Source organism: Aeromonas sp. 102P, assembly GCF_051920345.1.
In the GTDB taxonomy this organism is placed as follows: domain Bacteria; phylum Pseudomonadota; class Gammaproteobacteria; order Enterobacterales; family Aeromonadaceae; genus Aeromonas; species Aeromonas veronii.
The window spans coordinates 2,702,200-2,932,885 of the sequence record NZ_JBQBCZ010000001.1 but is presented as its reverse complement, the minus strand read 5'-3'; the positions used below and the strand labels follow the sequence as shown (position 1 = coordinate 2,932,885).

General features: G+C 58.3%; 201 protein-coding genes, 1 tRNA gene and 4 pseudogenes (2 of these 206 running past the window's edge). 110 read left to right on the top strand and 96 right to left on the bottom strand.

Features of this window, described 5'->3' with window-relative positions:
* A protein-coding gene (gene selD, locus ACTG1K_RS13720) for a selenide, water dikinase SelD (RefSeq protein WP_101530592.1) crosses the window boundary here: on the bottom strand, positions 1-844 show its 5' portion. The gene continues 194 nt to the left of window position 1, outside the view; only the first 844 of its 1,038 coding nucleotides appear in the window; it begins with the start codon at positions 842-844; the stop codon falls past the left edge of the window.
* Positions 845-1,249: 405 nt separating this feature from the next.
* On the opposite strand from selD, the gene ACTG1K_RS13715 reads away from it, so the two are divergent.
* On the top strand, positions 1,250-1,678 hold the full coding sequence (locus ACTG1K_RS13715) for a GNAT family N-acetyltransferase (protein WP_101530591.1): 429 nt from the start codon (positions 1,250-1,252) through the stop codon (positions 1,676-1,678).
* Between the two features lie 34 nt (positions 1,679-1,712).
* Here the strand turns inward: ACTG1K_RS13715 and ACTG1K_RS13710 are convergent, their stop codons facing one another.
* From ACTG1K_RS13710 to ACTG1K_RS13700, 3 genes are all read right to left on the bottom strand, one after another.
* A complete protein-coding gene (locus tag ACTG1K_RS13710; RefSeq protein WP_101530590.1) occupies positions 1,713-2,897 on the bottom strand; it encodes an acyltransferase family protein in 1,185 nt (394 codons plus the stop codon).
* Positions 2,898-3,242: 345 nt separating this feature from the next.
* Positions 3,243-4,436, bottom strand: a complete 1,194-nt coding sequence (locus tag ACTG1K_RS13705) for a class I SAM-dependent methyltransferase (protein WP_101530589.1) — start codon at positions 4,434-4,436, stop codon at positions 3,243-3,245.
* Between the two features lie 113 nt (positions 4,437-4,549).
* Positions 4,550-5,980 carry a methyl-accepting chemotaxis protein gene (locus ACTG1K_RS13700; protein ID WP_101530588.1) on the bottom strand — a complete coding sequence of 477 codons (1,431 nt, stop codon included), beginning with the start codon at positions 5,978-5,980 and terminating at the stop codon, positions 4,550-4,552.
* Between the two features lie 82 nt (positions 5,981-6,062).
* Between ACTG1K_RS13700 and ACTG1K_RS13695 the strand changes: the two genes are divergently transcribed.
* Together ACTG1K_RS13695 and ACTG1K_RS13690 are read left to right on the top strand one after the other, a co-directional pair.
* Entirely contained in the window at positions 6,063-6,335 is a 273-nt protein-coding gene (locus ACTG1K_RS13695) for an acylphosphatase (protein WP_005345583.1), read from the top strand.
* A 118-nt stretch (positions 6,336-6,453) separates the two neighbouring features.
* A pseudogene (locus tag ACTG1K_RS13690) lies at positions 6,454-7,328 on the top strand (IS3 family transposase); the annotation flags it as partial.
* A 66-nt stretch (positions 7,329-7,394) separates the two neighbouring features.
* Here ACTG1K_RS13690 and rne read toward each other — a convergent pair.
* Positions 7,395-10,481, bottom strand: a complete 3,087-nt coding sequence (rne, locus tag ACTG1K_RS13685) for a ribonuclease E (protein WP_440005730.1) — start codon at positions 10,479-10,481, stop codon at positions 7,395-7,397.
* Between the two features lie 413 nt (positions 10,482-10,894).
* Here rne and rluC point away from each other — a divergent pair, with 413 nt between their 5' ends.
* Positions 10,895-11,839, top strand: coding sequence for a 23S rRNA pseudouridine(955/2504/2580) synthase RluC (gene rluC / locus ACTG1K_RS13680; RefSeq protein WP_202034840.1), 945 nt, complete (start codon positions 10,895-10,897; stop codon positions 11,837-11,839).
* The gene (locus ACTG1K_RS13675) at positions 11,839-12,501 is read left to right on the top strand and encodes an HAD-IA family hydrolase (protein WP_440005727.1); all 663 of its coding nucleotides are present in this window, start codon (positions 11,839-11,841) and stop codon (positions 12,499-12,501) included. The genes rluC and ACTG1K_RS13675 overlap by 1 nt, the downstream gene beginning before the upstream one ends.
* Before the next feature lie 100 nt (positions 12,502-12,601).
* Here the strand turns inward: ACTG1K_RS13675 and ACTG1K_RS13670 are convergent, their stop codons facing one another.
* Positions 12,602-13,183: a Maf family protein gene (locus ACTG1K_RS13670; RefSeq protein WP_440005725.1), complete on the bottom strand. Its 582-nt coding sequence runs from the start codon at positions 13,181-13,183 to the stop codon at positions 12,602-12,604.
* A 119-nt stretch (positions 13,184-13,302) separates the two neighbouring features.
* Here ACTG1K_RS13670 and yceD point away from each other — a divergent pair, with 119 nt between their 5' ends.
* The 15 genes from yceD to ACTG1K_RS13595 all read left to right on the top strand — a co-directional run bounded on the left by yceD (position 13,303) and on the right by ACTG1K_RS13595 (position 25,484).
* The gene (yceD, locus tag ACTG1K_RS13665; protein ID WP_005345553.1) at positions 13,303-13,824 is read left to right on the top strand and encodes a 23S rRNA accumulation protein YceD; all 522 of its coding nucleotides are present in this window, start codon (positions 13,303-13,305) and stop codon (positions 13,822-13,824) included.
* Between the two features lie 19 nt (positions 13,825-13,843).
* Positions 13,844-14,011, top strand: a complete 168-nt coding sequence (rpmF, locus tag ACTG1K_RS13660) for a 50S ribosomal protein L32 (protein ID WP_005300935.1) — start codon at positions 13,844-13,846, stop codon at positions 14,009-14,011.
* A gap of 9 nt (positions 14,012-14,020) precedes the next feature.
* A complete protein-coding gene (gene plsX, locus ACTG1K_RS13655) occupies positions 14,021-15,040 on the top strand; it encodes a phosphate acyltransferase PlsX (RefSeq protein WP_425856717.1) in 1,020 nt (339 codons plus the stop codon).
* Between the two features lie 7 nt (positions 15,041-15,047).
* Positions 15,048-16,007 (top strand): beta-ketoacyl-ACP synthase III, encoded by a 960-nt coding sequence (locus ACTG1K_RS13650; protein WP_042655782.1) that lies wholly within the window; start codon positions 15,048-15,050, stop codon positions 16,005-16,007.
* Positions 16,008-16,078: 71 nt separating this feature from the next.
* Positions 16,079-17,014 carry an ACP S-malonyltransferase gene (fabD, locus tag ACTG1K_RS13645; RefSeq protein WP_111901117.1) on the top strand — a complete coding sequence of 312 codons (936 nt, stop codon included), beginning with the start codon at positions 16,079-16,081 and terminating at the stop codon, positions 17,012-17,014.
* 13 nt (positions 17,015-17,027) lie between these two features.
* Positions 17,028-17,762 carry a 3-oxoacyl-ACP reductase FabG gene (gene fabG, locus ACTG1K_RS13640; protein WP_005351850.1) on the top strand — a complete coding sequence of 245 codons (735 nt, stop codon included), beginning with the start codon at positions 17,028-17,030 and terminating at the stop codon, positions 17,760-17,762.
* Positions 17,763-17,920: 158 nt separating this feature from the next.
* A complete protein-coding gene (acpP, locus tag ACTG1K_RS13635) occupies positions 17,921-18,157 on the top strand; it encodes an acyl carrier protein (RefSeq protein ID WP_005300909.1) in 237 nt (78 codons plus the stop codon).
* 82 nt (positions 18,158-18,239) lie between these two features.
* A complete protein-coding gene (gene fabF, locus ACTG1K_RS13630) occupies positions 18,240-19,481 on the top strand; it encodes a beta-ketoacyl-ACP synthase II (protein WP_005360452.1) in 1,242 nt (413 codons plus the stop codon).
* A 68-nt stretch (positions 19,482-19,549) separates the two neighbouring features.
* Positions 19,550-20,356 carry an aminodeoxychorismate lyase gene (pabC, locus tag ACTG1K_RS13625; protein WP_101531570.1) on the top strand — a complete coding sequence of 269 codons (807 nt, stop codon included), beginning with the start codon at positions 19,550-19,552 and terminating at the stop codon, positions 20,354-20,356.
* Positions 20,346-21,347: an endolytic transglycosylase MltG gene (gene mltG / locus ACTG1K_RS13620; RefSeq protein WP_240533771.1), complete on the top strand. Its 1,002-nt coding sequence runs from the start codon at positions 20,346-20,348 to the stop codon at positions 21,345-21,347. Before pabC ends, mltG begins: the two co-directional genes overlap by 11 nt.
* On the top strand, positions 21,347-21,988 hold the full coding sequence (tmk, locus tag ACTG1K_RS13615) for a dTMP kinase (protein WP_101531571.1): 642 nt from the start codon (positions 21,347-21,349) through the stop codon (positions 21,986-21,988). The genes mltG and tmk overlap by 1 nt, the downstream gene beginning before the upstream one ends.
* Complete coding sequence (gene holB, locus ACTG1K_RS13610) at positions 21,973-22,920, top strand: DNA polymerase III subunit delta' (RefSeq protein WP_069526838.1); 948 nt, start codon at positions 21,973-21,975, stop codon at positions 22,918-22,920. Before tmk ends, holB begins: the two co-directional genes overlap by 16 nt.
* A 25-nt stretch (positions 22,921-22,945) precedes the next feature.
* The gene (locus tag ACTG1K_RS13605) at positions 22,946-23,725 is read left to right on the top strand and encodes a TatD family hydrolase (RefSeq protein WP_040065514.1); all 780 of its coding nucleotides are present in this window, start codon (positions 22,946-22,948) and stop codon (positions 23,723-23,725) included.
* Positions 23,726-24,097: 372 nt separating this feature from the next.
* A complete protein-coding gene (locus ACTG1K_RS13600) occupies positions 24,098-25,039 on the top strand; it encodes a site-specific integrase (RefSeq protein WP_425856708.1) in 942 nt (313 codons plus the stop codon).
* Positions 25,040-25,211: 172 nt separating this feature from the next.
* Entirely contained in the window at positions 25,212-25,484 is a 273-nt protein-coding gene (locus ACTG1K_RS13595; protein WP_234829652.1) for a RepB family protein, read from the top strand.
* A gap of 226 nt (positions 25,485-25,710) precedes the next feature.
* Here the strand turns inward: ACTG1K_RS13595 and rsmF are convergent, their stop codons facing one another.
* From rsmF to ACTG1K_RS13575, 4 genes are all read right to left on the bottom strand, one after another.
* The gene (rsmF, locus tag ACTG1K_RS13590; RefSeq protein ID WP_440005721.1) at positions 25,711-27,141 is read right to left on the bottom strand and encodes a 16S rRNA (cytosine(1407)-C(5))-methyltransferase RsmF; all 1,431 of its coding nucleotides are present in this window, start codon (positions 27,139-27,141) and stop codon (positions 25,711-25,713) included.
* 144 nt (positions 27,142-27,285) lie between these two features.
* Positions 27,286-29,838, bottom strand: coding sequence for an MlaD family protein (locus ACTG1K_RS13585; RefSeq protein ID WP_440005719.1), 2,553 nt, complete (start codon positions 29,836-29,838; stop codon positions 27,286-27,288).
* Between the two features lie 55 nt (positions 29,839-29,893).
* The gene (locus ACTG1K_RS13580; RefSeq protein WP_150995855.1) at positions 29,894-30,496 is read right to left on the bottom strand and encodes a paraquat-inducible protein A; all 603 of its coding nucleotides are present in this window, start codon (positions 30,494-30,496) and stop codon (positions 29,894-29,896) included.
* A complete protein-coding gene (locus tag ACTG1K_RS13575) occupies positions 30,480-31,106 on the bottom strand; it encodes a paraquat-inducible protein A (protein ID WP_005333129.1) in 627 nt (208 codons plus the stop codon). Before ACTG1K_RS13575 ends, ACTG1K_RS13580 begins: the two co-directional genes overlap by 17 nt.
* Positions 31,107-31,253: 147 nt before the next feature.
* Between ACTG1K_RS13575 and prpB the strand changes: the two genes are divergently transcribed.
* Genes prpB through ACTG1K_RS13560 form a run of 3 tightly spaced genes read left to right on the top strand, consistent with a single transcriptional unit; the run spans position 31,254 to position 34,735 of the window.
* A complete protein-coding gene (prpB, locus tag ACTG1K_RS13570) occupies positions 31,254-32,141 on the top strand; it encodes a methylisocitrate lyase (RefSeq protein ID WP_421313640.1) in 888 nt (295 codons plus the stop codon).
* Positions 32,142-32,151: 10 nt separating this feature from the next.
* Positions 32,152-33,279, top strand: coding sequence for a bifunctional 2-methylcitrate synthase/citrate synthase (gene prpC / locus ACTG1K_RS13565; RefSeq protein WP_440005717.1), 1,128 nt, complete (start codon positions 32,152-32,154; stop codon positions 33,277-33,279).
* Positions 33,280-33,289: 10 nt separating this feature from the next.
* Entirely contained in the window at positions 33,290-34,735 is a 1,446-nt protein-coding gene (locus ACTG1K_RS13560; protein ID WP_440005715.1) for a bifunctional 2-methylcitrate dehydratase/aconitate hydratase, read from the top strand.
* 99 nt (positions 34,736-34,834) lie between these two features.
* Here the strand turns inward: ACTG1K_RS13560 and ACTG1K_RS13555 are convergent, their stop codons facing one another.
* Positions 34,835-35,563 carry an FFLEELY motif protein gene (locus ACTG1K_RS13555; RefSeq protein WP_107682957.1) on the bottom strand — a complete coding sequence of 243 codons (729 nt, stop codon included), beginning with the start codon at positions 35,561-35,563 and terminating at the stop codon, positions 34,835-34,837.
* 259 nt (positions 35,564-35,822) lie between these two features.
* Here ACTG1K_RS13555 and ACTG1K_RS13550 point away from each other — a divergent pair, with 259 nt between their 5' ends.
* Both ACTG1K_RS13550 and ACTG1K_RS13545 read left to right on the top strand, forming a co-directional pair.
* A complete protein-coding gene (locus tag ACTG1K_RS13550; RefSeq protein WP_019446402.1) occupies positions 35,823-36,155 on the top strand; it encodes a polyhydroxyalkanoic acid system family protein in 333 nt (110 codons plus the stop codon).
* 254 nt (positions 36,156-36,409) lie between these two features.
* Entirely contained in the window at positions 36,410-37,840 is a 1,431-nt protein-coding gene (locus ACTG1K_RS13545) for a wax ester/triacylglycerol synthase family O-acyltransferase (RefSeq protein ID WP_247822803.1), read from the top strand.
* An 85-nt stretch (positions 37,841-37,925) separates the two neighbouring features.
* Here the strand turns inward: ACTG1K_RS13545 and ACTG1K_RS13540 are convergent, their stop codons facing one another.
* From ACTG1K_RS13540 to ACTG1K_RS13525, 4 genes are all read right to left on the bottom strand, one after another.
* Positions 37,926-38,714, bottom strand: a complete 789-nt coding sequence (locus ACTG1K_RS13540; protein WP_115522466.1) for a hypothetical protein — start codon at positions 38,712-38,714, stop codon at positions 37,926-37,928.
* A gap of 25 nt (positions 38,715-38,739) precedes the next feature.
* On the bottom strand, positions 38,740-39,381 hold the full coding sequence (locus ACTG1K_RS13535; RefSeq protein ID WP_440005712.1) for a TetR/AcrR family transcriptional regulator: 642 nt from the start codon (positions 39,379-39,381) through the stop codon (positions 38,740-38,742).
* A 1-nt stretch (position 39,382) separates the two neighbouring features.
* Positions 39,383-40,570, bottom strand: a complete 1,188-nt coding sequence (locus tag ACTG1K_RS13530) for a patatin-like phospholipase family protein (protein ID WP_040065538.1) — start codon at positions 40,568-40,570, stop codon at positions 39,383-39,385.
* 94 nt (positions 40,571-40,664) lie between these two features.
* Positions 40,665-41,237: a phasin family protein gene (locus ACTG1K_RS13525; RefSeq protein WP_005333118.1), complete on the bottom strand. Its 573-nt coding sequence runs from the start codon at positions 41,235-41,237 to the stop codon at positions 40,665-40,667.
* A 248-nt stretch (positions 41,238-41,485) separates the two neighbouring features.
* On the opposite strand from ACTG1K_RS13525, the gene ACTG1K_RS13520 reads away from it, so the two are divergent.
* Positions 41,486-43,459: an SDR family oxidoreductase gene (locus tag ACTG1K_RS13520; protein WP_440005710.1), complete on the top strand. Its 1,974-nt coding sequence runs from the start codon at positions 41,486-41,488 to the stop codon at positions 43,457-43,459.
* Between the two features lie 90 nt (positions 43,460-43,549).
* On the opposite strand, the gene ACTG1K_RS13515 is transcribed toward ACTG1K_RS13520, so the two are convergent.
* On the bottom strand, positions 43,550-44,425 hold the full coding sequence (locus ACTG1K_RS13515) for an esterase/lipase family protein (RefSeq protein ID WP_425856681.1): 876 nt from the start codon (positions 44,423-44,425) through the stop codon (positions 43,550-43,552).
* A gap of 170 nt (positions 44,426-44,595) precedes the next feature.
* On the opposite strand from ACTG1K_RS13515, the gene ACTG1K_RS13510 reads away from it, so the two are divergent.
* The 6 genes and pseudogenes from ACTG1K_RS13510 to fabA all read left to right on the top strand — a co-directional run bounded on the left by ACTG1K_RS13510 (position 44,596) and on the right by fabA (position 51,149).
* A complete protein-coding gene (locus ACTG1K_RS13510) occupies positions 44,596-44,898 on the top strand; it encodes a YebG family protein (protein ID WP_042055032.1) in 303 nt (100 codons plus the stop codon).
* 377 nt (positions 44,899-45,275) lie between these two features.
* A pseudogene (locus ACTG1K_RS13505) lies at positions 45,276-46,551 on the top strand (tyrosine-type recombinase/integrase).
* 262 nt (positions 46,552-46,813) lie between these two features.
* Positions 46,814-47,263, top strand: a complete 450-nt coding sequence (locus ACTG1K_RS13500; RefSeq protein ID WP_440005708.1) for a hypothetical protein — start codon at positions 46,814-46,816, stop codon at positions 47,261-47,263.
* Between the two features lie 725 nt (positions 47,264-47,988).
* The gene (locus ACTG1K_RS13495; protein ID WP_425856677.1) at positions 47,989-48,384 is read left to right on the top strand and encodes a DUF2158 domain-containing protein; all 396 of its coding nucleotides are present in this window, start codon (positions 47,989-47,991) and stop codon (positions 48,382-48,384) included.
* A gap of 151 nt (positions 48,385-48,535) precedes the next feature.
* A pseudogene (locus tag ACTG1K_RS13490) lies at positions 48,536-50,511 on the top strand (Lon protease family protein).
* A gap of 77 nt (positions 50,512-50,588) precedes the next feature.
* Positions 50,589-51,149, top strand: a complete 561-nt coding sequence (gene fabA, locus ACTG1K_RS13485) for a 3-hydroxyacyl-[acyl-carrier-protein] dehydratase FabA (protein WP_005336586.1) — start codon at positions 50,589-50,591, stop codon at positions 51,147-51,149.
* A gap of 84 nt (positions 51,150-51,233) precedes the next feature.
* On the opposite strand, the gene rmf is transcribed toward fabA, so the two are convergent.
* From rmf to ACTG1K_RS13455, 6 genes are all read right to left on the bottom strand, one after another.
* Positions 51,234-51,413, bottom strand: coding sequence for a ribosome modulation factor (gene rmf / locus ACTG1K_RS13480; RefSeq protein ID WP_005315693.1), 180 nt, complete (start codon positions 51,411-51,413; stop codon positions 51,234-51,236).
* A 158-nt stretch (positions 51,414-51,571) separates the two neighbouring features.
* Entirely contained in the window at positions 51,572-53,485 is a 1,914-nt protein-coding gene (gene uup, locus ACTG1K_RS13475; RefSeq protein WP_440005706.1) for an ATP-binding cassette ATPase Uup, read from the bottom strand.
* 73 nt (positions 53,486-53,558) lie between these two features.
* On the bottom strand, positions 53,559-53,789 hold the full coding sequence (locus tag ACTG1K_RS13470; RefSeq protein WP_064336064.1) for a glutaredoxin family protein: 231 nt from the start codon (positions 53,787-53,789) through the stop codon (positions 53,559-53,561).
* Positions 53,789-55,984: a bifunctional 23S rRNA (guanine(2069)-N(7))-methyltransferase RlmK/23S rRNA (guanine(2445)-N(2))-methyltransferase RlmL gene (gene rlmKL / locus ACTG1K_RS13465; protein WP_440005704.1), complete on the bottom strand. Its 2,196-nt coding sequence runs from the start codon at positions 55,982-55,984 to the stop codon at positions 53,789-53,791. The genes ACTG1K_RS13470 and rlmKL overlap by 1 nt, the downstream gene beginning before the upstream one ends.
* 139 nt (positions 55,985-56,123) lie before the next feature.
* Positions 56,124-56,249: a type B 50S ribosomal protein L36 gene (ykgO, locus tag ACTG1K_RS13460; RefSeq protein WP_005336596.1), complete on the bottom strand. Its 126-nt coding sequence runs from the start codon at positions 56,247-56,249 to the stop codon at positions 56,124-56,126.
* Positions 56,250-56,513 (bottom strand): type B 50S ribosomal protein L31, encoded by a 264-nt coding sequence (locus ACTG1K_RS13455; protein WP_440005702.1) that lies wholly within the window; start codon positions 56,511-56,513, stop codon positions 56,250-56,252.
* Between the two features lie 72 nt (positions 56,514-56,585).
* Between ACTG1K_RS13455 and ACTG1K_RS13450 the strand changes: the two genes are divergently transcribed.
* On the top strand, positions 56,586-56,906 hold the full coding sequence (locus tag ACTG1K_RS13450; RefSeq protein ID WP_440005700.1) for a hypothetical protein: 321 nt from the start codon (positions 56,586-56,588) through the stop codon (positions 56,904-56,906).
* On the opposite strand, the gene ACTG1K_RS13445 is transcribed toward ACTG1K_RS13450, so the two are convergent.
* The 9 genes from ACTG1K_RS13445 to ACTG1K_RS13405 all read right to left on the bottom strand — a co-directional run bounded on the left by ACTG1K_RS13445 (position 56,894) and on the right by ACTG1K_RS13405 (position 70,564).
* Complete coding sequence (locus ACTG1K_RS13445) at positions 56,894-57,430, bottom strand: cell division protein ZapC (RefSeq protein WP_005351916.1); 537 nt, start codon at positions 57,428-57,430, stop codon at positions 56,894-56,896. The genes ACTG1K_RS13450 and ACTG1K_RS13445 overlap by 13 nt on opposite strands.
* Before the next feature lie 90 nt (positions 57,431-57,520).
* A complete protein-coding gene (gene pyrD / locus ACTG1K_RS13440; protein WP_201974259.1) occupies positions 57,521-58,531 on the bottom strand; it encodes a quinone-dependent dihydroorotate dehydrogenase in 1,011 nt (336 codons plus the stop codon).
* A 77-nt stretch (positions 58,532-58,608) separates the two neighbouring features.
* Positions 58,609-63,447: an NAD-glutamate dehydrogenase gene (locus ACTG1K_RS13435; RefSeq protein WP_440005698.1), complete on the bottom strand. Its 4,839-nt coding sequence runs from the start codon at positions 63,445-63,447 to the stop codon at positions 58,609-58,611.
* A 278-nt stretch (positions 63,448-63,725) separates the two neighbouring features.
* On the bottom strand, positions 63,726-63,947 hold the full coding sequence (locus ACTG1K_RS13430; protein ID WP_033136823.1) for a DUF2835 domain-containing protein: 222 nt from the start codon (positions 63,945-63,947) through the stop codon (positions 63,726-63,728).
* Positions 63,948-64,017: 70 nt separating this feature from the next.
* Positions 64,018-66,642: an aminopeptidase N gene (gene pepN, locus ACTG1K_RS13425; RefSeq protein WP_440005696.1), complete on the bottom strand. Its 2,625-nt coding sequence runs from the start codon at positions 66,640-66,642 to the stop codon at positions 64,018-64,020.
* Positions 66,643-66,785: 143 nt separating this feature from the next.
* Entirely contained in the window at positions 66,786-68,801 is a 2,016-nt protein-coding gene (gene prc / locus ACTG1K_RS13420; RefSeq protein ID WP_005351922.1) for a carboxy terminal-processing peptidase, read from the bottom strand.
* An 8-nt stretch (positions 68,802-68,809) separates the two neighbouring features.
* Positions 68,810-69,448, bottom strand: coding sequence for an RNA chaperone ProQ (proQ, locus tag ACTG1K_RS13415; RefSeq protein ID WP_005351923.1), 639 nt, complete (start codon positions 69,446-69,448; stop codon positions 68,810-68,812).
* A gap of 102 nt (positions 69,449-69,550) precedes the next feature.
* Positions 69,551-70,009: a GAF domain-containing protein gene (locus ACTG1K_RS13410; protein ID WP_279496215.1), complete on the bottom strand. Its 459-nt coding sequence runs from the start codon at positions 70,007-70,009 to the stop codon at positions 69,551-69,553.
* Between the two features lie 93 nt (positions 70,010-70,102).
* On the bottom strand, positions 70,103-70,564 hold the full coding sequence (locus ACTG1K_RS13405; RefSeq protein WP_139477031.1) for a hypothetical protein: 462 nt from the start codon (positions 70,562-70,564) through the stop codon (positions 70,103-70,105).
* Positions 70,565-70,845: 281 nt separating this feature from the next.
* Between ACTG1K_RS13405 and ccoN the strand changes: the two genes are divergently transcribed.
* The 11 genes from ccoN to ttcA all read left to right on the top strand — a co-directional run bounded on the left by ccoN (position 70,846) and on the right by ttcA (position 81,089).
* Positions 70,846-72,270 (top strand): cytochrome-c oxidase, cbb3-type subunit I, encoded by a 1,425-nt coding sequence (gene ccoN, locus ACTG1K_RS13400; RefSeq protein ID WP_005336616.1) that lies wholly within the window; start codon positions 70,846-70,848, stop codon positions 72,268-72,270.
* Between the two features lie 16 nt (positions 72,271-72,286).
* Positions 72,287-72,901, top strand: a complete 615-nt coding sequence (ccoO, locus tag ACTG1K_RS13395) for a cytochrome-c oxidase, cbb3-type subunit II (protein WP_005336618.1) — start codon at positions 72,287-72,289, stop codon at positions 72,899-72,901.
* Between the two features lie 10 nt (positions 72,902-72,911).
* Positions 72,912-73,091 carry a CcoQ/FixQ family Cbb3-type cytochrome c oxidase assembly chaperone gene (locus ACTG1K_RS13390; RefSeq protein ID WP_005336620.1) on the top strand — a complete coding sequence of 60 codons (180 nt, stop codon included), beginning with the start codon at positions 72,912-72,914 and terminating at the stop codon, positions 73,089-73,091.
* Entirely contained in the window at positions 73,091-74,074 is a 984-nt protein-coding gene (gene ccoP / locus ACTG1K_RS13385) for a cytochrome-c oxidase, cbb3-type subunit III (RefSeq protein WP_019446377.1), read from the top strand. Before ACTG1K_RS13390 ends, ccoP begins: the two co-directional genes overlap by 1 nt.
* Before the next feature lie 140 nt (positions 74,075-74,214).
* The gene (locus ACTG1K_RS13380) at positions 74,215-74,715 is read left to right on the top strand and encodes a FixH family protein (RefSeq protein ID WP_005345427.1); all 501 of its coding nucleotides are present in this window, start codon (positions 74,215-74,217) and stop codon (positions 74,713-74,715) included.
* A gap of 86 nt (positions 74,716-74,801) precedes the next feature.
* Positions 74,802-77,186: a heavy metal translocating P-type ATPase gene (locus tag ACTG1K_RS13375; protein WP_440005694.1), complete on the top strand. Its 2,385-nt coding sequence runs from the start codon at positions 74,802-74,804 to the stop codon at positions 77,184-77,186.
* A gap of 138 nt (positions 77,187-77,324) precedes the next feature.
* Positions 77,325-77,513, top strand: a complete 189-nt coding sequence (ccoS, locus tag ACTG1K_RS13370; RefSeq protein WP_440005692.1) for a cbb3-type cytochrome oxidase assembly protein CcoS — start codon at positions 77,325-77,327, stop codon at positions 77,511-77,513.
* Positions 77,497-78,183 carry a sulfite exporter TauE/SafE family protein gene (locus ACTG1K_RS13365; RefSeq protein ID WP_058057692.1) on the top strand — a complete coding sequence of 229 codons (687 nt, stop codon included), beginning with the start codon at positions 77,497-77,499 and terminating at the stop codon, positions 78,181-78,183. Before ccoS ends, ACTG1K_RS13365 begins: the two co-directional genes overlap by 17 nt.
* A 68-nt stretch (positions 78,184-78,251) precedes the next feature.
* Positions 78,252-79,007 carry an FNR family transcription factor gene (locus ACTG1K_RS13360; protein ID WP_005351934.1) on the top strand — a complete coding sequence of 252 codons (756 nt, stop codon included), beginning with the start codon at positions 78,252-78,254 and terminating at the stop codon, positions 79,005-79,007.
* Between the two features lie 151 nt (positions 79,008-79,158).
* The gene (gene uspE, locus ACTG1K_RS13355) at positions 79,159-80,106 is read left to right on the top strand and encodes a universal stress protein UspE (RefSeq protein WP_005345417.1); all 948 of its coding nucleotides are present in this window, start codon (positions 79,159-79,161) and stop codon (positions 80,104-80,106) included.
* A 74-nt stretch (positions 80,107-80,180) separates the two neighbouring features.
* The gene (gene ttcA, locus ACTG1K_RS13350) at positions 80,181-81,089 is read left to right on the top strand and encodes a tRNA 2-thiocytidine(32) synthetase TtcA (RefSeq protein ID WP_440005690.1); all 909 of its coding nucleotides are present in this window, start codon (positions 80,181-80,183) and stop codon (positions 81,087-81,089) included.
* Positions 81,090-81,191: 102 nt separating this feature from the next.
* Here ttcA and ACTG1K_RS13345 read toward each other — a convergent pair whose 3' ends face one another.
* Entirely contained in the window at positions 81,192-81,878 is a 687-nt protein-coding gene (locus ACTG1K_RS13345) for a DUF2987 domain-containing protein (protein WP_179903886.1), read from the bottom strand.
* A gap of 16 nt (positions 81,879-81,894) precedes the next feature.
* A complete protein-coding gene (locus ACTG1K_RS13340; RefSeq protein WP_005351939.1) occupies positions 81,895-82,632 on the bottom strand; it encodes a hypothetical protein in 738 nt (245 codons plus the stop codon).
* A gap of 201 nt (positions 82,633-82,833) precedes the next feature.
* On the opposite strand from ACTG1K_RS13340, the gene potA reads away from it, so the two are divergent.
* The 12 genes from potA (at position 82,834) to ACTG1K_RS13280 (ending at position 94,822) form a co-directional block, all read left to right on the top strand.
* Positions 82,834-83,937 carry a spermidine/putrescine ABC transporter ATP-binding protein PotA gene (gene potA, locus ACTG1K_RS13335; protein WP_440005688.1) on the top strand — a complete coding sequence of 368 codons (1,104 nt, stop codon included), beginning with the start codon at positions 82,834-82,836 and terminating at the stop codon, positions 83,935-83,937.
* Positions 83,924-84,811 (top strand): spermidine/putrescine ABC transporter permease PotB, encoded by an 888-nt coding sequence (potB, locus tag ACTG1K_RS13330; RefSeq protein ID WP_193860264.1) that lies wholly within the window; start codon positions 83,924-83,926, stop codon positions 84,809-84,811. The genes potA and potB overlap by 14 nt, the downstream gene beginning before the upstream one ends.
* On the top strand, positions 84,808-85,578 hold the full coding sequence (potC, locus tag ACTG1K_RS13325) for a spermidine/putrescine ABC transporter permease PotC (protein WP_005336644.1): 771 nt from the start codon (positions 84,808-84,810) through the stop codon (positions 85,576-85,578). The genes potB and potC overlap by 4 nt, the downstream gene beginning before the upstream one ends.
* Positions 85,579-85,659: 81 nt before the next feature.
* Positions 85,660-86,727 (top strand): extracellular solute-binding protein, encoded by a 1,068-nt coding sequence (locus tag ACTG1K_RS13320; protein ID WP_236302606.1) that lies wholly within the window; start codon positions 85,660-85,662, stop codon positions 86,725-86,727.
* Positions 86,728-87,233: 506 nt separating this feature from the next.
* Positions 87,234-87,764 (top strand): hypothetical protein, encoded by a 531-nt coding sequence (locus ACTG1K_RS13315; RefSeq protein WP_005351942.1) that lies wholly within the window; start codon positions 87,234-87,236, stop codon positions 87,762-87,764.
* Positions 87,765-88,064: 300 nt separating this feature from the next.
* A complete protein-coding gene (locus tag ACTG1K_RS13310; protein WP_236297172.1) occupies positions 88,065-88,682 on the top strand; it encodes a glutathione S-transferase family protein in 618 nt (205 codons plus the stop codon).
* A gap of 233 nt (positions 88,683-88,915) precedes the next feature.
* Positions 88,916-89,335, top strand: coding sequence for a D-ribose pyranase (rbsD, locus tag ACTG1K_RS13305; protein ID WP_069527587.1), 420 nt, complete (start codon positions 88,916-88,918; stop codon positions 89,333-89,335).
* Between the two features lie 36 nt (positions 89,336-89,371).
* Positions 89,372-90,901, top strand: a complete 1,530-nt coding sequence (rbsA, locus tag ACTG1K_RS13300) for a ribose ABC transporter ATP-binding protein RbsA (RefSeq protein ID WP_440005685.1) — start codon at positions 89,372-89,374, stop codon at positions 90,899-90,901.
* Positions 90,898-91,866 (top strand): ribose ABC transporter permease, encoded by a 969-nt coding sequence (gene rbsC, locus ACTG1K_RS13295; RefSeq protein WP_005336670.1) that lies wholly within the window; start codon positions 90,898-90,900, stop codon positions 91,864-91,866. The genes rbsA and rbsC overlap by 4 nt, the downstream gene beginning before the upstream one ends.
* A 35-nt stretch (positions 91,867-91,901) precedes the next feature.
* On the top strand, positions 91,902-92,777 hold the full coding sequence (gene rbsB, locus ACTG1K_RS13290; RefSeq protein WP_005360585.1) for a ribose ABC transporter substrate-binding protein RbsB: 876 nt from the start codon (positions 91,902-91,904) through the stop codon (positions 92,775-92,777).
* 108 nt (positions 92,778-92,885) lie between these two features.
* Entirely contained in the window at positions 92,886-93,818 is a 933-nt protein-coding gene (rbsK, locus tag ACTG1K_RS13285; RefSeq protein WP_440005683.1) for a ribokinase, read from the top strand.
* Positions 93,818-94,822 carry a substrate-binding domain-containing protein gene (locus tag ACTG1K_RS13280; protein WP_021230082.1) on the top strand — a complete coding sequence of 335 codons (1,005 nt, stop codon included), beginning with the start codon at positions 93,818-93,820 and terminating at the stop codon, positions 94,820-94,822. The genes rbsK and ACTG1K_RS13280 overlap by 1 nt, the downstream gene beginning before the upstream one ends.
* An 86-nt stretch (positions 94,823-94,908) precedes the next feature.
* Here ACTG1K_RS13280 and ACTG1K_RS13275 read toward each other — a convergent pair.
* From ACTG1K_RS13275 to ACTG1K_RS13210, 14 genes and pseudogenes are all read right to left on the bottom strand, one after another.
* A pseudogene (locus tag ACTG1K_RS13275) lies at positions 94,909-96,558 on the bottom strand (diguanylate cyclase domain-containing protein).
* Entirely contained in the window at positions 96,558-97,034 is a 477-nt protein-coding gene (locus tag ACTG1K_RS13270; RefSeq protein WP_425857199.1) for a hypothetical protein, read from the bottom strand. Before ACTG1K_RS13270 ends, ACTG1K_RS13275 begins: the two are co-directional and overlap by 1 nt.
* Positions 97,035-97,125: 91 nt before the next feature.
* A complete protein-coding gene (cobB, locus tag ACTG1K_RS13265; RefSeq protein WP_042083156.1) occupies positions 97,126-97,899 on the bottom strand; it encodes a Sir2 family NAD+-dependent deacetylase in 774 nt (257 codons plus the stop codon).
* A 60-nt stretch (positions 97,900-97,959) separates the two neighbouring features.
* Positions 97,960-98,601 carry a GNAT family N-acetyltransferase gene (locus ACTG1K_RS13260; RefSeq protein WP_042083158.1) on the bottom strand — a complete coding sequence of 214 codons (642 nt, stop codon included), beginning with the start codon at positions 98,599-98,601 and terminating at the stop codon, positions 97,960-97,962.
* Between the two features lie 3 nt (positions 98,602-98,604).
* Positions 98,605-99,849 carry a response regulator gene (locus ACTG1K_RS13255; RefSeq protein ID WP_236355952.1) on the bottom strand — a complete coding sequence of 415 codons (1,245 nt, stop codon included), beginning with the start codon at positions 99,847-99,849 and terminating at the stop codon, positions 98,605-98,607.
* Positions 99,836-103,825: a response regulator gene (locus ACTG1K_RS13250; protein ID WP_440005680.1), complete on the bottom strand. Its 3,990-nt coding sequence runs from the start codon at positions 103,823-103,825 to the stop codon at positions 99,836-99,838. Before ACTG1K_RS13250 ends, ACTG1K_RS13255 begins: the two co-directional genes overlap by 14 nt.
* Before the next feature lie 15 nt (positions 103,826-103,840).
* Positions 103,841-104,137, bottom strand: coding sequence for an integration host factor subunit alpha (gene ihfA, locus ACTG1K_RS13245; RefSeq protein WP_005300715.1), 297 nt, complete (start codon positions 104,135-104,137; stop codon positions 103,841-103,843).
* Between the two features lie 3 nt (positions 104,138-104,140).
* A complete protein-coding gene (gene pheT, locus ACTG1K_RS13240; RefSeq protein ID WP_440005678.1) occupies positions 104,141-106,528 on the bottom strand; it encodes a phenylalanine--tRNA ligase subunit beta in 2,388 nt (795 codons plus the stop codon).
* A 12-nt stretch (positions 106,529-106,540) separates the two neighbouring features.
* Entirely contained in the window at positions 106,541-107,524 is a 984-nt protein-coding gene (pheS, locus tag ACTG1K_RS13235) for a phenylalanine--tRNA ligase subunit alpha (protein WP_005351972.1), read from the bottom strand.
* Positions 107,525-107,902: 378 nt separating this feature from the next.
* Positions 107,903-108,259: a 50S ribosomal protein L20 gene (rplT, locus tag ACTG1K_RS13230; RefSeq protein ID WP_005336687.1), complete on the bottom strand. Its 357-nt coding sequence runs from the start codon at positions 108,257-108,259 to the stop codon at positions 107,903-107,905.
* A 15-nt stretch (positions 108,260-108,274) separates the two neighbouring features.
* Complete coding sequence (rpmI, locus tag ACTG1K_RS13225; protein WP_005336688.1) at positions 108,275-108,472, bottom strand: 50S ribosomal protein L35; 198 nt, start codon at positions 108,470-108,472, stop codon at positions 108,275-108,277.
* 86 nt (positions 108,473-108,558) lie between these two features.
* A complete protein-coding gene (gene infC / locus ACTG1K_RS13220; protein ID WP_196783562.1) occupies positions 108,559-109,089 on the bottom strand; it encodes a translation initiation factor IF-3 in 531 nt (176 codons plus the stop codon).
* A 21-nt stretch (positions 109,090-109,110) separates the two neighbouring features.
* Positions 109,111-111,039: a threonine--tRNA ligase gene (thrS, locus tag ACTG1K_RS13215; RefSeq protein ID WP_064336042.1), complete on the bottom strand. Its 1,929-nt coding sequence runs from the start codon at positions 111,037-111,039 to the stop codon at positions 109,111-109,113.
* A 233-nt stretch (positions 111,040-111,272) separates the two neighbouring features.
* The gene (locus ACTG1K_RS13210) at positions 111,273-111,860 is read right to left on the bottom strand and encodes a tetratricopeptide repeat protein (protein ID WP_181281609.1); all 588 of its coding nucleotides are present in this window, start codon (positions 111,858-111,860) and stop codon (positions 111,273-111,275) included.
* Positions 111,861-112,033: 173 nt separating this feature from the next.
* Between ACTG1K_RS13210 and ACTG1K_RS13205 the strand changes: the two genes are divergently transcribed.
* Positions 112,034-113,089: a PA0069 family radical SAM protein gene (locus ACTG1K_RS13205; protein ID WP_440005676.1), complete on the top strand. Its 1,056-nt coding sequence runs from the start codon at positions 112,034-112,036 to the stop codon at positions 113,087-113,089.
* A gap of 158 nt (positions 113,090-113,247) precedes the next feature.
* Here the strand turns inward: ACTG1K_RS13205 and ACTG1K_RS13200 are convergent, their stop codons facing one another.
* Complete coding sequence (locus ACTG1K_RS13200; protein ID WP_213387141.1) at positions 113,248-113,403, bottom strand: hypothetical protein; 156 nt, start codon at positions 113,401-113,403, stop codon at positions 113,248-113,250.
* A 262-nt stretch (positions 113,404-113,665) separates the two neighbouring features.
* Between ACTG1K_RS13200 and ACTG1K_RS13195 the strand changes: the two genes are divergently transcribed.
* Positions 113,666-115,063, top strand: coding sequence for an alpha-amylase family protein (locus tag ACTG1K_RS13195; RefSeq protein ID WP_440005674.1), 1,398 nt, complete (start codon positions 113,666-113,668; stop codon positions 115,061-115,063).
* Positions 115,064-115,181: 118 nt separating this feature from the next.
* On the opposite strand, the gene gyrA is transcribed toward ACTG1K_RS13195, so the two are convergent.
* Positions 115,182-117,929, bottom strand: coding sequence for a DNA topoisomerase (ATP-hydrolyzing) subunit A (gyrA, locus tag ACTG1K_RS13190; protein ID WP_236345962.1), 2,748 nt, complete (start codon positions 117,927-117,929; stop codon positions 115,182-115,184).
* A 198-nt stretch (positions 117,930-118,127) separates the two neighbouring features.
* Here gyrA and ubiG point away from each other — a divergent pair, with 198 nt between their 5' ends.
* The 5 genes from ubiG to yfaE all read left to right on the top strand — a co-directional run bounded on the left by ubiG (position 118,128) and on the right by yfaE (position 123,964).
* Positions 118,128-118,844 carry a bifunctional 2-polyprenyl-6-hydroxyphenol methylase/3-demethylubiquinol 3-O-methyltransferase UbiG gene (ubiG, locus tag ACTG1K_RS13185; RefSeq protein ID WP_440005671.1) on the top strand — a complete coding sequence of 239 codons (717 nt, stop codon included), beginning with the start codon at positions 118,128-118,130 and terminating at the stop codon, positions 118,842-118,844.
* Positions 118,844-119,539, top strand: coding sequence for an HAD family hydrolase (locus ACTG1K_RS13180; protein WP_440005669.1), 696 nt, complete (start codon positions 118,844-118,846; stop codon positions 119,537-119,539). The genes ubiG and ACTG1K_RS13180 overlap by 1 nt, the downstream gene beginning before the upstream one ends.
* 623 nt (positions 119,540-120,162) lie before the next feature.
* Complete coding sequence (gene nrdA / locus ACTG1K_RS13175) at positions 120,163-122,430, top strand: class 1a ribonucleoside-diphosphate reductase subunit alpha (protein WP_019838757.1); 2,268 nt, start codon at positions 120,163-120,165, stop codon at positions 122,428-122,430.
* Positions 122,431-122,510: 80 nt separating this feature from the next.
* Positions 122,511-123,644: a class Ia ribonucleoside-diphosphate reductase subunit beta gene (gene nrdB, locus ACTG1K_RS13170; RefSeq protein ID WP_236268099.1), complete on the top strand. Its 1,134-nt coding sequence runs from the start codon at positions 122,511-122,513 to the stop codon at positions 123,642-123,644.
* Positions 123,641-123,964 carry a class I ribonucleotide reductase maintenance protein YfaE gene (yfaE, locus tag ACTG1K_RS13165; RefSeq protein ID WP_236268100.1) on the top strand — a complete coding sequence of 108 codons (324 nt, stop codon included), beginning with the start codon at positions 123,641-123,643 and terminating at the stop codon, positions 123,962-123,964. Before nrdB ends, yfaE begins: the two co-directional genes overlap by 4 nt.
* 118 nt (positions 123,965-124,082) lie before the next feature.
* Here yfaE and mltA read toward each other — a convergent pair whose 3' ends face one another.
* On the bottom strand, positions 124,083-125,234 hold the full coding sequence (gene mltA, locus ACTG1K_RS13160) for a murein transglycosylase A (protein WP_019445143.1): 1,152 nt from the start codon (positions 125,232-125,234) through the stop codon (positions 124,083-124,085).
* A gap of 150 nt (positions 125,235-125,384) precedes the next feature.
* On the opposite strand from mltA, the gene ACTG1K_RS13155 reads away from it, so the two are divergent.
* Positions 125,385-125,636: a DUF1289 domain-containing protein gene (locus ACTG1K_RS13155; RefSeq protein ID WP_164536867.1), complete on the top strand. Its 252-nt coding sequence runs from the start codon at positions 125,385-125,387 to the stop codon at positions 125,634-125,636.
* A gap of 108 nt (positions 125,637-125,744) precedes the next feature.
* Here the strand turns inward: ACTG1K_RS13155 and fruA are convergent, their stop codons facing one another.
* Genes fruA through fruB form a run of 3 tightly spaced genes read right to left on the bottom strand, consistent with a single transcriptional unit; the run spans position 125,745 to position 129,570 of the window.
* Positions 125,745-127,469 (bottom strand): PTS fructose transporter subunit IIBC, encoded by a 1,725-nt coding sequence (gene fruA / locus ACTG1K_RS13150; RefSeq protein WP_421211105.1) that lies wholly within the window; start codon positions 127,467-127,469, stop codon positions 125,745-125,747.
* Positions 127,466-128,455, bottom strand: a complete 990-nt coding sequence (gene pfkB, locus ACTG1K_RS13145; protein WP_421211107.1) for a 1-phosphofructokinase — start codon at positions 128,453-128,455, stop codon at positions 127,466-127,468. Before pfkB ends, fruA begins: the two co-directional genes overlap by 4 nt.
* Complete coding sequence (gene fruB, locus ACTG1K_RS13140) at positions 128,455-129,570, bottom strand: fused PTS fructose transporter subunit IIA/HPr protein (RefSeq protein WP_440005666.1); 1,116 nt, start codon at positions 129,568-129,570, stop codon at positions 128,455-128,457. The genes pfkB and fruB overlap by 1 nt, the downstream gene beginning before the upstream one ends.
* Before the next feature lie 296 nt (positions 129,571-129,866).
* Here fruB and cra point away from each other — a divergent pair, with 296 nt between their 5' ends.
* From cra to ACTG1K_RS13125, 3 genes are all read left to right on the top strand, one after another.
* Complete coding sequence (gene cra / locus ACTG1K_RS13135; RefSeq protein ID WP_259588629.1) at positions 129,867-130,853, top strand: catabolite repressor/activator; 987 nt, start codon at positions 129,867-129,869, stop codon at positions 130,851-130,853.
* Positions 130,854-131,412: 559 nt separating this feature from the next.
* Positions 131,413-132,606 carry an aromatic amino acid transport family protein gene (locus ACTG1K_RS13130; protein ID WP_259588627.1) on the top strand — a complete coding sequence of 398 codons (1,194 nt, stop codon included), beginning with the start codon at positions 131,413-131,415 and terminating at the stop codon, positions 132,604-132,606.
* 94 nt (positions 132,607-132,700) lie between these two features.
* Positions 132,701-133,000, top strand: a complete 300-nt coding sequence (locus ACTG1K_RS13125; protein WP_376887580.1) for a hypothetical protein — start codon at positions 132,701-132,703, stop codon at positions 132,998-133,000.
* A gap of 93 nt (positions 133,001-133,093) precedes the next feature.
* On the opposite strand, the gene ACTG1K_RS13120 is transcribed toward ACTG1K_RS13125, so the two are convergent.
* The 8 genes from ACTG1K_RS13120 to yhfZ form a co-directional block, all read right to left on the bottom strand.
* The gene (locus tag ACTG1K_RS13120) at positions 133,094-135,280 is read right to left on the bottom strand and encodes a carbohydrate-binding protein (protein ID WP_259588624.1); all 2,187 of its coding nucleotides are present in this window, start codon (positions 135,278-135,280) and stop codon (positions 133,094-133,096) included.
* A 90-nt stretch (positions 135,281-135,370) separates the two neighbouring features.
* The gene (locus tag ACTG1K_RS13115) at positions 135,371-136,588 is read right to left on the bottom strand and encodes a phosphopentomutase (RefSeq protein WP_425855937.1); all 1,218 of its coding nucleotides are present in this window, start codon (positions 136,586-136,588) and stop codon (positions 135,371-135,373) included.
* A 10-nt stretch (positions 136,589-136,598) separates the two neighbouring features.
* On the bottom strand, positions 136,599-137,762 hold the full coding sequence (locus ACTG1K_RS13110) for an alanine racemase (protein ID WP_259588620.1): 1,164 nt from the start codon (positions 137,760-137,762) through the stop codon (positions 136,599-136,601).
* A gap of 72 nt (positions 137,763-137,834) precedes the next feature.
* A complete protein-coding gene (locus tag ACTG1K_RS13105; RefSeq protein ID WP_029303223.1) occupies positions 137,835-139,136 on the bottom strand; it encodes a YhfT family protein in 1,302 nt (433 codons plus the stop codon).
* A 9-nt stretch (positions 139,137-139,145) separates the two neighbouring features.
* Positions 139,146-139,505, bottom strand: coding sequence for a DUF2620 domain-containing protein (locus ACTG1K_RS13100; RefSeq protein ID WP_029303224.1), 360 nt, complete (start codon positions 139,503-139,505; stop codon positions 139,146-139,148).
* A 14-nt stretch (positions 139,506-139,519) separates the two neighbouring features.
* The gene (locus tag ACTG1K_RS13095) at positions 139,520-140,398 is read right to left on the bottom strand and encodes a hypothetical protein (RefSeq protein ID WP_425855938.1); all 879 of its coding nucleotides are present in this window, start codon (positions 140,396-140,398) and stop codon (positions 139,520-139,522) included.
* Positions 140,398-140,730, bottom strand: a complete 333-nt coding sequence (locus tag ACTG1K_RS13090) for a hypothetical protein (RefSeq protein ID WP_259588614.1) — start codon at positions 140,728-140,730, stop codon at positions 140,398-140,400. The genes ACTG1K_RS13095 and ACTG1K_RS13090 overlap by 1 nt, the downstream gene beginning before the upstream one ends.
* 58 nt (positions 140,731-140,788) lie before the next feature.
* A complete protein-coding gene (gene yhfZ, locus ACTG1K_RS13085; RefSeq protein WP_425855940.1) occupies positions 140,789-141,688 on the bottom strand; it encodes a GntR family transcriptional regulator YhfZ in 900 nt (299 codons plus the stop codon).
* A gap of 377 nt (positions 141,689-142,065) precedes the next feature.
* Between yhfZ and sbcB the strand changes: the two genes are divergently transcribed.
* A complete protein-coding gene (gene sbcB / locus ACTG1K_RS13080; protein ID WP_425855942.1) occupies positions 142,066-143,493 on the top strand; it encodes an exodeoxyribonuclease I in 1,428 nt (475 codons plus the stop codon).
* A gap of 155 nt (positions 143,494-143,648) precedes the next feature.
* A complete protein-coding gene (locus tag ACTG1K_RS13075; protein ID WP_005360277.1) occupies positions 143,649-144,149 on the top strand; it encodes a hypothetical protein in 501 nt (166 codons plus the stop codon).
* A gap of 78 nt (positions 144,150-144,227) precedes the next feature.
* On the opposite strand, the gene ACTG1K_RS13070 is transcribed toward ACTG1K_RS13075, so the two are convergent.
* Positions 144,228-145,940 (bottom strand): glycoside hydrolase family 36 protein, encoded by a 1,713-nt coding sequence (locus ACTG1K_RS13070; protein WP_440005660.1) that lies wholly within the window; start codon positions 145,938-145,940, stop codon positions 144,228-144,230.
* A 165-nt stretch (positions 145,941-146,105) separates the two neighbouring features.
* Here ACTG1K_RS13070 and ACTG1K_RS13065 point away from each other — a divergent pair, with 165 nt between their 5' ends.
* The 3 genes from ACTG1K_RS13065 (at position 146,106) to cdd (ending at position 148,227) form a co-directional block, all read left to right on the top strand.
* Positions 146,106-146,462 (top strand): CidA/LrgA family protein, encoded by a 357-nt coding sequence (locus tag ACTG1K_RS13065; protein ID WP_005333279.1) that lies wholly within the window; start codon positions 146,106-146,108, stop codon positions 146,460-146,462.
* Positions 146,459-147,145, top strand: a complete 687-nt coding sequence (locus tag ACTG1K_RS13060; RefSeq protein ID WP_005333281.1) for an LrgB family protein — start codon at positions 146,459-146,461, stop codon at positions 147,143-147,145. The genes ACTG1K_RS13065 and ACTG1K_RS13060 overlap by 4 nt, the downstream gene beginning before the upstream one ends.
* Before the next feature lie 197 nt (positions 147,146-147,342).
* A complete protein-coding gene (gene cdd / locus ACTG1K_RS13055) occupies positions 147,343-148,227 on the top strand; it encodes a cytidine deaminase (protein WP_115522309.1) in 885 nt (294 codons plus the stop codon).
* 131 nt (positions 148,228-148,358) lie between these two features.
* Here the strand turns inward: cdd and ACTG1K_RS13050 are convergent, their stop codons facing one another.
* The gene (locus tag ACTG1K_RS13050) at positions 148,359-149,744 is read right to left on the bottom strand and encodes a tryptophanase (RefSeq protein WP_440005658.1); all 1,386 of its coding nucleotides are present in this window, start codon (positions 149,742-149,744) and stop codon (positions 148,359-148,361) included.
* Positions 149,745-150,204: 460 nt separating this feature from the next.
* On the opposite strand from ACTG1K_RS13050, the gene ACTG1K_RS13045 reads away from it, so the two are divergent.
* From ACTG1K_RS13045 to asd, 4 genes are all read left to right on the top strand, one after another.
* On the top strand, positions 150,205-150,369 hold the full coding sequence (locus tag ACTG1K_RS13045) for a DUF2256 domain-containing protein (protein ID WP_440005656.1): 165 nt from the start codon (positions 150,205-150,207) through the stop codon (positions 150,367-150,369).
* Positions 150,369-151,889 (top strand): cryptochrome/photolyase family protein, encoded by a 1,521-nt coding sequence (locus ACTG1K_RS13040; RefSeq protein ID WP_440005654.1) that lies wholly within the window; start codon positions 150,369-150,371, stop codon positions 151,887-151,889. Before ACTG1K_RS13045 ends, ACTG1K_RS13040 begins: the two co-directional genes overlap by 1 nt.
* A gap of 157 nt (positions 151,890-152,046) precedes the next feature.
* Entirely contained in the window at positions 152,047-153,354 is a 1,308-nt protein-coding gene (locus tag ACTG1K_RS13035; RefSeq protein WP_265347272.1) for a D-amino acid dehydrogenase, read from the top strand.
* A gap of 351 nt (positions 153,355-153,705) precedes the next feature.
* On the top strand, positions 153,706-154,818 hold the full coding sequence (asd, locus tag ACTG1K_RS13030; protein WP_005345266.1) for an aspartate-semialdehyde dehydrogenase: 1,113 nt from the start codon (positions 153,706-153,708) through the stop codon (positions 154,816-154,818).
* Positions 154,819-154,918: 100 nt separating this feature from the next.
* On the opposite strand, the gene fdhD is transcribed toward asd, so the two are convergent.
* From fdhD to ACTG1K_RS13005, 5 genes are all read right to left on the bottom strand, one after another.
* Complete coding sequence (fdhD, locus tag ACTG1K_RS13025; protein WP_440005651.1) at positions 154,919-155,752, bottom strand: formate dehydrogenase accessory sulfurtransferase FdhD; 834 nt, start codon at positions 155,750-155,752, stop codon at positions 154,919-154,921.
* Positions 155,749-157,881, bottom strand: a complete 2,133-nt coding sequence (locus ACTG1K_RS13020; protein WP_440005648.1) for a sigma 54-interacting transcriptional regulator — start codon at positions 157,879-157,881, stop codon at positions 155,749-155,751. The genes fdhD and ACTG1K_RS13020 overlap by 4 nt, the downstream gene beginning before the upstream one ends.
* Before the next feature lie 427 nt (positions 157,882-158,308).
* A complete protein-coding gene (locus ACTG1K_RS13015) occupies positions 158,309-158,551 on the bottom strand; it encodes a hypothetical protein (RefSeq protein ID WP_234881962.1) in 243 nt (80 codons plus the stop codon).
* Between the two features lie 254 nt (positions 158,552-158,805).
* Complete coding sequence (fdhF, locus tag ACTG1K_RS13010) at positions 158,806-160,950, bottom strand: formate dehydrogenase subunit alpha (RefSeq protein ID WP_440005646.1); 2,145 nt, start codon at positions 160,948-160,950, stop codon at positions 158,806-158,808.
* Between the two features lie 46 nt (positions 160,951-160,996).
* The gene (locus ACTG1K_RS13005) at positions 160,997-161,596 is read right to left on the bottom strand and encodes a 4Fe-4S dicluster domain-containing protein (RefSeq protein WP_047435276.1); all 600 of its coding nucleotides are present in this window, start codon (positions 161,594-161,596) and stop codon (positions 160,997-160,999) included.
* 587 nt (positions 161,597-162,183) lie between these two features.
* On the opposite strand from ACTG1K_RS13005, the gene ACTG1K_RS13000 reads away from it, so the two are divergent.
* From ACTG1K_RS13000 to hypA, 20 genes are all read left to right on the top strand, one after another.
* On the top strand, positions 162,184-163,086 hold the full coding sequence (locus tag ACTG1K_RS13000) for an FRG domain-containing protein (RefSeq protein WP_337072185.1): 903 nt from the start codon (positions 162,184-162,186) through the stop codon (positions 163,084-163,086).
* Positions 163,087-163,156: 70 nt separating this feature from the next.
* Positions 163,157-163,951 carry a restriction endonuclease gene (locus tag ACTG1K_RS12995; protein ID WP_440005644.1) on the top strand — a complete coding sequence of 265 codons (795 nt, stop codon included), beginning with the start codon at positions 163,157-163,159 and terminating at the stop codon, positions 163,949-163,951.
* A 43-nt stretch (positions 163,952-163,994) separates the two neighbouring features.
* Positions 163,995-164,942, top strand: coding sequence for an IS30-like element ISAs2 family transposase (locus ACTG1K_RS12990; RefSeq protein WP_019706001.1), 948 nt, complete (start codon positions 163,995-163,997; stop codon positions 164,940-164,942).
* Positions 164,943-165,668: 726 nt separating this feature from the next.
* Positions 165,669-167,537, top strand: coding sequence for a low affinity potassium transporter Kup (gene kup, locus ACTG1K_RS12985; RefSeq protein WP_440005642.1), 1,869 nt, complete (start codon positions 165,669-165,671; stop codon positions 167,535-167,537).
* 606 nt (positions 167,538-168,143) lie between these two features.
* The gene (locus ACTG1K_RS12980) at positions 168,144-168,809 is read left to right on the top strand and encodes a 4Fe-4S dicluster domain-containing protein (RefSeq protein WP_201942052.1); all 666 of its coding nucleotides are present in this window, start codon (positions 168,144-168,146) and stop codon (positions 168,807-168,809) included.
* The gene (gene hyfB, locus ACTG1K_RS12975; protein WP_440005639.1) at positions 168,809-170,689 is read left to right on the top strand and encodes a hydrogenase 4 subunit B; all 1,881 of its coding nucleotides are present in this window, start codon (positions 168,809-168,811) and stop codon (positions 170,687-170,689) included. Before ACTG1K_RS12980 ends, hyfB begins: the two co-directional genes overlap by 1 nt.
* Position 170,690: 1 nt before the next feature.
* Positions 170,691-171,644, top strand: a complete 954-nt coding sequence (locus ACTG1K_RS12970) for a respiratory chain complex I subunit 1 family protein (RefSeq protein ID WP_104014703.1) — start codon at positions 170,691-170,693, stop codon at positions 171,642-171,644.
* An 80-nt stretch (positions 171,645-171,724) separates the two neighbouring features.
* Positions 171,725-173,443 carry a hydrogenase large subunit gene (locus tag ACTG1K_RS12965; protein WP_040065714.1) on the top strand — a complete coding sequence of 573 codons (1,719 nt, stop codon included), beginning with the start codon at positions 171,725-171,727 and terminating at the stop codon, positions 173,441-173,443.
* Positions 173,444-173,452: 9 nt separating this feature from the next.
* Positions 173,453-174,010: a formate hydrogenlyase complex iron-sulfur subunit gene (locus tag ACTG1K_RS12960; RefSeq protein WP_005345227.1), complete on the top strand. Its 558-nt coding sequence runs from the start codon at positions 173,453-173,455 to the stop codon at positions 174,008-174,010.
* The gene (locus ACTG1K_RS12955) at positions 174,010-174,825 is read left to right on the top strand and encodes an NADH-quinone oxidoreductase subunit B family protein (protein WP_440005637.1); all 816 of its coding nucleotides are present in this window, start codon (positions 174,010-174,012) and stop codon (positions 174,823-174,825) included. The genes ACTG1K_RS12960 and ACTG1K_RS12955 overlap by 1 nt, the downstream gene beginning before the upstream one ends.
* Positions 174,818-175,231, top strand: a complete 414-nt coding sequence (locus ACTG1K_RS12950) for a formate hydrogenlyase maturation HycH family protein (protein WP_040065718.1) — start codon at positions 174,818-174,820, stop codon at positions 175,229-175,231. Before ACTG1K_RS12955 ends, ACTG1K_RS12950 begins: the two co-directional genes overlap by 8 nt.
* Positions 175,231-175,722, top strand: coding sequence for a hydrogenase maturation peptidase HycI (gene hycI, locus ACTG1K_RS12945; RefSeq protein ID WP_440005635.1), 492 nt, complete (start codon positions 175,231-175,233; stop codon positions 175,720-175,722). The genes ACTG1K_RS12950 and hycI overlap by 1 nt, the downstream gene beginning before the upstream one ends.
* A gap of 213 nt (positions 175,723-175,935) precedes the next feature.
* Positions 175,936-176,027, top strand: a tRNA-Sec gene (locus ACTG1K_RS12940).
* Positions 176,028-176,342: 315 nt separating this feature from the next.
* Positions 176,343-177,821: an L-seryl-tRNA(Sec) selenium transferase gene (gene selA, locus ACTG1K_RS12935; RefSeq protein WP_440005633.1), complete on the top strand. Its 1,479-nt coding sequence runs from the start codon at positions 176,343-176,345 to the stop codon at positions 177,819-177,821.
* A gap of 4 nt (positions 177,822-177,825) precedes the next feature.
* Positions 177,826-179,739 (top strand): selenocysteine-specific translation elongation factor, encoded by a 1,914-nt coding sequence (gene selB, locus ACTG1K_RS12930; protein ID WP_440005631.1) that lies wholly within the window; start codon positions 177,826-177,828, stop codon positions 179,737-179,739.
* Positions 179,736-182,174, top strand: a complete 2,439-nt coding sequence (hypF, locus tag ACTG1K_RS12925) for a carbamoyltransferase HypF (protein ID WP_440005629.1) — start codon at positions 179,736-179,738, stop codon at positions 182,172-182,174. Before selB ends, hypF begins: the two co-directional genes overlap by 4 nt.
* Positions 182,175-182,179: 5 nt before the next feature.
* Complete coding sequence (locus ACTG1K_RS12920) at positions 182,180-182,431, top strand: HypC/HybG/HupF family hydrogenase formation chaperone (protein WP_040065728.1); 252 nt, start codon at positions 182,180-182,182, stop codon at positions 182,429-182,431.
* Entirely contained in the window at positions 182,425-183,537 is a 1,113-nt protein-coding gene (gene hypD, locus ACTG1K_RS12915) for a hydrogenase formation protein HypD (protein WP_101531161.1), read from the top strand. The genes ACTG1K_RS12920 and hypD overlap by 7 nt, the downstream gene beginning before the upstream one ends.
* Complete coding sequence (hypE, locus tag ACTG1K_RS12910) at positions 183,534-184,538, top strand: hydrogenase expression/formation protein HypE (protein WP_429052116.1); 1,005 nt, start codon at positions 183,534-183,536, stop codon at positions 184,536-184,538. The genes hypD and hypE overlap by 4 nt, the downstream gene beginning before the upstream one ends.
* Before the next feature lie 69 nt (positions 184,539-184,607).
* Complete coding sequence (gene hypA / locus ACTG1K_RS12905) at positions 184,608-184,949, top strand: hydrogenase maturation nickel metallochaperone HypA (protein ID WP_010633719.1); 342 nt, start codon at positions 184,608-184,610, stop codon at positions 184,947-184,949.
* Here the strand turns inward: hypA and ACTG1K_RS12900 are convergent.
* Positions 184,927-185,172 carry a hypothetical protein gene (locus ACTG1K_RS12900; protein ID WP_440006849.1) on the bottom strand — a complete coding sequence of 82 codons (246 nt, stop codon included), beginning with the start codon at positions 185,170-185,172 and terminating at the stop codon, positions 184,927-184,929. The genes hypA and ACTG1K_RS12900 overlap by 23 nt on opposite strands.
* A 15-nt stretch (positions 185,173-185,187) precedes the next feature.
* On the opposite strand from ACTG1K_RS12900, the gene hypB reads away from it, so the two are divergent.
* Complete coding sequence (hypB, locus tag ACTG1K_RS12895; protein ID WP_440006825.1) at positions 185,188-186,036, top strand: hydrogenase nickel incorporation protein HypB; 849 nt, start codon at positions 185,188-185,190, stop codon at positions 186,034-186,036.
* A 380-nt stretch (positions 186,037-186,416) separates the two neighbouring features.
* On the opposite strand, the gene ACTG1K_RS12890 is transcribed toward hypB, so the two are convergent.
* The 11 genes from ACTG1K_RS12890 to hybO form a co-directional block, all read right to left on the bottom strand.
* On the bottom strand, positions 186,417-187,058 hold the full coding sequence (locus tag ACTG1K_RS12890) for an ATP-binding cassette domain-containing protein (protein ID WP_429150890.1): 642 nt from the start codon (positions 187,056-187,058) through the stop codon (positions 186,417-186,419).
* A complete protein-coding gene (locus ACTG1K_RS12885; RefSeq protein WP_429150892.1) occupies positions 187,058-187,846 on the bottom strand; it encodes an ATP-binding cassette domain-containing protein in 789 nt (262 codons plus the stop codon). Before ACTG1K_RS12885 ends, ACTG1K_RS12890 begins: the two co-directional genes overlap by 1 nt.
* The gene (locus ACTG1K_RS12880; protein WP_429150894.1) at positions 187,840-188,655 is read right to left on the bottom strand and encodes an ABC transporter permease; all 816 of its coding nucleotides are present in this window, start codon (positions 188,653-188,655) and stop codon (positions 187,840-187,842) included. The genes ACTG1K_RS12885 and ACTG1K_RS12880 overlap by 7 nt, the downstream gene beginning before the upstream one ends.
* Positions 188,645-189,655 carry an ABC transporter permease gene (locus ACTG1K_RS12875; RefSeq protein WP_429150896.1) on the bottom strand — a complete coding sequence of 337 codons (1,011 nt, stop codon included), beginning with the start codon at positions 189,653-189,655 and terminating at the stop codon, positions 188,645-188,647. Before ACTG1K_RS12875 ends, ACTG1K_RS12880 begins: the two co-directional genes overlap by 11 nt.
* Positions 189,640-191,250: an ABC transporter substrate-binding protein gene (locus ACTG1K_RS12870; protein WP_440005625.1), complete on the bottom strand. Its 1,611-nt coding sequence runs from the start codon at positions 191,248-191,250 to the stop codon at positions 189,640-189,642. Before ACTG1K_RS12870 ends, ACTG1K_RS12875 begins: the two co-directional genes overlap by 16 nt.
* A gap of 131 nt (positions 191,251-191,381) precedes the next feature.
* Complete coding sequence (gene hybE, locus ACTG1K_RS12865; protein WP_440005623.1) at positions 191,382-191,921, bottom strand: hydrogenase-2 assembly chaperone; 540 nt, start codon at positions 191,919-191,921, stop codon at positions 191,382-191,384.
* Positions 191,903-192,433: a HyaD/HybD family hydrogenase maturation endopeptidase gene (locus ACTG1K_RS12860; protein ID WP_440005621.1), complete on the bottom strand. Its 531-nt coding sequence runs from the start codon at positions 192,431-192,433 to the stop codon at positions 191,903-191,905. Before ACTG1K_RS12860 ends, hybE begins: the two co-directional genes overlap by 19 nt.
* Positions 192,433-194,136 carry a hydrogenase 2 large subunit gene (hybC, locus tag ACTG1K_RS12855; protein WP_440005619.1) on the bottom strand — a complete coding sequence of 568 codons (1,704 nt, stop codon included), beginning with the start codon at positions 194,134-194,136 and terminating at the stop codon, positions 192,433-192,435. Before hybC ends, ACTG1K_RS12860 begins: the two co-directional genes overlap by 1 nt.
* Complete coding sequence (gene hybB / locus ACTG1K_RS12850; RefSeq protein WP_440005617.1) at positions 194,133-195,320, bottom strand: Ni/Fe-hydrogenase cytochrome b subunit; 1,188 nt, start codon at positions 195,318-195,320, stop codon at positions 194,133-194,135. The genes hybC and hybB overlap by 4 nt, the downstream gene beginning before the upstream one ends.
* The gene (gene hybA, locus ACTG1K_RS12845) at positions 195,313-196,356 is read right to left on the bottom strand and encodes a hydrogenase 2 operon protein HybA (RefSeq protein WP_440005615.1); all 1,044 of its coding nucleotides are present in this window, start codon (positions 196,354-196,356) and stop codon (positions 195,313-195,315) included. Before hybA ends, hybB begins: the two co-directional genes overlap by 8 nt.
* 2 nt (positions 196,357-196,358) lie before the next feature.
* Entirely contained in the window at positions 196,359-197,492 is a 1,134-nt protein-coding gene (gene hybO / locus ACTG1K_RS12840) for a hydrogenase 2 small subunit (RefSeq protein WP_047435203.1), read from the bottom strand.
* 1,261 nt (positions 197,493-198,753) lie between these two features.
* On the opposite strand from hybO, the gene ACTG1K_RS12835 reads away from it, so the two are divergent.
* Positions 198,754-199,800: a GGDEF domain-containing protein gene (locus tag ACTG1K_RS12835; RefSeq protein ID WP_440005613.1), complete on the top strand. Its 1,047-nt coding sequence runs from the start codon at positions 198,754-198,756 to the stop codon at positions 199,798-199,800.
* Positions 199,801-199,844: 44 nt separating this feature from the next.
* Here the strand turns inward: ACTG1K_RS12835 and ACTG1K_RS12830 are convergent, their stop codons facing one another.
* Genes ACTG1K_RS12830 through ACTG1K_RS12815 form a run of 4 tightly spaced genes read right to left on the bottom strand, consistent with a single transcriptional unit; the run spans position 199,845 to position 204,975 of the window.
* Entirely contained in the window at positions 199,845-200,981 is a 1,137-nt protein-coding gene (locus tag ACTG1K_RS12830) for a glycosyltransferase family 4 protein (RefSeq protein WP_440005611.1), read from the bottom strand.
* Positions 200,982-200,993: 12 nt separating this feature from the next.
* The gene (locus tag ACTG1K_RS12825; protein WP_440005609.1) at positions 200,994-202,265 is read right to left on the bottom strand and encodes a glycosyltransferase; all 1,272 of its coding nucleotides are present in this window, start codon (positions 202,263-202,265) and stop codon (positions 200,994-200,996) included.
* Entirely contained in the window at positions 202,262-203,668 is a 1,407-nt protein-coding gene (locus ACTG1K_RS12820) for an O-antigen ligase family protein (protein WP_440005607.1), read from the bottom strand. The genes ACTG1K_RS12825 and ACTG1K_RS12820 overlap by 4 nt, the downstream gene beginning before the upstream one ends.
* Positions 203,656-204,975 (bottom strand): lipopolysaccharide biosynthesis protein, encoded by a 1,320-nt coding sequence (locus ACTG1K_RS12815; protein WP_040069216.1) that lies wholly within the window; start codon positions 204,973-204,975, stop codon positions 203,656-203,658. The genes ACTG1K_RS12820 and ACTG1K_RS12815 overlap by 13 nt, the downstream gene beginning before the upstream one ends.
* 299 nt (positions 204,976-205,274) lie before the next feature.
* Between ACTG1K_RS12815 and ACTG1K_RS12810 the strand changes: the two genes are divergently transcribed.
* The 4 genes from ACTG1K_RS12810 to ACTG1K_RS12795 are packed head-to-tail and all read left to right on the top strand — an operon-like array spanning position 205,275 to position 210,251.
* Positions 205,275-206,030: an acyltransferase gene (locus ACTG1K_RS12810; protein ID WP_021230246.1), complete on the top strand. Its 756-nt coding sequence runs from the start codon at positions 205,275-205,277 to the stop codon at positions 206,028-206,030.
* Positions 206,027-207,226: a glycosyltransferase gene (locus ACTG1K_RS12805; RefSeq protein ID WP_440005605.1), complete on the top strand. Its 1,200-nt coding sequence runs from the start codon at positions 206,027-206,029 to the stop codon at positions 207,224-207,226. The genes ACTG1K_RS12810 and ACTG1K_RS12805 overlap by 4 nt, the downstream gene beginning before the upstream one ends.
* Entirely contained in the window at positions 207,223-209,763 is a 2,541-nt protein-coding gene (locus ACTG1K_RS12800; protein WP_440005603.1) for a hypothetical protein, read from the top strand. The genes ACTG1K_RS12805 and ACTG1K_RS12800 overlap by 4 nt, the downstream gene beginning before the upstream one ends.
* Before the next feature lie 11 nt (positions 209,764-209,774).
* A complete protein-coding gene (locus tag ACTG1K_RS12795; RefSeq protein ID WP_440005601.1) occupies positions 209,775-210,251 on the top strand; it encodes a hypothetical protein in 477 nt (158 codons plus the stop codon).
* On the opposite strand, the gene ACTG1K_RS12790 is transcribed toward ACTG1K_RS12795, so the two are convergent.
* Both ACTG1K_RS12790 and ACTG1K_RS12785 read right to left on the bottom strand, forming a co-directional pair.
* Positions 210,229-210,675, bottom strand: a complete 447-nt coding sequence (locus ACTG1K_RS12790; protein WP_139740440.1) for a hypothetical protein — start codon at positions 210,673-210,675, stop codon at positions 210,229-210,231. The genes ACTG1K_RS12795 and ACTG1K_RS12790 overlap by 23 nt on opposite strands.
* Positions 210,662-211,429 (bottom strand): hypothetical protein, encoded by a 768-nt coding sequence (locus ACTG1K_RS12785; protein ID WP_440005599.1) that lies wholly within the window; start codon positions 211,427-211,429, stop codon positions 210,662-210,664. Before ACTG1K_RS12785 ends, ACTG1K_RS12790 begins: the two co-directional genes overlap by 14 nt.
* Before the next feature lie 157 nt (positions 211,430-211,586).
* Here ACTG1K_RS12785 and ACTG1K_RS12780 point away from each other — a divergent pair, with 157 nt between their 5' ends.
* Entirely contained in the window at positions 211,587-212,432 is an 846-nt protein-coding gene (locus ACTG1K_RS12780) for a DUF1194 domain-containing protein (protein WP_440005597.1), read from the top strand.
* Between the two features lie 378 nt (positions 212,433-212,810).
* On the opposite strand, the gene ACTG1K_RS12775 is transcribed toward ACTG1K_RS12780, so the two are convergent.
* Both ACTG1K_RS12775 and ACTG1K_RS12770 read right to left on the bottom strand, forming a co-directional pair.
* Positions 212,811-213,470: a hypothetical protein gene (locus ACTG1K_RS12775; RefSeq protein WP_201987842.1), complete on the bottom strand. Its 660-nt coding sequence runs from the start codon at positions 213,468-213,470 to the stop codon at positions 212,811-212,813.
* A 392-nt stretch (positions 213,471-213,862) separates the two neighbouring features.
* Positions 213,863-215,278, bottom strand: a complete 1,416-nt coding sequence (locus tag ACTG1K_RS12770; protein WP_440005594.1) for a GumC family protein — start codon at positions 215,276-215,278, stop codon at positions 213,863-213,865.
* A gap of 157 nt (positions 215,279-215,435) precedes the next feature.
* Here ACTG1K_RS12770 and ACTG1K_RS12765 point away from each other — a divergent pair, with 157 nt between their 5' ends.
* From ACTG1K_RS12765 to ACTG1K_RS12755, 3 genes are read left to right on the top strand one after another with little or no spacing between them, the layout of a single operon-like run.
* Positions 215,436-216,560, top strand: a complete 1,125-nt coding sequence (locus ACTG1K_RS12765; protein ID WP_440005592.1) for a glycosyltransferase — start codon at positions 215,436-215,438, stop codon at positions 216,558-216,560.
* A gap of 31 nt (positions 216,561-216,591) precedes the next feature.
* Entirely contained in the window at positions 216,592-217,785 is a 1,194-nt protein-coding gene (locus ACTG1K_RS12760; protein WP_440005590.1) for a glycosyltransferase family 2 protein, read from the top strand.
* Positions 217,782-218,417, top strand: a complete 636-nt coding sequence (locus ACTG1K_RS12755) for a sugar transferase (protein WP_302247683.1) — start codon at positions 217,782-217,784, stop codon at positions 218,415-218,417. Before ACTG1K_RS12760 ends, ACTG1K_RS12755 begins: the two co-directional genes overlap by 4 nt.
* Before the next feature lie 291 nt (positions 218,418-218,708).
* Here ACTG1K_RS12755 and ACTG1K_RS12750 read toward each other — a convergent pair whose 3' ends face one another.
* The 7 genes from ACTG1K_RS12750 to ACTG1K_RS12720 all read right to left on the bottom strand — a co-directional run bounded on the left by ACTG1K_RS12750 (position 218,709) and on the right by ACTG1K_RS12720 (position 226,293).
* On the bottom strand, positions 218,709-219,710 hold the full coding sequence (locus ACTG1K_RS12750) for a glycosyltransferase family 4 protein (protein ID WP_139494263.1): 1,002 nt from the start codon (positions 219,708-219,710) through the stop codon (positions 218,709-218,711).
* Between the two features lie 80 nt (positions 219,711-219,790).
* Complete coding sequence (locus ACTG1K_RS12745; protein ID WP_429190031.1) at positions 219,791-221,281, bottom strand: SpoIIE family protein phosphatase; 1,491 nt, start codon at positions 221,279-221,281, stop codon at positions 219,791-219,793.
* A gap of 23 nt (positions 221,282-221,304) precedes the next feature.
* Entirely contained in the window at positions 221,305-221,973 is a 669-nt protein-coding gene (locus tag ACTG1K_RS12740) for a tyrosine-protein kinase family protein (protein ID WP_005360129.1), read from the bottom strand.
* Between the two features lies 1 nt (position 221,974).
* Positions 221,975-224,080, bottom strand: coding sequence for an SLBB domain-containing protein (locus tag ACTG1K_RS12735; protein WP_440005586.1), 2,106 nt, complete (start codon positions 224,078-224,080; stop codon positions 221,975-221,977).
* Positions 224,081-224,098: 18 nt separating this feature from the next.
* On the bottom strand, positions 224,099-224,515 hold the full coding sequence (locus ACTG1K_RS12730) for a hypothetical protein (RefSeq protein WP_421311034.1): 417 nt from the start codon (positions 224,513-224,515) through the stop codon (positions 224,099-224,101).
* The gene (locus ACTG1K_RS12725) at positions 224,512-224,862 is read right to left on the bottom strand and encodes an STAS domain-containing protein (protein ID WP_440005584.1); all 351 of its coding nucleotides are present in this window, start codon (positions 224,860-224,862) and stop codon (positions 224,512-224,514) included. Before ACTG1K_RS12725 ends, ACTG1K_RS12730 begins: the two co-directional genes overlap by 4 nt.
* A 258-nt stretch (positions 224,863-225,120) precedes the next feature.
* Positions 225,121-226,293, bottom strand: a complete 1,173-nt coding sequence (locus ACTG1K_RS12720) for an RNA-guided endonuclease TnpB family protein (protein ID WP_440005582.1) — start codon at positions 226,291-226,293, stop codon at positions 225,121-225,123.
* Positions 226,294-226,344: 51 nt separating this feature from the next.
* Between ACTG1K_RS12720 and tnpA the strand changes: the two genes are divergently transcribed.
* From tnpA to ACTG1K_RS12705, 3 genes are all read left to right on the top strand, one after another.
* Positions 226,345-226,770: an IS200/IS605 family transposase gene (gene tnpA, locus ACTG1K_RS12715; RefSeq protein WP_440005151.1), complete on the top strand. Its 426-nt coding sequence runs from the start codon at positions 226,345-226,347 to the stop codon at positions 226,768-226,770.
* Between the two features lie 169 nt (positions 226,771-226,939).
* The gene (locus tag ACTG1K_RS12710; protein WP_005351410.1) at positions 226,940-227,431 is read left to right on the top strand and encodes a molybdopterin-dependent oxidoreductase; all 492 of its coding nucleotides are present in this window, start codon (positions 226,940-226,942) and stop codon (positions 227,429-227,431) included.
* A gap of 8 nt (positions 227,432-227,439) precedes the next feature.
* Positions 227,440-229,266: an ATP-binding protein gene (locus ACTG1K_RS12705; RefSeq protein ID WP_421353304.1), complete on the top strand. Its 1,827-nt coding sequence runs from the start codon at positions 227,440-227,442 to the stop codon at positions 229,264-229,266.
* A gap of 213 nt (positions 229,267-229,479) precedes the next feature.
* Here ACTG1K_RS12705 and ACTG1K_RS12700 read toward each other — a convergent pair whose 3' ends face one another.
* Positions 229,480-230,364 carry a LysR family transcriptional regulator gene (locus ACTG1K_RS12700; protein ID WP_021230264.1) on the bottom strand — a complete coding sequence of 295 codons (885 nt, stop codon included), beginning with the start codon at positions 230,362-230,364 and terminating at the stop codon, positions 229,480-229,482.
* Positions 230,365-230,573: 209 nt separating this feature from the next.
* On the opposite strand from ACTG1K_RS12700, the gene ACTG1K_RS12695 reads away from it, so the two are divergent.
* On the top strand, positions 230,574-230,686 hold the 5' end (the start) of the coding sequence (locus ACTG1K_RS12695) for an alpha/beta hydrolase (RefSeq protein WP_440005580.1). It continues 1,024 nt past the right edge of the window; 113 of the gene's 1,137 nt are visible here — the first part of the coding sequence; the start codon lies at positions 230,574-230,576; its stop codon lies beyond the right edge, outside the window.

The window sequence follows — 230,686 nt, the reverse complement described above, 5'->3', positions numbered from 1 at the left end:
TGTGGCCGTAGGAGTCGTGGTTGCGCAGGGTTCCGCCCGGAACGCAGCCCTCGGCGAGGTAGTAATCCACCTCATCCAGCAGCGGCAGCGCCTTGAAGTCGAGACGGGCGCTGACATTGGATCCTTCGCACATCTCCAGCAGGTGACCGGCCAGACCAAAACCGGTGACGTCGGTCATGGCGTGAACCCCCGGCAGCTCGGCAAAGCGTTGACCGATCTTGTTGAGGGTGCACATGGCGTTGGGGGCCAGTTGCTCGTGTTCCGGCTTGAGCTTGCCCTTCTTCTGGGCGGTGGTGAGGATACCGATACCAAGAGGCTTGGTCAGATAGAGGGTGTCACCCACCTTGGCGGTGTCGTTCTGCTTGATGGCATTCAGAGGCACGATACCGGTCACCGCGAGGCCGAAGATGGGCTCGGGGGCATCGATGCTGTGGCCACCGGCCAGCGAAATCCCCGCTTCATGGCACACCTGACGGCCGCCGTCGATCACCTGCTGGGCCACTTCGGCGGGCAGGGTATTGATGGGCCAGCCGAGGATGGCGATGGCAACGATAGGCTTGCCGCCCATGGCGTAGATATCGCTGATGGCGTTGGTGGCGGCGATGCGGCCAAAGGTGAAGGGGTCATCGACGATAGGCATGAAGAAGTCGGTGGTGGAGACAATGCCCTGACCGTTGCCGATATCGACCACGGCCGCGTCATCCTTGCTGCTGTTGCCAACGATCAGGGTCGGGTCGTTGAAGCCCGGGATCTGGCTCTTGAGGATGGTGTCGAGTACCTTGGGAGAGATTTTGCAGCCGCAGCCAGCGCCGTGGCTGTATTGGGTCAGACGAATGGAAGACATACTTACCCCTTTTATTTGCAAACAGAGCAGAGGCTCTGTGGAGCCGTCTTGGTCAATGGGCGGCCTTGTAGAGAGAATGACAAGAAGCCGCAAATATGGGTGGCCTCGGTGCCAACAGGGGCAGCGATGACTGGCAGTTATGAAGGACCGCCAGGCCGGACGGGGAAGAAAAGGGCGACAAGGTGCGCCAGCGCAGCCCCGCCAAGGGCCACAGGACGGGGCATTATGCCACATTTGCCCCTTGGGGTTCGAACAGGAATTCACATAAACAGCAGGGAATTGCCCTCACTTGCCTGTCATCGGTCTGGATCCGGCGCGCACTGAATGATTGCAGTACAGATGCGGCAAAGAGAACGTCAAAGAGACCAACAGCACGCAACTGCCGATCTACAACAGGAGAGCTTAGTGACCACCACATTTTTGGTTAACCACCCCATCACCACGGCACAGTTTGCGGCGTTGTTGGCGCAGACCTCGCTGGGGGCGAGACGGCCGCTGGACCATCCGGCCACCCTGCAGGGCATGCTGGATAATGCCAATTTGCTGATCACCGCCTGGCAGGACGAGACCCTGGTCGGTGTGGCCCGCTCAGTGACCGATTTTCATTTTTGTTGCTACCTCTCGGATCTGGCGGTGGCCGAGTCGGTGCAGGGGCAGGGGATTGGCAAAGCCCTTATTCGCGAGACGTTTTTGCAATTGCAGCCCGGCTGCAAGCTGATCCTGCTGGCCGCACCGCAGGCGGTGGCGTACTACCCCAAGCTCGGATTTAGCCAGCACCCGAGCGCTTGGGTGATGAGCAGTCTGGATGAACTGGTACTGGATGAGTTGGCATAAAACCGTCAACTCATCCAGACAGGGCGAGATTAACTTATCCGGCCCGCTCCAGCGTCGGTTGCCGTGACTTGCCCCAGCGGCGCAGGCGCCGTTGTAGTGGTCGCTCCAGCAGGTTGTAACTTAAAGAAGAGAGCCCGATCAGCACCGCCAGCATCAGCAAGGTTGCCACTACCCCCAACAGCGGATTGGTTTGGGCATACCACCACGCGGTGAGCCCCGGCGCCAGATAGTGGATGAGCTCACAGCCGGTGAGCAGTACCAGCGCATGGAGCAGGTAGATGGAGTAGGAGAGATCCCCCAGCCAGTTGGTGAAGCGGCTATCCAAAAGGCGCAGCAGCGGACTCCGGCGCTCCCCCTGGGCGGCGGCAATCCAGATCAGCAGCACGTAGGAGCTGATCAGCAGCAGTGTCAGCTGCGGCGTCATGGTGAACTGCATCAGCGCGAAGGGCAGCACAAAGGCGATCAAGAGCGGCAGATCCCGCTTCATCATGGGCATGCCTTTTGCAGCCTTGGCCCTTGGCAGCAGCCAGAGGCCGAGCACAAATTCACTTACCCCGCGTCCCACCGCCAGCGCCCCACTGGTGACATCCAGCGTGCCGCGACTGTTTACGATAAAGGCCAGCACCGTCAGTGCTAGCAGGGGGACGAGATGGCTCCAGCGACTGCGGGTCACCGCCAGCGGAATAAGCAGCGGGAACACTAGGTAGCTAATCCACTCTACGCTCAGCGACCAGGCGGCGAAGTTCCAGGTCAACCCGTGATCGGTCACCACCTGCAGCAGCAGGAAGGCGCTCGGCAGCGCTTCGGCTGGCGTGAAGGGGGAGCCGAAAGGCGGCATCCCTTCCCACTCCCACATCTTGAACAAGGGGCCGGCATAGAAGCCCACCCCGTGCCGCGCCTTGTAAAGCTCCCAGCTAACCAGCAACAGCAGGGTCACCAGATAGAGGGGGTAGACACGAGTCAGCCGCAGCCAGAGAAAACGGCCATAGCTCACGGTGCGGGGCGTGTGGGTGAAGGCCTCCCCATAGACATGGGCCAGCACTACGCCGCTCAAAATAAAGAACAAGTCGACCCAGAGGTAGCCATTCTCGATGAGTTGGGTGTGGCCTGCGATTGACTCCATCCATTGGGGAAAGAGCAGCAAGCGGGCATGGAACAGCACCACCATCAGGGCAGCGATGCCCCGCAGCGGCGTTAACAGCGGCAATGATTGATTCATAATGGGATCCCTTGTGATGTTCAGCTTGGCCTGACATCGATTTATGTTGTTGTACCGCCTATCACTCCTGACGGGTCGGTTGCCCCGGCTTGTCTGCCGCAGGCGGGATCACACTACGGAAAAGAGAGTCATACGGGTGTGATTTGAATCATAAATGTGCAGTTATTGTGCAAAGTAATTTAAACAGAGAAGAAGTGGGGCGCTGGCAGCAAAAGAGGAGGGGAGGAAACACCAATAAAGCAGAGAGGGGGAATCGGGGCGAGCGTCAGGCTCAGGCACCATACGATGCAAAGCAATCAGGCCCGCAAGGGGCCTGATTGATCACAAGGGGAGGGTGGTTGCCGATCAGCGGGCGCGTACCACCAGACCCTTGAGGTAGAAGCCTTCCGGATAGGCGGTACCGATGGGGTGATCGGAGGCCTGGGAGAGCAGCTCCAGGATCTGGGCATCGCGACCGGCATCGAGCGCCGCATCGGCGACGATCTTCTGGAACAGGCTCTGCTCCATCAGGCCGGAGCAGGAGTAGGTCAAGAGCACGCCACCCGGCGCCAGCAGCTGGAACGCCAGCATATTGATGTCCTTGTAGCCACGGCAGGCGCCAAGCAGCTGGGCCTTGCTCTCGGCGAACTTGGGCGGATCCAGCACGATGACATCGAACTTCTCGCCCTTCTCACGATATTCCCGCAGCAGCTTGAACACGTCGTGACGGACAAACTGGGTGTTGCTGGTATCCAGCCCGTTCAGCTCGGCATTCTGGCGGGCAATATCCAGCGCATTCTGGGAGAGATCGACGTTGACCACTTCCTTGGCGCCGCCCTTGAGGGCATAAACGCCAAAACCGCCGGTGTAGCAGAAGCAGTTGAGCACCCGCTTGCCTTCGGTGTACTTGGCGGCAGCCTGACGGTTGTCACGCTGATCCAGATAGAAACCGGTTTTGTGGCCGTTACGAATATCCACCAGGATCTTGACGCCACCGTTCTCTTCGATGACCACCGGCTCGCTCGGGGTCTCGCCATAGATGACGCCGGTGCGCTCTTTCAGTCCTTCCTTCTTGCGCACTGCCACATCTGAGCGCTCATAGATGCTGCACTCTGGGTAGAGGGTACGCAGTGCTTGCGTGATCAGCTCACGCTGGAACTCGGCACCGGCAGAGAGGATCTGGCACACCAGAAAATCGGCATAACGGTCGATGGTCAGACCCGGCATGCCGTCGGATTCGGCGGCGCAGAGGCGATAGCCGGTGAGACCCTGACGCTTGATCAGCGGATCGCGAGACTCTTGCGCATATTTGAGGCGACGGATAAAGAAGTCGAGATCGACGGTTTCATCCTTGTCGAAGGTCCAGACCCGGGCACGGATTTGGGAGCTGCCTGACCAGGCGCCACGGGCGAGCCACTTGCCATCGTTGGCATAGATCTCGACGGTATCGCCGTCAATGGGGTTGCCCTGAACCCGCTCAATCCCCTTGGAGAAGATCCAGGGGTGGCGACGCAGCAGGGATTTTTCGCGGCCTTTGACGAGATAGATGGAAGCGCTCATGGATGTTTGCCGATGGTAGAAAGAAAAGGGGCCACATTCTATGTGGCCCGCAGGTAAAACTCAAACAACCCTGTGTAATGGATGGGGTTGCCCTGATCTGACACCTAATACGGTCAGAGCTTAATCCCCTTGAGTGCCTGGGTCAGTTCGCTGGCGGTGGCTTTAAGTCCCTGCGTACCGGCTACCGAGGCGCTGGCAGACTCTTCCACCTGGGCCGCTTCATGGCGTACCTGATCCAGATTGTGGGTGATCTCGGCGGCGACCGAGCTCTGCTCTTCGCTGGAGGTGGCGATCTGGGTACTCATCTCCAGTACCGCATCGCTGTGGTTGCTCAGCTTCTCGATATCGAGCCCCACCTCGCTGATGAGCTGCTGGCTGCTGGCGGCACGCCCCACGGTTTTCTCCATGATCTCGTTCAGCGCGCCAGTACCGGTCTGCAGCTCTTCGATCATCTGCTGGATCTCCACCGTCGCCTGCTGGGTACGGCTGGCGAGGGTACGCACCTCATCCGCTACCACCGCAAAGCCGCGACCCTGCTCACCGGCCCGGGCCGCTTCGATAGCGGCGTTGAGGGCCAGCAGGTTGGTCTGCTGGGAGATGGCGTTGATGACGTTGACCACCTCGTTGATCCGGTTGGCGTTGTGGGTGAGCCGCTCGACCGCGCCGGAGGCGTTGCCAATCTCGTCTGCCAGGGTGCGGATCGCTTCGATGGTGCGGGCTACCCGGTTGGCGCCATTGGCCGCCTCTTCGCTCGACTGGCGGGTTTGTTGCAGGGTGTCGTTGGCATTACGCGCCACTTCGCGGATCGCTGCCGACATCTGCTCCATGGCAGTGGCCAGTGAATCCATGTGCTGGCGCTGGGAACGCGCCATGGTCTCGCCTTCGCGGGCATGGTCACGAAACTCGTCGGCGGCCATGGTCAGCGCTTCGGCAGACTCCTCCACCAGTTTGACGATCTGGTGCTGGCGGTCGGTAAAGCGGTCGATGCTGCCCGCCAGGGTGGAGAACTCGTCCCGCACCGGGAAGAAGTTGAGGCGGAAGGTGAGATCCCCGTCCGCCACGGTTTGCAGCGCCTTGTTGGTGGAGTAGAGCGCACCGGAGACAAAGGTCATCATGTAGTGGATCACCAGCGCCATCAGGGCGGCCAGCGCGCCGATGAGGAGCAGGGTCGAGCCCTGACCCTCCCACATGGAGAGGTTGCCGGTATCGAGATCACCGGTGACGTAGCCCGCCTGACCCGCTGGCGCGGTAAAGAGGTAGTGATCTCCTTGCTGCTGCAACCCGCTGCTGCCTTGCCGGGTCAGACGCAGATCGGCAGGCAACACCAGAGTGGGCTGCTGGCTGACCAGCTGCGCCGTGGTCTCGACCCGTTGCTGCAACTGCGCTACCCGCAGGGAGATCTCCTGCTGATGGCTGGCCGCCAGCATATACCAGCTGAGAAAGGCGATGATGAAGAGAGGTAACCAGAACGCGATATGGAATTTTTCACTGATGGTGAGGTGAATGAGATAGCGGTCAACCCACCGGAATTTAACTTCTTTCATAATGGAGCTGCATCCTGCAGAGATAGAGTGTCGGGCACATTATCGTCTCGGGAATTTTTTTCTTAAGCGGAAGGTGTGAGAAATGGGAGAGCAATCGTTTGTCATTCGGGTGTGGGGGCAGGTGCAGGGGGTGGGATTTCGCTATTTCACCCGTGAGCGGGCGCTGCAACTGGGTTTGCGGGGCCATGCCTACAACCTGGAGGATGGCTCGGTGGAGATCCTCATCAGCGGCCCCGCGCAGGGGGTGCAGATGATGCTGGGTTGGCTGGAGCATGGCCCGCGCACCGCCAGGGTGACCCGGATGGAGTATGAAGAGGCGCTGCCGCCCACCGGCCAGGGCTTTCATACCAACTGAGGTTCTAGGGGGAAGACTACTATATTATTTTCCTTAATTCACAGCATCACGTTTAGTGAGGTATCCTGATTTTCACAGACAGTCCCGATTGTTACGATGAGACAATCGGGGGTATTTAATGAAATCGAGAGAACACTATTCACCAAAGTTTCGGGCAGAGGCGGTTCGACTGCTGTTGGAGCAAGGCCTTGGCCAAGCTGAAGCCGCCAGAAGGTTGGGTATTGCCAAAGGCACACTGAGCAACTGGGTGGTCGCAGCCAAAGGAGGAAAGGATACATCGGCCATTCCCGGAGCGCGTTCTGTCGCCGAGCTGGAGGCTGAAGTGGCCCGGCTACGCAAAGCTCTCGCACAAGCCAACATGGAGCGCGACATCATAAAAAAGGCCGCCGCGTACTTTGCTCAGGAGTCACTGCCAAGTACGCGTGAGAAGATGAACGACTCAGCTCGCCATTCGGGCTGCTCACAGCAAGACGCGCCAGACCTATGGCGCAGCGCGTTTACAAGCTGAGTTGGCCGCCGAAGGATTTTACGCCGGACGGGACCGGATTGGGCGATTGCGCCGTGAAATGGGGTTGTCTTGCAAACAAAAGTGCAAATTCAAGGCGACAACCCATTCTGCTCATTCCCTGCCTGTGGCGGAGAAGCTCCTTGGTCAGGTCTTTGCGCCGACGAAGCCCAACGAAGTCTGGACCGGTGATATCACCTATATCGCCACTGACGAAGGCTGGCTTTATCTGGCTGGTCTCAAGGATGTGTTTACCTGTGAGATAGTGGGTTATGCGATGGGAGAGCGAATGACCACCGGGTTGGTCAGTCAGGCGCTGTTTCGGGCTGTGCAGCAGAAGAGGCCGCCCGTAGGGCTTATCCATCACAGACTGGGGCAGTCAGTACTGTGTCAAGGCTTACCGGGCTCTCCAGGTACAATTTGGCATGCAGACCTCCATGTCACGCAAGGGGAACTGCTTCGACAATGCCCCGATAGAAAGCTTCTGGGACAACTGGCATAAAAAAGCCACACCGGTTGGTGTGGCTTTTGTTTAGGGGATCAACCCGGGTTGCTTAGGGGCGACCGGCCGGGCAGGTGGCCACGTTGACGGCGGCTGTGCTGCCACCATGACGACCTGATGTGCTCACTTCGTTGCGTACCAGCGGCGGGTAGTTAACCGGCTCACGAGCAGGCAGGGCAGGGGCTTCGGCAGGAGTTGCCATCGGGGCGGATGCTTTGCGGGCACGAGCCAGCAGGCCAGCACCGTGAGCTACCTGTTTGGTCACGACCGGAGTCTCTTCCACCGCAACCGCAGCGACAGGTGCCGGGGCTTCGACAACCGCAGTTGGCATCTCGACGGCAACCGCTACAGCTTCCACAGCAGGAGTGCTGACAGCAGGGGCCTCTTCAACCACCGGAGCAGTTTCAACGACTTGAGCAGCCGCCACGTCGATAGCCTGAGCGGTGACAACGGCAACTTCCGGCTCTGCTGCAACCACGACTTCTGCAACAACCGGGCTAGCGATCACATCGGCTTGAGTTGCTTCGACCTGGGCAGCAGCCTGCTCGGCAGCTTCTTCAGCAACGGCTTCGACAACCACATGCTCGGTCAGTGCAGCAGAGGCTTGCAGGGCAGCAGCGACGGCTTCAGCGCTCGGGATGGTAACAACAGGCACTACCGGCTCTTCAACCTGCGCTTTGGAAATATCTGCCTGGGCTGCGGTGGTCAGAGTGGTGGTCTCTTGCTGTTCTTCATCACGTTGGCTGCGGGCATCTTCGTTGATGCGCTTGCGGCGCTGACCTTCGATACGCTGGCTGCGCGGAGTGCGGCGTGAACGGCGCAGGCCTTCACTCTGCTCTTCCTGCTCGTTACCCACGGTGGCATCGATCACTTCAGCTTGCGCTGGTACTTCGTCAGCAGGCAGGGCAGGGGTGTCAGCAGCGGCGACATCGACGCGGATCTGCTTGCGCAGTTGACGACGTTCGCGGCGCTCGGCCACTTTCTGCTCTTTCTCCTGACGTGGCTGGGCAGCAGCTGCATCGGCGGTATCTACCGCTTCAACAACGACTTCGGCGCGCGGCTCACGGGGAGCACGAGGTTCACGGGCTGGACGTGGCGCACGTTCCTGGCGCGGCTCGCGAGGTTCGCGCTCCTGACGGGGTTCACGTTCCATGCGCTGTTCGCTGCGCACTTCGCCACGAGCTTCACGCTCCTGACGAGGCTCGCGCTCTTTGCGGGGACGGCGATTGCGGTTTTCACCGGCTTCGCGGTTGCCACCTTCACGCTTCTCGCCAGCTTCCGCATTGTTGCGGTTGCCACGATTGTCGTCACGACGAGGACGCTGACCACGGCCACGACCTTCTTCGCGCTGGTGACGTTGACCTTCATCCTTGCGTGCTTCACGAGCAGCAGGTTTCTCGGCGGGCGCTTTCACGTCGGCAGGTGCTGCATCGCTGCTGAACAGGCCGGTAATGCCTTTGATCAGCTTGCTGAAGAAACCTGCTTCGGCAGGTGCAGCGGCAACGGCCGGGGCTGTCTGCTGCTGTGCTGCAACTGGCGCGGGTTGAGTCGGCTGGGCAAAGCCTTGCAGCAGCGGTTGTTCACGCTCGATCACCTGAGCTTGCTTCGGCTGGTAGACCGGCTTGGCAATCTCGGTTTTCAGCTCATAGCTGGCCGCTTCCGGGATCTCGTTCTGACGAATGCGGGTCACTTCGTAGTGCGGGGTTTCCAGATGCTGGTTCGGAATGATGTAAACACGCACATCATTTCGCTGTTCCAGACTGGCGATGGCGGCACGCTTCTCGTTAAGCAGATAGGCTGCAACATCCACCGGCACTTGGCCGTGAACCTGCTCGGTGTTGTCCTTCATGGCCTCTTCTTCGATGAGACGCAGGATGGACAAGGCGAGGGATTCGTTGTCACGGATCACGCCTTGACCCTGGCAACGGGGGCAGATGTGGCTGCTGGACTCGTTGAGGGAAGGACGCAGACGCTGGCGAGACATCTCCAGCAGACCGAAACGGGAGATACGGCCCAGCTGGATGCGGGCGCGATCCTGATGAACCGCTTCACGCAGACGGTTTTCTACTTCGCGCTGATGGCGAACCGGCGTCATGTCGATGAAGTCGATTACGATCAGGCCACCCAGATCGCGCAGACGCAATTGGCGGGCAATTTCGTCGGCCGCTTCCAGGTTGGTTTGCAGCGCCGTCTCTTCGATATCGCCGCCCTTGGTGGCGCGGGAGGAGTTGATATCGATGGAGGTCAGTGCTTCGGTCGGATCGATAACGATGCTGCCACCGGAAGGGAGGCGCACTTCACGCTGGAAGGCTGATTCGATCTGGCTTTCAATCTGGAAGTGGTTGAACAGGGCAACTTCACCCTTGTACAGCTTCACACGGTTGAGGAAATCGGGACGTACCAGCTCGATATGGGCCTTGGCGCGTTCGAAAATCACCGGATTGTCGATCAGGATCTCGCCCACATCGCGACGCAGATAGTCACGGATGGCACGCACGATGACATTGCTTTCCTGATGGATCAGCACCGGCGCGGCGCGCTCCTGGGAGGCTTTGTGGATGGAGTCCCAGTGGTTGAGCAGAACGTTCAGATCCCATTCCAGCTCTTCTGGCGACTTGCCCACACCGGCGGTACGTACGATCAGGCCCATGCCTTCCGGCACGGTCAATCCGCTCAGGGCTTCTTTCAGTTCAGTCCGCTCATCACCCTCGATACGGCGGGAGATACCACCGGCACGGGGGTTGTTGGGCATCAGTACCAGGTAGCTACCTGCCAGGCTGATAAAGGTGGTGAGGGCTGCACCCTTGGTGCCACGCTCTTCCTTGTCGATCTGGACGATAACTTCCTGACCTTCGCGGACCACTTCTTTGATGTTGGGACGACCCTGATAGGAGTAACCGGAGGGGAAGTAATTGCGGGCGATCTCCTTCAACGGCAGGAAACCGTGGCGCTCGGCGCCGTAGTCGACAAAAGCAGCTTCAAGGCTGGGTTCTACGCGGGTGATCTTACCCTTGTAAATGTTCGCTTTCTTCTGCTCGTGTCCCGGACTTTCAATATCCAAATCGTAGAGCTGTTGTCCGTCAACCAGCGCTACGCGCAACTCCTCTTCTTGAGTTGCGTTGATAAGCATTCTTTTCATTGAGTTCTCATTATTGTGTCATTTTGATTTCCTCCATCTGGGTCCTGCCAGCGCCGGCCTCGGGTCTTCAGCATACTGGGGCAACCTCCCGGTTGGGGTATGCATGAGGCGCAAACTAAGGGCGTTCTGGTCATCACTTCTCGAGAAGGAATGAATAAGGATGCCGAAATGGAGACAAATAAACGGTGATGTTTGTGTTCTCCATGCGTTGTACCTCGCACCCGGGAACCGTCATGTTCTTGTATACACGGTGTTTCGGGATTGGGTGGCATACTTTTTGGCCACTTAGTACAAGGCTTGAACACAATGACAAAACCTTGTTTATTATCCCATTTAAACCTCTTTTATAGCAAGGCGCCATTTTTCAACAAACCATGCAGCCAAGGGGCGCTGGCAGTGTTAAAATCCGCGCCATGACACAGATACAACAACAAGTGCAGCTGCTCACCATCGAAGCTGAGCATGACGGGCAGCGCATCGACAATTTTCTCAAGACTCAGCTAAAGGGCGTCCCCAAGAGCCTGATCTATCGCATCCTTCGCAAAGGTGAAGTGCGAGTAAACAAAAAGCGCATCAAACCGGAGTACAAACTCTGCGCAGGTGACGAGGTGCGGGTGCCCCCCGTGCGCGTTGCCGAGAAGAATGAGCTGCCTTCAGCCAACCTCGGTGTTATCCAGCGTCTGGAGAGCCAGATCCTGTTTGAAGACGATGCCATGATCGTGCTGAACAAGCCCTCCGGCATGGCAGTACACGGTGGCAGCGGCTTGAGTTTTGGCGTTATTGAGGGGCTGCGCGCCCTGCGTCCGGAAGCCCGCTTCCTCGAACTGGTTCATCGACTGGATCGCGACACCTCTGGGGTATTGCTGGTTGCCAAAAAACGCAGCGCCCTGCGCAGCCTGCATGAACAGTTGCGCGTCAAGACCATGCGCAAGCAGTATCTGGCGCTGGTACGCGGCAAATGGCAGGCTCACGTCAAAGTGGTCAATGCACCGCTGCGCAAGAACGATCTGCAGTCTGGCGAGCGGGTGGTGCGGGTCAGCGCCGATGGCAAGCCCTCGGAGACCCGCTTTCGCATCGTGCGTCAATTCGCCGAAGCGACCCTGGTCGAGTGCAGCCCCATCACAGGCCGAACTCACCAGATCCGCGTGCACACCCTGCATGCCGGTCACCCGATCGCCTGTGACGATAAGTACGGTGAAGCGGCGTTTGACGAGAAAATGCGCAGCCAAGGGTTGAAACGGCTCTTTTTGCATGCCTGGAAGCTCAGCTTCACCCATCCGGCCGATGGTCGCGAGATGCAGGTAGAAGCGCCGCTGGCACCTGAACTCGACAACTTCCTCAACGGCCTGTCACGCTGATGCAGGATATCCGGCTCGCCATTTTCGATTGGGACGGCACCCTGATGGATTCGGTGGGCCGGATTGTTGCCTGTGTTCAGGGGGCCGCCAGAGATTGTGAGCTGGCGGTTCCTGCACCAGCCCAGATCCGGCAGATCATCGGATTGAGCCTCGATGTCGCCATGTCCCGCCTATTCCCTTTAAGTAGTGGCAGTGGTAGTGCCTTTGATGAGCGCCAGATTGCCGCACTCATCGATCGCTATCGTCATCACTATCTGCACAATGCCACCCCCAGCCCGTTGTTTTCCGGGGCAGGGGAGTTGCTGCATGATTGGCGGTCACGAGGGCTGCAACTGGCCGTCGCGACCGGCAAATCACGCCGTGGGCTGGATGGGGTATTGGATGAGACCGGACTGCGCCCGTTGTTTGTAACCAGTCGCGGGGCTGATGAGGCTCGCTCCAAGCCTGATCCGCTGATGCTTGAGCAGATCCTGGCCGAGCTGGGGCTGTCACCCCGGCAGGCCGTCATGATCGGCGACTCTGTTCACGATATGGCGATGGCCGAGGCAATTGCCATGCCGCGCATCGGCGTTACTTGGGGTGTAGATAGTCGGGATGCCCTCAGTCGTCACGGACCTGTGGCGGTGGTGGACTCCATGACGGCTCTTCGCGCGCTGTTGTAGACGCCTCTTTTTAACAGACATCAATCTGATTGATAACAGAAGCCCGGTGTATCGACCGGACTTTTTATATTCTCGTTCTAGCTTATCTATTCGTCCGCAATCAGGGCAGGGCAATACCGTGGCGCACCAGCAGCTCGATCAGGCCGATCAGTGGCAGACCGATCAAGGCGTTAGGATCGCGCCCCTCCAGCCCCTTGAACAGCACGATCCCCATTCCTTCACATTTGAAGCTGCCCGCACAATCTAGGGGCAATTCTGCCTCTACATAGCGGCGAATGGCGGCTTCATCGAGGTTGCGAAAATGGACGGTGAAAGGCTCCACCAATTGATGAGCCTCACCGGTTGCGGCATTCACCACGCACAGGCCGGTGTAGAAGGTGATGCTGCGACCTTGAGCCGCCATCAGCTGGGCGATGGCATTGTCGATGGTGCCCGGTTTGCCGAGGATGTGATTATCGCAGACACACACCTGATCAGATCCGATGATCAAGCCGCGATCACGTTGCCCGGCGATGGCATCTGCCTTGGCACGAGCCAGTCTGGCCACCAGCGCCTCGGCGGATTCGCCAGCCAGCGGGCGTTCATCCACATCGGGCGCGGCACATTCAAAGGGGAGGCCGAGCTTCTCCAGCAGGGCTTTGCGATAGCGAGAAGTTGAGGCGAGGATCAGATTCTGTGGCATAATCGAGTTACCGATGAAAGCAGGTACCGGCATTCTAGGGACTTGTGACGTTAAAATCATCGGCGGTAAGGACTTTTTCCTTTGACTATCAGTTGTTGGACCTATATTATTCGCGCCCTATGCAAAAGGTGAAGTTGCCCGTTAAGGTTGATCCAGTCCGTAGTGCCTTGAAGCTGCTCGATTACATCGGGATAGTGGAAAAGTCGCAGATGCCCAGGCTGGAGGAATCAACCGCTGGCTTGCAGAGTGATATCGAGGTATCACTGCACTTTGGCAAAGATGTCCAGAAGTTGACCGTTATGAAAGGCACTGCCCATGCCAAGGTTGATCTGGTTTGCCAACGTTGCGGAGAGACATTCGAACACCTCTGTGAAGCTGAATTTATCTACACTCCGCTGTTCGAAAGAACAAACGAGGAAGAACTGCCGGAAGCTTATGAGCCCATTGAGTTGGACGAAAACGGCGAGATAGATCTTCATCAAATCCTGGAGGATGAACTCATCCTCTCGTTGCCTCAAGTCGCAATGCATTCTCTGGATGCATGCCCGAGAGGAAACATGGAGATGACCTGGGGTGAAATCGAACCTGCTGATGAGCGGCCGAATCCCTTTGCAGTTCTTGAAGAGCTTAAACGTAAGTGAATTTAGGAGTTAGCCTACAATGGCCGTACAACAGAACCGTAAAACCCGTGCCAAGCGTGGCATGCGTCGTTCCCACGATGCGCTGACCACCGCTGCCCTGACTGTTGATCAGACCAGTGGCGAAATTCATCGTCGTCACCACGTGACTGCCGATGGTTTCTACCGCGGTAAAAAGGTAATCGCTTAAGGATTGCCTTTGTCTACGCAAACTGTCGCGCTAGACATCATGGGGGGAGATATTGGCCCCTCGGAAACAGTGCCTGCCGCCGTGCAGGCACTGTCTCTTTTACCCCAGCTAAAACTGATCCTGGTCGGCGACCAGCACCAGACTTCCTCTCTGCTGCAGCAACATGGCTTGCTGAATCATCCCCGAGTCCGTTTCGTACATGCATCCCAAGTGGTTGGCATGGGCGATAAACCGATCGTGGCGCTGCGTACTCTAAAAGACTCCTCCATGCGGGTGGTACTCAATCTGGTGAAAACCGGTGAGGCCGATGCCTGCGTCAGTGCCGGCAATACCGGTGCGCTGATGGCGATGGCCAAGTGCGTGCTCAAATCCTTGCCAGGGGTAGACAGACCCGCCCTTATCAAGGCGTTGCCGACATTGAGTGGCAAGCGCACCGTGATGCTGGATCTTGGCGCCAACGTCAGTTGCGATGCCGATACCCTGTTGCAGTTTGCCGTGATGGGCTCTGTCGTGGCCGAAAAGGTAGAAGGCATTGCATCCCCCCGTGTTGCTTTGCTCAACATCGGCGAGGAGGAGATCAAGGGCAACGATCTGGTGCGCCACAGCGCCGAATTGTTGCGTCAGTGCCACGCGCTCAATTATGTCGGGTTTGTAGAAGGGGATCGCATCTTCAGCGGCGACAGCGACGTGATCGTCTGCGACGGTTTTGTCGGCAATGTCGCCCTCAAGACGGCAGAAGGGGTGGTGCGGATGATGGCCCAGCTGGCCGGATATCCCCGCAAGAAACGCACTTTTCTTGGCCGGATCGCCGGATTTATGTTCAAACGGCGTTTTTCTTACCTGAACCCCGACCAGTATAACGGGGCAAGTCTGTTAGGATTGCGCGGCATTGTGGTAAAAAGTCATGGGCGGGCCGAACGGCGCGCTCTGTGTAATGCGATCCTGCTGGCCGCACAAGAGGCCAAACATCAACTTCCACTGCAAATAGCAGATCGCCTTGAAGCTGTCTTCTCTGACAGGGATCTATAAGAACTCTATGCATAGCAAAATTCTGGGTACTGGCAGCTACCTGCCGAGTTCAGTGCGTACCAACGCCGATCTCGAGCAGATGGTTGAGACCAGTGATGAGTGGATCGTGGAACGCACCGGTATCCGTGAGCGCCGTATTGCCGGTGCTGACGAGACCGTTGCCACCCTCTCTTACCAGGCCGCCCTGCGCGCCCTGGAGGCTGCCGGTTTGACCGCTGCCGATCTCGATATGATAGTGCTGGCCACCACCAGTGCTGAAAATGCCTTCCCGGCTGCCGCCTGCGAGCTGCAGGGGCTGCTCGGTGTTCCGGGCATTCCTGCCTTTGACGTGGCTGCAGCCTGCGCCGGTTTCACCTACGCACTCTCCATTGCCGATCAGTTCGTCAAATCCGGCGCTGCCCGCCATGTGCTGGTCGTCGGGGCCGATGTGCTCTCCCGCATGTGCGATCCGCAAGATCGCGGCACCATCATCCTGTTTGGTGACGGGGCAGGGGCTGTGATTGTCGGTGCCAGCGAGACGCCGGGTATCCTCTCTACCCATCTTCATGCCGATGGCCGTTATGGCGAGCTGCTCAAGCTGCCTCATCCCCGTCGCGGCATGCCGGGTGCCGAGCTCGAAGCCTACATGTATATGAAGGGCAACGATGTCTTCAAGGTCGCGGTCACCCGTTTGAGCGAGATCGTAACCGAGACGTTGGCCGCTGCTGGCATCGAACCGAGCGAGCTGGACTGGCTGGTGCCGCATCAAGCCAACTTCCGCATCATCAGTGCCACCGCCAAGAAGCTGGGTATGAGCCTCGATAAAGTGGTACTGACCCTCGACAAGCACGGCAACACTTCTGCTGCGTCCGTCCCTGTCGCCTTCGATGAAGGGGTGCGGGATGGCCGGATCAAACCGGGTCAGCTGGTACTGCTGGAAGCCTTTGGCGGCGGTTTTGCCTGGGGCTCGGCGCTGGTTCGCCTCTGATCTTCGGCGGGATGGTGCGCCCATCATCCCGTCACCGATTTCATTTTTGTCTTATCTAAAAGGAATCAATGATGACCCAATTTGCCATTGCCTTCCCGGGACAAGGTTCCCAGTCCGTTGGCATGCTGGCCGAGCTGGCCGAACAACATGCCGTGATCAAGGAGACCTTCGCCGAGGCGAGTCAGGTGCTGGGTTATGACCTGTTTGCCCTGGTGATGAATGGTCCGGTTGAAGATCTGAACAAAACTTGGCGCACCCAGCCTGCGCTGCTGACAGCCTCTGTCGCCCTGTGGCGCCTGTGGCAACAGCAGGGTGGGGCAACGCCTGCCATGATGGCGGGTCACAGCCTGGGTGAGTACTCCGCGCTGGTTTGCAGCGGCGCACTCGATTTTGCCGATGCGGTCAAACTGGTCGAGCTGCGTGGTCTGGCCATGCAGGAAGCGGTACCGGAAGGCACCGGCGCCATGGCGGCCATCATCGGTCTGGATAACGAATCCATCGCCGCCAACTGCGAAAAAGCGGCAGAGGGGCAGGTGGTCTCTCCGGTCAACTTCAACTCCCCGGGCCAGGTGGTTATCGCCGGTCACAAAGAGGCCGTTGAGCGCGCCAACGTGCTGATGAAAGAGTCGGGCGCCAAGCGTGCGCTGCCGCTGCCGGTCTCCGTGCCGTCTCACTGCGCGCTGATGAAACCTGCCGCAGAAAAACTGGCAGCTGCGCTGGACGGGATCGAGATCAAGGTTCCAACCATCGCGGTCATCAATAATGTCGACGTATCCTGTGAACAGGATCCGGCCGCCATCAAGCAAGCGCTGGTACGTCAGCTGTTCAGCCCGGTTCGTTGGACCGAGACTGTCGAGCGGATGGCCAATGAGGGGGTTACCCTCGAGATCGAGATGGGACCGGGCAAAGTGTTGACCGGGCTCGCCAAGCGCATCGACAAGCGCGTGGAAGGTATTCACGCCAACGATGCAGCCTCTTTCGAGCAGGCGCTGGCCCAGATCAAGTAAACAGGAGCAAGAGATGAGCTTTACCGATAAGGTTGTGTTGGTGACCGGTGCCAGTCGTGGCATCGGCCGTGCGATTGCCGAAACATTCGTGGCCCGTGGCGCGAAAGTGGTCGGTACGGCGACCAGCGAGAGCGGTGCCGAGGCGATCAGCGCCTATCTGGGCGACAATGGTTGCGGCATGGCACTGAACGTGACCAGCCAGGAATCCATCGAAGCCGTCTTCGCCGCCATCAAGGCGCGCTTTGGCGACATCGACATCCTGATCAACAACGCGGGGATCACCCGTGACAACCTGTTGATGCGGATGAAAGATGACGAGTGGAACGAGATCATCGATACCAATCTGACCTCGCTTTACCGTCTGAGCAAACCGGTGTTGCGTGCCATGATGAAGAAACGTCACGGTCGCATCATCAGCATTGGCTCCGTGGTGGGAACCATGGGCAATGCCGGTCAGGTCAACTATGCTGCCGCCAAGGCCGGTCTGGTTGGTTTTACCAAATCGTTGGCGCGGGAAGTGGCATCCCGTGGTATCACAGTGAACGCGGTTGCCCCCGGTTTCATCGAAACCGACATGACCCGTGCCCTGAATGACGATCAACGTGCCGGCATCATGAGTCAGGTGCCTGCCGCCCGTTTGGGTGATCCAAAAGAAATTGCCGCAGCTGTGGTATTCTTGGCTTCTGATGAAGCAGCCTATATCACCGGCGAAACCCTGCATGTTAATGGCGGGATGTACATGGTGTAATCAATTTGTCGTAAGATCTGTTCAAATTTGCGATAGTACGCCGAAGTTTGGCACATTTCGTGGTTTGACCAGCGGCAAGCTACTTGCAAACTCACGTCAATTGAATAAACTACCCCAACCAGACGCAAATAGCGTATTTTTAAAGGAAAATTCAGGTCATGAGCAACATCGAAGAACGCGTAAAGAAAATCATCATCGAACAACTGGGTGTTAAAGAGGAAGACGTCAAGAACGCTGCCTCCTTCGTCGACGACCTGGGCGCTGACTCTTTGGATACCGTTGAACTGGTAATGGCGCTGGAAGAAGAATTCGATACCGAAATTCCTGATGAAGAAGCCGAGAAGATCACCACTGTTCAAGCGGCTATCGACTACATCACCGCTAATCAGGAATAAGTTCCTGTTCTGAAAGAAGCGGCCCAAGGGCCGCTTCTTTCGTATTTGTTCCTTTTCAAAACACCTCTCGGAGACTACCTCAGTGTCAAAACGCAGAGTCGTGGTGACCGGCTTGGGGATGCTTTCCCCGGTGGGTAACACTGCCGAATCCAGCTGGCAAGCACTGCTCAACGGGCAGAGCGGCATTTCCCTTATCGAACACTTTGATGCCAGCGAGTTTGCAACCCGCTTCGCAGGTCTGGTCAAGGATTTCGATCCCGAGCAGTACGGTATCAACCGTAAAGACGCTCGCAAGATGGATCTCTTCATTCAATACGGCATCGCGGCCGGTATGCAGGCGCTGGATGATTCCGGCCTGACCATCAATGAAGAGAATGCCGAACGTGTCGGCGTGGCGATTGGCTCCGGTATCGGCGGTCTGGGTCTGATTGAACAGAACCACGAAAGCTTGGTCAACGGCGGCCCGCGCAAGATCAGTCCCTTCTTCGTTCCGTCCACCATCATCAATATGGTGTCCGGTCATCTGTCTATCATGAAAGGTCTGCAAGGGCCGAACATCGCCGTGACTACCGCCTGTACCACGGGTACCCATGCCATCGGCATGGCTGGCCGGATGATCGCTTACGGTGATGCCGACGTGATGGTCGCCGGCGGTGCCGAGAAAGCCTCCACCGCGATGGGGATGGGGGGTTTTGCTGCCGCCAAGGCACTCTCCAACCGCAACGACGAGCCGCAAAAAGCGAGCCGTCCGTGGGATAAAGATCGCGATGGTTTCGTGCTGGGTGACGGTGCCGGTGTACTGGTACTGGAAGAGTACGAACACGCCAAGGCCCGTGGCGCCAAGATCTACGCCGAGCTGGTCGGTTTTGGCATGAGCGGTGACGCGTACCACATGACTGCGCCTCCTGCAGATGGCAACGGTGGCGCCCGCGCCATGAAAAATGCCATCAAGGATGCGGGCATTGCCCCCGAGCAGATTGGTTACATCAACGCGCATGGTACCTCCACCCCGCTGGGTGATGTGGCCGAGCTGCGTGGCATGAAGTCGGTGTTTGGTGAGCACGCCAAATCCCTGATGGTCAGCTCCACCAAGTCCATGACCGGCCACCTGCTGGGTGCAGCCGGTGCCATCGAGGCGATCATCACTGTGTTGGCTCTGCGTGATCAGGTGGCTCCACCCACCATCAACCTGGACAACCCGGATGATGAGTGCGATCTGGATCTGGTGCCCCATGTGGCCAAGCCAGGCAGCTTCGAGTACGCCCTTTCCAACTCGTTTGGTTTTGGCGGCACCAATGGCTCACTGATCTTCAAACGCGTATAATTTGCCGCAGGGCAAAGACACAGGCCCGATACTGCCGGTATCGGGCCTTTTTTATCGGAGGGATCCCTTTGCTTATCAATGGCGTGAAGCTTGATACCATCTCGGCCCATGATCGGGGGCTGGCTTATGGTGACGGTCATTTCACCACCATGGCGGTGAGAGAAGGACAGGTATTGCTGTGGCCAGCGCATCTGGCTCGACTGCAACAGACCAATAGCCGGCTGGGATTGGTTGAACCGGACTGGGATCTCTTGACCCGGGAGGTTGAAGAGATGGTGGCCGAGCAGCCACAATGCGTGGCCAAGGTGATCCTGACCCGCGGCGAGGGGGGGCGGGGCTATGATGGCAGCGGATGTCAGCACACGACCCGGATTGTCAGTCTAGCGCCATTTCCCACTCACTATGGCCAGTGGCAACAGGAGGGGATCGAGATGGTGGTGTGCCGCCAGCGGATCGGTGATGCCCCCATGCTGGCCGGGCTTAAAACCTTGAATCGTCTGGAGCAGGTATTGCTGAAAAGCGAACTTGTCAGCCGAAATGCAGTCGAAGGGATAGTGCTTAACAGTCGCGGTTTTCTCATTGAAGGGGTCAGTGCCAATCTGTTTTGGCGTCGGGGCAAGACGGTGTTTACGCCCGATCTCGCCCGCGGTGGTGTCGATGGCATCATGCGCCGCCAGGTGATGGCGATGTTGAAACAGATGAGTATTGAGTTGCGTGTGGTAGAGGCTCCGCTGGAGTCACTATGGCAGGCGGAAGAGGTGTGGCTCACCAATACCCTGATGGGGGTCGTGCCGGTCAATGGCATCGAGGATATTCACTATCCCACAGCGGTATTGAGTCGCCGTTTACAGGAGCGTTTGGTCATTGAAGTTTAATCGGCTTTACACCCTGCTCGCGGGGGCGGCACTGACGGTAGCCGCAGCCGGGGGCTATGTACATTACAAATTGCAACAGGTAGAGACGCTCACCAACAAGGGGCCGACCCGGCTCTTTACGGTGGAGAAGGGCGCCCATGCGGCGCGCCTGATCGCCGAACTTGGGGAGGGGGAAACCAGCCCCTGGGCGGTGCGGCTTTGGCTGCGCAGCCACCCCGAACTGGTGGCCATCAAATCGGGCACCTACGAAATCAAGGAAGGGGCCCCTCTCAAGGAGACCCTCTCACTGTTCGCATCGGGCAAGGAGTTTCACTTTAGCCTCACCTTCGTCGAAGGTTCCCGTTTCGAGGATTGGCAGAAGCAACTCTCCAGTGCCCCATACCTTGAGCGATTGACCGTCGAGCAATCCGAAGCCGACCTGGCGCAGGAGCTCGGCATCGAGAATGGCAAGCTGGAGGGGTGGTTCCTGCCGGAAACCTATGCCTATACCACCCATGCCAGCGATCTCTCGATCCTGCGTCGCGCCCATCAGGATATGGAGACTTTCCTGCAGCAGAGCTGGGAGAAACGTCAGGCCAACCTGCCTTACAAGACCCCCTACGAGGCGTTGATCATGGCTTCCATCATCGAGAAAGAGACCGGCCAGCCGGACGAGCGGGCGCAGATCGCCTCGGTGTTTGTCAATCGACTGCGTCTGGGCATGAAGTTGCAAACCGATCCCACCGTCATTTACGGGGTGAAAGATCGCTACGATGGCAACATTCGCCGCAGCGATCTGACCGACAAGAATCCCTACAACACCTATGTGATCGATGGTCTGCCGCCCACGCCTATTGCCATGCCGGGCAAGGCCTCCATCGAAGCTGCGCTTAACCCCAAGTCGACCGATTATCTCTATTTTGTCGCCAAGGGGGGCGGTGCCCACTATTTCTCCAAGACCCTCGATGAACATAATCGGGCGGTTCGCGAATACATATTGAAGAAACCCTAATGTCTAAATTTATTGTGATCGAAGGATTGGAAGGGGCAGGGAAGAGCTCGGCCGTGCGTTATGTGACCGACTATCTGCAGCGTCACGGCATCAACCGGATCGAGTGCACCCGCGAGCCGGGTGGTACGCCACTGGCCGAGCGGATGCGGGCTATCGTCAAAGAGGTGCACGACGAGCGCCTCACCATCGAGGCGGAATTGCTGCTGATGTATGCCTCCCGGGTACAACTGGTGGAGACCCGCATCAAGCCGGCACTGGCCGATGGTATCTGGGTGGTGGGGGATCGCCACGATCTCTCCTCCCAGGCCTATCAGGGGGGCGGCCGTGGTATCGATGCCCAGCTTATCGGAGCCATCAAGCAGGCGGTGCTCGGCAACTTCAAGCCGGATCTCACCCTCTATCTCGATATCGATCCTGCCCTTGGCTTGCAGCGCGCCCGCCATCGCGGCGAGCTGGATCGCATAGAACTGGAGCAACTGAGCTTCTTCGAGCGTACCCGAACTCGTTATCTCGAACTGGCCGCCAAGGATGATTCCATTGTGGTGATCGATGCGGCGCAAACGCCGGAACAGGTCAAAGCTGCCATCGAGTGTGCATTGGATCACTATCTGTCGAACGAGCCGCTATGTATCCCTGGCTGATCCCCGACTGGCATGCCCTGAGCCAGACGGCCCAGTCCGGTCGTCTCGGCCACGCCTGGTTGTTGCTGGGCGATCCCGGTCTTGGCAAGGAGCAGCTGGCCGAGCGGCTGGCGCGTTTGCACCTTTGCCAGCAACCTGATCGCGGAGAACCGTGTGGTCAGTGCCACTCCTGCCAACTGTTTGACAAGGGCAACCACCCGGATCTCGGCACCATAACTCGTGACAGCAAGACCATCGGGGTCGAGGCTATTCGCGAGATCTGCACCCGGCTGCAGGGCTCTGCCCAGCTCGGCCGTGGCAAGGTGGTGATCATTCCTGATGCGGAACGGATGACCGAATCAGCAGCCAATGCCCTGCTGAAAACCCTGGAAGAGCCGGCCGGCGACAGCTTGCTGTTGCTGATTGCCTCCCAGGTTTCCCGGTTGCTTCCCACCATTCTCAGTCGCTGTCACAAACATGTCTGTCAGTTGCCTGCGGAAGGGGAAACAGTACGCTGGTTGGCCGAGCAGGGTCATCAGGCCACTCTGGCTCAGGTGCGGATCTGTCAGGGGGCCCCGCTGCGGGTACTCGACTATATCGAGCAGCAACAGGACGGTACTCGCCGCGAACTGCTGGAACAGTTTGTCGCCCTGAGTCAAAGTCCGGTCAAGGCGACGGCATTGTGCAGCCAGCTTGGTCAGGAGACGCAGGTCAGGTTGCACTGGTTGCAGCTCTTCTTGTGCGATGCCCTGAAAACCCAGGCCGGATGTGGTCACCATCAGCTGGCAATGCCTGATCTGGCCATCTTGAGTCAACGGTTGGCGGAGCAGCACTCCAGCGAAAAACTGCTGGAGGCAGAACAAGATCTGGTTGCCCTGAAAGCGGCATGTCAGCCGGGTCAGCTCTCCAATCCCACCATCCATCTGATGAACTGGCTCAGTCGCTGGTTATAAGTACCGACAAGCAGAAAGGTTTTATATGTTACTCGTTGATTCCCACTGTCATCTCGATCGCCTCAGCTATGGCAGCAAGCAGACCAGCATGGCTGATGTACTGGCAAAGGCCGCGAAACTGGACGTGGGATACTTTCTCTGTGTTAGTGTGACTCAGGCACAGTTCCCGACCATGCTCGAGGCGATCGCACCTTATCCCCAAGTGTTTGCCTCTTGCGGGGTACACCCGCTCAATCAGGAACCCGGGGTGGATGCAGCCTTGCTGCTTACTCAGGCGGCGGACGAAAGAGTGATCGCCATCGGTGAGACCGGGCTCGACTACTTCTACTCCCCCGAGAACAAGGAAGTGCAGCAAGCTTCTTTCCGCGAACATATCCGGGTTGCTCGCGCGCTGAACAAGCCGCTGATCATCCACACTCGCGATGCCCAGCAAGATACCTTGCAGATCATGCGAGAAGAGGGCGCTGATCAGGTCGGCGGTGTGCTGCACTGCTTCACCGAATCCCTCGAGATGGCGCAAGCGGCGATGGCGATGGGGTTCTATATCTCCATCTCCGGGATCGCCACCTTCAAAAATGCGTCTGCACTGCAAGAGGTGGTCAAGGCACTTCCCCTCGACAGATTGCTGGTCGAAACCGACTCGCCCTATCTTGCCCCCGTGCCGCATCGGGGGAGGGAGAACGAACCCGCCTTTGTGCGAGACGTTGCGCAGTTTATTGCCGATCTGCGTCATATTCCGCTTAATGAATTGGCAGAAGCCACCAGCCGAAATTTCTTTGAACTATTCAAACTGGCGAAAAAATAACACATAAGCCCCGTTGCTCGGGGCTTTTATATTTCAAATACCAAGCTGATTACCCACCTGAATATCAACACCGCCTTGCGTTATCTCTCACTTCTTCCTGCCAATTTTACTTTTTCGTTTCTGCCAAACTGGGTTGAATGATATTCCTATGTTTCTTTTATTCAGCGTGGTTAAAGGGCATTAAAACAAGATGTTCTAAGTATCGATAATATTCATTATCGATACTTGATGTATGTGGAGGATCCTGTAAGATCCTCTCAAAATTCATATGAATCATAGAGTTCCGTGGCATATCCATCCTTGTCGTATCCAGCTCATCAGTCACTGCAGACTGTTTTCGATGCACAGCTTAATAGTCGGGCACGCCGCTTTTTGCGCAGTGCAAAAGCTGATTCCACCCTCAATGCCTATCAGGCGGATACCCGTATTTTTGTCTTCTGGTGCCAATTGCACGGGCTGGATCCGCTACAAACCACTCATCACGACATCATGAACTTTCTCGCTGATCAGGCCGATGGCGTATTGGCCGACTGGGTATGGCTGGATAAAGAGGAGGGAAAAGGGGAGCTGCGCAACGGTGAACCTCGTAAACCGGCAACCCTGGTGAGACGGCTTGCCGGGATCCGTTATGCCTTCAAGCAGAAAGGCATTCATCCCATGCCCACCGAACATCCCGAAATCAAGGAGATGATGCGCGGCATTGTCAGGTTGGGGGATAACCGTAAACACAAAACCGGCGCCCTGACGCTGCAACCATTGACCCAGGTGCTGGATGGCATCGACACCGGTGATCTGGCTGGTTTGCGTGATCACACCCTGCTGCTCTTGATGTTCAGTGGCGCCTTGCGCCGCTCGGAAGCGGCCCGAATTGAGGTGAGCGATCTCGATTTTGTGGGGCAGGGGATCCGCCTTCGCCTCAAACCGAGCAAGCATCAGCTGCATGAAACCGAGATAGCCTTGATTCCGGGCAAACACTATTGCCCCGTGTCGGCACTGCAAAAATGGCTACACAAAAGCCGGATCAGCGAGGGGCCGCTGTTTCGGCGCATGAACCGCTGGGGTCAACTGATGGCTGAACCACTCGGCCCCCAGGGCATCAATCTGATGATCAAGCGGCGAACCGGCCAAACCATCGACGATCTCTACGTCAGTGGCCATAGCCTGCGCCGTGGATTTATCACCTCTGCTGTAACTGCCGGAAAGCCGATGAACAAGATCATTGAAGTCACTCGCCACAAGGATATGCGAACCCTGCAGGAGTACTTCGATGACGCCCACAAATTCTCCGATCATGCCCTTGATGGCTTGCTTTGACACAACTGCGTCACTTCATTTTTTATGTTAAATGATATCTTGTTGATCTGATGATATATTTGCCGTGCAGCCAGCAGCCCAAGGTGGAAGGGCATCTTCCTATGGATAATGGCATGTGATGAGAGATAACAAACTCGGAAACGTAATATCGCAAGGACATATGAGCCAAGAAATGACAGGGCGTGAAGAGCAAGAGGCGGGGCCCCAAAACAATGCCGAGCGGCAGCGCCAACATGTAAAACGCAAGCAGGAGACCCATACCCGGCTGCAATGCTGGATCAGCAATCGCCACGCCGAACGATTGGCCGCACTGGGTCTTCATCTCGAAGACAGTCAGGCATCACTCATCGAGCAGGCGATCGATCTGCTCTACCAACATGAGCTGGGTAGAGAACCTCCGTTTGAAAACAGAGTCACCACACAGGTCGAAGAGACCGTTGAATAGACACAAGAGTGAAGTAACAGCGATACGTGAAGAGATAAAAAAAGCCAGGTACGAATTCCTTGTACCTGGCATAGGGGAATTGGCTCCTTGCAGAGCCGTGCGCTAACTGGTGTTCGGATTGCCTTAAGCTTAGACAAGGCTCAAGGCTTTTCAAGATCCGAAGAAAAGTTCAACCAGAGTGTGGGTATTTCAGACTCGTTCAAGTGCTTATGCACCGAACGGCCCACTACGCATTGAACAGATTGTTGTCACGCACCAGCTCGCGGGGGAGGGCATTCTTGACCCGACTACCCACCCATTTCCCCATCCCCAGGGTATGTCCCTGATAGCGGACGATCACCTCGCCAGTGCCCGCATCCTGCTCTGGCCAGACGTCCCGCCCCATCATGAATTCCCGCGCATTGGCGCTATCCAGCTCGACCACGCCCTTGCTCGCTTTATCGCCATAGGCCAGTGCCCACTCATGAGTGAGGCGATAGCCTTTCTTGAAGGTTTCTGCCAACTTGATGCCGATGCGATCGAAACGCAGCTTGCCCTGCACCTGATCAAACAGCTGGGGGAAGAGCCAGATCTCGTCATTGCGGCCAAACAGCTGACCCTGCGGTGCCACCCCGAAGTTGGCTTCGATCTCGCGCAACATGGGTTCCGCCTCTTTGGCAGGAAGCGGCGCAAAAGGGAATTTACCCAGCTTGCCCGGCTTGAACATGGTGTTGGGCACCGAGTGATGCTTGCGTAATCTGGCGACGAAAAAGCCCTCACTGTCGAAGATCTGGGGCCAAACATGCAGGTATCCTTCGGATGTACAGGCCTGCTCTGCATGGGGGAACAGGTCAGCCAGCGAGTCAAAACTCAAGGCATCGCCAAACTTGTCCAGCAGGGATTGGCAGACCGCCTGATTCTCCTGCTCACTCAAGGTGCAAGTGGAGTAGACCAGTACGCCACCCGGTTTCAAGGCATGGAAGGCACTCTCCAGCAGCCCCTGCTGCACCGCCGCGATCTCGTCGATGCTCTCGATACTCCAGTTGCGCAGCGCATCTTCATCCTTGCGCACCGTACCTTCACCGGAGCAGGGGGCATCGAGCAGGATGGCATCGAAGGTCTCCGGCAACCACTGGCCAAATACCTTGGCATCAAAATGGGTCATCCCCACATTGGTCACGCCGCAGCGCTGGATATTGGCGCTAAGCACTTTCAACCGGCTGCTGGAAAACTCGTTGGCAACCAGCATCCCCTGATTGTTCATCAAGGCGGCTATCTGGGTGGTCTTGGAGCCGGGGGCCGCCGCTGCATCCAGCAACATGCCATCCGCTTTGATCTTGTCGCTGGCAAAGAGTGCCGTCACCGGCAGCATGGAGCTCGCTTCCTGAATGTAGAAGAGCCCGCTCAAGTGCTCGGCGGTGTTGCCAAGGGGGACAGTTTCATCGCTGCGGGTCAGCCAGAAGCCGGTATCACACCAGGGCACAGGGTCGAGCTGCCAACCCAGTGGCTCCATCAGGGCGACGAAATCCGAGACGGCGATCTTCAAGGTATTGACCCGAATGCTGCGGCGCAGCGGACGTCGACAACTGGCCACAAACTCATCCATCGAGAGATGGGCCGGCATGATGGCCGCAATGTGGCGTAAAAAGTAATCGGGAAGGAAGGTGTTGTCGTGCACTGTGCCGTCTCGTTGACCGAAAAAGAGGGGCGATATCCTACCACAAGGCTAAGAATATTCTGAATCTGAACCCCATCAACAGGCACCGGAATATAAAAAAGCCCGGCACTGTGCCGGGCTTGGATGAGATACAAAGGGAAGAGATCAGGGCTGGATACGTGGACTCCACTCCAGCCACTCTTTCTCGGCTTTGCCATAGAGCGGATAGCTATGCCCCGCCTTGACGGTCGCCCCCATCTCTCTCTCCGGCGTATTGAAGGCGATGCCGCCAGCCAGCAGGCTCTGCACCGTCTCCACTTCGATGGTGCCGCCAGTCAACCCGATATCCGCCTTGACCCCGGAGACATTCCAGAAACGGGAGTTTGCCCGCACCAGATGGGCATACTCCTGATCGACGTTAACGTCGATCACCACCTCGCTACCATCCCGAGCCAGCGCCACCCTGGTGACACTGCCCACCACCATCTTGCGAAACAGCAGCGGGCTGCCGACGCTCAGGCCATTGACGGAGGGGCTCTTGAGGGTCAGGGCCAGACCCACCGGGCCGACCTGACTCAAGGGGAAGCGATCTTTGCCAGCGCCTTTACCCGGTTGTGCCTCTACAAATGCCCCCTTGATCAGGGTATCGAGGTGCGCAACGCCGCCTAATCCCAGCTTGGCTTGCACCAGAGTAAAGCGGGCTCCGGACTGCAGGAAACGCTCGGCATAGTGGCCATCGAGTTCCGCCTTGAAGATCACCTGACCCAGTGACGGCTCCAGCTCGATCTCTTCAATTTTGCCGATATCGACACCACGATAGCGGATCGGGCTGCCAATCCCGAGCCCCGGATTGCTCTCTGCCACCAGTGACAGCTGGCGCACCTTGGCCTTGGCTTGCTCCCTGGAATCGAACAGTTGATGGCTACTGCGGCCATTGGCCAACCGATCGAACTCGATGGCGCCACGCAGCAGGGTACCGAGGTTACCCACCTTGACTTGCACCCCATCGACCCGCACCTTGGTGTCGATGGCCGGTTTTTTCCAGAATTGGGGTTGTTGGGCGAGGAGGGGAGCATAGACTCCATCAATCTCGAGTTCGATCTCGACCCCCTCTTTGGCGGCGCGCAGCTGTTTGACCATGCCCGCTTCCAGCCCCAGATAAAGCACAGGCGAGCCAATGCCAATGCCATCGGCCTGATCTGCCTTGAGCAACCAGCGCTGGGGCTTGGCATTACGGGTGCCGAGCAGTGCCAGCTCCTGACTCGGGTAGAGACGGTTAATCCGCTCGCCACGGCTGGCTTGTACCAGCTTGATCCCGCCCCCCAACCAGGCACTGGCCGGACTGGTTTCTACTTTGATGCCGCTCAGATCGGCATCGATCTGCAACGGGGCTGCGCGATAGAAGCGGGCATGATTGAGCAGGTGGCCATAGTTCGGCGCCATCACCAGCTCGACGCTGGCATTGCCGCGCGCATCCAGGGTGAGCTGGCTGATACGGCCCACCTGCAATCCTTTGTACCAGACAGGTGCATCCTGATTGAGCCCCGCCAGATCGTCAGCCTGCAGCGTCACCTTGGTTCCGCTCTGGGGCGCGCGATCGGTCAGGGTCATCTTCTGTACCGGTTTGCCCGCCACATAGTCGAGGCGAATGGCCGGGCCGGAGAGCAGGCGATCTGCATGCTGCACGCCGGTCGCGGAGAGGGAGACGCTCTCCCACACCAGTTGACTCTTGTCGGTAATGCGATAGGCCTGCTCTGGGTTGATCAGCGCCGTTACCACCCGGCCTTTATCGGTAAGGCGAATGGGGTCGATACGACCAATCTCGATCCCCTCATAGAGGATGGGCATCCCCTCCTTGACCGGAAGATCGCCAGCCGCAATGTCGATACGCTCGCCACGCGCCGCTTCCGCAAGCCCTTTATAGAGGACGAAAGTCTGTCCCTTCTCCGGCTCTGGTGAATCTTTAGGTGAGTCAAAGGCAATGCCGCCGCTCAGAATGGAGGTGAGGCTGCCAGCCTCCACGCTCACCCCGGCCAGACTGAAGGAGCCCTTGATACCGCTGATATTCCAGAAGCGGGTATCAGCTTTGACCAGATGCTCGAAACGCGGCTCGATCACCAGATCCAGAATGACGTTCTGGTTGTCCTGACCCAGACGGGTATTGATGACGCTGCCCACCTCGATACCGCGGAAATAGAGCTTGGCGCCAATCCCAACCGAACCCAGCGAATCGGCGGTCAGGTGCAGCATGCGCCCCTGAGCCTGATAGCCGGGAGGAGGGCCCTCCAGTGCATCGAAGGTCTCCTCCAGCGGATTGCTTTCACGCCCCGGTTGCAGGTTGATGTAGTTGCCGGAGACCAGGGTATCGAGGCCAGAGATCTCGGTGAGCGACGCCTTGGGGCTCACCAGCCAGAAGTCGGATCCCTTGCGGATCAGCGGTCTGGCACGGCTGTCAATCTTGGCCATCACCGCAATCTTGCGGCCATCTTCAGCCAGCTCCAGCTCCTGTACCACACCGATGGCCACCCCCTGATAACGAACCTGGGTTTTACCCGGCAAGATGCCGTTGCCCTGGGCGAAGTTGATCTGGATAAGCTGGCCACGGCTCAATACCTGCTGATAGAGAAAGCCACCTGCCAGCAGCAGGGCTATCAGGGGTAACAGCCAGACCGGCGATAACCAGCGGCGCTTTTCGATGACGGGTTCAGCCCCGATCATAGTGACTCCTTATTGGCTGGATTAAACAGCACATCAGACAAAAACAGAGAAATCATCAACGGGCCGCCTTGTCCCACAGTAAACGGGTATCGAGCATGCGGGCCGACATCATGGTCAGCACGACCACACCGGCAAAGGCGGTGGCCCCCGGGCCTGCGCGGACACTCAGCAGTACACCCCGATCGACCAGTGCCACCATCAGCGAAATCACGAACAAGTCCAGCATCGACCAGCGACCGATAAAATCGATCACCCGATACATCACCAGTTGGCGCTTGCGCCGCACCGGTTTGGCCCGCTGCAACTGCCAGCAGATCCAGCCCAGCCCCAATATTTTTCCCACCGGCACCAGTATGCTGGCGGTGAGAACTATGGTGGCAATCCCGCTCATTTTGCTGCGATAGAGCATCATGATACCGCTGAAGATGGTATCTGACTGCAGTAACCCCTTGTTGTAGAAATGGGTTATGGGCAACAGATTGGCAGGCAACAACATGAAGGTGGCGAGTGCCAGCAAGCCCCACGACCAGGCGAGGGAGCGGGGAATGCGCACCTGCAATTTGCTGCTGCAACGGGGGCAGACTGCCCCGGCTTGATAGCGCACCAGCAAACCACAGGTATGGCAGCGGCAGAGCCCCATCTCACGGGCGTTGGTCATGTTCCGGCTCCTTTAACGGGATCCGCGCCCAGTAGGGGGCGGGGTCAAACAGGATCAGCAGGGTCATGTTGAGCAGCATCAAAATACCGAGACTGAGCAAGCCGCCACCGAGGCGCACATCGGCGATGTCGATCAGTTTGAACAGGGCAACCAGCAAGCTGACGATATAGACCTCCAGCATGGCCCAGTGGCGAAACACCTCGACCAGCTTCAAGGTGACGGGAAGAATGTGCCAACGTTTGGCCAGACCCGAAGCCAGCGCAAAGATCCCCGCCAACAACCCCACTGGCGCCAACACCGCGCACCAGAGCACCAGGCTGGCTACCCACCATTCACCTTCGCCAAACAGCACCAGGATACCGCGCAGCAGGTCGGCATCGGTGTTGACCCCAGCCAGCCGCAGATAGATCAGCGGCTCAAAAAATGCGGAGGGCAGCAGCAGAAATCCGGTGATGGTCAGGGCCATCAACTGGGAGGGACGAAAGGCATAACGGCCATAGAGATGTTGGTGACAACGCGGGCAGTGGGCATGGCGACGCAGCGGCAGTGCTTTGCGCTGGATCAGCAAGTCGCACGCCGGACAGACAATCACGGAACCGGGCTCCATCATACAATTCAACCTGTTGAAGGAATTGGTGAAATTTACCCTAAAACCGGTTTCCTGTCTTGCCTGCGGCCGGAATGTTACGAAAGTATAATTGACGTTAACGTAAACGTGATATTAGATGGTCAAACCAGACAGATGAAAGGAGTCATGATGTCCAGTTTGCCCCCCTCGGCAGGGCTGCGTTTTCGTACCGCCCTTGCCAACGAAAAGCCACTACAGATCGTCGGCACCATCAACGCCTATATGGCGCTGATGGCCGAGCGCAGCGGCTTTCAGGCGATCTACCTCTCGGGAGCCGGAGTCGCCAACGCCTCCTATGGCCTGCCGGATCTCGGTATGACCTCACTCAACGATGTGCTGATCGATGCTGAGCGGATCACGGCGGCCACCCGAGTGCCGCTACTGGTCGATATCGATACAGGCTGGGGCGGGGCATTCAACATCGCCCGCACCATTCGCGCGTTCGAGCGGGCCGGAGTCGCCGCCGTCCATATGGAAGATCAGGTGGCACAAAAGCGCTGCGGTCATCGCCCCAACAAGGCGGTGGTGTCGCAGGAGGAGATGTGTGATCGGATCAAGGCGGCAGTAGATACTCGCGAGAATGGCGAGTTCGTCATCATGGCTCGCACCGATGCGCTGGCGGTGGAGGGGATGGAGTCGGCTCTTGAGCGCACCGCCGCCTATGTGGCCGCCGGGGCAGACATGATCTTCGCCGAGGCGGTGACCGAACTGGCCCAGTACGACCAGTTCAAGCAGGCGGCCCAAGTGCCGATCCTTGCCAACATGACCGAGTTCGGCAAAACCGAGCTGTTTGACAAGGAGCAGCTCGCCGCCCACGGGGTCGACATGGTGCTCTATCCATTGAGTGCCAACCGCGCCGCCAATCAGGCCGCCCTCAACGTCTATCACCATATTCGCCAGGATGGCCATCAACGGGCCGTCGTAGAGACCATGCAGACCCGGGAGTCGCTCTACGACTTCCTCGGATATCACCACTACGAGCAGACACTGGATCGTCTGTTTTCAGCCAAGGAATAGGAGGCAGCTTATGGGACAACAGAAACCGTTGGGCGGAGCAGGTCTGCGCGGTCAAAGCGCAGGGGAGACCAGTATCTGTACCGTGGGCAAGAGCGGCACCGGGCTTACCTATCGCGGTTACGACATCAAGGAGCTGGCCGATAGCGCCCAGTTCGAGGAGGTCGCCTATCTGCTGCTGAAGGGAGAGTTGCCGAGTAACCAGCAACTGGCCGACTACAAAGGCGAGCTGCGCCGCTTGCGCACGTTGCCGGCGGCGCTGCTGGAGGTGCTGGAGCGCATTCCCGCCGATGCTCACCCCATGGATGTGCTGCGCACTGGCTGCTCCATGCTCGGCGATCTGGAGCCGGAAGATGGTTTCGAGCATGAGCATGAAGTGGCGGATCGGCTGCTGGCCGCCTTTCCGGGCATTCTGATCTACTGGTACAAGTTCAGTCACGAGGGCGTTCGCATCGCCCTCGACAGCGACGAGGAGTGTATCGGCGGCCACTTTCTGGCCCTGCTGCACCAGAAGGCGCCAAGCGAGCTGGAGCGTCGGGTGATGCATGTCTCTCTCATCCTCTACGCCGAGCATGAGTTCAACGCCTCCACCTTTGCCGCGCGAGTCTGTGCCTCAACTCTTTCCGACATGTTCTCCTGCATCACCGCCGCCATCGGTACCCTGCGCGGCCCGCTCCATGGCGGGGCCAACGAGGCGGCCATGGCGATGATCGAAGATTGGCAAGACGAGACGCAGGCAAGGCGCGAACTGCTGGCCAAGCTGGCGGCCAAGGAGAAGATCATGGGCTTTGGCCACGCCATCTACCGCACCTCGGATCCGCGCAACGTCATCATCAAGGAGTGGTCGGCCAAACTCGCCGAGGCTGTGGGTGATGATCGCCTCTACCGCGTCTCCTGCGAGGCGGAGAAGGTGATGTGGGAGGAGAAAGAGCTCTTTCCCAACGCCGACTTCTTCCATGCCAGCGCCTATCACTACATGGGGATCCCGACCAAGCTGTTCACCCCCATCTTCGTCTGCTCGCGGGTCACCGGCTGGTGCGCCCACGTGATGGAGCAGCGCGAGCACAACCGGATCATCCGTCCGAGCGCCGATTATGTCGGCCCGGCCCCCCGTCACTTTGTCTCTCTACAACAACGATAAGGAAGTCACGATGTCCGCCAACGTCGACGTCAACCACAGACCAGACCCCGATCAGGTGCTGGTCGATATTGCCGATTATGTCTGCAACCACCCCATTACCAGTAAGGCGGCTCTCGACACCGCCCGCTACTGCCTGATGGATACGCTGGGCTGTGGCCTGCTTGCCCTGCGCTTCCCCGAGTGCACCAAGCACCTTGGCCCCATCGTACCCGGTACTGTCGTGCCCCATGGTGCCCGGGTGCCCGGTACTCAGCTCTGCCTCGACCCGGTCAAGGCAGCCTGGGACATCGGTGCCATCATCCGCTGGCTTGATTACAACGACACCTGGCTGGCCGCCGAGTGGGGTCATCCATCCGATAATCTGGGCGGTATTCTGGCAACTGCCGACTGGCTCTCCCGTACTCGCGTGGCCGAGGGCAAGGCGCCGCTCACCATGGCCGATGTGCTGGTGGCCATGGTCAAAGCCCACGAAATTCAGGGGGTGCTGGCGCTGGAGAACTCCTTCAACCGGGTCGGCCTCGATCACGTGGTACTGGTCAAGGTTGCCAGCACCGCCGTGGTGACTCATATGCTTGGCGGCACCCGTGATCAGGTGATCGATGCGGTCTCCCAGGCCTGGGTCGATGGCCAGAGCCTGCGGACCTACCGTCATGCCCCCAATGCAGGGTCGCGCAAGAGCTGGGCAGCGGGGGATGCAACCTCGCGCGCGGTGCGCCTCGCCCTTATCACCACGAGCGGCGAGATGGGCTACCCCGGCGTACTGAGCGCGCCAAAATGGGGTTTCTACGATGTGCTGTTCAAGGGCAATCAGTTCGCCCTGCATCAGGGGTACGGCAGCTATGTGATGGAGAACGTGCTGTTCAAGATCTCCTATCCCGCCGAGTTCCATGCCCAGACCGCGGTAGAGTGCGCCATGAAGCTGCATGGGCAGGTGAAGGGGCGGCTCGACGAGATAGACCGTATCGAGCTCACCACCCATGAGTCGGCCATTCGCATCATCAGCAAGGTGGGTGCCCTCAACAACCCGGCCGATCGGGATCACTGCCTGCAGTACATGGTGGCGGTGCCGCTCATCTTCGGTCGCCTCATTGCCGAGGATTACGAGGATGATGTAGCAGCCGATCCCCGCATCGACGCGCTGCGTAGCAAGATGGTGGTGCAGGAGGACAAACGCTACAGCCGCGAATATCTGGAGGCGGACAAGCGCTCCATTGCCAACGCCATCCAGATCTTCTTCAAGGACGGCTCTCACACCGCCAAGGTGGAGGTGGAGTACCCGGTCGGCCATCGTCGCCGTCGGGAGGAGGGGATCCCGCTGCTGGTGGAGAAATTCCAGCACAATCTGGCCACCCGCTTCCCGGCCAAACGGGTCAACGACATTCTGGCCCTCTGTCAGGATGGGCCGCGCCTTGCCGCCACCCCGGTGCACGCCTTTATGGATCTGCTGGTGATCTGACCGGTCTTGCATTGGCCAACATATCGGCAAACAGTGATAAACGAAAAGCGGGCTCATCGGCCCGCTTTGTTATTCTGGCGGCTTATCCCTCGATAAGCCTTACTCAAGCGCACTGCTGTCGCCGTTAAAGAGCGCCGTCATGATGGCCGTCTCGCGACTGGAGATGGTCTCGAGGAACTCATTAGCACGCCCCATCTGATGACACACCTGATAGCCACGCTCGACAAAGGAGAAGAGCTCGCCAAGCCCCGCCAGATGGGCTGGCCCTGACACCAGCTTGAGGGTCGCCCCCAGCAGCGGCTTTCTCGCCAGTCTGTCCAGCGTCATCCCAAGCTCGCTCACCAACGCAATCTGATGTTCCCGGCGCGCCTGTTCACCCACGGCACGATAGGCGATGGTGTAATGGTCCGGCGTGATGGGATCAATGCCATCAATGCGCCGCAGCGCCACCACCATCAGATAGTCCAACTCTTCGGAGAGGGCATCAAGCTCGATCGCCTGCGCCAGCACCTTGAGACCGGACTCCGGCAACAGCCGCTCGGCGGTCGGCATCACCCGCATCACGTCCGCATCGCGGCGGGCGCAATCCCCGGGGCCATAGAGATCGGTCAGGAAAAACTCGGCCGCCGGGCCGTAGCGGTCACTCTCCAGCAGATCACGATGGGTTCGCCCCAACCGGTCGGCCTGCCACTGGCGTAGCCGATCCCGATCCTGCTGATCTTCCGGGTGGGCACGCATCTGCTCGCGCAAGGCTGCAACCCGCTTGAGCTGGCGGTAGAGCCGACCCAGGGTGCTATCGTCGTCGTGGGCATGTTCTTGATGCGTCATCTACAGCTCTCTGGCCTTGGGCCCATTGATGGGGATTCGGTGATACGAAGATACAAGTGAATGAAAAACAAGCAGCTTTTGCTGACCGTTCCGTGACAAGTGTAGCGCGCACGGGGGAGGGAATAAATGCCATGCCCCGCTGATGGCCTTCATCCCTCTCGACTCTGTTAAGTGAGTCCCATTTATGTGAACCATCCTTTCATTTGTTGTGAACATGTGTTTAATATCAATAACTAACTTATGACCCAGAGTAACGACCATGTTCTTCAACTCGCTCGCTGGCAGCAGCGCACTCTCTATCATCCAGATCAGCCGTCAGCATCCGCTGGGATTGGCCGCCGCCCGGATCGCGGCCGAAGCCATCGCTGCGGACATGAGCGAGAGCTATCAACTCGATTGCGAATGGGCAGATGAAGAGGAGACCGAGCTTCGTTTTCGCGGCTCAGGGGTACATGGCACTCTCACCCTGGACGAAGATACCCTGGAACTGGAAGTGCATCTTGGCTTGATGCTGTTGCCGGTACGCAGCGTACTGGAGCAGGAGATCCTCGATTATGTCGACAATCGCTTACCTTGCCCCAAACGTGTTTGAAACTCTTCGTTGCACTGGTTTTAAATAAACCAGCTGTAAACGATGGCTGTTTGAAATAAGTTGGCAAGCCATATGGTTTGTCAGATTTATTATCCAGCGAGGTCTTGATTCTATTTGTCAGTAATCTTTCATCTTTATTTCATATTTCGAGTCGGCACTCATTAAAGTCATTCTGATTGCATCAAGTCTTCATCCGGATATGAGGACAGGAGCAATTTGCCGTCTCGGTAAATTCATTTTGTAGGGAAACAACCATGCCACTGAGTGAATTTATCTCCTGCGTCGATACCGCCTGGTTACGCATGGACAGACCCAACAACCTGATGCAGATCATCGGTGTCCTGATGTTTGAAGGAGAACTTGATGAAACGCGTCTGCGGGCCGGATTGCGCCACACCATTTCGGTGCAACCCCGCTTTCACCAGCGGGCCGTGCTGGAGGGGGGCTCCTACTACTGGCGTCATGATCCCGATTTCGATCTCGATCAGCACCTCAAGCGAGTGATCCTGCCGGGTGAAGCAGGCAAGCTGGAGCTGGAGAAGCTGGTGGCCGATCTCGCCTCGACGCCGCTCAACCACCAGCGCCCCCTGTGGGATATGCACCTGACCGACACTTCGCTGGGTGGGCAAGCGCTGGTGGTGCGCATTCACCACGCCATGGGCGATGGCTTCTCGCTGGTGCGAGCCATGCTGACCATGATGGATAACACACCGGAAGGGGCGCCGCGACCACCGTCACCGGAGCCACTGGATGACAGCGATGACGAGGATGAGGAGGATTGCCACCAGGGCAGCCGTCTGGTGCGGGCCGGCCTCAAGCTGACCGGTAGCCTCTGGTCCAAATATGTCGAAGTGGTCACCCATCCCACCAAGGCGGTGGATTACCTCAAGACCGGGCGCGATCTGGCGAGCGAGCTGTGCAATATCGCCACCCTCGGTGATGACTCCCCCTGCCGCCTGCGTGGCAAGACCACCAGCACCAAGCGGGTGGCCTGGTCGGAGCAAATTGATCTGCCGGATATCAAGGCAGTGGGCAAGGTACTGGGCTGCTCGGTCAACGATCTGCTGATCGCCGCCACCGCAGGGGCGTTTCGCCACTACCTGCAGGAGAAGGGGGATGATGCCAACAAGGTCAAGATCCGCGCCCTGGTGCCAGTCAATATGCGTGCACCGGACGATGAGGGGGCACTTGGCAACCGCTTCGGGCTGGTGGCCCTGGACTTGCCACTGGATGTTGAACACCCGTTGCAGCGGCTCTATACCGTACGTGACCGAATGCAGGCGCTGCGCACCTCGCTACAACCCGTGGTAGTGCTCAACCTGTTACATGCCCTTGGCATGGCCCCCAATGCGGTGCAGCAGCAGGCCGTCGAGCTGCTCACGGCCAAGGCCAGCGCGGTAATCACCAATGTGCCCGGCCCGCAGCAGACCCTCTATCTGGCTGGAGCAAAATTGCGTCAGCCGCTGTTCTGGGTGCCGCAATCGGGGGATATCGGCGTCGGCGTCTCCATCCTCTCTTACGATCACAAGGTGCAGCTGGGCCTTATCACCGACAAGAAGCTGGTACCTGACCCGGATCAGGTTGTCGACCGCTTCGCCGTGGAGTTTGAACAACTGTTACTGCTGGTGTTGCTGGAGCCTGAGCTGCTGTTCGACCCGAACGGCCTTGATGCGCTGCTGGGTTGATCCGATACGTAAAAATCCCAATAAAAAGAGGCCAACCCGCGGGTTGGCCTCTTGTTTTGCTACCTCTTAGTGGCAGGAGTGGCGGTTAATCCTCCAGCTCTTCGCGCGCCGCCTCCACATCGAGGCGCTCCATGGCATCCATGGGTTCGCACTCGGCCGCTTCGGCATAGAGGGCTTCGGCGGCTTTCAGGCGGCTCTTGCCGTGCAGCATCACCTGTGCGTTGGCGTACTCCATGCGGGCGATAGCCGAGTCGGGGATCAGCGCCAGCGCTTCCTTGAAGTGACGCTCGGACTCCTCCTTCTTGGCGCCATAGGTGAGGCCGCCGATCATGGCCCCCAGCTTGTCGACGATCTCCGCATGCCAGGCGCCAAAGGCGATATGGGCCTCGGCGTGATCGGGCGCCAGCTCCAGAGTCTTCTCAAGGCTTGCCTTGATCTTGTCGCCAATTCCTTGCGAGAGGGCCTTGGAGATGGAAATGACCTGACTGTAGCGACCGAGTGCCAGCGCGTGGAAATACCAGGCGTTGGCGTTCTTGGGCTGGCGTTTTTGCAGCTTCTCGGCATGGCTGGCCGCCCGCTCGAAGGCGGCGCGCTTGGCATACTTGTCCTCCAGCAGGTAGCTGGCGTGGATCACCAGTGCCTTGTTTGCCACATTGAGGCCAGCCTCACCGGCCGCTTCGCCAAGGGCGACGGCCCGGGCAAAATCCCCGGCATGATAGGCCCGCCAGGCATCCTGTACCTGTTCATCCTCGGGCCAGGGTTCGGCATCCCCCTGATGGAGTCGATCCCAGTTGTCCGCCAGCTTCTGGCCAGCATACTCATAGGCCGCATCCGCGTAGGGGAAGGGGACAAATTCGAGTTGTGAAGTGGTCATGCTTGTTCTCCCTGTAGCATGTGAATCAAACCTTGTCGGTATAGTGGTGGGCGAGGGCGCCCAGATGAGCGCGAGCATCGGCCCGCAAATAGGGTGCGACCAGCTGCATCACCTGAAAGACGCCGAGGGCAATATCGGCGTCCGCCTTGGGGTGCAGTGCCCGCTGATAAGAGATCCAGAATGTGCCAACCAGCGCCACATTGGCCGCCAGCGTGCGCATCTGTTGCGCCGTGCCCTCCATCAGCCCGACCGTTTGCAGATGGTTGCAAATGGCGATGGCGGTCTGCTCCTTGCGGCGCAGCAGGGCGGAAAAGCGCTGCTCCACCTGATGATACCCACTCATCAGGGTCGCGATATCGTAGTAGAGGAAACGGTACTGCCAGATGGCTTCAAACATCAGGTGGAGGAAGAGCCAGATATCTTCGGGCTCATCGGACGGGGTGCTGACAGCCTCCAGCAGGCGATCCATCTGCTGTTCAAATTCGCAGAACAGGGCGTTGACGATCGCCTCCTTGTTGTGGAAGTGGTAGTAGAGATTGCCCTGGCTGATCTCCATCTCGGCCGCAATGGCCGAGGTGGTGACGCTGGGTTCCCCTTGTCGATTGAAGCAGGCGAGGGCAGTGGTCAGGATCCGCTCCCGGGTACGACGTTTGGGTTTGCGATCCATGCTACTCCTTTGGTGATGAACGGCGCACGCCGTGGCGATAGCGTTTGGCAAGCCAGTGCTGCAACTGCTCCAGCGACTTGTCGAGGGCGGCGACCGAGCCAATGCCGGGGGCCAACAGGGTGCGATCTTCATCGGCCAGTGCGGCCAGATTGAGCTCGAGGCCATGCTTGGCCAGCACCGGCGCCAGCTCGTCACGACGCTGCCAGAGATCGCGGCGGGTATGCTGGTAAGCGTGCTCGCAGAGGCGACGACGATCCCGGTAACTGAACACATTGGTGAAGAACATCTCGCCATCGGCAGAAGAGGGCTCAAACAGCAATGCGTCAGCGTCGGGATATTGGTGCTTGTAGCGATCCATCCCCACATGCATGCGGGAGTGGATGATGGCGCGAAAAGTCTGGGCCAGTACCACCGGCAGACCGCTGTCCACCAGATTGGTCGGCGCGCCGGCGGCCATGTCCGCATCATAGGGCACCAGCGGATTGATGCAGAACACCAGATCCGCCCCCTCTTCCAGCGCTACCGAAGCGTGCAGGGTCTTGATCAGCGCCCCGTCCACATAGTAACGCCCGTTAATCAATGAAGGGGGAAAGAGGCCGGGCAGGGCGGCCGACGCCTGTACCGCCGCCGAGATGGGCACGTCATCGAGCCCCGGGCTACCGAAGGCGACCGGATGGCCGGTGTCGAGTTCGGTGGCGACCACAAACAACCGACTGCGCAGCTGGCGGAAATCGTTGCTACGGCCGGGGCGAGAAAAAAACTGGGTCAGGGTGCGATCCACCCCGCGGTTGTCAAACAGTCCGGTCGGAATGGCCTTGGAGAGCCCCTGCAGCGATTCAAACAGGCTGCGTTTCCAGGGCGCCGCCAGATAGTAGGTCAGGCTCTGCCACGCCAGCGGAGGGATCGAGGTCAGACGGTCAGCATATTCACGAAAGGCGGGGCGCAGCAAGGTGGCCGGGTCAAACATCTCCCCCGAATCATCGCTGAGCAGGATCCGCACCAGCTTAGCCGGCGAGATGCCGTTGGCCAGCGCCGAGGCCACCACGGCCCCCGAACTGACGCCAACATAGATATCAGCATGGTCAAGGCGCAGGCCGTTGATGCTGTCAGAGAGGGCTGCGCAGGCACCGATCTCGTAGATGCCGCCGAGCGGCCCGCCGCCAGCAAGGGCAATTGCGATGGTACTCATAGCGTCGCCTCTCTATCCATGACATTCACCATGACAAGACCGGCCCAGCGCAGGGCATGGGCCGGTATCAATCACCTTCCGTCACCGCGAGGGATCAGGGCAGGACACTCTCTGCTTTGGCCTTCACCTCTTTCACCGCATCTTCAGCGGCGGAGAGGAGATCGGCGGCCTGCTCAACCACGGCCTCTTTGGCCTTGGCTACCGGTGCCTTCTTTACCGGAGGCTTGCGGGCAGCGGGCTTTTTGGCGGCAGCCGGTTTGGCTTCAGCAGCAGGGGCCTCCTCTTCCTGCGCATCCAGCAGTTGCTGGACCACGTCGGTCAGCTCGGCCATGCGCTTGGAGAGCTTGTCGATATCCTTGCGGGTCGGAATGCCGAGGCTGGCCACAGCGCGGGCCACGCGATCTTCGAACACCTGCTCCAGACGGCCCCAGGTATTGGCGGTCTTGTCGGTCACAGCGGCAATCTTCTCGTCTGCGCTCTGACGGGTTTTGGCCTGCAATGCTTCCCCTTCCTGCACCAGCGCTTCAAAGATCTTGCCACCCTCTTCCTGCGCCTTGGCATAGGCACCCAGACCCGCCAACCAGATCTGCTGGGTGGACTCCTTGATGGTGGAGGTGAGTTGGTTGTCGGTCACTGACCCTGCCAGCGCTTTCAATTTCTTAGCCATGATCTTCTCCTTGAATAACGACAGTTAAATGTAATGGCGACAACGAAACTGCAATCGGGTTGTGGCATTACTGATTTTTCAACTTCAGTCTAGGGAGAAAAAATAGAGGGTTCTACCTAATAACGGAACAGGCACACCACCGAAATTAGGGTTTGCTCACGAACCGACAATCAAATTGCGGATTCCCATATGAATCGTGATATATCTAACAACCTAGTAACACCCTAATCAGTAGCAGGATTCTCTTTATGAACTATTTCATTACTGGCGGTAGTGGTTTTATCGGGCGTCGATTGATCAAAAAGTTATTCCAACAGCATCCCGACTGTATCGTCTATTTTCTGATGCGCGCCTCTCATCAGGATAAATTGCCGGAGTTATTTGCATTCTGGAATGTGGATGAATCGCGCGCAGTCCCGGTTTTTGGTGACATGACGCAACCGCTGCTGGGGGTGTCGGTCGAGATGCAGGAGCAGTTGATCGGCAAGATCGACCACTTCTTCCATCTGGCTGCTATCTATGATCTGAACGCCAAGGCAGGGATCCAGCAGCAGGTCAACACCGAAGGGACCCGTCAAGCCGTTCAACTTGCCGAGCGGCTGGGGACGGGGCAGTTCCATCACTGCAGCTCCATCGCTGCAGCGGGCCTGTTCGATGGTCTGTTTCGCGAGGATATGTTTGATGAAGCCGAGCACCTCGACATGCCTTACTTCCAGACCAAGCACGAAGCGGAAGGGATTGTGCGAAACGAGTGCACAGTTCCGTGGCGAGTCTATCGACCGGGGATCGTTGTCGGTGACTCCAACACCGGCGAGATGGACAAGATCGACGGTCCTTACTACTTCTTCAAGACCATCCAGAAGCTGCGCCGTCTGCTGCCGCCCTGGATGCCCGCCATCGGGGTTGAGGGCGGGCGCATCAACATAGTGCCGGTCAACTTTGTGGTCGATGCCATGGTGCATATCGCCCATCAGGAGGGCGAGGAGAACAAGACCTTCCACCTGACCGACCCCAACCCGATGCGGGTTGGCGACATGCTGAGCACCTTCTCCCGCGCCGCCCATGCGCCAGAGCCTGCTATCCGCATCAACGCCTCTCTCTTTAATTTCATTCCCCGCCACCTGACCGCCATGCTGATGACCATGGCGCCGGTGCGCCGCATCCGCGATGCCGCCATCGCCGATCTGGGTCTGCCCAAGGATGTGTTCCGCCTTATCAGCTATCCCACCCGTTTCGACAGTCGCGAAACCCAGCGGGTACTGAAAGGGACAGGCATCGAAGTGCCGCCACTGCACAGCTACGCCTGGCGGTTGTGGGATTACTGGGAGCGTCACCTCGACCCGGAGCTCTTCATCGATCGCTCCCTGCGTGGTCGGGTAGAAGGCAAGGTGGTGCTGGTGACCGGGGCCACCTCAGGCATTGGCCGTGCAACCGCGCGCAAGCTGGCGGGGGCGGGGGCCAACGTCGTTACCATCGCCCGCGACGAGCAGAAGATTGCCGAGACTAAAGCTGAGTTTGCCGAGCTGGGGCTGACCATCGAGATCTATCAGGGGGATCTCTCCAATCTGTCGCAAGCCGAGGAGATCACCGCTCGCATCGTGGCCGATCACGGTGGCGTCGATATTCTGGTCAACAATGCTGGCCGCTCCATCCGCCGCTCCATCGAGGACTCCTTCGATCGCTTCCACGATCTGGAGCGCACCATGCAGCTCAACTACTTTGGCGCGCTCAAGGTGATCATGGGGGTGCTGCCCACCATGATCGAGAAGAAAAAAGGCCACATCATCAACATCTCCTCCATCGGGGTGTTGACCAATGCACCGCGCTTCTCCGCCTATGTTGCCTCCAAGTCGGCCCTTGATGCCTGGGTGCGTACCGCCGCCTCCGAGTTTGCCGATAAAGGGGTGAGCTTCTCCATCATCAATATGCCGCTGGTGAAAACGCCGATGGTCGCACCGACCAAGGTCTATGAGCAGGTACCTATGATGACGCCGGAAGAGGCGGCCGATCTGGTATGCGATACCATCATCAACAAGCATGTACGGCTGGCGACTCGCCTCGGGGTATTCGGTCAGGTGGTGCATGCCCTGGCACCTCGCGTTGCGCAGGTGATCATGAACACCAGCTTCCGCACCTTTGCCGATCCCAAGGATGGCGACAAATCCAAGGCCACCGCCGATCAGGTTGCCGTCTCGACCCTGATCAAGGGTATCCACTTCTGACTGGGTGATACGATAAAGAGATCAACAGGGGCCTGAGCAATCAGGCCCCTGTTTTATTTGGAATAGCAGTTGAAGGACGAATAAGGAGGGTCAGACTCGAGACAGCAGATCAAGCAGCAGATCTGTCGTGCGACGGGAGTAAAGCAGAGAAAGATGGCCAATGGCGGGCAACTCGATATCTTCCATTCCCGCCAATCGTTGCCGCTCCTGCGGCATCACCACATTGTCGTGACTGGTGCGCACCGAGATGCCGGGTACGCAGAGGGGGACCGAAGCGAAACGCTGCAGCCAGCCGGAACCGGGTTCCATCTCGCGGGCATTGGCCCCAAGTCCAAGGGCGGCCAGCTGACTGCCCTGATGGGGGGTGGCTAGGGTGATCAGGCACACGACCTTGTCACCCCCATGGATAGCCAGATAGTCGCGGCAGACCAGCCCCCCCATGCTGTGACCGACCAGCACCAGCTTGTCAGCCCCGGTCTGCGCCAGCACATCGTCAATCCGGGTGGCCAGCAGCGGCACCATCTCATCGATATGACCAAATGGAGGCATCAGGGTAATGGTGGCAACCACATGGCCTGCGGCTTCCAATCGGGCGCGCTGGGTGCGCCAGATCCCGCGACTGCAACCGTAACCATGCACCAGCAATACGGGGCGCTGGCATGGACGCAGCCGATCGGGTGCCATCAGCAAAGGCTCGAACGGTAACAACAAGGTGAAGGTGTAAAGGTAGGCCAGCATCTCCTGCGCCATCATCTTCACCCTGCGCCAGGGGCCGATAGCCGGGGAGGGGTAGAAGCGGGTAAACAGCCAGCTGCCGAGCACCACCAGACAGCGCAACCCAAGCAGGGCAAACACGACAAACAGCAGGGTCAGCAACCAGGGGAGTCCCACGACCAAGTGGGCGATACTCCCGAGGAGCAGCACCTCTACCATCAGCAGGATAAACAGGTGTCGTACGATCGTCATAAGGCCATGATCCGACCAGTCAGGCGTGGAAGTCAAACGGCACTTTGAGACAGCTTGATCCAGCGCGGCTTTTGTCGCTAAACCCCGGTGAACTCTTTTCCGGTGAGGTTATTTGCAATGCTGTATATCCATACATATACTTTATCCATCATCACCAAGAGGAGGCCATCATGGCTGTCGAGATCAAATATGTGGTTGTTCGTGGGGGAGTGGAAAAAATGACCTTTGCCAGCAAAAAAGAGGCCGATGCCTATGACAAGCTGCTGGATACGGCCGACGAGTTGATGACCCTGTTGGCTGGCGCCCCGATCGAGCTGGCACCAGAGCAGCAAGAGAGTCTGGCATTCTACCTGGCAGAGCAGCGTGATGTGCTGCAAACCCTGCTGCGTGGCGGCAAGGTTCAGGCTGGCACGAAAGAGGAAGAGACTCCAGCAGCCAAGCGCAAAGAGAAGCCACTCAAACAGGTGGCCTGATTGCACAGACCTTATTCTCGGGATAAATGGCTCAACGCATTCACTTTATTTGCATTTAAAACCATTTTCACGGCTATTTGCCCCGAGAATTTTTTAACCATGCTGCATATCCCATGCATAACTGAATAGCGTGCACCACTGAGCGACATCAGCCAGATCTATGAGGAAATAATGAGCAAACAGTGGAGAGAACGTTATCCAGATCGCTCCCGGTGACCTTAATCAGCAACAACAAGAGGCAATACAAATCCCAATAGAAGCCGCATTCATCTATCACGAGCCCTTTTCTAGCAACTCGGCTCACAGGCTCATATCGACTCATCTCAGCATCAACAAGCAACACCATGACTCAACAACCATCATCCTTGCCGCCAGCCATGCCGCTGTTTGACAGCCTTATCTATCTGGAGGCCGGTAACCCGCAGGTCAATCAGTACCTTGCCAACCTCAGCCTCAACGATGTACCCGATGCCGGGCTGGTTTACGAACTGGCGGTCGATTGGCTGTTGGAGCAGCGCAACAGCGAAAACAACTACAAAACCTATCGCAGCGAACTGACCACTTTTTTGCACTGGTGCTTTCGCGAGGCGGCCATCAGCCCGAAAGATCTCACTCGCCGCATCATGATCCGCTATCTCGACTACTGTCAGTCCCCCTGACGAGTTGATCGCCTATCGCAACGTAGCGCAATTTGTCCTCGACAAGGAGTGGGGAGAGCGGTTGCCCAATCCGCAATGGCGACCGTTTCTCGGCAAACGGGAGCTGGGTCGCACCTTGCCCTATCGCCTGAGCGAGCAGGCGATGAAGACCAAGCTCGCCATCCTGTCGGCCTTCTTCCAGTTCCTGATCCAGGAGGAGTACATGGACAGGAATCCCGCTCTGCTACTGCAGCGGGTCAAACGGCCGCAACAGCTGGAGGCCGATGATCAGGTGCAGGCCTTCAGCGAGTTGCAGTGGTCATACGTGATGCAGGCTGCCGATACCCTTGCCAACGACCATCCGGAGCAACACGAGCGCAGCCGTTTTCTCACCATTCTGATGTACGCCTGCTATCTGCGGATCTCTGAGGTTGCAGCCCGGCCGGGCTTTACCCCAGTGATGGGGCAGTTCAGGCGGGATCGCAAAACCGGCGTCTGGGGCTACTTTATTCCGCAAAGCAAGGGGGGCAAACGGCGTACCGTAGCGGTATCCCAAGCGCTGCTGGCGGCACTCGAGCGCTACCGCCGTTTCCTCGGTCTCTCTTCCTTGCCGACACCGGATGAACAGACGCCACTGTTCGTTCGTCATAAAGCGGCAGCCCACGGCCGCGAGCAGGGGGAGATCAACGCCAACCTCGGCATTCGCCAGTTACGGGATTTGATCATGGTGATCATCGGTAAAGGCGCAGAATTGGCAGAGCAGGATGGATTTGTCCAGGATGCGGCCGAAATGCGGCAACTCTCTCCCCATGCGATCCGCCACACCGGGATCACCCATGACATCAACCTGCATGGGCGGCCGCTCTCCCATGTACAGGCCGATGCCGGGCATGACAGCATCGACACCACTTCGAAATACCTGCACACCAGCAACAGTGAACGACATGAGAGCGCCCAGCAAAAACCGCTGGACCGATTGAACCAATACGTGAGAGATGACATTCGCAAGGACTAACGAACAACGTGACACGACCCTGATTTATATTGACTGCTCTTAGAACACAGAATGGCTTGTTTGGGATGTCATTGAAGTTGGTGCGGCGATGTTGTACTTCTCTGGATGGCAATCGGTTCAGGGAATATTTTTGGCTCACATGGATGATTAAGAACAGGCAACTTCTCATCTGCGGCATAGATATTTATCCCGTAACAGAGAAGCAAAAAACGAAATTGCTTGCTGAAACACCGAGAACACCCGATGCCGAAAGCTAAGTAACATGCCGGAAGCAATCATATTCGGTTTGAACAGCGCCTTGTTATCACACTTGCATATCCAGTCATCATTGGTGATATTGATATCAATATTAACGAGCTACCAAGGAGCGGGTATGCAAGTGGCAGTGGTGGAAAAGACCTTCAGGATCGTTGGCAAAGGGTCGCTCATGGCCCAGTTCACCTTTATCTCTTCAGGCACACTGCATATCTGGTTTCCGGATGTGGGCCTGCAGATGGAGGCCCACTGCAAAGAGTTGCGTATCGAAGATTGCACCATTATCTATACCAATGGCCTCCATCACGGCCAGCCCCGAGCACTCTGGTCCTTAACCCTCCATCCCGATGATATGAACGAGCTCAAACGCATATTGCAGCAATTCAACAGCAACCTCTACTTGACCTGCCAGCCACCCACATTGGCCATCGCCAAACGTGCCTTGAATATGAATTGACCCAACTTCCAAAATGAAATGGCGAATACTCTTCAAGCCGAATAAGCCGTGACGATTTAAGGGGAGGGGAGTCTATCGCGATAGTCGGCATTTTTATGGCTGTTTTACAAGAAAGAGTATCAATATTTCCAGAGAGAGACCTCTCAAGTCGGGGGCAGATATTTCTAAGAATATTCACGGTAATGACTTTGGTTATAACGGTGAAAATCAAACTTAACGTTCCATAGGGGAAGGGAATCCAGCACAACGTACTGATTAATAGTGGACTCTTGTCTCAAAATGGGACATTTCGGTGATGTGGGGCAGGGCGGTTGACGGTGTTATTCTGTTATCGCTGCAAGAGCATCTGCAGGGGGAATCAACCAGATATCGTCCTTCTGCTTTGGGCAGTCAGATCGCTGGAGGTCTGTGTGTAGCCTCGATCCTGATCGATTTCCGAACCTTTAAGCTAAGGAAAAGCTACGGGCTTCTTCTTTTAATAAGCCTTGTTATCTCTCACAGTAATGCCGATAACCCTATTTATCGGCATCAGTGACAACACCTAACCTGTTGACATCATTAAATAATTTCATGTCAACACGTATCTATTGGTTTATGTGTTTGGTACGATCTTTTCAGCTAGCCAGCGTGGTTAGACCTGCCTAAAGGATCATTTACTAATGAGCAAGCTGATAGATTTGATTGCCCCAGGTTAAGTGGTTGTATTGCGTAGTGGTAGCTTTGATATGACCGTTGATGGTGTTGATAAGGAAAGACAACTAGCCACATGTGTATGGTTTTGTCCTGCTTCAGAACGCGTTCAAATAGAACAGTTTGCTGTGCATTCGCTTAGCCGAGTTGGCAGTGAACCGGACACTCAACAGCGCGAATATTTTGCAGTTGGTGAGATAGTTCAGTTGCAAAGTGGCGGTCCATTGATGACGGTGACAACTGTTGACGATTCTTGTGGAAGAGAGCCTTCTGTTGGTTGTATTTGGCTTGATCCTTTACAACGTCAATTGACTTCTTTGTATGCCGAGTTTCATCCGACAGCCCTTGTTAAAGAAGCTGATTTTAGTGAAGAAAAAACCGAGCTTGCTTGGGCTCCTTGGGACAAAGCTCGTGATTCATTGAAGAATTGAGCATCAGGGGCCTCCGGTCCCTTTGTTCTACCTGCAGGCATAACTGCGCATAATGTATATTATGTTAAATCAAGTGTCTTGTTTCCTGTCACCACTTATTGAACTGTGTATAATGGCAACAATTGATCCTATCTTCGACCGGATGTCTTAAGTGGCTGAATTAACATCAGAACAATTAAAACCCGCTTTTGCGATTGAACAGTTCCCCAAGCTTAGCGAGCTTGAACCTATCCCCTTTGCTGCGCTGCAACCCAGAGCCATTTCCGGCATCAAACGTCTTGCCAGTTTTGATGGTGACTGTCCGGTCATGCTACTCAACGGATTCCCCGGCGCAGATTACGAAGGCGTTTGCCAGACGCTGATTGCCGACTCTAATGGCAAGGATGGTGACCTGTTTGATCTCTGCTACACCGAGAATCTGAACAACCCCTACAAGCCTATCTGGCTGCGCCTGCAACCGGGCACCGGCGTTGAGTTTTGCGAAATGGTTGGCGAGCTGCTCAAGCTGTTGAGCCACCATCTCGATGCCGAACGCATCGTGACCCGCATCATGCGCAAGCAGAACAATGATCCGAAAATCGATGATTTCCTCTCCGATCTGGCGGCTCACGTGGCATTGGGTCTGGAGTTTCAGCACCCCATTCTGATCAATCTGCTGATCCACCACGAAGCGCAGGAAGCGCCGGTGATTTATGGCCGTGATCTCAACTGGGATACCCTGTTTGGCTCCATCAACTACCAGACAGAACAAGGCTCTGTCTATGCCAATCAGCACCTTTTGGAGCCCGGCTTGCTGCGCGAAGCCAACGGCGGTTACCTCATTTTGCAACTGGATGAGCTGCTGGATCAGCCGCATCTCTGGTTCAAACTGAAAAATGCCATGCAAAAAGGCGAGCTGGACTGGAACGCCTATCAGGAAGGGAAAACCCTGACCCCCTTCTTCGCGCCTGAAGCGACCCCCATCAAGCTCAAGCTGATCCTGGTCGGTGACCGACTGGACGTGGCCGAGTTCCAGATGCTGGATCGCGATATGTCCGAACGCATCTTCCTGCGCGCGGATCTGGTGTCAGAGGTGAATATTGAAGAGGATCTGCAGGAATTTCTGCAGTACCTGGCCTGGCTGCGCCAGCGCTGGAGCCTGCTCGACTTCACGCCAGCCGCCCTCGCCGCCCTTTGTCGCCATGCCAGCCGCCTCTGTGACCATCAGGAGTGGCTGTCGCTCTCCGAAGTGCAACTCTCTGCCATCATGCGGATGGCTGACAGTCTGGCCCGGGAGCTGGGAGCCGAGGTGGTCACCGACGAGCATATTCGTGGCGCACTGGAGGAACAGGATTACCGCCTCAACTATCTGGTTGAGCAGTCCGATCAGGGGGTTATCGACGGCCAGATCCTGCTGCAAACCGATGGCGAAGAGATTGGCCAGATCAACGGCCTGTCTGTCATTCAGGTCTCCGGTCACCCTTATGACTTCGGCGAGCCGGTGCGCCTCACTGCTACCGTACACCTTGGTGATGGCGATGTTGCGGATATCGAGCGCAAAGCGGAGCTGGCCGGTCATATCCACGCCAAGGCGATGATGATTATCCACGGCTATCTTTCCAACAAATTTGGTGCAGAGAACCCCTCCCCCTGTCGGCCAATCTGGTGTTCGAGCAGTCTTACCACGAAATTGATGGCGACAGTGCCTCCCTGACCGGCTTGTGTGCCCTGCTCTCTGCCCTCGCCCGCCAGCCTATCTATCAGCACTTCGCCGTGACCGGTGCGGTCGATCAGTTTGGCAATGTGCAGGCCGTTGGTGGCGTCAACGAGAAGATTGAAGGCTTCTTCCGGGTGTGCAAAATCCACGGCATCACCGGCAAGCAAGGGATCATTTTGCCGGGCACCAACATCCAGCAGCTGAACCTCTCTGACGAGGTGATTGCAGCGGTTGAAGCGGGCCAGTTCCACATCCACCCGGTGGATCATGTGGAAGAGGCCATCGAGTTGCTGACTGGCTGTGTCGCCGGTGAGCCTGATATGCCCGATACCCTGTTTGGCCGTATTCAGGAGCGGTTGGACGAGTTGAACGGCTCCACTGCCAAAGTCGGACTGCTGCAATCCCTACTGGGGCGCCTGTTTGGCCGCTGATGAAGTGATCGGAGTTGTTTAGCGAACAACTGTAAGCTAAATTGGCCCGGCTTTGACCCATTTGAAGGAAATACCGCGTGACCGTAGACAATACCACCATGGAAGCCCGCCTTTCCCTGTGCGAACAGGGCAAGAACTCTTTTACCCGTGAAGAGCTGCTGGCTTGCAGCCGTGGCGAACTGTTTGGTGAGGGTAACAGTCAGCTGCCTGCCCCCAACATGTTGATGATGGACCGCATCGTCAAGATCAATGACAACGGCGGCGAACACGGCAAGGGCGAGATCCTGGCTGAGCTCGACATTACTCCGGATCTCTGGTTCTTCGATTGCCACTTCCCGGGTGATCCTGTGATGCCTGGCTGTCTCGGTCTGGACGCCATGTGGCAGCTGGTTGGCTTCTTCCTTGGCTGGAAAGGTGGCCCCGGCAAGGGTCGTGCTCTGGGCGTAGGTGAAGTGAAATTCACCGGCCAGATCCTGCCGACTGCCAAGAAAGTGACCTACAAGATCACCTTCAAGCGCGTCATCAACCGCAAGCTGGTGATGGGGATTGCTGATGGTGTGGTCGAAGTCGACGGCCGTCCGATCTACAGCGCCACCGACCTGAAAGTGGGCCTGTTCAAAGATACCACCGCATTCTGATCTCTCTGATGAGTGGTAAAACAGCATTAACGCAAAGGGGCCACAACGGCCCCTTTCCTTTTGTAATGAGTGATGAAGTACCTGCTACTTCATGAAGAGGCCTGAGCCCCGCCCTTCCATGGCGTCACGCCAACCACCAAGCCAATGCCCTCGGGCATCCAGGCATTGATACGGACACGCTTCTTTCTGTTTGCCGACCACGCCAGCCTGATAACCACGAGCACGAGCTCTTTCCAGACGGTCCCGCTTCTGTCTCTTCATCATCTACGACCCTCTTCGTGGAACAAAAAAAGCGACCAATTCTGCATCGGTCGCTTTCATCTTTACTCCTGCTAGCGCACTGGGTCAAACAAAAACTTCCACCCTAACCGGGCTATGTGACACAAGGCACTGAACTGGATTAAGTTTTAATTACAGGGAACTTACTCCTGATTTTTGAGTCCTTCCAGCTCTTCCCAGCGAGCAAATGCCTGCTCCAGCGCTGCTTCAGCGGCATTGAGCGCATCCAGTTTCGGCTGGGTTTTATCTGCCGGCAGCGAGAAGAACCCTGGCTGGTTGATCTCGCTTTGCAGCGCATCCAGCTCGGCTTCCAGCTGCTCAAGACGAGCAGGCAACCCTTCCAGTTCAAGCTGCAGCTTGTAGGAGAGCTTCTTGCTTTTCTTCGGCGCTTCTGGCGCGGCGGCAACGACCGGCTCGGGCGCCTTGACCGGTGCACTCCTGGCCTGTTGTTGAGCGTTCTGCTGTTCGCGGGTCGCCATCATGTCGGCGTAACCACCCACGTAATCGCTGATGCGGCCATCCCCTTCAAACAGCCAGCAGCCGGTCACTGTGTTGTCGATGAAGCGACGATCGTGACTGACCAGCAGCAGGGTGCCGGGGTAGTCGGAAAGCAGCTCTTCCAGCAGCTCCAGGGTCTCGACATCCAGATCGTTGGTCGGTTCATCGAGGATCAGCAGGTTGCTCGGCTTGAGGAACAGCTTGGCCAGCAGCAGCCGGTTCTTCTCGCCACCGGAGAGCGCCTTGACCGGCGTACGGGCCCGCTTGGGCTCGAACAGGAAGTCCTGCAGGTAACCAAGAATGTGACGGGAGCGGCCGCGCACCATCACCTCCTGCTTGCCCTCCCCGACGTTGTCCACCACGGTCTGCTCGGGATCGAGCTGCTCGCGGTACTGATCGAAGTAGGCCACCTCCAGATTGGTGCCCCCCTTGACGGTGCCACGGGTTGGCTCAAGCTGACCCAGCAACAGCTTGATCAGGGTCGATTTGCCGCAGCCATTGGGGCCGACCAGCGCAATTTTGTCGCCGCGCAGCACTTGCAGATCGAGCCCCTTGAACAGGGTGCGATCGCCAAAGTCCAGCCCCAGCCCTTCAGTCTCGAACACCAGCTTGCCGGAGCGATTGACCTCGTCCAGTTGCAGCTTGGCCTTGCCCTGCAGCTCGCGGCGCTGGCTGCGCTCCATGCGCATTGCCTCAAGGGCGCGCACCCGACCTTCGTTACGGGTACGGCGAGCCTTGATACCCTGACGCACCCAGACCTCTTCCTGGGCCAGTTTGCGGTCGAACTCGGCATTTTTCAGCTCTTCGACCCGCAGCCACTCCTCTTTCCCCTGCAGATACTCGTCGTAGTTACCCGGCCAGGAGGTGATGGCGCCGCGATCGAGATCGATGATCCGGGTCGCCAGCTTGTGGATGAACTCCCGATCGTGAGAGATAAAGACGATGGCGCCGCGAAAATCCTTGAGGAAATCTTCCAGCCAGTTGATGGCTTCGATGTCCAGGTGGTTGGTCGGCTCATCGAGCAGCAACAAGTCGGGATCGCAAGCCAGCGCACGGGCCAGCGCCACTTTTCGCAGCCAGCCGCCGGAGAGGCTGTCGAGGGTCACATCGGGATCCAGCCTCAGCAGGGTCAACACCTGACTGATGCGGGTCTCGAACTGCCAACCGTTCTGATAGTCGAGCTGCTCTTGCAACTCGCTCATCTTGCGAATGTTGGCGTCTGACGGATCGCTCGCCAGCTCCATGGAGATGTGGTGGTACTGCTTGAGCAGCTCCCCCACCCCTGCCAGCCCTTCGGCGGCATAGTCAAACACCGTCAGCTCGCTGGAAGCTGGCGGATCCTGCTCAAGGCGGGTCACTTTCAAATCTTGTTGCAGCACCAGGCGGCCGTCGTCCAGCGACAATTCGCTGGCAATGACCTTCATCAGGGTGGACTTGCCCGCCCCGTTGCGGCCAACCAGACAGAGGCGCTCGCCCCGCTCGATGGTCAATTCGGCATTGTCGAGCAGCGGGAAATCACTGAACGACAGACATGCGCCGTGCAATGTTAAAAGAGCCATGTGTGTTCCTTATTTCATATGAAAAAAACGGGCAGCAGACTGGGTCTGCCCCCGTTTTATCGTCAAATCACTCTCACCCCTGACGGGCAGCCCAGCTTTTGAGCTCGGCCAGTGTGAAGGGCCAACCGAGCTCGCGGCCAGCTTCGTCACGCAGCACCGGAATGCGCACCCGATAGGCGGCAAGCCACTGCTCATCATCCATGATGTCGCACTGGCGGGTGGCGGTGGCAAGACCAGCCTCCTCCACCAGCGCCCAGGCCTGCTCGCACAGGTGGCAACCGTCGGTATGAAACAGGGTCAGCATCACGCCTCGCCTTGCTCCGGCGCATGGGTGATGATCCAGCAGTTGTGGATGTGCTGGTTGCGCTCGAAATCCTTCGGTCGCGTCTTCTGGGTGATGTTCTGGGCCTTGAGACCAGTGGCCTCTAGACCGGCCAAATCCATCTTGAAGTGACGCTTGTTGTTGGAGAAGACCAGAGTGCCATCGGCCGCCAGCAGGCGCTTCAGGTGCTGCATCAGCAGCAGGTGATCGCGCTGTACGTCGAAGCTCTCGTCCATCCGCTTGGAGTTGGAGAAGGTGGGCGGATCGATAAAGATGAGGTCGTACTGCTCGTCCGCTTCCGACAGCCACTTCAGGCAGTCGGCCTGGACAAACTTGTGCTGACGGCCCACCAGCGAGTTGAGGCGCATGTTGTCCTGTGCCCAGTTGAGGTAGGTGCGCGACATATCCACTGTGGTGGTTTCGCTGGCACCGCCAAGACCTGCGTGCACGGTGGCACTGCCGGTATAGGCAAACAGGTTCAGGAAGCGCTTGCCCTTCGCCATCTGACCCAGCATGCGGCGAGTCTGACGATGGTCGAGGAACAGGCCGGTATCCAGATAGTCGTAGAGGTTGACCCACAGCCTGGCACCGTACTCCTGCACTTCCATCCGGTGCTGCTCTTCGGAGAGCTTCTGATACTGCTGTTTCCCTTCCTGACGCTCGCGCACCTTCAGGATCACCTTCTCGCCATCCATGCCGGTCACCTTGATGGCGGCCTGCACCATGTCGAGCAGACGCTGACGGGTCTTCTGGGCGGGAATGTCTTTGGGCGCGGCATACTCCTGCACCACCAGATAGTCCTGATAGCGGTCGATGGCGGCGTTGTATTCCGGCAAGTCGGCATCGTAGATGCGATAGCAATCGATGCCCTCTTTATTGGCCCACTTCTCGAGGGTTTTCAGATTCTTGCGCAGACGGTTGGCAAAGTCCTGCGCCACCTCTTTTTGGGAGGCCACGGAGTCCAGTGCGATTTGATAATTGCGCAGCTGACACTCGAGGGCGCCGTTGAACAGGCGATATTGCTTGTCGGCGCGCAGGCGCAGACAGCTGAGCAGCTCGGGGGATGCGGAAAGAATAGAGACTTTCCAACCCTGGAAGCTGCGACGCAGAGCATCGCCAAGGGCCTGATGCACTTCCAGCAGCGCCGGGAACTCGCCAAGACGCTCGCCGTAAGGCGGGTTGGAGATCAGCATACCGACCTGGCGGGCCTCCCCTTGACCTTCTTCCCCTTCAACAGGGGCAGGCATCGGCAGCGGGTTTTCCAGCTTGGTGACATCGGCCTGCTTGAAGGTGATGAGGTGGGCCACACCGGCCGCTTTGGCGTTGTCGCGAGCTTTGAGCAGCACGCGCTGGTCGGCATCACAGCCAAACAGCTTCACTTCACAACGCTGCATACCGCGTTTGGCGCGCACTTGCGCTTCCATCATCAGGCTCTGCCACAGCTCACTATCGTGCTGCAGCCAGCGATCGAAACCGAAGCGCTCGCGGCGCAGCGCCGGCGCCATGTCGGCGGCGATAAAGGCCGCTTCAATCAGCAAGGTACCGGAACCGCACATGGGGTCCATCATGGGCTCACCGGCCCAGCCACTACGGGCAATCATGGCCGCTGCTAGGTTCTCTTTAAGCGGAGCCTCACCGGTTCCCTGACGATAGAAACGCTGGTGCAGCGCCGGGCCTGACAAGTCCAGCGTGATATTGGCCTTGCCTTTGCCCAGGTGCGCCATGATGCGGATATCAGGTGACTTCTTGTCCACATCCGGACGCACATGGCCGCGCTTGGTGAAGCGGTCGACGATGGCATCCTTGATCTTCAGTGCGCCATATTGGGTATTGCGAATGGCAGGGTTGGTACCGGTAAAGTCCACCGCGATGGTAGAGGTACCGGAGAAGTGCTCTTCCCAGGGGATTGTGTGGGCGCCCAGATAGAGATCCAGATCGTCGTTCATCTGGAATTCAGACAGCACCAGCACGATGCGGGAGGCAAAACGGCTCCACAGGCAGGCCTTGTAGCCAATCGCCAGTTCGCCTTTGAAGTGGACGCCAGCCACGGTCTCACGGACCTGCTCTGCGCCAAGATTGGTCAGCTCATCGGCCAACAGGTTTTCCAGCCCCTTGGGGCAGGTTGCAAAAAATTCTTTCATCACGCTCACGGGGAACCCATAAAAATAGTGCCGCATTATACCTCATCAGGCGGGCTGGAGCATGCAAAAGTCGGCGCAAACAGCAGGATGGAAACAGATTGATAGGTGGCGAAAAGGTAAAAGGCCCCATGACTACCCGATGGCGAGATCATGGGGCCAGACATCATTTAGCGGATCACTTCATGCGAGCCTTGAAACGGGGATTGCTTTTGCAAATCACGAACAATTTGCCCCGACGACGCACCAACTGACAATCGGGATGACGCGCCCTTGCGGATTTGAGTGAACAGACGACCTGCATTCAGGACTCCTTCTTGCTTGAAAATGCGCCAAAGCGCTTGTTGAAACGGGCCACACTCCCCTCACTCGATACCTGCTTCTGCTTGCCGGTATAGAACGAGTGCGACTGGCTGGAAACATCGAGCGATACATAGGGATACTCCTTCCCGTCTTGCCACTTGTAGCGACGGTCACTCTTGATGGTTGAACCGACCAGGAAAAAAGCATCTGCCGCCGTGTCATGGAACAGCACCAAACGATAATCAGGATGAATATGAGGCTTCATGGTAACTCCACTTTGTTATGTTATAACAAAATGTAAGTGAGAATAGCTCTCGTTTCAAGCATAAAATGTCGTATGAAGAAAATCGCTGCAGTGAGCGATGTGTTGACACTGAGGTGGAGGCACTACACAAGCAGAACGAAACAAGAGGGAGACACCATGCTTGCAGCACGGAAGACCAAGATACTGCGTGGGTTAGAACACAAGGTGCAAGTGACTGTAACAAGCCTCAAGAGAGGCTGGATCACAACCATGAAGATCAATCAGAATGGGCAAGATGTTCGCGGATCAATGAAGTATCAGAAACGAGGCGCGATTGAGGTGACAACAGTAAAAACAAGCAGCAGTGTAATCACAGAGATAAAAAGATTGATGAAAATATATCAACTGACCTGACGATATTGCTCGGTCACGGTAATACGCGGTTTCATCCGGTTATTCATCACTTTGATCACCCCGAAACGCGGCAAGTTTTTACTGGTGGTCAATACCAGATCGGCAGTGAGGTTCAAACAGACGCTAGCCTGATCCCCTGCCTCAATGACCATAAATTCGCCGTTGCCATGGGGTGTATTCATCAGGACCAGATCACCGTTTTGCGGGATCACTTGCGGATGCTGTTCACTAAAAAACCAGCTTTGCGGCATCAAAGGTTTATAAAAGCGACTGACCGCGATGGCATTAAGCACCAACTGAACCTGATGCGGAATACTCCACTCAAGTTCGGCTGCTTTATCCATCAACTGATAATAGAGGGCGGCATCATCGACACAAAAAGGCTGGGTCGCAAACGAGCTGGGCACCAATTGTCGCCCTTTATACTCGGTCGCAAATAACATGTTATCAGACAGGTCCAACATCAGACGGTCACTCTGGGCATCATAGTGCCATTGCCAGCTATCGGTCGGTTGGATAAACATGTTGGAGCCCTTACTTGATAATTACCAGTTGACTTTATTCCATATGCAGGGAATCAGCAACGTCAAATAAAGGGCTCCGCCATCTATTTCTTAAATATTGGTCACAATCTCTTTGACCAGCCCCGGCCCTTTATAAATAAAGCCGCTATAAATTTGTACCAGACTGGCACCGGCGGCCAATTTTTCACGGGCGGCCATGGCACTATCAATACCACCCACCCCGATAATTGGCAGAGCACCATTGAGCGCCTTGGCCAGATGACGGATCACCTCGGTACTCTTATGCTGCAGCGGACGACCACTCAGGCCACCCGCTTCACCGGCGTGGGGCATGTCATAAATCATCTCGCGCTCGAGGGTGGTATTGGTGGCAATAACCCCATCAATACCATTCCGTACCAACGAAGCGGCCACCTGTTCTATTTCTTCAAGGCTTAAATCCGGGGCAATTTTAACCGCCAGCGGCACATACTTTTTATATTGGGCGGCCAGCTCTTGCTGACGCACCTTGAGGGCTGCCAGCAATTCATCCAGCGCCTCGCCATATTGCAGCGAACGCAACCCCGGGGTGTTGGGGGAAGAGATATTGACGGCAATATAACCGGCATGATCATAAACCTTGTCCATGCAGATCAGGTAATCATCCTTGCCCTGTTCGATGGGAGTGTCTTTGTTTTTGCCGATATTAATGCCGATGACTCCCTGATATTTGGCCTCTTTTACCTTGGCCACCAGATGATCCACCCCCTTGTTGTTGAATCCCATCCGGTTGATGATCCCCTCTGCCGGAATAACCCGGAACAGGCGGGGCTTGTCATTGCCGCTCTGGGGTCTGGGGGTGACGGTTCCGACCTCGATAAAGCCAAATCCCATGGCGCCCAGCGCGTCAATGCACTCACCATCTTTATCCAGACCGGCCGCCAATCCCACCGGATTGGCAAAAGAAAGCCCCATGACAGTGACGGGGCGTTTCGGCAAATTCTGGCGGAAGAAACAATCGAGTGGCGTACCGAGAAGGCGGGGCAAATATTTCATGGAGAGATCGTGAGCCTGTTCCGGATTGAGCTTGAACAGGAAATGCCTGGCGATGGGGTACAACATCTTTGCTCCTTAAAGAAAGCCCCGGCGACTGGCCGGGGCTTTGGGTGTAATGTCGGTGTCATGCCTTAATCTGGCAATTAAAGTGCCCGACAATTCAACTGGAGCAGGTTCAACTCTCGCAAGGCCACCGAGAACTTGGCGAACTCGTGAGTGCTGGTGGTCTTGAAGTCGGCCAACATGTGGGTCCAACGGGACAAGAGTTGTTCATGCTCCGAAATCCAGTCGGCCAGTATGGTAGCGCATTCTCCCTGATCTTTGCACCCTTCCAGTACCACAGAAGTGAGACTGCGTTGCTGCCAGTCCAGATCTTCGCGGAAGGAGGCTCGCGCCATCGCCTGCCAGTGGTTGCCGACCGGCTGATGGTTGATCTGGTCAAGGAACCAATGCAGATCCAGTTTGGCACCGAGGCGATAGTAAACGTTGGCGGCACGCAGGATATCGGTCTTGTGCTCCGCGGCAATCTGCGCCAGATCCAGGCTGGAGAAGAGGCTGCTCATATGGGCGACCTGACGGGCAATGGCCTCCGGCACCTGTTTCTCCATCCACTTGGCAACAGCCTGACGATGCTCGGCCACTTCGCTCTCATCCATCACCTCGTAGAGGTGCTTCCCTAAGGTCTCGAACGCCGGACGGAAGAAGGCGATGTTCTCGCTAATGCTCCAGCTGCGATTGCGGGCACGCAGGAACCAGCGGGTGGCACGGCGCACAATGCGGCGGCTGTAGAACATCAGCTCGAGCTGAGTCTGGGCATCCACCAGGTTGTCACACCCTTCGATATCGCGCCACAGCTGGTTCATGCCAAACACTTCGCGGGCCATGGCGAAGCAGCAGGCCACTTCGGCGACCGAGGCACCGGTCTCGTCCTTCATCCGGCTGGCGAAGTTGAGCCCCATGTCATTGACCAACATGTTGGCCACCCGGGTAGCGATGATCTCGCCACGTAGCGGGTGATCGGCCAGCTGGGTACCAAACTGCTGCTGCACCTTGGCCGGGAAGCTGGTGACCAGCATGTTGGCGAGGAAGGGCTCGTCGGTCACTTCCGGGCAATTGAGCTGCTCTTTCAGCACCATCTTGCCGTAGGCCACCAGCACCGCCAGTTCGGGGCGGGTCAGCCCTTGCCCTGCCGCCATCCGTTCGGAGAGCTCCTCGTCAGAGGGCAGGAACTCCAGCGCACGATCGAGCTTGCCTTCCCGCTCCAGCCCCTGAATAAAGCGCTGCTGCTCTTTCAGTTGTTCAGAGCCGCGGAAGCTGGTGACCGAGATGGACTGGGACTGGCGATAGGCATTGGTGATCACGATATGCGCCACGTCGTCGGTCATCTCATACAGCATCTGGTTACGTTGCTTGAGGGTCAGATCCCCTGCCGCCACCAACTGGTTCAGCAGGATCTTGATGTTCACCTCGTTATCGGAGCAGTCCACCCCGCCCACGTTGTCGGTAAAATCGGTGTTGATGCGACCGCCCTGACTGGCGTACTCCACCCGGCCGAGCTGGGTAAAGCCGAGGTTACCCCCCTCGCCCACGATGCGGGCCCGCAGATCGCGGCCATTGACTCGCAATGCGTCGTTGCTGCGATCCCCAACTTCCCCATCGCTCTCACGGGCGCTTTTCACATAGGTGCCGATGCCGCCGTTCCACAGCAGATCGACATTGAGGCAGAGCAGCGCCTTGATCAGCTCGTTCGGGGCCATGCTGGTCTTGTCGGTACCTAGCAGGGTCTGCATTTCTGGGCTCAGCTTGATGGACTTGGCCGAGCGCAGGAAGATGCCGCCGCCCTGTGATATCAGCTCGCGGTTGTAGTCATCCCAGCTGGATCCCGGCAGATCGAATAGGCGCTGGCGTTCGACAAAACTCTTGGCCGCATCCGGAGTTGGGTCAACGAAGATATGCATGTGGTTGAACGCGCCCACCAGCCGGGTGTGCTCAGAGAGCAGCATGCCGTTGCCGAACACGTCCCCCGCCATATCGCCGATCCCCACACAGGTAAAATCGGTGGTCTGGCAGTTGACGCCGATCTCGCGGAAGTGACGCTTGACCGACTCCCAGGCGCCACGGGCGGTGATGCCCATCTTCTTGTGGTCGTAACCGACCGAGCCGCCGGAGGCGAACGCATCACCCAGCCAGTGGCCGTATTCCAGGCTTATCTCGTTGGCTATGTCGGAGAAGGTCGCGGTGCCCTTGTCGGCAGCCACTACCAGGTAGTAATCATCCTCGTCGTGACGCACCACGGATTTCGGCGGGATCACCTCGCCGCCGATGATGTTGTCGGTCACATCGAGCAGGCCGCGGATAAACAGGCGATAGCAGGCCTTGCCCTCTTCCTGGATCACGGCACGGGGGGCCCCCGCCGGCATCTGTTTGCAGTAGAAGCCGCCCTTGGCACCGACCGGCACGATGACGGTGTTCTTCACCTGCTGGGCTTTCACCAAACCCAATACCTCGGTGCGGAAGTCCTCTTTTCGATCGGACCAGCGCAGGCCACCACGGGCCACCTTGCCCCAGCGCAGATGCACCCCTTCCACTCGCGGTGAGTAGACGAAGATCTCGAATTTCGGCAGCGGCAGCGGCATGTCGGTGATGCTGGACGGCGCCAGTTTGAAGGATATGTAGGGCTTGATGTTGCCCGCCTTGTCCAGCTGGTAGTAGTTGGTGCGCAGGGTAGCGTCAATCATCTCCACATAGCGGCGGATGATGCGATCGTCATCCAGGTTGGCCACCTGATCCAGCTTGGCGGCAAGCTCCTCGTGAAGCTTGGCCTGAACCTTGGCGTCCTGCTTACCGGCAGGATCCAGGCGCTGTTCGAACAGAGTGAACAGCAGTTGGGCAATATCCGGGTAGCGGGTCAGGGTCTCTTCGATATAGGACTGGCTGAAGGAGACACCGGTCTGGCGCATGTATTTGGCATAGGCGCGCAGCACCGAGACCTGACGGCCAGTGAGACCCGCCCCCAACACCAACCGGTTGAAGCCGTCATCTTCCAGCTGCTTGTTCCAGATGGCGGCAAACGCCTGCTGGAAGCGCTGCTGGCTCTGGGCCAGATCAAAGGGCTGCTCGCCGTGCAGCAACATGGAGAAGTCGAGGATCCAGAACAGATCGCCAGCAGGAGTACGTACCTGATACGGGGTCTCGCCGATCACCCGCAGCCCCATGTTCTCCAGCATCGGCAGCACATCGGAGAGGTGAATGGGCTCGGTGCGATGGAACAGCTTGAGCCGTACCCGACGGTCGTTCTCCTCCTCCTGCGCGCGGTAGAACAGCATGCCCAGCGGCTCGGCTTCGCTCAGGTTATCGAGCGCCATGATATCGGCCACGGCCGAGCCAGGCAGCACATCTTCCTTGTAAGCACGGGGGAATGCGGTGCTGAAACGGCGGCGCAGCTCGTTACCACGGGCCTCGCCATAGTGGGAAAGCAGCACGGAGTCGAGTCGATCGTCCCAGCTGCGGGCCGCTTCAATCAGGTTGTTCTGTACTTCGTTCACATCCACATCCACGTTGTTGTTGTTGACCCGCACTATGTAGTGGGTCCGCGCCAGCACGCCTTCGGTGAAGTAGACGTTGAACTCCACCTCTTCGTTGCTGCCAAAATACTTCTGCAAAATTTGCTGGGTCTTGATCCGCAGCGCCGTGTTGTAGCGCTCCTTGGTGACATAGACCATGCAGGAGAAGAAACGGCCGTACACATCCCGGCGCACGAACAGCCGCAGCATGTCCCGCTCCTGCATCTCCAGCACGCCAAGGCCGGTGGCCAACAGCTCCTCTTCGCGGGCCTGGATCAGCTCGTCACGGGGATAGGTTTCCAATACGTTCAGCAGCGCCTTGTAGGCGTGGGAGCCCTTCTCGTGACCGGAGGCGGCCATGATGCGCTCGAGACGATGGCTGATGAGCGGGATCTGGGTCGCGCTGGTGTTGTAGATGGAAGAGGCGTAGAGGCCGATGAAGCGATCTTCCCCGATCACCTTGCCATGCTCGTCAAAGCGCTTGATGCCGATGTAATCCACATAAGCCGGACGGTGTACCCGGGACTTGCTGTTGGATTTGGTGAGGATCAGCAGGTCAGAACTCAGAGCAGCGTGACGGGCGCTGGCCGGCATGTTGCCAAGGCGCTGACCCACCTCCTTGATGGAGTTCTTCATCAGCCCAAGGCTGGAGCTCGCCTGCGGCAGGATCTCGTGATCCCCCTCCACCGCCTTGACGTCGTAACGGCGATAGCCCATCAGGGTGAAATTGTGGGCAGCCACCCATTTGAGGAAGGCAACGCAGGAGGCCACCTCCTCCTTGCTGACCGGGTGCTTGCGCTTGGGCAGTTCGTCGATGATCTCATTGAGCTTGGCCAGCATCGGCTGCCAGTCGCCGACTGCCAGCGCTACTTCGCCGGCCACCGAGTTGAGCTCGGTAGCCAGCGCGGCCATCTGCTCCTCGCTGGTGAGGTGATCGATCTCGATAAGGAATGCTGTTTCAACCGAGGTCTGCCCGTCGGTGTTGTCGAGTTCCAGAATGGCGTCAATCTTGCCATCCGCACCACGAATGAGGTGCAGCGGTTGGTGCAGCATCATGTGGGCCGTGATATTGAGTCGCTTGAGCGCCATCCGGATGGAGTCCACCAGGAAGGGCGAGTCCTGCAGGATCACCTCTACGATGGTATGGGGCGATTGCCAGCCGTGACGGGTCAGCTCGGGATTGTAGACCCGGATGTAGGGATCGGTACCGCTGCGCTGATTGAGGGCATTCCACAGGCTCAGGGCCGCACCGTAGAGATCGCTGTCATTGCGATCGTGCAGATCGGAGCTCGCCATGTTGCCGTAGAACTTGGCAACGAAGCGCTCGACCAGAGAGGCGCTGTTTTTGGGCAACTTTTGATGGATCAGGCTGAGAACGTTTTCGAGCAGAACTGAGGTTGGGGCGTCTTTCAATGCCATTTCTATATTCCTTATCGGACGACATTAACCACCGACGCAGAGGCAACCACCCTGGTTACCCGCTGGTGCAGAGTTGTTGCGAAGTGTAATGGCTTGGCTAAGGGAAGGCGAGGAAAGGTGCTAACAGGATGTTAAAAACAAGGTGCAGATCACGGCTTAAACTGTGAGAAATTTTGTAAAAAACCAAAAATACAGAAATTCCCACTACCTTTGTGCCAGTTTACCGGATAGATAGTGACATAAAGCAGATAAACAGTCGGTAATCTGTTCGATTTTTGTTAATTTATGCGTTCGAGACTGATAAAGCGGTAATCGTCCTGGGTTTTCAGCCGAAAGTAGCCATGCACACCATTGATGGCGACAAAGGGTCGTATTTTTTCTATGCCAAGCTCCAGGGTCAACCCCTGTTCGCTGCGCACCACCAGCCGTCTGGCATGGCCCTGATACATCAGCATCACCTCGTCACTGCTCAATGAGAGCCGAAAAGTAAACTGCTTCACGCTTGCTCCTGATCACACAACAAATCACACAATAGGGGCAGGCGCATTCACGCCCCTGCCCCGTCGACACTTACTGCTGCAGCGCCTTGCTGACCTTCTCGAACAGATCCCGTGCCAGCCCCTCAAGGTTGGCAAGGCGGGTCAACTCGGCGCGGATCAGCGCCTTGCGCGCCTCATCCAGTCGCTTGAACTGGATAAGCGGAGTGATGAGGCGGGAGGCCACCTGCGGATTGACCTCGTTGAGCTCGATCAGCAGATCGGTCAGGAAGCGGTAACCACTGCCATCCACCGCATGGAACTGCACCTGATTGCTCATGGCGAAGCTGCCGATCAGCGCCCGCAGCCGGTTCGGATTGCGAATACTGAAAGTGGGGTGATTCATCGCCTGTTTCACTTCACTCAGCACATCGGCAGCCGGTTTGCTGCCAATCAGCCGCAGCCAGTTGTCCAGCACCAGTCCATCCTTGGCCCAATTGCCTTCAAAATCGGCCAGCAGCGCGGCACGGCATGGCAACAGATAGCCGTTGGCCACCTGCAACGCCGCCAAGGTGTCGGTCATGTTGTCGGCAGTTGCATACTGCTCGCGCACCAGCGCATCGGCATGCTCCGCATCCAGCGCCGCCAGATAACCGAGCACTACCCCTTTGAGGGCTCGCTTGGCCATATCGGCATGCACCACCCGATAACCGTTCAGACGCAGACTCTGATAGGTTGCCGCCAAGCGCGCGCCAAAAGCCTCGGCAAGACGGGTGTGGATCGCGTCGCGTACCTGATGGATGGCATCGATATCGGCCACCTCGAACAGCTCGGCCAGGGTCGCCTCACCGGGCAGCGCCAGGATCTCCGCCTTGAGGGCCGAATCGAGATCGCTATCGTCAAGAATGGCGACGAAGGCGGCCAGCAGGGTTTGGGAGAGTTCAACCCCCTGCCCGTGCTGGACCCGTGCCACCCCGTCGATGACCGCTTTGTTGATCAGCATCTGGGCCGCATCCCAGCGGGCAAACTCGTTGCGGGCAAAGCGCATCAGAAAGGCGAGCGCTTCGTCGGTGTAGTCATAGTGCAGCTTGACCGGCGCAGAGAAGTTCCGAAGCAGGGAGGGAACCGGCTTGACCAGCACCCGATCGAATTCGAAGGTCTGCTCCGCTTCCAGCACGTCAAGCACGTTGCCGATAGCCTTGCCCTGATACTGCAACGGGATGACGGCACCTTGTTCGTCATAGAGCTCGATATCGAAGGGGATATGCAGCGGCAGCTTCTGCGGCTGATCCTGAGTCGGCGGGGTGTGCTGGCTCACATGCAGACGGTAAACGCCGCTGGCGGCATCGTACTCGTCGGTCACAGTCAGCTCAGGGGTACCGGATTGGCTGTACCAACGGCGGAAACGGCCGAGATCGACACCGGAAGCATCCTCCATCGCTTGCACGAAATCATCACAAGTAGCGGCCGAGCCGTCGTGACGCTCGAAGTAGAGACGCATACCAGCCTGGAAGGCATCTTCCCCCAGCAGGGTGTGCATCATGCGGATCACTTCCGACCCCTTCTCGTAGACGGTCAGGGTGTAGAAGTTGTTCATCTCGATCACCACATCCGGGCGGATCGGGTGCGCCATGGGGCCGGCATCTTCCGCAAACTGCGGGCCGCGGACGGTACGCACGTTGTTGATGCGATTGACGCCACGGGAGCCCAGATCAGAGGAGAACTCCTGATCCCGGAACACTGTCAGCCCCTCTTTCAGGCTGAGCTGGAACCAGTCGCGACAGGTGACGCGGTTGCCGGTCCAGTTGTGGAAATACTCATGACCGATCACCCGTTCGATGCCGTGGTAGTCGCTATCGGTGGCGGTGGCCGGATTGGCCAGCACGAACTTGGAGTTGAAGATGTTGAGCCCCTTGTTCTCCATGGCGCCCATGTTGAAGAAGTCCACCGCAACGATCATGTAGATGTCGAGATCATACTCGAGGCCGAAACGCTGCTCGTCCCAGCGCATAGAGTTAATGAGGCTCTCCATGGCAAAACCGGCGCGATCGAGGTTGCCCTTGTCGACGAAGATCTCGAGGGCCACCTTGCGACCGCTCTTGGTGGTGTAGTGGCTGCGCTCCACATCGAAATCACCGGCCACCAGCGCAAACAGGTAGCTGGGTTTGGGGAAAGGATCCTGCCACTGCACGAAGTGACGGCCGCCATCCAGATCACCGCTGTCGACCTTGTTGCCATTGGAGAGCAGGAAGGGGAACTGGGCTTTGTCGGCGGTAATGCGGGTGCTGTAGCGCGCCAGAATGTCGGGGCGGTCCAGATAATAGGTTATGCGGCGAAAGCCTTCCGCTTCACACTGGGTGCAGTAGGCATCGCCTGACTTGTAAAGCCCTTCCAGCGCGGTGTTGGCGGCCGGATCCAGCAGGGTGACAATGGTCAGCACACATTCGGCCGGCAGGTTGAACAGGGTCAGGCTGCTCTCGCCTTGTTCGTAGTGGTCACAGGGAATGCCATCAATGGCAACGCTCTTGAGGGTCAGCTGCTCACCATCGAGGACGAGCGGCGCATTGTGCTCGCCGTTGCGACGAATGCGGGTGATGGCGGTGACCTGGGTCAGCGGCTCCTGCAGTTGGAAATCGAGGTCGATGGTGTCGATCCAGTAGAGCGGCGCCTGATAATCCTGGCGATATTTGGCCGTCATGGCCTGGGAGTGATCGGTCATTATTGTCTGCTTCCACGCTTGTTAAAGGCGAGAAAGAGGCTGTCACAACCAACTGGCGGGGTCAAACAATTTGCATTACGTCAGATACGCCAGACAAAAAGAAAGGGCGACCGCAGTCGCCCTTGTGCATTGGAGGTGCCTTGTCAGCTGCGTTTGCTGACCTTGGCCAGATCCGCCGTGATATTGGCCGCTTCGATGAGATACTCATCCGGCGCTTCAAAATCAGCGGGCAGTTCATCCAGACTCTTCACCGCCGGCTTGCCAAGACGTGCCAGACGCTCGTTGGTACGTTTGAGCGCTTTCTCATCCTGTTTCGCCTGCTCTGCAACACGCTCCGCCTCGTTGAGGGAGACCGACTTCTTGTCTTTCTCCTCCTTGTAGTCGGCGATGTCCTGCATCACATAGGCAAACTCGGGATCCTTGGCGATCCGGGCATCGTGCGCCGCCTGCAACTTGGGCAGCACGCTGGCGAAGTTGCCGAGTTTCTCGTAGTTGGCGGAGGCAATCTTGTCCCACGGCAACGCATTGAACTCACGGCTTTCGCCCGTCTCTTCCGGAGCAACCGGTGTCGGGAAGCTGATATCCGGCGCAACGCCCTTGTTCTGGGTGCTACCACCGTCGATCCGGTAGAACTTGGCGATGGTGTACTGCACGTGACCCAGCGGCTGCTCGTAGAAGTCATAGACCTTGGCGAGGCTGCGATGCTGCTGCACCGTCCCCTTGCCGAACGAGTTTTCACCCAGGATCAGGGCACGGCCATAATCCTGCATGGCGGCAGCGAAGATCTCGGAGGCCGAGGCACTGTAGCGGTCGATCATCACCGACATGGGGCCGCCGTAGTAGACGTTGCCATCGTCATCGCCATTGACCGTGATACGGCCCATGTGATCACGAATTTGCACCACGGGACCGCTGGCAAAGAAGAGACCGCTCAGGGCGGAGGCTTCGGTCAGGGCGCCGCCGCCGTTACCGCGCAGATCAATGATCAAGCCATCGATCTTCTTCTTGTTGAGGCTCGAGAGCTCCTTGATCACGTCATCGTGCAGATTGACGTAGAAACTCGGGATCTCGATGACACCAATCTTCTTGCCTTCGGCGTTAATCACCTTGGACTTGGCAGCCCGATCTTCAAGGCGCACCTTGTCGCGGGTCAGCTCGATCTGCTCGGTCTTGGCAGTTGCGCCTTTGCCGCGCTGGATCTCCAGCTTGACCTTGCTCCCTTTGGGCCCCTTGATGAGCTCGACTACGTCATCAAGACGCCAGCCGATCACATCGACAATCTTGCCATCTTCCTGCCCCACCCCGGTGATCTTGTCATCGGGTTTGAGGTGGTTGGATTTGGCAGCCGGGCCACCAGGCACCAGAGAACGGATGACGGTAAAGTCATCTTCCGCCTGCAACACGGCACCAATCCCCTCGAGCGAGAGGTTCATCTCGGTATTGAAACGATCGGCACTGCGCGGTGAGAGGTAACTGGTGTGCGGTTCGATGGCGCGAGCGAAGGAGTTCATGAAGAGCTGGAAGACATCCTCGCTCTCGGTCTGGGACATCCGCTTGATGGCGTTGTTGTAACGCTTGCCAAGCAGCTCCTTGATCTCGGGCCACTCCTTGCCGCTGAGCTTGAGACTCAGGGCATCGAACTTGACCCGCTGACGCCACAGCTCGTTGAGCTCTGCTTCATCTTTGGGCCAAGCCGCCCCTTCCCGATCAAACACATAGTTGTCGGTCTGGGTAAAATCGAAAGGAGTATCAAGCAGTTTGAGGGCGTATTCGAACCGCTCATAACGCCGCTGCTGACTCAGGTTGAACATCTCGTAGGCGGGAGCCAGACGGCCTCTTTCGAGGTCGGTGTCAAAACCGTTACGGTACTTTTCAAAACGGCTGATATCAGAGGCCAAAAACAGGTTGCGGCTGTAGTCCAGATTCTCCAGATATTTATCGAAAATCACGGAGGAAAAGGCATCGTCCAGCTTGAACTGTTTGTAGTGCGAGCGGGTAAACAGATTGGTAATTCGCTTGCTGGCCGTAGCATGTTGGCTCTCTTGAGCCAACACAGGCAAATCACTCTCCTTGAGCACCGGCTCGATGGCCTGTGCAAGCCCGGCAAGCGCCAGGCTACAGGCAACGAGGGAAAAACGAATTACGCCATGCTTCAACATTTGTCTCCTTAGAGAACCAAGTGCTCTGATTTGACCCGCACCATCATGCCGGTCTGCAGTTGGACCTGTACATCGTCCTTGGTTACTTCCTTGATGGTTGCCGGAACCGGGAATTTACCCATAACGACGCGCACATCCTGGCCCACTTTCAGCGTAGCGGCATCCACTTTAACCAGCGGAGCGTCAGCGACCGGTGCCTTGGCGGCAGCTTTCGGCTTGGCAGCTACATCAGCTTTCTCGGTTTTGCGCACAGCAGGACGACGGGGCTTCTTGGCCTTCTCATCCTTCTCTTTGGTATTGGTACGACGGCTGGCGAATACGCGCTCTTTGCTCTCTTTCAGAGCTTGCTTGGCGTGCTCGATGTGCTCTTCGGTCAGCAGCTCGCCCGGGTTGCCATCCAGATCAACGCGAGCCTGGCCAGCTTTGAGACCGTGCAGGTAGCGCCAGCTGGAGGTGTATTGACGCAGTGCGGAACGCAGCATGGTCTTGGAGACTCTGGCATCGTCAGCAAGACGCTCGGCCAAATCCTGGAAGATGCCAATCTTGAGCGGCTTGGCCTCTCCTTCAGCAACGAAGCAGGCCGGGAATTTCTCGACCAGGTAGGCAACGATCTCTTTACTGTTCTTCAGCTTCTCAGTGTTTTCCATGTATAACCTTGGCTTTCATATAAACGCACGGGCACGTCCCGAGCACAACAAAGGCCCCATTATAGAGAGCTTGGGGCCTTTTGCGAACCATCTAGCAATGACTTAGAGCATGCTTTCCAAAATTTGCACCGTTTCTTCGAGGCCAATCCGGTCTTGCTGGTCGAAACGGTTAAAAATCGGACTGTCGATATCGAGCACCCCGATGATCTCGCCACCACTGCGCACCGGGATCACGATTTCCGAGTTGCTCGCGCCATCGCAAGCGATGTGACCGTCGAACTGGTGGACATCGTCAATGAGCTGGGTTCTCCCCTCTGCCACTGCCGTACCACACACCCCGCGGCCGACCGGGATCCGCACGCAGGCCGGTTTGCCCTGAAATGGCCCCAATACAAGGGTCTCGCCCTGCAACAGATAAAAACCGACCCAGTTGATCTCCGCCAGCTCCTGATTCAGCAGCGCGGAGAGGTTGGCCAGATTGGCAATCAGATCGGTTTCCCCCTCCAGCAGCGCCTTGGCCTGCTGGTTGAGGGTGCGATAAAACGGTTGTTTTTCAATCATGATTAAATGAACTTCACTCCCTGATGGTTTGGGGAAGGTAACGCCTGGCCGGGAAATTTCAAATATTTTTTCCACTCCCCACCTCTTGCGCCGTTATTCCCGGGCAACGGAAAGCGCCAATTGCTGGCGTTGACCATTACTCCACTCGATATTTAACAACCAGATCATGACGGGTGATGTACAGCTCCCCACCTGGGTTACCCCCTGCCACTGTCCGTCTATTTGCTCAAAACTCACCGGGATGGTGCCCATAAACATATCTTTGCCTTCGAGTGTCGCTTTCACCGGCTTGATGGCCGGATCGCCGCCGGTAATAGCGATGGCAAAGTCATGTTCAGCACGCAGCGGTAACTCCTTGATGGCGATCGTCAGCGGCTTGTCACCAATCAGCGCGCTGCAAGGGGTGTGGGAAAGATCACAAATCTGATCTTTTTTCTGGTCAGCAGAGACGCTGTTATCGGCCGAAAACCAGGTGCGATAGGCCATCAGCGCCAATAACAGCGCCAATACCAGTACGAGGTGCAAAACTTTACGTGCGGTAAGTCTCTCTTTCATCAAAAACAGCCCGATTAAGATGCAATTAAAATAGTTTTTTGTGATCTCGAACAAGGTAAAAAACTGCCATATCGAGACCGGACGGAGCCAAATATATCACTGTTTATACTGTTATTTTACCTGTCACTTCAGTATCATTCCCATGCAGTTTTCATTTAGCCATCTTTTGCTTTTCCTTTCGTTAACAGATGTTAACAACTGGTCGGCGGTGGCTGATGAAGCCAGTCCGGTCCTCCGGATACAAAACCAAACAACAGCAGCATCGGAAGCGGAATATAACGATGAGCCATACAACTAACCATCCTGAGTACAACTACACCGTTGTTCGCCAGTTTACCGTCATGACGATTGTCTGGGGAATTGTCGGCATGTCGGTTGGCGTACTGATCGCAGCCCAGTTGATCTGGCCTGCCCTCAACTTCGAGACCCCGTGGCTGACTTACAGTCGTCTGCGGCCCCTCCATACCAACGCAGTGATCTTCGCCTTCGGCGTCAGTGCACTGATGGCCACCTCGTTTTACGTGGTGCAGCGCACCTGCCAAACCAGACTGTTTGGTGGCCCGCTGGCAACCTTCGTCTTCTGGGGCTGGCAAGCGATCATCCTCTCTGCCGCCATCTCTCTGCCGCTGGGTTACACCTCCGCCAAAGAGTATGCCGAGCTGGAGTGGCCGATTGATATCGCCATCACTGTGGTATGGGTCGCCTATGCCATCGTCTTCTTCGGCACCCTGATGAAGCGCACTACCTCCCACATCTATGTGGCGAACTGGTTCTTCGGCGCCTTCATCATCACCGTTGCGGTGCTGCACATTGTCAACAACATGGAAGTGCCCCTCTCCGGCATGAAGTCCTACTCCATGTACTCCGGCGCCATGGACGCCATGGTGCAGTGGTGGTATGGCCACAACGCGGTAGGCTTCCTGCTGACCGCCGGCTTCCTGGGGATGATGTACTACTTCGTGCCCAAGCAGGCCGGTCGTCCGGTTTACTCCTATCGCCTCTCCATCGTGCACTTCTGGGCGTTGATCTCCCTCTATATCTGGGCCGGTCCGCATCACCTGCACTACACCGCACTGCCTGACTGGGCCCAGTCACTGGGCATGGTGATGTCCCTGATCCTGTTCGTACCCTCCTGGGGCGGTATGATCAACGGCATCATGACTCTCTCCGGTGCCTGGCACAAACTGCGTTATGACCCCATCCTGCGCTTCCTGATCGTCTCCCTCTCTTTCTACGGCATGTCGACCTTCGAAGGCCCGATGATGGCGATCAAAACCGTCAACGCCCTCTCCCACTACACCGACTGGACCGTTGGTCACGTGCACTCCGGTGCGCTGGGCTGGGTTGCCATGGTCTCCATCGGTGCGGTCTATCACCTGATCCCGAACCTGTTCGGTCAGGGCCGGATGTACAGCGTCAAGCTGATCAACGTTCACTTCTGGCTGGCGACCGTGGGCACCGTGCTCTACATCGTTGCCATGTGGATTTCCGGCGTGATGCAGGGCCTGATGTGGCGTGCAGTCAACGAAGACGGCACCCTGACCTACAGCTTCGTTGAAGCGCTGCAGGCATCCTATCCCTTCTATTTCGTGCGCTTCCTGGGAGGCTGCTTCTTCGTCACCGGCATGTTGCTGATGGCTTACAACGCCTATCGCACCATCACTGCGCCCAAAGGTTCTCTGGAACCTGTCGCCCAGCCAGCATGATTGAAGAGGTCAACCCATGAGCAACAATAACCGTCACGAAATATTTGAAAAAAGCGTTCCCATGCTGGTGGTCGGCATCATCTTCGCCATCAGTCTGGGGGGCCTGGTTGAAATCACTCCGCTGTTCTTCCAAAAGCAAACCACCGAGCCGGTGGAGGGCCTCAAGCCCTACACCGCTCTGCAGATGGAAGGACGCGACATCTTCATTCGCGAAGGCTGCACCAACTGCCACAGCCAGATGATCCGTCCGTTCCGTGCCGAAACCGAGCGTTACGGTCACTACTCGGTCGCAGGCGAGAGCGTCTGGGAACACCCCTTCCTGTGGGGCTCCAAGCGTACTGGTCCGGATCTGGCCCGTGTCGGTGGCCGCTACTCCGACGAGTGGCACAAGGTTCACCTGATCAACCCGCGCGATGTGGTACCGGAATCCAACATGCCCGCCTACCCCTGGCTTGATACCAATGTGCTGACCGGTGAGATGACGGCCAAGAAGCTGGCGCTGTTCCGCGATCACTTCGGTGTGCCCTATACCGATGCCGATATTCAGGGTGCGGGCGAAGCCGTCAAGGGCAAAACCGAGCTGGATGCGCTGGTGGCCTATCTGCAATCACTGGGTCATGCCCTGAAATAAGGAGGCGAAAATGGACTACGGCACATTTCGCGGTCTGTATACCCTGCTGTTGATGGCCATCATGATTGGCATCATCGTCTGGGCCTACAGCAAACGCCGCAAGACCTCTTTCGACGAGGCTGCCAATCTGGTTTTTGCCGATGATGAGCAACCCGGTGCTGATAAAAAGAACGCAGGAGCGAAACAATAATGAGCACTCTGTTTAGCATTTTTGTGACTGTCATCAGTCTGGGAACCATCCTCGGCTGCTTCTTGCTGCTGATGTGGTGCCGCAAGGACAAGATGGGTGTTGAAGAAGGCAAATCGATGGGACACTCCTTCGATGGCATCGAGGAGATCAACAACCCGCTGCCGAAGTGGTGGACTTACATGTTCCTCTTCTTCATCGTCACCGGTCTGGTCTATCTGATCGCCTTCCCGGGGCTTGGCAACTTCAAAGGCCTGCTGGGCTGGCAAAGTTCCAACCAGGACGTGCGCTCGCTGGCCGAGTCCAAGGCTGCAACCGAATCGGCCAAGGCTGAAGGTCGCGCGGTGGAGTATGACCGTGAGGTCGCCAAGGCTGACGAGATCTACGGCGCCAAGTTCCGTGAACTCACCTATGAAGCGGATGGCAAAACCTATCGTGCCATTACCGAAATCGCCAAGGATCCGGAAGCCCTGAAAGTGGGTCAGCGTCTGTTCCTGCAGAACTGCTCCCAGTGCCACGGATCCGATGCCCGCGGTGGCCGCGGCTTCCCGAACCTGACCGACAGCGAATGGCAATGGGGCGGCCAGCCAGATCAAATCAAGACCACCATCATGGGCGGTCGTCAGGGGATCATGGCTGCCTGGGGTGAAATCCTCGGCAAAGATGGCGTTCAGGAAGTGGCCTCCTATGTGCTGAGCCTCTCCGGTCGCAAGGTCGACTTGGTGGAAGCGAAGAAAGGTGAAGCACGCTTTGCCATCTGCGCTGCCTGCCACGGGGCTGATGCCAAGGGCGGTGTTGCCGTCGGAGCGCCAGATCTGACCAACAACACCTGGCTCTACGGTGGCTCCCGCGAAGTGGTGGTACAAACCATCACCCACGGTCGTCACGGTGTGATGCCAGCCTGGAAAGACATTCTGGGTGAGGACAAGGTTCACCTGCTGGCCTCCTACGTTTACAGCCTGTCTCATCAACAGTCTGCCAAATAAGGTTCGCCCGTAACGTTGTAACATGTGATAAACACGTGATTACACAGCAAAAAGCCTCGACTCCTCGAGGCTTTTTGTTATCTTGTGTTGCGTAAAAACCATCTTCCACGTTAATCATTCGTTTCATGGCAGTAGCAATCATGACCCAACCTCTATCCAAACCGTGGTATCGCCAATTCTGGCCCTGGTTTATCATCGCCCTCCCCACTGCCGCTGTTGTCGGCAGCATCGCCACCGCCATCATCGCCAGCAAGGATGGGGTCAATCTAGTGGCCGAGGACTATTACAAACAAGGGAAAGAGATCAATCAGGACTTGAGCAAGTTTGACCGCTCCGAAGCCCTCAATATCCGCTTTGGGCTGGAGGTTGACGGCAACGAACTGACCCTCAAACCCATCAGCGGTGACATTCCTGCCGGGCAAGCTCTCTATCTCTCATTGTTTCACCCGACCTTGGCCGGTCAGGACAGCGAACACATGATCACCGCCGATGCGAGCGGCACCTATCGCCTCCATTTCGACAAGCCGCTGGTCGGCAAGTGGCACATTCGGGTCGATGCCTTTGATCACCAGTGGCGATTGCAAGAGACCGTCCAGCTGCCTACCCTGGCCCCTGTCGAACTCGACCCGAAAGGACGCTAAGCCATGACCGGCTGTTCTCACTGTGGCGAGCCGGTGCTCGCCACCGCCCCTGCTGCTTGCATTCTGCATTCAGGGAGGCATAACGCATGACCCCCTGCTTTCACTGTGGCGAGCCGGTACCCGCCAATAGTGGCTATGCCCTCGAGATAAAGGGGATTGTTCGCCCCATGTGCTGCCCCGGTTGTCAGGCTGTGGCTGAAACCATCATGGAGTGCGGCCTCGCCAGTTACTACGATCACCGCACCGCCCCCGGTACCAAGGGGGATCTGGTACCCGAGGAGCTGGCCGCCCTCACCCACTACGATCTGGCAGAAGTGCAACAGGATTTTGTCACCGACAGCGGTACCCTTCGCGAAATCCAGCTGACAGTAGAAGGGCTCACCTGCGCCGCCTGTGCCTGGTTGATCGAACGCCACCTGATGACCCTGACGGGCCTGCGCTACATCAACGTCAACACCACCACCCATCGGGCCCGCATCAAGTGGGATCCGGACCAGCTTTCCCTGAGCGACATTCTCAAGGGATTCGCCCAGATCGGCTATCGCGCCTACCCGTTCCAGACCCATCAACAGGAGGCGCTCTACGCCAAAGAGGTGCGCAGCTATATGTTCCGGCTGGCACTGGCGGGGCTGGGCTCGATGCAGGTGATGATGTGCGCCGTGGCCCTCTACATGGATCTCTTCATCAGCGTTGAAGATGAGTTCATGGTCTACTTCAAGTGGATAAGCCTGCTGCTCTCAACCCCCATCATGATCTACTCGGCCCAGCCCTTTTACGTGGGTGCCTGGCGCAGCCTGAAACAGGGTCACCTGTCGATGGATGTGTCGGTGTCGCTGGCGCTGATCGGGGCTTTTATCGCCTCCATGTGGGCCACCGTGTTCAATACCGGTGAGGTCTATTACGACTCCATCACCATGTTCGTCTTCTTCCTGCTGCTGGGGCGCTTTCTCGAGTTGCGGGCCCGGCGCAAGGCGTCGGAGTCGAGCTCCAACCTGGCCAGACTGGTGCCCATCATGGCGACCCGCATCGATGATGAAGGGGAACATGAGGTAGCGGCCAAGACCTTGCAGGTCGGCGATCGGGTACGTGTGCTGGCTGGCGCCACCTTGCCGGCGGACGGCATCATTGTCGAAGGACAAGCCAGCATCAACGAATCCATGCTGACCGGTGAACAGCTGCCCCTGCTCAAACAGCGCGGTGATCAGGTCTATGCCGGCACCATCAACACGGATGCACCGCTGCAGATCCGGGTCAGCCACCGTATTGAAGAGTCGCGGATCGCCCAGATCATGCGGCTGCAGGATCACGCCCTCGATGATAAACCGGCCATCGCCCAGATGGCGGATCAGCTGTCGCGCCACTTTATTCTGGTGCTGCTGATCATTGCCGCCGCGGTCTGGACTTTCTGGCACTTCCATCAACCGGATCAGGCGTTCTGGGTCACCCTCGCCGTGCTGGTGGCCACCTGCCCCTGTGCTCTGTCGCTGGCCACCCCGACGGCGCTAACCTCGGCCACCGCCAATCTGACCCGCAACGGCATTCTGCTGCGCCGTGGTCATGTGCTGGACTTGCTGACCAAGGCCAACCGGATCGTGATGGACAAGACTGGCACCCTGACCACAGGTGAGATCAGTCTGACAGGCACCACCATCTTGGCAGAGATGGACGAGACGCAATGCCTCGCCATCGCCCGGGCCATGGAGGCGCAATCCGAACACCCCATTGCCCGCGCCTTCCGGCTGCCCGCCGACAGTATCAGTGTGCTGCCATCCGCCCGCGAGATCACCCCGGTCATCGGTCACGGCATCACAGCGCTGGTGAATGGCGTACGCTACCGCATCGGCAGTGCCCGCTGGCTTGGGCTGGATCCGGCGCAAGAACGCGGCCGCGGTCTGGCTATCTATCTGGCCGACGAGCAGCAGGTCTTGGCCCGCTTCAATCTGGAAGATACCCTGCGCCCCGATGCCAGGGCGCTGATCGCGGCATTCAAGGCAGCAGGTCTGCAAACTACCGTGCTGACTGGCGACAGCTCTTTGCAGGCAGACGAGATTGCCCGCGAGCTGGGCGTGGATGAGCTGGTCAAGGGGGTCTCGCCCGATGGCAAGCTGGCCTACCTCAAGGCCCGGGAAGCACAAGGGGATGTCAGCATCATGGTGGGCGATGGCATCAACGACGCGCCGGTACTGGCTGGCGCTCACGCCTCGTTTGCCATGGCCGGTGGCACCGATCTGGCGAAAAACAGCGCCGATGCCATCCTGCTGGCCGATGACCTGAGCCGACTGCTCGAGGCAAGAGTGCTGGCAATGCGTACCCGCAAGATCATCATCGAGAACTTCGCCTGGTCCATCGGTTACAACCTGCTGGTGCTGCCGCTGGCAGCCTGCGGCTGGCTCCCCCCCTATCTAGCGGCGGCGGGCATGTCGCTCAGTTCACTCATCGTGGTAACCAACTCGATGCGCCTCAACCGATGAGGCTGGTGGTGGAAAATAGCTGAAAATGTGGCCTGCCTCCGATGCAGGCCACATTTCTAATTGATAGCGGCTGGCCCTCTGCCCGAACAGGGTTACCATAGGGGACGCTTGCCAAGGATGAACGCCAAGGTACCTCTCATGAATATAATTTTTGTCCTGATCCCCATCGCCATCCTGTTTGTGATCATCGCCGGGGTCCTCTTCTTCTGGGCCATTCGCTCCGAGCAGTTTGAAGATCTCGACCGGCAGGGTTCCAACATCCTGTTTGACGAAGAACAACCTGCCCACAAACCCGCAAAGCCTGCTGACCATGACTCACAACCTTGATCTGGCCGGCGCCCTGCTGGTCGGACTGGCAGGCTCTGCACACTGTATCGGCATGTGCGGTGGCGTCTCCGCCGCGCTCTCCATGGCGATCCCCGCCAACAAGCAGCATTTTTGGGGACGACTCGCCTATCTGCTCAACTACAACCTCGGTCGGATCCTGAGCTATGTCATCGCAGGTGCACTGGTGGGTGGCCTGCTCGCCACCACCAGCGAGCTGGGCGCTGGCAAACACGCTATTGCCGGCTTGCGCCTGGTAGCGGCGTTATTGATGATTGCGCTTGGCCTTTATCTGGCGGGCTGGTGGCAAGGGATCTTGCTACTTGAGCGGCTCGGCGCAAGACTTTGGCCCCGTATCAAACCGCTGGCGGGCAAATTTCTCCCCTTCACCTCGCCTTTGCAGGCACTGCCCTTTGGCATGGTGTGGGGTTGGCTGCCTTGCGGGCTGGTCTACTCCATGCTGACTTGGAGCGCGGCGGCCGGTTCGGCCAGTGGCGGTGCGCTCATCATGCTCTTTTTTGGTCTCGGCACCCTGCCCACCCTGTTTGCGTTGGGCGGGCTTGCCGATCGCCTGAGATACTGGCTCACCCTGCGCAGTTTGCGCCTTGGCGGTGCCCTGCTGCTCATTTTGTTCGGGGTACATACCTTCTGGATTGGCATTGCTTCCTTTTGAAACCCTATCCAAAACGGATGAGTTGATGGTAAACTTGTTTGATATAAATCAATTATTCGTATGAGCCTATGATCCCGGAAAAGAAACCTGGCAGACGTATCCAGAGCGGTGGCTGTGCAATTCATTGCCAGGATTGCAGCATCAGTCAGCTCTGTATCCCTTTCACTCTGAACGACAACGAGCTTGATCAGCTGGACAGCATCATCGAGCGCAAGAAGCCGATCCAGAAGGGTGAAGAGCTGTTTAAGGCTGGCGATGAGTTCAAATCGCTCTATGCCATCCGTTCCGGGACCATCAAGTCTTACACCATCACCGAGCAAGGGGATGAGCAGATCACTGCGTTCCACCTGGCTGGCGATCTGGTCGGGTTTGATGCCATCAACAAGCAGGCACACCCCTCCTTCGCCCAGGCGCTGGAAACAGCCATGGTGTGCGAGATCCCCTTTGAAGTGCTGGATGATCTCTCCGGCAAGATGCCCAAACTGCGCCAGCAGATCATGCGTCTGATGAGCAGCGAAATTATGGGCGATCAGGAGATGATCCTGCTGCTCTCCAAGAAAAATGCCGAAGAGCGCCTCGCCGCCTTCCTGCACAATCTGTCGGTACGCTTCTCCGAACGCGGCTTCTCCGCCAAGGAGTTCCGTCTCTCCATGACCCGTGGTGACATTGGCAACTATCTGGGACTGACCGTCGAGACCATCAGTCGTCTGCTCGGCCGTTTCCAGAAGTCCGGTCTCATCAGCGTTAAAGGCAAATACATTACCGTGCTGGATCAGGTCGCCCTTGGCATGATGGCCGGTGCAACTCGCCCGCCCTGCGGCTGATTTTTCCGCTTACCCTCCCCCTTTTCTCCTGCTTTCCCTGCCGGATCCTTTCCTCTGGAATGTGATCCGGTCCGTTCCCCATCCCCTCCTCCTGCGCTAAGCTGTAATGGCTAAGATTCTGCTGTCATTGGACTTTTCCAAGGAGGAGAAGATGGTCAAATATCAGAATATTCTGGTGGTTATCAATCCAGAAGAGGAGCGTCAAATCGCCCTCGAACGGGCAGTCAAAGTCGCCGAGCTGGACGAAAACGCCCATCTGACCCTGCTGCTCACCATCTATGACTTCTCGTATGAAATGACCGCCATGCTCTCGGTGGACGAGCGGCAAGAGATGCGCGACGGCGTCATTTCACAGCGACGTGAGTGGCTGGACGAGATCCTGACCCCCTATCGGGCACAGGGGATCGAGTGCGAAGTGAAAGTGGTCTGGCACAATCGCCCCTTCGAGTGTGTCATTCAGGAAGTGCTGGAGCAGCGCCACGATCTGGTGGTCAAAGCCACTCACCATCACAGCTTCCTGCAAACCTTCATCTTTACTCCCACCGACTGGCACCTGCTGCGCAAATGCCCCTGTCCGGTGCTGCTGGTCAAAGAGGGTCACTGGCAACGGGGCGGCAACATCATCGCCGCCATCAACTGCTCAAGCGACGATCCGGATCAGAAACTGCTCAACGAACGGATCACCCAGGAGGGGAGTGACATCGCCGAGCTGCTGGGCTCCAACCTCTATCTGGTCAACACCTACCCGGGCACCCCGGTCAACGTGGCTATCGAGCTGCCGGAGTTTGATCCCAACGCCTACAACGAAGCGATCCGCAAGCACCACGAAAGCCTGCTGCTCAGCCATGCCGACAAGTTCGGGATCGGTCATCTCTGGACCCGGGTAGCTGAAGGACTACCGGAAGAGGTGTTGCCGGATATGGCCGAAGAGCTCAAGGCGACCCTGATGATCATGGGCTGCGTCGGCCGTACCGGGCTTTCTGCTGCTCTGCTCGGCAATACCGCCGAACATGTGATTGACCGCCTCTCCTGCGACATCCTGATCCTCAAACCGGCGGACTACAGCTGCCCGGTCGACAGCCGTCGCAATCAATCATAAGGTGCCTGGCACCTTGCCCTCCCCCGGGACATGGCTATAATAACGCGCTTATTTGTGTCCCGGGTTTTACGAGCATGCTAGAAGAGCTGAACGCCAAAGAAAAATACAGTTTCAACAAACTGCAAAAGCGCCTGCGGCGCAACGTGGGTCAGGCCATTGCCGACTTCAACATGATTGAAGAGGGCGACAAGGTCATGGTCTGCCTCTCCGGCGGCAAGGACAGCTTCGGTATGCTCAACATACTGATGAGCCTCAAAGCCAGCGCCCCCATCCATTTCGATCTGGTTGCCGTCAACCTGGATCAGAAGCAGCCCGGCTTCCCCGAGCATGTGCTGCCCGAGTATCTGGATTCCCTCGGTATCGAGTACAAGATCGTCGAGGAAGATACCTACTCCATCGTCAAGGAGAAGGTACCGGAAGGCAAAACCACCTGCTCCCTCTGCTCACGGCTGCGCCGCGGTATTCTCTACCGCACCGCCCAAGAGCTGGGTTGCACCAAGATTGCCCTTGGCCACCACCGCGACGACATCCTCGAGACCCTGTTCCTCAACATGTTCTACGGTGGCAAGCTCAAGTCCATGCCGCCCAAGCTGGTGAGCGACGATGGCAAGAACGTGGTGATCCGCCCGCTGGCCTACTGCAAAGAGAAGGATCTGATCCGCTACGCCGACGTCAAAGCCTTCCCCATCATTCCGTGTAACCTGTGCGGCTCGCAAGAGAACCTGCAGCGTCAGGCCATCAAGCAGATGATGCAGGATTGGGATCGCCGCTTCCCCGGTCGTATCGAGACCATGTTCACCGCCATTCAGGACGTGATCCCGAGCCACCTGCTCGATCACAAGCTGTTTGACTTCAAGAGCATCAACCGCTACTCCGGCATCATCGATGGTGGCGACAAGGCGTTTGATCCGCCCGAGATGCCAAAGGCGCCGCTGCTGGACATCGACGAGATGGACATGCTGGATGTGATTGAAGTGCGCTAAGCCGCCGTCACAGGGCAAACGCCACGCAATAAAAAAGGAGCGATCATCGCTCCTTTTTGCTTTCTTGATCTGCCTGTTACCAACGTGACAACACCATCGGCATCAGCCCTTGTGCAACCAGGGGGTCAGTCGCAACACGTCACCCTGCAGGCGCAGTTGCCCGGCAGCGAACGCGGCCAGTTGCTCATTGCTCAGCAGCAGGTGGCCTTCCTGCCAGGGCAGCGCCTCCTGACGGGCGCCATCAATCAGATAAGCAGTGCCGCTCTGCTGCACCAGGGTAATGCGTACCCCTTCCATCTTCGGCAGGAAGTGCTTGCCGACCATGCCCGCCATCTTGTCGAGCAACGACTGCATCTGCTGCTGACGGGCCGCCAACTCCGCCAGCGGCAGCTCGGGGCCATTTGGTGCGTCGGCCATCACCTGTACCGTCATATCGCATGTGGCGTGCTCTTCTTTCAGGCCGACGGTCACGATCCCCTTGTCGAGGTTGAGATCCTCATCAAAAGGCAGGCGCAGTTCGCTATCGACCGTTACCTCTCCTGCGACCTCCTTGCTGTCGGTTGCAACCCGGGCAAAGGTGAGGCCACAGCGCTGACCATTTTGCGGATCGGTCAGATAAAACCCCAGTCTGGCGTGACCAAACTCCCCTTTGGCAAAGGTCTTCATCTGGCTGTAAAAGGTGCTGTATTGCAGATCCAGCACCGGCTCAGCCAGCGCCAGCCCTGGCAGCAATAGCGTTGCCAGCAGGCTCTGGCGCACAGCCTTGGTCACTCCATATCGACGGGTCATTCAACGTCCTTTTGCATCATGCATTGAAATGGTTGGGGCCTTCTGTCACCTCGTTAACCTCTACCCCCACCCCGCAGAGATCCCGATAGAGGATCCCCTTGCAGTTGAAATAGAGCGGTGCCACCCAGATAAGCCCCAACCCCATGGGGATCAGAGCCAGGAAGAAGAGCGCGGTCATCACGCCGTGGAACAGCACAATGCTGGGCCAGCCGCGCGCAAAGAGCTTGAGAGAAACCAGAATGGCCTGGGGCGGCGTCAAGCCACGCTCCAGCACCAGTGGGACGGTAAAGAGCAGCCCCATGCCGATCAGGGCCGAGGGAATGAAAGAGAGTACGGCGGGCAATCCCAGCAGATCGAATAGCGGGCCAAACAGGCTGGTGAGCAGACTGCCAAGCAGGCTCAACATGCCGAGGCGTACAAAGTGGCGGAAGAAGTCGAACACCTGGTTAGCGCGGGCGCGCACCCCGACCGACTGCTGCAACCCCAGCATATCGAGGGAGCTGGTCATGGGGGCCATCACCACCGTCATCAGCAGGCTCAGCACCATGGCCACATTCATCTGGCTATCATCCCCCAGATAGGGCAACAGCAGCACATTGCTGAGCAGGATCCAGATCGCCGTCACCCCGACAATCGCCAGCAGCAGGCCAAATCCGGTACGGCGGGTCTGTTGCCATCCCTCCTGGATGACCCCTTTCAGATCAAGGCGGTAGCCCTGGTTCAGAGACTGCTCAAGGGAGCCGCCAATACGCATTTTATTACTCAATTGACTATCCAATATCGAAAACGACCAAATCAGGTGGCACATTATAGCGATTTGGTCTGCTATTCGTAGCCGTTTTTCCTGCGCACTTGCGGCTAATTCGGGCCAAAAAGCCTTTGATTTCATGGATTGGCTGCATAGAATGCGGCCCTCTTTCAACACGATGGCCACTGGCTGGGGTGAGACTGGCGGATGATGAACAATCCACAGGTAATTGTTGCGCTGAACAAGATCAGCAAAAAATACGATGGCAAGGTGATCCTGAGTGACCTTGACCTTGAAATCTATGACGGTGAATTTCTTACCCTGCTGGGCCCTTCCGGCTGTGGCAAGACCACCCTGCTGCGCCTGCTGGCCGGGCTCGAATCGGTCGACGGTGGCTCCATCCATCTGGCCGGTGACGAGATCACCCATATCCCCGCCGAACGCAGGCACATCAACACCGTGTTCCAGAGCTATGCGCTCTTCCCTCATATGACGGTGTTTGAAAACGTCGCCTTTGGCCTCGAGATGCAGAAAGTACCGGCCAGCGAGATCCGCCAGCGGGTCGAGGAGACCCTCGCCATGGTGCAGCTCACCGAGCTGGCCAACCGCCGCCCGGATCAGCTCTCCGGCGGCCAGCAACAACGGGTCGCCATCGCCCGCGCCGTGGTCAACAAGCCCCGCCTGCTGCTGCTCGACGAATCCCTCTCGGCGCTCGACTACAAGCTGCGCAAACAGATGCAGAGCGAGCTCAAGGCGCTGCAACGTCGCCTTGGCATCACCTTTGTCTTCGTTACCCATGATCAGGAAGAGGCGCTCACCATGTCTGATCGCATCCTGGTGATGGAAGGCGGCAAGATAATCCAGCGCGGCACCCCGCGCGATATCTACGAATCGCCAGCCAACCTGTTCGTGGCCCGCTTTATCGGCGAGATCAACGTGATGGATGGCAAGCTGATCAGCCAGCGCGAGCCCGGCATCTGGCAGGCCGAGGTAGAGGGGCGCGAGTGCCTGCTTCATACCACCTTGCCGTTCCAGCCAGACGACAAGGTGCTGGTGTTGCTGCGCCCGGAAGATCTGCGCATTCTCGATCAGGATGACGATCAAAGTGGCGCGCTGCGGGGCAACATCCGCGAGCGCAACTATAAGGGGGCGACGCTGGATTCGGTGATCGCGTTAGAGAGCGGAAAACAGCTGCTTATCTCCGAGTTCTTCGACGAAGATGACCCCGATTTTGACTACCGTCTCGGTCAGGAGGTGGCGATCCACTGGGTTGACAGCTGGGAGGTGGTGTTGCCCTATGAGCCTCACTAATCTGCGGGTACCGCACAGCTTTGCCCACAACGGCTTTCGCAACACGGCCATCGCGCTGATCCTCGGCTGGCTGACGCTGTTTGTCTTCCTGCCCAACCTGATGATCATCGGCGTCAGCTTCCTCACCCGGGATGAGTCCGAACTTATCGCGCCGCTCTTTACCCTGAGCAACTATGGCCGCCTGCTGGACCCCCTCTATTTCGAAGTGCTGCTCCACTCCCTCTGGCTGGCGCTGCTCGCTACAAGCATCTGCTTGCTGGTGGGTTACCCCTTTGCCTGGCTGCTGGCCCATCTGCCAGCGCGTATCCGCCCGCTGCTGCTGTTTCTGGTGGTGGTGCCGTTCTGGACCAACTCTCTCATTCGTACCTATGCGCTGAAAGTGCTGCTCGGTACCCGGGGGCTGATCAATGGCTGGCTGCTGGATCTGGGGCTCATCGAGCGGCCGCTGCAGATGATGTATACCGAGGTGGCCGTCATCATCGGGCTGGTCTATGTGCTGCTCCCCTTTATGGTGCTGCCGCTCTACTCCAGCATCGAGAAGCTGGATGGCCGTTTGCTGGAGGCGGCGCGTGATCTTGGCGCCAACGGCTGGCAGCGGCTGGTGCGGATCATTCTGCCCCTCACCCTGCCCGGCATCATCGCCGGTTGTCTACTGGTGTTCCTGCCCGCCATGGGGATGTTCTATGTCTCCGACTTGCTGGGGGGCGCCAAGCACCTGCTGATCGGCAACCTGATCAAGACCCAGTTCCTCAACAGCCGTGACTGGCCCTTTGGTGCGGCCATCAGCGTGATGCTGACGGTGCTGATGGCGCTGTTGGTCTACTGCTACTGGCGGGCAGGCAAGCTATTGAGCAAGAAGGGGGAGCTGGCATGATGCGCGCACTGAAAGCTCTGTTCCTGCTGCTGGTGTTTGGCTATCTCTATGTGCCCATCGGGGTGCTGATCGCCAACTCCTTCAACCTGTCGAAATATGGCATCGACTGGCGCGGCTTTACCCTGGGCTGGTATGAAAAGCTGTTTGCCAGCGCCAGTCTGATGCAGGCGGCCCAGCACTCCCTGACCATCGCCGCCCTCACCGCCACCGCGGCCACCCTGATCGGCACCCTCACCGCCGTGGCGCTGTTTCGCTACCGTTTTCGCGGTAAGCAGTACGTGAGCGGCATGCTGTTTGTGGTGATGATGTCCCCCGATATCGTGATGGCCATTTCGCTGCTGACCCTGTTTGTGGTGACCGGCATTGCGCTCGGCTTCTGGTCGCTGCTGATCGCCCACATCACCTTCTGTCTGCCGTTCGTGGTGATCACCGTCTACTCGCGGCTGTGCGGTTTTGATGTGCGGATGCTGGAGGCAGCGCGGGACCTGGGGGCTGGCGAGTGGATCATCCTGCGCCGCATCATACTGCCGCTGGCGCTGCCGGCGGTGATGGCGGGCTGGCTGCTCTCCTTTACCCTGTCGCTGGACGACGTGGTAGTGAGCTCCTTTGTTACCGGCCCGGCCTACGAGATCCTGCCGCTCAAGATCTACTCCATGGTCAAGGTGGGGGTATCCCCCGAGGTCAACGCCCTGGCCACCCTGATGCTGGTCGCCTCCCTCGGGATGGTGCTGCTGGCGCAACTGTTACTGCGTAAACGGCAGGGTTGACCCTGCTCGTTTCGTCCCCGCCATCTTTGGCGAACTCTGTCACGGTGGGCCGCAAGGCCCCATAACCCCAAGGAGTTGTTGATGACAATCCAACACAAGGCCGGCGCCCTGCTGGCAGCCGCCCTCACCCTCACGACCCCGCTGCTGAGCCAGAGCGCTCACGCGGCCGACGACAAGGTGGTCTACTTCTACAACTGGTCGGAATATGTGCCGGACGGCCTGCTGGAGCAGTTCCAGCAAGAGACCGGTATCAAGGTGATCTACTCCACCTACGAATCCAACGAGACCCTCTACGCCAAGCTGAAAACCCATGGCGACGGCTATGACGTGGTGGTGCCCAGCACCTACTTCATCTCGAAAATGGCCAAAGAGGGAATGCTGCAACCGCTGGATCGCGCCCAGCTGCCCAACTTCAAGCACCTCGACCCCACCCTGCTCAACCACGAGTACGACCCGGACAACCGCTACTCCATCCCCTATATCTGGGGCGCAACCGGCATCGGCACCAACACTGACATCATCGAGCAGCCGGTCACCAGCTGGAAGCAACTCTGGGCACCGGAGTGGAAAGAGAGCCTGCTGCTGATGGACGATGCCCGCGAGGTGTTCCATATCTCGCTGGTGCAGCTGGGTTACAGCCCCAACACCCAGGACAAGGCGCAAATTGCCGAAGCCTTCGAATACCTGAAAAAGCTGATGCCCAACGTCAAGGCGTTCAACTCCGACAACCCGGCCGACCCCTTTATCGCCGGTGAGGTCAATATCGGTATGCTGTGGAACGGCTCGGCCTACGGCGCCCAGCGCGAATACCCCTCCATCCAGATGACCTACCCCGAAGAGGGTGCGGTACTCTGGATGGATAACCTCGCCATCCCGGCCAAGGCCAAGCATGTCAAAGAGGCCCACGCCCTGATCAACTTCCTGATGCGCCCCGATGTGGCCGCCAAGGTGGCCGAGGCGATTGGCTACCCCACCCCGGTCAAGGATGCCATTCCCCTGCTCACCCCGGCGTTTCGCAACAACCCCATGGTCTTCCCGAGCGACGAGATCAAGCGCAAGGGCGAATTCCAGTCCGATGTGGGTGATGCCTCCCGCCTCTACGAGCAGTACTTCCTGCAGCTGAAAGCCATGGTGGCCAAGGCCGGTTAAGTCGGCGGTTAATCAGCCCTGACGGGATTAATGGATTAAGGGGGCAATATTTGCCCCCTTCTCTTTTTATCCACCAGCACGGTTTCTCGGCGCAATAGTCTTTAACACCGAGAGGCACGGGGAACCTCGATTCAAGGCAACATATATGAACAGCAACCGTCCTCTCAAACAGCCAGCTTCAAAGCCGATTTGAAGGGGGGTATGGTGATGATTGTGGTAAATATGGCCATCTTGATCAGATTCAGAGTTGCCCCATTGTGGGAGTACGGGAAAAATAAACGAGTTTATAAGCAATGGCTGTACAGTATTATCGAAACCGCGAACGTCCGATTACACTTCGCTAATCGAACATACGACCCTGTATCATCGCTATGATTCATGGGTTCTAAGGTGTATCTCGCCCAATTTAAGATATGTAAAGCAAGGTATAGTAGACAGTCGAGTCCAATTGATGGTATTATTTATTACCATTACCCATCCAATCACCATTATATTACAGAGTAAATATGAGTGTTGAAAGATTAGTCTTATCTAGTGAGGGACAAGAATTTTTATTATCAATATCGCCCGACTGGCCTATGATAATGATTACGGGATTAATAGGTATAGGTAGTATATTTACGTCTATAGCAGTAGGTCGTATAAGTAAACAAAATCAACAATCACAAAATTTAGCTAAAAAGGCAGAACTGCGACAAGCTTGGATAACAGAGTTGAGAGAACATATTTCTCAGTTCGTAAGTCTAGCCTCAACAATCAGAGTGAGGCGCAATATCGACAATCAGTTTTCATCTAGTGAGGCGTTTTATGAGTATCACTCACAGTTAATTACATCAAGAACTAGAATACACCTAATGCTAGATGCCAATAAAGAATATACTGAAATCATTAAATCCCTTATTCATGATCTTTATAATGAAGCTGTTATGAAAGATGGCGTTGCAAAAAATGTCGGGGCATACCGAAAAGCGCTTGAAGAACAGTCTCAAAAAATTTTAGAAAAAGCATGGTCAGATATTAAGTCAGAACTAACATAATATGCATCAAGCAGAACAGTGATCTACTCATTTAAAAAACATTGTATTTAAAAGAGTATTAATATCAAAAGTTTTTATTTTAACCATGAAGCTAATGGCCTTGAACGATAGGCTTCAGGTATGACGAGTAACAAGGCGGCCAACGCCGATTAATTCTGCGCTTTTTCATTACCCCTGTGGGGTGTAGATTGGTTGTGGGGGCAAACGTTGCCCCCTCTCTTTTTTCATGACCCCTCGAGGTATCACGAAAACACGTTTTTCGCCGATATCGCGGGTGGCCTGAGCCAATCAGGAGTATTCATGTCCGATCTGACCCTCTATTTCGCTCCCGGCACTTGTGCCATGGCCGTGCAGATTGCCCTGCTGGAAGCGAATGCCCCGTTCCAACCCCGTCTCGTCAACCTCGCCGCAGGGGAGCAACGTGACCCTGCGTATCTTGCCATCAACCCCAAAGGGCGGGTGCCTGCCCTTGTCACCGAGCAGGGCACACTGACCGAGACCCCGGCCCTGCTGCTCTATGTGGCGCAGCGCTTCCCCGCAGCCAAGCTGGCGCCGCTGGACAATCCGTTCCTGCTGGCCCGCATGCAGGAGGTCAACAGCTTCCTCGCCTCCACTGTGCATGTCTCCCACGCCCACGGTCGCCGTGGCAGCCGCTGGGCCGATGACGAGCAGGCCATTGCCGCCATGCAGCAGAAAGTCGCCAGCAATATGCGCGATGGCTTTGCCCAGATTGAGCAGCACTATCTGGCAGGCCCCTGGGTGCTGGGCGAGCAGTTCAGCGTGGCGGATATCTATCTGTTCGTGGTCGCGGGCTGGCTGAAAAGCGATGGGGTCGAGATCGGTGAATTCCCCAAGGTTGCCGACCATTATCAGCGCATGCTGAGCCGTCCGGCGGTCGCCAAGGCACTGGCCAACTAACCATAAAATCAATAGCTCGATAAATAACAAGGGTGTCAGGGCTCTGCTGACACCCTTCCTGCCGCCTCCCCTGCACTTCTTCTCCCGCCTTTGAGATCGTTTTCACATTTCCGTGGTTTTGCCGTGGCCCTTCCCCGGTAAAAAGCCTATCTTTGCGCCATGACGCAACCGGTTGCGTAACCGGTTGCCTAGCGGTTCACAGATTGACGGGCCAAGGCCTGATGAGGTGCTGTATGAAACGAGGCGTACTGCTCAATGCTCCCCTGAGTGCTCTGGTGGCACAGATGGGCCACACCGACGAGATCACCGTCTGCGATGCAGGCTTGCCCATTCCGGCAGGTCCGGAGCGGATCGATCTGGCGCTGATGGCGGGGACGCCCAGCCTTGCAACCGTACTGACTGCCCTGCTTACCGATCTGGTGGTGGAGAAAGCGATCATGGCAAGCGAGATCAAGCAGATCAGCCCCGCCGCCCATCAGGCGCTGGTCGATCAGCTTGAGGCTCACGCAGCCGCCCAGGGCAAGCCCATCGCCATCGAATACTGCCTGCATGAGGAGTTCAAAACCCGCTCCCGCCAGAGCAAGGCGATCGTGCGCAGCGGCGAGGTGACTCCCTACGCCAACCTGATCCTCTGCGCCGGTGTGGCGTTCTGACATTCTTCAAAGAAGGCCTCTTCAAGGAAGCTGCAAATGAGCACAACCTCCCCCATCTCACCCATTCTGGAGCTGACCGGGATCGTCAAGACCTTCCCCGGTGTGCGCGCCCTCGACGAAGCGGGTCTGCGGGTCTATCCGGGCCAGGTGATGGCCCTGCTCGGTGAAAATGGCGCCGGCAAATCCACCCTGATGAAGGTGCTGACCGGTATCTATCAGGCCGATGCGGGCAGCGTCAGTTACCGCGGCCAACCGGTCCACTTCAAGGGCCCCCGCGACTCTCAGGATCAGGGGATCAGCATCATCCACCAGGAGCTGAACCTGCTGCCGGAGTTGTCGATTGCCGCCAACATCTTCCTCGGTCGCGAACCGCGCACCCGTTTTGGCAGCATCGACCACAAACAACTGCGCGAGCGGGCGAGCGGCCTGCTGGCACGACTTGGGGTCAAACACGGGCCGGATTCCCGACTCGGGGATCTCTCCATCGGCGAACAGCAGATGGTGGAGATCGCCAAGGCGCTGTCGTTCGATGCCAGCGTCATCATCATGGACGAGCCGACCGATGCGCTGACCGATACCGAGACCGAGCAGCTGTTCAAGGTTATCCGCGAGCTGCGTGAGCAAGGTTGCGGCATCGTCTATATCTCCCACCGCCTCAAAGAGATCTTCGAGATCTGCGATCGGGTCACCGTGCTGCGGGACGGCAAGTGGATTGGCGAGAAGGCGGTGAGCGATCTGGATGAAGACAAGATCATCGAGATGATGGTGGGTCGCCGGCTGGAAGAGCAGTATCCGCGACTTGAGCGCGAGCTTGGCCCCGTCAGCCTGCAGGTGAAAGATCTGGCCGGTCCCGGCGTGCGCGGGGTGAGTTTCTCCCTGCGTCAGGGGGAAATTCTGGGCTTTAGCGGCCTGATGGGCTCCGGCCGTACCGAGCTGATGAAGCTGATCTACGGTGCCAGCCCTGTCAGCAGCGGTGAAATCACGGTAGATGGCCACGCGCTGGTGCCAACCAGTCCGGCCGATGGCCTGGCCGCCGGTATCGCCTATATCTCCGAAGATCGCAAAGGCGATGGGCTGGTGCTGGAGCTGTCGGTGCGGGAGAACATGAGTCTCTGCGCCCTCGACGAGTTCATCAGCAACGGCAAGATTGACGGCAAGGCCGAGCGACAGGCGGTGAGTGACTATGTGCGCCTGTTCAACATCAAGACCCCGAGTCAGGATCAGCTGATCAAGCTGCTCTCCGGCGGCAACCAGCAGAAGGTGGCCATCGCCAAGGGGCTGTTGACCCGGCCCAAGGTGCTGATCCTCGACGAGCCGACCCGCGGCGTCGACGTGGGGGCGAAAAAGGAAATTTATCAGCTGATCAACCAGTTCAAGAAGGAGAGGATGAGCATCATTCTGGTCTCCTCCGAGATGCCGGAAGTGCTCGGTATGAGTGATCGCATCATGGTGATGCACGAAGGGCGCATCAGCGCAGAGTTCAACACCCGCGATGCCAATCAGGAGAAGCTGATGGCGGCGGCAGTCGGTAAACAGTGGCAAGCAGAGCAAGAGGCATCCCAATGACAACCCAAACCCTTTCCCGCCGTGGCGTCATGAGCAAGGCGTGGTGGATCGAGAACAAATCCCTGGTCGCGCTGCTGGTCCTGATTGGTGTGGTCTCCTTTCTGAGCCCCAACTTCTTCACCGCCGACAACCTGCTCAACATCCTGCGCCAGACCTCGGTCAACGCCATCATGGCAGTCGGTATGACGCTGGTTATTCTCACCGCCGGTATCGATCTGTCGGTCGGCTCGGTACTGGCCCTGTGCGGTGCGCTGGCCGCCACCATGGTCGCCATGGAGCTGCCCATCTGGCTGGTGGTGCCCCTCACTCTGGGTGCCGGTGCCCTGCTGGGCGGCGTCAGCGGCCTCATCATTGCCAAGGGCAAGGTGCAGGCATTTATCGCTACCCTGGTCACCATGACCGCCCTGCGTGGTATCACCATGGTCTATACCGAGGGTCGCCCCATCTCCACCGGTTTCAGTGACGGCGCCGATCACTTCGCCTGGCTCGGTACCGGTTACCTGTTCGGTCTGCCGGTGCCCATCTGGCTGATGGCTATCGTCTTCCTGCTCGCCTGGTTCATGCTCAACCACACCCGTCTGGGTCGCTACATCTACGCGCTGGGTGGCAACGAATCGGCTACCCGCCTCTCCGGTATCAATGTGGATCGGGTGAAGCTGGCGGTGTATGGTCTGTGCGGCGCGCTCTCGGCACTGGCAGGGCTTATCGTTACCTCTCGCCTCTCCTCTGCCCAGCCCACTGCGGGCATGGGTTATGAGCTGGATGCCATCGCTGCGGTGGTGCTGGGTGGTACCAGCCTGATGGGCGGCAAGGGCCGCATCATGGGGACCCTGATCGGTGCCCTGATCATCGGCTTCCTGAACAACGCCCTCAACCTGCTCGATGTATCGTCCTATTACCAGATGATCGCCAAGGCCAGCGTGATCTTGCTTGCCGTGATGATCGATAACAAAAGCAATCGTTAATAACGTACGACATGCCACACACAAGGAATGAAATGATGAAAAAGCTCAATACCCTGCTCGCTGCCGCCATCATGTCCGTGCTGGGCACCGCCCAGGCCGCCGATCAAACCCTGGCCATGGTGGTCTCCACCCTCAACAACCCCTTCTTTGTCACTATGAAAGAGGGTGCTGAAGCCAAAGCCAAAGAGCTTGGTTACGAGCTGGTGGTACTGGACTCCCAGAATGACCCGGCCAAAGAGCTCTCCAACATGGAAGATCTCACCGTACGCAAGGTCGGCGCCATCCTGATCAACCCCACCGACTCCGAAGCGGTTGGCAACGCCATTCGTCTGGCCAACCGCGCCAGCATCCCGGTACTGACCCTGGACCGCGGCGCCGCGCAGGGGGAGGTCAAGGCCCACATTGCCTCCGACAACGTGGCGGGCGGCAAGCTGGCCGGTGACTTCATCACCGAAAAACTGGGTACCGGCGCCAAGGTCATTCAGCTGGAAGGGATTGCCGGTACCTCCGCCGCCCGCGACCGTGGCGAAGGTTTTGCCCTGGCCGTGGCGGCCAACAAGCTGCAGGTACTGGCTTCCCAGCCTGCCGACTTTGACCGCACCAAGGGTCTGAACGTCATGGAAAACCTGCTGGCCGCCCATCCGACCGTACAGGCAGTGTTCGCCCAAAACGACGAGATGGCGCTGGGTGCCATCCGCGCGGTACAAGCTGCCGGTAAAGAGGTGATGATCGTCGGCTTCGACGGCACTGACGATGGCAAAGCCGCCGTTGCCAAGGGTAAACTGGCCGCCACCGTGGCCCAGCAACCAGCCCTGATCGGTGCCATCGGCGTCGAGACTGCCGACAAGGTGCTGAAAGGTCAGCCGGTCGAGAAATCCATTCCGGTACCGCTGCAAGTGGTCAGCAAATAAATCACAAGGGGGAGGCTCGCCTCCCCTTTTCCCTTTCGTTCAGGTGCCTCCCGGCTTGAGCTCACGCCATCACAGTGTTCAAGCCAAGATGCATCAGGAGTAGTCAACATGAATCGTCTCGTCGTTCTGGGCAGTGTCAATGCAGACCATGTGCTGCGCGTTCCCCACTTTCCTCGCCCGGGTGAAACCCTGACCGGCCACAGCTATCAGGTAGTGCCCGGTGGCAAGGGGGCTAATCAGGCGGTTGCGGCTGCCCGTCTCGGTGCTCCCGTCTCCTTTATCGCCCGCATCGGTGATGACGCCATCGGCCACCAGATGAAAGCCGGCTTTGCCAAAGATGGCATCGACGTCAGCGCCGTCGAGCTCGATCCCAAGCTCCCGACCGGTATCGCCATCATCTATGTGAGCGATGAGGGGGAGAACAGTATCGGTATCTCCGCCGAAGCCAACGGGGCCATCACCCCTGCCGTGGTGAAAAACCACGAAGCGATGATCGCCGACGCCCACACCCTGCTGTTGCAGCTGGAAGTGCCGCTCGAGAGCGTCCATGAAGCTGCACGGCTGGCTCGCGCCAACGGCACCCGGGTGGTGCTCAACCCCGCCCCTGCCCGTCCGCTCTCGAGCGAACTGCTGGCACTGGTCGACCTTATCACCCCCAACCAGACCGAGGCCGAGCTGTTGACCGGCGTAAAAGTCACCGATGAAGCGAGTGCCCGCGAGGCGGCCGCCCGCTTCCACCAGATGGGGATTGCGGACGTGATGATCACCCTGGGGTCGCAGGGGGTCTATTGCAGCAACGCCCAGCAGCAACAGCTGATCCCGGGCTTTCGGGTCAAGGCGGTGGATACCACAGCCGCGGGCGATACCTTCAACGGCGCCCTGCTGGCAGCGGAACTGGCCGGTGCCGATTTCCACAGCGCGGTGCGCTTTGCCCACGGGGCGGCGGCACTCTCCGTCACTCGGTTCGGTGCCCAGAGCTCCATCCCGAGCAAGCAGGAGGTCGACACCTTCCTGCTTGAGCAGACTGCACAGGGGCACTGATGGCCAATATCAAGGAGGTGGCGGCGCTGGCGGGGGTCTCCACCACCACCGTCTCCCATGTCATCAACGAGACCCGTTTTGTGGCTGAGGAGACCCGCGAGCGGGTCTTCGCCGCCATGCGTGAGCTCAACTATGCCCCGAGTCTGGTGGCCCGCAGCCTCAAGGTGAAGGAGACCAACAGTATCGGCATGCTGGTCACCACCTCCAGCAACCCCTTCTTTGCCGAGGTGGTGCGCGGGGTGGAGCGCTACTGCTTCGAGCAGGGCTACAACCTGATGCTGGGCAACACCGAGGGTCAAGCCGAGACGGCCCTCTCCTACCTCAAGATGATGCTGCGCAAGCGGGTCGATGGTCTGCTGATCATGTGTAGCGAAGGCCAACAAGAGGTGTTCAATCAGCTCGACTGGCTCAAGAGCCTGCCGGTGGTGGTGATGGATTGGGGGCTAGTCAGCGAAGATGTGGATCTTATCGCAGACAACTCCTTCCACGGCGGTTATCTGGCGACCCGCCATCTGATTGAGCTGGGCCATACCGCCATCGGTTGCATCACAGGCCCCCACAGCCGCGCCCCCGCCAACCAGCGCCAAGCTGGCTTTGAGCAGGCGTTGCAGGAGGCAGGTCTCACGCTCAATCAAGAGTGGATCCAGGAGGGGGATTTTGACTGCGCCAGCGGCCATCAGGCGATGACCCGTCTGCTGGCATTGCCCGAGCGTCCCACCGCCCTCTTTGTCTGCAACGACATGATGGCAATGGGGGCCATCAGTGCCGCCCATCAGGCGGGGCTGGTGATCCCGCGGGATATCTCCATCGTTGGCTATGACAATGTGGCGCTGGCCGAATTTATGTCGCCACCGCTCACCACCGTCAACCAGCCCAAAGAGGAGCTGGGACGCCTCGCCGTTACCCGCCTGTTGGCTCGCATAAACGGCGAAGCGGTGGAGAATCACCTGATCACCGTCGACCCAGACCTGGTGATCAGGCAATCCTGCGCGCCCCGTCCCTGACGTTCAGGGGCAATAAACGAACAAGGCGACCCCAGGGTCGCCTTGTTTCATTTTGTCTCTTGCCGATGCAATACCGCGTTTTGCCCTCAGGCCAGCGACCTTGTCTCCCTGGCTGCCAGCACTTGCAGTGGCACCAGCCCCAATCGTCTGGCCAGCGGTTGCAGCAACTCGCCATCTTCATCACCCTGCGGCAACCAGTAGCGGACAGGCCAGCCGGCTGCCAGCTGCGCCGCGGTGGTGCTGCCAATCTCTCTGAGCGCCAGAGTGCAACCCTGCTGCCGCAATCCCGCCAGCAAGGCACCATCCGGCTGTAGCGTCGGTACCAGCAACACTAGCGGCGTACGGGAAGCCTCCGGCAAATAGGCCAGTAGATGGGTCAGCTGGGCCTGATTGTCGAGCGGGACCAGCAGTGCCCGACCATCGTTATACTGCGCCTCGTGCGCTTGCAGCACACGGGCCAACACGGGCCCCAGCACACCGCACTCCTGCAGCCAGCGCATATAGCAGGGTACTCCCTGCTCACGCCACTCAAGCGCCAATTGCCACATCTCGTTGCCCTGCCCGTCTGTGAGCTCCTGCAATGCCACTCGCAGCGGTGCAGGCTCGCGCCCAACCAGCCACTCTCGCAGCTGATGAAGCTGCTACTGACTCAACTGAAGCTGCTGCAGCATGGCCGGCTCAAACCAGCTGATCGCCCCCTCCTGGCTACGCTTGGCCTGGTTGAGGGCCAGGATCGCCTGATCCAGCAGCCGGGCGGCATCCTGTTGCTGCGCCTTGGCGACCCCGAGCCGACAGGCCAGATCGAAGCTGCATTCCCGGGTCACGAACTCGAAATGGAGCAGATCCAGCAGCTCATGAATGGCGGTTTCCAGCGCATCATCCGCTTTGGTCAACACCACGGCAAATTCATCTCCGCCGAGCCGGTAAGCGTGGCTGCCATGGGCCTGTTGCAGCTTGTCGGCCACCATCTGCAACAGCCGATCACCGACCTGATAACCCAGCAGATCATTGACCTGCTTGAAGCGCTTGAGATCGAGCACCACCAGGGCGCTCACACCATCGGCATGCAGAGCGCGAGAGAGCTGCTCCTGCAGGGCACGGCGGTTGCCAAGCTGGGTCAGGGGATCGAGCAGGGCAAGCCGACGGTTCGCCAGATTGGCGCGAATGAGGGCTGCGACCAGAGCGCCACCGGTCAACAACAGGATCAGTTGCCAGATCTGAAGCCAGAACAGGCTGTTGCGGATCTGGCTGACCGAATGCTCCCGCTCCTGGCCGGAGAGGATCTGATCCCCTATCTGTTCGATGAGACCGGTCTGGCTGGCGATCGCCTCCTGCAAGCGGGCAAGCTCAGCCCCCTCGTGCAGCGCACCAGCCTCCATCTGGGGTTCGAGCTGCTTGATCTGCTCGAACAGGGTGGCCAGCACCTTGCCGAGCCCGTGCCGCTGGCGCATCTCGGCGGTTTCACTGCTGATGAGGAAGATGTCGAGCCGGTTCCACAGTAGATCGTAATCGAGGCTCAGGGTCTCCATCGACAGTCTGCCAGCCCGATAGAGCTGCAGGTCGTAGAGGAAACGCTGGGATTCGAGCATCACCTGGCTGATGTTCCAGTGGACATTGCGGTAGAAGGTATCGACCAGCTGCTCCTGCCGATACTACAGATAGAGGCTGCTGCCCGACGAGAGCAGAAACAGCAGCGACACCGCAACCAACAGCAGATTTTGGCGGGATAGCCCCATCAATCGACGATCTCGATGCGGGTCACCTGCCACACCATGCAGTTGTGAATGGCAGGGACGTCCAGCTTGGGATAGGTGGTGAACGGGATGAGCAGCCAGAGCGGCCCCTTGTTGCGCCGGGTCAGCGGTTTGCCGTCCTCCTGACGCACCAAGGTCAGCGGCACGCCGTCGAACAGGGCCAGATCCACCACCTGCTGATAGCCGTTGAGGGCCGAAACGGCGATCTTGCGAGCATCCGGGATCCCTTGCGCCGCCAGCACGGCAGACAGGGTCGGCCCGCGATAGTGGTGGGAGCCCTGAGTCCAGGGAGTAGTCGTGGTGAACTCGGTCTGTGGCAAGGCGGAGAGGGTCGCATCATCGAGGGTCACCTGCTGGCCATCTGGCAGTACCAGGGTCATCAGGGGGATGGAGGCCGATGCGCTGGCACTGGCCAGCATCAGGAGAAAAAAAGCGATCCATTGCTTTACTGCGGTCATGGTAATTTGCGCCAACTGCGTCCCATTTTTTAAATGGTTGCCAGTGTGGCGATTTCACCGAACCATTGCAACTATCCCGTCGCACAGTAGCTCAGGGACCGCGCATCTCCATCCAGTTGTGCCCCTCGACTTGCCTCGGTTGATGAATGCCGCACGCCTCCAGCAACTCATCGACATAGGCGGGCACCAGCAGGGAGGCTGGGCCATAACGTTTCTCGTCAAACTGGCTGCCCACTTCGCTCGGCTCGAGATTGAGCTCGATGGTGTGGGCCCCGTTGAGGCCCGCTTCATGGACAAACCCGGCAGCCGGATAGACTGCGCCAGAGGTACCGATGGAGATAAAGAGATCGCACTGGGCCAGCGCACTGTAGATGCGATCCAGCCCGAGCGGCATTTCGCCAAACCAGACCACATGGGGACGCATCGGCTGAGGGAACTGGCAGCAGGAGCAGAGCTCGTCCTGATGGAGATCGCCACGCCACTCGATCACCTGACCGGACTCCGGGCAGCGGGCCTTGAGCAGCTCGCCGTGCATATGGATAAGGTTCTTGCTGCCAGCGCTCTCGTGCAGATTGTCGATGTTCTGGGTGACCAGAGTCACCGAACCGGGCAGCAGTCGCTCGAGGCGGGCCAGCGCATAGTGGGCCGGATTGGGGTGAACCTGGGGCTGTTGCAGCTGTGTGCGGCGGGAGTTGTAAAAGCGCAGCACCAGTTCGGGATCCCGGGCATACCCCTCGGGGGTCGCCACATCCTCGACCTTGTGCTCTTCCCACAAACCGTCGCAGGCACGAAAAGTCTTGATGCCGGATTCGGCAGAGATCCCCGCGCCGGTCAGGATCACGATATGTTTGTATGACTGCGCCATAAGCTGCTCCGTCTATCCCCGCACAATAAATGTGACCTTAGCACAGGGAAAAAAGTGTCACTATTCGCCCTTGGTCTTAAGCGGCACCGCTGGCGGCACGGATAACCAGGCATCCAGTACCGACAGATCCAGCCTGACAAAGACCATCTCCCGTCCGGTCACCAGGGTCAGCGGCAAGCCAAGGCGCTTGAGCAGGGTCAGCATGGGCCGGTTCTGGGCCAGCACTTCCGCCGTCCACTCCCGGATCCCGTCCTCCCTGGCCAGCAGTGCCAGCGCCAGCAGAATGCGCCGCCCCGCCCCCTTGTGCTGAAAGTGATCCGCCACGATGCAAGAAAACTCCGCCCGATCGGGATGAAGGCGGCGGCGGATTGATTGCGCCTGAGCCAGCGGCTCACCGGCCAGATCGGTCAGTAACAGCGAGATCTGTTGTTCGGGATGGTAATTGAGAAACTGGGCCACCTGTTCCGGTGGCGGCGTCCGTTTCGGGCGCATAAAGCGCAGATAGATGCTCTCTTCACTCAATGCATCGTAAGCGGCCAGCATGCGGGCAGGCGCCACACCATGCAGCTCGCGCAGCAAGCAAGGCACCCCGGAGACCTCCATCGCCAGTGGCAGCGCGGCCCGGGAAACCGGATGAGGCCAGCCATCCAGCCCTTTGTCAAGGCGCTCCCGGTGCATGGGCCAGCAGAGGTAGCGCGGCATGGCTTACCAGCGCCCCGTCATACCGCGCTCTCGCCACACCTCGACGTCGAGCAGGTTGTAAGGATCATCCAGATAGACGGCGATCCCCAGCTCTCGAACCCGGGCCATAAAGCGTCCCAGCAGGGAGTCACCGGTCAAGGATTCCATCTCCGGCAAGATCCCCTGCCCCAGCAGCAAGGCTTGCAGCGGCAAACGCTCCAGCAGATCGAATGGCAGATGCTGGCTGTTATCGAGCAGCAGCGCCAGCTTGCTCCCCGCCAGACTGGCTTGCAGCACCAGCGCAAAGCGATCGGCATTGCCGAGCAGGTGGTCTCGACGGTGGATCAGCAGGGTCAGTTCGGATGGGGTGCGCGATTGCTCCGTCAGCCAATCCTTGAGCGCCTCCCAGCGGCTGGGTAAACCCGTTACCGCCAGCCAGACCGGATGAGGGGTCGCGGGACTGGAGAGCAGCCCAAGCTGACCCTGCACCTCCCCCTGCCACCGGCGGATGGAGCGGCGCTGGCCGCTCAAGCGCTGTTGACGCAGCGGGCCCAGATAGAGTCGGCGCAGCAACCTGAGCAGCTCGTCGCAATCAAGCGGCTTGGCCAGTGCTGCAAGAATGTTGAAACCGGCATCGTGCAGCAGGCGGCGGGCACCGTCGATCAGCGTCTGCTCATGGGCCGAAAGCAGCACAATGGGCAGTCCGGCCTCCTGCAACTGGGGCTGGTTCATCAGCAGACTGATGGCATCTTGCTCCACTAGGCTGAGATCGCACACCAGCAGGCTGATGTCGCCCGCCGACAATGCCGCAAGACAGGCCGATTCATCCTGTACCCACTGACAGGAGAGCCCCAACCCGGCGATGGTCTGTTGCAGTTGCATCCCCTGAAACGGGTGATCCTCGAGCAGCAGCACCTTGTTAGCGGCCAGCCAGTTGCACCAGTTACGGTAACTGGCGGCAAGCCCCCCCAGCCAATCCTCGCCGATAGCGTAAATCCCCTCATGCTGCTGCAACTGGGGGAAATAGTCCGCCTGCTGATGAGCGGCGGGGTCGTAAAGGGCAATGGCACCTGCCGCAAACAACCCTTCCCACTGCCAGCAGGCATCCGGTCGGGTACGGTGCAGCGTGACATAGGAGGGCAATGTCATGGTGCTGGCCAACTCATGGGCGGTGCTGTCGAGGGCATAGAGCACAATGGGGCAAAATCCTGCCGCCTCATGCTCTTCCGAATCGAGCAACGCCAGTAATTCTTCATCAGTGATGATCATCTTGAGCCCTCTTTGAAAACTGCTGGCTGAACTCATCCAGTGCCCGGTTCAATCTGGCTTGCAGCATCGGATGGGGCGCCTGTTGCCACTCTTCAATGACCGCCACCAACGCAGTCGCCCCTACCATTCTGGCGGCCCCCTTCAACTTGTGTAAAGCAGCATTCACGCCAACTTCATCTTCTTCTGTGCTGCAGCGCTCAAGTTCGGCCAAATCATCACGGGTAGCCTTCAGATAAAGGGCGGCCAGTTCATCGGTCAGCAGCGAGGCAATCGGTGTCGGGGCGACAGCATTGCCCCCCTCTTTGGCAATATGGCGCAGCAAGGTCGCCAGCTCCTTGAGGGCGACCGGCTTGTCCAGATGGCCATCGCAACCGCAGGATTGCAGCTCCCTTGCCGCCTGATCACTGAGATCTGCGGTGATCACATAGACTGGCAGACGGACCCAACGGGCGGATTGGCGCAATTGCCTGCACAGCTCGGCCCCGTTCATCACCGGCATCTGCAGGTCGGTCAGCACAAAATCCACCTCCTGCTGTGCCAGCATCTCCAGCGCCAGCTGCCCGTTGGCGGCAGTGATAACGCTGGCACCAAGTTGCCCCAGTTGCAGGCTGATCAGCTCGCGATTGACATCGTGATCTTCAACCAGCAGTACCCGCATGCCAAGCCCGGGCTGGGTACCGGCGACCGGTTGATCCGGGGTCAGCCGTGGCTGCAGCAGGGTGATGATGGTCCCGGGCACCCAGGACTCCCCTTGCCAGGCCCAATAGTAGAGCCCCTTCTCGTCCACCTCCGCTTGCAGCGTATCAACGGCGTTGCTGACGGTGGCGATCCCCAATCGACTGAGCCAGGGCGAGAGCGCTTGCGCCTCATCGTGGGGTAAAGAGAGCGCCAGCTGCCGCACATTGGGTTGCCAGTCCGGCTCCTGCTGTACCCGCTTCAGCGGCAACTCGCAATAGAAGCGGCTACCGCCGCCGACGCGTCCCTCGACATCGATAAGCCCCCCCATCTGCTCGATCAGTTGCTTGCAGATCGCCAGACCAAGACCGGTGCCCGGCGCCCGCAGTTGCCCTTCAACGGCAAACTGCTCGAACGGCATAAAGAGCGTGGGACGCATCTTGGCGGTGATCCCCGGCCCCTGATCATCCACACCGAAGCGCAAGGTCGATGCGACCACCTCGGCCCACAGGACCACTTCCCCACGCAGGCTGAACTTGATGGCATTGGAGAGCAGGTTGTGGAGCACTTGCCGTACCCGGTGAGGGTCGAGGGTCTGCAGGGCTGGCAGAGCCGGGTTCAACTTAAGGCGCAGTTGCAATCCCTTGGCCCGCGCCTTGGTCCAGTGCACCGCCGCCACGTGCTCGCACAGCTCGGCAAAATCGGTGGGTTGCGGCGAGAGGGAGAGTTTGCTGTTTTCGTTGCGACTAAAGTCGAGCACATCGTTGAGCAGGCCGAGCAGCTCATCCCCCGCCTGACGCACCCGCGCCAGCGCAGAGTCTTGCTCTCTCGACAAAGGGGTGCTGGCCAGCCACTCCAGCAAGCCGAGCATGGCGTTCATCGGCGTGCGGATCTCGTGGCTGATGGCGGCCAAAAAGCGCCCCTTGGCCAGAACTGCCTGTTGCGCCTGCTCATGGGAGTGCTGCAGTGCTTGATCCTGCTCGACCCGGGAAGTGGCATCCTGCATCACCGCATAAATTCGCCAACCCTGCGGTTGACTGCGGCCACGGCCATAGAGCTGCAACCAGCGCAGACCCTTGGTCGGATGGTGATAGCGCATGGTGAATGCGAAGGGTTTGCCAACCTGCAACATGGCGAACATCTCTCGGCGTACCCGGCGGCGATCCTCGCGCTCCAGCATAGTGAGCACCCGTTTGGGCTCACGTCGGATCTGCTGGCTCGCCAGCCCCAGCAGCTCGTAACAGCCCCGGCTGATAAACTCGATACCCCCTACCCGTCCCCGCTCGAACATAAACTGCAGCACCACGCCGGGCACGGTATTGGTCAGGGCGCGCAGGCGGCGCTCTGCCTGACGCAGAAAACGGGCCTGCTCACGCAGCACACTGATATCCGACAGGGCGATGAGATCGGTGGCAGGTGCCTGCTTGTCCAGTCGCAGCGGATGCTGGGCATAGGCGAAGACCTGATCCCCCAGCACCAGCTCTCCTTCACTCTTCTGGGGCTGTACCGGCGGCAGCATCAACTGCTGCGAATAGCGCAGGGCCAGACGTCGCCCCTGTTTATTGGATTTGATCACCTTGCCCTGGCTATTGCGCAGATAGACGGGCACCGGCAACGCCTGAAACATGGTTTCCCGCAGCTCGCTCTCGATGGCCAGCGCCTTCTCGGCGGCGTGACGCTGGGCCACTTCCCGTGCCAGTTGCTGGCGGGAGCGCCAGATCCCGCCGATGACGATACCGCTGATCAGCAGTGCCATGGCGATGGAGCCAAACCAGGCGGCGTAGCTCACGCCAGGCTGCTGCACGACGAGCAAGCGGCGCCAGCGCTGGTTAAGTTCGTCAATCTGGGTGCTGGTCAGCGCCATCAGGTTGCGATCCATCACCCCGGCCAGTTCGGTCTGACTCTTGTTGATGGCAAAGCCAAGACTGAAGCGATCTTCCAGCTCCTCGATATCGAGCCCTTCCAGCAAGTTGGTACGCTGGGGATATTGCAGCTGATATAGCTCGCTCAGCATGGCGTCAGCCTTGCCCTGTTTGATCGCGGCAAGCCCCTGCTCGAGGCCGTCGGTGCGAACCCACTCCTGATCACCGAGCAGGGCGAGCAAGGAGGGATCGTAGAGGGATTCCGGCACCAGAATACGTTGGCGCTGGAGTTGGGTAATGCGATCAGCAGCCAGCTTGCGCTTGCTGATCAAGGCAAACCGGTTGGTGGAGATCGTCCGACTGAACATGAACTGATCCGTCAATGCCGGGGATTCCGGCAAGCCGGCCATCATATCCGCCTCACCACGGCGCAGCTTTTCTACGGCCTCCGCCTTGCTGGCGGCAGGTACCAGCTTGTATTTCAGGCCGGTCTCCTGGGTGACCCAGCGCAGCACATCCGCGCTCCACCCCTTCGCCTCCCCCAGATCATTGACGCCGCTATAGGGCATCAACTCGGGATTGACCACCAGGCGAATGGTGCGACCGCGGCCGGATAACCAGGCCTGCTCGGTATCGCTGAAGTGGGGCTGGTTGACGTAGAGCGACCCCTGATCGAGATAACGGGCCAGATCGGTATAGATAGTACCGGCGGGCATATGACGGATCAGGGTGTCCACCAGATTGGCCAACTCCGGCTGATCGCGCATCATCAGGCGATAGCTGATGATCCGATCCTCACCAAACAGGCGGCGCAGGCGCAAACCATCGGCAGGAAACTCGCGCATCAGATAGCGCAGTTGCAGATAGTCCCCCAGATAGGCATCACCCTTGCCACTCTGCAGCGCGTCGTAGACCTTCTCTCCGCTTTTTAGGGAAATAACGCGTGCCTGGGGATAGAGCTCGTGCAGCAGGCGGGCTGAGTCTGCCACTGAGTAGACCAGAAAGCGGGCCTGTGTGAGATTTTCTCCCTTGTAGAGGATGGCGGCATCGGTCTCCATCATCGGACGACTTAACCGCATGCCCTCCACGGCCTTCTTGCGGGTTCCGACATAGGGAATGATGTCGCATTCCCCCTCTGCAAGCCCGTTGCGCAATGTCTGCCAATCGGGCAGCTCTTTGAGCACAAGCGGAATCGGGAACAACTCCTGCAACCGGGCGAGACGATCCTTGAGCAGTCCCCCCTCGGCCATCAGGTATGGTGGAGGAAGCGTCGCAGGATAGCAGAGCGAAAGCTGACTCAGTGAATTTACATAAGCTTGGGTCGCCGGCGCCAACGGCAGCACTGTGGTCTGCAAAGGCTTGGCGTGCAATGGCAGTGCCAGTACGGCACCCAGAAGAAAAACGGGGAATTTGGTCATCTGAAAACAAAAGCCAGGCATCTGCCTGGCTTTTTATCACTCGTTGGGTTCAACATTTTCTACCCTGGCCTTGAGCTTCTGGCCAGGCCGGAAGGTCACCACGCGGCGGGCGCTGATAGGAATATCCTCGCCCGTCTTGGGGTTGCGTCCGGGACGCTGATTCTTCTCACGAAGGTCAAAGTTACCGAAGCCTGAAATCTTGACTTGTTCACCACGCTCAAGCGCCTGTCGGATTTCCTCAAAGAAGGCTTCCACCATATCTTTGGCTTCACGCTTGCTCATCCCGAGCTGGGTGAACAGGTGCTCTGCAATGTCGGCTTTGGTAAGCGCCATAGATCAATCCCTCAAGGATGCATTCAACTCTTCACCAAGGGCCCGCACGACATTGTCTACGGTCTCGGCAATCTCTTTCTCCTCCAGGGTGCGCTGGGTATCTTGCAATACAAGACTGATGGCCAGGCTCTTCTTGTCCTCTGCCATACCAGCACCCTGGTATACGTCAAACAAGTTTATTCCAACTACCTGATTTCCGCCAACTTTTTTAATTACCGCAAGCACATCACCTGCCAGAACCTGACGATCGACCACCACGGCGATGTCGCGACGGTTCGCCGGGAACTTGGAAACCTCGGCTGCAACCGGCACCTTGGCCGGGGTCAGCTTGTCCAGCTCCAGCTCAAACATCACCGCACGGCTCTTGAGGCCCAGCTTCTTCTCGAGGCTCGGGTGGATCACGCCGATGTGGCCGATGATCTCGCCATTACGCAGGATGGCTGCGCTCTGGCCCGGGTGCAGGGCGCTGTGCTCGGTGCGCTCGAAGGTAAAGGTGGCCCCTTCGGCGGTCAAATCCAGCACCGCTTCCAGATCCCCTTTCAAATCAAAGAAGTCGGCGGCGCGGGTTTTGATGTCCCAGTGCTCGTCGCTCTGGTTGCCAGTGATGATACCGGCCAGCATCGGCTCCTGACGAATGCCGTTCTCGGCGCTTTCATCCTTGATGAAACGCAGACCCTGCTCGAACAGACGCACACGCGGCTGCTGACGATTCTGGTTGTAAACAACGGCTTGCACCAGCCCCGGGAACAGAGAGACACGCATGGCGGACATCTCGACCGAGATCGGGTTCGGCAGCACGATGGCATCGCTCTGCGGGAACAGGGTTTGCTGGGTCTTGGGATCGACGAAGCTATAGGTGATCGCTTCCTGGAAACCGCGGTCAACCAGCAGGTCGCGTACGCGCTTCAAGGTCACCTGCCCTTCTGCCTGCTCAACCATCGCCAGAGAGGCTGCGGGTTTCAGGTTCGGGATGTTGTTGTAGCCGTAGATGCGAGCCACTTCCTCAATGAGGTCTTCCTCGATGGCGATATCGAAACGCCAGGAGGGTGCCAGCGCAGTCCAACCGTCAGCATCCACAGTCACCTGCATGCCGAGGCGGGTGAGGATCTCGATCACTTGGGCATCCGCCACGCTGATACCGATCACCTTGTCGAGCTTGCTGCGACGCAGCTTGATGGGGGCCGCTTTCGGCAGATGGGCATCGGATTTGACCTCGATGACCGGACCGGCTTCACCGCCGCAGATGTCCAACAGCAGACGGGTGGCTCTGTCCATCACCTTGGCTTGCAGCTCGGGATCAACCCCACGCTCGAAGCGGTGGGAAGAGTCAGTGTGCAAACCGTAAGCGCGAGCACGACCGGTGATGGAGAGCGGCGCGAAGAAGGCGCACTCCAGCAAGATGTCGGTAGTGGTCTCGGATACACCGGTGCGGTTGCCGCCGAAGATACCGGCCATGCAGGCAGGACCTTTGGCATCGGCAATCACCAAGGTGGTCTCTTTGAGCTTCACTTCGTTACCGTCGAGCAGGGTCATCGGCTCGTCAGCGTGGGCGCGACGTACCACCAGTTCCCCTTCCAGGGTAGCCAGATCGAAGGCGTGCATCGGCTGACCGTATTCCAGCAGCAGATAGTTGGTGATGTCGACGATGGCGTCGATGGAGCGAATGCCGCCACGGCGCAGCTTCTCTTGCATCCAGAGCGGGCTCTGGGCCTGCAAGTTCAGCCCCTTGATGACGCGGCCCAGATAACGGGGGCAATCAGCTGGTGCTTCAACCCGGATCGGGAAAGTTGCATCAATGGTAGCAACAGCTGGTGCCCAGGTCGGCTCGACCACGTCCACGCTGTTGAGCACGCCAATTTCACGAGCCAGACCCGCGATACCGAGGCAATCGGCACGGTTCGGAGTCAGATCCACGTCGATGGAGACGTCGTTCAGATTGAGGTAGTCACGCATATCGGTACCGATGGGGGCATCGGCCGGCAGCTCGATGATGCCATCGGCTTCAACGTCGATACCCAGCTCGCTGAAAGAGCAAAGCATGCCGTGAGACGGCTGGCCACGCAGCTTGGCTTTCTTGATGGTGAAATCACCCGGCAGGGTCGCCCCTACTTTGGCCACACACACTTTCAAGCCCTGACGGCAGTTCGGCGCGCCACAGACGATGTCCAGCAGCTCGGCTTCACCCACGTTGACCTTGGTCACCCGCAGCTTGTCGGCGTCCGGATGCTGGGCGCACTCGACCACTTCACCCACGACCACATTGTTGAACTGGCCGGCAACCGCTTCCACGGCGTCCACTTCCAGACCGGCCATGGTGATCTGCTCGGCCAGCGCGTTGTCACTCAACTCGGTGCGGACCCACTCCATCACCCAGGATTTACTGAATTTCATGTTCTCTCGCCCTTACTTGAACTGCTTGAGGAAGCGCAGGTCGTTTTCGAAGAAGGCACGCAGGTCGTTGACCCCGTAACGCAGCATGGTCAGGCGCTCAACGCCCATGCCGAAGGCAAAGCCCGAGTATTTTTCCGGATCGATACCGACCGAACGCAGCACGTTCGGGTGCACCATACCGCAGCCCAGCACTTCCAGCCACTTGCCGTTCTTGCCCATCACGTCCACTTCAGCGCTCGGCTCGGTGAACGGGAAGTAGGAAGGACGGAAGCGAATGGTCAGATCTTCCTCGAAGTAGTTGCGCAGGAAGTCGTGCAGAATGCCCTTCAGCTCGGTAAAGCTGGCATGCTCGTCAACCAGCAGACCTTCAACCTGATGGAACATCGGGGTGTGGGTCATGTCGTAGTCGTTACGATAGACGCGGCCCGGCGCGATGATGCGGATCGGCGGCTGTTGCTGCTGCATGGTGCGGATCTGCACACCGGAGGTGTGGGTACGCAGCATCAGATCAGGATTGAAGTAGAAGGTATCGTGATCGGTACGCGCCGGGTGATGAGCCGGAATGTTCAGCGCATCGAAGTTGTGGAAGCCATCTTCAATCTCGGGACCACGGGCAACCTTGAAGCCCATCTCGCCAAACAGGCGCTCGATGCGCTCGATGGTGCGGGTTACAGGATGCAGACCGCCATTCTCGATGCGGCGACCCGGCAGGCTGACGTCGATGGTCTCGGCAGCCAGCTTCTGGTTCAGCACGGCGACTTCGAGCGCTTCACGACGCTCGTTCAGCGCATCCTGAACCTGCTGTTTGGCCTGGTTGATCACGGCGCCCGCGGCGGGACGCTCTTCGGCAGACAAGGCACCCAGGCCCTTCATCTGCTCGGTAAAAAAGCCCTTTTTACCCAGATATTTGACCCGGATTTCGTCGAGGGTAGCGATATCGCTCACGCCCTCAATTTCGGCTCTGGCTTGGCCGACTACTTCTTCAAGCTGTTGCATGTCTTCCTCGTCACCACTCCCGGTACAGGAGCCTTTAGGCTAAATAAGGTCAAGAGGGGAATAATACAAAAAAGCCCCTTCGCTGACCATAGTTAAGGTGGGCTTTTCTCCCTACAAATCATTTTGTTATATCAAGCGAGTCTTATCGGTTCACCACCACTCCTTAAATAGTGGAACAAACATCTAGTTTGTTGGCATATAAGCCATTTGTAAAACAGGTCATCTCGCACATATCGCCTTGTATGGAGAAAACTGTAGCGCGTGTAAAACAGTGGACAGAATATGGATGGGAGAAAGGGAAAAGTAATGTGAAACCGTGAATGACAAACACAAAAAAGGAGGCCTGAGCCTCCTTTTAGCGTTTATAACAGAACTGGATTAAACCAGAGCTGCTTTAGCTTTTTCAACCAGGGCGGTGAAAGCCATTTTGTCGTGAACGGCGATATCGGACAGGATCTTGCGATCGATCTCGATAGAAGCCTTCTTCAGACCGTTGATCAGACGGCTGTAGGACAGACCATTCTGACGGGCTGCAGCGTTGATACGCGCAATCCACAGCTGACGGAACTGACGCTTTTTCTGGCGACGGTCACGGTAGGCATACTGACCAGCTTTGGTTACCGCTTGTACCGCTACGCGGTAAACACGGGAACGGGCGCCGTAGTAACCTTTGGCGGCTTTCATTACTTTCTTGTGACGAGCTCGAGCAGTCACACCACGTTTAACTCTTGGCATTTTTCACATCCCCCCTTATGCGTACGGCAGACAAGCGACAACACGTTTGTGGTCGGCAGCAGAAACCATGAATTTCGGTCCCAGCTGACGCTTACGCTTGCTGCTCTTCTTGGTCAGGATGTGACGCAGGTGGTTGTGCTTGCACTTGAAGCGACCCGAGCCAGTCTTCTTGAAGCGCTTTGCAGCACCCCGGTTGGTTTTCATCTTCGGCATTTCATACTCCGCATTGTGAGTGACAACAAAATCGCAAGGCGAACCGTCTCATGGGGCTTGCCCCATGAGACAATTTCTTGTGGGCCTTAAGATTTCTTCTTAGGTGCGAGAACCATCACAGCTTGACGGCCTTCGACTTTCGGGAACGACTCGACTACGGCCAACTCTTCCAGATCGTTCTTGACGCGCTCCAGAACCTTGATACCAAGATCCTGGTGGGCCATTTCACGACCACGGAAGCGCAGGGTGACCTTAGCCTTGTCCCCGTCTTCCAGAAAGCGAACCAGGTTGCGTAGTTTTACCTGATAGTCGCCTTCGTCAGTGCCAGGACGGAATTTGATTTCCTTGACCTGGACGACTTTCTGCTTTTTCTTCTGTTCTTTGGTTGTTTTGCTCTTTTCGTAGAGGAATTTGCCGTAATCCATGATCCGGCAAACGGGCGGCTCAGCATTTGGACTGATCTCTACCAGATCAACTCCGGCCTCTGCGGCCAAGTTCAGAGCATCCTGAATGGAGGTAATGCCAATGGCTTCACCATCCAGACCAGTCAGACGAACTTCTTTCAGACGGATCTCTTCATTGATCCGGTGAGCGCGGGCTTGCGGTTGCTTGCCCAGTTTTTTTCCGCCTTTTATAGCTTATTCCTCCACTTTCTTTTGTCCGCGGGTCTGAACTTCTTGGGTCAACAGAGCGATGAACTCTTCAACAGGATAAGTGCCCAGGTCAGCCCCTTTACGAGTCCGTACTGCAATCTTACCGGCTTCAACTTCTTTATCGCCGCAGACCAGCATGAAAGGTACTCGCTTCAAAGTATGCTCGCGGATTTTAAAGCCAATCTTCTCATTTCTCAAGTCCGCTTTTGCGCGAAGGCCCGCATCATTCAATGCTTTGGCTACTTTCACCGCATAATCGGCCTGATTGTCCGTGATATTCATGACCACAGCCTGAGTCGGTGCCAACCAGGTCGGGAACAGACCGGCGTACTCTTCAGTCAGAATACCGATGAAGCGCTCGATAGAACCCAGGATGGCCCGGTGGATCATCACGGGTACATGGCGATCGTTGTTTTCGCCCACATAAGTGGCACCCAGACGACCAGGCAGGGCAAAGTCGAGCTGCACGGTACCACATTGCCACGCACGATCAAGGCAATCGTGCAGGGTAAATTCAATTTTGGGACCGTAGAACGCCCCTTCACCCGGCTGCAGATCGTACTTCAGACCGTTGAGCTCCAGCGCTTCGGCCAGGGCTTTCTCGGCGCGATCCCACATCTCGTCGGAGCCGATACGCTGCTCGGGACGAGTGGAGAGCTTGACCACGATGTTCTCGAAACCAAAGGTACCGTAGACGTCATAGACCATACGAATACAGCCGGAGACCTCTTCCATGATCTGCTCTTCGGTACAGAAGATGTGAGCGTCATCCTGAGTGAAGCCGCGCACCCGCATCAGACCGTGAAGGGAACCGGACGGCTCGTTGCGGTGGCAAGAGCCAAACTCGGCCATACGCAGCGGCAGATCGCGGTAGGATTTCAGACCCTGGTTGAAGATCTGGACGTGACCCGGGCAGTTCATCGGCTTGATGGCGTACTCGCGGTTCTCGGACTGGGTGGTGAACATGGCCTGGGCATATTTCTCCCAGTGACCTGAACGCTCCCACAGGACGCGGTCCATCATGAACGGACCTTTCACTTCCTGATAGTCGTACTCTTTGAGCTTGCCGCGGATAAAGGTTTCCAGCTCACGGAAGATGGTCCAGCCATCGTTGTGCCAGAACACCATACCGGGTGCTTCTTCCTGCATGTGATACAGGTCGAGCTGCTTGCCGATCTTGCGGTGGTCGCGCTTGGCGGCCTCTTCCAGACGCTGCAGATAGGCCTTGAGCTGCTTCTTGTCAGCCCAGGCGGTACCGTAGATACGCTGCAGCATCTTGTTGTTGGAGTCGCCACGCCAGTAGGCGCCGGACATCTTCAGCAACTTGAAGTGGTGGCAGTGACGCATGTTGGGCACGTGCGGGCCGCGACACATGTCGATGTACTCTTCGTGATGATAGAGACCTGGCTGGTCATCACGGGCAATGTTCTGATCCAGGATTTCGACTTTGTAAGACTCGCCGCGCGCCTCGAATACATCGCGCGCTTCTTGCCAGGAGACTTTCTTCTTGATGACGTCGTAATCCTTGGCTACCAGCGCCAGCATGCGCTCTTCCAGGGCAGCCAGATCTTCATCGGTCAGGGTACGGTCAAGATCAACGTCATAGTAGAAGCCGTTGTCGATGACAGGACCGATGGCCATCTTGGTCTGGGGCCAGAGTTGCTTGATAGCATGACCCAGCAAGTGGGCGCAGGAGTGGCGCAGGATGTCCAGACCTTCTTCGTCTTTGGCGGTGATGATGGCCAGCGAGGCATCGGCTTCGATCAGCTCGCACGCATCAACCAGTTCACCGTTTACCCGACCGGCAATGCACGCCTTGGCGAGACCGGGACCGATGTCCGCAGCCACATCCATGACGGAAACAGAGTGGGCAAATTGACGTTGGCTGCCGTCAGGCAGAGTAATGATTGGCATTATGTGTTTCCTTATACAGTGGTGACCCCTACCAAAGGTCACATGCGGGATGGAAAAGAGATTCAAAAAGGTGATGTTCTGGTTCTCCACAGCACTTTGCGAAGACGGCCTGACACGCAAACAGCATGTCTAACATGACAAACCAAGCCAAAACGGCCCCCATGCTACCAGAAGTCGGGCGTGCTGTATCGGATTTGCAGATATTTTCTACAGTCAAATGAGTCGCCTGCCGACTATTCACCAAGCAGGGATTGCCAGTTGAAGTCAAAGTCACTGCTCCCCTCCTCGGCCAGCGCCAGCTCTTGCAGCACCTGAAGCGCCAGCTTGTTGCCCTTTTGTGCCGCCTGATAGAGCCACTGTTTCGCCTGAGGCAGATCGACCCTGCCGCTGACCCCCATCAGATGAAGGACGCCGACTTTCAGCATGGCCGGGACATCACCATTGCGGGCAGCCTGATCCATCCAGTGAAAGGCTTGGCGCAGATCTCGCTTGACCCCAACACCGCGCAGATAGAGCTCTGCCAGCCGATATTGGCCGAAGGGATCCCCTGCCTGCGCGGACTGGCGATAGAGGCTGATGGCCTGATGGATATCCTGCTCGCTCCCCTGCCCCACTTCATGGCTCCAGCCCATCAAGGCTTGCGCCCGAGGTTGGCCTTGATCGGCCAGTGGCGACCAGATCCGGGTCGCCTCATCAAAGTGACCGGTACGCCAGGCACGGTTGGCAGCAGCCATCTCCTGCTCGGTGGAGAGCGGAAGCAGACGCCAGATAACCAGCGCAATCAGACCGATAAATAGCCAACGGGAAGTGGTGGGACTCATGATAATTTCCGTGATCCAGTTCTCATTTCGTCTATGTAAACGAAATGTAGCGCCGCAATCAAGCAAGAGATCCCTGCAACAACCCTTTTTGCACCCGGTCGCTCAGCAGTAGTTGTCATTTATCCGGGGCACCTGCAAAATAACTGTATGTATAAACAGTATCGGTGCACACCATGGCAGGACGAGGCAGCCCCCACAATATCGATCACCGTTTTAGCGGCCCCCTTGTCGAAGCGGTTGATGACGGCTGGCAATCGTCCGATTGGGATGCCACCTTCACTCCTTCTGTGCCTGGCACCGAGGTGCGGGAGATCGATGCACGCAGCATCATCAGCTACAACAGCTCGCCGGATGTCCCCTTTGGGCGCTCCATCAACCCCTATCAGGGGTGCGAACACGGCTGCATCTACTGCTATGCCAGACCCAGTCATGCCTATCTGGAGCTCTCCCCCGGTCTCGATTTCGAGAGCAAGCTGTTTGCGAAACGCAATGCAGCCGATCTGCTGCGTCGGGAGTTTGCCAAACCGGCCTATCAGCCACAGACCATCTTCATTGGCGCCAATACCGACCCCTATCAACCCATCGAGCAGCGCTATCGCCTCACCCGGCAGTTGCTGGAAGTGATGCTGGCCCACCGCCATCCGGTCGGGCTTATTACCAAAAGCGCCATGATCTTGCGCGACCTCGATCTGTTGACCGAGCTGGCCAGAGAGGGACTGTGTCAGGTGATGGTGTCGGTGACGACCTTGAACGAAACCCTGCGCCGACAGCTGGAGCCCCGCGCCAGCACGGGCGCAGGCCGCTTGAAAGTGATCGAGAAGCTAGCCAACGCTGGCGTGCAGGTGGGGGTACTGGCCGCCCCCATGATCCCGCGGCTCAATGAACCGGAGCTGGAGCAGATCATCAAATCGGCCGCCGAGGCTGGCGCCAGTTGCGCCGATTACATCCTGCTGCGCCTGCCCCACGAGCTGGCGCCGCTATTTGGTGACTGGCTCGATACCCACTATCCGGGCCAGAAGGAGGCTATTTTGAATCAGTTGCGAGCCAGCCGCGGTGGCGGGCTCAACAGTACCGCCTTCGGCACCCGCATGCGCGGTGAGGGGCACTTTGCCGATCTGCTGGCCCAGCGCTTTCGCCTTATCAACAAGCGCCTCGATCTGGGTAAACGCCATATTCAGCTCAGGCTGGATGGATTTATCCGCCCGGGAGAGCAGCTGTCGCTCTTCTAATCCCCCTGCTCACGCCCTTCACACATCAGGCGTGCCAAGAGCTTGAGAGGAAGATATGGCGCAACACATCCCGTGGAAATCCCGCTTTTCAGAATTTTCCAACGAAGTAGCCATGTCGCGACAAGAAAGCGCTATCCGGTAAAGAGAGGGCTAACGCCTTAGCCTGCGCGCTGATCCCGCCCCTGTTGCACCATTTCAACCGGTAGTCGCGAGGGTTCATGAGCCACTTCGTGCTCATCCTCTTCATATTGCGGCATCTCTGATTCGCCCCATACCCGGCTCCACCAAATTTCCCACGTGATCCAACTGGTCATATGCAGCTCCTGAGGGTGAAGGTGATGGCAACAACGCACCACTCGCCCGGCAGGATAGCGACTGGGAATGACAGGGAAATGACAAAAAAATCACTTGTAAAAAGGCAACTGGCGGTGGCGAGGAAAAGCCGAAACAGTTCACATATTCGGCGAAATCATCCTGAAAGCGGTCACAAATCTGCAGGTTGTGAATTGCAGCACATCCTGTTCCCGCCAAAGCTGGGTTGCCCATTCAGGCATCTATAAAAACAGGGACACAATAATGAAACACACAGCGGGAATATGGGCGATCACAGGCATGCTGATCGCCCCCTTGGCGCACGCCGACGTCATATTGCACACCTTCAACTGGAAGTACAGTGAAGTGACCGCCAAAGCCGACCTTATCAAGTCAGCCGGTTACAAACAGGTACTCATCTCGCCACCTCTCAAGTCATCAGGCAACGAGTGGTGGGCTCGTTACCAGCCGCAGGATCTGCGTCTTGTCGACTCCCCTCTTGGCAACAAGCAGGATCTCGAGCAGCTGATCGCCGCCATGAAGGCGCGGGGCATCGCCGTCTACGCCGATGTGGTGCTCAACCACATGGCCAACGAAAGCTGGAAACGCCAAGACCTCAACTATCCCGGCAACGAGCTGCTGCAAAGCTACGCCAGCAACCCGGCCTATTTCGAGCGCCAGAAACTGTTTGGCGATCTGGGGCAAAACTTCCTCTCCGGTCAGGATTTTCATCCGGAAGGGTGCATCAGCGACTGGAGCGATCCGGGTCATGTCCAGTATTGGCGACTCTGTGGCAGTGCCGGTGACAAGGGGCTGCCGGATCTGGATCCCAACAACTGGGTGGTCAGCCAGCAACAGGCATATCTCAAGGCGCTCAAGGGGATGGGGATCAAGGGTTTTCGGATCGATGCGGTCAAACACATGAGCGATTACCAGATCAATGCTGTGTTCACCCCCGAGATCAAACAGGGGATGCACGTGTTTGGCGAGGTGATCACCACAGGAGGGGCAGGCAGCACCGATTACGAGCGCTTCCTCAAACCCTACCTCGACAGCAGCGGCCAGGGAGCCTATGACTTTCCGCTGTTTGCCTCCCTGCGTGGTGCGTTAAGTTACGGTGGCAGCATGAACCTGCTGGCGGATCCGGGCGCCTATGGTCAGGCGCTACCGGGCAATCGCGCCGTCACCTTTGCCGTGACCCACGACATCCCCACCAACGACGGCTTCCGCTATCAGATCCTGAGCCAGACTGACGAGAAGCTGGCCTATGCCTACCTGCTCGGCCGCGATGGTGGCTCACCACTGGTCTATTCGGATCACGGCGAGACCCAGGCCAAGGATGGACTGCGCTGGCAGGATTACTACCAGCGCGCCGATCTCAAGGGGATGATCCGTTTCCACAATGCGGTGCAGGGCCAGCCCATGCAGCTGGTCGGCAGTGGCGACTGCTTCGTGCTGTTCCAACGGGGCAAACAGGGGCTGGTCGGCATCAACAAGTGCGACTATGAGCAGGAGTACTGGCTCGATACCGCCAGGTTCGAGATGAACTGGTATCGCAACTATCGTGACGTGCTCGACCAAGGTGACGTGATCAACGTGCAGAGCCAGTGGGTACGGGTCGCCATTCCCGCCCGCAGCGCCAGAATGTGGCTGCAGGAGTGATCAGGCCAGCACCCTGCCCGACTTGCATCTGGCAGTCATAAAAAGCAGACAAATAAAAAGAGCGACCACCAGGGTCGCTCTTTTTGTTCAGAGACGTTGCTCGGGTAACAGGTGACGATTACTCGTCGCCCGCTTCCCCTGCATCGACTGCATCAGTGCCGGTCGCGATATCGGTACCTTCAGATACCTCACCGTCAACGGCCAGAGCGTCGTTCTCGTCCTCGTCGCTCTCGGCGATGCGCTGCAGGCCAACCACGGTCTCGTCTTCACCGGTACGGATCAGACGGACACCGCCGGTGTTACGGCCAATGACGCTCACCTCGGCAACACGGGTACGCACCAGGGTGCCGCCGTTGGTGATCAGCATGATCTGGTCGGTGTCTTCGACCTGGATCGCATCGATCACCTTGCCATTACGCTCATCCACCTTGATGGAGATAACGCCCTGGGTACCACGGCTCTTGGTCGGGTATTCGGCCAACGCAGTCCGCTTGCCGTAACCGTTCTCGGTGGCGGTGAGGATGGCACCTTCGCCGCGCGGAACGATGAGGGAAACCACCTTGTCACCGGCGCCCAGCTTGATGCCACGGACACCGGCGGCGGTACGACCCATGGGACGAACGCCCTTGAAGGTACCCTTGCTTTCGGTGCCTTCGCCGTTGTCGCTGCCATCATCGTCATTGCCGGCATCGTCGTCGGTTTCAACGTCATCGCTGACATCGGCATCAGCGCGACCGCTACCTTCCGCGAAGCGAACGACTTTACCCGCATCGGAGAAGAGCATGATCTCGTTGCTGCCATCGGTGATATCCACCCCGATCAGCTCATCACCCTCTTTGAGGTTGATGGCGCGGATACCGGAGGAGAGCGGACGGCTGAAGTCAGAGAGGCTGGTCTTCTTCACGGTACCGTTGGCGGTGGCGAAGAAGACATACTTCTCGGCGTCATATTCCTTCACCGGCAGGATAGCGGTGATACGCTCACCCTCTTCCAGCGGCAGCAGGTTGATGATCGGACGACCACGGGCGCCACGGGACGCTTCCGGCAGCTGGTAAACCTTGAGCCAGTAGACCTTGCCACGGGTGGAGAAGCACAGAATGGTGTCGTGGGTGTTGGCCACCAGCAGACGCTCCACAAAGTCCTCTTCCTTGATCCGGGTAGCCGACTTGCCACGACCACCGCGGCGCTGGGCCTCGTAGTCGGAGAGCGGCTGATACTTCACATAGCCCTGGTGAGACAGGGTAACCACCACATCTTCCGGAGTGATCAGATCTTCGATGTTGATCTCGGCACTGGACATGCTGATCTCGGTGCGACGCTCGTCGCCATACTGCTCGCGCACGGCCAGCAGTTCATCGCGGATCACTTCCATCAGACGAGCCGGGCTCGCCAGGATGTGCAGCAGCTCGGCGATCAGATCCAGCAGAGATTGGTACTCTTCCAGGATCTTCTCGTGCTCGAGGCCGGTCAGCTTGTGCAGACGCAGGTCAAGGATGGCCTGGGCTTGCTGTTCGGTCAGGAAGTATTGGCCTTCACGGATACCAAACTCGGGCTCCAGCCACTCGGGCCGTGCTGCATCGTCGCCCGCTTTTTCCAGCATGGCGGCCACGTTGCCGAGTTCCCAGCCCTTGGCAACCAGGCCCGCTTTCGCGTCGGCCGGGGTCGCGCTGTGGCGGATCAGCTCGATGATGGGATCGATGTTGGCCAGCGCAACCGCCAGACCTTCCAAAATGTGTGCCCGATCCCGCGCCTTGCGCAGTTCGAACACGGTCCGGCGGGTCACCACTTCACGGCGGTGCAGCAGGAACGCATCCAGGATCTCTTTAAGGTTCATCACCTTGGGCTGGTTGTTATCGAGCGCCACCATGTTGATGCCGAACGTGGTCTGCATCTGGGTGTGCTTGTAGAGATTGTTCAGCACAATCTCGCCGGACTCGCCGCGCTTGATCTCGATAACGATGCGCATGCCGTCTTTGTCAGACTCATCGCGCAGGGCACTGATGCCCTCGATCTTCTTCTCTTTGACCAGCTCGGCGATCTTCTCGATCAGTCGAGCCTTGTTCACCTGATAGGGGATCTCGTGAACGATGATGGTCTCGCGACTGGTCTTCTCGTCCACTTCCACTTCAGCTTTGGCCCGCACATAGATGGAGCCACGACCGGTACGGTACGCCTGCACGATGCCGGAACGACCGTTGATAATGCCGCCGGTGGGGAAATCCGGGCCGGTGATGTAGGTCATCAGCTCGTCAATGGTGAGGTCGCCGTTTTCGATCAGCGCCAGGCAGCCATTGACAATCTCGGTGAGGTTGTGAGGCGGAATGTTGGTCGCCATGCCCACCGCGATACCGGAGGAGCCGTTGACCAGCAGGTTGGGAACCTTGGTAGGCATGACCGCCGGGATCATCTCGGTGCCGTCATAGTTCGGCACCCAGTCCACGGTCTCTTTGTCCAGATCAGCCAGCAGCTCGTGGGAGATGCGGGCCATCCGCACTTCGGTATAACGCATCGCCGCGGCGCTGTCGCCGTCGACTGAACCGAAGTTGCCCTGACCATCGACCAGCATGTAACGCATGGAGAAATCCTGCGCCATCCGGACAATGGTGTCATACACAGCGATATCGCCGTGCGGGTGATATTTACCGATTACGTCACCGACCACACGGGCCGATTTTTTATAGGGCTTGTTCCAGTCGTTCCCCAACTCGTTCATAGCAAACAGAACGCGGCGGTGAACCGGTTTCAAGCCATCACGCACATCCGGCAGAGCTCGTCCTACGATCACGCTCATGGCGTAATCAAGATAGGAACTCTTGAGCTCTTCTTCGATGTTGACCGGCGTGATCTCTCTGGCCAGATCGCTCATAGAAAGCCTTATCCCTAATTAGTTGTTCTTTGGCTTAAACAGCGCGACATGGTAACACACTGAGCCAAATACCTTAAGCCACAAATCGGGTATCAGATCGGGCTGGTGTGACAAAGTCCGTCCGTTATAATGCCCGCCAGGACAATAGATTGCGCCCATGACTCAGAAGCGGGCGCCCTGCCACAGGATCTTCGAAAAATGAACAGTGATGCCAATGTCGATCTGACAGAAATCGCCAAGTTTGAAGCCATCGCCTCCCGCTGGTGGGACATGGAAGGTGAATTCAAACCCCTGCATCAAATCAATCCGGTACGCCTTGACTGGATCACCGACAAAAGTGGCGGTCTGTTTGGCAAGCGCATTCTCGATATCGGATGTGGTGGCGGCATTCTCTCCGAGAGCATGGCCCGTCGTGGCGCCAAGGTGACCGGTATCGACATGGGCAAGGAGCCCCTCGGCGTCGCCCGCCTGCACGCCCTGGAGCAGGGTGTCGAGCTCGAGTACCGCCAGATCACTGCCGAAGCCCATGCCGCCGAAGTGCCAAGCCAGTATGACGTGGTCACCTGCATGGAGATGCTGGAGCATGTGCCGGACCCCGCCTCCGTGCTGCGCGCCATCGCGACTCTGGTACGCCCAGGCGGCCGGGTGTTTGTCTCCACCATCAATCGCAACCCCAAATCCTATCTGATGATGATCCTCGGCGCCGAGTACCTGATGAAGATGGTGCCCAAGGGGACTCACGATCATAAAAAGTTCATCATGCCCGCCGAACTCTGTCGCATGGGTGAAGCCGCGGGCCTGTTGGTGCGGGATATGAGCGGGGTGCACTATGCACCGCTCTCCAACAGTTTCAAGCTCGGCAAGAATGTCGACGTCAACTATATGGTGGAGTTTGTCCGCCCGGAGCACGGTTGATGAGCGCCTCTCACCCTCTGCCCCTGCGCGGTGTGCTGTTCGATCTGGATGGTACCCTGCTCGACACAGCCCCGGATCTGGGGGCCGCAGTCAACCATGTACTAATCAACGAAGGCTTTGCGCCGCTCTCTGACGACATCATTCGTCAGACCACCTCCCACGGGGCGCTCGGGCTGCTGAAAGCGGGCCTCGGCGACGAACTGCTTGAGGAGCTGGGGGCCACGCGCCTGCGCAATGCCCTGCTCGACTACTACGCGGCCAATCTCTGCGTCGGTACCCGCCCCTATGAGGGAATGGTGGATCTTATCGAGTGGCTCGACAAGAAACAGCTCCCCTGGGGCATCGTCACCAACAAGCCGGGCTTTCTCACCGAGCCGCTGCTGGCGGCCCTGCCAGAGCTTGCCAGTTGCGGCGTCACCGTCAGCGCCGACACCCTGCCGGTACGCAAGCCCGACCCCGCCCCCATGTTCTTTGCCTGCGAGAAGCTGGGGGTCGAGGCGGCTCACTGCCTCTATGTGGGGGATCATGTACGGGATATCGAAGCGGGCCGAAATGCTGGCATGCGCACCGCGGTCGCTGGCTGGGGCTATCTCAATGATGAGGAAGATCCCGCCCAGTGGGGCGCCGATCTGCAGTTTGATACCGTGCAGGCCCTGCACCACTGGCTGCGCTATGAGTTGACGGCCAAAGCGTAACGCGCAGCCTTACCGGCTGACATGCGATAACGGGGCGAAGAGACTCTCCGCCCCTTGCATCTCTTCCTTTACGCTCCCGCGTCCTGCGCCACCATCACGCCTCTATTCATAGATAATAAAGGCAGCTTACCGTCTGCTTGATACCCATTTGACAAGCACGCAGCCGCAACAGAGAGGCCACCAACCGCTATCGGCTGATGCAAAGCCCTTGCCACGCTGAGCCCGCGGCTGCGACAACTGGACAGCTTTTGACCCTTGTTGCATAAGGGATAATCAGCCGCCGTTTGCTAGTAAAAAGCCCCCCGTTTCGCAAGCAAAAAAAGTTATTTAAATTTTCCATCTTCGATCGGGAGACTTGCATTTAGCGGAGCAGACGAATGAAAACCCGCTCACTGTGAGCGGTCACTAACTGATGGAGCAAGACTCACAATTTATCCACAGCTCGTCACTTATCCACACATTGCAATGGCGGGCTGACCTCACTATCTTGTAGCTCGAACTTAAAATAACACTACATCTTGTGATTCATCGCACAATCTCTACCCAACTCCCGTACACCGCCGGAGCCTGGGTGGCGCCATTGTGCGATGGTTTTTCGGGAATCAACTGAAGGTCATCAGCCAATGAACTTGTTTGTGACGAAGCGTAACGGACACAAAGAACCCATCGATCTGGATAAAATTCACCGCGTGCTGGACTGGGCCGCCGAAGGGCTCGACAACGTGTCGGTCTCCCAGGTAGAGCTCAAATCCCATATCCAGTTCTATGACGGTATCCGTACCGCTGACATTCACGAAACCATCATCAAGGCAACGGCTGACCTCATCTCCGAGCAGACCCCGGACTACCAGTACATGGCAGCCCGTCTGGCCATCTTCCACCTGCGCAAGAAGGCCTACGGCCAGTTCGAACCGCCCCACCTCTACCAGCACGTGGCTCGTCTGGTGGACATGGGCAAGTACGACAAGCACCTGCTGGAAGACTACACCCAGGCCGAATTCGAAGAGCTGAACACCCATCTGGATCACTGGCGCGACATGGATTTCTCCTACGCGGCAGTCAAACAGCTGGAAGGCAAATATCTGGTCCAGAACCGCGTCACCGGCGAGATCTACGAGAGCCCGCAGTTCCTCTATATGCTGGTTGCGGCCTGCCTCTTCTCCAAGTATCCGAAAGATACCCGTCTGGACTACATCAAGCGCTTCTATGATGCGGTCTCGACCTTCAAGATCTCCCTGCCGACCCCGATCATGAGCGGCGTGCGCACCCCGACCCGTCAGTTCAGCTCCTGCGTACTGATCGAGTGCGATGACAGCCTGGACTCCATCAACGCCACCGCCAGCTCCATCGTGCGTTACGTTTCCCAGCGCGCCGGTATCGGCATCAACGCCGGTCGCATCCGCGGTCTGGGCAGCCCCATCCGTGGTGGCGAAGCGTTCCACACCGGTTGCATCCCCTTCTACAAATACTTCCAGACTGCCGTGAAGTGCTGCTCCCAGGGCGGCGTGCGCGGCGGTGCGGCCACCCTGTTCTACCCGCTGTGGCACACCGAAGTGGAAAGCCTGCTGGTGCTGAAGAACAACCGCGGCGTGGAAGAGAACCGTGTTCGTCACATGGACTACGGCGTGCAGATCAACAAGCTGATGTACCAGCGCCTCATCAAGGGCGGTGACATCACCCTGTTCTCCCCGTCCGATGCGCCGGGTCTGTACGATGCCTTCTTTGCCGATCAGGACAAGTTTGAAGAGCTCTACGTCAAGTACGAGCAGGATCCGGCCATTCGCAAGAAGACTCTGAAAGCGGTAGACCTTTTCTCCCTGATGATGCAGGAGCGTGCCGGTACCGGTCGCATCTACATCCAGAACGTGGATCACTGCAACACCCACAGCCCGTTCGACCCGAGCGTGGCGCCGGTACGCCAGTCCAACCTCTGCCTCGAGATTGCGCTGCCGACCAAGCCGCTCAACAACATCGACGACGAGAGTGGCGAAATCGCCCTGTGCACCCTCTCCGCCTTCAACCTGGGTGCCATCGAGAAGCTGGAAGATCTGGAAGAGATGGCCGATCTGGCCGTGCGTGCCCTCGACGCCCTGCTCGACTATCAGGACTACCCGATTGCCGCCGCCAAGAAGGGCAGCATGGGTCGTCGCACCCTGGGTATCGGCGTCATCAACTACGCCTACTACCTGGCCAAAAACGGTGCCCGTTACTCCGACGGCTCCGGTCTGGCGCTGACTCACCGTACCTTCGAGGCCATTCAGTACTACCTGCTGAAAGCCTCCGTGCAGTTGGCCCGCGAGTTCGGCCCCTGCCCGCTGTTTGGCGAGACCACCTACGCGCAAGGTATCCTGCCCATCGACACCTACAAGAAGGATCTGGATGCGCTGTGCAACGAGCCGCTGCATCTGGATTGGGAAAGTCTGCGTGAAGAGATCAAGTCCGTGGGCTTGCGCAACTCCACCCTGACAGCCCTGATGCCGAGCGAGACCTCCAGCCAGATCTCCAACGCTACCAACGGCATCGAGCCGCCACGCGGTCTGGTGTCGGTCAAGGCCTCCAAAGATGGCATTCTCAAACAGGTGGTGCCCGAGTATGATCGCCTGAAAGATCAATACGAATTGCTCTGGAAGCAACCGAGCGTTGACGGCTACCTGCAGCTGGTCGGTATCATGCAGAAGTTTGTGGATCAGGCGATCTCCGCCAACACCAACTACGACCCTGCCCGTTTCGAAGGCAACAAGGTCCCGATGAAACAGCTGCTCAAGGACTTGCTGACCGCCTACAAATACGGCCTCAAGACCCTGTACTATCACAACACCCGTGATGGTGCAGACGATGCCCAGACCGATCTGCAAGATGACGGTTGTGCAGGCGGGGCTTGCAAAATCTAAGTCACGACAAGAACTGATAACCGGGCGGGAGCATGAAGCTCCCGCTCTCCTGTTTTCTCTATTCACATATTCTGGTAACCATGGCCTATTCAACTTTCTGCCAAACCCAAAACGACCAGCTCAAAGAGCCGATGTTTTTTGGCCAATCGGTCAACGTAGCCCGTTATGATCAACAAAAGCACGAAGTGTTCGAGCGGCTGATCGAGAAGCAGCTCTCCTTCTTCTGGCGCCCGGAAGAGGTGGATGTCTCTCGTGATCGCATCGACTATCAGGCCCTGCCGCCGCACGAGCAGCACATCTTCATCTCCAACCTGAAGTACCAGACCCTGCTGGACTCCATTCAGGGCCGCAGCCCCAACGTGGCCCTGCTGCCGCTGGTCTCCATTCCGGAGCTGGAAACCTGGATTGAGACCTGGGCCTTCTCCGAGACCATCCACTCTCGCTCCTACACCCATATCATCCGCAATATCGTCAACACCCCCGCCCAGGTGTTTGACGACATCGTGACCAATGAGCAGATCTTGAAGCGCGCTGGCTCCATCAGCCACTTCTACGACGACCTGATCGAAGCGACCGCCCTCTACAACCTGCACGGTGAAGGGACCCACACTGTCGCGGGCCGCGAAGTGACCATCACCTTGCGCGAGCTCAAGAAGAAGCTCTATCTGTGCCTGATGAGCGTCAACGCGCTGGAGGCAATTCGCTTCTACGTCAGCTTCGCCTGCTCCTTTGCCTTCGCCGAGCGTGAACTGATGGAAGGCAACGCCAAGATCATCAAGATGATCGCCCGCGACGAAGCGCTGCACCTCACCGGCACCCAGCACATGCTGAACCTGATGCGTACCGGCCTGGATGACCCGGAGATGGCCGAGATCGCCGCCGAGTGCGAACAGGCCTGCTTCGAGATCTTCAAGGAGGCGGCCATTCAGGAGAAAGAGTGGGCCGAGTACCTGTTCCAGGACGGCTCCATGATCGGCCTGAACAAGGACATCCTCTGCCAGTACGTGGAGTACATCACCAACCTGCGCATGAGCGCAGTCGGCCTGCAGCCAGCCTTTGCCGGCACCAAGCAAAACCCGATCCCCTGGATCAACACCTGGCTGTCATCCGACAACGTGCAGGTCGCCCCGCAAGAGGTAGAGGTCAGCTCCTATCTGGTTGGTCAGATCGACAGCGAAGTCAATGCCGACGACCTGGGTGATTTCGAGCTGTGAGTGACGCCACCAACACGCTGACCCCTGCCCCGCACGCGCCTGCTGAGCAGCAGGCGGACGTGGCACCACGGGTACATACCCGGGATGGTGCCGTGCTGCACGCCCATCCCGGCGAAAGCGTGTTGGAGACCCTGGAGCGCCACGGTCATCATGTGGAATTCCAGTGTCGCAGCGGCTATTGCGGCGCCTGCCGCACTCCGCTGATGGCTGGCAAGGTGCACTACCCCAATGTGCCGCTGGCATTCGTCGCCCAGGGGGAGTGCCTCCCCTGCTGCTGCAAACCGGTCGGCGCCATCCGGCTGGATATCCAGAAGAACTGACACCGCCACAGGCTGGCAACTCGCGCAAAATAGAAAGCCGCCGGAGCAATCCGGCGGCTTTTTTTGTCTCTTCACATTGCTCGGGCGCCCGATGACAGACGCCCAACCCCTCAGAGGATTACAACCAGGGGGCGGCAGTCGGCCCGTGGTGCAGGCCCAGCTTCCAGACCCGGCCAAAGTGCTTGTAGTGACCAGCGGCGACACCGGCCTTCTCGCCCATGCCATGGTAGAGGTCGAGGTGTCCCTTCTTCACCGCCCCGCCCACATCCAGCGCAATCAACAGCCGCAGCTGGTGCTTGCCGGTCCAGTTGCCCTCTTTATCGAGCAAGGGGACTTCGGCGAGGATCGGGGTCCCCATCGGCAGCAGTGTCTTGTCGGCTGCGACGGCTGCCAGCGGCAGCAGCGGGATACCGGCGGCGCCGATCACGTCATTGGTGGGGCGACGCTCGAAAAAGACATAGGAGGGATTCTGCTCCACCAGCTCCTTGACGCTCTCCTCCGGTTGACGGTTGGCCCACTCCTTGATGGCCTTCATCGACATCTGCTCTTTGGGTACTTCACCGCGGTCGATCAACACCCGGCCGATACTGACGTAACCGTGACCGTTCTTGCCGCTGTAACCCAGATATTGCAGCCGATCGTCATCCCCGTAGTGGACAAAGCCCGAGCCCTGCACATCCATCAGGAAGTTGTCGATAAGGGATTTGCTGTAACCCAGCTCCAGTCCGCGGTTGGCCAGGGCCCCCTGATGGATCTCGGCCCGGGTCGGACAGCGACCACCACATTTGGGCATGGCATAGATGGGATATTTATACTTGGCATCCGGGCGGTGGCGCACTTCCAGCACTGGCGAGTAGTAACCGGTAAAGAGCACGTTACCCATGCGATCCGCGCCGCCCAGCTGAGCCAGGCTGATACCGTAACGGGTAATGTCGGCAGGATTGCCGCCGCCCGCCACCCAGCGGGAGAGCTGATGATAGAGCTCGCCATAACGGCGAGTCATCTTGCCGGAGCGCTCCAGTACCAGTCGGCTCTGCGGGCCAAACTTGCTGTAGTCGGCACGCGCACGGCTATTGACCCGCTCCACCCTCACCAGATCCTCTGGCAAGGTCCCGTCCAGATACTGCTTGCCCAGATTTTCCGGCACCTCGCAGTTAAGAAAGCATCTGTTGTCGGTCTGTTTTTTGGGCACTTCTGCTTTGTCAGAGTTGCCCGCACAACCGGCCAGTCCCAGCACTGCGGCGGTCAGCCAGTACGCGTGTTTGTTCATATGTCCTCATATAACGCCAAGAGCCATGCTCGGCGGGGAAGATGCCAAATTTGCAGGGGGAAAGCAAACGACATCAATCACTTGAAGCAGGATTTCTCCAAAGGGGATCCGCTGGGTTATAACAAGGTGACAGGATGTGCGAGGTGATGGATGGAACAGCTCGAAATCTTCCCGCTGCAGAGCCCCTGCATCGGGGTCTGCGAAGTGAACAACAAGGGCTACTGCAAGGGGTGCCTGCGCAATCGCGACGAGCGTTTCAACTGGCTCACTATGACCCCTGCCCAGCAACAAGAGGTGATGCGCCTGTGCCGGGATCGCAAACGCCGGGTCGAAGCTGCCCGCCGCAAGGCACAAGAAGGCGCGCCCAATGAACCGCAAGCACAGCCCGGCTGGGATTTTTAAACTCAGCCTACCTGCAATCCCCACCTCACAACTCACCTATATCACCGGCAAAACAAAAAGCGGCCCGCAGGCCGCTCTTGGTTATAACGTATTGCCGGACGGCAAGGTTTATGCGGTGGCCAGCTTGGCCTGCTCTTCGCCGCGCTTGAGCATGGCGTAGGAGACACCGGTCAGCAGCGAGCCTGCGGCAATCGCCACGATATACATCATGACGTTGCTGATGGCGTGCGGGATAAAGAGCACAAACAAACCGCCGTGGGGCGCCATCAGCTCGCAACCGAACAGCATGGAGAGCGCACCGGTCAGGGCACCGCCGACCATGCAGGCCGGGATAACCCGCATAGGATCCTTGGCGGCAAACGGGATGGCCCCCTCGGAGATAAAGCACAGACCCAGCACGAAGGAGGCTTTGCCCGCTTCCTGCTCCGCCTTGATGAACTTGGTGCGGGCCAGGAAGGTAGCTATCCCCATCCCCAGTGCCGGCACCATACCGGCGGCCATCACGGCGGCCATCGGGGCGTAGGTTTTGGAGGCCAGCAGGCCAACCCCGAAGGCGTAGGCCGCCTTGTTGACCGGGCCGCCCATGTCGAAGCACATCATGGCCCCGATGATGACACCCAGCAGCACGGCGTTGGCAGAGCCCATGTTGTTGAGGAACTCGGTCATGGCATTCATGATGCCGGCCACCGGACCACCCACCACATAGATCATCACCAGACCGGTAAAGAGGCTGGCAAACAGCGGAATGATCAGGATGGGCTTGAGCGCTTCCAGAGTGGTCGGCAGGCGCACCTTGTCACTCAGATATTTGGCGCTGTAACCGGCCAGGAAACCGGCCACGATACCGCCAAGGAAACCGGCACCCAGTGAGCTTGCCAGCATACCGCCGATCATGCCGGGAGCGAGACCCGGACGGTCAGCGATGGAGTAGGCAATGTAACCGGCCAGCACCGGGATCATCAGGGCAAAGGCTGAGCCACCACCGATCTTCATCAGCGCGGCGGCAAGAGTCCCTTCCACCTTGAACGCCTCGATACCGAACACGAACGAGAGCGCGATAATAAGACCGCCCGCCACCACCATCGGCAGCATAAAGGAGACACCGGTCAGCAGGTGCTTGTAGGGGCCGGCTTTTTCCTCTTTCTTGGGCTGGCTGGCACCGCTGTGGCGATAGAGTGTCGCCTCGTTCCACGCCTTGTCGAGTTCGGCGCGGGTTTTCTTCAATGCCGCGCCCGTGCTGGTACGATAGACCGGCTTACCGTCAAAGCGCGCCATGTCCACTTCGATATCGGTGGCGAGGAATACCAGATCGGCAGATGCAATCTCCTCGGCAGTCAGGGCATTCTGGGCACCGACCGAGCCTTGAGTCTCGACGCGGATCTGATAACCCAGCTGTTTGGCCATGGTCTCCAGCGCTTCTGCCGACATAAAGGTGTGGGCAACGCCAGTCGGGCACGCTGTCACTGCCACGATGCGCTTGCCAGCGGCGGCGGGTTTAGCTGCTGCGGGAGCGGCTTGATGACGATAGATGCTGGCACCGCTGGTGGCAGCTTCCAGCAAGGCAGCCGGATCCTGCAGGGCGAGATCCATGCTCCCTTGATAGACTCGCTTGCCATCATAGGCGGCGAGATCCACCGGGGCACTGGCGACAACCAGCACCAGATCGGCGGCAGCAATCTGCTCCTTGCTCGGTACTTGGCGGGGCTGCACGCTGGAGCCGACGTCGAGGGTGAGTTCCCAGCCAGCCAGTTTGGCCTGCTGTTCTATCCGTTTTGCAGCGAGAAAGCTGGTGGCAATGCCCGCCGGGCAAGCCGTAACCAAGATTGCTTTCATTGGGCATCTCCTGAGTTTTTCATTGAGGGGGTATTGCACTGAACCGGTGCCAGCTCATCCAGACGCTCTACGCGCACCTGTTCAAGTAAAGGGTTGAGCACATTGATATCGTCAAAGCCGACCGCGACCTGACTGACCGCCAGTGCCGAGACGGCGGTGGCCAGCCGCAGGGTCTGCTCCGGCGTCCAGCCAAGGCTGAGACCATGGGCGAGACCGGCCACCAGGGAATCGCCGGCACCCACGGTGCTGACCACCTGCATCCGCGGCGGAATGGCTTGCCAGACGGCATCCGGGGCAAACCAGATGAGGCCATCGGCGCCGTTGGAGATCACCACGTTGGGGATCCCGCTTGCCTGCAGCGCGCGGGCACACTCGGCCTGCTCGCTCAGGGTCTTGATGGGGCGGCCCGCCCACTGGCTCAGCTCCTCCAGATTGGGTTTGACCAGGGTCGGCGCCGCCTTGATCCCTTCGCTTAAGGCCGCACCGCTGCAATCGAAGATCACCTGCTTGCCCTTGGCCTTGAGCAGACGGATCAGATGGGCGCAGTAATCGGGAGCCACCCCTTTGGGCAGGCTGCCCGCCAACACGAACCACTCGGCATCCGGAGCCAATTGGTCGATGGCCAGCTCCAGCGCGCTCACTTCCCCTTGCTGGATGGTGAGCCCCGGCAGGTTGAGATCGGTGACCCGACCGGATTGCTCGGAGATCTTGACGTTGATGCGGGTGCTGCCCGCGACACGGACAAAGTGATCATCCAGCGCCCGCTCTGCAAACAGGGAGACAAAGCTCTGCTCATTGTCTGCGCCCAGCCAGCCGGTCACGCCCACCTCACAGCCCAAGTCCTTGAGCACCATGGCGACGTTGATCCCCTTGCCCGCCGCGCGCAGGTTGGCCTCACTCACCAGATTCACCTCGCCAAGGCTCATCGCCTCGAGACGGGTGGTGAGATCAAGGGCGGGGTTGAGGGTAATGGTGACAATCTTCATCAATGCGCCCCCTCGCCAAGACCAGCGGCGATGGCCTCACCGATCCCCTTGAGGGCCGCTTCGGCATCTGCCCCTTCGGCGCGAAATGCCAGACGGTGCCCGCATTTGACGCCAAGGCCGATCACCTTCATCAGGCTCTTGGCGGAGACCGCCTCGCCGCTGCCATCCAGATTGGCAACCCGGATATCTGATTCAAACTCTTTGGCCACCTTGACCAGCATGGCACCGGGACGGGCGTGGAGGCCGTGGGGGTTGATGATGGTGAAGGTTTCGGAAAGACCGCTCGCGGGGCCCGCTTGCAACATGGCCAGCCCCTCGCTGCCCGCCAGCGTCGCCAGCTGACCGGCGGCCGCCAGTTTGGCCAGATTCTCCAGTTGCGGCAGATGGCCGCTATCTGCAGCGCACAGCAGCAGCATGGCGCTAACCGGCAGCTCCCCTGCCGTGAGGGCGCTACTCGGGGTGGCCAGCACCCAACCGGTCTGGGCCGATGCTGTTTGCTGAACATTGGCCCGCGCCAGCCAGACGCCCTCACCCAGATAAGCAGGGTCGCTTGCCAGCAGCGCGCTCACCATGGCGGCATCGCCCCAACCGGCGGACTTGGCGCGGGCAGCGGCGCCCAGCAACAGCTGGTCGCGATCATCGGCCGGGAAGTCAACCAGGGTCAGGTATTGCACCTCTTTGGCGGCAGTGGTGCCAGTCAGGATGTTGATGATGGTGTCGGCATCGGTGGCCTCTTTGAGCTGGGCAGCCGCCTGCTCGTCACCCAGCACATGGGTGAGCTGGCGCAAAATGCCCAGATGCTCGTCGGACTTGGCGGCGATGCCGATAGCGACATAGGCGATCTGCCCCTCATCCCACTCGATACCATTGGGGAACTGGGCCACCATGACGCCAGTGCTCTTCACCAGATGACGGGTATCGGTGGTGCCATGGGGAATGGCGATGCCGCTGCCAAGATAGGTGGCATGCTGCGCTTCACGGGCCAGCATCCCATCCACATAGCCCGCGTCCACCAGACCGGCTTCGGTCAGTTTGCCTGCCAGCAGGGCAATGGCGTCTGACTTGGTTGCCACCGACTGTCCCAGCAAGATCTGCTCTCGCGCCAACTTCAACATAGAGACTCTCCATCAGGTTCCGGCCGCGCCGGTACGTCACAATTGAACATTCGGGTAACTCGCCAGCTGACAATAGACCCGAACACGGTTGACTGTGATCGGAGCCTGATTTTCAGGCCACTGGGTCTCTTCGTTGCTGACAGGCTGAATCGTTTCACTTACACTCAGACTGAATCGTTTCAGCGAATTGATCAAGTACCCACAAAGAGTGCTTTTCAATGATATGATCCCGCGCACACTTTTCGGTGCCCTCACCCGGCAGTGACCGTGGGCCTTGCAACTCAAACAGAGCCAATATGATGAAACTGGATGAAATCGCCGCCCTCGCCGGTGTCTCGCGCACCACGGCAAGCTATGTGATCAATGGCAAGGCCGACCAATACCGCATCAGTCAGGCCACCCGCGACAAGGTGATGGCCGTTGTCACCGCCCACAACTACCAGCCTGACAGCCGCGCCGCCTCCCTGCGTGGCGGCCAGACCAGGACTCTGGGCTTTATCCTGCCAGACCTTGAGAACGCCAGTTACGCCAAACTGGCCAAACGGCTGGAACAGGGGGCCCGGGCGCAGGGCTATCAGCTGCTTATCGTCTGCTCGGAGGATGATCCCGCCACCGAAAAAGAGCTGGCCCAGATGCTGGTGAGCCGTCATGTGGATGCCCTGTTGGTGGCCAGTTGCCTACCGCCAGACGACCCCTTCTACGGCAAATTGCAGGCGCAAGGCAGCCAAATCCTCGCCATCGACCGGGCGATGGCAGCCGACAAGTTCGTCACCGTCGCCAGTGAAAACGAGAAAGCGAGCTTTGATCTCACCAGCTCCCTGCTCACCCCGACCCTGCGCCATATCGCCTTGATCACCGCGCTGCCGGCACTCACGATCAGTCAGGAGCGCAAAGCAGGTTTCGAGCAGGCGGTCGCCAGTCACAGCGCGCCTCGCCACCTGTGCGAGGGAGATCACTTCTCCCGCCTTGAGGGGTATCGCCTGATCAAAGATCTGCACCAGCAGCTGGGCCAGTTGCCCGAGGCACTGATCACTACCTCCTATATCCTGATGGAGGGGGTGCTGGACTATCTATTGGAACAAGAGATCGATATGAGCCAGCTTGCCATGGCCACCTTCGGGGACGATCGGCTGCTCGACTTCCTCCCCTTTGGCATCAACTCCCTGCCCCAACAGCACGACGCGCTGGCGAGCCAGGCGCTGGATCTGGCGCTCAAGGCGGTGAACGGCGAATACCAGACCGGCCTGCACTATGTGAGCCGCACCCTCAAGCGCCGTCGCTAACCTGCTCGAAGCAGACCCGATTTGCTGTCAATGGGTGGGTAAAGCGAACAGATGACAATAAGGCTGCCAGCATCGGCAGCCTTATTGTTTTTCCCCACAACCCTACCCGCCCGCTTTGCTTTCTCTACCATCTGGCCGACTAAACAACCGGCCTCCACACCCCTTTCACCCCGCAACTAAACGCCAACGCCACGACAAGGCACTCCCCCATCCGTGCAGCAACCACTTGGCTGACCTGTATCAATTAGCCCCTGCCAGTCATTTTTTCGGTGCTTTTTTTCTGCAATTAGCTACCACTGTCATCATTTATTTCCACTTGTTGCCACAAGCCAGCACAAAATCCGTATAAAAGGGGTTGTTTCCGCTATTTTGATCCGCTAACGTGGCAACCATCTTTTACAGCTGACAGGTTTTAGGTACAGATGTTCCCGTTCCGATATTGCTAGCCTCCGGCCCTATCACCGGAGGCTCCTTCTGATAACGCCAATCGGCCCCTCTTGTTGACGTCACTGCTGACATCGCCTGTTTGCACTGACACCGCTACGTTCGGATGGATAACATGAATACCAAAACTCTGGGTTGTACCCTGTTGATTGCCGGCACCACCATAGGTGCCGGCATGCTGGCCCTGCCGCTGGCCTCCTCCTCCCTCGGCGGCCCCGCCACCCTGATGTTGATGGTCGGCCTCTGGGCCCTGATGGCCTTCACCGCCATGCTGCAAGTAGAGGCAAGCCTCAACACCGGCAAGTGGTACCTGCACCAGCTGGCGGATCATCTGCTCGGTCCCTGGGGCAAGCGCATCGCCTCCTTCTGTATCCTGATGCTGTTCTACTCGCTGGCCTCCGCCTACATCAGCGGCGGCAGCAGCCTGCTGGCACAGGCGCTTGCCGATGCGGGCATGACCCTCAGCCAGGAGCAGGCCGCCTGGGCCTTTACCCTGCTGTTTGGCGGCATGGTCTGTGTCGGCACCCGCTCGGTGGATTACCTCAACCGGCTGATGTTCACTGTCAAACTGGTGATCATGGTGGTGGTGCTGGCGTTGCTGCTGCCCCGCACCGAAGGACAGCATCTGCTCTCAATGCCGCTGGGTCAGGGCCTGTTACTGGCGGGCCTGCCGGTCATCTTCACCTCGTTCGGCTTTCACGGCTCCATTCCGAGCGTGATGCTTTACCTCGGTGACTGCCCCAAGCAGTTGCGCCGGGTCTTTGTCTGGGGCTCAGCCCTGCCGCTGATCCTCTACGTGCTATGGCAGGTGGCGATCCTAGGTCTGCTCGGCCAGCAAGCCCTGCTGCAAACCGGCGGCGCGCTGGACAGCCTGCTGGCCAACGTCGGCAAGCTGGTGAGCTGGCCTGCGTTTAATCAGGCGATGCACCTGTTTGCCGATCTGGCGCTCGCCACTTCCTTCCTCGGGGTAACGCTGGGGCTGTTCGACTTTATGGCCAAGGTGACCCGCCGCAAGGACAACTGGCAGGGCCGCACCCAGACTGGCCTCATCACCTTTGTGCCGCCCCTGCTGTTTGCCCTCTACTTCCCGCAGGGCTTTATCATGGCCCTCGGATACGCTGCCATTGCGCTGGCGATCCTCGCGGTACTGCTGCCGGTTGCGCTGGTATGGCAGAGCCGCAAACAGGCGCCAGCCCACCACTACCGCGCCCCAGGTGGCGTAGTGGCGCTGGGAGTGGCCGCTGCCATGGGCTTACTGATTGTCGGCGTCCAGATCAGCGTCAGCCTTGGAATGCTGCACGCGCTCTGATCCTTGCCGCGAGTCAATGCTGAGATTGTAAATTTTTCTGTGTAACTGGCGGCTAATCACTGTCCGAGCCGATCACCAAACAGGATCATGAATTGTGTCATGGCCTGTTCCCAATCCCGGGCTCAGTGAAGGACAACAGGCCATCATTGCCAGAGACTATGCCATGGCAGGGAAACAGCTGTTGATCCGCCAACAGATCTCTTTGGTGCATTACGCATTGGAGCGGATGCAGGTGAGCTATAACGGAGAACATCAACAACATCCCCTGCTCTACCCACTGGTACTGGCCAACCGGGAGGCGCTCATCCAGCAAGGCTATACCTTCAAGCTCAAGAGTGCGGATTTGCTGACACAGCTCAGCTCGTCTGACAGACACAAGAGTAACAACGGGTAAAGGGGATGAAATTCAAAAGAAAAATTCCCGAGCAATGCTCGGGAATTTTTAGATAAGAAGCGACCGCATTAGGGTCACGTGTCAGCACACACTTTACTGACAAGCGCCTAGCAGCTTCCAGGGACCACCTTGGTCCGGCTGGTTATTGGTGTTCCACCACTTGGCCTCATAGATGTTGCCGACATAGGTCGCCTTGTCACCGGTGTTGTACACCTGAGTGCTGTTCCAGGAGGCCGGACAGGCACTACCCTTCTCGAAGCTCACTTCAAGGCGGTGATTGGCCGCCAAGCTGGGGAAGGTATAAGCGCTCGCCACCGGCTGGGCCGCGCCATCGACGGTGATACTCTTCACTCGATATCCGGGATCAGGAATGAACGCGACTGTCAGTGCACTTCCCCCTTTTGCCTGAATAATACCTGCAGTATCCGGTGCAGGAGAGATAGTGCCACCGGTGCCGACGACACTAGCACGAATGTCAAACATCACAGGAATATCGATCGTCACCTCTTTGTACTGACCGCTGAAGCCGGAGAAGTTCCGTTCAGAGAGACTCTTCACATCGGTATTGCGCAGGATAACGATCTTCTTGTCACCCTTGGCAAACGGCTCGAGCAAGGTCAGCTCGGTGTTGGCGCCATTTTGAGTCAACTTTACAGCAGAAAATGGCATTGGCTGATTGCTTGGAACGGTCAGCACCGTTTTTTGCGGATTGAAGCTGTTCACCACCAGCGACATATTCCAGCCCCAGGTTTTGTGATCAAGCGGCACGATAAAACCCAGACGATCAAAGCTGCCGGTCACGTTGAGGAACATGTCAGGAGACAGGTCGGCCAACGTCAACCCCATCAGCTCATACGAAGCATAAATGCCGCCGTCATCGGCTTGGGGACCAATCACCACCGAAGAGCTAGTCTCATAAGCTTTGAGATGCTTGAACCCAATCCCCGACGAACCCTCGATACGATCCACCTTGGGGTCAAACTGGGCGACGACCTGCTTGCCTGAATTCCACGCCAGCGTGTACACCATAGACTGAATGATCACTTGTGAAGGATTGGCCAGTACATCGCCAGCATTGATGTTGTTCAGAATAATTTTTTGTCCGGCCACATCTATTTCAGCGCCATTTTTCCCCTGAGTGACCACCATGGACGCCAGAGGTGATTCGCTGGACCAGCCACGTAGCACGATCTTATCCTTGCCGATAACAAAGTCGGTAACCGTGGTGATAGAGCCCTTCTGCTCATTGAGTAGCAGCTGGTTTTTGCCACCCCCCAAGATCACGGTGTCATTCCCCCACCCCGCCATCAGAACTTCATCGTAAGGGGAGCCTTGAGTGACGCTGTCACCCGGTACATCAAACAGCGTGTTGTAACCGCCAAACTTATGCACATATTTGGTGATACAAGTTCCCTGCTCGTCACACGTGATCTTGTCTTTGGTCAACAGCTCGGCGGTTCCCCACGCTCCACGCAAGTGAGCAGCGGCTAGGATACCGGACATAGTTGCCTTGACCGTTACCTGCTGCCCGTTATCATCCGTATCGGTCCAGCTTTTCGACAAGGCCTGTGCCCAGGTCATATTGGCATCTTGTAGGAGCTTGCTGATGACCTTGTAGTTGAAGTGCATGACATCCCGGATCACCAGCTCCTGTTTATCGGGCTTGATGAAATCGGTGAAATTGTTGACCCCGTTCTTGCCGATAAAATGCCCTTGCCAGCGGTTAATATCCGTTACGTACACCTGATTACCGCCTGATCCCGGGATTTCAGCCAGCGCCTCGGTTTTACAACCGATCCAGGTCGAATCGGGCACGAACATATAAAAGCTGTCGTATTCCTTACCTGCAATCTGTACTGTCGGCGGGCTGTAATAGCCTCCATCGATCAATACCGCTTCACCCAGCTGATACCCGACAAAGCCCCACGCATTCATCGAGCTGTACTGCATCAACTTGAACATGCCCGGGTCATGAGGGGTATTTTCGTTATAGATGCTGCCAAGACCCAGTTTGGTAAAGTACTGCCTTATCGTTGTAGGCTCTTGCACCATACTCCCTGTGGCGCAGTCCCTGACGAGTCGACCCGGCTTGGTGACCTTAGCGTAGGTATAAACGGGGTTATCCAGATTATCGAGGTAAAACTGGCTCTGTGCCGGATTGATACCGGACTCAAAATTTCTGAGACTATCGAGAAATTCCTGCATTCCTCCAGTTGAGGCTGATGCCGTGGTTGCAAAAAATATGCTCCCTAATAACGGAATACTTAATCCATGTTTCATCTAGCAACTCCTGATTAATGATATAAGCCTATCTCACCCACATAAAAAGTGAGGTGTAAAGAACATAATTAGTGTTTATATATCGTCGAACTAGATCTTTATGGGCGAACCAAATTCTGGCATGGGAGCATTAAAGAATTTGGCAACACTGGCCCCCACATCAGATAGGGTATCGCGAACACCTAACTCAAGCCCCTTTAATTCATGGCTGAATAACAATATTGGCACCATTTCTCTTGTATGAAGAGAATGTCCGATAAAGGGATCGTTGCCATGATCAGCCATAACAATCAAGAGGTCGCTTATGGACATAGCGTCTAATATCTTTGATAATCCGGCATCAGCTCTCTCGAGCGTATACCAGTAACGCCCAGCATTTTGTTGGTGACCGGAAAGATCCGTTTCCTGAACATTGAGGCAGAAAAATGCATTATCTTTCCGAACAACATCCCGCAGCAATAAATCAAACAGTGTATCGGTATCGACTACTCCTGGATATGAAACACCGTGTTCATTCTCTACGATATCGGCGACCTTACCATATAAGAACGTCTTGATTCCAACCTGATTAAGACAGTGTGGCACTTGTGTCGATGGATCGACTCCATAGCCAAGGTGAATAACCTTAAATCCGTTATTATAGGTTCCAGAACGTGGAGCGTTGACCCCAATAAATGCTATATTTCCGTTTTTATCTGGTTTGGTTTCTATGGCTGAATAGATGTCATCCATTGAATCAATCAGTCCACCAAACGCTATGTTTCGTCCAGCATCATTATATTTCCTGACTACTCTCCCGATTTTCACAACGTCATCGAATGATATCAAGTTCAAATTGGCTGTAATGTTATAAACCTGTCCCAACTCGGCCTCAAGGTTATCCCCGATCACGACACAGCTGTTGACCTCCAGTAGGGCAAGCGCATCGCGATATATTCGGTTGACCTGGTATCCTGCGGCAATCAACCCTGCCTCTATCTTTTCGATATATGTACTAAAGGGGGCTTGTAGCGGTGCTCTCGGTTTGGTCCCCATGATCTCTTGATGCCCCATAAAGGTGTCACACCCTTCATGGCCCAGCATTGACTTACCCCAGTTTGCAGCCTGGCTACGTTGCATCACTGAGTTGACGGGATACACCGTATTCAACAATCCAAGCCGTGCCAACGTCGGCAGATGTTTATCTGAAAAATGCTCAATGAGCTTTCTTGCTGTATTGGCACCGTGATCCTGTGGTCGCTCGGCCAGTACATCCGGCATTTCGCCGATACCAAAGCCATCGAGGACGACAACAATAAACCTTGCCATAATCCCTCCCTTACAACTCTCGCCCTTGCGAATCATAGAGTCCGATGATTTTCGGGGTCCCTGTCGATATTCCTGAAACCAGCGCAACATCACTCCTGGTCACAAACACCTGGGAGCGGAAAGCCATAATAACGGGTGTGCCGACGGGACACGTTCCCGCCAACTGGATGTGGTAATCGATGCTGCCATCATCACCTGCCACAAATGGCATGAAGCGTCCGTGTGGATCTGAGCCATCCATTGCCAGTGCGCCACGAATACGTCCACGCCGATAATATCCACCACCATAGCAATAACTATTTCCGTTATGCTGATGAGATATCTCGCTCAAATAAAGCATTGCAATCTTTTCTGGCTGATCCCCATTCTGATTTGATGGAATTGTACCGGTCAAAGCATGCCCCGGTTCGCCATGCGTCCCACCTCGAGAGGCAATTAGCGGTATCGTTTCACAACTAGTTGAAGACGGAACATTGACCTGTGTTATCCGGCAACCCATTCGCTCAGCCTGCTCTTTGGCAATCATCGTTGTCCTGAAATTATGTGTGGCCACGGTCACATCTTTATCTTCATCATAGAGAAAGCTGGGAAAATGAGTGACCCCCGCTATAGCAATATTCGGTAGTGCTGACAATGATTGGATAACCTCATCCAGATCACTTAGTAAAAATCCAGACTCCTGACTGGGATAGATAATGTCACCATGCTGATAAAACTTGACCATAATCTTTTGAACTACATTTGCATTAACTGCAGCAGATGAAATTTCCTTGGCCTTTTCAATAGAATAAACGGTTATAATCTCTGGTTTGGTGACACTCACCAATTCATGGACTATCCCAGTAGGTGGTTGAACCAAATGCCCAACATGACTAACATTTATTCCCAGATCTGAATAATGGCGTGCTTCTTTGAAATCAACACAGACAATACCATCATAACCTAACTCATCGATCAGCAATTTTGCTAAAACGGGATTGCGTCCAAATTGCTTCGTCATCGCATAGAGTGTGACCCCATACTCATCTGCAGTTTTCTTGATCACCCTCGCATTTTCAACAAACTGCTCGACATCAATAATATAAGTATCAGGCAAAACCTGGTTGGATTTTAATAATTCAGCTGCACACTCTATAAATCTCGGATTTTGTCTTTTCAAAGCATCAAGAAACATCTTCGCTCACCTTATAAATATAGCTTACCCGGCCCGATAGTTTTCAGGCTGTCAAACCGGGTGACCCTGGGGTCAGATATTAAAAAGTCCGACGATATGGAAAATATTGAGTGCAACACCAGTTAATATGGCAGCGAGAGCCGGAGCAGCAATTTTTAGTACAGGACGGCCCATCACCTCATTGAGGAAGAACAAGATAGTGAAAATGGTAATCCCGGTGGTACCACCCATTTTCATCACCGCCAGTACCCCACCGATCAGGAGTGCAAACTCCATCAGCGTGTTCATCGAATTACGGATATTATCCGAAGCATTACGAATAGACGGAAATTGTTCCAGGAAATGGCCGATCCGACGCAGCAAGAATACTTCCGCACAAATGGTCAGGGCCCCCAACACCGCAGCAACAGGTACGTTAGGTGAGAGATAACCAACCACAAACACAAAAGTCATCCCGACCACACCATATACACCAGTGGCCAGTGCAGTGGTCGCAATCAGAGGTACGAACCCAAGCCCGCGCATGAATTCAGAAAGAGCAACCTGGTTGATTGCCGTCTGCTGAGCGACAGGATCGGTCAACTTGTAGGCATCTGCCAGCGGATAGATAGAAACTTCGGAGCCAGCGAAATAACCAGCGTTGACAACCACAGCTACCAGCGCACCAGTTGCAGCCAGGAACGGCAGGTTTTTCATGATACGCTTGGTACGTTCTTCAAACAAACTGTGCATACCCGACATATCAGGCGGCGCGATACCATTTTTCTTATCGTTGATGTCTTTGTATATGGCAGTCCCCACCAGCATCATCATCCCAACGAAGATTTGCAGGGACTCAGGATAAATAGTGGTAAATTTCATCGTGGCCAGCCGGGCCAGCACAATAACCGCAGCTGAAATAGCACCGGCTTTCCAACCGAACTGATAAAAGATGGCAAGCAGCGGAAACAGTGCAAAAGCGGTCATCACTGGTGTACCCAATTCACCTAATGCACCAACTGCATCGACAGGCAATCCGGTCAATACCGCATTCACACCGGAAAGAGAGGTAACAACCAAAATCCCCCACAAACCGCCAGCTAATGCGGCTTGCCAGCGCCGAGCCATCATTACACCAAGAATGTCGGTCGGTAGAAAGAGCAGCCAAGGGTTTAGAAGACCAGTGGAAAGCGTAAACGAAATACCGACTGAGGCGACGAAACCAATCGACAAGCCAAACGCCACGGATCCCGCATCACGCCGCGACATATTTCCTTCGACGACTTGGGGTAGAATCGGCCTGATCCCGTCATGAAATACCGATGCACTCATATTGGCCAACAGAGCTGTCATGGCACACAACAGAGTGACTAACCCTAATTGCATAATGTCCATTTTTTACCCTCAATTGGCAGCAAGCTTGGTAATTAATAACGGAATGGCGTGTTCGACATGTTCCACTGAAAGACCAAACGCCACCTTGCCCTCTTGAATAAATTTCTCCACCTCTTCGGACTTAGCTTTGATGGAAGGTTTAGCAATAGTGCAACTTTTCGGATAACCGATAATGGCGATAGCGATAGATAGTGCAGCCCCAGCACCGGTATTACAACACCCGATGTAATAATCCAGGACTCCCGCTTTTACCTTCATGGCGGCATCCATGTCATTGAGAATATGACATTCAAACTCCCCCGGTGCAGCTTGTTCAATCTGTGCCTTTATCTGCTCACGTTGCAACCCAGCAATCCCTATTTTCTTCATTTTTATATCCAGCCTTATTTAAAAAAGTGGTAAGGGGTAATACGTAACATTTGTTCTATTTGAGTTTTACTAATACCTGACTCAAGTAACTGTGGAATAAAACTTTCCACCAGATAACAAAATCCAAGGCCTCCATTTTTTTTAAGGTGTGATTTTCTAGTTATATCCATAGACAGCATGACTCTATCCAACAAATTCCTGCTAGCCAATTCTTTCAGCATGTTGATTCTCGACGAATCAGGGAAGTAACTGTTCTTGCCGATAGTGTCAAACTGAACATGACAGCCCTGCTCGATCAACCACAAGATGTCATCCAGATTATTTTTAAGATCGCAATGACCAATAGTTATCCTTTCCATTGCGACCGCATACGACTTGAATAACTTCACCTGTTCTCTTGCCATGGTGCTCATGGAAAGATGGGTCGAGATTGGGCGGCCTGTCTCATAATGCGCCATAGCTGCAGCTTCAAAGACTTTTCGCTCCGTTTCGGTAAATGCGTTCTCGCTACTACCAATTTCCCCAATGACACTAGCTTTAAGTGCACTTTCATCGATACCCACCGTGATTTCATGCACCATCTCACCGCATATCTCGCGAGCTGACATACGGTATAGCTTCTCGGGGAAGAAGCCTTCGATATAATAACCTGTCGACATCAGGATATTCACGCCGGTATCTCGCATTATATTTTCAATAAAATGAGGATTTCTTCCCATAAAACGATTTGTCATCTCGATGAGATTAAGCACGCCATACTGTTTGAGTGCAAAAAGCTCATCCCGGATCGACGCATAACTATCAAGAAGACAATCTTCATCCCTTTTCTGTGAAGATAGGTCAATGTGCAGATGTTCATGACAATAGGTGTAACCATCGAGGCTAATCGACATTACATACCCTCCTGACATGAGTAGTGCAGTGATAAAAGATTACTCAACATAAATGACTTTTCACTCTCCGGAGCTGTCGCAAGATCAATTTTATCAAGCAGTTTTCTGTTGAGAACATCAATATCATGGAAGAATGGATCTTCCTGTACTTCATCAAATAGGGTTGGATCCATGCCTTGCTCTATTGGTGTTCCTGACTTAATCCGATCAAATGCCCTGGCCAGATGGACAATCATCATCTGGAATTGTTCGTTATCATCACCAACTGGAAAATTTTCCCTGAGGTCTTCCATTACCACTAAACATGCTTTTAATGCATCATGACTGATCACATCGGCTGACCGGAGTAACTGTAATCGCGCTATCACTGCATATCTCCATATTCAAATATTAATAACTTGGTATCAACTTCCCTTCAATTACTAAACGCTGATGGACCAACAGTTGATGAACATCAAGTAATTTACTAATTAGCTCGCTGACATGCTGGCTCTGGCGACTGACAAGAATGACCGCCTGGGATGCTTGGCGACATTCATCAATATGCTGGAGCGATTTTTCGCACAGCCCTGATACATTCATATCGATGGCCTCGGGCAACCACACGACCGCATCTATCTGCCCGGAAACGAGATAACTCAAGCTGTTGGAATAGTTGATCTCGACAATTTCAATTTCTCTTCCTGCAAACGCCTTCTCGGTCAGAATTCGCTGATCAGGAGATGCCGGATCGACCCCTACGCGTTTGATAGTCTCATATTCGTTTTCCCTATAAATCAATCGATGCTCGAGTGAATAGGACTCAGCCCCCAGATCCGCCAGGATCTTCACGCTACCACCCAATGTTCCAGCAGCAAGTTTGGACATAATGGCTAGGTCATAGACACCCTTTTTCAAGCATTCGGCACGGACATCAGCGCCGCGCATATGGGCAAAATAGAGTGGCAGGCTGCCAAGTTGCGCCTTCAATCCACTGGCCAGGCCCTCGTAGTGCTTTGTATAAGGCAGCGGCATGGCACACACCACATGGCTGATGCCGGAGTAACGGACAAGCTTTTGATAATCGAGTTGCCGAATATAAGTGCCATTACGCCCCTGCTTACTCAAGCTGACCGCCTTGTCATTTTCCAGCGTGGTAAACGCCTTCTGTATAAATCCAACCGATACACCGATCTCGTCAGACAAGGACTCTATCGTCCTCAGGCGGTCGTCAGGCTGGGTCGTCATGAGATACTTTGCAAGGCATATCACTGCCATGCCTTCTTTACTGATGTATGGGTTTGTCATCATTTATATCTTCATTATTTTGAAAAAATGATACATCAGAGATTTCGCCCAAAACTAAACGATTGCTCAATTTTGTGAGCGCCTTCATAACAAATCGGATGAGAGAGGATCCTTGCAAAAAAACCACGGGCGCGACCCAAGAGCGCCATGTCTCCGACCGACTGAAGCGTTGGATCTAGTGACATAGTGAATTTGGCCACCTGATTGGCTGACTCCCCTCTAACTCTATGAGGTCTCTTTCCGCCCAATAAACCGCCACCTACACGGCTCGCCCTTCGTTCTGCCTGCGCTATGGTTTACCATGCACACAATTGTGGTGCCTGGCACCGCCCACCCTAGCGCCAGGCGCTACCGTCATCGGATACCTCATCTCGAGCAACATGAGCAAAACAGCACACGCGGGCAACGAGCCAACATTCTATTTCCACGACTACGAGACCTTCGGCATCAGCCCCGCCAAGGACAGGCCGTCGCAGTTTGCCGGTATTCGTACCGATGCGGATTTCAATCTCATTGGCGAGCCGCTGGTCATTTATTGCAAACCTCCGGCAGACTACCTGCCGGATCCGGAGGCGTGCCTGATTACCGGTATCACGCCGCAAAAGGCGATGAAGGATGGGCTGTGCGAGGCGGATTTCATTCGCCAGATCCACGAGCAGTTCGCCACGCCGAATACCTGTGTGCTGGGCTACAACAGCATCCGCTTCGATGATGAAGTGACCCGCAACACCCTCTATCGCAACTTCTATGACCCCTATGCCTACAGCTGGCAGAACGGCAACTCACGCTGGGACATCCTCGACATGCTGCGGGCCTGCTACGCCCTGCGCCCGGAGGGGATCGAGTGGGCCTTTGATGATGAAGGCAAACCGAGTTTCCGGCTGGAGAAGCTGACGGTCGCCAACGGCGTCGCCCATGCCAATGCCCACGATGCGCTGTCAGACGTGCTGGCCACCATCGAGATGGCCAAGCTGGTGAAAAAGGCCCAGCCCAAGCTGTTCGGGTACCTGTTTGACCTTCGCAACAAGAACAAGGTGAAGGCACTGATCGACGTGGTGACCATGAAACCGCTGGTACACGTCTCCGGCATGTTCTCCCCCTGGCAGGGGTGTGCAAGCTGGGTCTCACCGCTCGCCTGGCACCCCACCAACCAGAACGCGGTGATCATGGTCGACCTGACCCGCGACCCCACCCCGCTTATAGAGCTCACGAGCGAGGAGATCCGCGAGCGCCTCTATACCAAAAAAGAGGAGCTGGGGGATCTGGCGGGCATTCCGGTGAAACTGGTGCACATCAACAAGTGCCCGGTGCTGGCGCCGGCCGCCACCCTGACGGCGGAACGGGCCGACGAGCTCGGCATCAATCGGGAGCAGTGCCGCAAGAGCCTGGATCTGCTGCGCGCCCACCCCGAGGTACGGGAAAAACTGGTGGAAGTGTTCAATCAGGAGTTCGCCGGCAGCAATGAGAGCGACCCCGATACCCAGCTCTACGCCGGATTCTTTGGCCATGGCGACAAGTCCACCATGGATCTGGTGCGCGCCACCCCCGCGGATCTGCTGGGTGAGCGGGAGTTCGCCTTTACCGACTCCCGGCTGCCGGAGATGCTGTTCCGCTACCGCGCCCGCAACTGGCCACACACCTTGAGCGAAGCAGAGCAGAAACGCTGGCGCCTGCACTGCAGCGACTACTTCAGCCGTCGTCTGCCGGACTACGTGCCCCGTCTCGAGGCGCTGGCCGAGCAGAACCAGAGTAACGAACGGAACTTTGCGATTCTTAAGAGTCTCTATCACTATCTGGAAGATTTATGAGTTGTGAGTAGTTTCACAATAAATCCTTCCCGCCCATCCCCTTCTTCAGGTCATAATGACGAAGGGGATTTCCCCAAAAACCAATATCTTGCAACATCCTGAGCGGATGTCTCCCAAGCAAGAGATCTCTTTGGCCGAACGGAAGCCATTTGCTGATGCCTCGTCACCACGCACTGCTCGGATTACTGGCCCTGCTGCCGCTGGCAGCCAACGCCGCATACCGGTTCGATGTGCCGGATTATCTTGCTCGCTTGCCCGAGCAGACCTATCGCATCGTAGAACAGAACTTCAACACCCTTTATCAGCAGACTGATTTCACACCCCTGATCACCAACAGCTACTTCAACGGTTCCCATCTCTACAAGTTTGTCGGGGTACCGCTGGCCATCAGCGCCCAGTCAGGTTTCCAGCTGGAGGTGTTTGGTCAGGTCTATAACCGCGCTTCGCAAGCCTATATGCACCTGAGCGAGGATATGTCCCTCTATCGGGTGATGCGGGTCGATCTGATGGGGAACCCCAATGATCAGCTGGCCATCGGTTTTGGTCTGGGGGTACCCATCACCCCGTTGCTGACCCTCAAGGCGATCGCCTCCGGCAGCGATATCCCGGGCTATGGCTCAGCCAAATACGCCGTCGGCTTTGAGTGGCGTTACTGAAAAACGTGGCTGATAACCGCTGATTGAAACAATTCAGGCTCCGTGATGGAGCCTGAATTGTTTATGGTGACGCTGTGATCAGGTGTAGTGGATCACCCGCCCCTCGCCCCCTTGCAGGGTCACAGTTGTGCCGACTGCCTGCCCATGCCAAAAATCGGTTCCCCCTTCCGGCAGCAGAAACTCCTGTGGTTGCCCCTCCCAGTTGAACAGGCAGAGCAGAGTGCCGCCCTCGGGCAGGCTTACTTCGCCACAGGCAAAGTCCATCGACTCGAAACGGGCAGAGGGTGCCCGGGCGGCGCAGAGCGCCAACAACTTGCGCAGTTGCGCCGCCTGCTCCTCATCGAGATCTTGCAGCCGATCACCCGCCAGCATCATGCCGCCGCTCGCCACCAGCGCTGCCAGATGGAAGCTGTAATCCGCCTTGCTGGCCTGCTGGCTCGGTAGATCACGCAAACAGATGCAGTCGGGATCGAGGGCCCAGAGCTTGTCGTTCTGCCAGGCACGGCAGAAGGCTTCGCGAGCAATCTGGCGATAGCAGTGGCCGTTGCGCTCCACGTCATCGCTCACCCGCATGCCGTGCACCAGCCCAAGGCTCGGCCAGATGGGGGCGTTGCAACCGAGCAGGAAGGCACCATCGCCAGCACCGCGCAGAATGGCGGCCATGCCGCGCCGATAGGCTTCAACCCGCGTGGCAGCCGGATCCTGGAAATGGCCACCGTGGATGGCACCCCAGAAGTTGGCATCGAGCTTGAAGTAGTGGATGCCCCACTGTTCGCGCAGGGTGCGGAACACCTGCTCAAGGTGCGCCTGCACCTCGGGGTGGGTACCATCCAGCACATACCAGGGGGTACAACGCCAACCGCCATAGGTGACCCGCTCGGAGGGGAGCGGCAGGCCGTCATCCCCCTTCACAAACCAGTCGGGATGATCCTGAAACACCTGCGAAGTGGGCTCTGCAATAAAGGGAGCGACCCAGAGAGCGGGCTCGCAGCCAGCCTGTTTGATCTCCGCAGCCAGTGATGCCATCCCCTGCTCGAACTTGGCCGACGGGGTAAGCCAGTCGCCCATTTTGGCCTGATAGCCGTCGTCGATCTGCACATAACGCAGGGCCGGGAAACGCTCGGCACGCACCTGCAGGTTCTCGCGAATATCGGCGGCGCTCACCTCGGCGTAGTAGTGATACCAGGAGCACCAGCCGCTCGGGCGCTCACTCACCTGGCCGATCAGCGAGCCGTGCTCGACCTCGATTAGCCGTGCCAGTTCTGCCAGCAGATCCTCGCGCTCCGCTCCTTCGAGGCAGATCAGCGCCTCGCTCTGCCAGTGCTCACCGGCTGCAAGTTTTCGCCCTTCGCAGTTCATCAGGATCTGCAAGCGACCATCAGGGTAGAGGCGAAACTCCCCGCCAAAACGGTGACAGCTGGCAAAGGCGAGCAGCAGCCACCCCTTGCCATGCTCCACCAGCAACAGGTTGTGAATGGTGTGATAGCCATTGTCATCGGTGATGCGATAGACGCTGGCATCGGGGCAACGGCCGACATGTTGTGGTGATTGCCAGCTACCCATGGTCTGGGCCAGCATCTGGAATCCTTCGCCATAGATGGCGCCCTCCACCGGCAGGCCAAGCTTGCCGTCAAACAGCACCCAGCGCTCAACCGGGGTGGCATCAGGGCCAGTGTTGTCGAGTCGCACCCGACACAGGGGCCCTTCCCACTCACGGGTTTGCAGCAGATGGGGTGGTGGCAACGCATTATCGTTCGCCAGCTGGCGAACTCGGGACAAGAGGGATGTCATCACTACTCCTTGTAGTTCGAAAAAGGGTTCTATCAGACGATGTTCAACAGATAATCTGCATACAAATCAGATTCAAACGAACTGATTTCAGTTGTTATTGTTTTAATGCCGCGACCCGGCCTCTCTGGTAAACTGCGATTTTTCTTCCCAGTCGATGAGGTTCACGTGATCGCGCAACGCGCCTTGCTGTACTTTCGTGACTTTATGGTCATCGTCGCCTGCCTGCTGGCAGGTAAATCCGTGGCAGCCATCCTGCCTTTCGCCTTTCCCGGCAGCATCATCGGCATGCTGCTGCTGTTTGTGCTGCTCTCCCTGCAGTTGATCAAGCTGCACTGGGTTGAGCTGGGCGCTGGCTTGCTGCTGCGCCACATGGGCGTGCTGTTCGTGCCGGTTGCGGTCGGGCTGGTGGCCTGGCTTGAGCCCCTGCGCCAATCCTTCGGCGTCATCATGCTCTGCATCGTGCTCGGGATCGTGCTGATCCTCGCCACCGTCGGTCGGCTCTACCAGAGGATGAACAAATGATCTTCTGGCTAGCGATCCCTCTGACCCTGGCGCTCTATTTCGCCACCCGCGCCCTCTATCGCCGCCTGCCCTGGCCCATCATCAACCCTGTGCTGGTGCCGACCGCGGTGATCATCGGCCTGCTGCTCTGGTTTGATCTGCCCCTTGAGCAGTACGAGCGCGGCAGCAGCCCCATTACCATGCTGCTGGAACCCGCCGTAGTGGCGCTGGCGCTGCCGCTCTATCAGCAGGCACGCCAGATCCAGGCCAAGCTCAAGCCCATCCTAATCTGTACCCTCGCCTCCGTCTTGATCTCGGTGTGCACAACCTTGCTGATCGGTCATTTTATGGGCACAGATCCGGCGCTGCTCGCCTCATTGGCTACCAAATCCATCACCACCCCGCTCGCCATGAGCGTCAGCCAGTCCATCGGCGGCATTCCCGCCATCGCGGCCGCCGTGGTGGTGGTGGTGGGAATTGTGGGCGCGCTGATCGGCTACCCGCTGCTCAAACTGCTGAAAGTGACCGATCCGGAAGCGCAAGGGCTCGCCATGGGGGCCTGTGCCCACGCCATCGGCACCGCCACCTCCGCCGAGAAGGGGATCACCCAGGGTGCCTTTGCATCGCTGGCCATGGTGGTGTGCGGGATCCTCACCGCTGCCGTCGCCCCGCTGCTGTTTGCCATCTATCACTGGCTGATCTGATCACCCCATTGACCACCTGTTGACCATTCCGGGGGGCCTTCTGGCCTCTCGGGGTGCGACCTGCCGCACAATTTGCACAAGATAAACGTTTCCATTACCATCCCCCTCCGTTTGCCCGTCAGGGCGTGAGCCTGCTCACACATTTACCCGAGCTTGCTCCCTACAATGGCCGCCCAATTGGCCTTTGAGGACACACTATGCATCCCCGTTTTGCCAAGCCATTCGATACCCTCTCTGCCCCGCTCAAAGCAGCCGTGCAGCCCATGCTGGATAGTGCCGACTTCAACGCCCGCTTCACGCCGGAGCAAGTCGCCACCCTGAAAGCCGCCACAGGTCTCGATGATCGCGCACTGCGCCTCGCCCTGTTGCCGCTGGCCGCCGCCTGCTCGGTGGCACCCATTTCCAAGTTTTACGTCGGTGCCATCGCCTGCGGCCTGAGCGGCACCTGGTACTTCGGTGCCAACATGGAGTTTGCAGGGCAAGGTCTGTTCCACTCGGTTCACGCCGAGCAGTCCGCCATCTCCAACGCCTGGCTGGGTGGCGAGACCGGGATCTCTGAAATCACCGTCAACTACACCCCCTGCGGCCACTGCCGTCAGTTCATGAACGAGCTGAGCACCGCCAAGATCCTGAAAGTCTCTCTGCCCGATGACCTGAGCGCCCTGCAATCCTTCCTGCCCCACTCGTTTGGCCCAGCAGATCTCGACATCACGGATGCGCTGATGAGCCCGCAGGATCACGCAGAGCTTCAGCTTCAAAGCGAAGACCCACTGTGGCAAGCCGCGCTGGCCGCCGCCCGTCAAAGCTACGCCCCCTACAGTCAGGGCTATGCTGCAGTGGCGCTGCAATTTGCCGATGGCCGCATCTTCTCTGGCCGCTACGCCGAGAACGCCGCCTTCAACCCCAGCCTGCCACCGATGCAGATGGCCTGCGCCCATGCGGTGCTTAACGGCGAAGATCTCGCCACCATCCGCCGCGCCGTGCTGCTGGAGAATAAAAACGGCCAGATCAGCCAGCGTGACTCCGCCCAGTCCACCCTCAAGGCGCTGGGCTCGGTCGAGCTGGAGTATCAAGCGGTCTGACCCAGTTTGCTTCGATAAACGAAAGCCCCCGCACCTTGGTGCGGGGGCTTTTTACTTGGCTGTTTAACCGGGAACTGCTCTTGGTCTTCACAGCTTGGCGCAGTTGATCACCCTGTCTAACCGATTACTGATCAGACCGGTTTCAGCCGCGCGGTGAAGTGGCGCAGCAGCGGCGGCTCGTAGTCAAAGGTGAGCCCGCGAATGTCGCTGGCACGCGCCTTCACCGCGATCAGGCAGTCGGCCACATAGTCCATGTGATCCCGGGTGTAGACCCGGCGCGGAATGGTGAGACGCAGCAACTCAAAGTCAGCCGCCTCCTGCTTGCCGGTAGCGGGATCGCGCCCCAGCAGCAGGGAACCAATCTCCACCCCGCGCACGCCCCCTTCCAGATAGAGCTCGCAAGCGAGCGCATGGGCGGGGAACTGCTCGGCCGGAATATGGGGCAGCAGCTTTTTGGCATCGACAAACACCGCATGGCCGCCGGTGGGGGTCTGGATCGGGATACCCGCCTCGGCCAGCCGCTCGCCGAGATAAGCCACCTGACTGATGCGATAGGTGAGATACTCCTCATCCATCCCCTCACGCAGACCGATGGCAAGCGCCGCCATGTCCCGCCCGGCAAGGCCGCCATAGGTGACGAATCCCTCCATCGCTACGCAGCGCACCTGCACCGCGCGGAACAGGTCGAGATCTTCCTTGAAGCAGCAAAGCCCGCCGATATTGACCAGCCCGTCCTTTTTAGCCGACATGGTGAAGATGTCCCCCAGCGCAAACATCTGGCGCACTATCTCCTTGATGCTGCACTTGGCATAGGCCGGGTCCCGCTCCTTGATAAACCAGGCGTTCTCGGCGAAGCGGGCGGCGTCGATCACCACCGGAATCTGGTGACGACGGGCCAACTCGGAGACCGCCTCCATATTGGCCATGGAGACCGGCTGGCCACCGGCACTGTTGCAGGTCACCGTGATGATGATGCCGGCCACGTTGTCGGCCCCCAGGGTTTCGATGGTGTCGGTCAGGCGAGGGAGATCAAAATCCCCCTTCCAGGCATAAGGCACCGTGGTGTCGAGGGCCTTCGGGGTGAGCAGGTTGATGGCCCGCGCGCCGGCCAACTCCACGTGAGCCTTGGTGGTGTCGAAGTGGTAGTTGGAGATAAACACAGGCGCCTTGCCCTTGCAGCGCTTGACCAGCTCGGGAAAGAGGATCTGCTCGGCCCCGCGCCCCTGGTGGGTGGGCATCACATGCTGGTAGCCAAAAATCTCGCGCACCGTGCGCTCCAGCTCGACGAAGTTGCGGCTGCCCGCATAGGCCTCATCCCCCATCATGATGCCGGCCCACTGGCGATCGGACATGGCACCTGTGCCACTGTCGGTCAGCAGATCGATATAGACATCCTCGGCCAGCAGCAGGAAGGGGTTCCAGCCAGCGGCCTCGAGGGCGGCACGGCGCTCGGCGCCAGTGGTCTGTTTGATGGGCTCGACCATCTTGATACGAAACGGCTCGGGTATACGACGCATATAAGACTCCTCACCGGCGCTGGGCCAGTGCGTTTGAAATCGGAATTGGCAAAAAGGCCAGGGCGATCAGGGTCGTCCGGCTGACAAATTCAAACGGCGGGTGCCGCCAATCAGCGGTGAGGAAAGTCGAAGGTGAGAATGGGATCCCGGGTATACCAGTGGGCGAGCAGGCAGGCTGCCCGGGGCGTAGCTGTCATGATTGGCATCACTCCCCTCCATATCGGTTGTAGACAGTCGGTGGCCAACAAGATCCATTGATGGATGCTGCCAACGGGCAGCCTCGCCACGTTAACGGCAGGTTAATTGGCAAACAAGGGGCGCACCGACGGGCTGTGCGCCCGCTCACAAAGTGGGCGTCTGCGCGGCAAACTGGCAGTGAGGTTGATCCGCCCGCGCCCCCGGTTCGTTATTCTCCCTATCCACACGCCACATCCCCCATCAGCCAAGGCTGGAAGCCATCATGCATCGCAAACCCCATCTGCCCGAGAAGATCTGCCCCGTCTGCCAGCGCCCCTTCAGCTGGCGGCGCAAGTGGGTGCGCAGCTGGGAGGAAGTTCGCTACTGCAGCGAACGCTGTCGCCACGCTCGTCACCGCAGCCAGCAACCTGAGGGGGAGCGAGTCTGATGGAGCTGCGCCTGATTCTCGGCGATCAGCTAAACGCCGCTCACAGCTGGTTTCGCACCCCGGATCCGGCAATCTGCTATCTGATGGCAGAGCTGCGCCAAGAGACCGACTACTGCCGCCACCATCGCCAGAAGGTGCTGGCCTTCTTTGCCGCCATGCGCGCCTTCGCGGCGGCCCTTGGCAAGGCTGGCCACCGCGTCTGTTACCTGACTCTTGATGAGAGTGCCCGCTGGCCCGACTTGCACAGCCTGCTGGCAGCCCAAATCGCGGCGCATCAGGCCGACAGCTTTGCCTGGCAGAGCCCGGACGAGTGGCGCCTCGCCAACCAGTTGAAAAGCTGGGCGGCGGGCCTTGCTATCCCTGCCTCCGAGGTGGAGAGCGAACATTTTCTCTCCCCCCGCGATGGCTGGCAGCGCTATCCCCACAGCCGGATGGAGTTCTTCTACCGCGCCCTGCGAAAGCAATATCAAGTGCTGCTTGATGAGCGCGGCCAACCCCTTGGCGGGCGCTGGAATTTTGATGACGAGAACCGCGCCAAGCTGCCGGAGCGTCAGCCGATCCCGGAACCCCTCACCTTTGCCAACGAGGTGAGCGATATTGATGCCATGCTGACCCGCCACGGGGTCAGTACCATCGGCGAGGCGGATGCCAGCAAGCTGCCGTGGCCTATCACAAGGCGCCAGAGTCGTGAGCTGCTGGCCCATTTTCTCACCCACTGCCTGCCTCACTTTGGCCGCTATCAGGATGCCCTGAGCGAGCGTGGCTGGAGCCTGTTTCACAGCCGCTTGTCGTTTTCCCTCAACAGCAAGATGCTTCATCCGCTTGAGGTGATCCGCGCCGCAGAGACCCACTGGCAGGCCAATCAGGCCACCATCACCCTGGCGCAGGTAGAAGGCTTTATCCGCCAGATCCTCGGCTGGCGCGAGTTTGTCCGTGCCCTTTACTGGGAGAAGATGCCCGACTATAAGCAGACCAATTTTCTCGGGGCCAACCGACCGCTGCCCGGTTTCTTATGGAATGGAGAAACCAGGATGGCCTGCGTGCGTCACGCCATAAAGCAATCCCTTGAGCACGGTTACGCCCACCATATCCAGCGGCTGATGGTGACAGGCAACTTTGCCCTGCTGGCGGGGATCGATCCTGACGAGGTGGATCAGTGGTATCTCGGTATCTATGTGGATGCCATCGAGTGGGTGGAGCTGCCCAACACCCGCGGCATGAGCCAGTTTGCCGATGGCGGCCTGATGGGCAGCAAGCCCTACGCCAGCAGCGGCGCCTATCTCGAGCGGATGGGCCACTACTGCAAGGGGTGCCACTATCAGGTCAAAACGCGCCACGGCGACGGAAGTTGCCCCTTTAACAGCCTCTACTGGCACTTTCTCTGGCGCAATCGGGACAAACTGGGCGGCAATCCCCGCCTCGCCCTCCCCTATGCCAACTGGGATGGCCAACCGGCAGCGCAGCAGCAGGCAATTCTGGCGACGGCGGAACAGTACCTAATCCAGCTGGAGCAGTTGTAAGCGGGCCATGTCCCCTGGCACATTCACACTGACAACAGCGCAGCGATTTACGCTGGCAATCAGGCTCACCATCGCACCAAACACCAGCTTGTGACTGGCAAGCAGACGGAGATCCCAATCCTGCGTAGAGCGGTTGAATATCCTGTGGCGGCTGATTATGGTGGTGGCCACATCAGGAGATCAGTCAAGGAAAGACGATATGGAGATAGTGGTTCTCGGTGGCGGCGTAATTGGGGTAACCAGCGCCTGGTATCTGGCCAAAGCGGGTCACAAAGTAACCCTGCTGGAGCGACAAGAGGGCGTTGCCCTTGAAACCAGCCATGCCAACGCCGGGCAGATATCCCCGGGTTATGCGGCCCCCTGGGCGGCCCCCGGCATTCCCCTCAAGGCCGCCAAGTGGATGCTGCAAAAGCATGCCCCTTTCACCGTGCGCCCCACCGCCGACCCCTTCCAGCTTCGCTGGATGCTCAGAATGCTCGCCAACTGCACCCCGACCGCCTATGCCACCAACAAGGGACGCATGGTCCGTCTGGCCGAATACAGCCGCGACTGCATGAAGCTGCTGCGCGACGAGCTGAACATCGATTACGAAGGGCGCCAGCTCGGCACCCTGCAACTGTTTCGCAGCCAATCCCAGCTCGATGCCAGTCAGCGCGATATCGAAGTGCTGGAGGAGTATGGCGTCCCTTACCAGTCGCTAGATGCCAGCGGCTGCGAGGCGGCAGAGCCTGCGCTGGCGCGGGTGCGCGGCAAAATTGTCGGCGGCTTGCGTCTGCCCGGCGACGAGACCGGCGACTGCTTCCGCTTCACCAAGGCCCTTGCCCTTGAAGCCGAGAAGCTCGGGGTCAGGTTCGTCTTTAACTGCGATATCGACGAGATTGAGCAAGCCTGCGGCCGCGCCGTGGCGGTGCGGGCGGGCGAGCAGCGCTATCGCGCCGATGCCATCGTCTGTGCGCTCGGCAGTTATGCCACCGGTTTTTTGCGGCCGCTGCTGCGCCCGCTCGGGCTGGAGCTGCCGGTCTATCCGGTCAAGGGCTACTCCCTCACCCTGCCGATGATCAATGCCGAGGCCGCGCCGCGCAGCACCGTGCTCGACGAAACCTACAAGGTGGCCATCACCCGCTTTGACGAGCGGATCCGGGTCGGCGGCATGGCGGAGCTGTCGGGCTACAACCTCGCTCTCAACCCCAGACGCCACGACACCCTGGCGATGGTGGTGGGCGATCTCTTTCCCGAGGGGGGCGATATCAGCCAAGCCGAGTTCTGGACCGGCCTGCGCCCCATGACGCCGGACGGCACCCCGCTTGTAGGGCCAAGCCCCATTCCCGGTCTCTGGCTCAATACCGGCCACGGCACATTGGGCTGGACCATGGCGGCCGGTTCGGGTCAGCTTCTATGCGATCTTATCAGCGGCAGCGAGCCCGCCATCAGCGATGAGGGGCTCACTCTGGCCCGTTACGGCTAAGCGCCTAAGCTGTCGGGCTGTTTCACTCGCCAACTACGCCCAGCAGAGGACGTCCTCAACCGCTTTATTGACAGGCCACTGCCATAACCGGTGGCCTTTTCGTCTGATGTTGACCTTCTCCCTCCCCGTCTGCCTGAGCAGTACTCTGGCTGCCGGTTAATGCAGCAAACGGCACAGAATATTGCGCAATTCGACTTGCGCAAGCCGCCACAATCCGTAATGTGGATAGACGCATTTTTCGCAGCGCATATTTTTTAAATGGCCTGTAAACCGCTTGTAAACAGGCGTCGCCAGATAAGGGGTTACGGTGTCACCACGAGTTTCTTTAGCAGCAATCCAGGGTAGGACAATATGAAAAAAGTAGGTTTGGTCGGTTGGCGTGGCATGGTGGGATCGGTTCTGATGAGCCGGATGCAGGAAGAGCAGGATTTCGCCCATATTCAACCCACATTCTTCACCACCTCCCAGGCCGGTGAGGCCGCTCCCAACTTCGGCGTCGATGCCGGTACTCTGCAAGACGCCTTCGATATCGAAGCGCTGGCCAAGCAGGATATCATCATCACCGCGCAAGGCGGCGACTACACCAAGGATGTCTATCCGCGCCTGAAAGCCGCTGGCTGGCAGGGTTACTGGATTGACGCCGCCTCCTCCCTGCGGATGGAGAAAGACGCCGTCATCATTCTGGATCCGGTCAACGGCGACGTCATCGAGCAGGCCCTGAACGACGGCATCAAGACCTTCGTTGGCGGCAACTGCACCGTCAGCCTGATGCTGCTGGCCCTAGGCGGCCTGTTCAAGGCCGATCTGGTGGAGTGGGTGAGTGTGGCCACCTATCAGGCGGCCTCCGGTGGCGGTGCCCGCCATATGCGCGAGCTGGTCACCCAGATGGGGATGCTGCGCGACGAAGTGGCGGTCGAGCTGGCCGATCCTGCCTCCGCCATCCTCGACATCGAGCGCAAGATCACCGAGAAGACCCGCTCCGGCACCCTGCCGGTGGACAACTTCGGCGTGCCGCTGGCCGGTGGCCTTATCCCCTGGATCGACACCAAGCTCGACAACGGCCAGAGCCGTGAAGAGTGGAAAGGTCAGGCCGAGACCAACAAGATTTTGGGTATCGAAAACGCCGTCATTCCGGTGGATGGTTTGTGCGTGCGGATCGGTGCCCTGCGCTGCCACAGCCAGGCGTTCACCATCAAGCTGAAAAAAGATGTGCCGCTGGCGGAGATCGAAGCGCTGCTGGCTGCCCACAACGACTGGGTAAAAGTGATCCCCAACGATCGCGATATCACCGCCCGCGAGCTGACTCCGGCGGCCGTTACCGGCACCCTCAGCATTCCGGTGGGCCGTCTGCGCAAACTCAATATGGGCCCTGAGTATCTGGCCGCCTTTACCGTGGGTGACCAGCTGCTGTGGGGCGCCGCCGAGCCGCTGCGCCGCATGCTGCGTATCCTGCTGGCGCGCTAATCCGCCACAAAAGCAGAGACAACAAGGGCGGGGAGTCACACTCCCCGCCCTTTTTCATTGCCAGTTTTTATGACCCGTTTAGCGGGTCACGGCCTTGTCACTACTTAAGCAGAATGCGCTGGCAGCCGCTGTAGATCTCGGCCCGCCCGGGGCGGCAAAAGCCCACCAGCGTCAGGCCGGTCTGCTCGGCCCGCTCGACCGCAAGCTCGGTAGCGGCCGAAATGGCGAGCAGGATCTCCACCCCGGCGCTGGCGCACTTTTGCACCATTTCGAAGCTGGCGCGGCTGGTCACCAGAATGGCACCGTCACGGCGACCCGTGCGGCACAGATGGCCCACCAGCTTGTCCAGCGCAATATGGCGCCCCACATCCTCGCGGATGGCGAGAATATTGCCCTCACCATCCAGATGCACTGCCGCATGGGTGGCGCCGGTGCGCTGACCCAGCAACTGGAGCGGGCGCAGTGCGCTCAACACCTTGTCGATATGGCCCACCGCCAGACGCTGGCTGTCGGGCAAGCTTGGCTGGGTGCGGATCACCTGCTCCAGACTCTCGCTGCCGCAGATGCCGCAACCGGTGCGCCCCGCCATGGTGCGCCGCTTCTCTTTGAGACGATGAACGCAGCGGTTGGCCAGAGTGATATGCAGCTCAATCCCCTGACAGCCGTCAATCTGCTCGATGTCGTGGATATCGAGCAGGCTGTCGATGATCCCCTCGGATAGCGAGAAGCCGATGGCGAAATCCTCCAGGTCGGAGGCCGAGCACATCATCACGCTGTGGGCGATGCCGTTGTAGACCAGCGCCACCGGCGTCTCGGAGGGGAGCGCCATCTCGCTGTCGCAGGTCAAGGTATCGGCGCGGTAGTGCACCACCTCGCGGTGGATGGCGCAGCGGGCCAATTCGTTCTGCGCCTCAAGCTCAAGTAGCTCTCTCATGGGGCAACCCCATCGATGATCTCGGGATCTCTGGCAGAAATGCCGAGCCGCTTCATTTTCGAAAGCAAGGTGGTGCGCTTCATGCCGAGGCGGTTGGCCGCCCCACGCTCGCCAGCCACGATGCCGTTGCAGTCGCGCAGGGCCGCGATGATCGCCTCGCGCTCATCGGTCGGCCCCTCCTCGGCAAAGAGCGGCGTGGCGGGTTCGTCATAAACCAGGGTCTCAATCTTGTGGTAGCCCTTGAGGGGCATCAGCTCATCGGGCGAGAGGTTGAGCACATGGCCGCGGGTCATCACCACGGCGCGCTCGATGACGTTCTCCAGCTCGCGGATATTGCCGTACCAGGGCAGCGACACCAGCATCTTCATGGCATCGGCGGGGATCGAGGTGATGGTGCGGCGCATCCGCTTGGCGATCTTCTTGATAAAGAAGTTGACCAAGAGTGGAATGTCCTCGCGGCGCTCGCGCAGCGGCGGCAGCTCGATGGGAAAGACATTGAGGCGGTAGTAGAGATCGCTTCTGAAACGCTTGTTCTTGACCATGGAGAGCAGATCGCAGTTGGTGGCGGCCACCAGCCGCACATCCACTGCGATGGGGTTGCTGTTGCCGACCCGCTCCAGCTCGTGCTCCTGCAATACCCGCAAGAGTTTGGGCTGCAAGTCCAGCGGCATATCCCCCACTTCGTCGAGGAACAGGGTGCCCTTGTGGGCACGCTCGAAGCGGCCGATGCGCTGGGTCAGAGCGCCGGTAAAGGCCCCCTTCTCGTGGCCAAACAGATCGCTCTCGATAAGGCCGGTGGGAATGGCGGCGCAGTTCACCTTCACCATCTCGTGGTCGTGGCGGGCACTCAGGGCATGAATGGCCTGGGCGATCAGCTCCTTGCCGGTACCGGTCTCACCGAGGATCAGCACGGTACTGTCGCTCTCGGCCACCAGCCGCACCTTCTCCAGCACGCTCTCCATCACCGCACTCTGGTAGATGATGTGGGGAAACTCCCCCTGCATCTGCGGCTCGTTGATGCGAATGGTCTTCTCGCGGGCCCCCGTGGTGTTGGAGATCTCCTGCTGGGCCTGCACGTTGTTCATGGCAATGGCCGTGCGTGCCGCCACCTGCTCCAGCAAGGAGATATCGATATCGGCAAAGAAGTCAGCGTTGGGATGGGAGAGGATCAACACCCCCAGCAGGTTGCCCCGATAGCGCAGCGGCAAAATGCAGGAGCTGTCGGCCTCGGGCGGCAGGATCTGGGAGGTAAAGCGGCAGCGATTGCTGCAGCCGTGACCGTGCTCGCGATAGACGAAAAACGGCTCGCTGTGGCCAAGGGCCCCCTGCAGGCACTTCTTTTCAAAACAGGAGTGATCGATGATGCCCGGCTGATCGCTCTGGTGCTGATTGACCAGATAGCTCTTGAAGCTGTCGGAGGTGGCGTTGTATTCGGCCAGACACAAGCTGCTGATGCCGAAGTGGTGATGCAGGATGGCAAACAGGCTCTTGGGCAGCTCGGCAATGCGCACCAGCTTGATTACCGCGTTGGTCACATCCACCAGAATTTTGCAGCTGTCGCGCTCAAGGCGCAGGGAGTTGGCCTGCTCAAGAGTGCGCTCCTTGTCGAGCACGTTCTCCAGCGCAATGGCGATAATGGCCGCCAGCTGGGTCAGCTTGGCGAGCGTCTCCATGGTGAAGCTGTCGAGCTGGGTGTTGATAAACTCGACCCCGCCCAGATGGCTGCGGGCAGTGGTGATGGGGAGCTGGCAGTAGGAGCGCAGCCCCCCGTAGACCCCTTCGCGATCCAGAGCCGGGCAGCGATTCTCAAAGCGGGCGGCAGCGAGAATGATGGCCTGTTCCGGGGTCTCTTTGGTAGGACGGGGGGAGAGGTGCAGCTCTGCCTTGGGGCAGACCAGATGCTTTGGGCCGGAATGTCCCATGAAATAGAAGATGGCCTCCTCGTCCGCACCCATGTTGAGGATCAGGTTGACCCGGGTCACGCCGCCGAAGCTGGCATCTATCTTGTTGAGTTTGTGGATAAAATCATCGAGCGTCACGGCCGACAGGAGGGATTTGGAGAGCAGGAGAAAACCGTCGTCCCAGATGGGAGAGATCTCGTCCAGGGGGATGGCACTCACATTTAGCATTGCGGCCTCACGTTATATCGATTTAGTCACCAGTCAGGCTGTCCATGCCATCGCATCACGACAAACACCCGTCACCAAAATAAATAGCCGCAGCCCGTAAAGCGGCTGCCAATAAGAAAAGCGGTGACGAAAATTGTCGCATGTTGCAATTCCAGAGTTGTTATTAACGAACGACAACAAAAAGTAACATCGTTATCGGGGGATATATTGGAATGGCGACTCATCATAGATGAGCTAAAATTTCATTACAATCCGATTTAATATATCTGATGGCCATATTTAACCGGTTATTTCATCAGTTCTTGATCTCAATTAAGGCGCCCGAAAAGTGGGCCGCCGTCAACTGTCAGATCTGCCTCTCCTCTTCGCTGGCTGCTTCACTGGCTGCGGGTTTCGAGATGGCGTTTGCTGCCCATCCCTCGGCAATTTACGAGGTGATGATCCGGCTGTGGCAGCACTTCAGGCCACCGAAGATAAAGAGGGCCGACAGGCTCTGGAAGGCCATCAGCAGCCAGCTGGCATTGTCGGCAAGCTCGGCGGTGACGCTCTGATGCGTGAGGTAGACCAGCAGGGTGATCACCCCCAGCAGCAGGCCGTTGATCAAGGTGGTGGAGATAAACCCGATCAGCCAGGCACTGGAAATACTCAAGGCGGAAAATACGCTGCTCATGGCAAGCCTTGCTGCCATAAAACAGCCGAAAAAACCGAAGCCCAGCAGAAATATCATCTCGTCGCGCCAAATATAGCAACCTATTCCCAGCAATATCGCCGCCAGATAGGTGCCAATATAGAAAAGTCCGAATAAGCGACCAATTTCATGTTGCATCATTTACTCCCCTTTTTTTGGGTAATAAAAGGGTGCCCGACTCGATAAATCCGAGTCGGGTTCCCTTATTTGTGCAGAACGTCCTTTTTTAGGGCGGGTCAGCCTTTGGCTGCGCTGCGCAATTTCGCCTTGAGCGCGCTGTATTCAGTCTGGACGTACACTTCCGCCTCAGGCTGATTGTCGATGCGCTCGATCTTCACCGCGCAGTACTTGTACTCCGGCGTGTAGGAGACGGGATCGACGTGCTCGATGGTGAGCTCGTTGCAGGCCCCGATCCACCACTGGTAGGTCATGTAGACCACCCCGGCGTTGACCCGGTCGTTGTAGTTGGCGCGGGTGATCACCTTGCCACGGCGCGACGAGATCCAGACCAGCGCCTGATCCTTCACCCCAAGCTTTTTGGCATCGCTCGGGTGGATCTGCACATAGCCCGGCTCATCGGCCAGGGTCTGCAGCGCCGAGCAGTTGCCGGTCATGGAGCGGCAGGAGTAGTGACCCACCTCGCGCACGGTGGAGAGCACCAGCGGGTACTCGGCACAGGGCTGCTCCAGCGGCGGCCGCCACTCGGAAGCGATCAGCTGGCCCTTGCCGCTCGGGGTGGTGAACACGTTCCCCTCGAACAGGGTGCTGGTGCCCGGGTGATCCTCGGTCGGGCAAGGCCACTGCACGCTCTTGAGATCGGCCATCTTGTCGTAGCTGACCCCGGCATAGAGCGGACAGAGCGCACGCATCTCGTCCCAGATCTCTTCGGTGTTGTGGTACTCCATGGGATAACCCATGGCGGTCGCCATCAACGAGAAGATGGCCCAGTCCGGCTTCACGTTCTCGGGGGGCGTCACCGCCTTGTAGAAGCGCTGGAAGCCGCGATCCGCCGAGCTGTAGACCCCTTCATGCTCGCCCCAGCTGGTGGCGGGCAGAATGACGTCGGCCATCTCGGCAGTCTGGGTCATGAAGATATCCTGCACGATCACCAGCTCCATCCCCGCCAGAGTGCGACGGAACTGACCGAGATCTGCCTCGGTCTGGGCCGGATCTTCACCGAAGATGTAGAAGGCCTTGCACTTGCCCTCCTCCACCTTGTGGCCAAGCTCGGTCAGGCGGTATCCCGGTTTCTGGGAGAGCGACTCCACGCCCCACGCCGTGGCAAACTTGGCGCTGATGGCGGGATCGGCCACCGACTGATAACCCGGGAACTGGTGGGGCAGCATCCCCATGTCACAGGTGCCCTGCACGTTGTTCTGACCGCGAACCGGCCCGCAACCGGTGCCACGGCGACCAAAGTTGCCGGTCAGCAGCGCCAGACCCGCCAGCCCCTTGACCACGTCCACCGCCTGCCCGTACTGGGTCACCCCCATGCCCCACAGGATCATGGAAGCGGGCGATTCGGCGTAGGTGCGAATGGCGGCGCGGATATCGGCGGCTTTGAGGCCAGTGATCCCCTCGACATATTCCGGGGTGTACTTGGCCACCGTCGCCTTGAAGGTCTCGAACCCTTCGGTGTAGTTGGCGACAAATGCCTTGTTGTAGAGCCCTTCATTGATCAACACGTTGGCGAAAGCGTTAACCAGCGCCATGTTGGAACCGTTTTTGAGCGGCAGCCACTGATCGGCGATACGGGCGGTCTCCACCATGCGGGGATCACACACAATCACCTTGGCCCCGTTTGCCTTCGCCTTGAGGATATGGCGGGCGACGATGGGGTGAGAGTCAGCAGCATTGTAACCAAACACCAACAGGCACTTGGTCTCTTGAATTTCGGGAATGGCGTTGCTCATGGCGCCGTTGCCTACAGTTGTCTCCAGACCGGAGACTGAGGGTGCGTGTCACACCCTCGCGCAGTGGTCGACGTTGTTCGTCCCAATCACCGCACGGGCAAATTTCTGCATCACATAGTTGGCTTCATTGCCGGGGCCACGGGCAGAGCCGGTGGTCATGATGGCGTCCGGGCCATATTTCGCCTTGATGGCAGAGAGACGGCTGCTGGCGAACTCGATCGCCTCATCCCAGGAGACGGCCTCGAACTTGCCACCGCGCTCGCGGCGGATCATCGGGCTCTTGAGACGGGGGGTCAGCAGGTTGGTGTCGTTCAGGAAATCCCAACCGTAATAGCCCTTGAGGCAGAGCTGCCCCTCGTTGGTCCGGCCGTTGGCGCCTTCGGCCCCCACCACCTTGTCGTTTTCAACCAGCAGGTTGATTTTGCAACCGGTGCCGCAATAGGGGCACACGGTAATGACTTTTTTCATGACTCACACTCTTGTTTGTTAACGAAAAAAGGCTCGGCAAGCCCGCTCACACCCGCGCCGGCATCGCCAGCAGTGCCTCGGCACTGGCCAGCTGTTTCTGCCGGTTCAGGTTTTCAAGATGCTCCGGCGTGACCAGCCGCAGCGCCTGGGTCGGACACACCTCGACACAGGCCGGGCCCGCCTCGCGGTGACGGCAGAGATCGCACTTGAGCGCCTGCGCCTTGGTCTGCGGACGCTTGAAGAGCGAATCGGCAGCGGGTGCCACCTCTTTGAGCACCACCGCCATGGCGCCGTAAGGACAGGCCACCACGCAGGACTTGCAGCCGATGCAGCGCTCCTGCAACACCTTGACGCAGCCATCCTCGCTGACGATGGCATTGTTCGGGCAGGCCATGGCGCACGGCTTGTCTTCACACTGGCGGCAGAGCACCGGCGTGGTCACCTTACTGCCCACGATCACCTTCAGGCGCGGCTGAAAGTAGCTGTCCCTGGAGACCAGATGTCCATCCTCGATGGCAAGATGCAGGCCGCCCTCCCGCTCAAGGGTCCCGCTGCAAGACCCTGACTGGTGTGAAACGGCGCAAGCCACCTCACAGGTACGACACCCAATACAGAGACTGGGATCTGCAATCACGAAGCTGTTCATAGAGAGGGATCCTAAATGGTTCGTTACACCGGGCCGCCCGCCGACAGGCAAAGAGGCGGCCAGCCCCCCACAAAGCATTTATCAGACCAAAACGGGCCAAAGGTGCGATAAAAATTCACAACCATCTGAAAATAAAGGAGTAATCAGCAAGAGTAGCTTGCTGTTTACCGCTACTGACGAGGGTGACGACGGGGTGGGAAGTGTGATCGACACGACAAAAGTGACGAGCTCGACACCGGCTGACCAGCCCCTGCCCCAGCCGCATAAGGAGCAGTTCGAAGGCGTTTGCAGCCAGGGTCGGCTGCTCTAAACCAGAGAAGCGGAGGAAGGAAAACCCGGGAGAAAAGCCATGCCAAGGGCCAAAAATGGGCTGTGCAGCACGCAAAAGCCGCTTGCAGCGGTGGTAAGTTGTTTGGTTTTGCTATCGAGCTGGCAAACCATCATTAAGTCAAACCGAACAAAAATGGGCCGATTATTGACTGATTTGTTGAGCCAGAGCCGGTTTTAGGCCCCTGCCCCTTCAGTTTTCTATCCCTCCGGTTAATATGTGCCACTTGGCAACCATATCTCCAATAAGAAGGAAAATGATGAAAAAGTTGAGTAAGGCCTCATCTAAAATTGAAGATCGTTTAAAACGTGATTCTATTTCACATATTCCAATAGGTAGTATTAGAACTTTTTTATCAATTATTGAAAAGCTCAATACAACTGGTGAATTTTACTATCGAGGCCATGGATATTTTGGATTCAATATTCAACCATCTATATATAGAAACAAAGGTCTTATTGAAAATGAACACAGAATGTATAGAGAAATAATAACTAAATGCCCTAATGATTTTTATCATGCTACCAGCACGTTTGAACATTTAGTTAAGATGCAGCACTATTTTTTACCTAGCAGACTACTAGATATCACCAAAAACCCTTTAATTGCACTGTTCTTTGCTTGCAGCAGTGAACCAAATGATGATGGTGAAATCATTATATATGACTTTGATATTGAAGATATCAAATACTATGATAGTGATACCGTATCTGTTATTGCTAATATCGCGCGTAGACCATCTGATTTCTCTATAGAAAATATAAAAACAATGAGTAAAGAACTCTTTAATAAAGAAGAAGCAGTGCAGCTATTGCTACATGAGATAAAGCAAGAGAAACCATATTTTAAATCGATAATTAAAGCTGATCACCTAGAATCTGTTATTTGTGTAAAACCAAAACTAGATAATCCAAGAATCATAAAGCAAGAGGGTGCATTTTTATTATTTGGAATAAGTAACAACAAGCTTCAATGTGCTGAAATGAATAACAAGAAACAAGTTTTTGTTGATTCAAAACGCTTAGTAATTATGCGTGAGCATAAGTCAAAAATCCTTACACAATTAGAGTCTTTAGGTATAATGAAATCAACTATTTACCCAGAGATAGAACATGTCGCTACACATATGAGAACTCGATATGAAAACAAACCCGTTAAATAAAGATTTTTGAATTTATTTTTCATTAAGTTAATATTATCACAACACAATAAATAAATGTCTTGGTGGAATAATGGCAGCAGGTAATGACTATGAAGTCTTTGTTCAAAATTTACAGCAAGCACTACTAGACTCTGAAGAATATTTAAAATACAAAAACATTAAAATAGAGCGAAACAAGAAAATTATCGATAACTTCGGTAACTCTCGAGAGTTTGATTTATATTGGGAGTACGAATTAGGTGGTGTCACATATAAAACGATCATCGAGTGCAAAGATTACACATCTAAAGTGTCAGTTGAAAAAATTGATGCCCTTATTGGGAAAATTAGGGACATTCCTGATTTAAAACCTGTATTTGCAACTAAAGTAGGCTACCAGCGCGGAGCAGAAGCTAAAGCGAAAAACAATAAAGTAGATTTGCTAATTATTAGGGAACAAAACGAGTCAGATTGGCAAAGCCAAGATGGTACTCCATTACTAAAGGTTATAGATATTGATATACAACCCCAATTGCCGGTTAGAATTGTAGCTTTTCGTCCTATAGTCGATGGCAATTGGGTCAAAGAAAATACGAAAATTGATGTGTCGAAGCCATTTAATCTTCACCATTTAAACAACGAAATATTCATTAATGATTTATTAAAGAATGATAAATTTTCCATTTTCGATCTTGAAAGCCGTCTACGTGACGAATATAGATTTCAGTATGGTCAACATACTCAAAATTATCCATGTAATAACACATTCATTGAGACACCAGAATACAGACTCAAACTACATAGCTTAAGTTATGATTTTCATGCGGGAATTCAGATAATAAGTGCGACACTCATGGATGAATGGCGAGAGGTGGCCAACTGCTGATTGGTGGTACCCTTCTGCTCGCCAAAGTAAAAGCAGTATCACCATGAGCTATCAGCAGTTGACCGAGGGGCAACGATACCAGTTATCGGTGCTTCGCGCACAGGGGATGTCCATCCTTGCCACCGCACGCGCCATTGGCGTTCATCGCTCCACCCTCTACCGGGAGCTGCGTCGTAACGCCGGGCCGCAGGGCTACCAGCCAGACAATGCGCATCAGCACGCCACCCACCGACGGGCCAGTGCGGCCAAATCTCGGCTATCTGCCGATGTCATCCAGTTTGTCGAGCTGACACTCGCCTGGTGGTGGAGCCCGGAGCAGATAAGCGCGGTGGGCAAGCAGATAGGCCTCATGGTGAGTCACGAGTGGATATACCGCCATGTGGCCGCCGACAAAGCCCGGGGTGGCCAGTTGTACCGCCATCTGCGCCAGGGCCACAAGCGCTACCGCAAGGGGGCGAGCAGCCTGCGTTCTCCCATCAAGGAAGCCCGCTCTATTGATGAACGGCCGGCTATCGTCGATAGCCGGGAGCGGCTCGGTGATTGGGAGGCGGACACGGTGCTGGGCAAGCAAGGCACAGGTGCACTGGTCACCCTGGTGGAGCGCAAGAGCCGGCTCTATCTGGTCAAGCGGGTCGCGAGCAAACAGGCTGGGGTGGTGCGGGATGCGATAATCGAGATGTTAACGCCCTACATCGAGCAGGTGCATACCATCACCTTTGACAACGGCGGCGAGTTTGCCGAACACAAGGCGATAGAGGAAGCGCTGGGTGCCGAGACTTACTTTGCGCACCCTTACTCTTCGTGGGAGCGCGGTCTGAACGAGAACAGCAATGGGCTGTTGAGGCAGTTTATCCCAAAGGGAACAGACCTGAGAGAGGTCACGGACGAGGATGTCAGGAGAGCGGAGCAGTGGCTCAACCTACGACCTCGGAAATGTCTCGGATTCAGGCAGCCTGTCAAGGTATTCGAAGAGTACCGTCAGGCGGCATAGGCGAGTGTCGCACTTCGAAGTTGAATTCGCGATGTACCTAAACCATACTCTATGCCATTCACTATAGATTTTTCAAAAGAGTTAATAGGTGTTATTGAGTATCTACAGAAGGATATAAAGACTGCTATCTTTCGAGAAAGAATAGTAAAAAACTGGGGGAGTAATTAATATTGCAATACATTTTTAGGAAGCTCAAATAGTAACGTAGGGTGCAATAAGCGCAGCGCATTGCACCTCTTGCCTATTTTAATACTTGGTGCAATTCACTTCGTTCATTGCACCCTACATTTTCCCCTCCCAAATAAAGACTCCATTGCTACTCAGCCCCCTCCCCCTTGCCATCCTGCCAGCAATTAATTAGTCACTATTTTATCGTCTGTTTTTCACTCAGTTCGGTAAAAAATAGTGGCCAAACCACTTCCCCAGATAAAACAAACGGTTGCCCGCAGAGCGGGGGAATATTTCAATCAACGGCCAATTAATAACCTTACTCAAAAGGACGTTTTGATTATTTATACCTGAGCATGAACCCGCAGAGTGTGTGTCATTATAAGCTTAACGACAGATGAACAGACTGTGTCCCATGAAACGCATCTTTATATCCGATTAGCTCCCTTCCCATCGCAATCCTTTGATTTCCCCCGATGTTGTATCCACACATACCTGATGTGTTCGGGGCGATCTGCTGTGGCAAACGTGTAAACATCAAACTGACAAGATGAACTCATGAACTGTGATAAACAACAAGCCATGTCCGGCGTCATGCTGGCGGCGATTGGCGTAGTCTATGGCGATATCGGCACCAGCCCGCTCTATACCTTGCGAGAGTGCCTGTCAGGTCAATTCGGGTTCGGCGTCGAGCCTGCCTCCATTCTCGGCTTTCTCTCGCTGATCTTCTGGCTGCTGATCCTGGTGGTGTCGGTCAAGTACCTCTCCTTTGTGATGCGGGCCGACAACGCTGGCGAGGGTGGCATTCTCACCCTGATGTCGCTGGCGACCCGCAACGCCTCCACCCGCTGGACACCGCTACTGATCATCCTCGGCCTGATTGGTGGCAGCTTCTTCTATGGCGAGGTGGTGATCACCCCGGCGATGTCGGTGATGTCGGCCATCGAGGGTCTGAGCATTCTCACCCCCGCCCTCGACCCCTATATCGTCACCCTCTCGGTGCTGGTGCTGACCCTGCTGTTTGCCATCCAGAAACATGGCACCGCCATGGTGGGCAAGCTGTTTGCCCCCATCATGCTGATCTGGTTTATGACGCTGGCGGTGCTGGGGCTGCGCGGCATCATCCACAACCCCGAGGTGCTGGGTGCGCTCAACCCCATCTGGGCGGTGCGTTTCTTTATCCAGTACCAGACCACCTCCTTCTTTGCCCTCGGCGCCGTGGTGCTGGCGATCACAGGGGTGGAGGCGCTCTACGCGGATATGGGCCACTTTGGCAAGAATCCCATTCGCCTCGCCTGGTTTATCGTGGTGCTGCCCTCGCTGGTGCTCAACTACTTCGGTCAGGGGGCGCTGCTGCTGAGCAACCCGGCGGCTATTGCCAACCCCTTCTTCCTGCTCGCGCCGAAATGGGCGCTGGTACCGCTGCTGCTGCTGGCAACCATGGCGACGGTGATCGCCTCGCAGGCGGTGATCTCCGGGGTCTTTTCGCTGACCCGGCAGGTAGTGCGCCTCGGTTATCTCTCCCCCATCCGCATCGTTCATACCTCCGAGCAGGAGTCCGGCCAGATCTATATTCCGGTCATCAACTGGATGCTCTATATCTCGGTGGTGATCGTCATCATGAGCTTCGAGCACTCCAGCAATCTGGCGGCGGCCTACGGCATCGCGGTGACCGGCACCATGGTGCTCACCTCCATCCTCTCCTGCTCGGTGGCCAAGAACAGCTGGCACTGGAACAAGTATCTGGTGGCCATCCTGTTTGCCGCGCTGCTCTGTATCGACGTGCCGCTCTTTGCCGCCAACCTCGCCAAGATCTTCTCCGGCGGCTGGCTGCCGCTCACTCTGGGCGCGGTGATGTTCACCGTGATGACCAGCTGGAAGAGCGAGCGTTTCCAGCTTATTCGTCGCCTGAACGAGCACGGCAACTCCCTTGAGCCGATGATCGCCTCGCTGGAAAAATCCCCGCCGACCCGGGTGGCCGGTACTGCGGTCTATATGTCGCGGGTGGTCAATGTGATCCCCCATGCGCTGCTGCACAACCTCAAGCACAACAAGGTGCTGCACGAGCGGATCATCCTGCTCACCCTGCGGGTGGAGGATGTGCCCTACGTCCACAATGTGCGCCGGGTCTGCATCGAGCAGCTCTCCCCCACCTTCTGGCGGGTGGTGGCGAGCTATGGCTGGCGCGAGACCCCGAACGTGGAGGAGATCTTCCACCGCTGCAACGCCGAGGGGCTGAGCTGCCGGATGATGGAGACCTCGTTCTTTATGGCCCACGAGTCGCTCATCATGAAAGACCGCCCCTGGTATCTCTATCTGCGCGGCAAGCTCTTTATGCTGCTGCAACGCAACGCCCTGCGCGCGCCGGATCAGTTCGAGATCCCGCCCAACCGGGTTATCGAACTTGGATCCCAGGTGGATATCTGATGGCGGGTTGATGGCCTCTTAAAGGCATAGAAAACGTCAGCAAATAGAGAGGGAGGCATTGGCCTCCCTCTTCTTTTCCGTTAACCCCAATGACCGACCCCCTCATCCCCAGCCCTTCTCCCGCAAGGGGAGAAGGGAGCAAACCACGGCGACCATATGCTGCAAACGGTGCTATTCACGTCGTTCATTGCCCCTGTTCCCGGCATGCTGCCGATATATTTGCGTTATCGTGCGTCCGATTACGCTTCGCTAATCGAACCTACGGTTTCAAAACAGGCGGCCTCTATCCGAACAGACCACCGCCGTAGGGTGCAACAAGCGCAGCGCCGTGCACCGCGAACATATTTGATAGCGGTGCAATTCACTGCGTTCATGGCACCCTGCTTATGCTGCGTTTTCCAAGGTGACGAACCCTCTTGGCGGCTTCGTCACAAGTGACGAACGTCACAGTTCGACAGCCACACCAGCTCTTTCTACCAACCAAATGAATATTTTTATTTATTTAAAAACAGTCACTTAAAAGCAATTTCGCAGTAAAAACCATTCTGGCCCGTATCTTGCCAACCTGCCCCTACTTTCTCCGTTCGCGACACGACAAGGTAGGCTATGAACCGCTTCGTTATCGCTGACCCCAAGCTTTGTATCGGCTGTGGCACCTGTATGGCGGCCTGCAGTGAAGTACACAAGGCGCAAGGTTTGCAGCAAGCCCCCCGTTTAACCGTTATGCGACACGAGCAGGCGACCATGCCGGTTCAGTGCCGTCACTGTGACGATGCCCCCTGCATCAAGGTGTGCCCGGTCGAGGCAATTCGCCAGACCGGCGATTGCGTGCAACTCAACGAATCCCTCTGCATCGGCTGCAATCTCTGCGCCGTGGCCTGCCCCTTTGGCGCCATCCAGAGCGGCGGCAGCCGTCCGGTGGCCGTGGCCACCAGTTACGACACCTATATCCCCTGCTCCATCCGCTCCAGCAACCCCTCCACCTCCGCCGGCCTGCGCTGCTTTGGCGAGGATCTTCTGAGCTGGGAGCCGGGCGTGCGCAGCATCGCGGTCAAGTGTGACCTGTGCGAGTTTCGCACCGATGGCCCGGCCTGTGTCGGTGCCTGCCCCTCCCAGGCACTGAAGCTGGTCAATGACAGCGACACCGAACGCGCCGCCCGTATCCGTCGTCAGCAAGCGGCCGACACCAACCCGCAAGGGGCCTCTGCCTTCTCGGCGCCTGCCACGGCGCTCCCTGCATCCGATTTATCTACCACAGAGGGAGTTCGCTGATGTTGTCCCCCCTTGTCATGGCCACGCTCCTGCTCTTTTTGTTGGGCGCTGCCGCCGGTTTGCTCCTGCAGCTCCTGCAAAAACTGCCCGCACTGGCCAACCGTCTCAACAGTGGCTTTGCCCTGTTGGGCTCGCTCGCGGGTCTGGTCGCCGCCATCCAGATCTTTGCCCAAGGCACCCCCGTCGACGGCCAGCTCTGGCTGCTGGGCTCGGTGCACCTCGACATGCTGGCCGCGCTGATGCTGCTGGTTATTAGCACCGTCGGCGTCGCCGTCGCCCTCTACTCCTTTGCCTATATCCGCGAATATCAGGGCAAGGGCGATGTGGCCATCGGTGCGCTGATGAACCTCTTCCTCTTTGCCATGGTGGGCATTGTACTGGCCGACAACGCGCTCGGTTTCTTGCTCTGCTACGAGCTGGTGACCCTCACCACCTACTGGCTGGTCAAGACCAACCCCGAGGCCGCCAAACAGAGCCGTCTCTACTTGGTGATGAACCATATCGGCATGGCGCTGGTGCTGATCGCCTTCTGGCTGCTCTGCCGCGAAAGCGGCTCGCTGGAGTTCGCTGCGCTGCGCGAGCACCATCTGGCGGGCGGATTGGCCTCGCTGGTGTTCCTGCTCAGCTTCTGCGGCTTTGGCCTGCGCGCCGGTTTCGTGCCGCTGCACGGCTGGCTGCCGGTGGCCGAGCCCGTTGCGCCGTCCCATATCTCGGCGCTGATGTCCGGCGTGATGGTGAAGCTGGGGCTGTTTGGCATCTTGCGGGTCAGCATCGATTTTCTCGGCGCCAGCCAGCTCTGGTGGGGCTATATGGTGCTGATCTTCGGTGCCTGCTCGGCGGTGCTCGGGGTGCTGTTTGCGCTGGCCGAGCACGATCTCAAACGGCTGCTCGCCTACCACACGGTGGAGAACATCGGCATCATCCTGATGGGGATGGGGATCGGCATGATCGGCATCGCCAACCAGCAACCGGCGCTGGTGGTGCTGGGGCTGCTCGGCGCGCTTTATCACCTGCTCAACCACGCCATCTTCAAGAGCCTGCTCTTTATGGGCACCGGCTCGGTGATGTTCCGCCTGCACACCCGTGACATGGACAAGATGGGGGGCCTGGCCAAGCTGATGCCCTGGACCGCGCTGGCGTTCCTCATCGGTGCCATGGCCATCTCGGCGCTGCCGCCGCTCAACGGCTTTGTCAGCGAGTGGTTTATCTATCAATCCCTGCTCTCCATGACCAAACTCGGCACCTCTGTCGTCGCGCCGCTCGCGGTAGTGATGCTGGCGGTGACCGGCGCCATGGCGGTGATGTGTTTCGTCAAGGTGTACGGCATCTGCTTCTGCGGCGCACCGCGCAGCGAGAAAGCGAGCCACGCCCGCGAAGTGCCGGGCGCCATGGTGGCTGGCACCCTGCTGCTGGCTGCGGTCTGTCTGGTGCTGGGTCTGGGCGCCCCCTGGATTGCCCCCCATATCGCCAGCTATGGCCAAGCCTTGGTAAGCGGCCAAATGAACGTGGCCACCGGCGCCACCCTGCTGCCACTCGATAGCAGCCAGGCGATCCTCTCCCCGCCCGTTATCGCCATCACCCTGCTGGGGCTGTTCCTCATTCCGCTGCTGGTACTGGCCATCTTCAAAGGGCCCAAGCTGGGTCGTCGTCACGCTGGCACCCCGTGGGCCTGTGGTTACGCCTACGAGGAGCGCATGAGCCTCACCTCCGGCGGTGTCACCCACACCTTGCGCCAACTCTGCGCGCCACTCTATCGCAAACAGCCGCAGCTCGATCTGGCCAGCGCCCTGCACGGGGTGAGCGATACCAGCGGGACAACCGGCTGGCTGCTGCACGGTGTTGTGCTGGCGCTCTTTATCCTGATGGCTGTAGGAGTCTGATATGCCTGTTCTTGAAATGCCGAGCTGGGGCATGGTTGCCCTTGCCCTGACCCAGGCCATCGCCATGCTGGCGCTGGCGCCGCTCGCCACCGGTTTCAACCGGGTGCTGCGGGCCAAGATGCACTCCCGCCAAGGGCCGGGTCTGCTGCAGGATTACCGGGATATCGCCAAGCTCCTGCGCCGTCAGGAGGTGACCCCCGAGCCTGCCGGCATCATCTTCAACCTGATGCCTGCGCTGCTCATCGCCGCCCTCTTGCTGGTGGGGATGGCGCTGCCGACCCTGACTCACGAGTCTCCCTTCCCCATCGCCGGGGATCTCATCACCGATATCTATCTGTTCGCCATCTTCCGCTTCTTCTTCTCCCTCTCGGGGCTCGACAGCGGCAGCATGTTTGCAGGTATTGGTGCCCGCCGCGAACTGACCCTCGGCATTCTGGTGGAGCCCATTCTGGTGCTCGCCTGCTTCATCATGGCGATGATGGTGGGCAGCTCGGATCTGGGCAATATCAGCAGCTATGTAGCGACCCAGCCACTGGCCGCCCCCATCGCTACCCTCTTGGCGGGTGCCGCCTGCGCCTTCGCGGTGTTTGTCGAGATGGGCAAGCTGCCCTTTGACTGCGCCGAAGCCGAGCAGGAGCTGCAGGAGGGGCCGCTCACCGAGTACTCCGGTGCGGGGCTGGCCCTGCTCAAGCTCTCCATCGGCCTCAAGCAACTAGTGGTGGTGCAGCTCTTTCTGGTGATTTTCCTGCCCTTCGGCAAGGCGGCCAACTGGAGTCTGCCTGCGCTCATCGGCGCGGCGCTGATCCTCGCCTGCAAGCTGCTGGTGGCCTTTTTGCTGGCTGGCATCATCGAAAACGCAATGGCCCGTACCCAGTTCGTGCGCACCCACAAGCTCACCCGCTACGGGTTGGGGCTGGCCCTGCTGGCGCTACTCGCCTATCTGGTCGGGGTCTGAATCATGCCCACCAACACAGCGACTTTTTCCGATTTCATCATTTGTGAATGCTCATTCCCGAACATTAAAGTGAGAACTGCATGACCATCGCCATTTCGGATCGCATCGGCTGCGACTACATCCAGCAGGTGCGAGCACAACTGCCCCACGCCATCGTCGACGAGGAGTGGCAAACCGCCGATCAGGCCACCATTACCGTCAAGCCCACCAGTCTGGTCGAGACCGCCAGCCTGATCTTCCACCAGCTGGGGGGCTGGCTTCCCCTCTCCTTTGCCAATGACGAGCGCAGCCTCAACGGCCACTTCGCCGTCTACCACGTCTTCTCCATGGAGGGCGATACCAAGTGCTGGATCACCGTCAAGGTACTGGTAGATGCCGATACCCAGGAGTACCCCTCCATCACCCCGACCATTCCGGCGGCGGTGTGGGGCGAGCGGGAGATCCGCGACATGTACGGCCTGCGCGCCATCGGTCTGCCGGATGAACGTCGTCTGGTGCTGCCTGACGACTGGCCGGAGGATATCCACCCCCTGCGCAAGGACGCCATGGATTATCGCCAGCGCCCGATGCCCACCACCGACACCGAGACCTACCCCTTCGTCAACGAACTCGGCAGTGATGCCAACCGCATCGTGCCGGTCGGCCCGCTGCACATCACCTCGGATGAACCGGGGCACTTTCGTCTGTTCGTCGATGGTGAAGACATCATCGATGCCGACTACCGCCTCTTCTATGTCCATCGCGGCATGGAGAAGCTGGCGGAAACCCGCATGGGCTATAACGAAGTGGCGTTTCTGACCGACCGGGTCTGCGGCATCTGCGGCTTTACCCACAGCGTCGCCTACACCACCTCGGTGGAGAACGCCATGGGCATTCCGGTGCCGGAGCGGGCCAAGATGATCCGCGCCGTGCTGCTGGAGGTGGAGCGCCTGCACAGCCATATCCTCAACATCGGCCTGTCGAGCCACTTCACCGGTTTCGACACCGGCTTTATGCAGTTCTTCCGGGTGCGGGAGAAATCCATGACCCTGGCCGAGCTGCTGACCGGCGCCCGCAAGACCTACGGTCTCAACCTGATTGGCGGGGTGCGCCGCGACATCTTCAAGGAAGATCGCATCAAGGGTGCCCAGCTGGTGCGCGAGCTCCGTGATGAGCTCAAACCCCTGGTGGCCATGCTGCTTGATACCGCCAACATCTCCTCCCGCCTCATCGGTATCGGCAAGCTCGAGCCGCAAATTGCCCGCGATTTCAGCTGCGTCGGTCCCATGGTGCGGGCGAGCGGCTTCAAGCGCGACGTGCGTCGGGTCCACGACTTTGCCGGCTATCGCGAGCTGCCGATGGAGATCCAGACCAAGGCGGGTTGCGACGTGCAATCCCGGGTACTGGTGCGGATCCACGAGCTCTACGACTCCCTCGACATGATTGAGTTCGGCCTTGAGCACCTGCCGGAAGGGCCACTGCTCACCGAAGGCTTCACCTACCAGCCGGGCAAGTTTGCGCTGGGCTTTACCGAGGCGCCCCGCGGCGAGAACGTCCACTGGAGCATGACCGGGGACAACCAGAAGCTGTTCCGCTGGCGCTGCCGCGCCGCCACCTACGCCAACTGGCCTGCTCTGCGCTACATGCTGCGCGGCAATACCGTGGCGGACGCGCCGCTCATCATCGGCAGTCTGGATCCCTGCTACTCCTGTACCGACCGGGTCACCCTGGTCGACCCCAAGAAGGGCAAATCCACCGTGGTCTCCTACAAGGAGATCGAGCGCTACGGCATCGATCGCAAAAACTCTCCGCTGAAATAAGGGGTCATCATGATCAAGCTGTTCAAGACCATCCTCAAGGCTGGCACCCCGACCGCCAAGTACCCCTTCGCCCCTTATGAGGTGAACCGGGATTTTCGCGGCAAACCGAAATATCAGGCGGATCAGTGCATCGCCTGCGCCGCCTGCACCAAGGCCTGCCCGGCCAATGCGCTGGTGATGGAAGTGGACATGGAGACCGGCGAACGGCGCTGGGAGATCTCCATGGCGCGCTGCATCTTCTGCGGCCGCTGCGAGGAGGTTTGCCCGACCCGCGCCATCGCGCTCTCCCCCGAGTTCGAGCTGGCGGTGACCAACAAGGCCGATCTCTATGAGGAGGCCCGCTTCGCGCTGGCCCCCTGCACCCTGTGCGGCACCTACTTTGCCCCGAGCAAGCTGGTGGCGCTGGTGGAGGACACTCTCAAGCAGGCGGGCACGCCGCTGGCCACCCCGGAGCGGCTGCACCACTGCCCCGACTGCAAACGAAAACAGAGCATGCTGAGCCAGCCTGACTCGGCCCTGATCACACCGATAGCCACACCGATGGCCGCACAAAAGGAGTGGATGTGATGAGCAAGATCAAAGGCATAGAACCGATTGTCGGCCATGCCCATACCCGCGCCGTGCCGCTGGCACAGGATCCCGAGATCACCAAACTCAAGAAGACCCTGCTCAAGGACATTCGCCGCTCGGCCTATGTCTACCGGGTCGATTGCGGCGGCTGCAATGCCTGCGAAATCGAGATCTTCGCCACCATCACCCCGCTGTTCGATGCCGAGCGTTTCGGCATCAAGGTGGTCGCCTCCCCCCGCCACGCCGACATCCTGCTCTTTACCGGCGCGGTGACCCGGGCGATGCGGGTGCCGGCCCTGCGTGCCTACGAGGCGGCGCCCGATCCCAAGATCTGCATCGCCTACGGCGCCTGCGGCTGTGACGGCGGCATCTTCCACGACCTCTACTGCGTCTGGGGCGGCACCGACAAGATCGTACCGGTGGATGTCTATATCCCCGGCTGCCCTCCGACACCGGCGGCTACCATCTACGGCTTTGCCGTGGCGCTCGGTCTGCTGGAACAGAAACTCAAAGCCACCAGCCATGATGTGCAACCGGGTGAGCGGGTCGAACTGCGCCACACCGGCATCCCCAATGAAATCCGGGTGATGATCGAACGCGAGGCGCGCCGCATGGCCGGTTACCGGCAGGGGCGGATCATCGCCGACGAGTTCATGGCCCTGCTTGAAGGGGCGACCCAGCAGGATGTGGATCTGCGTATCCAGAGCTACCTCGATCAGCACGATGATCCGCGCCTCTCGGAGATCGTCAACAACCTCGCAAACGCCTGCCTCAACCGGGCGGCCGGCAAGGGGGAGGCGGTGCATGGCTGACGAGGTTTTCTTCTATCGCCTCTCGCGCAAGTTCGTCGACGAGCAGTTTGACGTGCCGGAAGAGGCAAAGGAGGTGATGTACTACAGCCTCGCCATCGGCCACCACCTCGGCATCGTCGATTGCCTGCGAGCAGACCTGGTCTGCTCGCTGATCGGTTATCGCGACTGGGTGGCCAAGCTGCCAGAGGGGAGTGAAGCGCGCCGCAAGATGGAGGGATTTCTCACCTTTGGCGAGATCACCATCTATCGCGAGCACTGCCATATGCTGGCCTGCGCCTTCGACCGACTGCGCAAAGCCGACAATCTACTCGATGAGCAGGAGCTGGGCTGGACCAACACCTTTATGGATCAGCTCACCGCCCTCTTTAACGACCCCCATATGTACCTGATGGTAAGGAGCCGCTGATGGGCTGCAATCTCGTGTTGACCGTGGGCAATGCCATGATGGGGGACGACGGTGCCGGTCCCTATCTCGCCGACAAGCTGCAAGCCGCCCCCCTGCCCGGCTGGATCCATATCGACGGCGGCATCGCGCCGGAAAATGTGGTCTACAAGGTGCGGGAGCTGCAACCGGAGCGGGTGGTGCTGGTGGATGCCGCCGAGATCGGCGAGAAGGCGGGAACCCTGCAGGTGATCCCCCCCGAGACCATCGCCGAGATGTTTATCTTCTCGACCCACAATATGCCGCTCAATTTCCTGATCGACGAGCTCAAGACCTTTGTCCCAGAGGTGATCTTTGTCGGGGTACAACCGGCCATCGTCGCCTTCTCCTTCCCGATGACCGAGATGGTGAGCGAGGCGATGGATTATCTTTATCAGCACCTTGATGTCGCCAAGGATACCGACTTGTTAATAGAGAAACTGGACAACTGGAATATTGCCAACGCCGAGCGGTGATTATTTATCGAGTTGTTAACGACCGTTATTGATCAACGATTTCGGCAATGTGATCGAGGCCCGATGTTAAATTAAAAACATCGGGCTAATTGTGCTGAACTTGATATAAAACAAGGTTCTTTTATTTTTTCAAAAAATCGCTAACCCTCGCTTTTTTATGACAAAAAAAGCGTTGCCAGTCACAGAAATTTGCCACAAAATGGCGACCGTTACGGAAGTTGATGGGGTCTGGTGGCCTCCTCGGTCTTCAAAACCGATGTGAGCCGAGAAGGCTTTGGCAGGTTCGATTCCTGCCTCTTCCGCCAAATTTATCTATTGAACAAATACTCTCTTGCTGAGTTTATCTGCCTGAATGCTATTTTCGTCGCTTGTTCAATATGTTTGAAGTAATACCTTAGAAAAAGGTGCTTGCCGCTTGCCAATATAATCCGAACTCAGGTTATCTCGCTGGCCAACAATTAATTTATCAGCATCGATGAAGCATTAATTTATACCCGCTCATTGATGCACCCAGTTTGCACTCATCCGCAAATCGTCAGCAGTGCCATAACCCGTCAGCTCGGCCTCTCTATCGGCAAACCGGTGCGCCTCCCGAACCCACGCACTGCACTGGTAATCCCATGCCGAACTCGTCTCACGCGTCAGCCATCCCCCACCGCCAGCCCGCATCAGGTACGGCTGCCGACGATTCACAGCCAGATTCTCAGCAACAGCCCGGCCAGCAACAAACGCGCCGTCTGCCGCAAGTGGAACAGCTGCTGCAGCAACCCTTTCTCGCCGGGTTTATCGAGACGCTGAGCCGCCCGCTGGTGACTCAGGCGGTGCGCGATACCCTCAGCGAACTGCGCCAGAGCGATGATTTTCGCCAGCATGGGGTCGCACCCGAGCAGATCGAGGCGCTGATTGCCAAACGCTGCCAACAGCAGTTGCGCCAGCGTCAAACCCGGGTGATCAACGCAACCGGCACCCTGGTGCATACCAATTTGGGGCGTTCGCCGTTAAGTGCCGATCTGTGGGACGAGGTGCGTGACCTCAACACCGGCTACAACAATCTGGAGCTGGATCTCGCCACCGGCAAGCGCGGCGGGCGCAAGGGGCTGATCGCCCCCCTGCTCCGTTGCCTCACCCAGGCCGAGGATTCGCTGGTGGTCAACAACAACGCCGCCTCGCTCTTTTTGCTGCTGCAGGAGGTGGCCAAGGGGCGCGAGGTGATCGTCTCGCGCGGCGAGCAGATCCAGATTGGCGGTGGCTTTCGCATCCCCGACATTCTGGCGCTCTCCGGCGCCAAACTGGTGGAGGTGGGCACCACCAATATCACTACCGCCAAAGATTACCTTGATGCCATCACCGATCAGACCGCGCTGGTACTGATGGTGCACAGATCCAATTTCGCCATTCGCGGCTTTACCGAATCCCCCGATATCGGCGAGGTGGCCCGCGCCCTGCCCGAGCACGTGGTGCTGGCGGTGGATCAGGGGTCGGGCTTGACCACCGAAGAGTTTGCACCGGATGAAACCTCGGTGCGCCAGTACATCAAGGCGGGGGCAGATCTGGTCTGCTATTCCGGCGACAAGCTCTTGGGGGGCCCGCAATCGGGCATCATCAGCGGCCGCAGCGATCTTATCAAGCGGCTGGAAAAACACCCCATGATGCGTACCTTCCGCCCGAGCCGCATCGTCTACTCCCTGCTCGAACGTCTGCTCATCCACAAGCTCAACAAATCTCCCGTCGGTGAGGGTATTGCCCAGCGCACCCTGAGCAATCCGGCCGCCATGGAGGCGAGAGCCGACCAGCTGATGGCCGCCCTGCCCGGTTGTTTTGTGCCGGTCCCCGCCCAGCTGGTGGTGGGCGGTGGCACCTTGCCGGACGAGTTTTACCCGGCGCCCGCGCTCGAATGCACCGACCCGCGCCCGGCCCAGCAGCTGCTCGATGCTCTGCGCGAACTCCCCGTCCCGGTCATCGCCACCGTGCGCCAGCAGAAGGTGCTGCTCAATATGGCCACCCTGCTGCCGACCGAGATGGAGCTGCTGATCGCCCAACTCAGGGAGTTGCTGCTGCCCGCCCCGTTCAATGCAACAAATGCGACCGAGGAGCCCTGATCCCATGACCCCCTATCGCGCCGTTATCGGTCTTGCCGGCCACGTGGATCACGGCAAGACCCTGCTGATCAAGGCCCTCACCGGCATCACTACCGCTCGTGCCCACGAGCAGGCCATCGGCATGACCCAGGATCTCGGCTTTGCCCACTTCGACGACGGTCAGGGCAACACCATAGGCGTCATCGACGTGCCCGGCCACGAGCGTTATATCCGCAACATGGTAGCGGGGCTCTGGAGTCTGGATCTGGTGCTGCTGGTGATTGCCGCCGACGAGGGGTGGATGCCGATGACCGGCGATCACCTGCGCCTGCTCAAGGCGATGGGGGTGCCGCGCCTCTTGGTCTGCATCAACAAGTGCGATCTGGTCTCCCCCGACGAGCTTTTGCTGTTGGAAGAGAGCCTGCTGGAGCGGGTGATGGACGAGAGCGGCATGGTGCCCGACATCGTCAGCGTCAGCGCCAAAACCGGCGCCAATATGGCTGCCCTGCACACCGCCATCGTGCGCCAGCTTGCCGAACTGCCAGCCTCACACGCTGCCCGCGAGCAGGGCGCCCCGCGACTGTATGTAGACAGAGTCTTTACCGCCAATGGTACCGGCACCGTGCTCACCGGCACCCTGCAACAGGGCCGCCTCAAGGTGGGGGACAAGCTGCGCCTCTACCCCGCCGACCGGGAAGTGCAGGTGCGCTCCGTGCAGGCCTATCACCAGAGCGTCGAGGAGATCGGCGCCGTCTGTCGGGTGGCAGTGGGCCTGAAAAAAGTGCCCCACAAGGAGGTGGCACGCGGTCACTGCCTCACCAGCGCCGCTGGCCAGTGCGAGGTGGCCACCCACCTTATCGTGCGACTCAACGCCGAGAGCCTGAGCGGAAAGGCTCTACGCACGCAGGAAGTGGAAGTAGCCCTCGGCAGCTGGCATGGCCGCGCCCGTTGTGTGCCGATAAAAGAGGAACCTATAAAAGGGCTGCCCATCAAGGATACCCGGCTGGCGCGGCTGATCTTTACCAGCCCCATCCCCTGCTTCTTCGGCCAGCCGCTCGCCATCATTCGCCACGGCAGCAGCGAACTGCTGCACGGCGCCCGCATCGTCTGGTGCGGCGACATCCATCCCGCCAGACGCAAGGCTCTGCACGCCCTGCTGGGTGAGCTGCCTGATGACTTGGAGCGCTACAACCCCGCAGCCTTGCAGCTGGGGCTCAATGGCTATGTGCTGGCCAGCCGCTTTGACCAGCGGCCAGAGCAGGTCACCCCACTCGGTGAGTGGCTGCTGGACAACCACTGGCTGGCCCAGAGCCGCGACCAGCTGCTCGCTACCCTGGCCAGCGAACCGCTTAGCGCCGCCGAGCTGGCAACCCGCTTTGGCATCGCCCTGCCGGTCATTCAGGCCCTGCTCCAGCAGCTCAAAAGCGAGCAGCTTGTTCGCCTGCACCATGACAAGTGGCAACCGGGCAGCGGCGAGTCGGAAGACGATCTGGGGGAAGAGGCGCAACTGGTGCTCAAGGTGGTGCGAGATCAAGGCAAGGAGGGTTACGAGCCCGGTAAACTGGGCCCCGGCGGCGTGGAGCTGGATCCCTTTATCACCCGCAAGCTGCCCGCGGCCCTGCAGCAGGGCTTGCTGCAAAAAGGCGCGTTGCAAAAGCAGCTGCGCAATCTGGCACGACTCAAGTATCTGGTGCAGCTCGATGGCCCCATCTACTACGACGCCGAGCTTTACAACCAGATGGTCGCCGCCGTGCTGGCGGGCCAGCAGGTGGGAGATCTGATCGACATGGCATCCCTCAAGGAGATCACCGGCTTGTCGCGTAAATACGCCATTCCGTTCTGCCTGCGCATGGAGATGGATGGCTGGGTGCGGCGTGAGGAGAACGAGCGCCGGGTGCTGCGTTTGCCGCAGACTCAAGATGAGATGGAGCCGGCATGAGCGCCACCATCGCCCCCTCTGGCTCTTCCAATCCTGTGGCCAACCGGCTGCGCCGCGAATTTCATATCGACGGCATCGTGCAGGGGGTCGGCTTTCGCCCCTTCGTCTATGGGCTGGCGCTGCGCCACGGCCTTGCCGGCTATGTGCTGAACGATGCCAACGGCGTCACTATCGGCGCCGAAGGATCGCCCGAGCAGCTGGCCGCCTTTGCCCGCGAACTGCGGGAACTGGCGCCGCCGCTCAGCCGCATCGATCATTTCAGCGAGCGGGAGCTGCCCCTCGCTCATGATCCCGACTTCGATGGCCAATTTCATGGCCAGTTTCGAATTAAAGCCAGCCAGCAGCAGAGCGCGGCCACGGTCGCCATCTCGCCGGATCAGGGGATGTGCGAGGCGTGCGCCAACGATGTGGCCAACCCTGCGGATCGCCACCATCGCTACCCCTTTACCAACTGCACCCACTGCGGCCCGCGCTACACCATCATCCGCCGCCTCCCCTACGACAGACCCCATACCGCCATGGCAGGCTTTGCCATGTGCCCGCACTGCGCTGCGGCCTATGAAAACCCGCTGGATCGGCGCTACCACGCCCAGCCGGTGAGCTGCCCCGAGTGCGGGCCCCATCTCAGCTGGCGCAGCGGCAACGGCGATGCGCTGGCCGAGCGCGAGGATGCACTGCAAGCGGCGGCCCGCGCCCTGCAAGCGGGGGCGCTGATTGCGGTCAAGGGGATGGGGGGTTATCACCTGATATGTGATGCTCGCAATGAACAGAGTGTTGCCAGATTACGAATGCTCAAGCGGCGCGCGCGCAAGCCGCTGGCGGTGATGATAGGCTCCCTTGCCGAGGCCAAATTGCATGTCACCGGCAGCGAAGACGAGTGGCAACTGCTCGCCTCTCAGGCCAGACCCATCACCTTACTGCGCAAGCGCAAAAACGATGATCGGTTCTCAGAATCCCTACTGACAACCGCGCCACTGGCCGAGGGGATCGCTCCCGGCATCCCCTACCTTGGGGTCATGCTCCCCTATACCCCGCTCCACCAGCTGCTGCTGGACGCCTGCGCCATGCCGCTGGTGGCCACCAGCGCCAATGGTCGCGGCAGCCCAATCCTTATCGAGTGCGAGGCGGTGGTCAGGGAACTCGGCCGCGAGATTGACGGCATCCTGGATCACAACCGCCCCATCCTGCACCCGTGCGACGACAGTCTGGTGCAGTGGGCAGGTGGGCGACGCCAGACGTTGCGCCTCGCCCGGGGCTATGCCCCCTGCACCCCCAGCCTGCAAGAGGCGGTCAAGGCGCCGCTCTTGGCTGTCGGGGCGCAACAAAAGAACCAGCTGGCGCTCGCCTTCAGCCGCCAGCGCATCTATAGCCCCTATATCGGCGATCTGCACAGCCTGCCGATGCAGGAGCACTTCGAGCAGACCCTGGCGACCTTTCGCGATCTCTACGATCTCAACCCCGAAGTGCTGGTCTCGGATCGCCACCCTGGCTACCTCAGCCACCAGTGGGCCAAGGGCTATTGCCGCGATCAGGGTGCCACCCACCTCGAGGTGCAACACCATCACGCCCACCTGCTGGCAGTGATGGCCGAGCACGACATCACAGGCCCAGTGCTGGGTGTTGCCTTCGATGGCACCGGCCTTGGCGATGACGGCACCCTCTGGGGCGGCGAGCTGCTGATCGCAGACGTTCAGAGCTTTACTCGCGTTGCCCACCTCAAACCCTTCAAGCTGATCGGCGGCGAGGCGGCCATCCGCGAGCCGGTGCGCCAGCTGCTGGGGCTGCTGTTTGAATCGCACAGCCCTGAGCAGATCAGTGCCCTCGATATTCCGTTGATCAAGCAACTGCCCCTTAAGCGGATCGGCAATCTGCACCAGCTCTGGCAGCTGGGTCGAAACGCCCCCTACACCAGCTCCATCGGTCGGCTGTTCGATGCGGTGGCGGCACTCTTGGGAGTGATCGACACCCCGGATTACGAGGGCGAAGCCGGGCTCTTGCTGGAGGCGGCCGCCTTGCAGCTGACCCCCGATGAAGCGCCCTTCTCCCTCGCCTTTGAGCTCAGCCAATCAGCGGAAGGGCCGCTGCAGATCGAGTGGGCCGAGATCATCAATACCCTTGTCAGCGAGCGGTGCAAAGGCACCGCCACCGCCAGCCTGGCCGCCGGTTTTATCCGCGCCATCAGCAATCTGGTGGTTGCCCTGGCCGAGCGTTTCCCCGGCTATCCGGTGGCGCTCGGGGGCGGCGTCTTTCAAAACCGGGTGCTGATGGATCAGCTGGTGCCCGCACTCGAAGCGGCCGGTCGGCAGGTATTGACCAGCGAAACCCTGCCGCTCAATGACGGTGGCATCGCCGCCGGTCAGCTCTGGTTTGCCATCCACCATATTGCCACGCACCAGCCTGTCACAACCGGTTGTGCCACCTTGTCGGAGTCCTGAAATCCATGTGTCTATCCATTCCCTCTCAGGTGGTGCAGCTGCACCCCGAAGATAACTGCGTCACCGTCGACACCCTGGGGGTGCAGCGGCGCGTCAGCTGCATGCTGCTCGAGGAGCCCCTCCAGGTGGGCGACTATGTGCTGCTCCATATCGGCTTTGTGATGAGCAAGATTGACGAAGAGGAGGCGCAGGCCAGCCTCGAGAGCTTCCGCCAGATGGTGGCCCTGATGCCTAAACAGGATATCTTGCCATGCTGACCTTGAATGATCTCTTTCAGGGCTTTCGTCAGCCCGAGGTGATCCGTGCCCTCGCCGCCCAGATCACCGAACTGGCCAAATTACTCCCCGAACCGCTGCGGGTGATGGAGGTGTGCGGCGGCCATACCCACACCATCATGAAGTACGGCCTGCACCAGCTGCTACCGGCCAGCATCGAGTTTGTCCACGGCCCCGGCTGCCCGGTCTGCATCATGCCCAAAGAGCGCATCGATCAGGCCATCGAGCTGGCGAGCCAGCCCAACGTCATTCTGGTCACCCTGGGGGACATGATCCGGGTGCCGGGCTCCAAGGGCACGCTGGCCCAGCAGCGGGCCAAGGGGAGCGATATCCGCCCGGTCTATGACCCCCTAGACGCCCTGCGTATCGCCAAAGAGAATCCGGAGAAGACCGTGGTCTTCTTCGCCATCGGTTTCGAGACCTCTACCCCGATGACCGCCGCCTTGCTGGCTGCCGCTGAAGCTGAGGGGATTGAGAATCTGCTGTTTCATATCAACCATGTGCTGGTGCCCCCCGCCATTCACGCGGTGATGGCCGACGGGGTCGCCAAGGTGAACGCCTTTATCGGCCCCTCCCACGTCAGCGTCATCACCGGCGCCGATATCTACCTGCCTATCGTCGATCGCTATCAGGTGCCAGTGGTGGTGAGCGGCTTCGAGCCGGTGGATGTGATGGAAGCGCTGCTGATGATGGTGCGCCAGAAGGTGGAAGGCCGCTACGCGCTGGAGGTGCAGTACACCCGCGCCGTGACTGCCAGCGGCAATATAGCCGCCCAGCGGCTGGTCGAGCGCTTTTTCGAGACCCGCGATCACTTTCGCTGGCGAGGTCTGGGGGATATCAACGCCTCCGCCCTGCGCCTGCGCGATGCCTTTGCCAAGCGCGATGCGGAGCGTCACTTCGTGCTTGATCAGACTCCCATCGATGACCACAAGGCGTGCCAGTGCGCCGATATCCTGCGCGGGCTGGCCAAACCCAACCAGTGCAAAGTATTTGGCCGGGGCTGCACCCCGACCCAGCCCATGGGCAGCTGCATGGTCAGCTCCGAAGGGGCCTGCAATGCCTACTACCGATATATGGGGATCCAATGAGAGAAATCCAGTTAAGCCACGGCGGCGGCGGTGTAGAAATGAACCAGCTGATCAACCAGCTCTTCTTTCGCCACTTTGGCAACGAGATCCTGCTGCGCGGTGAAGATGCCGCCCTGCTGCCGGTAGAGGGCCCCGTCGCCTTCACCACCGACAGCTTTACCGTCTCGCCGCTCTTCTTCGAGGGGGGCGATATCGGCAAGCTGGCCATCGCCGGCACTGTCAACGATCTCGCCATGATGGGGGCCAAACCCGAGTATCTGAGTTGCAGCTTTATCATCGAGGAGGGCTTCCCCTACGCCGATCTTGCCCGCATCGTCGAGTCGATGGCGGCCGAGCTTGCCAAGAGCGGCGCCCGTATCGTCTGCGGCGACACCAAGGTGGTGCCCAAGGGGGCGGCCGACAAGATCTTTATCAACACCAGCGGGGTCGGCACCTTCCCGCTGCCTGAGCAGAGCCGGGGCATCTCGGTGCGCAACCTCAAAGCCGGTGATGCCATTCTGGTGTCGCGGGATATCGGCAGCCACGGCGCCTGCATCCTGATGGCCCGTGACGCCCTGCAGCTGGGGTCGGATCTCAAGAGCGACTGCACCACCCTCTGGCCACAGGTAGAAGCGCTGCTAAAAGCGGGTATTACCCCTCACGCCCTGCGCGATGCCACCCGTGGTGGCCTCGCCGCCGTGCTCAACGAGTGGAGCACCGCCTCCGGCGTTGCCATCGAGCTGGAGGAGTCCGCCATTCCGGTGTGCGATCCGGTGCGCGGCCTCTGCGAGCTCTACGGTTTCGAGCCCCATGATCTCGCCAATGAAGGAACCATGGTGCTGGCCCTGCCTGCCGAACAGGCACAGGACGCGCTGGGCATCTTGCGGCAATTCAACCCCGCTGCAAGCCAGATCGGCGTGGTGCAGGCGAGCGATCGCCACAAGGTGATCCTCAACAATCCCTGGGGCAGCCGCCGTTATCTGGAGCTGCCGCAAGGGGAACTGCTGCCGCGGATCTGTTGATCGGCCATGCCGTTCCGTCAATTACAGGGAGGAGTCACTGCTCCTCCCCATATCGGTTAAGGAACCACCATGCACGAAATGTCTCTGGCCATGGCCGCCATCGATCTGGCAGCCGAACAGGCCACCCAGCGGGGCTTTACCAAGGTGACCGCCCTCTGGCTCGAGGTCGGCAGCTTCTCCTGCGTCGACCCGGACACCATTGCCTTCTGTTTCGAGGCGGCCGCCAAGGGCACCGCCGTCGAAGGAGCCCAGCTGCATTTTCAGCACCAGGCGGCAGAGGCCTGGTGCTACGACTGCAACCAGACGGTCACCCTCACCGAGCGCGGGCAGGCCTGCCCCGGGTGTGGCGGATACAAATTACGAGTCGCGCAGGGTGATAGCCTGCGCATCACCGACATCGAGGTAAGTTGATATGTGTAGCGTATGCGGATGCGGCCAGGCGCGGATCGCCGGCCATGAGCACGATCATGAGCATCATCACGAACATGAACATCACCATGAACATGGTCATGAACATGGTCATGAACACGACCATCATCATGCTCATGACGCCCATCACCATCATGATCACGAGCAGAGCGCGCCGCGCACCCTGATCATTCACCACCACTATCACCATCAGGGGGATGTCCATCACCACTACCATGGGGTGCGGGCTCCCATAAACCTAGAGGGGCATGATCACCCCCACGACCATCATCATGATCATACCCACTCTCATGACCACGGCCATTCCCACACGCATGACCATGACCATGACCATGACCATGACCATGACCATGACCATGACCATCAGCAGGGTGATCTGCACTATGGCAAAGGGGAAGCGGGATTGTCGGTTCCGGGCATGGGGCAGCGCCAGCTGATCGCCATCGAGATGGATGTGCTGGCCAAGAACAACGCGCTGGCGGCCCACAACCGCGAACACTTCGACGAAGCGGCCCAGCTGGTGCTCAACCTGGTCTCTAGCCCGGGTTCAGGCAAGACCACTTTGCTGTGCGAAACCTTGCGCCAACTGGCCGACAAACGCCCCTGCGTGGTGATCGAGGGGGATCAGCAGACCAGCGCCGATGCGGATCGCATCCGTGCCACCGGCGTCCCTGCCGTGCAGATCAACACCGGCAAGGGCTGCCATCTGGATGCCAAAATGGTCCACGACGCCTGCCACCAGCTGCCCGCCAATGAAGGGGGCATCCTCTTTATCGAGAACGTGGGCAATCTGGTCTGCCCCGCCAGCTTCGATCTCGGCGAGAAGTACAAGGTGGCGATCCTCTCCGTCACCGAGGGGGAAGAGAAGCCGCTGAAATACCCGGACATGTTTGCCGCCGCCCAGCTGATGGTGATCAACAAGATCGATCTGCTGCCCTACGTCAGCTTTGACGTGGCCCGCTGCATCGAGAACGCCAAACGGGTCAACCCCTATATTCAGGTGATCCAGGTCAGCGCCACCACGGGTGAAGGGATGGATGCCTGGCTGAACTGGCTGGCGACTGCCTGAGTGCGGATAGATCAAAACCGCTGATAACGGTGGATAACAAAAAAGGGAGGCTGATGCCTCCCTCTCTTTTATCTGCGCGCTTTGCCAACGATTCTCTCTGTATACAGAATGGCCAACGTTTCATACTCGCGCCCCCTCACCCTGGCCCTCTCCCCAGGGAGAGGGAACCGATTCGTGGATGCCGCATTCCGCTCCCTGTCTCAACAGGGAAAGGGGAACCTATTCAAGGATGCTGGCAATATGCTCGAAATATTCGCCCCAGAGAGCCTGCGAGCATACAACCAGCCCCTGTTTCCCAAACCCCGAGCCTGGCGAGATGGCACCGTCTGCCCCCTTCTCCCCTTGCGGGAGAAGGGCTGGGGATGAGGGGGAACTAACCCTCAGGCCGCATTTTCAGCCAATACACCAGTCACGGGCGGCACCTCCCCAAAGCGCAGCACCCGATGGCAGATCTGGCGCAGCAGCGCCTGCTGGTGGCTGAATATCACCATGGCAAGCCCGCGCTGTTCGCACTCCATCATCAACTCCCGCCAGAGATGACGCTGGATTTGCGGATCCAGCTGGGCAGTCACCTCATCGGCAATCAGCAACCGGGTGCGGGGATCGAGGGCGCGCAGCAGCGCAATGCGGGCCAGCTCGCCACCGGAGAGTTGACCGGGTTTACGACCGAGCCATTCAGGCTTGACCATAAAGCGGGCCATCATGGCGTCATCGGGGCGCCACACATCCCACAGCGCCTGCCCTGTGGTGCGATAGGGATTGAAGGTGAGCTCCGGGTGCTGGGGCACCAGCTGGATGGGGTTATAACCTTTTACCTGTTCAGGCACCGGCTGCCCATCCAGCAGGATCTGCCCGCCGGCCCCAACCGGTTGCCAACCGGCCAATACCCGCCCCAGCGTGGTCTTACCATGGCCGCTCGGGGCAGAGATACCGAGCCGCTCCCCCGCTTTCACCGTCAGCGACAATCCCTGCCAGAGGGGACGTTCCCCCTGGGCGATAGTAAGATTTCGTACTTCAAACATCAGGAAACCTCCGGCACAGAGAAGAGCACATTGAACTCCGGCAGCGCCTGCCAGTGGGCGCGGAGCATCTCGCTCCCCTGCCCTTGCCGCAGATGGTGGCTGCTCAAGGTATCGCTCACTTGGCCCTTATGGAGCGCGACTATGCGATCGGCAAAGCGGGCCGCCAGCGCCAAATCGTGGGTCACCCAGAGGATGCCGCTGCCCTGATTGGCCAATTCACGCAATTGGCTGAGCAGCAGGCAAGCCAGCCCCTCGTCGAGCCAGGCGGTGATCTCGTCCGCCAGAATGTAGCGGGCGCCGCCGAGGGCCGCGGTGCAGGCCAGAATGCGCTTGGCCATGCCGCCGGAGAGCTGGCGCGGGTATCTGTCCAGGGTGGCAGCGGGCAACTGGTAGCGCAGCAGTTGCTCGCCGAGCCGCTCGCGAGAACCGCTCTGACCGCAGAGGCGCGCTGCGCGGCCCAACTGGCGTTCCACCGTCAGCAGCGGATTGAGGGCGCTTACCCCCTGCGGCACATAGCAGAGGGTGTGACCGCGCAGACGGGCCCGGCCGGCATCGCACAGAGGCGTGCCATCGAGGGAGATGCTGCCGCGCATCCGCAGATTGTCCGGCAGCAATGTCAGAGCGCTTTGCAGCAGCAGGCTCTTGCCCTCGCCGCTCCCTCCCACCAGCGCCACTATCTCCCCCGGCGCCAGTTGCAGGCTGATATCGGTCAGCAAAGGCTGCCAACTGCGCCGCCCCAGCCAGGAGTAGTGGGCCGCCTCTATGGTCACCTGATCAAAACTCAGCATGGTTCACTCCTGTGCCACAGCAGCTGTTGCAGAGCGCGGGTAGCCTGATCAAACAGCAGAACCAGCAGCAGCAACATCAGCCCCGGGAAGAGGGCCAGCCACCAGCCGCCACCAGCCAGATAACGCAAGGCATCGGCCAGCAGCAGGCCCAGCGAGGCCTCGTGGGCCGCCAGACCAAAGCCGAGAAAGCTCAAGGCCGCGCTATGCAATACCGCATGGGGAAACATCAGCAAGGTGCCGATAAACCACTGGGGCAACAGCCCCGGTAGCAGGTGGGTGCGCCAGCGACGCAGCGCCCCCATCCCCTGACAGCGGGACAGCACCACATAGTCGCTGCAGGCGATCCGCCGCGCTTCTGCGCGGAGAATGAGCGCCAGTTTGGGCCAGTGGGTGAGCGCCACCGCCAGGATCACCCCGCACATACCGCCCCCCACGGTAAAGCAGATAAGGATCAAGAGCAGCATATGGGGCAGCGCCAGCATGGCGTCGATCACCATTCGTACCGCCGCATCACATCTGGGGTGAATGAGCGACACGCTGGCCGCCACCATGGCCAGCAACCCGCTACAGAGCGCCGTGCTGATCCCCAGCTCCAGACTGGTGAGGGTGCCCTGAAAGGCCCGCAACCAGAGATCCCGCCCCATCTGATCGGTGCCGAACCAGTGGGCCAGCGAGGGGGGCTGCTGGCGCGCCAGCAGATCCATCGGCACATCCTGATGAGAGAGGCTCCAGCCGTAAGTGGCCAGCATCGCCAATCCGAGCAGGGCAAAACCCAGCCGCAGTATGGAGGGAAGCGGATTAAACAGCATGCTCGCCCTCCCAGCCCCGATTAATGCGGGCCAGCAGCAAACTGGCCACCGTGTTGCCAATAAAGACCAGCAGGGTGCAGAAAAGCACGATTCCCATCAGCAGGGGAATATCCCCCCGCAGCCCCGCATCCACGGTGGCCTGGCCGAGCCCCGGATAGGAGAAGACCTTCTCGGCCAAGAGCGACCCGCCAATCAGCTCGCCAAGGGAGGCAAACTGCAGGCAGAGCGCCGGGGTCAGGGCGTGGCGCAGCACATGAAAACGCAGCATGGGCCAGCCGCCATCCCCCTGAGCGCGGGCGTAGCGGATAAAGTCACTCTCCAACACCTCGGCCACCCGCGCCCGGGTGTGCAGCGCAATATTGCCCAGTCCGAGCAGGGCGAGCGTGGTGACCGGCAGCAACAGATGGCGCGCTCGCAATGCCCAATCAGCCTCATCGGCGGAGAGGCCCGGCGTCCAGGCGCAGCAGACTGGCAGTAGCGGCCAGTGCACCGCAAACAGGGCGAGCAGCAAGAGGCCGACCCAGAAGGTGGGCAAGGAGGCGAGCAGGTAGGCAAAACGGCAAATCAGGCGATCGGGCCAGCGGTTGAGATAGCGACCGGCGCAGAGGCCCAGCAGAATCCCGAAAAAACCGGAGAGCAGCCAGGCGCCCGCCAGCAGCAGGAAGGAGGCGGCAAAGCGCTGGCCTATGACCTCACCCACAGGCGCGTTGTAGAGCATGGAGTAACCGAGATCCCCCTGCAGCACCTGGGTAAACCAGTGCCAGTAGCGCAGCCAGAGCGGTTGATCCAGCCCCCAGCGAGCGGCAATGCGGGCGTACTGCTCCGGCGGCACATGGAGCAGATCGTTGCCGATATAGGCCTTGATGGGGTCGATGGGGGAGTAACTCAGCAGCACAAAGGTGGCGACCGAGACCAGACATAACAGCCCTGCCAGACGCAGCAGGGCTTTTAGCAACAGATAACCTGAATGACTCAAAGGCGAACTTAACGGCACATCCACCGCCAATCCTGCAGGTTGTTGAGGAGTGACCAGCTACCGTGGATTTCCGGCGCCCCCTTGCCAAGGTCGATGCAACGGTTGGCGAGATAGGTGTGCTGCACATTGAGCAGCCAAGCCCAGGCCGCATCCCCCTGTACCCCGGCGCCGGTCTTGCCATCCCACTCCACCTGCTGCCAGAACGGCACGGCCGCCTGCCAGTTCGGAGCATCCAGCGCCTGCTTGAGGTGGCCATCCACAACAGGGTTGCTGTAGTAGCCCGGATTGTAGAACTCTACGCCACCGGAGCCGCTCTGGTAGTGGTGATAGAGCTCCATGGGATCCAGACTCCCCCACCCCATCAGCACCGGATTGGCGTGCATCTCCCGCTCCACCTGCTCCCAGCTGCCAGACTTGAGGCTCACCTCAAGGCCAATGGGTTTGAGCATGGCCCGCACCGCTTCCGCCAAATCCCGGCGGGTGCTGTCGCCACTGGTGTACCAGAGGGTAAAGGCGGCGCGCAGATTGCCCTTGTGGCGAATGCCGTCACTGCCCATCTTCCAACCCGCCTCGTCGAGCAGGGCATTGGCGTGGGCGACATCCCCATCATTGAAGGCGGTGGCTTTGTTCAGCCAGGGCAAACCTTCCACCGCGCTGTAGGCGGGGATGGCATGTCCTTCCAGCAGCTGATCGGCCAGCAGCTTGCGATCGATGACGTAGTTGATGGCGCGGCGCACCGCCACGTCCGAGGTCACGTCGTTGCCGATGGGATAACCCTTGGCATCCTTGCCACCCGCCGGCGGAATGGGGAAGACGATGCCGCGGTTCTCTACACTTGGCCGCACCCAGAGCTTGAGGGAAGCAGGCACGGTGGGCGCCAGTGACGGGGCAATGCGCACCACATCGAGCTGGCTACTCTGGGCCGCGGCGTAGGCGCTCTCTTCATCGATAAAGACAAACACCAGCCGTTTGAAGTCATTGTTGCCACCGGCGTAATAGGGGTTTGCCTCCACCACCAGCTGTTGACCGGGCAGGAAGCTCACCAGCCGGTAAGGGCCGGCGCCGACCGGCTCGCGGGCATAGCGCTTGGGATCGTAATCCCGCTTCGACACTATCCCCAAGGATCCCAGCACGTTGACGAAGGTGCTCTGGGGGGCACTCAGGGTAATGGCAACTTCGGTAGGCGAGAGCACCTTGGCCGAGACAAAGTTGCCCATGTCGATCTTGCCGCCACCCTTGGCTGCGCTGTTGTAAGTGAAGGCCACATCTTCGGCGGTGAGCGACGCACCGTTGGAGAATTTCAGTTCAGGCTTGAGGGTAATGAGCCACCCCTTGCCATCCTTGCTCGGGGCCACCGCTTGGGTGAGCACATTCTGCCAGCTGAGGTCAGCATTTTGCTTGAGCAGCGGGCTATGCAGCAGCAGGTAGCTGCCGTGGCTCCAGCCAAGCAGAGGGTCAAACCCTTCGGTGGGTTCGGCTCCGATGGCGAGCTTGAGCTCGGCAGGGATGGGCTGGGCAGCGGCCAGCGCCGCGTAAGAGGCGGTGCCCAGCAGCAGAGTCAACAGGGCGGCAGCACTGGTGCCACAGTAATGGCGAAGGGAATTGCGTGGAACAGTCATGGGGATCCTTCTTGTTTTGTACCACTCACGGATCATCACTTAAAAAAGAGGTGGAATGCGTGTCTGAACATGGGAGTGAGGGGCCAAAATGGCCCCCTATTCTAAACTTGATTTCGCGTGAAACCTAGCGACTATGCCGGTTGAGCGCGCCGGGCACCGAATAGTCGTCTGCGACCCAGATCCACGCCGCCAGTCCCTTGCTGCACCGGCAAGGAGAGCAGCATCTTGAGGGTGCTGCTCACCAGCGCCCGCCCCTCCCCGGCACCGAGATGGGGATCGAGCGGCGACATCAGGGAGCAGGACAGCAGCTGACCACTTTCGGGCAATTCACCCACCATAAAGGTCATGTTGCCGCAGGGGAGCTGCAGGGCGAGTCGATCGCTGCTGCTGCGCACCGGCCAAAGCTGATCCGGCCCCGGCAGCACCACCACGCTCAGCATCCAGGGGGTGAGCACGCAGCCAAGCCACTGGTCTTCAAACAACACGCACTCCGCAACGATTGGCATGGTGGCGTGATAGAAGGGCAGCGCCTGCATCTCTTCGCGAGCGATCCGCTCGTACTGGGCTACCAGCAAGGGTGCTGGATTGGTGGCAAAACCGGCAAACTCCTGCGCTGTCTCCGGTACTCTCTCCAGCACTCTCTCAGCCTCGCTTAAATGGGACTGCGCCATAGGCCCTCCCGCGCTTGTTCAGCTTTCTCCTGCTCAGAGAGCGGAATGGCGGGCGCACCAACGGCAGCGAGCAGGGTCAAAATCCGATCCGTCGCCTCCCCCATGGCGGCTGCCACCACTGGGGTGAGGCCGATGCGGGGTTCGAGGGATTCAGGCTCAATGCCGATCAGAGTGAGCCGCTTCGGCGACTCCCCCGTCATGTGCAGCGCCGAGAGCACGTCCGCCAGCCCCAGTTGATGCGGGGAGATCTTGCGGCCAAACAGGGTCGGGATCTCCTCATCCTTCAGGGTCACGACTGTGCCCGGCGGATTACCGCTGCGCACCGCATCAACCAGAATGATGTGATCGCGACTGGCCATCGCTTCGAGCAACTCCATGCCGGCGGTACCGCCGTCGAGCAGCTCGATGCCGGGGGCGAAACGGTATTCGCGCCCCAGCCCCTCAACGATGCGCACGCCGACGGCCTCGTCACTCAAGAGCAGGTTGCCCACGCCCAGGATCAGGATGTTCATCACAACACCTTTACCTGAGTCGTTTCACCATTTTGGGTATCCACCACATGCACCGCGCAGGACATGCAGGGGTCGAACGAGTGAACGGTGCGCACCACTTCCAGCGGCTTGGCCGGATCGGCTACCGGGGTGCCCACCAGCGCCTGCTCGTAGGGGCCGGGTTCGTCGTTGAAGTTACGCGGGCCCGAGTTCCAGGTCGATGGCACCACCGCCTGATAGTTCTCGATCTTGCCATCCTTGATGACGATCCAGTGGGAGAGCATGCCACGCGGCGCCTCTTCAAAGCCCACCCCGCGAAACTCTTTATCCGCCGGGATCTCCGCCTTGATGTAGGCGGTGGTGTCCCCCTTGCCGATGTTGTCCACCAGCGCCTTCCATTGATGGGACAGGGTATCTTTGAGCACGCAGCAGCGCACCGCGCGACCGATGATGCGACCCATGGTGGAGTGCAGCTGTTCGGTCTTGATGGCCGAGCCGGTGAGCGCCTTGTAGATGCCGTTCAGCTGATCGAAATGCGCCACCGTCTCCGGGTGTTTGGCGGCCAGCTTGACCAGGAGGTCTGCGAGCGGCCCCACCTCCACCACCTTGCCGTAGAAGGTGGGGGATTTGACCCAGGAGTACTTGCCGTCATCCTGCCAGCCGGTGTAATCGGGCTCGGTCTTGCCCTCCCAGGGTTTGAGTGGCTCGTCATCCTTGTACCAGGCGTGCTTGTTGCTCTCGGCGATGCCATCCATCAACCAGCCATCCTGATGGCTCTCGATGGGGCGATATCCCGCCAGATTGCCATTCTCGATATAACCGCCCGGCATCAGGAAGCTGCCGCCGTTGGCGTCGGTGGGGAGCTCCGGCACGCTCAGGTAGTGCTTGGCCCCCTGCCCCAGATGCAACCACTCGGGGTAGTGCGCGGCTATGATGGCGGCATCCACCTTGTAGACCTGCTCGATAAACTCGCCGAGCCGGTCGATAAAGCTCTTCACGTAGAGCAGCCGCTCCAGATTGAGCACACTCGGTGCATCCAGATTGATGGGGTTGGCCACGCCGCCCACCGCCAGATTCTGGATGTGCGGGCTCTTGCCACCGAGGATGGCGACGATGCGGTTGGCATCGCGCTGGCACTCCAGCGCCTGCAGATAGTGGGCCACGGCGATGAGGTTCACCTCCGGGCTCAGCTTCATCGCCTTGTGACCCCAGTAGCCGTTGGCAAAGATGCCGAGCTGGCCGCTCGCTACCAGCGCGCGGATTTTATCCTGCACCTTGGTCAGCTCGTCGGCACTGTTGAGGGACCAGGTCGATACCCCCTTGAGCATGTCCGCCGCTTTTTGCGGATTGGCCTCAAGGGCCGCGGTGATGTCCACCCAGTCCAGCGCGGAGAGCTGGTAGAAGTGGACGATGTGATCGTGGATGTTGTGAGCCGCGATGATGAGGTTGCGGATGTACTGGGCGTTGACCGGTACCTTGGCGCCGATGGCGTTCTCCACCGCCCGCACCGAGGCGATGGCGTGAATGGAGGTACATACCCCGCAGATGCGCTGCACTATCATCCAGGCATCGCGCGGGTCGTTGCCCTTGACGATCTCCTCCATCCCGCGCCACATGGTGCCGGACGACCAGGCTTTGGTCACTTTTCCGCCTTCGATTTCGCAGTCGATACGCAGGTGCCCCTCAATGCGGGTGATGGGGTCTATGGTGATACGTTGGCTCATACGTTGGCTTTCCCTCGGGCCTGATAATCTTGGTGAACACGTTCAAGTGATGGCAGTACCGGCAGCAGCCGGATCAACAGCAAATAGGCACACACCTCGATGGCAACAAAGCCCAGGGAGATCAGCACCTCCTCCGCGGAGGGGAAGTAGTGGTAGCCATTGCCGGGGTTGAAGGCGAGCAGGGAGTAATCCAGTCGCCAGAGGGCTGCGCCCAGCAGCATGCTGAGAGCCCCCAGAAAGAGCATGCGCGAGTCCCGGCGACTCTTGTCCCAATGGAACACCAGCAGCGGGAAGATCATCAGCGCGATCTCGCTCCAGAACATGATGGAGTAGCGGTTGAACTCTGAGAGATACTCCGACTTGTCGTGGATGACGATCTCGGCAAAGCGCAGCGCCACAAACAGGATCAGGAAGATATCGATCACCTGGGTCAGCTTGTAGAAGAGCGACTTCTCGTTGGGGCCCCGTCCCGCCAATCCGGCCTGCACCAAGGAGCCCTCAAATACCACGATGGAAAAACCCATGATGAAGGCGGTCAGAAGCGAAAAAACCGGCAGCAGCTCGTAGCTTTGCCAGAGCGGATGGATCTTCTCCCCCGCCACTATCATCAACGAGCCCATGGAGGATTGGTGCATGGTGGGCAGCAGGGCCCCCAGCGCCAGCACGAAGAACATGATCTTGTTGAGGCGAATGAGTGACGTCTTCCAGCCGAACTTCTCCAGCAGCACGGGAGCGAACTCCAGCGCCATCACCCCGATATAGATGGTCATGCAGACCGCCGTCTCGAACAGCACCGAGGAGGTGTTGAAGTGACCGGGCAGGTAGAAGTACGGCAGGTTCCAGTAACGGCCCACGTCGATAGTGATGGAGAGGCCACCCAGCGAGTAGCCAAACAGGCTCGCCAACAGGGCCGGTCGCACCAACGGGTGATACTCGCCCCGGTTGAACACATAGACCGCCCAGGCAAGCGCCCAGCCGCCACAGGCGAAACCGGTGCCAATCAGCAGATCGAACGAGATCCAGAGCCCCCAGGGGTAGCCGCCATTCAGGTCGGTGACCGAACCCAGCCCGAAGACGAGGCGTTTCAAGATCAGCATGCCGCACAGCACGGCAAAGGGGGCCAGCACCAGCACAGGCCAGCTGACCAGCTTGCCGCCGAGGGGATACGCCTTGTGATTACTCATGATCCTTGCCTCCCTTTGTGGTGCCCTGATCCTTGATCTGCACACTCCCCTGATCATGGCCATCATCGTGGTGATCGTGACCATTCTTGGTGTTGCGGCGAATGAGCACCGAGAGGCCGGTCAGCACCACCATGGGCAGCACCATCCCCTTGTAGAGGGTGTGCTGGATATGCTCGGAACGGGCACCGGAGGAGAGCTCCGGCAAGTCGGGCATGTCGAGCTTGGTGTAGGGCACCCCGGCCAGCACCAACACCTGGGTGCCGCCCCCCTCCTTCTCGCCATAGACGTAAGGCTGGTAGTTGGGCACTTCATGCAGGTAGGGGTCGTGGGCAGAGAGGGTCTGGCGCGGATAGGCATATTCGCTGCCCGGAGTCGCCAGCAGACGACGCTTGGCCTCGGCCATCAGCTCCTCGCGGGTGCCGAAGATCACGGCGCCGGTGGGGCACACCTCGACACAGCCGGGCAACTTGCCCTGATCGATCCGCTCAAGCCCCTTCTGGTTGCAGAGCTCGCACTTGTGGATCGCCCCCAGCGGGTTGTCGTAGTCATATTTGGGCACATCGAACGGGCAGCCCACCATGCAGTAGCGACAGCCGGTGCAGACGCTCGGGTCGTAGTGAACGATGCCGGTCTTGGGATCTTTTTTAAGAGCCTGCACCGGACAGACCGAGACGCAGTTGGGATCGACACAGTGCATGCACTGCTTCTTGATGTAGGCGTAGCCATCCACCAGCTGATCCTTGTGCTCGCCAGTGCCGCTCTTCCACACCTGAATGATGTTGTTGGTGTAAGGGGTCAGCTTGTCGTTGTTGGACCAGGTTTGCGCCCCGGCTGGGTTGGTCGGGTTGCCGTTGAGGCGCTGACACTCCGCCACACAGGCCTGACAGCCGACGCAGAGGGTAGAGTCATACAACATACCGAGCGCGCCGGGAATGGGTGGCTTGTTCTTGGCCGCCGCCAGTGCGGTGCCGGGTACGGCTGTGCCCGCCGCCAGCGCACCGACGGAGGCAAATTTGAGGAAGTTGCGTCTGTTCACGGTTACTCCTCCCGTGATGGGTGCTGCCCGGCTTCGTGGCGCTTCTGCTGGCGACCGAGTTCACGCACCGTCATCAGACTCACCCCCACCAGCACCCCGAGGGCGCCACCGATCAGGCCAGTCGCAGTGGGCGAGGTATAGCCCCCCTCCTGGATCTTCACATCTGGTTTATCCACCCGCGGGGTCGGGTTCTCGACCTTGGCGAGCTGGAAGATCCCCTTGCTAAAACCCACCCCCTGCTCGTTGCAGCCATAGCAGGGGTGACCAATGCCGACCGGCCAGATGCCGCCGCCCACATCGCAAAACTCCAGAGTTGAACAGTTGCCGTAGGTCTCCGGCCCCTTGCAGCCCAGATGGTAGAGACACCAGCCCTGCCGGTGGCCCTCATCGCCAAACTCCTTGGCAAAACGCCCTGCATCGAAGTGCGGACGGCGCTCGCAGTTCTCGTGGATCAGCCGCTCATAGGCAAACAGCGGACGCTTCTTGCTATCCAGCGCCGGCAGCTTGCCGTAGGTGATGTAGTAGGCAACCGTGGTGAGGAAGTTGTGGGGATTGGGCGGGCAGCCCGGGATATTGATGATCGGGGTGCCGATATTGCCGAGGGCCTCTTCAAGGCTGACAGCGCCGGTCGGGTTGCCGCCGCTAGCAGGCACACCGCCCCAGGCGGCGCAGGAGCCGATGGCGATGACCGCAGCCGCGTCACTGGCAGCACGGCGAATATGGTCGACGATGGGTTCACCGGCCACCATGCAGTAGACGCCACCATCTTTGAGCGGAATGGAGCCATCCACCACCAGCACATACTTGCCTTTATAGCGCTTGATGGCGTTGTGCTTGTTCTCTTCCGCCTGATGACCAAAGGCCGCCGAGAGTACCTCGTGGTACTCCAGCGAAATGGTGTTGAGGATCAGGTTCTCGATGGTGGGGTGAGTGGCCCGCAGCAGTGACTCGGTACAGCCGGTGCACTCCTGCGCCCCAATCCAGATCACCGGCGGCCGTTCGGGGCTGGTGAGCGCAGTGGCCATCTTGGCGACGGCATGCTGACTTAATCCCAGGGTTGCGGCCATCCCGGCACACAATTTCATAAAATCACGGCGATTAATCCCATGAGCCGATAAAAAATTATCCTCGACCATTCTTCTTATTCCCGTAGTGAGCACTTGTTTGATAAATGCTTAATAGCGGAAATGCTAAGGACTCACCCACCCTGCAGTATTGATCTCTATCAATTTCGACCGGCTTACCCCTATTTTCATAGCGAGCCACATCACAAATTAAATTAATTACCCCCAAAGAGATATTTGGTATCCCCGTAAATTTTATGAACTTAATTGGATATTAAATAATTAATCACCGCATATCCTCTCTTTCACTGCGAGCCAAATTAACATGATTGAAATCTTGGCTATACCGCTCATTTCACAATACTGATACCCACCAATAAATGATCCATTGAATATATCTTTACTCATCTCATTGCATATTCCATACAGTCATCCACGGGACAACCTCCTGACTTGCCTCCCCACACCAGAACTGTCTCACGGCCAGCAGCCACCGGTAGCAAGCACGGCCTGCACGGCACGATTTACCTGCATGTCGCTTGGTTTCAGTTTGCATTTAGCCTGCACTGGACGGCGATGATTGCTTCTGCTAACCCACACAGTACAACCCCGCTTGGCCTCCCTGATGTTTAACACCGCTTAGTGAAAAGATGCCGCCGAGGTATGCATATCAGTATGACCTCCCCCACTCTTTATTGTCTTGGATGCTGGTGAGTAAAATATCGCGATCACGGATATGTTTACGCATCATCGTGAATCTGCATTCAAATTAATGGTAAGAGAAAAGACAAGGTGGAAGACTGCCTGCAACATAGACATCATATTTAACTCGCGATGCATTCGCTCATCCGGTTACAGATGTTACCGTCCACCTTCATACTATTTACCTTCACGTCACCATGCGTAATTAACCAGAGCGTAAATATCCATTCCCATCGATATAGATGATAATTATTCTTGTTCAATGGCAACCCCAAAAAATGAGTTGGGATGACGATAAACATGACAAACGATAAGGGTGTTAACCATCACCCAAGCAGTGGTGCCAGCAACTGCAGCGCCTTATCGAACTCGAACTCGTTGACCGCCCGGCTCACCTCTTGAAATGCAGCACGCAGCGGCCGCCGTTGCAGAGAGATGCCTACCCCTGACTGCCTCTGATAACCACGCCATGGAGCCTTGATTCTGGCTGGCCCTACGGACACTAGCCAAGTGCGGGAATTGAACAAAAAAACGAGAAAAATCAAGATAGATAGCCAATTAAAATGACATAATTGACTATAGTTCAATCGAACGTTTGAAAAACATGACCACTTCACATGGGTCCAGCGCAATGACCACTGAACGGGAACAGTTGATCCGCTCACTGTTTGATGAGTACATCGAGATGTATTCATCACGGGATGATCGGCTCACCACGCGGTTTAGCGACAATTTCAGCGGCTTTGCTGGCAGCAGTGATGTTCTGGTTACCGATAAAGATGAGTGGATCCGGATAACTCGCCGCGATTTTACCCAGATCCCGGGCAGGATCCGCCTGGAAATACTCGATGTAACCCTGCAAGATCTGGCCGCTGATGTGGTGGCTGTCACCGCCTTCTTCCATATCCATCTACCGAAATCAGAACCTATCCTTTCCCGCAGAACCGCCAGGTTGGTGCTGATTTTTCGACACGAAGCCATGGTGTGGAAAATTGCGCACAGCAGTATCTCCATCCCTTACAGTGCAGCTCGGGAAAGCGAAATTTACCCGATGACCAGTCTGGAGGAGCGCCAACATGAGCTGGAGCTCATTATCGAGCTCAGAACCAAGGAGCTGGCGGAAGCGAACCGGAAACTGGAAGCGCTCAGCAATACCGACGGGCTCACCAACATCGGCAACCGTCGTCTGTTCGACAACTCATTGAACCAGGCCTGGGAGCGCTGTATTCAGACAGAGATGCCGATTGCGCTCATCATGCTCGACATCGATCATTTCAAGCAGTTCAACGACCTCTATGGCCACGTTGCCGGTGACGAGTGCCTTCGATTGCTAGCCCATACCCTGGCGCAATCCGGGCGCCGCTCGGGGGAGTTGGTGGCCCGCTACGGGGGAGAGGAATTTGTCATCCTGTTGCCACATGTCGAGCGTCAATCCGCCTATGAAATTGCCCAACATATCCAGCGACTGATTTTTGCACTCGCGCAGCCACACGCACAAAATGCCACCGGTCTGGTGACCGTTAGCATGGGTGTTGCCTGCCTCAGACCATCGAGTCACTGGCAGCCATCTGAACTGGTCAAACTGGCTGATGCTGCGCTCTACACCGCCAAATCATCCGGCCGTAACTGCATCAGAGTGGCGGAGTCACCCAGCCTCCCGCAACCAGTCTGCCCATAAGTCCCTCATGCGTGACCATCCTCCCCGTGGGGAACCACTGCGCGCTAACCATGCACGGCAAGGCTCAACGCATCCCATCGCAACATACCTTCCCACTGATCCAGTGTGCTTTGGTAGGTATCCGCCGCGTTGTAATGGGCCATGGCATGCAGGCGGGCATGATGGCCAAGTCGCTTGACCACATCGGGCATGGTGTTGAGGCTGGCCAGCACCTGCGCCAGATCGCCGGGATCGTTTGGCTGATATTTGCGGCAATTCATGTCATCGGTGAGGTGTCGATCCCACCAGGCGCCATCGGCCGGGATCACTACACATAATCCTGCCGCCATGGCCTCCAGAATGGAGAGACCAAACGGTTCCTGATGACTGGTGGAGACAAAAATGCCGCATTGGGATCGGATCTCGTCAAGATTGGCGGGGTTGGCATACCAGTGCGTGTCTGGCAGCTGTGGCTGAGGCTGGCTACATGGCTGCAGCGTGCCCTTGGGCTGCAGATAGCACACCATCAGCTCGGGGCGAGCATCAGGGATCATTTGATGGGCGGCCAGCATGGTCTCCAGTCCCTTCCAGCGCAGCAACGAGGCAGCCCACAAAATACGGGGCCCCCCCAGGGTCGCTTGGGGCCAATCAATCTCACTCAAACCATTGGTAAATGGCTGCCAGTGTGACGGGAACTCGGTCTCGCCAAGCCGGGCCAGCAATGCCGCCAGGGAGCTGCGGGTTGATTCGAGATAAAACACAAAACTCGCCCGTTGCAAGGCTCTGGCAGAGAGCCCCGAGCACCCCACAGGGCCATGGATCAGCTGAACCACCCGGCACCGCAACCAGCGGGCCGCCCAGTAACAGCAGAGATCCACCCCCGGCCCGGACGCCGCCACCAGGCACTTCACCTGCCCCAGACGCAACACCAGCCAGAGGATCAGCAGGGTCTGCCACCCCTGTTTGAGCAGATAACCGATGCCGGACTCCCGCCCCTTCAATATGTGGGGCAGCCAAAGGGAATGATGCTGGCAACGGGGCCAGGAGTCGGGATCCTGGGTCAGCACATGGCATGTGAGCCCGGGCATCCGCTTGGCCAACTCATCGAGCAGCACTTCGGTCGCAACCTTGGAGCCACCGCGAAACGGGATGGGATCCACGACGATGATCTTTCCAAACACCGGCTCAGTTTGCATGCTCATCTTGCTGCTCCCTTACTCTGGCACCTTGCGGCGGCCAAACCCCAGTTGCACTTTTTGCGCCACTCTTGCCATCCCACTCGCCAGCATATTGCGACCTCTGGCAAGGAGGCGTTGCCCCGCCCAATGAATGAGTGGTCGGAAGGGCGCGGGGGCCGTTAAGTGCCAACGACCAGCCAGCGCGGCGTCCCACACCGCCGTGACCCCGTCGACATAGCGCGCCACCGTGAACAACTGTTCGGCACGCAACTTAGCGGCCCGTCCCATCGCACATCGGCGCTGCGGATTGCTCAATTGCCGCCAGTGATCAGCCATCTCGACCCAATCCCCCGGGGTTGCCAGCAAGCCGGTCACCCCCTCCTCCACAACTTCCGGAATGCCGCCCACCCGATAGGCACTGACCGGGAGCCCCAACATGCCCGCCTCCGCCAACGTCAGACCAAACACCTCCTCACGGGCTCCGGAGACCAGCAGATCCACCCCGCCCCGCAAGATAGCGGCACTGTCCGGCCGCTCGCCCAAAAAGTGGACGCGCTCGGCCACCCCGAGTTCGACAGCCAACGCCATCAATGCTTCCCGCTCCGGGCCGCTGCCAATGATCAGCAACTGGGCCTCCTCCCCCGATGCCATCAGGGCAGCCAGCGAGCGGATCAGCAGATCAATCCCCTTGCGTTTGATCAATGAGCCGACGGTGGCGATGATCATATCCCCCGGGGGCAAGCCCAGCATACCGACGACCGGCCAGTGAGCACCGCCATTCAGGCGAGCGGCATCCACCCCGTTGGGTACCCGGATCAACCGCTCGGCCGTGCAGCCATCCTGGCTCCAACCGGTCAATACCGGCTCGCTCACCCCGATCAGCACGCTGGCCTGATGAACCCGCAGGCTGAATCTGTCTCTTGGCTGGTAACGGGCATGGAGGTGGCACACCAGCGGTACCTGCAACGCCCGACAGACCCCCGCCAGCCACTGACAAGGGGCCGCGCTGTTGGCGTGCACCAGCCCAATCTGCCGCTCGGTGATGAGCTCTCTGGCTCGCAGGGAGAGACGCCGATGGGCCGCAAGATCAAAGCGGGGCGCCTGCCATCCCAGCAGCAGGCTGAACGGCTCGACCATGGTTTCGACCCCGAGGGTGGCCGCCTCTGCCGCCAGCATCGGGCTATTGCACCAGAGCAGGGGCGTAAACCGGCTGCGATCGAGGTGGGCCAGCAGATCCAGCAGGCAGCGTTCGCTGCCGCGGATCCAGTCCTCTCCGTAGTGAACCAGCAAAACAGGGGTTGCATTCATCCTCTTGCTCCCTTTGGTGGCACTGCCGGCAACCGGGTTGCCTCCTGATGCTCCTCAGCGGTGGCCTTCGCCTCTGTGGCCGCCTGCTGCACGTACTTGATGGCGGCAACGGCCAGCGCCAATTCCAGATAGATGGGCCAGGTAAAACCCTGGGTCAGGAAGGATCCCGAAATCACAAACCCCACCATGCTGGCCATCACCCCCTGCATCGCCGTGATCACTGCAGGAGGCATGCCAGCAAGCTGGCAATGCCAGCAACTGCGCAGGGTCACAGTCACCATGCCGATAAACAGCGCCAGCCCGACAAAGCCGGTTTCAGCCAGCACCCCAAACCAGGTGGAGTGCACCGCATGATTCAGTCCATCCCAATGGGGGCTGTAGAAGAAGTAGTTGTAATAGAAATTGGACAAGCCCACCCCCACCAGCGGATGGCCCAGCGCCATGCCCCAGGCCGCTTGCCAGGCGTAGATCCGCCCCATGGCCGAGGCATCGACCCCGCTCTCGGCGGCGCCGCCAGATGCCCGGTCGCTGATCCCGGCGGCGGCAAACAGCACCACCAGCGCGACCATCCCCATCGAGATCAACAGGGTTTTCGACTTCACCCGCTGCCAGGCAAACAGGCCGCTGACCGCACACACGCCAAGCAAGCCGCCGCGGCTCTGGGTGGCGATAATGGCGGCGGCGGTCAGCGCAAAGCCAAGCCCCCCCAACAAACGCCCCCCTACCCCATTGCCCTGATTGAGCAGCAAGCTCAGCGAAAAACCGGCAGGAAAGAGCAGCACCAGCGCCAGATCGTTGGGATCCCCCAGCACAGAGCCCAGCTCGCGCCCTATGGTCACCCGGGTCCCCTCCACCAGCCCGATCCCGCTCGCCTTGTTGTAAAGGGCCACCAGCGCCACCAGACAGCCCGCCACAACAAAGGTGCGCACCGCCAGCGCAAAATCCCCCGGGGTGCGCACCAGCCAGGCAGTGGCCAGGGTCATCAGATAGATCTTGCTGTAGCTGCCGGTCCAGGTGGCGATCGCCTCGCCCCGGTTGCTGGCAAACAGCACACCGATGGAGACCATCACAAAGAAGGCCGTCAGCCAGCTCAGGGCTGGACTCCAGTAGGGCTTGATCCGGCCGGTCAGCAAAATGTGCCAGACCAGTGCGCCGATGGCGGCCAGCGAGAAGAGCAGCGGGATCTTGAGGGGATAGAGCTGGGGGAATACCTCATGCAGCCGGAAAAAGGAGAAAGTGACAAACCCCAGCACCATCAAGAAGGGCCAGCGCAGGGCAAACCAGATGGCGGGAATGGCAAGGCCGAGCACCGGTAGCAGCAAGGGATGGGGCAGCCGCCACCAGAGCAAGGCCAGCACCAGACAGATGGTGCTTGCCCAGATGGCTGGCGTTAGACGAGCCATGATCCTGCCCACCATTGGCCGAGCCAGACCATCGCCAGCGCCCCAAGCGAACTGGCCCAGAGGGTCGAGAGGCGATACGGCAGCGGCAGCAACCGCTGGCTCACCAGATAAAAGGCCAGCGCCCGTACCAGATAGACCAGCAGCAGGGTCCAGATCACCCCGGCAACTCCGAAGGGGGGGATGGCGAGCAGAAAGCCTGCCACCCCAAGGGCGCTGCAGCCCAGATTGATCACCATCTGGGCATTGCTCTTCTCGCCGCTAAAGCAGCCGACATTGAGCAAGTCCGAAACATTGCGCACCGCCATACCCAGCACCAGCAGCGGAATATAGGCAATCGCCCCGTGATAGCTCTCCGGGGTCAGCCAGCGAATGAGCAAGGGGGCGGTGAGCCCGACAATCCCCGCGGTAACAAACCCCAGTACCGACCCCATCACGCTGTAGTGAGCATTTAGTCGCAGTCCATCCGGTTCGCGCAGCAGCATGAAACGGCGGGGATACCACCAGAGGGCAAAGGGTTGCAGCAACAACCCCACCGCCAGCGCGAGCTTGCCCGCAACGGCGTAGTAGGCAAGCAGCGCCTCCCCCACCACATCGGCCAGCAACCAGCGATCCAGTCCGCTCAGGGCAAAGCCTGCCAGCCCGCTCACCACCAGGGGCAATCCATAGCGCAGCAGCGGCCGGTAGTGCTGCCAGTCAAAGCGGATCCCGCTATCTCGCCACTGCCAGAGGCTCAGCAGCAGCGCCAGTGCAACGCAGGTCAGGGTGCCGGAGGCCAGCACCCCGCTCACGCCCCAGCCGAGCCAGAGCCACCAGCCGGTCAGCACCGACTGGATCACCGCCTTGCCTGCGGTCGCCACGAAAAAGAGCTGCGCCTGATTGCGCATCCGCAGCCATGCCAGCGGCACGCCGATCACCCCTTCAAACGGCAGGGCGCAGAGCACCCAGCGCACATCCGCAAGGCGGGTTTCCACCGGCAGCCAGGCTTGCACCACAGGTGCCAAGAGCCAGAGCAGCACCAGACTGGCCAGGGCGATCAGCCAGACCAGCCCAAACATGCGGGCCACCACCTGCTGGCGCTCCTGCTCGTCTTTCGCCAATCCGGCAAAGCGGTAGAGGGCATCCACCAGCCCGAAGCCAAGGATCAGGGAGCCCAGATTGATGAGGGTAAGCAGCACCTCCAACTGGCCGTATTCACGAGGCAGCAGCTGATGGGTCAACACCGGCAGCATCAGCAGAGAGATCCCCTTCATCAGGAGCAAGCCGCCGGCGTAATAGAGCATGGCAATCTGGTTCACACCAAGTTTCATAGGGCCTCCCAGCCACCCGAAGCATCCCGCTTCGGGTCAGCTACCGCTAATGCAAAGCCCACGCCACTCACTCCCGCCCAGATACGATAGCTTCTCTGTGCGGCTTAACCGGCCTGAACAAGCCCAGAATGAGACTGGCATTTGCGTTTTGCACAACGCTGGCTGCAAATTGCACCGACCGGCGCAATCTGACTCTCCTCTTAGCCCCATTTGGCCCGTTCTAACAGGGGGCGTCCTGTTGGCCCGATCCCTGCTTTCTGCTTAGCGAGCAACGGACTGCACCAGAGGGAGAGGTCGCCATGAACACCATCAACCTGCACCGGATGAAAAGCTGGGCCAAACAGGGGGAAACGCCACTGGCTCGCCGGGTATGGCGCCTGGCCAAAAGCGCCCGCCACTGGTCATGCCCAGTGATCCCACCCCTGCATCGGCTGCTTTATCGGCTCTATCTGCTGGGCAGCAACGCGCTGGCGACCCTGACCCGCACCCTTTGGTGGACCCCCTTGTTTCAATCTCGCCTCACGGCCCCCGCCCCGCGCCTCTATCTCTATGGCGGCATCCCCTATATCAGCGGTCCGGTCACCATCGAGATCGGCGCCGACTGCCGTCTCAGCGCCGCCATGACCATCAGCGGCCGGGCATCGAGCCAGACACCAAGGCTGGTCATTGGCCGCAATGTCGGGATTGGCTGGCAGACCACCCTGGCGGTGGGCAGCAAGATAGTGCTGGGGGATAACGTCAGAATTGCTGGCCGTGCCTTTCTGGCGGGCTACCCGGGGCACCCGGTCAACGCCCGCGATCGCGCCCGGGGCCTGCCGGATCGCGATGAACAGGTGGGGGCCATTGTGCTGGAGCAGGATGTCTGGCTTGGCACTGGGGTGATGGTGATGGCCGGTGTCACCATAGGCGCCGGCACCATTGTCGCCGCAGGCAGCGTCGTCACCCGGGATCTGCCCGCAGGTGTGCTGGCAGCGGGTGTACCGGCCACAGTACTGCGCCCCTTGCAACCACAGGATCACAGCGACCTCGCACACGCTTCGGAGACCTTTGCATGAAACCACACTCATTGCCGCAACTGGTGGTATTGGGAGAGGATTGGGGCCAGCACCCCTCCAGCACCCAGCATCTGATCAAGCGTCTGTTGCCCGATTATCAGGTGCTCTGGGTCAACTCCATCGGCATGCGCTGTCCCCGCTTTACCCTTCATGATCTCACCCGCATCGTCCGCAAACTGGGGGCCGTGCTGCGCGGCGCGCGCCATGCTGGCGGCCAGTCGGTTGCGCCATCAGAGGTCAGCAGCCCCCGGGTTCTGCCGCCGCTCGCCTTACCGCTGCCGGGCAGTCGGCTGGCGGGCAAGATCAATGGCCACTGGCTGGCGGCGCAGATCCGGCGCCAGTTGCCCGAGCTGGATCGCCCCTTGCTCTGGATCTCCCTGCCCAGCGCCGTCGATCTGATTGGCAAGCTCGAAGAGCGGGCGGTCATCTACTACTGCGGCGATGACTTCTCGGCGCTGGCGGGGGTGGATCATCAGGCCATCGCTCACTGCGAAGCCCGACTGGTGGAAAAAGCGGATCTCATTCTGGCCGCCAGCCCCGCGCTGGCCAGCCGCTTTCCCCCCCATAAAACCCGGCTCCTCAGCCACGGCGTGGATCTCGAACTTTTTATGCCCCCCAGAGAGCGGCCAGTGGATCTCCCCTCCGGCCGTCCCATTGCCGGATTTTACGGCAGCCTGAGCGACTGGATTGATATCCCCCTGCTGGCAGAGACGGCCGCCGCCCTGCCCCACTGGGATCTGGTGCTGATTGGCCCGGTCCAGACCGATATCTCCCCCCTCAAGGGGCTCCCCAATATCCATCTGCTGGGGCCCCGTCCCCATCACACGCTGGCGGCCTATGCCCAGCACTGGCAGGTGAGTCTGCTGCCCTTTGTCGACAACGCCCAGATCCGAGCCTGCAATCCGTTGAAATTGCGTGAATATCTGGCCGCAGGGCGACCCATCGTCAGCACCGATTTTCCGGCTCTCGATGGTTATCGGGATCAGATCCAGCTCCCCCGCAGTGGGGAGAGCCTGGCCCAGGCCATCAATCGGGCCGCCTTTGATCAACCCAATCCGGGCTGGTTTCAGGAGAGTGGCTGGGAGGGGCTCACCCGCAGCGAAGGGCGCCACACTCGCCAACAGCAGGTGGCCCAGCAAAGCTGGGATCACAAGGCTGCCGAGCTGAACAACTGGTTGAAGGGGCTGGCCGGATGAGCAGAGGGCTTTGGCTGGTTATCCTGCTCTGCTGCCATGCAGCAATGGCCGCCACCCGGCTGGAGGGGCAGACCCCGCTGCCCCTGACAGGCAACCAGACACCCCAGCGGCTCGATCTGAGCACCTACAACTGGCCAATAGGCAGCGATGATGAACTGGTGATCGAGGGCCATAACCCCAGCGCCCACCCGCAAACCCTGATCCTGCGTATCGACGATGAGGCCTCGGTCAACTACCGCAGCCGGGTCAATCTGGAGCGAATTGTCGCCCCCGGCCCCTTCACCCAGCGCTTTGCCTTGAGCGAGTGGCGCACCAGCCAACCCAGAGCGCTGGCGCTGGACAAGCTCACCAAGCTCTATCTCTTTATGGCCGATAACGCCCCCTCGCTGACCATTCACCGCTGGTACTGGGAGCCCGGTTTGACTCTGCCTGAGGGCACCATTGCGCTGGATCTGGGGGCGGCGGCTGCGCCCCGCTTTACCGGCTTTGAAGCCCTGAGCCCGGGGGATCCCCGGCTGATTGGCCATCCCACCCCCATCTTGCGCCCCTCCGGCGATGCCCTGGTGCGCGATGGGCTGCGCAATCTGGATGGCGTACGGCTGGAGGTCGCCAAAGGACGCTACCAGCTCACCCTCTGGCTCGATGACCCCGGCGAGTGGGAGTACCTCCCCCACCCCTTCGAGCGCAGCGTGCTGATCAATGGTGAGCCCATCTGGGCCGAGCAGTGGCAACCGCAGGAGTGGCTAACGCAGCGCTATCTGGCGGGACAATCCCGCGAGGCACTGCCAAATCCGGATCCCTGGCAGCTGTTCGGGGCACGACAGGGCGGCCCGGTCCATGTCACCCTGAACCACCCCGGCGGCCCGCTCACTATCACATTGGTGGGCCACTCGCCGGATGCCAAATACCTGGCGGGGCTGCTGCTTGCCCCCTATCCGGCCCCCACCAGCAAAGAGGCTCTCCCGAATAGTGGAAAAGATCACGCCGTATTGGCCGACGCTACCGCAATCGTGCTGACCAAGCAGCGCCAGCTGTTTTTGGAGAAGTGGACTCTGGCCCCCTATTCCCCAACCCCAGCCCCAGCTTCGCAGCAGCTGAGCCTCACGCCGATTACGGATGCCGCCCCAACCCTGCAGATCGCCCCACTATCTGCGGCCGATGCGTTGAAGCAGGCTTCACAACCCGTGCTAGCCGCCCGTGGCAGCCAGCTGTTGCTGGAGTTTGCCATCCACGCCGCCACCGACGATCCGGCCCCCTTGCTGGTGATCCAGCCCCCCGAGCAGGCAGGATCGCCGCTGGCGCTGACCCCCTATTACGGCAAGTGGCATCTTGTTCGCCCGCAGGCGAGCGGCACCCTGCTGGCTCCCTCGGATCAGGAGCTGGTCGAGGGGATCGCCGGGCTCACCCTGCTGGCAGACGCACCTCGGCGTCTGGTGCTGCAGATCACAGTCCCCCGCGATGCGCCTGCGGGGCGCTATCTGGGCAATATTCAGCTGCTGAGCCAGCAGCAACTGGTGCAGCTGCCACTGACTATCGAGGTGCTGCCGCTGACTCTGCCCGCGGCCAGCAAGCCGGTCGGCATCTATGTCGAAGCGCCCCCCTATCTGAACTGGCTGAGCCCCGACACCGAGGCGCTAAAAGAGCAGATCGCCACGGCCAGTCGCTGCGATCTGGAGCGGCTCGCCAAGCTCGGGATCAGCGGCCTCTCGCCCGCCCTGCCACAAGATGAAGCAGGGATGCGGGAGGTCACGGGAGAGGCAGCCGGGCTCGGTTTTGTGCCGCCCCTGCTGGCCTATACCCCGCTCAAACGCTGGGGGAGCGACCCTGCCAGCCAGCTTGATCAATGGCAGGCGCGGCAACAGGGGCTGACCGCCAGCGGCTTGCCGCCGCTGGCATGGAGCCTGTTTGATGAGCCGGATCTTGCCACCCTGCCCGCCATCACCACCCTGGCGCGGGAGATGAAACGGCGGGATCCGGCGGTGATCCGCGCGGGCCACTTCAATCATCCAGGTCAAGTTGGTCTGCTGGCAGAGGTGGAGATTGCCCTGATCAACGCAGGCTTTGGCGCCGACAAGGCCGATGTGGCGCGGGTGCGCCAGCACAAGGTCACCCCCTGGTTTTACAATCTGGGCACCCCGAGAGCCGCCGGGTTCTATCTGTGGCAAAGCGGCGCCGAGGGCTATTTGCAGTGGCATGGCCGCATGCCCACCGCCCTGCCCTATGACCCCACCGATGGGCGGGAAAGCGACTTTATGCTGCTCGGCCCGCAAGCCTGCGAGGCGCACCGCCTCTCTCACGATCTGTTGCTGTTGCAGCAAGCCATCGAGGATCTGCGCTGGCTCGCCTGGCTGGAGCAGGAAGCCCGCTATCAGGTGGAGGCCGCCCTGCTGCTGGAGCGCCTGCGCGATCAGCTGCCCACCCGCTGGCAGGTGGCAGAGCAACTGCCCTCTGCCGCCTGGATCCAGTGGCGCCGCGAGATTGAACAACTGGCCAAGGGATTGAAAACATTGCAAACTGGTGCCAACTCATCCTCCTGAAGTGACTGCGTATGGCCAACCAGACTCCCCGCTCCACAGCCAAAGACAGCGCCCTGCCCCGCCTGTTGCCCCTGATGCTGCCGCTGCTGATCCTCACCGGTTGCGCCCGTCAGGAGCCGGTCAATGAGACCCTGCCGATTCTCAACCAGTTGCGGGAACAACAGCTGGCCGAACAGCCCCAGCTGCAACTGCAGTACCAGCAAGCGGAGACACAACTGCCAGCGGATCAGGAGCAGCAGTTGCATCAGTTTTTAGGACGCAAGGATCCGGCCCGAATTGCGCTGGTAAGCGGCCCCGGGCTGCAAACTGACATGCTGGAGAGTGCGCGGATGGCGAGCGTGCGGCTGACCGCACTCACCCGCTTGCTGGGAGCTCGCGCCATTGAGCTGGAGCCACGCTATGACCCCATGCTGGCCCCCAATACCTTGCTGATCCGCATTCTGCCAAACGGTGAACCGGGGTCGGTCACCCCAGCGGCGGCGCAATAAGGTCAATGCAAGACGTCGGCAAAGCCACCCGATAGAGGGGATAAGGGGTCAGCCCCCACAACTTGCGCCAACCCTGGGTCAGACGGTAAGAGAGCAGCGGCGGGCTCTGGTGCAACTCGCCTAAAAACATCACCCCCTGACTCATCCCTTCACTCGCCAGCGTCACTGACATCGCCTCGCTATCCGGTGCCACCAGCATGGCCTGCAACAGGCCGTCACAGCGGGGATGGGCCAGCTGATAGCTGACATAGGTGCCGCCCAATACTGGCGTAGCCACCCGCAAGCGCCAGCCCATCTGGACCAGCTCCATCAGCATGGGTTTGGCCCCCTCATTGATCGCCCGGTTCTGATAACGCCAGCCCATGGCGGCAGCACTGAGCAGCGCCACCAGCAACAGCAGCAGATATCCCCTAGATAGATGCATCACGGCGCCCCCGGATAAAGAGAATGCTCATCACCAGCAGCATGATGGCCCACTGGTAGAGCTGGGCCAGCGAGCCGGTATGGAGCCAGCCATACCAGCGCAGATCCAGGCTCATCAGCACCAACCGCAGCTGATTGGCTCCGATATAGAGCAGGCAAACCAGCAGCAACATGGGCCACTGCCGGTAGAGGGGGCGCTCCGGTGCCAGCCAGCAGCAGGAGACCAGCCAGGAGAGCACCACCAGATAGAGTTGAGAAAACGAGGAGCACCCCTTGAGCACGATCAGCGCATGGCCCCCCAACCGCTCGATGCGATTGCCATCAAGGCGAGTCTCCCAGCCAAGCAGTTGCAACCATTGGCCTACCCCCCAGGCATCGAACGCCAGCACGGGGCCGGAGAGCAGTGCAAACACCTGCTGCCCCCACAACACCGCCACGGTAAAGGCGAGCACAATCTGCAACACCGCCCGCTCATCGCCACTCTGATGACGGCGCCACAGCGAGGCCACCAACAGCAGACAGGCCAGCGCCTTGCAACTGGCGCTGGGGATCAGGATCAGCAGGATAAAGAGGGCGAGCGCCAGTGGATGCGGGCGCCAGCTCGGTGCAACCCGCGATGCAATTTGCCACCAGATAGCAATCAGCAACACCACCAGCAAGTTGAAGTGGCCCATATTGAGCCACACCATGCCCCACTGATTGGCCAAACCAAGTAGCAGCCAGTTGGGTGCCCACTGCCAGGGACGGATCTCCATCGCAACTCCTGCCGGTTATCAGTTCTCTTGAGCGCTATCGCAAGTTCCATGCCTGCCCGGCTTCACCCGGACCAAGCCAAGTCCGAAGATTCAACAAAACTGGCACGCTTTATTCATTCCCTCTGCTGGCACTAGCGCCAAGGAGAAGGAGTGAGCAATGAAACTCAAACCGTTGGCAGGGCTGCTGGGGATGTTGTTGGTAACCTCCCCCGCATACGCCTTGACCGAAGTCGATACCGAACTGCAACTGCTGATGGATGTGTCGGGCAGTGTCAGTTCATCGGAATTCAATCTGCAATTACAGGGCTATGTGGATGCCTTTTACAATCAGGATGTACAGAGCGCCATCCTCGACACCAGTGGCGGCAAACTCGGGTCCATCGCGGTACAAATGGTGATGTGGAGCAGCAGCAACCAGCAAAGTCTGATGACTGACTGGTTCCACCTCTACGACATGACCTCCATCAACAACTTCGCCGCGACCCTGGATTCACTGGTGCGCCCCTTTGCGGGGATGACGGCACCCGGTTCGGCCATGGCCTTTGGTGCCCAGCAGTTTGATACCAACAACTTCACCGCCGCCCGCCAGGTGATGGATGTGTCGGGTGACGGTATCCAGAACAACGGGCTGGATACTTCCACCGTGCGGGATCAACTGCTCGCCTCCGGCATTGATACCATCAACGGCATCACCATAGGTCAGGACTATGCCGATGGGGTACTGCAAGAGTGGTATGTGGAGAACGTGGCGGGCGGTCAGGATGCATTTGTGATCAACGCCACCACCTTCGCCGACTTTGGCAATGCCTTGCAGCTCAAACTGGCTGCCGAAATTGAGGGGGGCATTATTCCGGAAGGGGCACTGGCCGCCCCCATCGAGGAGATCCCGCTGGCCGCCCAGCTGCTGCTCGGTATGCCGCTACTGCTGGCCTGGCGCTATCAACGCCGAACTCAAGGCCGTCCGCAGCAAGCCAACTGGCAACAATCGCCAGCTATCGGCTAGTTAATCACCCCGTGTGTCGCGATTAGGGAGCTATGGCTCCCTGATTTATTTTACCATTACATGCCTTCTGACGATTTATATTTCTTAGCAACTTATTTCCTAGAGGCGTAGGTTCGATTAGCGAAGCGTAATCGGACGTTCGCGGCCTTTCTGTAATATATTTATTTAACTCGCTCCCATCTTGCCACGTCTCCCCCCAAAAAACTCACTTTCGACTGGCACCGGTCAGGACGTACTTGCCATATGAGCGGCGAGCGTCACCGCGAGCGCCCGATTACGCCTACCGGGGATAATTGAACCTACGACTTGAACAAAGCGTGAGCTCAGCCAAGCTATTTACCCCTTCACGTGCTTGTCATATGTTTTTATTTCCTTTCACTAAATAATATTAGCTTGTTGCTGTAATTTTCTAACATAACTATTTAAAGATTCTTTGAACTTAGGAATGGTTTCAGCTACAAAGTCCCAGTTAAAACTAAGCAAGGCACTACTCCAACCAACATGAGATATAAGCCCATTTTCATCAGATTTTTTATCGCCATGTTTTACATAGAAATTTTGTTGATCAAAGTGTGCTCCCTGCTGGTTACGATATGCTTTAGCTTGCTCAATAAACTGGTAAAAGCTTTCTCGTACATCTCCCGCAAATGCATCTGCAATCACATTATCGACAATAGGTTCCCAAAATGATTTCTTATTACCAGAAATAACACCAACCTTTCCATAACCATCGTTAAAAATAGTACAGAACTTAATTATTATTTCTTCGGTTATTAATTCGCCAATCAGGTGAATGTCATGAATATCTGGAAATAGAGAACCATGCTTATCTTCAAAGTTATCTAACTCAGCACCTTCCAGACGTAAGCCAATTTTTAACCTTGCACGCTCTTCATCATACAATAGGGTAATGTTCTGTGGTCTTCCAGAGTTACAGAAACGGTCAACCCGTAGTTTCAGTGCTAAAAGATCACTAATTCTATTAAGTGCTACTTGCCATAAATATAACCTTCCGAGGGTTTCCTTCTCACTCGACACTATATTACCCCCTAACATACATGATAAGTTTTAAATGAAATAAAATAAGGAATATAGTAATTACACGACAGAAACCATTAACGCATTCTTAACGCATCTCATATAAACTAGCCATATAACTCGTCATCCAAACCAATAAAATCGTTTTAAAGTAGCTGTATTACTAACCTGCCCTCAGCTTATAAGTAAATTATTAATAGCGTTGAGCGGCTCCACTTTTAACATTAGGTAAAACCACAGTCAACAAACGGAATTTGAAAATGAAGTCTATCTCCGTTTTATGGGGCTTGCCGCGATGTTTACTCCACCATCCGTACAATATAAAAAAGGCCTTATCACAAGGCCTTTTCAGAAATATTCAGATTCCGGCTGATAGCCCGTTTTTGTGGCAATCAACCCGGCTCTGGTGACATGGGCAGCACCTGCCCATCCAGCGCCTGATCACTGTGGGATGGATAGTCCGGCACCGGCTCGCAGTAGGGAATCCGGCTTAGCACCGGTGCCTTGACCAGGGCGGCCAGTTGATCGGAGCGGCGCAGGCTGGCATCCGCCAGTTCGGCCACCAGTGCCAGACCGCAGCCCAGCCCCAACCCGCCAACAATGCCCGCCAGCAAAAACAGCCAGAGCGGGTAGTTGCTCGGCTTGCTGGGGGCAAAGGGCTTGTCGATCACCTTGATCCGCTCCCCCTGCTCGAAGTTGCCCAGATCGCCGGTCACCTTGGCCTTCTCATAGCGCAGCAGCAAATCCTGATAGAGGGTGCGTTTGACCGCCAGATCCCGCTCCAGCTCGGCGAGCTGGCGCTCGGTATCCCCCTGGGAGTCGACCACCTTGTCCAGCCCATCCAGCTGACTCTTCAAGCCGGCGGCGTTTTGCTCCGCCTCCGTCAGCTGCGTCTGGGCCAGCTGCCACTCGGGCCCGCGGGCCATATCCGGCTGGGATTTGAGCTGCTCAAACTCCTGCTGCAACTGGTCAATCTGATAGCGCAGACTCTGTACCTTGCTGTGCTCGTCGCTGTAGCGGGCCCGCAGCAACACCAGCTCGGTGCGCATCAGTTGCAGCTTCTCATCCAGTTGGCGGGCCAGCTGGCTCTCCTGCCCCAGCGAGAGCTGATCGACCCGGGCCTTGGCCTGCTGCAAGGTGATCAGGCTCTCGGCATAGCGCTCCTGCAAACCATAGAGACGGGCGACGTTAGTACTCTGCTGCTGGGGCAAGGCGCTGGCATGCTCCCGTTTAAAATCGGCGAGCAGCTGCTCGGCCTCTTGCAGTTCGCTGCGGCGGCTGTCGAGCTGGCTTTGCAGGAAACGTTCGGACGATTCCGCCGACTGGCGCCCCTTGCTGAGCAGGTTGAAGAAAAAGCGCCGCGAAATGGCTTCGAGCAAACCGGCGCTGTTGGCCGCAGAATCCGCTTTTACCTTTATCTCGATCACCTCATCACCGATCAGCCGCAGCGAGACGGCACTCGAGAGCCAGTCCATGATGAGATCACGTTGGTCGGGTGGGGTCTCGTCATTGACCAGACCGCGATCCCGCGCCACCCCGTCCAGCACATAACGGCTGCGCAGCAGGGCTTCAAGCACCGCAAAACGATCTTTCAGGCTCTCCTGAGTGATCAGATCCTTGAGGGTCGGGGTCTGGTTGGCATCTTGCGGCACCATAAAGGTGGTGCGGCTCTCATACTCCTTGGGGGTGAGCAGGCCAACCGTGACGCCCACCAGCGGCATCACCAGTACCGGGATCACCAGCAGATAGCGACGGCGCCAGGCGGCAAAGAGAATGATGTAGAGGTTGTAATAGAACTGGACAGGCATGGCATCACTCCCTGAGAAAGGCCCTCCCCCCGCACGATGCAAAGGCAGTGCCACCAGAGGAGCTGATCGCCTCTGTGAGCAGATCGCAAGAGTGGTACAAGATTCGCATTCTCCCGCTATCCGGGGTGCCACCCCTTCCCTTGCCGGAGCGCGAACCATGTTGTCATCAACCCCGTCGCACAAACCCCATCCCCGCGGGAGCGCCATCGTTCAAATCGTTCAAATAGTGCAGCACCTGCAGCCCGGCGGGCTGGAGACCATGGTGCTCAACCTCACGCAGGCGAGCCCGGCCGAGCAGCCAGTGCATATCATCTCCCTCGAAGGGCGCAAAGGGGATGTGTTAAGGGCATGGCCCGCCCTGCATCCCTTTGCTGGCAATATTCACTGTCTGGAAAAGCCCGCAGGCTGGTCGCTGGCAACCCTCTGGCGGCTCACCCGACTGCTGCGCCAACTCAAGCCCGTCGCGGTACATACCCACCATCTGGGGCCCATGCTCTATGGCGGCCTCGCCAGTCGGCTGGCCCGGGTGCCCACCCTGGTACACACAGAACACGATGCCTGGTATCTCGATGATCCCCATCAGCGCACGCTGGCCCTGTGGGGGCTGCGCGCCTTCAAACCCACTCTGGTGGCCGATGCCATGCCGGTGGCCAACCAGCTGCTGGCCAAGCTGGGCCAGCTGTCGCCAACCGTGATCCCCAACGGCATCGATGAGCAGCGCTTTGCCCCGGGCGCCGCCGCCCTCGCCCGTCAGGAGATGGGGCTGCCACAAAGGGTCAAACTGATTGGCTGCGCCGCCCGCCTTGAGTCGGTCAAGGGGCATGCCTTGCTGCTGGAGGCGATCCGCACCCTGCCGGAAGAGGTGCATCTTGCGTTGGCAGGGGTCGGCAGTTTGCAAAATGCGTTGCAACAACAGTGTCAGCAACTGGGGATCGCCCATCGGGTCCATTTTTTGGGGCTGGTCGAAAACATGCCGCGCTTCTATCAGGGGCTGGATCTCTTCTGCCTCCCCTCGCTGGCAGAGGGGATGCCGCTCTGCGTGCTAGAAGCACAGGCGTGCGGGGTACCGGTGGTGATGAGCGACGTGGGGGCGGCCAGAGAGATCGTCTGTCAGGACAGCGGCCATATCCTGTCGGAGCGGGATCCCGACCGCCTTGCCCAGCTTCTGGCACAAGGGTTGCTGCAGTGCCATAGCCTGCGTGCCGTCACCCGTGAGTTTGTGTGCCAGCAAAGCAGCTTGAGCCGGATGGCTCAGGCCTATCAGCAGCTTTACAGCCGCTGATCAAGCGACCCGATGACCAGAGGAGCATCCCATGGAATGGATCATGATCGTGTTCTGGCTGTGCGCTGTACTGGTGGTCTACCACCATGTCGGCTATCCCCTGCTGCTCAAATTTGGTGGTCGGCAGGCACGCAAGGTAGCCAATCCACCGCGCCCTCTGGATCGAGGGTTCAAAACAGATGCCACCGATGAGGCGCTGCCGACCATCACTTTGCTGATGCCGGTCTACAACGAGGCGGCGACCATCGCGGCCAAGCTGCAAAACCTCGCCAGCCTCGATTACCCCGCCGACAAGCTGTGGGTGCATGTGCATTTCGACGGCTGCAGCGACAACAGTTACCCCATTGCGCTGAGCCAGCTCGGTGATCCCGCCCTGCAGCAGTTGCAGATCAGGCTGTTTGATCACCCCCGCAATCGCGGCAAGGTCGCCGTGCTCAACGAGGCCATGACCCGGGTGCACAGCGATCTGGTGGCCCTCACCGATGTCTCGGCCCTGCTGCCCATCGACAGCCTGCTGCTGGCGGTCGCCCATTTTGCCGATCCCAAGGTAGGGGTGGTCGGGGAAGCGTACCGCTTCTGGCAACCGGGCTCTCAGGGCGAGGAGAGTTACTGGCACTATCAAAGCCAGATCAAGCTCTGCGAATCGGCCCTTGGCGGCATGCTGGGTGCCCACGGGGCCTTTTACATGATGCGCCGGGAGTGCCTCACCCCGCTGGCCGCCGATACCATCAACGACGATTTCATCCTGCCGATGCAGGCCATCGCCAAGGGGTATCGGGCTGTCTATGACAATCGCTGTGCCGCACTGGAGCTGGAAATTTCCGATGCCGCGCTGGAAGCGACACGGCGCAAGAGGATCGGGGCCGGCAACACCCAGCAGCTGCTGCGGTTGCTGCCCCTGCTGCACCCCAAGTTTGGCTGGGTTGCCTTCAACTTTGCCAGTGGCAAGGGGCTGCGGGTGTTGATGCCGCTCTGCCTGACCCTGCTGTGGCTCTGCGCCATCCCGCTGGCCACCCAATCCCTGCTGTTTCAGCTGCTGCTGGGGCTGCAACTGCTGGGGTATCTGCTGGTCATCCTGATCCAGCTGACCCCTGTGCACCCCTGGCCCAATCTGTTTCGCAAGATCCACTATCTGGTACTCGGACACTGGTACAACGGCATGGGCACCCTGCGCTACTGCCTGCGCGCCCCCATACGTTTCATGTCACAGGAGAAAGCCTTATGACACACCCCATTCCAAGATTGACCCTGGTGGTCAAACGCAGCATGGATCTGCTCGGTGCCACTCTTGGCCTGCTGCTGACGCTGCCACTGTGGCCGCTGATCATGCTGGCCATCCGGCTCGATAGCCCGGGGCCTGTGTTCTTTCGTCAGCTGCGGATCGGGCGCAGCCATGCCACCCATACCGAGCTCTTTTTCATGATCAAGTTTCGCACCATGCGCGCCGACGCCGAGGCGGCCACCGGGCCGGTCTGGTGTGGCAAGGGGGACAGCCGGATCACCCGCAGCGGCGACTTCCTGCGCAAAACCCGGCTCGATGAGCTGCCGCAGTTTATCAATGTGCTCAAGGGGGAGATGTCGCTGATCGGCCCCCGTCCGGAGCGACCCGGGATCGCCAACCGGCTGGAAGATGCGGTGCCGTACTTTATCGAACGCACCTATGAAGTGGCCCCCGGCATTACCGGTCTGGCGCAGGTCAATCAGGGTTACGACGAGTCGCTTGATGATGTGCGCAGCAAGCTGGCGTTCGATCTGGCCTACTCGATTGCCCTGCTCCACCCCTGGCGCTGGCTGGTGCAGGATATGCATATCATCGGCAAGACGATTGCCATCATGGTTGGCAAGAAGGGGCGCTAATCCCGCCGCACCAACCTCAACCACACCTCGAGACCCTCAGGCCATTGCCACTGCAATGGCCTTTTTTATGGCGCATCGTTGTGGCACGTCCGCGGTGATCACTGAGAAGCCAGCGATCTGATCGTCATCATCTGGCCCCATCCATCCAAAGGCCTGATGCTTGTTTGACCAACAGCAGAAACCCAAGCGTTGCGTGATCACCGAAGCAATCCGCCTCCTGCTACCTCTAACACCGGCACATAAAAAAACGAGTAGCCAGCGGCCACTCGTTTTGACAGGTTTCTCCGTGATTCAGGCGCCGTAGACGGCCAGAATATCGGTCACCCTGTTGTTGACGCTGTACCCGCGGGCTATGGTGTTGCGCGCCGCCTGACTCATTTTGCTGCGCACCACCCCATCGCTGCGCAGCCAGTAGTTGACCAGCTCCGCCATATCCCGCACATGGCCGGGCTCCACCAACCAGCCATTGGATTTATGGTCGATCAGATTGACCAGGCCCCCCACCGCAAAGGTACAGACAGGTATGCCGTGAGCCATCGCCTCCAGGGCCACCAGCGGCAACCCTTCAAAGCGGGAGGTGATGCAGAGCAGGTCGATGTTGTGCCACTCATTGGCCATGTTCTGGAAACCATGAAGCTGGACGCGATCACCATACTGCTGCAACAAGGCACTTTTCATGGGGCCATCCCCGTAGAGATGAAACGCCCCCTCCGGGCAGAAGGCGGCCAGCTGGCAGAACGCCTCCGGCCCCTTTTCCGGCGAGAGGCGGCCGACAAAGGCAATCCGGTTGCCAGTTACCGATGCCGGTGTCGCAGGCATGGGGACAAAGTTGCTGATCACCGTGCTTGGCACAGGCAATTTGCGAGCGATGGGCTCGCTTACTGCAATACACTTCGCAAAACGCGCTGTGGTGCGATCCAGCCAGCTGTAAAACTTCAGCAAACCTTCCCCGTCATCCCCGCTGTGAAAGGTCGAAACCACCGATTTGCCGGTGAACCAGGCCGTCAGTCGCCCCAGCACCCCGGCCTTGTAGCCGTGGGTATGGATCAGCACAGAAGCCGGCTGGCGGGCCAGACGGCGCATAAAATCGCGGCTGTTTTGGCACACCTCGTAGGGCAAGCCCTGTTGTTTGAGCAGGGTCGTAAAGGGGGTCATGCCATGGTTGCTCACCAGCACTATGGTGGGGCGAAATCCCCTGGCCAGCAGATCGTTGGCGAGATGGATAATGTGAACTTCTATTCCACCGACCTGACGCGCATCGATGGCCAGCCAGATCTGCTGCATGGGTAACATAGGCACCTCCTCCCGTGGCTCCATGCCACCAGAAATGAGGCGCTGCATAGAGCGGGCCAGTCAGGCAAAGAGGGGCTGGATCAGGCGCCGGGACAGGCGACCAGCAGGAGGGTCATGTCATCGAGGGCGGCATCATTGATGCGCTCATCAAACCAGCGGGCAATGCGATGAGCCAGTTGCTCAAGACCGGGCCCCGAGGTCAGGCAGATCTCTTTTAGCTGCGACTCCCAGCGCTGGCGCTCTGCGGCATCACGGCTATCGAGCAGGCCGTCGGTCCAGAACAGCAGGATCTCGCCGGGCTTGAGCTGACGCTCATTGGTCACGAAGTGGGGATCCGGGCGCAAACCGGGCAAGGGGCCGGTCACGCCGACCTGACGGATGGTGCCGGGCCCGACCAGCCAGGGCGCAGGGTGACCCGCGCTGGCCCACTGCACTCGCCCCTCGTTGCCGAGTTCAATGCAGAGGGTGGTGAGCAGGGTAGCCCCAAGGAGCGGATCACTGTGAACCGCATTGGACAAGATGGTCAGCAAGCGGGCGGGGGCGCGCTCCAGATCGTGGGCGGTCAGCAAGCCGCGCAGATAACCGGCATAGGCATGGGCAAAGAACTTGGCTTCCGCATCGTGGCCCATCACATCCCCGAGCCACAGCACCCGATCCTTGACCAGCAGAAAGTCCCCGCCCCCCACTGTAGCCGCGCGGGTTTGCAACGCCAGCTGGTATCCCCCTATGGAGGTGGCGGGCAATAACGGGCGCAGCGCCGAGGTCATGCGCTGATCCAGCTGCTCGCCCCATTGCGACTTGAGCTGCTCCGAGCGTTGCAGCACCCGCGAAACCGCCAGCAACAGGTCCTGCTTGGTGATGGGTTTGACCAGAAAGTCATCGATCCCCAGCGCCCCCGCCCGACTCTGGGTCCACTGATCCTGATGACCGGTCAGGAAGATAAAGGGCACCCCCTTCATCTTGGGATCCTTCATCAACTGCTGACGCAGCCCAAAGCCATCGATCCCCTCCATCTCGATATCGGAGAGCACCAGCGCGGGGGGCTGCTTTCCGAGCGCCAGCAGGGCGGCATGGGAGTCGGCATAACTTTCAACCCGGTAGTGCTCATGAAGGTAGGCGGTGAGCAAGGCACGCATCACCTTGTCATCGTCGATCACCGCGAGCACCGGCAGTTGGTTGACCGGGCCCTGCTGGCGAAGGGTCACGCGATTGCGCTCACCGTCGCGAGAGAAGTGCACCTCGGCAAACAGCTGGTGCACCAGCGCCAGCCCGTATCCCCCTTCCTGCAGTTCATCGGGTAACGGCGCACTGGCAAGACCGGGTTGCGGGCCGCCATCATCTTCCAGCACCAGACTCAAGCCCGTTTCATCCTCTTTCAGCGTGAGCCAGAGCCGGGTCGCGGGAGGAGCTGTGTGCTTGACGCTATTGGTGGCCAGCTCACTGAAACAGAGCAGCCAGTTGGCTTGATCCTTTGGGGAGACCTGAAACAGGGAGAGCCCCTGTGCCAGCCGGTTGCGCAGTTCGCGCACCGCCTGCAGGGTTGCCGGAGCAGATCGCAACCAGTCATCCATATCGGGCCTCCATCAGCGGGCGATCAGATCCGGAAATTGAGCAAGGCGCTGCGCCGACACCAGCGCTTGAGCCATTCGGTCACCCGGTTACTGGGCAGCCGGTTGAGTTCGCGCAGGATCTCGCTGGCCAGCCCCGGGTTGAGTTTGTCGTTATAGACAGCGCCAATCAGATTGGCCTCGGCACGAGTCAGTTTATCCACCGCACTTTGTACCACGGTCGTCGGGGTCACCCCCGCCAGTACCACCAGCAGCGCCCCTTCACAGGCCCCACACACCTGATCGGCCGGAATATTGCCCCGATTGAGAGCGGTGAGCGGCGAGGTATCGAAGATCACCACATCGTAATGCTCCAGCCAGCGAACCAGCAGCTGGCGCAAGGTATCCTTGTTGCGAAAAGCCATCAGATCCTTGCCCGGCGCCGGGAGCAGCGACAACGACCGACCAGTGGCCACAGGCTCGGGCACATCATTGGGCCCCCAGGCAACCGCCGTGGCGCGGCCGGGGTGATAGAGATTGAGATCCACCAGCAGGGTGCGCAGCCCATCCGCCTCCGAGCGCCTTGCCAGCGCATCGCAGATGGAGCTCACCCCCTCTCCCCCTTCCGACGAGGTGACCGCCAGCGAGCGGATCCCCCGGGCGACCGTCGCCGCATAGAGGGATTCGAGCTCCAGATATTGAATGGGGATGCTCATATCAAAGCGTCCCGACCAGGGCCACCACCGAGATCGTGGTCAAAATGTCGCGCATGCCATCCATGAAGATGGCCCAGTTGCTGCTTTTGCTATCAGGGATAAAGACGGTGTCCCCGGCACGCAGCACCGGCAACTGGCTAAAGTCGGGCTCTTTGGCAAAGCCGTCGAGATCGAAGCTGCGGGCCTGATCCCCCTGACCACTGGTGGCCATGTTGATCACCACAATCTTCTTGATATAGGCGCTGCTGGTCGGGCCCCCCGCCTCGGCCAGCAGATCCAGCAGGGTCATGGAGGAGTCAAAGCGGTAGCGACCCGGGCGGGCAATCGCCCCCAACACCCGAATGGTGTTCTCCTTGGGCTCATCGAGCCAGGGGCGATTCTTCTCCGGCAGGTAGATGGAGTCGCCGGGCAGCACCTTGGGCAGCAAGGTTTCATCGCCGGTTTCAAAGTAGAGGGCAAGATCGAGCTTGCTGACCCGCGCCGTGCTGCCACTGCGATGGGCGATGCGCACATTGCGCAGATCCGCCGCCGCAGTCGGACCATCGGCGGCCGACAGGATGTCGATAAAGCCCATCTGCTCATTGAAGGCATAGCGACCGGGGGCCCCGACCTGACCGAAGATATAGATGGAACTGTCCGGTGACTGGCGCACCCACTGGGACTTGTTGTCACTGGGATCGGTGGGCAGCTCGGGGATCATGATGGTGAATCCGGCCCGGATCTTCGGCAGGCTGGCCAGCGCCCCGCCCTGATGAAGGAACTTGTCGAGATCAAACAGGGTCGGCGTGGCCTGCCCCCCTTCGGCGGTCAGGATCTGCACCTTGGCGATATCGGCCCGCTCGTTGGGGCCACCGGCGTGGGCGATCAGATCCAGCAACGACATTTCGTCAGACCATTCATAGCGGCCCGGGATCCGCACCGCCCCCATCACCATCACCGCCCGTCCGGGTGCCACTTTCAACCAGGACTTCTCGTTGATATCGGTCTTTTCCGGCACAAAAATGGCATCACCGGGTTTGACTTGGGGAAGCGCCTTTTGCATCCCTTCGGTATAGGCCTGCAAGTCGATGGATTCGATCGTGCCATCGGTGCGCAGCAAACGGATCTGGCGACTCTCGGCATAGCGGGTCGGGCCGCCGGCATTGGCCAGAATATCGAGGAAGGAGTCCCCTTCCCGCCCCTCATAGGCGCCGGGTTTGAACACCTCGCCCATGATGTAGATGGTGCGCGCTCCCCGTTTTATCTGCTCTTCATCCTTGGGCACGAAGATGGTGGCGCCCGGCGCCAGATTAGGGAGCAGCTTGTTGTTGCCGGAGTCGAGATAGGCTTTGAGATCGAACAGTTCGGGGGCATCACCATTGATCACCCGGATCCGCTCCACCCCGGCAAAGCGGGTCACCCCACCGGCTCGCATCAGCAGATCCACGATAGAGTTGCCGATCTTGAAACTGAAGGCGCCGGGGCTGTTGACCTCGCCAAATACCTTGATCGCCTTGCCGGTATCGCCATCCCCGCCTGCCGCCAGGGTCGCCGCATCAAAATCGATCTGCACGTTGCCGATCAAAGGCGATGCGGGCACGAACACCACATCGAGGGATTGCAATGGCGGCAACACGCTGGCATCGCCGGTATCGAGATAACGCTTGTAGTCGAAGCTAGAGACCGTGCTGCCACGCCGCACCTGCATATTGTTGAGCTGGGCACCGGGCACCAGACCGCCAGCGGCATCGAGGGCCATCTGCACGTTGCCATCGGGCGCCAGATCATAACTGCCGGGTTTTTTGACATAGCCCATCACGCTGATCAGCAGCCGCTTCTCCAGCAAGGTGACGGTCAATTGAGAGAGGTTGTTGTAAACAGGTTTGAGGGCAGTGCGGATCAGCTCATCCGCCTGTTGCAGGGTCTTTCCCCCCACCACGACGTTGCCGACCTCAGGCAGTGCAATCTCCCCCTGCTTGTTGATCTGGAAAGGCTGATCAAAAGCAGGCTCACCGGGTTGCACTATTGCCAACCGATCACCGGGAGCCAATAAGGTGGAGGCCAGTAACGGGCAGGTGAACAACAGCAAGAGAACACAGATCAATCCTTCGAGAGCGCCCCGTTTCATAGACATCCTTTTCGTCTGTTACGTCTGCCCCCATTGGCGTAAGGGGAGCCCTGACCAATCAGCACGACAGCCATCCGCTGTTGTCTGTTGCAGCCGCAAACGTACTTGTTGTAGTGATTGTGCCAGCACGGTCTGACGCCAGGCTACATCCGACCAGAGCCGTCCGTGCATATCCCGTTCGATATCAATACGTTGAGATTGTAGTCGTTTCAACTCGGCAGGCATACACCCCTGCAGACTCGCTTGCTTTAATTCCATCAGCTGCAAGTCGAGTTCCTTCTGACGCTCATCATAACGAGACCAGACCCGCCGTTCATCCTCATTGACCGGAATACGGGTGGGTCTTGCCTCGGCCATGCCGCCATACCCCTGTGGCGGCCACTGCACACAACCCGACAGCAGAATGGACGAGAGCAGGATACCAAAGCGTTTCATGATGCAGCGGCCATCATGCCACGGGAGCGCATATAGGCCTTGATGCTCTCATGGCAGGGGATCACCCGGTCGATATGCAGCATCTCCAGCAGGTCATGAGGTTGACCGGGTCCACAGACAAGGGCCATCTGATGCCCGTTCATAATCAATCTTTTATAGAGAAATACCAAGGCTCCGATCCCCAACGAGTCGATAAAATGAACATCGCTGATATCGGCCAGGATATCTCCCGGGTGGGTCGAAAGGGTTTCAAACAACGGGCGGAGCTCACTGACGGCCATCGCGTCAAACTCGTTTTCCAGTACCACTACCTGGATATCATTAAGGGTGTAAGTCATGCTTTCCATCGCTAGCTCCTTGTCGATTCTCAGACTATTTGCTGTCACGGCATTCAGCACGCTGCAAATGTTATGCCGGGCAGTGCCACGGCACTTGTTCTCCAAATGATACTCTTTGTGCCTTATTCACCGACACCCACTCCTCGTTTTGATTGCCAAATTGCAATTAACCTCCCCCGCACGTTGCAAACTGCAATTCACCTTGGCCGAGATCGCCAGATAACAGGGTGACTGCTCCCCGCCGCAAGCGGCGAGGCTTCCCACTTCTTAGGCCGCTACTGCCGAATTGGCAGATTTACGCTGGCCTCCATGGGTAGAAACGACGTGTCCCGCCGCTTTTAATTCCAATATGCCTTGCTGTCGGATGTTCATGGCCGCGTTGATATCCCGGTCATGCTCCGCATTACATGCTGGGCAAGCCCAACTGCGCTGATGCAATGGCATTTCAGGCATCTTGTGCCCGCAGCAGCTGCACAGTTTCGAGCTGGCAAACCATTGGTCTAGCTTGACCACGTGTCTCCCCTGCGCCTCTGCTTTGTACTCCAGCTTCATGATAAATCCATGCCAGCCCGCATCTCCTATGGCTCTGGCTAGGTTGTGATTCTTCATCATGTTCGCTGATTTCAATGTCTCTACGATGACCGCTTGGTTTTCGTCAACCATCGTTCGGGAGAGTTTGTGCTGAAAATCGGCGCGGGCGTTGGCTACACGTTCGTGCAGGGCGGCCAGCTGTATCCGTGCCTTCGCTCGGTTGGCGCTGCCTCTTTTTTTGCGAGATAACGATTTTTGCTTGCGCCGCAGATTGCGGCTGGCATTGATAAGGTGACGCGGGTTGTCGATCTTCTTGCCGTTGGACGCGATGAGATAGTGAGACAGCCCCATGTCGCAGCCTGTCACATCTGTGATGAGTGTCGGCTTGGCGGGCGCTTCGCAGCCATCATCACTGAGAATTGACGCGTAGTATTTCCCTGTCGGGCCACGGCTGATCGTGATGCTAGAGATTGTTCCTTTGATGTCCCTGTGGAGCACTGCTTTGATCGGCGTCATCTTCGGTAGCTGGATAGCATCGGCCAGTACCTTCCCGTTGGGGTGGTAGCTCGATTGCCTGCCCCGTTTGCTCTTGAAAGTCGGCATCCGAGCCTTGAGCTTAGGGTTGAAAAAGTTGGCAAATGCTTTGTCCAGATTGATCACTGCCTGTTGCAAGGCGAGGGAATCGTACTCTTTGAGCCAGGCATATTTGCGCGATTTTTTTGCCACCGCTAGTAGCGGTTTCAAGTCACGCTTGGGCTTCAGGGATACACCACGGCGCTTGAACATGTGCCGTTGAATACGAAGAGCCTTGTTGTACGCAAACCGCACAGCTCCGAACTGGGCATTTAAAAATGCAGCCTGTTCGTTTGTTGGGTAAAGGCGTACTTTAGTAGCTCTTTTCACGGTCACTGCTCACTGATAAAGTTCAGGCACTATATGCTTTAATTCGAGACATTTCAAATGAGTGAGCACAACATTGATTTCACTGGCTATCTGCGCAAACGTCATTCCGTCAGCAAGCTGGTTGTGCATTTAATCTTCACCACAAAGTACCGCCGCAAACTGCTCGACGGCACCATGATCGAACAGATGCGCCACGCGTTTTTGTCCGCAGCCGAGAAGTTGGAGGTGGAGATTTTGGAGATGGATGGAGAAGCCGATCACGTTCATCTTCTCGTTGCTTATCCGCCCAAGCTGTCCATCAGCGTGCTGGTCAACAATTTGAAGTCAATCAGCAGCCGCCATGTGCGGATTTTGAATACGCATCTACGGAAACAGAGCAATAGTGGGATGCTGTGGTCACGCTCTTACTTTGCCTGTAGCGCAGGAGGGGCCACTATCGAAACGCTGAAGGCGTATGTGGCATCGCAGAAAACACCAGATTAGCTCCCCTTATATCCCCGCCCGATTGGGCGAGGGTTTACGGGGCATTTGCTAAATGGCTGATAATTCAAGCCCATTGGACTGGGCCCGATTATTGCTTGCCTTTGGACACACTTCACAAGCCACCGTTGGCTCGGCCCCCCATGCCGCCATTTTCCAGGAAGGAGAGATCATGAAAGCAGGCCTTTACATCGCACCACTGTTGGCAGCCCTTTGCGGCACAGCATACGCAGCCCCCTCCCCTGACAGCGCCGTGTTGAAGGTTGAAGGCGCCATCAGCAGCCCCACTCATCAGGCTCTGGCCCTGTGGGACAGCGCCATGCTGGATCAACTGCCGGTACACGAAATCAAAACCCATACCCCCTGGTATGACGAAGCCAAGACTTTTCGCGGCCCGCTGCTGCAAGATGTATTGGCCAAGGTCGGGGCAACCGGCAAACAGCTCACCATTACCGCGCTCAATGACTACTCGGTACAGGTGCCGACAAGCGATGCCGAGCAGTATCGGGTCATCCTCGCCCGCACGATCAATGGCAAGCCACTGTCGGTGCGTGACAAAGGGCCGCTGTTCCTTGTCTATCCGTTCGATCAATATCCCGAACTGCAAAACAAGCTCTATTACGGTCGGGCTATCTGGCAGATCAGCGCGATAAAAGTGGAGTAGATCCCATCATGCGTTCCATGGCGGCCAGTCAACGTTTCTTGTTTGTGGTGCTTTGTGTGCTGCTCCTTGCCTTTGCCGGTATTGGTACCATCCAGTACCGGCAATTTCAGGATCTGCAGCGCAGTACCAGCCAGGGCGAAGACAACGTGATGTGGAACTATTTCCAGCTCTATAACGAAGCGCTGCGTTTTCAAAGCTCGCTGCTCCATGAGTCGCAACCGACCTTCCAGCTCAGATACGATATTCTGGTCAGCCGCATGGATCTGGTGTTGGAGAGCAAGGATCGCAGCCTGCTTCAGCAAACAGAGATCTACCAACAGGCAAGCAAAGCCATTCGATCCTACATCTCTCTGGCGGATATCTGGCTCGGCCCGGAAGCCACCAAGCCGCTCGACAATCTTGCCCATCAGGAGCTGCGCCAACAGCTTGCCTCCCTGCTCCCCCTGCTCCATCAGCTGACTCTGGAGGTGAACCAGCAGGCGACCCTGTTTGATGTGGCGCGTCGCGACAGCGTGAGGGAGCAGATCATCACGACGACACTCATCGCAACCCTGCAATTTGCGCTGCTCTTTGTGCTCGCCCTGCTGATCTGGCGGCAAATGAATATCTCGTTTCTGCAGCACAAACTGATGCAGCAGCTCAATGACAAACTGCTGCGGGCAAATCAGGCGGCAGAGGCCGGCACAAGAGCCAAAAGCAGCTTTTTGGCCAACATGAGCCATGAAATTCGCACCCCCATGAATGGCATTCTCGGCATGCTCTCACTGCTGGCCGACCGGGATATGGATCCGAGGGAGCGAGACTATCTGGAGACGGCGCGGGAATCGGCAAACCATCTGCTCGGTCTGCTCAACGACATTCTGGATGTATCCAAGCTGGAAGAGGGCAAGATCGAGCTACAACTGGCCCCCCATCACTTGCCCCAGCTGCTGGAGGATATCCGGGCCTTGATGCAGAGCAACTGCGATGCAAAAGGGATCAAACTGACCCTGACTGTTGCCCCCGATACGCCGGAGTGGTTGATGATCGACCCGCTGAGAGTGCGCCAGATCCTCTTCAACCTGGTGAGCAATGCCATCAAGTTCACCCATCAGGGGGAAGTAAAGATCCATGTTGATAGCACCCTGTTGGATCAGGATCGCCACTCGATACGCATCTCGATCCAGGACACAGGGATCGGCATGAGCAAAAGTCAGCTAAAAAACCTGTTTCAACGTTTCGCCCAGGCGGATGTCTCGATCACCCGCCAATATGGCGGATCGGGCCTGGGACTTGAAATATCCCGTAACCTCGCACGCCTGATGGGCGGCGATATCTCGGTAGAAAGCAGCGAGGGACATGGCAGTACTTTTACCTACATCTGGCCCGCCAGAGCCACGACCCCCTCGATTGTTTGCCTGCCGTCCAAGCCGCTGGATCAGGAGAGCTATCGCATCTTGCTGGTTGATGACAATGCCACCAACCGCAAGGTGATCGGCGCCATGCTCGACTCCGTGGGCCATCAGGTCACACTGGCCGTTCAGGGAGAAGAGGCGCTGGAGAAACTGGGTCACACCGAATTTGATCTGGTGTTGATGGATGTCCAGATGCCAGTGATGGATGGCCTGGTGGCCACCACCCGGATCCGCACCTCCCAGATGCCTTGGGCAGATATCCCCATCATCGCCCTGACGGCGGATGCGATGCCGGAATCCAAGCAATACTATCTCTCCCATGGCATGAATGGATATATCACCAAGCCCATCAATAAAGAGACGCTACTGAGCGAGATAAACAGACATATTTCCCATGGGCGGCTCAAATACAACGCAGCCATGCGTGTCACCAAGCAATAAAACCGCGGATTCCGGGCTACTGATTGCTCATGTGGGGCAACATTGACCTCTGCAGGCAACTGAATGGGCTTGGGTCTGGAATGCACACAGGCAAGCAGCTTCGCAACAGCTGCACGGGCCGTCGGCTTGTCTCGGGTATGCAGGGATTTTTTGATCTGTACAGACCTAGTAATCCCCTCCCTACAACGTCCAGACCAGAGTGAATGACTATATTTATGTTTTTAATGCATCAATAACCACTCTTAATGCGGGTGAAACATTCCGGTGGGGATAATAGAGGTACAGACCAGCCAAACGGTGACTATAGGGTTTCAATACCTGGATTAAGATGCCGCGCTCAAGTTCATCGCTCACCAATTCCTCTGGCACATAGGCCAGTCCCAGCCCCATTTTGGCAGCAGCCGCCTCCATATAACTGTCAGAGAAGACCCACTGCCCCTGTGGTCGATGCTTAATCGCCTTCCCCTCTTGCCACAGTTCCCATTGATAGAGGCTGCCATCGGCAAATTGGTAAGCGATACAGGGATGTCCCGCCAGATCAGCAGGCGCCTGGGGAAATCCGTATTGAAGAAAATGATCTGGGGTGGCTACCATCACCATCTCCAGATCGGGCGTAATGCGCACGGCCACCATCCCCTCATCCACCTCGTCACCCAGCCGCACGCCAGCATCAAAGCGCTCATCGATGATGTTCACGAAGCGGCTTTCACTGATGAGTTCCAGCCGAATATCGGGATAACGCTGTCTGAAGATGGTCAGCTTGGGAAGCAGCACCTTGTCGATGGCATGTTGGCTGGCGTTGATCCGTACCGTGCCTGAAGGGGTATCACGATAGTGGGCGAGCGTGGCCAGACCCGCATCAAGGGACTGAAAACAGCCCTGCGCCGTGCGGTACAACTGCTCACCCGCTTGGGTTAAGGAGAGGCTGCGGGTGGTGCGCATCAGAAGCTGCACCCCGAGCCGGGCCTCGAGATCCCGAATCGTTCGGCTGACCCCGGACTGGGCAAGCCCCAACCTAGCTGCGGCCTTGGTAAAACTCCCTTCCCGAGCGACCAGCATAAAGACGTGGAGATCGTTGTAATTCTCGCGGCCTGTCATTTTGTTCACCCCCTATGTTCCTGTCCGCCACGACCTGAGTCAGGTGCGCGTCAGACGTCTTAATTTAGAACAAATAAGCATTAATGTTATCAAAAAACCGCCTCTAATCATCACTATTCGTTCTAACTAGACTGTGTGTCGTGGTTCACAAAACCAGCCCTCCACCACCAGGACCACGCATCAGAAATCCGATTTCGAGGAACTTTGCCATGAATGTTCTCCCCAAGAAACTGACAGCTATCGCGTCTACCCTGCTGCTGGGCGCCGCATTAACCGGCGTCTCTACATTGAGTCATGCCCAAACAACCAACCCCACTGAACC

What these genes read in the sequence shown, in the direction of transcription:
- ACTG1K_RS13050 (WP_440005658.1), bottom strand. Translation starts at nt 149,744, where the DNA reads ATGCGTCGTATACCCGAGCCGTTTCGTATCAAGATGGTCGAGCCCATC.
- proQ (WP_005351923.1), bottom strand. Translation starts at nt 69,448, where the DNA reads ATGGAAAACACTGAGAAGCTGAAGAACAGTAAAGAGATCGTTGCCTAC.
- ACTG1K_RS12995 (WP_440005644.1), top strand. Translation starts at nt 163,157, where the DNA reads ATGGCAGCAGGTAATGACTATGAAGTCTTTGTTCAAAATTTACAGCAA.
- pepN (WP_440005696.1), bottom strand. Translation starts at nt 66,642, where the DNA reads ATGACCGATCACTCCCAGGCCATGACGGCCAAATATCGCCAGGATTAT.
- ACTG1K_RS13710 (WP_101530590.1), bottom strand. Translation starts at nt 2,897, where the DNA reads ATGAATCAATCATTGCCGCTGTTAACGCCGCTGCGGGGCATCGCTGCC.
- ACTG1K_RS13650 (WP_042655782.1), top strand. Translation starts at nt 15,048, where the DNA reads ATGCATAGCAAAATTCTGGGTACTGGCAGCTACCTGCCGAGTTCAGTG.
- ACTG1K_RS12805 (WP_440005605.1), top strand. Translation starts at nt 206,027, where the DNA reads ATGAAACCACACTCATTGCCGCAACTGGTGGTATTGGGAGAGGATTGG.
- ACTG1K_RS13530 (WP_040065538.1), bottom strand. Translation starts at nt 40,570, where the DNA reads ATGAGTACCATCGCAATTGCCCTTGCTGGCGGCGGGCCGCTCGGCGGC.
- rbsA (WP_440005685.1), top strand. Translation starts at nt 89,372, where the DNA reads ATGAGCACAACCTCCCCCATCTCACCCATTCTGGAGCTGACCGGGATC.
- nrdB (WP_236268099.1), top strand. Translation starts at nt 122,511, where the DNA reads ATGGCCTATTCAACTTTCTGCCAAACCCAAAACGACCAGCTCAAAGAG.
- ccoN (WP_005336616.1), top strand. Translation starts at nt 70,846, where the DNA reads ATGAGCCATACAACTAACCATCCTGAGTACAACTACACCGTTGTTCGC.
- rmf (WP_005315693.1), bottom strand. Translation starts at nt 51,413, where the DNA reads ATGATGAAGAGACAGAAGCGGGACCGTCTGGAAAGAGCTCGTGCTCGT.
- ACTG1K_RS13260 (WP_042083158.1), bottom strand. Translation starts at nt 98,601, where the DNA reads ATGCCGCGCTACCTCTGCTGGCCCATGCACCGGGAGCGCCTTGACAAA.
- ACTG1K_RS13675 (WP_440005727.1), top strand. Translation starts at nt 11,839, where the DNA reads ATGCAGGATATCCGGCTCGCCATTTTCGATTGGGACGGCACCCTGATG.
- rpmF (WP_005300935.1), top strand. Translation starts at nt 13,844, where the DNA reads ATGGCCGTACAACAGAACCGTAAAACCCGTGCCAAGCGTGGCATGCGT.
- ACTG1K_RS13500 (WP_440005708.1), top strand. Translation starts at nt 46,814, where the DNA reads ATGCCGGAAGCAATCATATTCGGTTTGAACAGCGCCTTGTTATCACAC.
- ACTG1K_RS12700 (WP_021230264.1), bottom strand. Translation starts at nt 230,364, where the DNA reads ATGACAGGCCGCGAGAATTACAACGATCTCCACGTCTTTATGCTGGTC.
- ACTG1K_RS12745 (WP_429190031.1), bottom strand. Translation starts at nt 221,281, where the DNA reads ATGGATGACTGGTTGCGATCTGCTCCGGCAACCCTGCAGGCGGTGCGC.
- ACTG1K_RS13060 (WP_005333281.1), top strand. Translation starts at nt 146,459, where the DNA reads ATGATCTTCTGGCTAGCGATCCCTCTGACCCTGGCGCTCTATTTCGCC.
- ACTG1K_RS12750 (WP_139494263.1), bottom strand. Translation starts at nt 219,710, where the DNA reads ATGTTACCCATGCAGCAGATCTGGCTGGCCATCGATGCGCGTCAGGTC.
- ACTG1K_RS13510 (WP_042055032.1), top strand. Translation starts at nt 44,596, where the DNA reads ATGGCTGTCGAGATCAAATATGTGGTTGTTCGTGGGGGAGTGGAAAAA.
- ACTG1K_RS13005 (WP_047435276.1), bottom strand. Translation starts at nt 161,596, where the DNA reads ATGAACAGCTTCGTGATTGCAGATCCCAGTCTCTGTATTGGGTGTCGT.
- ubiG (WP_440005671.1), top strand. Translation starts at nt 118,128, where the DNA reads ATGAACAGTGATGCCAATGTCGATCTGACAGAAATCGCCAAGTTTGAA.
- ACTG1K_RS12970 (WP_104014703.1), top strand. Translation starts at nt 170,691, where the DNA reads ATGCCTGTTCTTGAAATGCCGAGCTGGGGCATGGTTGCCCTTGCCCTG.
- ACTG1K_RS13015 (WP_234881962.1), bottom strand. Translation starts at nt 158,551, where the DNA reads ATGAGCAGCGTATTTTCCGCCTTGAGTATTTCCAGTGCCTGGCTGATC.
- fruA (WP_421211105.1), bottom strand. Translation starts at nt 127,469, where the DNA reads ATGAAAGCAATCTTGGTTACGGCTTGCCCGGCGGGCATTGCCACCAGC.
- ACTG1K_RS12785 (WP_440005599.1), bottom strand. Translation starts at nt 211,429, where the DNA reads ATGGAGATCCGTCCCTGGCAGTGGGCACCCAACTGGCTGCTACTTGGT.
- ACTG1K_RS12815 (WP_040069216.1), bottom strand. Translation starts at nt 204,975, where the DNA reads ATGAAACTTGGTGTGAACCAGATTGCCATGCTCTATTACGCCGGCGGC.
- ACTG1K_RS12810 (WP_021230246.1), top strand. Translation starts at nt 205,275, where the DNA reads ATGAACACCATCAACCTGCACCGGATGAAAAGCTGGGCCAAACAGGGG.
- ACTG1K_RS13605 (WP_040065514.1), top strand. Translation starts at nt 22,946, where the DNA reads ATGTTACTCGTTGATTCCCACTGTCATCTCGATCGCCTCAGCTATGGC.
- ACTG1K_RS13450 (WP_440005700.1), top strand. Translation starts at nt 56,586, where the DNA reads ATGAAGAAAATCGCTGCAGTGAGCGATGTGTTGACACTGAGGTGGAGG.
- rbsC (WP_005336670.1), top strand. Translation starts at nt 90,898, where the DNA reads ATGACAACCCAAACCCTTTCCCGCCGTGGCGTCATGAGCAAGGCGTGG.
- ACTG1K_RS13520 (WP_440005710.1), top strand. Translation starts at nt 41,486, where the DNA reads ATGAACTATTTCATTACTGGCGGTAGTGGTTTTATCGGGCGTCGATTG.
- ACTG1K_RS13180 (WP_440005669.1), top strand. Translation starts at nt 118,844, where the DNA reads ATGAGCGCCTCTCACCCTCTGCCCCTGCGCGGTGTGCTGTTCGATCTG.
- sbcB (WP_425855942.1), top strand. Translation starts at nt 142,066, where the DNA reads ATGAGCAAAACAGCACACGCGGGCAACGAGCCAACATTCTATTTCCAC.
- rpmI (WP_005336688.1), bottom strand. Translation starts at nt 108,472, where the DNA reads ATGCCGAAGATGAAAACCAACCGGGGTGCTGCAAAGCGCTTCAAGAAG.
- hypE (WP_429052116.1), top strand. Translation starts at nt 183,534, where the DNA reads ATGAGAGAAATCCAGTTAAGCCACGGCGGCGGCGGTGTAGAAATGAAC.
- hybC (WP_440005619.1), bottom strand. Translation starts at nt 194,136, where the DNA reads ATGAGCCAACGTATCACCATAGACCCCATCACCCGCATTGAGGGGCAC.
- ACTG1K_RS13115 (WP_425855937.1), bottom strand. Translation starts at nt 136,588, where the DNA reads ATGGCAAGGTTTATTGTTGTCGTCCTCGATGGCTTTGGTATCGGCGAA.
- ACTG1K_RS12705 (WP_421353304.1), top strand. Translation starts at nt 227,440, where the DNA reads ATGCGTTCCATGGCGGCCAGTCAACGTTTCTTGTTTGTGGTGCTTTGT.
- ACTG1K_RS13705 (WP_101530589.1), bottom strand. Translation starts at nt 4,436, where the DNA reads ATGAGCGCTTCCATCTATCTCGTCAAAGGCCGCGAAAAATCCCTGCTG.
- ACTG1K_RS12835 (WP_440005613.1), top strand. Translation starts at nt 198,754, where the DNA reads ATGACCACTGAACGGGAACAGTTGATCCGCTCACTGTTTGATGAGTAC.
- ACTG1K_RS13470 (WP_064336064.1), bottom strand. Translation starts at nt 53,789, where the DNA reads ATGCTGACCCTGTTTCATACCGACGGTTGCCACCTGTGCGAGCAGGCC.
- ACTG1K_RS12900 (WP_440006849.1), bottom strand. Translation starts at nt 185,172, where the DNA reads ATGGACATCCCCCTGATGGTGATAGTGGTGGTGAATGATCAGGGTGCG.
- ACTG1K_RS12770 (WP_440005594.1), bottom strand. Translation starts at nt 215,278, where the DNA reads ATGCCTGTCCAGTTCTATTACAACCTCTACATCATTCTCTTTGCCGCC.
- ACTG1K_RS12990 (WP_019706001.1), top strand. Translation starts at nt 163,995, where the DNA reads ATGAGCTATCAGCAGTTGACCGAGGGGCAACGATACCAGTTATCGGTG.
- prc (WP_005351922.1), bottom strand. Translation starts at nt 68,801, where the DNA reads ATGTTGAAGCATGGCGTAATTCGTTTTTCCCTCGTTGCCTGTAGCCTG.
- ACTG1K_RS13410 (WP_279496215.1), bottom strand. Translation starts at nt 70,009, where the DNA reads ATGATTGAAAAACAACCGTTTTATCGCACCCTCAACCAGCAGGCCAAG.
- ACTG1K_RS12740 (WP_005360129.1), bottom strand. Translation starts at nt 221,973, where the DNA reads ATGAGCATCCCCATTCAATATCTGGAGCTCGAATCCCTCTATGCGGCG.
- selA (WP_440005633.1), top strand. Translation starts at nt 176,343, where the DNA reads ATGCCGAACTCGTCTCACGCGTCAGCCATCCCCCACCGCCAGCCCGCA.
- hyfB (WP_440005639.1), top strand. Translation starts at nt 168,809, where the DNA reads ATGTTGTCCCCCCTTGTCATGGCCACGCTCCTGCTCTTTTTGTTGGGC.
- ACTG1K_RS13345 (WP_179903886.1), bottom strand. Translation starts at nt 81,878, where the DNA reads ATGACCCGTCGATATGGAGTGACCAAGGCTGTGCGCCAGAGCCTGCTG.
- ACTG1K_RS13255 (WP_236355952.1), bottom strand. Translation starts at nt 99,849, where the DNA reads ATGATCATCACTGATGAAGAATTACTGGCGTTGCTCGATTCGGAAGAG.
- ACTG1K_RS13110 (WP_259588620.1), bottom strand. Translation starts at nt 137,762, where the DNA reads ATGTTTCTTGATGCTTTGAAAAGACAAAATCCGAGATTTATAGAGTGT.
- ACTG1K_RS12790 (WP_139740440.1), bottom strand. Translation starts at nt 210,675, where the DNA reads ATGCATCTATCTAGGGGATATCTGCTGCTGTTGCTGGTGGCGCTGCTC.
- tmk (WP_101531571.1), top strand. Translation starts at nt 21,347, where the DNA reads ATGTCTAAATTTATTGTGATCGAAGGATTGGAAGGGGCAGGGAAGAGC.
- ACTG1K_RS12980 (WP_201942052.1), top strand. Translation starts at nt 168,144, where the DNA reads ATGAACCGCTTCGTTATCGCTGACCCCAAGCTTTGTATCGGCTGTGGC.
- ACTG1K_RS12800 (WP_440005603.1), top strand. Translation starts at nt 207,223, where the DNA reads ATGAGCAGAGGGCTTTGGCTGGTTATCCTGCTCTGCTGCCATGCAGCA.
- ACTG1K_RS12725 (WP_440005584.1), bottom strand. Translation starts at nt 224,862, where the DNA reads ATGGAAAGCATGACTTACACCCTTAATGATATCCAGGTAGTGGTACTG.
- hypF (WP_440005629.1), top strand. Translation starts at nt 179,736, where the DNA reads ATGAGCGCCACCATCGCCCCCTCTGGCTCTTCCAATCCTGTGGCCAAC.
- ACTG1K_RS13435 (WP_440005698.1), bottom strand. Translation starts at nt 63,447, where the DNA reads ATGGCATTGAAAGACGCCCCAACCTCAGTTCTGCTCGAAAACGTTCTC.
- fruB (WP_440005666.1), bottom strand. Translation starts at nt 129,570, where the DNA reads ATGTTGAAGTTGGCGCGAGAGCAGATCTTGCTGGGACAGTCGGTGGCA.
- ACTG1K_RS13405 (WP_139477031.1), bottom strand. Translation starts at nt 70,564, where the DNA reads ATGAAAGAGAGACTTACCGCACGTAAAGTTTTGCACCTCGTACTGGTA.
- ACTG1K_RS13040 (WP_440005654.1), top strand. Translation starts at nt 150,369, where the DNA reads ATGGAGCTGCGCCTGATTCTCGGCGATCAGCTAAACGCCGCTCACAGC.
- ykgO (WP_005336596.1), bottom strand. Translation starts at nt 56,249, where the DNA reads ATGCAGGTCGTCTGTTCACTCAAATCCGCAAGGGCGCGTCATCCCGAT.
- ACTG1K_RS13375 (WP_440005694.1), top strand. Translation starts at nt 74,802, where the DNA reads ATGACCCCCTGCTTTCACTGTGGCGAGCCGGTACCCGCCAATAGTGGC.
- hybO (WP_047435203.1), bottom strand. Translation starts at nt 197,492, where the DNA reads ATGGTCGAGGATAATTTTTTATCGGCTCATGGGATTAATCGCCGTGAT.
- ACTG1K_RS12860 (WP_440005621.1), bottom strand. Translation starts at nt 192,433, where the DNA reads ATGAACATCCTGATCCTGGGCGTGGGCAACCTGCTCTTGAGTGACGAG.
- ACTG1K_RS13200 (WP_213387141.1), bottom strand. Translation starts at nt 113,403, where the DNA reads ATGACCAGTTGGATCACGTGGGAAATTTGGTGGAGCCGGGTATGGGGC.
- ACTG1K_RS13120 (WP_259588624.1), bottom strand. Translation starts at nt 135,280, where the DNA reads ATGAAACATGGATTAAGTATTCCGTTATTAGGGAGCATATTTTTTGCA.
- tnpA (WP_440005151.1), top strand. Translation starts at nt 226,345, where the DNA reads ATGAGTGAGCACAACATTGATTTCACTGGCTATCTGCGCAAACGTCAT.
- ACTG1K_RS13035 (WP_265347272.1), top strand. Translation starts at nt 152,047, where the DNA reads ATGGTGGTGGCCACATCAGGAGATCAGTCAAGGAAAGACGATATGGAG.
- rplT (WP_005336687.1), bottom strand. Translation starts at nt 108,259, where the DNA reads ATGCCAAGAGTTAAACGTGGTGTGACTGCTCGAGCTCGTCACAAGAAA.
- ACTG1K_RS13670 (WP_440005725.1), bottom strand. Translation starts at nt 13,183, where the DNA reads ATGCCACAGAATCTGATCCTCGCCTCAACTTCTCGCTATCGCAAAGCC.
- yhfZ (WP_425855940.1), bottom strand. Translation starts at nt 141,688, where the DNA reads ATGATGACAAACCCATACATCAGTAAAGAAGGCATGGCAGTGATATGC.
- ACTG1K_RS13155 (WP_164536867.1), top strand. Translation starts at nt 125,385, where the DNA reads ATGGAACAGCTCGAAATCTTCCCGCTGCAGAGCCCCTGCATCGGGGTC.
- rbsK (WP_440005683.1), top strand. Translation starts at nt 92,886, where the DNA reads ATGAATCGTCTCGTCGTTCTGGGCAGTGTCAATGCAGACCATGTGCTG.
- ACTG1K_RS12880 (WP_429150894.1), bottom strand. Translation starts at nt 188,655, where the DNA reads ATGCTGTTTAATCCGCTTCCCTCCATACTGCGGCTGGGTTTTGCCCTG.
- ACTG1K_RS12710 (WP_005351410.1), top strand. Translation starts at nt 226,940, where the DNA reads ATGAAAGCAGGCCTTTACATCGCACCACTGTTGGCAGCCCTTTGCGGC.
- asd (WP_005345266.1), top strand. Translation starts at nt 153,706, where the DNA reads ATGAAAAAAGTAGGTTTGGTCGGTTGGCGTGGCATGGTGGGATCGGTT.
- rbsB (WP_005360585.1), top strand. Translation starts at nt 91,902, where the DNA reads ATGAAAAAGCTCAATACCCTGCTCGCTGCCGCCATCATGTCCGTGCTG.
- ACTG1K_RS13550 (WP_019446402.1), top strand. Translation starts at nt 35,823, where the DNA reads ATGTTCTTCAACTCGCTCGCTGGCAGCAGCGCACTCTCTATCATCCAG.
- pyrD (WP_201974259.1), bottom strand. Translation starts at nt 58,531, where the DNA reads ATGTTGTACCCCATCGCCAGGCATTTCCTGTTCAAGCTCAATCCGGAA.
- ACTG1K_RS12755 (WP_302247683.1), top strand. Translation starts at nt 217,782, where the DNA reads ATGACACACCCCATTCCAAGATTGACCCTGGTGGTCAAACGCAGCATG.
- ACTG1K_RS13130 (WP_259588627.1), top strand. Translation starts at nt 131,413, where the DNA reads ATGAATACCAAAACTCTGGGTTGTACCCTGTTGATTGCCGGCACCACC.
- nrdA (WP_019838757.1), top strand. Translation starts at nt 120,163, where the DNA reads ATGAACTTGTTTGTGACGAAGCGTAACGGACACAAAGAACCCATCGAT.
- selB (WP_440005631.1), top strand. Translation starts at nt 177,826, where the DNA reads ATGACCCCCTATCGCGCCGTTATCGGTCTTGCCGGCCACGTGGATCAC.
- ACTG1K_RS12965 (WP_040065714.1), top strand. Translation starts at nt 171,725, where the DNA reads ATGACCATCGCCATTTCGGATCGCATCGGCTGCGACTACATCCAGCAG.
- ACTG1K_RS12780 (WP_440005597.1), top strand. Translation starts at nt 211,587, where the DNA reads ATGAAACTCAAACCGTTGGCAGGGCTGCTGGGGATGTTGTTGGTAACC.
- prpB (WP_421313640.1), top strand. Translation starts at nt 31,254, where the DNA reads ATGTCCAGTTTGCCCCCCTCGGCAGGGCTGCGTTTTCGTACCGCCCTT.
- potA (WP_440005688.1), top strand. Translation starts at nt 82,834, where the DNA reads ATGATGAACAATCCACAGGTAATTGTTGCGCTGAACAAGATCAGCAAA.
- ACTG1K_RS12950 (WP_040065718.1), top strand. Translation starts at nt 174,818, where the DNA reads ATGGCTGACGAGGTTTTCTTCTATCGCCTCTCGCGCAAGTTCGTCGAC.
- ACTG1K_RS12765 (WP_440005592.1), top strand. Translation starts at nt 215,436, where the DNA reads ATGTTGTCATCAACCCCGTCGCACAAACCCCATCCCCGCGGGAGCGCC.
- ACTG1K_RS12820 (WP_440005607.1), bottom strand. Translation starts at nt 203,668, where the DNA reads ATGGCTCGTCTAACGCCAGCCATCTGGGCAAGCACCATCTGTCTGGTG.
- rne (WP_440005730.1), bottom strand. Translation starts at nt 10,481, where the DNA reads ATGAAAAGAATGCTTATCAACGCAACTCAAGAAGAGGAGTTGCGCGTA.
- ACTG1K_RS13365 (WP_058057692.1), top strand. Translation starts at nt 77,497, where the DNA reads ATGACTCACAACCTTGATCTGGCCGGCGCCCTGCTGGTCGGACTGGCA.
- ACTG1K_RS12890 (WP_429150890.1), bottom strand. Translation starts at nt 187,058, where the DNA reads ATGTTTGAAGTACGAAATCTTACTATCGCCCAGGGGGAACGTCCCCTC.
- pfkB (WP_421211107.1), bottom strand. Translation starts at nt 128,455, where the DNA reads ATGAAGATTGTCACCATTACCCTCAACCCCGCCCTTGATCTCACCACC.
- ACTG1K_RS13515 (WP_425856681.1), bottom strand. Translation starts at nt 44,425, where the DNA reads ATGACGATCGTACGACACCTGTTTATCCTGCTGATGGTAGAGGTGCTG.
- ACTG1K_RS13360 (WP_005351934.1), top strand. Translation starts at nt 78,252, where the DNA reads ATGATCCCGGAAAAGAAACCTGGCAGACGTATCCAGAGCGGTGGCTGT.
- ACTG1K_RS12760 (WP_440005590.1), top strand. Translation starts at nt 216,592, where the DNA reads ATGGAATGGATCATGATCGTGTTCTGGCTGTGCGCTGTACTGGTGGTC.
- mltA (WP_019445143.1), bottom strand. Translation starts at nt 125,234, where the DNA reads ATGAACAAACACGCGTACTGGCTGACCGCCGCAGTGCTGGGACTGGCC.
- hybE (WP_440005623.1), bottom strand. Translation starts at nt 191,921, where the DNA reads ATGGCGCAGTCCCATTTAAGCGAGGCTGAGAGAGTGCTGGAGAGAGTA.
- ACTG1K_RS13535 (WP_440005712.1), bottom strand. Translation starts at nt 39,381, where the DNA reads ATGGATCGCAAACCCAAACGTCGTACCCGGGAGCGGATCCTGACCACT.
- ACTG1K_RS13545 (WP_247822803.1), top strand. Translation starts at nt 36,410, where the DNA reads ATGCCACTGAGTGAATTTATCTCCTGCGTCGATACCGCCTGGTTACGC.
- rlmKL (WP_440005704.1), bottom strand. Translation starts at nt 55,984, where the DNA reads ATGCGGCACTATTTTTATGGGTTCCCCGTGAGCGTGATGAAAGAATTT.
- hycI (WP_440005635.1), top strand. Translation starts at nt 175,231, where the DNA reads ATGGGCTGCAATCTCGTGTTGACCGTGGGCAATGCCATGATGGGGGAC.
- ACTG1K_RS13390 (WP_005336620.1), top strand. Translation starts at nt 72,912, where the DNA reads ATGGACTACGGCACATTTCGCGGTCTGTATACCCTGCTGTTGATGGCC.
- ACTG1K_RS12730 (WP_421311034.1), bottom strand. Translation starts at nt 224,515, where the DNA reads ATGAAACGCTTTGGTATCCTGCTCTCGTCCATTCTGCTGTCGGGTTGT.
- rluC (WP_202034840.1), top strand. Translation starts at nt 10,895, where the DNA reads ATGACACAGATACAACAACAAGTGCAGCTGCTCACCATCGAAGCTGAG.
- ACTG1K_RS12795 (WP_440005601.1), top strand. Translation starts at nt 209,775, where the DNA reads ATGGCCAACCAGACTCCCCGCTCCACAGCCAAAGACAGCGCCCTGCCC.
- gyrA (WP_236345962.1), bottom strand. Translation starts at nt 117,929, where the DNA reads ATGAGCGATCTGGCCAGAGAGATCACGCCGGTCAACATCGAAGAAGAG.
- ACTG1K_RS13070 (WP_440005660.1), bottom strand. Translation starts at nt 145,940, where the DNA reads ATGACATCCCTCTTGTCCCGAGTTCGCCAGCTGGCGAACGATAATGCG.
- rbsD (WP_069527587.1), top strand. Translation starts at nt 88,916, where the DNA reads ATGAAACGAGGCGTACTGCTCAATGCTCCCCTGAGTGCTCTGGTGGCA.
- potB (WP_193860264.1), top strand. Translation starts at nt 83,924, where the DNA reads ATGAGCCTCACTAATCTGCGGGTACCGCACAGCTTTGCCCACAACGGC.
- ACTG1K_RS13585 (WP_440005719.1), bottom strand. Translation starts at nt 29,838, where the DNA reads ATGATCGGGGCTGAACCCGTCATCGAAAAGCGCCGCTGGTTATCGCCG.
- pheS (WP_005351972.1), bottom strand. Translation starts at nt 107,524, where the DNA reads ATGCAACAGCTTGAAGAAGTAGTCGGCCAAGCCAGAGCCGAAATTGAG.
- ACTG1K_RS13555 (WP_107682957.1), bottom strand. Translation starts at nt 35,563, where the DNA reads ATGACGCATCAAGAACATGCCCACGACGACGATAGCACCCTGGGTCGG.
- thrS (WP_064336042.1), bottom strand. Translation starts at nt 111,039, where the DNA reads ATGCCAATCATTACTCTGCCTGACGGCAGCCAACGTCAATTTGCCCAC.
- ACTG1K_RS13250 (WP_440005680.1), bottom strand. Translation starts at nt 103,825, where the DNA reads ATGCCTGGCTTTTGTTTTCAGATGACCAAATTCCCCGTTTTTCTTCTG.
- potC (WP_005336644.1), top strand. Translation starts at nt 84,808, where the DNA reads ATGATGCGCGCACTGAAAGCTCTGTTCCTGCTGCTGGTGTTTGGCTAT.
- ACTG1K_RS12870 (WP_440005625.1), bottom strand. Translation starts at nt 191,250, where the DNA reads ATGACTGTTCCACGCAATTCCCTTCGCCATTACTGTGGCACCAGTGCT.
- uup (WP_440005706.1), bottom strand. Translation starts at nt 53,485, where the DNA reads ATGGCTCTTTTAACATTGCACGGCGCATGTCTGTCGTTCAGTGATTTC.
- fabD (WP_111901117.1), top strand. Translation starts at nt 16,079, where the DNA reads ATGACCCAATTTGCCATTGCCTTCCCGGGACAAGGTTCCCAGTCCGTT.
- kup (WP_440005642.1), top strand. Translation starts at nt 165,669, where the DNA reads ATGAACTGTGATAAACAACAAGCCATGTCCGGCGTCATGCTGGCGGCG.
- ACTG1K_RS13380 (WP_005345427.1), top strand. Translation starts at nt 74,215, where the DNA reads ATGACCCAACCTCTATCCAAACCGTGGTATCGCCAATTCTGGCCCTGG.
- ACTG1K_RS12830 (WP_440005611.1), bottom strand. Translation starts at nt 200,981, where the DNA reads ATGAGCATGCAAACTGAGCCGGTGTTTGGAAAGATCATCGTCGTGGAT.
- ACTG1K_RS13525 (WP_005333118.1), bottom strand. Translation starts at nt 41,237, where the DNA reads ATGGCTAAGAAATTGAAAGCGCTGGCAGGGTCAGTGACCGACAACCAA.
- ACTG1K_RS13695 (WP_005345583.1), top strand. Translation starts at nt 6,063, where the DNA reads ATGGGAGAGCAATCGTTTGTCATTCGGGTGTGGGGGCAGGTGCAGGGG.
- ACTG1K_RS13100 (WP_029303224.1), bottom strand. Translation starts at nt 139,505, where the DNA reads ATGAAGAAAATAGGGATTGCTGGGTTGCAACGTGAGCAGATAAAGGCA.
- ACTG1K_RS13075 (WP_005360277.1), top strand. Translation starts at nt 143,649, where the DNA reads ATGCCTCGTCACCACGCACTGCTCGGATTACTGGCCCTGCTGCCGCTG.
- ACTG1K_RS12960 (WP_005345227.1), top strand. Translation starts at nt 173,453, where the DNA reads ATGATCAAGCTGTTCAAGACCATCCTCAAGGCTGGCACCCCGACCGCC.
- ACTG1K_RS13280 (WP_021230082.1), top strand. Translation starts at nt 93,818, where the DNA reads ATGGCCAATATCAAGGAGGTGGCGGCGCTGGCGGGGGTCTCCACCACC.
- cra (WP_259588629.1), top strand. Translation starts at nt 129,867, where the DNA reads ATGATGAAACTGGATGAAATCGCCGCCCTCGCCGGTGTCTCGCGCACC.
- ACTG1K_RS12825 (WP_440005609.1), bottom strand. Translation starts at nt 202,265, where the DNA reads ATGAATGCAACCCCTGTTTTGCTGGTTCACTACGGAGAGGACTGGATC.
- ACTG1K_RS13195 (WP_440005674.1), top strand. Translation starts at nt 113,666, where the DNA reads ATGAAACACACAGCGGGAATATGGGCGATCACAGGCATGCTGATCGCC.
- ACTG1K_RS13455 (WP_440005702.1), bottom strand. Translation starts at nt 56,513, where the DNA reads ATGAAGCCTCATATTCATCCTGATTATCGTTTGGTGCTGTTCCATGAC.
- ACTG1K_RS13560 (WP_440005715.1), top strand. Translation starts at nt 33,290, where the DNA reads ATGTCCGCCAACGTCGACGTCAACCACAGACCAGACCCCGATCAGGTG.
- ccoP (WP_019446377.1), top strand. Translation starts at nt 73,091, where the DNA reads ATGAGCACTCTGTTTAGCATTTTTGTGACTGTCATCAGTCTGGGAACC.
- acpP (WP_005300909.1), top strand. Translation starts at nt 17,921, where the DNA reads ATGAGCAACATCGAAGAACGCGTAAAGAAAATCATCATCGAACAACTG.
- hypD (WP_101531161.1), top strand. Translation starts at nt 182,425, where the DNA reads ATGCTGACCTTGAATGATCTCTTTCAGGGCTTTCGTCAGCCCGAGGTG.
- ACTG1K_RS12885 (WP_429150892.1), bottom strand. Translation starts at nt 187,846, where the DNA reads ATGCTGAGTTTTGATCAGGTGACCATAGAGGCGGCCCACTACTCCTGG.
- ccoO (WP_005336618.1), top strand. Translation starts at nt 72,287, where the DNA reads ATGAGCAACAATAACCGTCACGAAATATTTGAAAAAAGCGTTCCCATG.
- ACTG1K_RS12955 (WP_440005637.1), top strand. Translation starts at nt 174,010, where the DNA reads ATGAGCAAGATCAAAGGCATAGAACCGATTGTCGGCCATGCCCATACC.
- holB (WP_069526838.1), top strand. Translation starts at nt 21,973, where the DNA reads ATGTATCCCTGGCTGATCCCCGACTGGCATGCCCTGAGCCAGACGGCC.
- ACTG1K_RS13095 (WP_425855938.1), bottom strand. Translation starts at nt 140,398, where the DNA reads ATGTCGATTAGCCTCGATGGTTACACCTATTGTCATGAACATCTGCAC.
- ACTG1K_RS13105 (WP_029303223.1), bottom strand. Translation starts at nt 139,136, where the DNA reads ATGGACATTATGCAATTAGGGTTAGTCACTCTGTTGTGTGCCATGACA.
- prpC (WP_440005717.1), top strand. Translation starts at nt 32,152, where the DNA reads ATGGGACAACAGAAACCGTTGGGCGGAGCAGGTCTGCGCGGTCAAAGC.
- ttcA (WP_440005690.1), top strand. Translation starts at nt 80,181, where the DNA reads ATGCTAGAAGAGCTGAACGCCAAAGAAAAATACAGTTTCAACAAACTG.
- ACTG1K_RS13445 (WP_005351916.1), bottom strand. Translation starts at nt 57,430, where the DNA reads ATGTTTATCCAACCGACCGATAGCTGGCAATGGCACTATGATGCCCAG.
- fdhD (WP_440005651.1), bottom strand. Translation starts at nt 155,752, where the DNA reads ATGAGAGAGCTACTTGAGCTTGAGGCGCAGAACGAATTGGCCCGCTGC.
- ACTG1K_RS13575 (WP_005333129.1), bottom strand. Translation starts at nt 31,106, where the DNA reads ATGATGGAGCCCGGTTCCGTGATTGTCTGTCCGGCGTGCGACTTGCTG.
- ACTG1K_RS12920 (WP_040065728.1), top strand. Translation starts at nt 182,180, where the DNA reads ATGTGTCTATCCATTCCCTCTCAGGTGGTGCAGCTGCACCCCGAAGAT.
- ACTG1K_RS13495 (WP_425856677.1), top strand. Translation starts at nt 47,989, where the DNA reads ATGACCGTTGATGGTGTTGATAAGGAAAGACAACTAGCCACATGTGTA.
- ACTG1K_RS12735 (WP_440005586.1), bottom strand. Translation starts at nt 224,080, where the DNA reads ATGAAACGGGGCGCTCTCGAAGGATTGATCTGTGTTCTCTTGCTGTTG.
- ihfA (WP_005300715.1), bottom strand. Translation starts at nt 104,137, where the DNA reads ATGGCGCTTACCAAAGCCGACATTGCAGAGCACCTGTTCACCCAGCTC.
- cdd (WP_115522309.1), top strand. Translation starts at nt 147,343, where the DNA reads ATGCATCCCCGTTTTGCCAAGCCATTCGATACCCTCTCTGCCCCGCTC.
- ACTG1K_RS13270 (WP_425857199.1), bottom strand. Translation starts at nt 97,034, where the DNA reads ATGACCGCAGTAAAGCAATGGATCGCTTTTTTTCTCCTGATGCTGGCC.
- uspE (WP_005345417.1), top strand. Translation starts at nt 79,159, where the DNA reads ATGGTCAAATATCAGAATATTCTGGTGGTTATCAATCCAGAAGAGGAG.
- ACTG1K_RS13000 (WP_337072185.1), top strand. Translation starts at nt 162,184, where the DNA reads ATGAAAAAGTTGAGTAAGGCCTCATCTAAAATTGAAGATCGTTTAAAA.
- ACTG1K_RS13020 (WP_440005648.1), bottom strand. Translation starts at nt 157,881, where the DNA reads ATGCTAAATGTGAGTGCCATCCCCCTGGACGAGATCTCTCCCATCTGG.
- ACTG1K_RS13045 (WP_440005656.1), top strand. Translation starts at nt 150,205, where the DNA reads ATGCATCGCAAACCCCATCTGCCCGAGAAGATCTGCCCCGTCTGCCAG.
- ACTG1K_RS13320 (WP_236302606.1), top strand. Translation starts at nt 85,660, where the DNA reads ATGACAATCCAACACAAGGCCGGCGCCCTGCTGGCAGCCGCCCTCACC.
- hypA (WP_010633719.1), top strand. Translation starts at nt 184,608, where the DNA reads ATGCACGAAATGTCTCTGGCCATGGCCGCCATCGATCTGGCAGCCGAA.
- hybB (WP_440005617.1), bottom strand. Translation starts at nt 195,320, where the DNA reads ATGAGTAATCACAAGGCGTATCCCCTCGGCGGCAAGCTGGTCAGCTGG.
- ACTG1K_RS13310 (WP_236297172.1), top strand. Translation starts at nt 88,065, where the DNA reads ATGTCCGATCTGACCCTCTATTTCGCTCCCGGCACTTGTGCCATGGCC.
- ccoS (WP_440005692.1), top strand. Translation starts at nt 77,325, where the DNA reads ATGAATATAATTTTTGTCCTGATCCCCATCGCCATCCTGTTTGTGATC.
- ACTG1K_RS13700 (WP_101530588.1), bottom strand. Translation starts at nt 5,980, where the DNA reads ATGAAAGAAGTTAAATTCCGGTGGGTTGACCGCTATCTCATTCACCTC.
- ACTG1K_RS13540 (WP_115522466.1), bottom strand. Translation starts at nt 38,714, where the DNA reads ATGACCACTTCACAACTCGAATTTGTCCCCTTCCCCTACGCGGATGCG.
- ACTG1K_RS13340 (WP_005351939.1), bottom strand. Translation starts at nt 82,632, where the DNA reads ATGCGTATTGGCGGCTCCCTTGAGCAGTCTCTGAACCAGGGCTACCGC.
- ACTG1K_RS13580 (WP_150995855.1), bottom strand. Translation starts at nt 30,496, where the DNA reads ATGACCAACGCCCGTGAGATGGGGCTCTGCCGCTGCCATACCTGTGGT.
- ACTG1K_RS13210 (WP_181281609.1), bottom strand. Translation starts at nt 111,860, where the DNA reads ATGAGTCCCACCACTTCCCGTTGGCTATTTATCGGTCTGATTGCGCTG.
- pheT (WP_440005678.1), bottom strand. Translation starts at nt 106,528, where the DNA reads ATGAAATTCAGTAAATCCTGGGTGATGGAGTGGGTCCGCACCGAGTTG.
- ACTG1K_RS13315 (WP_005351942.1), top strand. Translation starts at nt 87,234, where the DNA reads ATGAGTGTTGAAAGATTAGTCTTATCTAGTGAGGGACAAGAATTTTTA.
- ACTG1K_RS13595 (WP_234829652.1), top strand. Translation starts at nt 25,212, where the DNA reads ATGACAGGGCGTGAAGAGCAAGAGGCGGGGCCCCAAAACAATGCCGAG.
- ACTG1K_RS13205 (WP_440005676.1), top strand. Translation starts at nt 112,034, where the DNA reads ATGGCAGGACGAGGCAGCCCCCACAATATCGATCACCGTTTTAGCGGC.
- fabG (WP_005351850.1), top strand. Translation starts at nt 17,028, where the DNA reads ATGAGCTTTACCGATAAGGTTGTGTTGGTGACCGGTGCCAGTCGTGGC.
- cobB (WP_042083156.1), bottom strand. Translation starts at nt 97,899, where the DNA reads ATGGCGCAGTCATACAAACATATCGTGATCCTGACCGGCGCGGGGATC.
- yceD (WP_005345553.1), top strand. Translation starts at nt 13,303, where the DNA reads ATGCAAAAGGTGAAGTTGCCCGTTAAGGTTGATCCAGTCCGTAGTGCC.